The following is a 230686-nucleotide window of genomic DNA, read 5'->3' as shown; positions in this document are numbered from 1 at the left end:
CATCCCCTACCAGGCCGTGATCATCCCGCTGAACGAGCTGGTGCTGGACCTGTCGCTGCCCAGCGGCATCCCCACGTTGATCCTGCTGCATGTGGTGTTCGGCATCCCCATCACCACTCTGATCTTCCGGAACTACTACCAGACGATCCCGCACGAGCTGATCGAGGCCGCACGGATCGACGGCGCCGGGCTGCTGCGCACCTACGCTTCGGTGATCCTGCCGCTGTCGCTGCCGAGCTTCGTGGTCGTGCTGATCTGGCAGTTCACCTCGGCCTGGAACGACTTCCTCTTCGCGGTGTTCTTCTCCTCCAGCCAGAACGGCCCGGTGACGCTCGCCCTGAACAACCTCGCCAACGGCGCGCTGCTCCAGAACTACGGGGTCTCCATGGCGGGAGCGCTCTTCGCCTCCCTGCCGACCCTGCTGGTGTACATCGTCCTCGGCAAGTACTTCATCGGCGGCCTGATGTCGGGGTCCGTCAAGAGCTGACCCCGCTCGGCCCGCGTCCCCTCGCCCCCGTCAGGTCTCGGCCGCCCGACGGGGGCGACGGCCGTCAGGCGGCACCCTGCGAAGCATTGCAGTCGCACACCCGCCGGCGGGAGGAAACGGGGCGCCACCTAGAATCGGCTGGCCAACCGGCGCCGGTGAACGGGGGAGAACACGGTGTCCGAAGCCCTGTCGGGAGACAAGAACACGGCCAAGCGGCGCGGCCGGAGGAAGCGATGGCTTCTTTGCGGCGGCACGGCGGCGCTCGCCGCAGCCGCGGGCGCGGCGCTGATCCTCGGCTCGGACGGCGACGGGGACAGCGGCTGCTGGGGCGCCTGGGACGGGCTCAGGCCCCCCTGGTCCGGTGGGGATGTCACGGCCTCGGGATCGCCGCCCTCACGGGAGGACCCACGGGGCGCGTGCGAGATCGTCGTGACGTTGACGGACGAGGACGACGAGGACGGGGACGAGCCCTGGCAGCACCGGCTCGAAGTCTCCTACGGCGCCCTCCCCGAGGGCCACGACGAGCTGGCCACCTGGACGTTGGAGCATCTCAGGGGCGACTCGGCGCCGCTGACCGACGGGCTGTCGGGCAGCGTGTCGGCCGAGCACGGCCTGCTGGTGCTGCCCGAACGGTGCCAGATCGACGGCCGGCCCGCCGTGGTGACGATGATCACCCGCTACAGCGATGTCACGCTCGGCAGGGGCGACGCCTCGCACGGCTCGCGGCCGGCGAGCAGCCCGTCCCATATGGCCCAGCTGCTGGCCGGCGTCGCACGCCAGGGCATGGCCGAGGCGGGCTGCGCGGCGGACACGGCGGACGGATCGTCCGTGGCTCCCGTGGGCCAGCACCCCTCCACCGCCACGGGTGAACTGCCGCTCTGCGGCAACCCGGAGCTGCCCGAGGCCGGCCAGCCGCCGCCCGACCTGCTGACGTCACGCGCCCGCGAGGTGACCTTCCACGAGTGGACCACCTCGGTCGGCGTCGGGAACGCGGACCAGACCTGCTCGGGCTCCGCGCGGCGCAGCGGCTACGACATGCTGGAGGGGAACGAGAACGCCTTCGGCCCGGCGACGTCGGGCACGGTGCTCTTCAGCACGGTCGACCCGGAGATGATCCGGCTGCTGACAGCGATCGCCGACGGTCTTGACGCGCTGCCGGTCGACGGCTGGGCCGGATCGGCGGTGCACGGCGGCCCGTTGGCCGTGACCACCGCCGAATGCGCCTACGGCGGCGGGGAGTCGGCGCCGACCCTGTTCGCGGCCTTCGCCGAGGCCGAGGCGGACGCCCCCGCCCTGCTCACCGACTATGTGCGCGCGGTGGGGCCGCACCGCGGCTGCGAGGGAGTGGCCCCCGATGCCTGAGCACGAGGACCCGACGCCCGCGACACCGGGAGAGACCGCGCCCGCCGCCCCGCCGAAGCGCCCCCGCCGCCCACTGGCCCTGCTCCTCTGCCTGCTGGCCGGACTGCTGCTCGGCGTGGGCGTCCCCGAGGGCGTCGACCGGGCGCGCGGCGACGAGGCCGACGCGTACTGCTGGGGCGCCCTCTCCCTCGACGACCTGGTCGACACCCTCTCCAGGGAGACCAACGACCTCACCGTCGCCCACGGCGAGACCCCGCTCAGCGGCTACCACGCGGAGTGCCGCGTCGTGCTGGGCGAGGAGTTCAAGAAGCAGCTCACCGTCACCGTCGGGCCGATCGACGACTACGACGTGGACGGCACCTGGGCGCGGGAGTTCCTGCACCCCCATCTGCTCCCGTACGCCGGAGCCCCCGTCGGGCTGGGCGGGCAGACCAGGGCCTGGGTGAAGCTGGCCCCCGACTGCCGCCCCGCCCAGGGCACGGGCGAGGCACGCGCCCGGGTGGTCAGCGTCCACGCGCAGGGCCGGTACCTCCAACCCGAGCGGGACGCCGTGGCCCGCGCCGCCCTCCTGGTGACCAACGCCGTCCTGGACGACCACGGTTGCCTCGGCTCCTACCCGACCGACGGCGCACCGCTGCTGACCGAGGAACCGTCCGGGAGCGAGTACAGCGGCGACGGGGACGAGTTCTGCGACACCGGCACCCCGAGCCCCGACTGGCTGCCGCGGTCCACGGCCGGCCCGACGGGCGGCCCGTTCCGCATCTGTAGCGGTGACCCGGACGACGGGGAGCAGCGGTTCCGCGTCCTGACCGTCCAGGACCCGGACTTCGAGGGGCCGTTCCGCTACGCGGAGGAGTATCAGCGCCACCCGGTGGTCGGCCTGGAGTGCGGCGACCGCACCGTCTGGGTCATGGCCCAGGGCAGGCATCTGAGCCGCCGGGACGCCGAGGAGATCGACCTGCCGGCGCTGCTCCGGATCTACGCCACCACGGAGGCCGAACGCCTGGGCTGCCGGCCCCCGGCCTGACGACCCGCGGAGAATGGCCCGGTGTGGAGATCGGGGGAGGAAAGGGAACGATGCGCGCCAGAACGGAAGCAAGGATAAGGAACCTGGCCTGGGACGCGGTCAAGGACGCCTGGGAGAACCCCGTGGGCGGTGGTCCCGGGCCGCTGCGGCTGGCCGTCGACGACCACGTCAAGGCCGCCGTGGAGACGGCCGTCGAGTCCGCCGTCGAGCAGGCGGCGGTGGAGCCGGACGAGGGCCTGGTGTCCCGGTGGATCGACGAACGGCTGGCGGACGACGGGGAGTTCAGGCTCCGGCTGCTCGCCGAGGCCGCCGAGGTCGGCGAGCGGAACGCGCAGCGCGCCCTGGAGCGGACCAAGCTCGACTTCCTGGCCTTCGCCCGCGCCCGGGCGGAGCAGATGTTCCAGGAGGCGGTGCCGCCGGTGATCGAGATCAACACCGGCCACGGCCCCTCCGTCCGGCTCCCCGAGACGAGCCACCGGGTGCTGCCCGATGTGCTGCTGGTGCTGAAGGCCCGCTGCCACGCGCTGCTGGTCGGCCCGGCCGGCACCGGGAAGTCCATGCTGGCCCAGCAGGTCGCCACCGCGCTCGGCCTGGAATTCCACGCGATCTCCCTGGGCCCGACCACGCCGATGAGCAAGATCTTCGGCTACTACGACGCGCACGGCACCTACCACCCCACCCCGTTCCGCCGGGCGTTCGAGCACGGCGGGGTGATGCTGCTCGACGAGTTGGACGCCGGGCACCCCGGGCTGCTGTCCGAGCTGAACCAGGCCCTCTCGCTCGGCGTCTGCGCGTTCGCCGACGACATGGTCGACGCGCACCCCGACTTCCGGGTGATCGCGACGGCGAACACCTACGGCACAGGACCCGACCGGCAGTACACCGGCCGGCAGGCGCTGGACGCGGCCACCCTGGACCGGTTCACCATCGTCGAGGTGCCGGTGGACGAGCGGCTTGAGGAGCGGCTGACGCTGGCCCACGCCCCGTCCCAGCCGCTGGCGGCCCGCGCCGTGCTGGAGCGGGTGCGGCGGCTGCGGTCGGCGGCCGAGCGGAAGCGGCTGCCGGTGATGTTCTCGCCCCGCGCCAGCATCGACTCCGCCAAGCTGCTCGAAGCCGGCGCGCGCGTCGAACAGGTCATGGAGTGGCGGGTGTTGCGCGGCCTGTCGGCGGCGCACCGCGCGGCGCTCGACCCGGAGGAGACGGCCGGGGACGGCGGATGAGGCCGGCCACCCCGGTTCGGCTGCCGCCGATCTGGTCCTGGGGGGAGTTCCTCGAACTGGCCGCCGGGCCGACGTGGCTGCCCGACGGGCACTCCCGCAAGAAGGACGACGAGTGGGCCGGCGGGGGCTTCGCCGAGGCGCTGCGCCTGGCCACCGACGGCTGGGTCAGGGCGCTGCCGGAGACCGATGTCAGCATCGCCACGCTGCGGGAACGCACCGGGCAGCGGGTGCGGACCACCGTGCTGGAGCCGCGCTGGGACGTCACCGGCAGCGAGGTGGACATCGCGGCCTATCTGGCCGGCGAGCCCGAGTGCATGATCGACGCCGTGCCGCAGGTGACGACCACCGTGGGCCGGGTGGTGACGCTGCTGGTGCCGGCGGTCTGCGCCGCCACCACGCCCAACGCCTACATCCAGCACCGGGGGTTGGCGCTGGCCGCGCTCTGCTCCGCGATCGTGGGGGCCGGGCACAGCGTCGAGGTCTGGTCGGGGTGGGCCAGCAACCCGGGCGGTGAGCGGCATCTCGCGGTCGCGCGGGTGATCTCGCCGTCGGAGCCGCTCGACCTGGGCCGGCTGATCTTCGCCATGGCGCATCCGGCGATGCTGCGTCGCCTCTGGTTCGCCGTCTGGGACGTCCAGCCCGAGCCGATCGCCCGGACGATGGTGGACGCCAACTACGGTCAGCTGCCGTTCACCTGCTACCCGGACGATCTGCCGGACGGCGTGGAGAACGCCTACGTCCTGCCGTATCTCGACAAGACGGAGGACCAGTGGGAGACGTTGGAGTCGGCGCTCGCCTGGTGCCAGGACATGTTCGTCGACCTCGGTCTGGTCCGCTCCGGCTGACCTCCACCGGGCCTTTCGTCAGCGGACGATGCCGGCCGCGCGGCTCGCCGCGAGCCAGTCGGGGAACTCCTCCATCAGCCGGTCGTAGAGGTCCGAGTCGCTCCAGGCCCCCGGGGCGGTGCCGGCGGCGAAGAAGCCGGCGTTGTCCACGGCGCGCCTGGCGGGCACCGGCAGCTCGTCCAACTTCCGCAGAAACGCGAACTGTCGGTCGTCCGGCTCGCCGAAGCCCACGAACTGCCAGAAGATCGGCAGCCGCGACGCCTCGCACAGCAGCTGCTCGGCGGCCCGGCGGGACGTCGGGCCGCCGTCCGTCTGGAAGATGACGAACGCCGGGTCCGCGCCGCCCGACGCGGCGTGGTGGTCGATGACGGCGCGCATCGCGAGGTGGTAGTTGGTGCGCCCCATGTGTCCGTAGGAGTCGTGCAGCGCGGCGATCCGGCCCCGGTAGGCGTCGAGCGAGAGCTCGGCGACGCCGTCCACATCGGTGGAGAAGAAGACCACCGGCACCACGCCGTCGTCGTCCAGGTTCGCCGAGAGCGCGAGCGCCTGCTCGGCGAGATGCTGCACCGTACCGTCCCGGTAGTAGGGGCGCATCGACCCCGACCGGTCCAACACCAGGTAGACGGCGGCGCGTTGGCCGCCCAGCCCCAGCTTGGCCAGCGAGACACGCGCCGACTCGTAGGCGCCGGCCAGCGCTTCGCCCCCCACGGCCCGCACCTTCTCCAGGCTGATCGCCCCAGGCCCCATCGCCCCACCCCTCTCGCCGTCCCGGCACGCTACCAGTCGCCGACCGGCATGGCAGGATCGAAGGACATGCTTCGGCCAGGGGCTACGGGGGGGGCGTCGTGCAGGAGTTGAGGCCGGGCGATCCGGCCACGGTGGGCGCCTACCGCTTACTGGCCCGGCTGGGCGCCGGCGGCATGGGGCGGGTCTATCTCGGGCGCGCCGCCGGCGGCCGGCTGGTCGCGGTGAAGCTGGTGCACCCGGGGCTGGCCGAGGATCCCGACTTCCGCCGCAGGTTCGCCCGCGAGGTCGCCGCGGCCCAGCGGGTCGGCGGCCGGTGGACGGCACCGGTCCTCGACGCGGACACCGCCTCCGAACGCCCGTGGGTGGCCACCGGCTTTGTGCCGGGCCCGACGCTGCGGGAGGTGGTGGAGTCGCCGCACGGCCCGCTGCCGGCGAGCACCCTCTGGCCGCTGGTCTGGGGGCTGAGCGAGGCGCTGCGCGCCGTCCACGCCGCGGGGCTGATCCACCGCGATCTGAAGCCGTCCAATGTGATGGTGACGCTGGACGGTCCCCTGGTGATCGACTTCGGCGTCGCCAAGGCGGTGGACGCCTCGGTGGCGACCAGGACGGGTTCGGTGCTCGGCTCGCCGGGGTTCATGGCACCCGAGCAGGCGCGGGCCGGCGAACTGACCCCGGCGGCCGACGTGTTCAGCCTGGGCGCGGTGCTGGTGCACGCGGCGACCGGCACGGCGCCGTTCTCCGGCGGCGAGGTGCCCGCACACGTGGTGCTCTACCGCGTCCTGCACGAGGAGCCCGAACTCGGCGCGCTGGACGGTTCGTTGCGCGAGCTGGCGGTCGCCTGCCTGGCCAGGGACCCGGCGGCCCGGCCCACCGTCGACCAGGTCAGCCGGCTGGCCCAGGCGCACACCGAGACGCATCCGGCGGGCGGCTGGCTCCCCACCGCCCTGGCCGCCCGGCTGGGGCGGGAGGCGGTCCGGCTGCTCGCCGTCGAGGACCCGCCGACCGCCCCACCACCGCCCCCGGCACCCGACTTCCCGCCGTTGCCACCGCCCTCGGCACCCCCCGCTCCCCCGGCCCGCCGTGGCCGCCGCGCCGCGCTGGCGGCTGCGGCGGTCGCCGTGGTGACCGCGCTGGTGGTGGCCGTGGTGGTGACCCGGCTGGGCGACGAGGACGAGCCGACGGGCCTGGGCGCCTCGGAGACGCCCACCGCCGAAGGCGGGGAACCCGCCACCGGCGACCCGGAACCGCCGTCGCACGACGGGCTCCCGGCCGAGATCCTGGAGGCGGGCACGATCACGGTGGCCACCCCCGGGCCCCACCCCCCGCTCTCCTATCCGGACGACGAGGCGGCCGGCGTGGACCGCGAGATCGCCGCCGCCATCGGCGAGTTCCTCGGCGTCGAACTCGTCTTCCAGCAGGTGGAGTTCCTTCAGCTGGAGACGGTGGTGCTCGCCGGCCAGGTGGACCTCGCCTTCGATCTGGCGGACACCGAGTGGACCAGGCAGCAGGGCCTCGACCTGGTGGACTACTACCAGGCCGGCAATGTCCTCCTGGTGAACGAGACCTCGGGGAACACCACCGGCCTCCCGGAGCTGTGCGGCGGCACGGTGGTGACCTGGCCGAGCGACGAACTGGTCGACCTGGTCGAGGCGACCATCGACAACTGCGGCCAGGGCATCGACGTGCGGCCGATGACCGACGAGCTGGCCATGTTCGAGGCGGTGCGGAACGGGGACGCCGACGGCGCGCTGGTCAGCTATCTGACCGCCGCCCACCACACGAGCGAGGGCGAACGGGCCGAGGATCTGGTGGTGGCCGGGGAGCAGTGGGAGGTCATCCCGTTCGGCATCGCGGTCAACGCCAACGAGGAGGCGCTGCGCGACGTGGTCCAGGAGGCCCTCCAGACGCTGATGGACGACGGCACCTACGCGGAGATCATGGAGCGCCACGGCCTGGCGGAGTGCGCCGTGACCGAGGCGACCGTCAACGCCGCCGGGTGAGGACCGACATGGCGGTCGGCGGGCGCGCGCTGTTCACGCTGCTCGCCTCGGTCCAGGCGGCGCTGCTGATGGCGATGATGGTGCTCGGGGTGGCGCTGCCCGAGGTGCGCGAGGCGCTGTCGTTGACCGCCGACGAGCTGGCGCTGGTCAGCGCCGCCTATCCGGTGTCCTTCTGCGGACTGCTGCTGCTCGGCGGCCGGTTGGGGGATGTGTACGGGCATCGGGCGGTGTTCGGGGCCGGCTGTGGGGTGTTCGTGGCCGGTTCGGTGGGGGTGGGTGTGGCGGTGGGGTTCGGCTCGCTGGTCGCGGCCAGGTTCGCGCAGGGGGCGGGTGCGGCGCTGGCCGCGCCGGCCGCGCTGGCGCTGGCCGGCGGTCTGTTCGACGATGCGGGGGCGCGGCGCCGGGCGGTGGCCCTCTGGGGTGCGCTGCCCGCCGCCGGCGGGGCGCTGGGTCTGGTGGCCGCCGGGCCCGTGGTGGCCTTCGCCTCCTGGCGCTGGGTGACCGCGGTGCCCGTCCTGGTGGTGACGGTGGCGCTGGCGGCGGTGCGCCGGCTGCCGGCGACGCGGCCGGTGGCCGGTCAGCGGGTCGATGTGCGCGGCGCGGCGCTGGTCACCTGTGGGCTGGCCGCCTGCTGTTACGGGCTGATCCGCGTCACCTCGCCCTCGGCGCGCTGGACGGCGCTCGCGCTGCTGCTCGCCGGCGCCGTGGCCCTGCTGGGCTTCGCCGCCCTGGACCGGCGCGGCGACGATCCGCTGGTCCCGCTGTGGCTGTTCGGCTCGGCGGGGCGGCTGACGGGCCTGGTCGCGCTGGGCGCCGGGGCCGCCGGGGTCTTCTCCCTGTCGTACTTCCTGCCGCTGCATCTCCAACAGAACGTCGGGCTCTCCCCGTTGGGCACGTCGACGGCGTATCTCCCCTACGCGGCGGTCCTGTTGGCGGCCTCGGCCGTCTCGGGGCGGGTGACCTCCGCGTGGGGTCCCCGGCGCACCGCCCTCCTCGGGCTGCTGACCGCTTCGGTCGGGCTGGCCCTGCTGAGCCTGATCGGCGTCCAGAACACCTACTCGGCCGCGCTGTTGGCGGGGATGCTGCTCTTTCCCGCGGGGGTGACGCTGCTCTTCTCCGCCGGCGCCGTGCTCGCCCTCGACGGGGTGCCGAGCTCGCACGCCGGCGTCGCCGGCGGCCTGCTCAACGCGGCCGTGGAGACCGGGCCCACGCTGGGTTTCGCCGCCCTGGTCTCGCTGGCCGCCGGCGCGACCGCGCTGACCGGGGACGGCCAGGGCGACGCGGCGGCGCTCTCCGCCGGCTACGGGACGGCGCTGGCGGCGACCGCCGTTGCCTATCTGCTGCTCGCGGCGGTCGTCCGCCCCCCGAGGCGCCCAGCTCAGGAGCCCGTTTCCGGCCCCTCCGGCAGCCCGTAGCAGGCGATGCCGAAGTCGACGATCGAGTTGAGCCAGGCGTCCTGGTCGTACTCCCCCTCGCCCAGGGACACCAGTTCGGCGGCGGCCTCCCGGAACTCGGCGTCGTCCGAGTCCCGCGCCCATCCGTCGATCCGCTCGGCGTGGACGCCACGGTCCGAGGTGGCCTCGGCCAGTTCCTGCATGTGGTCGGAGTAGTAGGCGCAGGCCTCCCACTTGCTGTCCTCCTCGTCGCCCGTGGCCAGCACGACCACGGTGACGACGACCGCCACGAGCGCCACGGCGCATCCGATGAGCAACCAACGCCCGTTGCGGCGGGCGCTGTTGGGTCCGCTACTGAACATCGCCCCATTGTGCACCGCCGGCCGGGGCGCCGGCCGCGCGCCAACGCCCGGCCAGAGCAGCCTCGCTGCCCTGACCGGGGGTCTTGGGGGCCGCTACGCGTAGGTCTCGTACTCGGCGACCCTCGGCGTGCCGCTCGCGCTGCTGATCTCGAAGGTGATCTTGCGCAGCGAGGTGGTGGCGAAGGTGACGGCGCCGGCCCCGTTGCCGGTGGCCAGCACGGCGCCGGTGTCGGCGTTCAGCAGCCGCCAGTTCCCGATGGTGCCGGCCGAACCGGCGGCCTCAACGATGTTGACGGCGGAGACGGCGGTCGCCGTGCCCCACTTGATCGAGATGGAGCCGGTCGAACCGGTCGGCGACCAGTAGGTGTTGAGGTTGCCGTCCCGCACATGGCCGTAGGAGGTGCCGCTGGCCTTGCTGCTGCCGTCGGAGTCACCGCCGAGGCTGAGGTTGGTGCCACCGGGCGGGTCCGTCGGGTCCGGCGGGTCGGTGGGGTCCGGCGGGTCGGTCGGGTCCGGGTTCTGCGGCGTGCAGTTGCCGTCCGACACCCGGTTGCCCTTGTTGGCGCCGGCGGTGTCGCGCACCACGCTCGGCACGCAGTTGGCGGCGTCGGGGCTGAAGGAGTAGGGGATGGAGACCGACGTGTTGGACTGCGGGTTGGGGCCGGCCGGGTTGTTCTGGTTCCCCGGGCTGGACCAGGTCACGTTGTCGAAGATGTTGCCGTTGACCTGCCAGTAGCCGGCCTCGTTGGTGTAGAAGGTGCCGAGGACGTCCTTGGAGTCCTCGAAGTAGTTGCTGTCCACCCTGGCGCGCGCGCCGGCCCGGGAGTTGATCCCGGAGTCGTTGACGCTCAGATAGTGGTTGTTGTACATGTGACCGATGCCGCCGCGCAGCAGGGGCGCACGGGAGTCGATGTTCTCGTACAGGTTGTGGTGGTACGTGATGTAGCCGTTCGACGTGTCGCTCTCGCTGGAGCCGACCAGCCCGCCCCGGCCCGAGTTGCGCAGGATGCTGTAGGACAGCGTGACGTACTGCGTGTTGTTCTTCAGGTCGAAGAGGCCGTCGAAGCCCTCCGACTCGCCGCCCGACGCCTCCAGGGTGACATGGTCGACCCAGACGTTGCGGACGTTCGCCTCCATGCCGATGGCGTCACCGCCGTTGGACGTCGGCGAACCGGACTTCTTGACGTTCCGGACGGTCACATTCTGGATGATGATGTTGCTGGACTCCCGGACGTGGATGCCCAACTGATCGAAGACAGCGCCGTTTCCGACACCGACAAGCGTGACATTGCTGATCTGCTTGAGTTCGATCACATTGTCGGCGGTGTTGCAGCTGCCACCGGACACCTTGCTGGTGTTGCCGTGGTTGATGGTCCCCTGGACCTCGATGACGATCGGGGTGCTGCTGCTCGCCCGGCCGCACAGGGCCTCGTGGATGCCCGTGCCCGTGCTGACGCGGACGGTCTGGCCGCCGGCGCCGCCGGTGGTGCCACCGTTCTGGGTCGCGTAGCCGGTCGCCGAGCCGGTGGCCGCCGACGCCGCGGGCGCCGAGAGCACCACACCGGTGGTGGCCACCATGGCCATCAGAGCCGACGCCGCGAGGAACTTGAGTCGCAGCGCGATTGGTTGTCTCATCCTGGGTTCGCCTTTCGTCTTCGAACAGCGGGTGCACGACGTGCTGTCGGCCGCGCCCCGGAGGGCACGCCGAGCAGACGCGGGGGCGTCGGGTGACCGAAGGGGACGCGGCATGCCGAGGTCACCGCCCCTGCGGAGCGCTCATCAGATCGGGGGGTCAGCTCCTGGTCGGGCGGAGCTGAGATGAGGTGCGGTGAAGGAAGAACAGGGAGAAGGGGAGAAGGGGAGAAGGGGGGAAGGGAGAAAGGGGGAATGGGGGGTGGAGAGAGGGGGGTGGCGATGGCCGCCGAGCGGGCGGCGAGTAAGCGCTTGCCGTCAGGGGCGGCGTCCCTCCGCCCCATCCGGCTGACTCACTGACCACAGCGTAGGGGCGGGGTTCGAACAATTCAGCGCGGGGCGTGGACAATACCGCGCTGAACCGCTCCCACCGGGGAGAACGTGCCGCGTCAGACGTCCTCGCGGCCGTCGTAGCTCTCGCGGTGGGTGCGCACCTCGTCCATATGCGCCTCCGCCCACACCTTGACGCCCCGCATCACCTCGTGGAGCGAGAGCCCCAGATCCGTCAACTCGTAGGTGACGGTGACCGGCACGGTCGGCGTCACCGTGCGGGTGAGCAGGCCGTCGCGCTCCAGGGAGCGCAGCGTCTGGGTGAGCATCTTCTGGCTGACGCCGGCCAGCCGGCGGGAGAGCTCCGAGTAGCGCAACGCCCTGGGCTCGCCCGGGCGCACCCCCTCCGGATGCGGGCCGTCACTGCCGAGCGCCGCCAGCACCAGCGCCACCCACTTGCCGGAGATCCGGTCGAGGAGTTGGCGGCTGGGGCAGCCGGCGAAGAACGCGTCGTACTCCCCCTTGGCCCGCTCCCGCCGCTGGGCCGCCGTCGTCGTCGGCATCGACCGTCCCCTCTCACTCTTCCCACGAGGTGGGCTACGCACCTGTAAGTGCCTACTTCCCCTTGGGGAGTTACCCAACCATTGTGGAGTCACAGCACGGTCATCCCCCAGCACGGCTGCCCCAGCGGGCGGCCTTCCACCGGAGGCGAACATGCCCAGCACCTTCCGCACGGCGGTCATCCGCACCCCCGGCGGCCCCGACGCCATCGAGATCACCGACGTGCCCGTGGTGGAACCCGGGCCGGGAGAGGTCCGGGTCGCGATCGCGGGGGCCGCGGTCAACCCCGTCGACCTCGGCGTCGTCGCCGGGGTGTTCCACCAGCTGGGCCTCGTCAACCAGCCCGAACACACCGGGCTCGGCTGGGACTTCGCCGGCACCGTCGTCGCCACGGGCCCGGACGTGGACCTGCCCGTCGGCAGCCGCGTCGCCGGGCTCGTCACCGGGTTCGACCGCGACTTCGGCACCTACGCCGAACAGTTGGTCGTCCCCGCGCGGGACACGGCGCCGGTGCCCGACGGGCTCGACCTGACCGAGGCAGCCGCCGTCCCCCTCAACGGCCTGACCGCCGCCGGGATCGTCGACCTGCTCGGCGAAGGCGCCGGGCGGAGCCTGCTGGTGACCGGCGCCGCCGGCGCGGTCGGCGGCTACGTCCTGTCGCTGGCGGCGGAGCGCGGCTGGCGGGTCACCGGGCTGGCGCGGGCGGCGGACGAGGAGTTCGTGCGCGGCCTCGGCGCCGAGTTCCTGACGACGGCCACCCCCGGTTGGGACGCGGTGGCCGACGCCGCCACGCTCCAGGAGGAGGGCGTCGCGCTGGTCGCCGACGGCGGCCTCTTCGTCGGGGTGCGGCCGGGCATGGCGCCGGCCGCCGAACGCGGCGTGACCGTGGAGGTGGTGGGGGTCGAGCCGGACCGCGCCAGGCTCGCCGCACTGCTGGACGCCACCGCGCGGGGGGAGTTGCCGGCACGGGTGCACGCCGTCCTGCCGCTCGACCAGGTCGCCGCCGCGCACCGCGCGGTCGCCGAGGGCGGCGTGCGCGGACGGTTCGTGCTGCGACCGTAGAAGCCCGGGCCCGGGCGGGAACTTCGCCGCCCGGCGGGCCGACCTGTTGGGTGTGCCCTCGGCGATCGGCGGCCCTTCGGGCCGTCGCCCCCAACCGTGTCGGGAAGGAAGCCTCGTGGAGAACCACGGTCCGGAGACCTATGGCGAGTTGAACGCCGACATCTACGACGAGTGGCACGCCACGCTCGACCCCACCGAGGCCGTCGACGCGTTGGCCGGGCTGATCGAGGAGGGCCCGGCGGGCCCGGTGCTCGAACTGGCCGTCGGCACGGGGCGGGTGACGATCCCGCTGGCGGCGCGCGGGGTCGACCTGTGGGGCGTCGACGCCTCGGCGGCGATGGTGGCCCGGATGCGCGCCAAGCCGGGCGGGGAGCACATCCCGGTGGCCATCGGCGACATGGCGGACGTCGACCCGGACACCGACGCGGCGTTCGCCATGGTCTTCGTGGTGTTCTCCACCTTCTTCTTCCTGCTGACGCAGGAGGAGCAGGTCCGCTGCTTCACCAACGTGGCCAGGCGGCTGCTGCCCGGCGGCCGGTTCGTGCTGGAGTGCCCGATGCCCGATGTGGCGCGCTACGACCGGAACCAGCGGGTGGAGGCGCACCAGGTGGGCCTGGACCATGTCCGGCTCACCGCCGTGCGCCACGATCCGGTCGAGCAGCGCTTCGAGGGCCACCACGTGCTGATCAGCGACGGCGGGATCCGGCTGGCGCCGGCGTTCATGCGGTACGCCTGGCCGGCCGAACTCGATCTGATGGCCCGCCTGGCGGGCCTGGAACGCCGTCATCGGTGGGGCGGTTGGCGCGGGGAGCCGTTCCGTGGCGAGGGCTCCTATGTCACGGTCTACGAGCGGCCGGCCGCCTCGGACGGCTGAGCCGGCGGCCGGCCAGCAGCGCCAGCGGCGGGAGCAGGAGGCACTGGGCGGCGACGGCCAGCCAGAACCAAGCGAGCTGGTCGGCGCGTTCGAGGAGACCGTAGAGGTTGCCGCCGAGCACGCCGCTGGCCAGCGCGCCGATGCCGACCGCGAGCCGCTGCTGGCCGAAGGTCACGGTGGCCGAGCGCCGCGAGGAGGCCAACGCCTCCAGGTCGTTCTTCAGGAACAGCACGGCCGTGCCGCCGCTCATCGCCAGCGCGCCGACCGCCACCCCGGCGGCGCTTCCGCCGGCGATCGCCACCATGCCCAGGGCCATGCAGCCGAAGCCCGCCGCCATCGCCGCCGGATACCGCGCCAGACCGATCCGCCGCGCCAACAGCGGCTGCCCCAGGGCCAGTCCGAGCGCGTATCCCATCATGATCACGCCGAAGAGGGTGGTCGGCAGCCGGCCGTCCACAAAGATCGAGAGGTACTGGTAGAACTGCATGTAGAGGTAGTGGGTCAGCACGGTCACCGCGAACGGCAGCACCGCAACGCCGCGCAGCACCCGGCGGAACGGCTCGACGGCCGGCCCCTGATCGAGCGGCGGCTCGGGCCGCAGCAGGCAGTGGCCGATGGCGAGCGAGGCGTAGAGCACGGTGGTCAGGGCGAAGAGCCGGGTCGGTTCGTGCAGGAGGAAGGCCCCGACGACGGGCCCGAGGGCGATGCCCAGCTGGCCGGCCGCGTTGCCGGCGGACACCAGCCTCGGACGCTCGTCGACGCCGGCGGACTGCACCAGATAGCCCCGGTAGGCGGGCGAGTAGAGCGCGCCGGCGCCGCAGCTCAGCAAGAGCCCGAGCAGCGTCAGCGCGGGCCGGCCGACCCCACCCAGATAGGCGGCGGCACCGAGCAGATAGCCGAACGTGGCGAGCGTCAACGTCCGCTTCAGCCCGAAGCGTTCGGCGAACGCGGCGGTGAGGGGGGCGCTGGCGAACTGGGCCAGCGTGGCGATCCCGAGGACGACGCCGACCTGGGCCATCCCGACGCCGAGCCGGTCCCGCAGCAGCACGGCCAGATACGGGTAGACCGCGAAGGTGCCGACGTTGACGAGCAGCCCGCCGGCGAGCAGCGCGAACCGCGCGCCACCGAGTGCCTCCGGCGGTGACGCGGCTCTGACGCGGCGCCCGCCCATGAGTGACCTCCGTTCGACGGCCGGGTCGGGCACGACGCCGACGCGACGGACACCCCACGCAAGAACTGGTCGTGCCCCCACCCGGAAAAGTTCCCCCACGGCGCCCCACCACCGTGAACACGGCGACCGGCCACCCCCGAGCCAACCGTCCCGGGACCGGCCCCCCGGGGCCCTGCCCCAAACCCCGCCGGGCGCGCCACACGCCCCGACCGGGCTCTCGGCGCACCGCCCCGAACCCCGCTGGAGGCGACGCCCGCGGGGGCGCGGCTGGCCTCGCCGGAGGCGGCCGTGGCACCATCGCGGCTGTGACCAGCAGAAGCGATCCGGCCCAGCGGCTGCGCGACTTCGCGCTGCTGCGCCAGGTGCGTGACCGGATCGATCGGGAGCACGCGCAGCCGTTGAACGTCGAGGCCCTCGCCCGGGGGGTGAACATGTCGGCCGGGCATCTGAGCCGTGAGTTCCGGCTCGCCTACGGTGAGTCGCCGTACGCCTACCTGATGACGCGCCGCATCGAGCGCGCGATGGCGCTGCTGCGCCGGGGGGACCTCAGCGTCACCGAGGTCTGCTTCACGGTCGGGTGCTCCTCGCTCGGCACCTTCAGCAGCCGGTTCACCGAGCTGGTCGGCATGCCGCCCAGCGTCTACCGGCGGGAGGCGGCGAGCGCCACCGCCGGCATACCGTCGTGTCTGGCGCAACAGGTGACCAGACCGGTCAGGAATCGAGAAGCGGGGCCGCCTGGACCGCGTCTAGCGTGATGGCCATGGACATCACCATTCACAGCAGTTTCCTCCCCCACCAGGACCCGGACGCCTCGCTGGCGTTCTACCGCGACACCCTCGGCTTCGAGGTCCGCAACGACGTCGGCTACGACGGGATGCGCTGGCTCACCGTCGGCCCGCCGAACCAGCCGGAGACGTCGATCGTGCTGCACCCGCCGGCGGCGGACCCCGGGATCACCGAGGACGAGCGCCGTACCATCGCGGAGATGATGGCCAAGGGCACCTACGGGGGGATCCTGCTGGCCAGCGCCGATCTCGACGGCGCCTTCGAGCGGCTCCAGGCCGGCGACGCGGACATCGTCCAGGAGCCGACGGAGCAGCCCTACGGCGTGCGGGACTGCGCCGTCCGCGACCCCGCGGGCAACCTGATCCGGGTCCAGGAGCGGCGCTGACCCGCGTCGGGTCCGTCCACACCCGCGGCACCACACCGAAGGCGGGGGCCCCGCCACGACGAGGGAGAGCACATGAGCACGGCCGGGACGCCGCACACGGCGGACAGCCACGAGCTGATCCGGGTGGCGGGCGCACGCGAGAACAACCTCAAGGACGTCCGGATCGAGATTCCGAAGCGGCGGCTGACGGTGTTCACCGGCGTCTCGGGCTCGGGCAAGAGCTCGCTGGTGTTCGGCACGATCGCCGCCGAGTCACAGCGGATGATCAACGAGACCTACAGCGCCTTCCTCCAGGGCTTCATGCCGACGCTGGCCCGGCCCGACGTCGACCTGCTTGAGGGTCTCACCACCGCGATCATCGTCGACCAGGAGCGGATGGGGGCCAACGTCCGCTCCACGGTCGGCACGGCGACCGACGCCAACGCGATGCTGCGGATCCTGTTCAGCCGACTGGGTCAGCCGCATGTCGGCTCGCCCAACGCGTTCTCGTTCAACGTTCCCTCGATCAAGGCGTCGGGCGCGATCACCGTGGAGCGCGGTGACCGCAAGACGGAGCGGAAGACCTTCTCCGTCACCGGCGGCATGTGCCCGCGGTGCGAGGGCATGGGCCGGGTGAGCGACATCGACCTGTCGCAGCTCTTCGACGAGAGCAAGTCGCTCGCCGAGGGCGCGATCACCATCCCCGGCTACAAGGCGGACGGCTGGATGGTGCGGCTGTTCGCCGCTTCGGGCCTGCTCGACGCGGACAAGCCGATCCGCGACTACAGCGAGACCGAGCGGCACGACTTCCTGTACCGCGAGCCGACCAAGATCAAGATCGAGAACACCAACATGACGTACGAGGGGCTCGTGCCCCGCGTGCGGAAGTCGTTCCTCGCCAAGGACCGGGAGGCGATGCAGCCGCACATCCGGGCCTTCGTGGACCGCGCGGTCACCTTCACCGCCTGCCCCGACTGCGGCGGCACCCGGCTCAGCGAGCCGGCCCGCACCTCGCGGATCGGCGGCGTCAACATCGCCGAGGCCTGCGCGATGCAGATCAGCGACCTCGCGGCCTGGGTCTCGCAGCTTGACGAGCCGTCCGTCGCGCCCCTGCTCGGCGCGCTGCGGCACACCCTCGACTCGTTCGTGGAGATCGGCCTCGGCTATCTCTCGCTCGACCGGCCCGCCGGCACCCTCTCGGGCGGCGAGGCGCAGCGCACCAAGATGATCCGGCATCTCGGCTCCTCGCTCACCGATGTCACCTACGTCTTCGACGAGCCGACGGTGGGGCTGCACCCGCACGACATCCAGCGGATGAACGGCCTGCTGCTGCGGCTGCGGGACAAGGGCAACACGGTGCTCGTGGTGGAGCACAAGCCGGAGGCCATCGCGATCGCCGACCATGTCGTCGACCTCGGGCCCGGCGCGGGAGCGGGGGGCGGTTCGGTCTGTTTCGAGGGCACGGTCGAGGAGCTGCGGGCCAGTGACACGCTGACCGGGCGCCATCTCGACGACCGGGCGTCCCTCAAGGAGAAGGTGCGGCAGCCGACCGGCCATATAGAGGTGCGCGGCGCCGCCACCCACAACCTCAGGGATGTCGACGTGGACATCCCGCTCGGGGTGCTCACCGTTGTCACCGGCGTCGCGGGGTCGGGGAAGAGTTCGCTCGTGCACGGTTCGCTGGTCGCCGGCTCCAGGGCCGGCGGAACGGAGGTCGTGGCCGTCGACCAGAGCGCGATCAAGGGCTCGCGGCGGAGCAACCCGGCGACGTACACCGGGCTGTTGGAGCCGATCCGCAAGGCGTTCGCGAAGGCCAACGGCGTGAAGCCGGCGCTCTTCAGCGCCAACTCCGAGGGCGCCTGCCCGCACTGCAACGGCGCCGGGGTCATCTACACCGATCTGGGGATGATGGCCGGCATCACCACCACCTGCGAGGAGTGCGAGGGGCGGCGCTTCCAGGCGGCGGTGCTCGAATACCACTTCGGGGGCCGGGACATCAGCGAGGTGCTCGCCATGTCGGTGGCCGAGGCGGGGGAGTTCTTCGGCGCCGGCGAGGCGCGCACCCCGGCGGCGCACACCATCCTCAAGCGGCTCAACGACGTCGGGCTCGGCTACCTCAGCCTCGGCCAGCCGCTGACCACGCTCTCCGGCGGCGAGCGGCAACGGCTCAAGCTGGCCACGCTCCCCCAGCCTTCGGCCGGGGGGACCCCCTGGGGCGGCCCGGGCGGCGTCTACGTCCTCGACGAGCCGACCACGGGGCTGCACCTCGCGGATGTCGAGCAGCTGCTCGGCCTGCTCGACCGGCTGGTCGACGCCGGCAAGTCGGTCGTGGTCATCGAGCACCACCAGGCCGTCATGGCCCATGCGGACTGGATCATCGACATCGGTCCCGGCGCGGGCCACGACGGCGGGCTGGTCGTCTTCGAGGGCACCCCCGCCGAGTTGGTCGCCGACCGTTCCACCCTCACCGGCGAGCATCTGGCGGCCTACGTCGACGCCTGACGCTCCCTCCCTCTCCGCCCCGGGCCCCGGACGCCGCCGCGTCCGGGGCCCGGGCGTCGTTTCCGACGGCGCACAAGTTCCCGCCCCCCACCAGTTTTCTCCCCCAATTTCCCGTCGGTTGTGGGAAATCCGAAACAGGATCGATGTCTTCCTCTGCGGAGAGAACGTCGTTATTCTTCACGGCAGGGAGCGCGGGGCCACCATGTCGCCACGGGACATTCACCTTGATGACCCGTCGGCGAGCCATACGGAAAACGGAGTTGTGTGATGGCAGAGGTCTCCGAATCGGCGGTCTCCTCCCCAAAACGGGAGCGAAAGCGCCGGGCTCGCTTCGACTGGGCCGGTCTCCGCGCCGATCTTCGGGCCGCGGTGCCCGATGCCTCGCTGGCCCTGGTGATCACCGGGTTGATCTACTGGCTGCTCTATGTCCGCGTGGAGAACGGCAGTTCGGCGACGATCAAGATCATGCCGATGCTCGCGGACGCCGACAAGTTCTGGATGTACTGGATGTGCCAGGCATTCGGCTGGTCGGCGATGCTGTGGGCCTACATCACCGTGGTGTTCGGGCTGATGCGCTCGGGGCCACGCCCCCGCTGGGGCTGGCTGCCGGCCGCCCGCCTGGAGAAGTGGCACCGCACCACCAGCCTGACCACCATCGGGCTGATGTTCATGCACGCGTTCTTCTTCTTCACCGACCAGATCAGGGACAACCGGGAGAGCTGGTCGTTCGGGCGCAGTGTGTGGACGGCCTTCGTCGACAGCTTCGTGCCCGGCGGATACGCCACCGGCACCGGGCGGGTCGCCATCCTGGTCGGGCTGCTCGCGCTCTACCTCGCCATCCCGCTGGGCCTGGCGTTCTACCTGCGCCACCGCACCGGCCCCCGGATGTGGCTGGCCGTGCACCGCTTTGTCATCGTGGTCTATATCCTCAGCGCCTGGCACACCCTGCTGTACAGCAGCCAGGCATGGTACGACGGCCCGTTCCGCACCTTCCTCTGGCTGACCCAGATACCCATCGCCGGTCTACTGCTCTGGCGGCTGCTCTCCCCGGCCCGCTCGGGCGAGCGGCTCCGGCTGGGCGAGTCGAGCCGCCGCGACCGCGCGTTGCCGATCAGCGCGCGGCTGGCCGGCCGGATCGTGGTGGGGGCCACCCTCCTCGGCCTGGTGGCGGTCGTCGTCACCGGCATCGACGGCGGTCGCTCCCCCGAGGGCGGTTCCTCCCCGCCGCCCTGGCCGGAGAAGTGGGTGCTCTGGCTGGGCCTGCTGCTGTTCACGCTGGCCGTCGTCGCCGTCGTCATCCGCCTGCGCCCTCGCGGGAACGCCGGCACCCGAAAGCCCGCCCAGGACGAGGAGCCGGCGGCGACCTCCCCGGCCGACCGGAGTTGACGTCGCGTCACCTGACAACGGTTTTCCTTGCGCCCTTTTTCGCCCGTCGGGAATTACCGCCGGGCCCTGGACGGGGAAATGCCCGAGGGCGCGAAAAGATCCTTCGGCGGTGTCGCCTGGAAGCGGGAGAAAGTTCCCGGCGATTTCGTCGCCGCCCCTCTCCGCCGCGTTGTTTCCGCTTTCCGGACGGCGTCGGGTGTAGTAACCGTCCAGGTTGGTACCCGTCGGCCATGACTGACCCGAACCCGGATCCCGATCCGGATCACACGCCCGGGTACCGTCCGGGCGCCCCAGGCCGCGTCGGTGAGACCGCGCCGGGCGAGACGCCGCCGGCGGAGAGCGGCACCTCGTTCACAGGCCCCGACGAGGAGCCCGCCCCGAGCAGGGGCTGGGCCGCCGTGCCGCTCACCGCCGTCTGGGTGCTGACGGCGCTCTTCGTGGCGTTCTTCGTCGTCTACGCGATCTGGATCTGGATCGACTGAGGGCCTGTCCGGCCGGCGCCCCCGGCTACGCTGGCTGGCCGAAACAGGGCGGCGCGTGGAGGGGGACGGCGATGGGCGGCGGCGCGCGGCGCGTGGTGGGCACCGAGACGAGGAGCCCGGCGGGCGAGCCGCGCATCCCGTTCGGCATCGTCGGCGAGGCCGAGACGCTGACCCGCCCCACCCGCTGGACCGCGCACAGCCACCCGGTGCACGAGCTGATCTGGAGCGTGCGGGGGGTGCTCAACGTCTCGATCGGCGCCCGGCGTTGGGCGCTGCCGACGCGGGTCGGCCTGTGGATACCGGCCGGCGTCGGACACGCCGGCAGCGCGGCGGACGGCACCAGCTACCACGCCGGCTTCTTCGCCCCGTCCGCCGCCACCGATGTGCCACGTGAGCCGGTCCCGGTCGAGGTCACTCCGCTGCTCCACGAGCTGCTGCTGCATCTGACGGACGCCGAGCTCGCCCCGGACGCCAGGGCGCGGGCCGAGGCGGTCGTCTTCGACCTGCTGCGTCCGGCCCCACGTGACCACCATGTGGTGCTGCCGGACGACCCCAGGGTCCGGGAGATCGCGGCGGCCGTCGCGGCCGATCCGGCCGACGAGCGCGGCCTGGCCGACTGGGCCGCGCAGCTCGGGGTGAGCACCCGGACGCTGGCCCGCGCCTTCGCCGACTCCACCGGGCTGAGCTTCTCCGCGTGGCGTGCGGTGCTCCGGGTGCATCTGGCGCTCGCGCTGCTGGCCGGGGGAACCCCGGTGGCCGAGGTGGCGCGGGCCGTGGGCTACACCAGCCCGAGCGCGTTCACCGTCGCCTTTCGGCGGGTGACCGGCCATGCGCCGAGCGCGCACCACCAGGCGCAGCTGTCCGATCCGCGATAGCCGGCGTCACATCGGCGCGATTGCGCCACTTGGGGGCCCCGCATACGATGAGCCCACTTAGGGATGCCTAACCTAACTTCAAGGGCGGTTCCCTTGTTGGATCGCCCCGTTGACCCCTGTTCCTCCCCGCACTCCCCCGTTGTCCCCTTCACCGCCCCGGAGCACGAGCATGCCACCCACGGCGTCGCCCGCCGTCGCGCAGGACGCTGACCTGGCGCGCGAGCGGCCTTCGCGCCCCGGCGCGCGCGCCGTCGTGCTGGGCTGTTCGCTGCTGCTGATCGCGCTGGTCGCGGCCAGCCTGCTGGTCGGCTCGGGGTCGATCGGCATCGCCGAAACCATCGACGCCCTGCTCGGGCGCGGCAGCGGGGACACCACGACGGAGCTGCTGATCCGCGAGTACCGGGTGCCGAGGACCGTACTGGCGCTGCTGGTCGGGGCCGCCCTCGGCCTGGCCGGCGCCGTCATGCAGGCCCTGACCCGCAACCCGCTGGCCGACCCCGGGCTGCTCGGCGTCAACGCCGGCGCCTACGCGGCCGTCGCGTTCGGCGCCGCGTTCCTGGGGGTGAACGGCACCGACCGCCAGGTCTGGCTCGCGCTGGCCGGCGCCGCCGCGACCGCGGTGCTCGTGTACACGGTCGGCACCGGCGGCCGTGGCTCGCACGGCGCGGCGAAGCTGGTGCTCACCGGCGTCGCCGTGGGCGCCGTGCTCAGCGGCCTCGCCTTCGCCGTCACCCTGATCGATCCCGAGACCTTCGACCGCGTCAGGTTCTGGCAGGTCGGCTCCCTCCAGGGGCGGCAGTGGGACACCGTCCTCGCGATCCTGCCGTTTGTGGGCGCCGGCACGCTGCTGGCGCTGGCGCTGCCCCGCTCGCTCAACAGCCTGGCGCTGGGCGACGACGCGGCGGCCTCGCTCGGCACCAGGGTGGTGACCACCCGGCTGACCGGCCTGCTCGCGGTGACGCTGCTCTGCGGCGCGGCGACCGCCGCCGCGGGGCCCATCTCGTTCCTCGGACTGCTGGTCGCACACGGCGTCCGCGCCGTCGTCGGGCCCGATCTGCGGCGGATACTGCCGGCCAGCCTGCTGGCGGCGCCGGTCCTCTTCCTCGCCGCCGACATCCTGGGCCGGGTGCTGGTCCCGGCCGAGCTGCCGGTCGGCGTCGTCACCGCCTTCCTGGGCGCGCCGCTGCTGATCGCGCTCACCCGCCGGCGCCCAGGGGGCGCGCGGTGAACACGACCGAACGGATCTGGCCGGCGCGCACCCGGCTGCTGCGCCTGCCCTGGCCCGACGCCTGGGCCCGGGTCGACCTGCGGGTCGCCGCCGTCAGCGCGCTGCTGGCGCTCGTCGCGCTCGCCGTCTGCCTCTGGTCGCTGACCATCGGCGAACTGGCCATCGCGCCGAGCGAGGTGCTGGCCGCCCTGGCCGGCGACGCCGACGAAGGGGTCACCCGGGTCGTGCGGGAATGGCGGCTGCCACGCGCGCTGATCGGGCTGCTCGGCGGCGCGGCGCTGGGCGCCAGCGGAGCGATCTTCCAGTCCCTCACCCGCAATCCGCTGGGCAGCCCCGACATCATCGGCTTCAACGCCGGCGCCTACACCGGCACGCTGCTCGCCGCGCTGCTGATCGGCGGCAGCGAGCTCGGCACCACCGCGGGCGCCCTGCTCGGCGGCATCGGCACCGGGCTGCTGGTCTATGTGCTCGCGTTCCGCCACGGCGTCCAGGGCTATCGGCTGATCGTCGTCGGCGTCGGGGTGAGCGCGCTGCTCACCTCCCTCAACAGCTATCTGCTGGTCAACCTCCGGCGTGAGGATGCCATCGCCGCCGCCACCTGGGGCGCGGGCTCGTTCAACGACGTGGGCTGGTCCGAGGTGTGGCCGGTGCTGATCGCCGCGGCGCTGCTGCTGCCGGCCGGTCTGGTGCTGACCGGCCGGATGCGGCTGCTCGAACTGGGCGACGACGCGGCGCGGGCCCTGGGCGTGCCGGTCGAGCGGACCCGGCTGGCGATGCTGCTGGTGGGCATCGGGCTCACGGCCGTGGTCACGGCGGTGGCCGGGCCGATCGCCTTTGTCGCGCTGGTCGCGCCCCAGCTGGCGATGCGGCTGACGAGGGCCGGCGGGGTCCGGCTGCTGCCGGCCGCCGCCATGGGCGCGCTGCTGCTGACCTGCGGGGACCTGATCGCCCGCACCGTGATCGCCCCGTCCCAGCTGCCGGTCGGCGTGGTCACCGTCTGCCTTGGCGGTGCCTATCTGGTCTGGCTGCTGTGGTCATCCTCCCGAAGGGGAACGGCGTGATGAGCCCGACGACCGCCCCGCACCGCCCCCGACCGCGACCAGGACCGACACGTTGACCGAGGCCGAGACGTTGACCGACACCCTCCTCCCACCCGAAGCGGGCCCCGGCGGCGCGCCGCTCGGCGCCCGCGGGCTGACCGCCGGATACGACCGGCGCACCATCCTGACCGACCTCGACGTGGACATCCCGGACAACTCGTTCACGGTGATCGTGGGTCCCAACGCCTGCGGCAAGAGCACCCTGCTGCGGGCCCTGGCGCGGCTGCTGCGCCCGGAGGCCGGCCTGGTCCTCCTGGCGGACGAGGACATCGCGCGGCTGAAGACCAAGGAACTGGCCCGCAGGCTGGGCCAGTTGCCGCAGAGCCCCACCGCGCCCGACGGCATCACCGTGGTCGATCTGGTCTCCAGGGGACGGCATCCGCACCAGTCGCCGCTCCGGCCCTGGTCCACCAGGGACGAGGCCGCCGTCCGGGACGCGCTGGCAGCCACCGGGCTGACGCCGCTCTCCAGCCGGCTGGTGGAGGAACTCTCCGGCGGGCAGCGCCAACGGGTGTGGATCGCGATGGTGCTGGCGCAGCAGACCGACCTGCTGCTCCTGGACGAGCCGACCACCTTCCTCGACCTGGCCCACCAGCTGGACGTGCTGGATCTCTGCGCCCAACTGCACCGGGAGGGCCGGACCCTGGTGGTCGTGCTGCACGACCTCAACCAGGCCGCCAGATACGCCACCCATCTGATCGCCATGAAGGACGGCCGGATCGTCGAGCGGGGAGCGCCGGGCGAGGTCGTCACCGAGCGGCTGGTCGCCGAGGTCTTCGGCGTTCCCGCACGGGTCATCGACGATCCGGAGACCGGCACCCCGCTGGTGATCCCCCGCGCCGACCGGCCCTGGCGCCCCCGCCTCTGAACCCGCGCGCCTCCGCACCCCGTACCCCTCCGCCCCTCTCACCCGAAGGACCGTCACGCCATGAACTCCCTGATCCGCTTCCCCCGTGCCACGGCCGTCGCCGCCGGCGCCGCCGCGCTCGGGCTGCTGCTGACCGCCTGCTCAAGCGACGACGACGGCGAGGGCGACGGCGCCACCGACAACGCGGCCGGCGGCGGTGAGCTGCTCGCCTCGGTGGAGACCACGTTCGGCACCGTGGACATCCCGCGGCCCGAGGACGGCGAGCTGACCGTGGTCGCGCTCGGCTGGTCGGACGCCGAGGCGGCGCTGGCGCTCGGCGTCACCCCCGTCGCCGTCTACGACTGGCTCGGCTTCGGCGAGGAGCAGAAGGGCGTGGGCCCCTGGGCCAGCGAACTCTTCGGGGCTGAGACCCCCGAGGTGATCGAGAACGTTAACCAGGCGCTCAACTACGAGCAGATCCAGTCGCTTGAGCCGGATCTGATCCTCAACACGCGCTCCGCCAACGACGAGGAGCAGTACGAGCGGCTCTCCTCCATCGCGCCCACCGTCTCGCCCCCCGCCGACACCCCGGCCTACGCCACCCCGTGGGAGACGCAGACCAGGCTGGTCGCCGAGGCGCTCGGCCGGGAGGAGGACGGCGAGCGGCTGGTGACCGAGGTCGAGGAGCGGATCGCCGAGGCCGCCGCCGAACACCCCGAGTTCGAGGGGGTCGGCGCGGTCACCGGATCCAAGTTCGGCGAGGCGTACGGAGCCAGCCTGCCGGGCGACGCGCGCTTCGACCTGCTGGCCCAGCTCGGCTTCGAACTGCACCAGCCCGTCGCCGAACTCCCGTCGTCCGAGGGCTTCTACGCGCCGGTCGCGACCGAGCAGGTGGAGGTGCTGGACGCCGAGCTCGCGGTGCTCTTCCCCATCGGCTACACCCTGGACGAGCTGCTCGACGACCCGCTGCTCCAGTCCCTCCAGGTGGTCAGGGACGACCGCGCCGTCTTCCTGGACGGCGAGGGCGAGATCTCCCAGGCGTTCAGCGCGGCCAGCGTGCTCTCCATCCCGCTGGCGCTCGACGGACTGCTGCCCCAACTGGCCTCGGCCGTCGCCACCGACTGAGCGGTCGACCGGCCACGCGCGGGAGACGCCGCCCCGTGCCTCAGCTTCGGGCCGGGGCGGTGCTGTCCCGCACCACCAGGGTGGTGGCCAGTTCGACGCGGGGGCTCTCCGGCTTCTCGCCGTTCATCAGCCGGACCAGCGTGCGCAGGGCGCTGCCGCCCATCTCCTTCAGCGGCTGACGCACCGTCGTGAGCGCGGGGGAGACCCAACGCGCCTCCGGCAGATCGTCGAAGCCCACCACGCTGATGTCGTCGGGCACCCGAAGGCCGGCGCCGGCGATGGCCTCATAGCCACCGATGGTCATATGGTCCGAGCAGATGAACATGGCGGTCGGCCGGTCGGGCAGCTCCAGCAGCGCCCGCACCTGCTCGGCGCCGCTGGCCCGGTCATAGGTGCCGTGCCGCACCTGCTCCGGGGCTACGTCGAGCCCCGCCGCCGCCATCGCGGAGCGGTAACCCGCCATCCTGGCCCGGGCGTACAGATGGTGCGGCGGCCCCGTGACCAGCGCGATGTTCCGGTGCCCCCGTTGCAGCAGATGAGTGGTCGCCTCGTAGGCGCCCGCCCAGTTGGTGGTGCCCACCGACATCACGTCCGGCGGCGGATCGCTCAGCGGATCGATGACCACACAGGGCACCCGCGCCTGGGCCAGCCGCCCCAACTGGTCCTGGCTGGGCTCGATCAGCCCCAGCACCACACCCGCGCTGCCGCGCTCCAGCACCCGGTCCACCCAGTCCTGCGCCCGGTGGTTGGTGGCCGCCTCGGACGAGCGGGCGACGGAGATCGCCACATGCACGCCCGCCTCGTACGCCGCCGCCTCCATGCCGCTGGCGACACTGGCCGGCCAGGAGCCGTCGAGCCCGCTCAGCACCAGATCCACGGTGCGGATCCCGGGCTCGGACGCGGACGTGCCACGGCGCACATAGTGGTGCCGGCGCAGCGCGTCGTCGACCTTGGTCCTGGTGTCCCGCGAGACGTCGTCCCGTCCGTTGAGCACCTTGGAGACGGTGGAGATCGACACGCCCGCCATCTCGGCGATGTGCGCCAGCGTGGGGCGGGGCATCCTGCTTTCGGTCACGAGTCCATTCTCTGCTCTTCCGATACTTTTCGAGACACTGTAATCCGAGGAAGCCCAGGGCCCGCACGGACGCCGTCCCCCAGGAGCCGGCCGCCCAGGCAGCGCGGCCACGGACGGTGACCAGGTCCCGTCCCCTCCCATGTCTTGACGGGCCGACGCCCGACATCTAGCTTCCCTACGACTTGTTTTCGAAAACTGATCGACACCGTGCCGACTCCCACGCCCGGCCCGCTGCCGACGCGGGGCGCGACCTTGAGCGGTACTCCCGACTGGAGAGCCCATGTCGTCACCGTCACTCCCCCCGCCGCTGCGTGTCACCGTATGGAACGAGGGCCGCCACGAACAGCTGGACCCCGAGGTCGCCAAGAGATATCCGCACGGCATCCACGGCGCCGTCGCCGAGGGGATCGAGGAGCATCTGGGCCAGCGGGTCCTGGTGCGCACCGCCACGTTCGACGATCCCGAGCACGGGCTGACCCAGGAGGCGCTCGCCGAGACCGACGTGCTGACCTGGTGGGGGCAGCTGACCCACCGCGAGGTGTCGGACGAGGTGGTGACCCGGGTCCACCGCCGGGTCCTCGCCGGCATGGGCCTGATCGTGCTGCACTCCGGGCACTGGTCGAAGATCTTCACCCGGCTCATGGGCACCACCTGCACCCTGCGCTGGCGCAACGCCGCGGAACGCGAGCTGGTGTGGACCGTCGCCCCCACCCATCCGATCGCCGCCGGGGTGGATCATCCGATCGTCATCGACCAGCAGGAGACCTATGGCGAGTTCTTCGACATACCCGCGCCCGAGGAGCTCGTCTTCGTCAGCTCCTTCACGGGCGGCGAGGTCTTCCGCAGCGGCTGCACGTTCCGGCGCGGGAAGGGCCGGATCTTCTACTTCAGCCCCGGCGACCAGGAGTACCCCGTCTACCACCATCCGCAGGTGCGGCGGGTGATCGCCAACGCCGTCGCCTGGGCCGCCCCCGAAGCGATCAGCGCGGTGCCCCGGCTCACTCACAGCGAGGCCGGTTGGTTCGAGAACGGCGGCGGGACGGCGTGACCGGAGCCCGGTTCGCCACCCTGCCCGACGACGGCGCACCGCTGCGGGTGCTGGTGGTGGGGGCCGGCGCCATGGGCCGCGCCTGGCTGCGCGCGGTGCTGGAGGCCCAGGACACCGCGCTGGTCGGGCTGGTCGATCTCACCCCGGCCAAGGCGACGGCGGCGCTGGCGGAAGCGGGCCGCGCCGAGGTGCCGGTCTCCACCGACCTCGCCGCGCTGGCCCGGCGGACCCGTCCGGACGCCGTCATCGACGTCACCGTGCCGGAGGCGCATCTGCCGGTGACCCTCCAGGCACTGTCGCTCGGGCTGCCGGTGCTGGGCGAGAAGCCGCTGGCCGGGACGCTCCCCGAGGCGCTGCGGCTGACCGCCGCCGCGGAGGCGACCGGCCGGCTCCTGATGGTCAGCCAGTCCAGGCGCTACCACCCGGAGCTGTTCGCCCTCAGGGAGCGAGCCAGGGGGCTCGGCCGGATCGGCGTGCTCGGCACGGAGTTCTTCCGGGCGCCCACGTTCGGCGGTTTCCGCGAGACCATGGCGCAGCCGCTGCTGGTGGACATGGCGATCCACGCGTTCGACACCGCCAGATGGCTGGTGGACGCGGCGCCGATCGCGGTCCACTGCGCGTCGTACAACCCGCCCTGGAGCTGGTACGAGGGCGACGCGGGCGCGACCGCCGTCTTCGAGATGGCGAACGGCGCGCGCTATGTCTACACCGGCAGTTGGTGCAGCCCGGGCGCCGAGACCTCGTGGAACGGCCGCTGGCGGCTGAGCGCCGAACACGGCTCGGCGCTGTGGGACGGCACGGGGCCGCCGCTGGTCGAAGGCGCCCCGTCGCCCGGCCCGGACGCCGAGGTGAAGAGGCCGGCGGGGAAGGGGATCGCCGGCTCGCTCGCCGAGTTCGTCCGCGCGCTGCGCACCGGGCACACCCCGATGGGCGAGGTGCACGACAACGTGTGGACGCTGGCCATGGTGTGCGCCGCGGTCGAGTCCGCGACGCGGGACCGGCGGGTGGTGATCGGCGACCTGCTGGAGGCCGCCCACCGGGAGGCGTTGGCCACGGCCGGCGCCGTGGAACGGGAGCGGCTGGCCGGCTGGCCGTCCGCGGTGGCCGCGCTCGGCTGACCCGGCGAACCGGCCACCAGGGCCCGCCCGGCCGCCCCCGAAGGGGGACGACCGGGCGGAACCCGAGTGCGGGCGGATCACGAGGGCTCAGTCCTCGGTGATGCCCTGACCGATGAACTCAACCCAGTTGACGTTGAGTTCGCCGGTCGTCTTGACGAAGTACAGCGTGCCGCTCTCGGTCACCGAGTCGCCGCTCACCGCACCGGTGAAGTCCTGGTAGACCTGCCAGTCACCGGTGGACTCCATCTCGATGGTCGCCACCGTCGGCCCGGTGTCCGGGTTCCCGGTGCGGACCTCGACGGTCGCGCCCAGCTGGTTGGTGGCCGCGCGCAGACCGATCTCGTCGATGTTGGTGAGGTTGGCCGGCTCCCAGGCCCACCAGTCACCGTCGTCGATATGGCCGATGTTCTTGCCACCGCCGGCCGAGTCGCCGGTGTCCTCGATCGAGACGCCCGGGTCACCGCCGCCGCCGGCGGACTCGATCCGGCCGGTGCTGTCGAAGTACTCGGCCTCCCGGTGCTTGGGCTGGAGCACCAGCACCTCCTGGGTGGTCAGCGCCGGAGCGTCGCCGTTGCCCTGGTCGGTGTAGGTGACGGTGACGGTGCCGAAGATGTTGGCACCGATGTGCCCCTCGTCGCCGGGCAGCGGGAAGGTGCCGGAGCACCCCCGGTACTGCTCGTAGCCGTGGGAGTGCTCGTCATGGCCGAGCCCGGGCTGCACCACCACGTCCTGGCAGTCGACCTCGCCGTCCTCCGCGTCGGTGACGGACACCTCGTAGGCGATGGTGTCGCCGAAGTCGAAGTACCCGCCGTCGACCGGGGCGGTGACCTCGATCACCGGAGCGGTGTTGCCCGACACGATGGTCAGGTTGGACACCGCGGAGCTGCCGTCGGCGTCGGTCACGGTGAGCCGCGCGGTGTACCCGCCCGGCTCGGTGTAGGTGTGACTGCCCGTCGCCTCGGTGCTGTCCACGGTGCCGTCACCGTCGAAGTCCCACGCGAACGTCACGGGTGTGCCGTCCGGGTCGTGCGACCCCTCGGAGTCGAAGTTGACCTCCAGCGGAGCGGGCCCCGAGGTGCGGTCCGCGGTGATCTTCGCGACGGGGGAACGGTTCCCCTGCACGTAGTCGAGGCGGTAGACGCCGGAGTCGCTGTTGTCGCCGCCGAAGCCGCTGCCCCACTCGATGATGTAGAGCGCGCCGTCGGGGCCGAACTCCAGGGCGTGCGGACGGTTGAAGCCGATGTCCTCGAAGATCCGCGTCACCTCGGTGACCGAGTCACGCGCGTCGTCGAGCTGGAGGGAGAACAGCCGGCTGTCGTTCCAGTCGGCGAACACCACGTTGCCGTCGAAGTCCGCCGGCCACTTGCGGTCCGAGTCGAGCTCCGGGTCGAAGGCGTAGGCACCGCTGGTCATCGGGGCGCCGCTGCCGCCGATCTCCGGCGAGCCCGTGGTGGACTTGCCCATCCACAGCTCCGCCGGGATGGCGGCCGGAAGCTCCGTCACCCCGGTGTTGTTCGGCGAGTCGTTGACCGGCGCCGCACAGTCGAACGCGTCGCCCGAGGTGCTGGTGGCGAAGTCGTAGTCGATGTACGGGGTGTTGTCGCCGACGCAGTAGGGCCAGCCGTAGAAGCCCGGCTCGTTGACGATGTTCCACTCGACCCGGCCGTCGGGGCCCCGGTCCTCGCTCACATTGCCGGCGTCGGGCCCGTAGTCGGCGACGTAGAGGCCGTCGGTGGTCGGGTCGATGCCGATCCGGAACGGGTTGCGGAAGCCCATGGCATAGATCTCGGCCCTGGCGTTCTCCGTGCCCTCGGCGAAGAGGTTCCCGTCGGGGATGGTGTAACTCCCGTCCGGCTGCGGGGTGATGCGCAGCACCTTCCCGTTGAGCACCGCGCTGTTGGCCGAGGTGCCCTGCGCGTCCCAGGCGGCACGCCCCTCCTGCTCGTCGATCGGCGTGTAGCCGTCCGAGGCGAACGGGTTGGTGTTGTCGCCGGTCGCGATGTAGAGGTTGCCCTGGGTGTCGAACTCCAGGGCCCCACCGGCGTGGCAGCACTCCTGACGCTGGGTGCCGACCTCCAGGACCACCTGCTCGCTCGCCGGGTCCAGCGTGTCGCCCTGGACGGTGAACCGGGAGACGCGGTCGATCTCCTCGGTGCCGGCCGGCGAGTAGTAGAGGTAGAGCCAGCCGTTGTCGGCGAAGCCCGGGTCCAGGGCGATGCCCAGCAGACCGAACTCCTGCCCGGTGTAGACGGCGAGCGTGCCGGCGGTGGCCACCGAGCCGTCCGTGCCGATCACCTTCACGGCGCCGTTGCGGTCGATGTAGAAGACGCGGCCGTCGTCGGCGACCGCCAGCTCCATCGGGTTGCTGGTGTTGTCGTCCAGCGTCACCTTCTCGAAGCCCTCGTCCAGCGGCTCGGTGGAGCCGGCGCAGTCGGCCGCCACCACACCGGCCGCGGACTGGATGCCGCCGAGCAGATGCGCGAGGAACTCGGGCTCCTCGAAGGACTCCTGGGTGTGGCCCATGCCCGTGTACCAGGCGCGCCCCGAGTCGACGTCCTTGCACCAGGAGATCGGGTGATCGTCCCCCATGGTGCCGCCGTTGTAGCTGCTCTCGTCCAACGTGGCGAGGACGCGTGCGTCGTCCCTCGGGTTGGGCGCGTAGTCGTACCACTCGTCGTGCCGCTCGAACTCGGCGGGCAGCGAGGCGGTCGACGGGTGGTCGGCGTCCTCCACCTGGATGGTGGCGGTCTGCGGCTCGGGGTGGCCGGCGAAGTAGCCGCCAACCAACTCGCCGTACCAGGGCCAGTCGTACTCGGTGTCGGCCGCCGCGTGCACACCGGCGTAGCCGCCACCCGCGGAGATATAGCGCTCGAAGGCGCCCTGTTGGTCGTCGTCCAGCACGTCACCCGTGGTGGAGAGCCAGATGACGACCTCGTACTGAGCCAGCTCCTCGTCGTTGAAGACCGCCGCGTCCTCGGTGGCGGTGACATCGAAACCGTGCTCGTCACCGAGCGCCTCGATGGCGGCGATCCCGGCGGGGATGGAGTCGTGCCGGAAACCCTCGGTCTTGCTGAAGACGAGGGCGTTGAAGGTCTCAGCTCCATGGCCCGGGTGCGCGACGGCGACGCCGGCACCCACCAGTAGGGCCAGGGAGACGGCGGCCACGCGCGCCGCTGGTCTGAGCGTTCGCTGGGCTTTTGCTCTCAACACTGCTCCTCACTGAACAGGTGGGGGTGTTGGGCTCCTTCGCGGTTCCGGGGCGGCTCCCCGGGCGTGAGGACCCTGCTGGGCGGGTGGGTCGGCCAGGGGCCGGACCAGCCCGGTCCCCCGCCGCGCGGCGGGGCCACGGGCGGGAAGTCTGCGGGTAGGGGGCTACGCGGGTGGACGGCTCTGGTCGGTCACCTGGCCAGGGGGCGGGGGCGGGGGCGGCCAGGTCGGGCCTCGGTCAGCGGCTGCCCCACAGCAGGCCGCGCTCGGTGATGGCGCGCACCTCGGGGACGGCGAAGTCGTCGAGGCCGTGGCCGATGGTGGAGACGAAGACCCGTCCCCGTCCCCACCGCCTGGTCCACACCGCGGGGATGGCGACGGGGCGTTCCCTGGCCTCGTCCGCCTCGAAGGTGACGGTCGCCAGCACGTCGTTCAGCGGGTCGGCGTGCACCCAGTAGGGCGGGGTCGGCACGTCGAAGTCCCGCAGTCCGGCGATGACGGGATGGTCGGGGTGCTCGCCGGAGAGCCGCACCCGCTGCCGGTCGGGGCCCGGCATGTCCACCACCGCCTGACCGCCGACCAGCAGCCGGTAGGACGGCTCGCCGGGGAAGGCGTCCAGGATCCCGCCGTGCCACCCGGCGAAGCCGGTGCCGCCGCGCACGGCGGCGGCCAGGCCCTCGCTCTCCGCCCGGGTGATGTCGCCCAGCGTCCAGCACTGCACGATCAGGTCCGTCTGGGCGAGCAGTTTCTCGTCCTCGTAGACCTCCAGGGACTCCTCGACCAGGATCCGAAAGCCGTTCTCGCGGAGGAAGGACATGAAGAGGTTGGTGGTCTCTCGGGGCTGGTGACCCTCCCAGCCACCGCGCACCACGAGCACCTGCCGCCTTCCGGGGGCCATAGGGTTCCCCGCTCCTTTCACGCTGCGCTGTTCCCGTCGCCTGCCATGCCACGCGATCGAAATATTTCGAAAAAAATCGCTTACCGCGCGAGAACTGTAGAAAGCGCTGTCGGGGCCGTCAAGACTTCGCACCGAGTCCCGGGAAACATTTCGAAAATAATCGGTACTGTCCGGTTGGCGGGGCCCGGCGCGGGGCGGGCTGGCGCGGTGGCGGGGGCGGCGCGGGGCGGCACCGGCGGCCAGGCACGGGCTCGGGGCTTAATGCGTGGCCTGGCCGGCGGCGGCCCTGTCAGGCTGACGGCATGGGCTCCATCGAACCGCCGCCCCGCGACCTCCGGGAGCTGTGCCGTCTCGAACAGCGGGAACAGCGGGAACAGCACGGGCAGCACGGGCAGCGTCTCAAGTACCTCTACTTCTGGGGGCATCGCGCCCGCCCGGGCGCGGGCCCAGGGCCCTGGTGCCTCAGCCAGTGGTGGCCCGTCCCGTTCACCGTCGAGGGCGTCGCCTACCCGAGCGCCGAGCACTACATGATGGCGGCCAAGGCGCGGCTCTTCGGGGACGAGGAGACGGCCGCCCGCGTCCTCGCGGCGCCGCACCCAGGGGCGGCCAAGGACCTGGGCCGGCAGGTCTCCTCCTTCGACGAGGAGACCTGGCACGCCCGACGCTTCGCCATCGTCGTCCGGGCCAGCACGGCGAAGTTCGGCCAGCACCCGGAACTCCGCGACTACCTGCTCTCCACCTCGGGCCGGGTGCTCGTCGAGGCGAGCCCCCTCGACCGGATCTGGGGCATCGGCCTGACGGCGGACGACGAACGGGCGGCCTCGCCGTCCCGCTGGCGCGGACAGAACCTGCTGGGCTTCGCCCTGATGGCGGCCAGGGAAGCGCTCGCCGACGCCCCAGGGGAGGACGTCAGAACAGGGTGACCTCCTCGGGGGCCGCCAGCTCGGCCAGCAGCTCGGGGCCGTTGTTGCGCACATTGCTGACCCGCGTGGACACCGGGTAGGCGCGGAAGGACCCGGGCGGCGGCGGGGTCAGCAGGCCGCGTATCCCCTCCGGCTCCCGCAGCGCCGGATCCAGCCAGGCGTCCCACCGCTCCGGCGGCAGCGCCAGCGGCATCCTGGGATGGATGTCGGCCAGCGTGCGCGGCCCCTCCCCGGCCTCCCCCTCGGCCCGCTCCGGCAACGGGGTGCCCTCCGCCTCCGTGGTGACCACCGTGCAGGTGGCCCACCAGGCCGCGGGGTGGTCGTCCGGGAGGGAGGAGTCGCGCCAGAACTCGTAGAGCCCGGCGAGCGCCATCACGGAGCCGTCGAGCGGAGTGACGAAGTACGGCTGCTTCCTCGGGCGCTTGCGCTTGCCCTTCTCCTCCTCGACCCGCTCGGCGTCGCCGGTGACCCACTCGTAGTACCCGTCGGCCGGCAGCAGACAGCGGCGGGCCACGAAGGGGCGGCGGTAGGCCGGCTTCTCATGCACCGTCTCCGCCCTGGCGTTGATCATCCGGGCGGCGCCGTCCGGCGACTTGGCCCAGGAGGGCAGCAGGCCCCAGCGGAGCTTCCGCAGCTGGCGCACCGGCGTCGGCCCCGCCTCCTTCACCGGCCGCTCCAGAACGGCGTACACCTCCTTGGTGGGCGCCACGTTCCAGTCCGCCGACAGGGGCTCCGCCGGGTCGAGCAGCTCGACGTCGAAGAGGCCGGCCAGATCCTCGGGCCGCCTGCTCGCCGCATACCGTCCACACATGGCGCCCAAGCGTAGTGCGGCGGTCTGACAACGTGCGCCAGACGTCCGGGCTCCGCGCCGCCGCACCCGCGACCACCTGGGGCGACCTGCGAGGACCCGTCCGAGCAAGGCGCCCTGACCGGACAACGCCGCGGCCTGGCCCCGTGGTTGACCGCGTCCGGCGCCCCGCAGCCCCCTCCGGACGCCGGTTTGGGCGACGCTATGGTGTTCGCCACCCCCACTGGTCCATCGCAACGAAACGGGGAGCCATGGACTACTGCGAAGCGTGTCGCCGTCATATCAACGGCGCTCTGATCTGCCCCGGCTGCGGAGAGTTGGCCGCCTGGTCCATGTCCGCTCCCGACTCGGGCGACGCCGCCGACGCTCCCGACCCCACGACCGGGACCAGACCCACGGCCGAGGCCGGCTCCACGGCCGAGCGGTCCCAGCACGCCGCGCCCTCCCCGCACGCCGAGCCCGCACCCGCGCCGACGCGGGCGCGTCCTACCGCGTCCCAGCGCGAGGCCGCGCCGACGCGCCCCCACCAGGCCGCGCACGCCGCCCCTCCCGGGGACGACGCCGACAGGACGTCCCCGGCCGCGCGCGGGGGACGGGCCGGGCGGCGGCGCGCCGGCCACGCCGCCAGCCGCAACACCAGGCGCCGCTACCTGCTGGCCGCCGTGCTGGGCCTGGCGGTGCTGGGGATAGCGGTCGCCGAGGTCGGCGAGGTGGTGCTGCCCACCGGCGGCTCGGGTCAGGAGCGGGACGTCGAGGCCGTCGTCAGCTCGTCGCCGCTTGAGGGGTCGACGGACGAGTCGTCGTCCGCCGACCCGGAGCGGTCGCCCGGGGAGCCGACCGTCGAGCCCTCGACCGAGGCGGCCGAGTCCGACCCCTCGCCCGAGGAGTCGGCCGACGCCGGGGCGTCGCCCCCGGCCGAGGAGCCGACGCCGGTCGAAGAGGGCGGCACCGTCCAGCCCCGGCCCACCGCCGAGGAGCCGACGGCCCCCGAGCCGCCCGAGGAGCCGACCCCGGGGGACCCGGGAGACCCGGGGGACCAGCCCCCGCCGCCCCAGGAGCCCGAGCCCACCACGCCACCGGACGACGATGACGGCGGCGGCGGCGATGAGGACGACGACACCTGCGTGCTCTTCTGGTGCTGGTGACCCCACGCCGCCGAGGGCCGGTGGCGGGACATGCCGAAGGCCCTGGTGCGCTCTCACCAGGGCCTTCGGTGTCCGGTGGGTCAACGGAGGGGATCACCCACCGAGCTTTCGCCTCTCGGCCACCTACCCCTCGTCCCCGAAGAGGTTGGTGTAGGTCGCCAGGGCGATGGCGATGTCCGCCTGCGCCCAGAAGCGGTGGTACGTGAACGTCGGAGCGTCTCCACCGTTGAGGTACTCCTCCACCTGCGGCCAGTCGGGGTCGTCGTGGTAGAAGGACCGGAGCGACTCGAAGGTCGAACCGGGCTCGACGACATCCCCGTTGGGCATGGTGCCACTGAAGCCGGCCGGCACATAGACCTCGTCACCGAAACGACCGAAGTCCTCACGGGTCTCCTCGGTGGCCACCCCGAGGCCGTCGGAGTTCGCCACCAGGGCGTCCAGCAGCCCGGCCGCGGTCTCCTGCGCGGCGGTGTCACCGCTGGCAGCCGCGTAGAACGCCAGCGTGTTGGCCAGCGAACCGGCGACGCCCACGTCCTGCGAGTGGCTGGCGACGGTCACATGCAGACCGGAGTTGGCGCCCGGGTTGTCCGGGTTCCAGGTGTCCGGCTGACCGGACCACGACAGGGTGGCCGGGATCGCGAAGTCGGCACCGTTGCCCACGGTCACCTCGGGCAGCACCCAGGCGACCCACTTGTCCAGCACCTCGCCGGCGAGCGCGTCGCCCGACTCGTAGTAGTACTCGGCCAGACGCTGCATGGACCACGCCTGCATGCCGAACCACTCGTTGGACGGCGGGTCGTGGTAGACCGGGTCCTCGTCGTACCACATGCCGTAGAAGGTGGACGTGCCAGCCGGCGGCTCGGCGTAGGCGCCGTCCCAGCTGTTGTTGGCGCCACCGGCGATGCCGCCCTCGTCGGACTGCAACCACCGGTAGAACTCGACCATCCGGTCCAGGCTGGCCCCCCAGTCGTCGCCCGCGGTCGGCGAGTCGGGGATCAGCGCGGAGTCGTTGGAGAGCGCGTAGGCGGCCAACGGGTTCTGGTAGCCGAAGTGGTTGAAGCTGGAGCCGATGCGCCAGGCCCAACCGGCCGAGGCGTCGAGCGCGCCGCCCCAGGCGAAGTACCAGGACATCAGGTACTGCGAGCTGTTCTTGCCGCTGCCGGCCGGGCATTCCGTCGGCCCGACGCACTCGCCGACCTGCTTGAAGTACTTGTCGTACATCGAGTACCGCAGATAGTCGCCCAGTTCGGCGGCCTTCTCCACGGTCGCGGCGACAGCGCCCTGGTTGCCCTGCTCCGTCGCCCACTGGTTGGCCCAGTAGGCCGCCTGCACCGCGCGGGCGTCGGCGTCCGGAGCGTTGGTGTAGCGCCACTGGCTGGCGTACTCGGCGTCGTCCGTGAACAGGTCGAGGTAGCCGTTCTCACCACCGAACGTGAAGTCCTCGCAGGACGGGTGCGGAACGGTCTCCCACACCGACTCCTGCGAGCCGCGCTGGAAGGTGTTGATGAACGAAGGACCCTCGGCGTTGCCACCGCACGGGTCGCCCGGCGTGTTGCCGAAGCCGTAGACGTTGTCCACGTCCTGCAACCAGTGCATCGCGTAGATGTCGTCGGTGCCGTAGGTGGACGACAGCTCGTTGGCGAGCGGGTCGTCGCCCACCGGAACGTTCCCGTCCAGCGGCGCCGGGTAGTTCGACGGATCCGTGAACTCCGGCGCGTAGGTCGCCGGCGACGAGGGGTCGTAGAAGCCGTTGGTCGGCTGATCCACGGCCCCCGGGATCATGTACTCCTCCATCAGCGCCCAGGAGTCGTTGAACGGCCCCCAGTCGCCGGTGACCTGGCCGTACTGCGCCTCCAGCCAGATCAGGTAGGAGTAGGCCTCCGACGTGGTCTCGTGCCCGTGGTCCGGCGCCTCCACGATCAGCGTCTCGACCGCGTGGTAGGGGATGCCCTCGGGGGAGAAGTAGCCGTTGGCCGGATCCTTGATCTTGTCGTACAGCTCAAGGAACTGGTCTTCGTACTGCTGCGCGTCTATGCCGTCCGCAGCCGAGGGAGCGGCGGTGCCGCTGCCTGCCAGGGTCAGCCCCAGCGGCAGGGACAGCGCCACGGCACCGGCCACCCAGAGGCGGCGGCTCTTCTTGCGTGATCTCGCTCTTGTTGAAGTCTCGACGGGAGATCCACGGTGGACTCGCATCGAACCTCCTCGCGGCTCGGTGGGGGGAGAAGGCGCCCGTCAGGTGACGTGCACCCAGGCCAGTGGGAGCGCTCCCAAGAATCGGAGCATTACCTGGACACGTCAACCCCTGCGGCAAATCCCATGCTTAAGGGGCAGGTCAGCAGCGAATTCTTGAACGACCCCTTGGCGAACGGGGGTTGATTGGCCTACGGTCCCTTTCAACCAGTGGGAGCGGTCCCAAGGAGTTCGAGGCGTCACGAACAGGCGCCGGACGACTGGAGTCGCTCCGATGCACCCCCCATGTCCCCACCACCCCCACCACCTCCCAGAAGAGTTCGGCCACCGTTCCTCGGCCCACGCCGGGAACATCGCAGCGGGCTGTACAGCCGCCGGCCGGGCCACTGGTACGCCGTGGGCGGGCGACGGCAGGGGCCGCGCGACACCACACGGTCGCTCCGGCCCCGAGCCCCGTCGACGCCCCACGGGACCAGGTGAGCCCACCGGTTCGCCCTTCCCTGCTTGACGCACGACGGCCCCAACACGTCATTCCGTTGGGCCGACGCAACCATCTGGAGGAAGTTCCGCATGAGCCGCACCAACCCCCCACGGCTTCGACGCAGGAAGACCGCGCTGCTCGCGGGCGCCCTGCTCGGCGCTGGAGTGATGACGGTAAGCACCCTCGGCGTGGCCTCGGCCAACGAGGACGCCCAACCGCTGGCCCGCGTCGACAACCCCTACGAGGGCGCCGGCGTCTACGTGAACCCGGACTGGTCGGCCAACGCCGCCGCCGAGCCGGGCGGCGAGGCCATCGCCAACGAGCCCACCGGTGTCTGGCTGGACCGTATCGAAGCGATCGACGGCGGCTCCGCCGGCAACAGCACGGGCCTGCGCGAGCACCTCGACAACGCGCTGGTCCAGGCCCAGGACCACGAGAACTTCGTGTTCCAGGTCGTGGTCTACAACCTGCCGGGACGTGACTGCGCCGCGCTCGCCTCCAACGGCCAGCTGGCGCCGGACGACCTGGCGACCTACCAGAGCGACTTCATCGACCCGATCGCCGAGATCATCGGTGACCCGGCCTACGCCGACCTGCGGATCGTCACGGTCATCGAGATCGACTCGCTGCCGAACCTCATCACCAACGTGAGCCCGCGCGAGACGGCCACCCCCGAGTGTGACGAGATGCTGGCCAACGGCAACTACGTCAACGGTGTCGCCTACGCGATCGAGCAGCTCGGCGCGATCGAGAACGTCTACAACTACATCGACGCCGGCCACTACGGCTGGATCGGGTGGGACGACAACTTCGGCGCCTCCGCCGACCTGTTCGCCGAGACCGCCACCACCGGTGGTGCCTCCTTCGACGACGTGCACGGCTTCATCGTCAACACGGCCAACTTCGGCCCGGCGGTCGAGCCCTACTACGACGTCACGGACACCGTGGGCGGCAGTTCGGTGCGCGAGGGTTCCTGGGTCGACTGGAACAACTACAACGACAACCAGTCGTTCGCCCAGGCGTTCCGTACCGAGCTGGTCTCCAAGGGCTTCGCCTCGGACATCGGCATGCTGATCGACACCTCCCGCAGCGGCTGGGGCGGCCCCGACCGTCCGACCGGCACCAGCACGGCGACCGACGTGGACACCTACGTCGACGAGAGCCGCGTGGACAAGCGTTTCCAGACCGGCAACTGGTGCAACCAGGCCGGTGCCGGCCTCGGTGAGCGGCCCGAGGTCGCGCCTGCCGAGGGCATCGACGCCTACGTGTGGATCAAGCCCCCGGGCGAGTCGGACGGCTCCAGCGAGGAGATCCCGAACGACGAGGGCAAGGGCTTCGACCGGATGTGCGACCCCACCTACGAGGGCAACCCGCGCAACAACCACAACATGTCCGGTGCCCTGGGTGACGCTCCCATCTCCGGCCACTGGTTCTCCGCGCAGTTCCAGGAGCTGCTGGCGAACGCCTACCCGCCCCTGTGATCCGCGCCCTTCGGGCCGGATGAACGATCCGGCCCGAAGGCCCTGGTGACACCACAGAAAACCCCCCACGCCCGCACCCCCCGGACGCCGCCCCGGCACCGGGGGGTGCGGTGCGTTCCCGGCCCCGGCCCCGGTCCCGGTCCCGGCATCGGCGTCGGCGTCGGCGCGAGGCGCGCGTCACGGGGTGGGCAGCGGCCAGCGGCGGGCGCCGAACTGCGTGACGGTGACCAGGGTGTGGCCGTCGGGCGAGAGCGCGACCCCGCCGTCGGCGCAGCCGAACGGTATCTCCGCCAGGGTGCGGCCCGTGCCGGCGTCCCAGAGCACGCCCCAGCCATGGCTGCCGGGGAAGTACACCCGAGGACCGGCCGTCGACCACACCAGCTGACCATCCGGCTGATCGTGCATCGGCAGATCCCGCACCGCCGTGGTGGGAGTGACCGTGGCGTCGCCGGCCCCCTCGCCCAGCGGCAACAGCCAAAGACCCGCGTGCCCCCGATGGGTGGCGCCGGCCACCGCCAACCGCTCGCCGTCTGGCGAGAAGGCCAACCCCGTGATCTGCCGCAGCCCGGCCGGCACCGGCACCGGGACGGCGGGGCCACCCACCTCGCGGACGATCACCCGGCTGAGCGCGTCCCGCACGCCGAAGGCCAGCCGCTCCCCCGCCGCGTCGAGCGCCGCCAGATCGACCCGGGCACCGCGCCAGGAGACCGTGTCCCTCGGGGACTCGGCCAACGAGAGCACCGGCTTCCCACTCGCGACGTCCACCACCACGACCCGGCCCGTGACATGGGCCGCCAACACCAACCGCGAGCCGTCCGCGCTGAACGCGAGCCTGAGCCGCTCCTCCTCGTCCCAGGGCAGCGTGGGCAGGGTGAAGACCCAGCGGGTGAGGCCGGTCGCCACCTCGTCCAACGCCAGCACCGTCTCCTCCCCCAACAGCCCGCGCGCGACCACGTCACCACGGGGGGAGAAGGCCAGGTCGGAGAGGTAGGCGGCGCCCTCGACCCCGGGCAGCAGCAGCGCGTCGACCGGCGCGTCCGGGGCGCCGTCCGAGGGCCACCGGCACAGCACCTGGGGACGGCCGACCGAATCCCGGTCGAGCTTGGTGCAGAAGGCCAGCGCCCGCGCCCCGTCGGCGACCGCGGCGACCCGCACCGACCAGTGGGAGCAGGGCAGTTCGCGCGCGTCCGGATCCAGCGGCGCCCCGCCGGCCAGCGCCGGCGGCAGCCCCGTCAACAGCACCCGGCCGGGCCCGGGATCCTCCCCCGCGGGCTCCGTCTCGCCGTCCGGCCTCGCCAACCCGGCGAGGAACCAGACGTCGATGTCCTCCTGAACCACCACCAGCGCCCGGCCGTCCGCGGTGAACCCGCCGATGGCCGCCGCCGGATCCGCCCACAGCGTGCGCCCCGCGCCGTCGAAGAGGAGCGAGCCGAAGTCCGCCCCCAGGAAGGCGAAAGGACCGCTCGGCGTCCAACAGGCGCGCGCGGTGATCGCGGCCGACGGCGAGTCGGCGTCGAGACCCTCCGTGAACCCGCCGGGCCGCAACAGCCGTTGGCCCGCCAGCGTGGCGCCGCCCCCGGCTCGGCGCTCGACCGTGAACAGCCGGGCCGCTGGGCGCGCGGCCGTGGCCAGGCCGGCCCGCTCCGGCACCCCGCCGACCGCGCCGCCAACCACGAACAGGCCGTCGCCACCGGGCGCCAGCGCCAGGGCGGCGATCGAGCTGAGCCCCGTGTCGGCCACCGCGAGCACCCGCCCGTCGGCCACCCGGCGCAGCACGACCCGCCCCGCGTGCCCCGTGTGCGCCACCAACTCCCCTGTGCCGTCCAGGGCGACGGGCCCGAAGGCGTCCTCGCCCTCCGGAACCCGCAACAGCACCTCGCCGGTGGCGCTGGCCAGCACCGCGACCACATCGGAGCTGCCCGTTCCCACCGCGAGCCGACGGCCGTCGGCGGAGAAGCCGAAGCGGACCAGATCGTCCATGCCGACCGAGGTGTCCGCCGGATCGGCGGCCGAGGCGCCCCAGCCGTCCGCCGTCGGATCGGGGTGCGGCGACACCCGCCAGAGCCGCTCCCCCGTGCGCGCCGACCAGCCGATCCAGGACCCCTCGACGGCGGCCACCAGCACCTCGTCGTCGGGGCTGACCGCCACCTCGTAGGACTCGTCGTGGTGGCGCGCGCCATCGAGATACCAGACCAACGGGGCGTCCCTGGTGGTCTCCCAACGGACGATGTCGCCGCCGTTGTGGTGCCACTCGGCGGCTGCGGCGACCGCCAACCAGCCGAGCCCCGAGGGCGCGGCCACCGCGCTCGCGCCGTTGTAGAAGTAGGCGGCGCGGCTCTCGCCTCCGTCGGGACCGTCCAGGAGCTCGTCCGCGGAGCGCTGCTCGCCCGGCTCGTCCGCCCAGTCCTCGGCGACCGGGCGGGGCACCGTGCCCGTCTCCACATGGTCGAGACGGCCGAGCGCGCGGGTGCCGGCGAAGGCGTGGTGCGGGCGGATGTCGCCCGCGATCCACTGGGCCCACCAGCGATCAGGCATCGGCCGCTGGGCGGCGGGCCACCGCAGCGCCAACGGGCGCAGGGCGCGGAGCTCGCCCGGCGCGAGCCGCTCCAGCAGCGCGCAGATCTCCCACCAACCGGCCTCACTCGGCCTGGCCGACAGCAGCTCGCGCGGATCGGGCGGTGCGGGGACGGATTCGGTCCGCGGGGTGCGCGGGATGTGCGGGATGTGCGGAAGGTCGTGGTCCGATGGGGGCATGGCGTCCGTCCTAGGTTCGGCGGGCGTGATCGGCGGTCAACCGAGGTCGTGGCCACGGACCTCGGTCGGGGAGGCCACGACCAGCGCGCGGCCGTCGGGGGTGAGCGACCAGGCCGTGGAACGGCCCAGATCGGGCACCGAGCAGAGAGGTTCGCCGGTGTCCAGCTGCCAGACCGTGACCGTGCGGCCCGCGCGGACCGCGGCTCTGGGACCGGCCGCCCCCCAGACCGGGCGGAGCGTCTGCTGACTCGCCTCCCCCGGCAATGGCGCCAACCGGCGGCGCGCGCCGACCCCCGTCCCGTCGGCCGCGACAAAGACCGCCTCGGCGGCCCCGGCGACCACACCGAGCACCACCACCGTTCCGCCGTCGGGCGCGAAGGCCAGGCCGGCGCACCAGTCGAGCCCGGTGGGCACCACGGCCAACTCCCCACTGGCCGGGGTGAGCACGGCTATCCCCCCGTCGGGCGCGCGCTCGTAGGGGCGGCAGAGCCGGAACGCGACCCTGGAGCCGTCGGCGTCGACCGCGACGGCCTCGCTGCCGCCGACCCTGGGCGGTTCGGCGGCGCCGTCGACCAACCGGCCACCGTCGGCGGCCGACCAGGCCAGCACGCTCCGGCTGCTCTGATCACAGCCGGCGACCGTCCGCCCATCCGCGCTGACGGCGAGCCGCAGCCCGTCGCACTCGCCGAACCCGGCGTAGACCGGCCGGCTGAGCGAACGTCGCCAGCGCTCGGAGAGCTCCGGCTCCAGCGCGAAGTGCGCGATCTGGCCGATCTGTTGCTCCTCCGTGCCGCCCAGGGAGACCGTCAGCGCGGCGGCACCCGAGCTGAACAGCAGATCCCTGACCACCGCCCCCTGGGGACGGCGGGCCAACGGCACCCGCCGGGGCGGGCCAGCCTCGTCCGGCCGCAGGACCAGGAGCTCGGCGAGGCCGGGGAACCAGGGCGCGGCGGTGGCCACGGCGATCCGGGACAGCCCGGCCGTGGCCGCGACCGCGGTGACGCGCTGCGCGGCGGCCGGCCGTCCGGGCAACGGCCGGCGGAGATCCAGGTCGCCTGGCGCGCACAGTTGTCGAACAGCCATGCAAGGGACCATAGACCGCCGCACCGACAGTGGACGCTTCCTTGCACAACCTTCTGACAACGGTCGGCCACCGGTGGTTTGGCTGAGAACGCACCCTGTGGGAGCGGTTCTACGAGCGGGCGGCGATCGAAAGGCGACAGCGGGGGATCCGGGAGTGTCAGCCGGATCCCCCGTCGTCGCACCGGCCGGCGGGGACCGACCGAAGGGGGCACGGCGGTCGACCCCGTTCGGCGCGCGGGAGGTTCAGGAGGAGGAGCGGCGCACCAGCTCGGTCGGGAGCACCAGCCTCGGCCGCTCGGGCCCCGCGTCGGAGATCTCCGCCAACAGGGCGCGCGTCATGGCCCGCCCCATCCCCTCCATCGGCTGCCGCACACTGGTCAGCGCCGGATCCATGTGCCGCGCCAGCGCCGAATCGTCGAACCCGACGAGGGCCACGTCGCCCGGCACCGAACGCCCCAGCTCACGCAGGGCGCGCCGGGCGCCGATGGCCATCAGGTCCGAAGCGCAGAAGACGGCGTCCAGCTGCGGGCGGCGCCTGAGCAGCTGGTGCATCGCGGCGTGGCCGCTCTCCTCGGAGAAGTCGCCCTTGGCGGTCAGCTCCTCCTCGGGCTCCCGCCCGGCCGCGCGCAGCGCCTCGCGATAGCCCTCCAGCCGGCAGCGGGCCACATACATGTCGGCCGGCCCCGTGATGGTGGCCACCGTGGAACGCCCACGCCCGAGCAGATGCTCCACGGCCAACTGCGCGCCGCCGACGTTGTCGCAGTCGACGTGCGGGACCATCTCGTCCGAGGAACGCCGTCCGTTCATCACCACGGGGATGCCCATTTCAGCCAACTGATCGGGCATGGGATCGTCACCGTGGACCGATACCAGCAGCACGCCGTCCACCCGGTGACTGGCCGCGTACTGGGCGAATCTGGCTCGTTCCTTGGGGGTCCGGATCAGCGTGAGCAGCAACTGGATGTCGGTGTCCGCCAACTCCGCGCTCACCCCCCGGATGATGCCCGAGAAGTACGGCTCGGAGAACAGCCTGGTCTCGGCCTCGGGCACCACCAGCGCGATGGCGTCCGAACGGTTCGCCGCCAGGGCCCTGGCGGCCCGGTGCGGGACATAGCCCAGATCGGCGATGGCCTGCTGAACAGCCGCGCGGGTGCGCTCGCTGACCCGGGGAGACCCGTTGATCACGCGGGACACCGTCCCTCGCCCCACGCCCGCGCGGGCCGCGACCTGCTCCAGGGTCGGTCTTCCGTCACGTCCAGCGCCGCGCCTTGTCACTGCCATCGGTTCCTCCCGTTTGCGCCCCAGAGTCCAACTACATCACGGATACCGAGACGACTTGTTCTACGACTTGACACTCGCCGAGGGCTCAGGAAGCCTTCAACCCATCACGTCTGGGAGCGCTCCCACGCGCTCGAACCCTACAACCCGCACGTTCCAAGCCCGGGCCCATCCCCCACAGCCACACCACGGCCGGGAAGGCAACGTCATCTGTGCGCCAGGAGGACGACCCGTCATGCGCGATAGAGCACGCATCTCTTACCGGCCAAGCCGTAGATCCACCCGAATGTTCGCGGTCGGCATCGCCGCCACCCTCGCCACCGGCCTGCTCGCCGGCTGCGGCAGTGACGACGACGATGGCGGCGATGGCGACGGCGACAGTCAGGTGACCCTGCGCGTCGGCGTCTTCGGGCAGTTCGGCTTCGAGGAAGCCGGCCTCTACGAGGAGTACGAGGCTCTGAACGAGCACGTCACCATCGAGCAGGACTCGATCGCCGAGAACGGCGACTACATCACCCAGCTGCGCACCCGTCTCGCGCAGAACAGCGGCCTGCTGGACATCCAGGCCATCGAGGTCGGCAACATCGCCGAGATGACCGGCGACCTCAACGGCCGCTGGGTGGACTTCAACGAGTACGAGGGCGTGGACACCGGCCACTTCCTGCCCTGGAAGCTGGATCAGGCGACCTCCGAGGACGGTCGTGTGATCGGCCTCGGCACGGACATCGGCCCCACCGGCATCTGCTACCGCACGGACTACTTCGAGGAGGCGGGGCTGCCGACCGACCGCGCGGAGGTCAGCGCCCTCTTCACCGACTGGGAGGCCTACCTCGCGGTCGGCGAGGAGTTCGCCGCCAACGGGCCGGCGGACGTGGCCTATCTGGACTCCGCCGGCGGCATGTTCAACGCGGTGGTCTCCGCCTACGAGGAGCGGTACTACAGCGCCGACGGCGAGATCAACTACCAGGAGACCGAGGCCGTCCAGACCGCCTGGGACCTGTCCGTGCAGGCCGCCGAGGCGGGTCTGACCGACAAGCAGCAGCAGTTCCAGGACGAGTGGAACAGCGCCTTCGCCAACGGCGCCTTCGCCACCGTCGCCTCCTGCCCGGCCTGGATGCTCGGCTACATCCAGGAGCACGCCGGCGAGAACGGCCTGGGCAACTGGGATGTCGCCCAGTCGCCGAACCCGTCCAACTGGGGTGGCTCCTTCATCGGAGTGCCCGAGGCCGGCAGCAACAAGGAGGAGGCCGTCAAGCTCGCCGCCTGGCTGACCGCTCCCGAGCAGCAGGCCAAGCTCTTCAGTGAGCGCGGCAGCTTCCCCAGCTCCTCCGAGGCGCACGAGCTGCCCGCGGTGCTTGAGGCCACGCACGAGTACTTCCAGGACGCGCCGATCGGCGAGATCTTCACCCAGGCCGCGGCGGAGATCCCGACCACGATCATCGGCCCGTCGGACCAGGTGATCCAGGAGAACATCACCAACGGCCTGGTCGCGCTCGAACAGCAGGGCCTCTCTCCCGACGATGCCTGGAGCAGCGTCGTGAGCCAGCTGGACAACGCACTCGCGGAATGACCAGGACAGGTAGATGACGACTGACCACGCCAAGGCCGCGCCCCCCGACTCCTCGGGGGGCGCGGCCCCGCGCCACACGTCCGAAAAGACAGACGAGCCCACCGACCGGGAGGTCAAGAAGCTGGAACGACGGTCCCGTTGGTACCGCTGGGACCTCAAGTACAGTCCGTACGCCTTTATCTCCCCCTTCTTCCTCTTCTTCGCCGCCTTCGGGCTCTTCCCCCTCATCTACACGGGGTGGGCGGCGATGCACCAGTCGTCGTTGGTCGATCCGAACGACATGACCTGGCTCGGGCTCGACAACTTCACGCGCCTCTGGAACGACGAGTTCTTCTGGAACGCGCTGCGCAACACCTTCACCATCGGCATCATCTCGACCGTGCCGCAGCTGCTGATGGCCCTGGGCCTGGCGCATGTGCTCAACTACAAGCTCCGCGGCAGCATGGCGTTCCGCGTCGCGCTGCTCACCCCGTACGCCACCTCGATCGCGGCGGCCACCCTGGTCTTCGCCATGCTCTACGGGCGCGACTACGGGATGATCAACTGGGCCCTGGGGCTGGTGGGCATCGACCCGGTGAACTGGGAGGCCGGCACCTGGACCTCGCAGTTCGCGATCTCCACCATCGTGATCTGGCGGTGGACGGGCTACAACACCCTGATCTATCTGGCCGCCATGCAGGCGGTGCCGAACGACCTCTACGAGTCGGCATCGCTGGACGGGGCCTCCCGCTGGCAGCAGTTCCGCTATGTGACCATCCCCTCGCTCCGCCCCACCATCATCTTCACCGTGGTGGTCTCCACCATCGGGGCGACCCAACTCTTCGGCGAACCACTGCTGTTGGCAGGCAGCCCGAACGGCGGCTCGCAGAGCCAGTACCAGACGCTGGGGCTCTATCTGTACGAGACCGGCTGGGTCAACCTGCACCTCGGCCGTGCGGCGGCCATCGCCTGGGCGATGTTCCTGTTGCTGATCATCATCGGGCTTCTCTACTGGCTGCTCACCCGCCTGGTGGGCAAGAGCAATGGTCAGGAGGCGTGATGGCCAGCACCACCGACGTCGTCGCGACGGACACAGCCGCCGAGCCGGAACCCGCTCCTCGGCGGGGCGCGCGGAAGCCGCGCGGGAAGGCCAACCAGGCGGGCGGGCATCTGCGCGCCGGCTGGCTGACGTATCTCATCCTGATCGTCTTCTCCGTCGGCTCGCTCTTCCCCCTGGTGTGGTCCGCGATCGCCGCCTCGCACACCAACGCCCGGCTGTCCGAGCCCACGCCGCCGTTCTGGTTCGGCGACCGGCTCTTCGACAACCTGGACATGGCCTGGAACGACGCCAACCTGGGCAAGGCCATGTTCAACACGATCTTCGTGGCCGGCACCATCACGGTCTCCACCGTGCTGTTCGCGACGCTCGCCGGATTCGCCTTCGCCAAGCTCCGGTTCCGGGCGAAGAACCTGTTGCTCCTGCTGGTCATCGGGACGATGATGGTGCCACCGCAGCTCACGGTGGTTCCGCTGTTCATGGCCATCGCCGAGTTGGAGTGGACCGACCAGCTCCAGGCGGTCATCCTGCCGACGATGGTCAGCGCGTTCGGCGTGTTCTTCATGCGCCAGTATCTGGTGCAGGCGCTGCCTTCGGAGCTGATCGAGGCAGCTCGGATGGACGGGGCGAACAGCCTCCGCGTGGTGTGGCACGTGGTCTTCCCCGCCGCCCGACCCGCCATGGCCGTATTGGGCATGCTGACCTTCGTGCTGGCCTGGAACGAGTTCTTCTGGCCAATTATCGCGCTGACCCAGCAGAACCCGACGGTGCAGGTCGCGTTGACCGGGCTCGGCCAGGGGTACGTGCCGGACCGTGGCGTGATCATGGCCGGCGCACTGCTGGGCACGCTGCCTCTGCTGATCGCATTCGTGCTGTTCGGCAGGCAGATCGTCGGCGGCATCATGAACGGCGCACTCAAGGGCTGAGCGCTTCGCCAGCCACGGTTCGATACCCTCACTACGAGCAAGAATGGGAGCGCTTCCATGTCTGAAAAGCAACCACGGGTTTTCCCGTCCGACTTTCTGTGGGGATCGGCGACCGCGTCCTACCAGATCGAGGGCGCGGCTCGTGAGGACGGCCGAACACCGTCCATCTGGGACACCTTCTGCCGCACCCCCGGCAAGGTCTTCGAGGGCGACACCGGCGATGTCGCCTGCGATCACTACCACCGGTGGTCCGAGGACCTGGATCTGATGACCGAACTCGGTCTGGGCGCATACCGCTTCTCGGTGTCCTGGTCCCGCGTCCAGCCCACCGGGCGCGGCCCCGCCGTGCAGCGCGGCCTGGACTTCTACCGCTCGCTGGCCGACGGGCTGCTGGAGCGGAACATCACCCCGGCGATCACTCTCTACCACTGGGACCTCCCCCAGGAGCTGGAGGACGCCGGTGGCTGGCCGGAGCGGGACACGGCCGAGCGGTTCGCCGAGTACGCGCGGCTGGTCGCCGAGGCGTTGGGCGACCGGGTGCGCCTGTGGACCACGCTGAACGAGCCGTTCTGCAGCGCGTTCCTCGGCTACGGCTCCGGCGTCCACGCCCCTGGCCGCACCGAGCCGGAGAGCGTGCTGAAGGCGGCGCACCACCTCAACCTGGCGCACGGGCTGGGCACCCAGGCGCTGCGGGACGTGCTGCCGAGCGACGCGCAGGTGGGCATCACCGTCAACCCCGGCGTGGTCAGGGCGCGTACGGACGCGCCGGGGGACGTCGACGCGGCGCGGCGCATCGACGCGCTGCACACCCGGATCTTCACCGACCCCGTGTTGCACGGGAGCTACCCGGAGGATCTGAAGCGGGACACCCGGCAGGTCAGCGACTGGTCGTTCGTGAAGGAGGGGGACGAGGCCACCATCCACCAGCCGTTGGACTTCCTCGGCCTCAACTACTACACGCCGACCGTGGTGTCCGCGCCGGTCGAGGGGGACACCGCTCCGCGCAACGACGGCCATGGCGCCTCGGAGCACTCGCCGTGGGTGGGCTCGGAGACGGTGAACTTCCATCTGGCGGCGGGTGACCGCACCGACATGGGCTGGGTGGTGGACCCGACCGGGCTGGTGCAGCTGCTGCGTCGCTTCCAGGAGGAGGCATCGAACATCCCGCTGTACATCACGGAGAACGGCGCGGCCTTCGAGGACAAGCTGGACGCCGGCGGCGCGGTGCACGACGCGGAGCGGATCGGCTACCTGCACGGCCATCTGGACGCGGTGCACCAGGCGATCGAGCAGGGCGTGGACGTGCGCGGCTACTTCCTGTGGTCCCTGTTGGACAACTTCGAGTGGGCCTACGGCTACAGCAAGCGCTTCGGGATCGTGCACGTGGACTTCGAGACGCTGCGCAGGACCCCCAAGGCCAGCGCCCGTTGGTACGCGCAAGTCATCGGCTCCGGGCAACTGCCGGTCGAGGGCTGAGCGAAGCCCTCCGGGCCGCAAGAACTTCCCGCGTCCTACCCGGAAGCCTCTCCAAAGCCGTGCGCGGAGAGGAGGACAGGGGAGACTCGCCCCCGGCCCGTCGTCGCGCGCCACGCGACCGGGCCGGGGGCAGCCGCGTCCAGGGAAGAACCCGGGACGCCAGGCCCTCGGGGACTCTCCCCTCGCGGGCGGCGCCGCCACCCGCGACGGGCTCCACCCCGGGCGGGGCCTCCAGAGCCCGAACCGTCCTCGTGATGCCATGGCCACGGCCATCCCCTCCTCGCGACATGCCCCGCCCCGATACTCTCCGGCGGGTTTCACACTCTGTCACGAGCCACTGACAATCCGCGTCCGGTCAGCCGAAGGCGCCCGCGGGCGGGGGCGGCGAGGGACGCGCCGTGGCATCGGTCACCGGGACCGCGCCGGCCCTGAAGTCCGTCAGGTCGCGCCCGGTCAACAGCCGTGCGGGGAAGGGGTCGCCGGCCGCCCGGTGCCCCAGATCACGGGTGGGCAGCGGGTGATCCGCCGCGCAGAGCACGCCGTTGCCGAACCGGCGCCCGCGCAGCACCGCGGGCTCGATCAGCAGGCACACCTCGGCGAACCTCGCCATCAGGGTGGCGGCCTGTCCCCGCAGATGAGCGAGCGGTGGGCCGTCCGTGCAGTTGACGGCGTACCAACCGCCGGGTACCAGGACCTGCCGCACCTCGTCGAGGAACTCGACGCTGGTGCAGTGGGCCGGGGTGCGCGCGTCCGCGAAGACATCCGTGATGACCAGATCGGCCCAGTCCTCGCCGACCTTGGCGAGGACCGCCCGCGCGTCCTGTGCGCGCACCCGCACCCGGCCGCCGTCCGGCAGCGGCAGTTCGCGCCGGATCAGCGCCGTCAACCTGGTGTCGGGCTCCGCCACCTGCTGGGTGGAACGCGGTCTGGTCACCGCGACATAGCGGGCCAGGGTCAACGCGCCGCCGCCCAGATGCAGCACGTTGACGGGCCGTCCAGCCGGGGCGAGCAGGTCGATCACATGGCCGAGCCGTCGTTGGTACTCGAAGACCAGCCGCGTGGGGTCGACGAGATCCACATGGGACTGCGGGGCGCCGTCCAGCAACAACTCCCAGGAGCCGGCCCGGTCCTGGTCGGGCACCAGCCTGGCGACGCCGCCGCCCACCTCTTCGGTCGTCTCCCGCCGGTCGGCCGAGCGCCGCGCTCTTCTTCCTGCCACGCCCTCAGTGTCGCCCGAGGAACGTTTCCCCGGCACGGCGCCCCTCGGGCCCGGGCCGGCCGTCGGCGGCGGCCGGCCTAACGGCAGCGGTCCACCACGGCGAGCATGTTCACGGCCTCGTAGATGGCGGCACGCAGCCGCTCGGGCTCGGTGGCGCGAGCGACGGCGCCCTCCGGCGGCACCAGCCAACCGCTGCCGGTGACCGGCGGACGGGCCCCGGCCGGGTCCGTCCCCCGTGTCCTGGTACAGGCGCTGCCCGGCAGGTTCCACCGCGCCGCCGTGCCGGGCGGCACCAGGAAGCCGAGCGTGCCACCCTCCCTGTCGTGCAACACCGGCCCTACTCCATGCCGGAGACGTAGCAGGTCGACGGCTTCCAGCCCTTCCCGCGCGGGGACGGTGACCAGGTCGCAGGCCGCCGCTTCGCCGGTGTCCGCCATGGGGTCCTCCTCCAGGGGTGCTGTCGAGTGCGATTGTTCAACGGCGGACCACTGTCAACGGCTACGGCTCGGATCCCCTCCTTTGGATGGCAGTTGATGGCAAATCGCCGGGCCGGCGACTGATCTCCGCTCGAACGGGCGGTAGGCGACCCGCTACACCCGGTACCTTCCCGGCCATGGCGAGGTCATCATCCACGTCCCGGTCGGCCGCCCCCAACCGGATCTTCCGACAGCTGCGAGGCGGCCTGTCCCCCGGGGAGTTCGCCGCGGCCGTGCGGCGGGCGGCGCGGGAGATCGGCGAGCGCGTCTCCTGTGACGCGCGTTACATCGGACGGGTGGAAGCAGGCGAGATCCGATGCCCTAACTACGCGTACGAACGGGTATTCCTTCATATGTTCCCCGGTCGCACTCTGACCGACCTGGGCTTCGAGCCCCGGCAAGCCGTCCGGGGGCGCGGTCCACGGGCCATCGCCCCGCCCCGTGTCGCGCCGCCCCCCACCACTCCCACACCGCGGTCAGCGAGCGGCCTCCTGCCGCCCTGGCCCCAGCTCGGTCCAGCCATCCATGACGAGCACCCCCACGACACGGAGGAGGGCGACGTGCTGCGTCGCGCGTTCATGACCGGCGGCCCCGCCGCCATCGCGTCCCTGACCGCCCTGGGAACCACCACTTCCGCCGCCGCTTCCAGCGGCAACCGCCCCGGAGCGACGGAGGTCGCCACCGTGCGCCAGGCCGTTCGGGACATCCGCCTGCTGGACGACCGGCACGGCGCCGACGTCCTCTACCGCCCGGCCGGGGAGGCCCTGCGGACCGCCTATGAGCTGTTGGACATCGGCGCCAAGAACGCCTCCGTCAGCGACGAGTTGCACAACGGCACCGGAGAGCTGGCGATCTCCGTCGGCTGGTTGGCCCACGATTCGCGCCGGTATATCGAGGCCCGCTCGTACTACGCGGAGGCGCTGGCCACCGCCCGGGTGGGCGGGGATCCGGGGCTGGAGGCACACGCGTTCTGCAACACGGCCTTCCTGGCCCGCGACACGGGGCGCCCGCGGGAGGCGGTACGCGCCGCGCAGGCCGGCGCGCGGGCGTCACACGGCCTGGGATCCGAGCGCCTGCGCTCCCTGTTGGCGCTGCGCGAGGCCGCCGGCTGGGCCGGGATGGGCGATCGCGGCGGCTGCCAACTGTCCCTCTCCCAGGCACGGACCGCGTACGAGCACGGTGAGGCGCCCGAGACCCCGGAGTGGATGTCGTTCTTCGGCGAGGGGGAGTTCGCCAGCCTTGAGGGCCAGTGCTGGGCGCTGCTCGGCGACTGGCGGCAGGCCAGCGCCTGCGCGGGGCAGGCCGTGGCCGCCGCCAGGAGCGATCCGCACTTCGCCCGCAATATCGCGCTCTACTCGGCCGAGTTGGCGAGCTTCCTGGCCCGGGCCGGCGAGCCGGAGGAGGCGGCCACGGTGGGGAACCAGACGCTCGACCTGCTCAACGGGGTGCGCTCCACCCGGATCACCGAGCTGTTGGCCGACACCGCGGGCCGGCTGCACCCGGCGCGCGGGGACGCCACCGTCGCCGAGTTCCTCGGCCGGCAGCGGTCCCGCCCGCTGTGAGCCGGCCTCGCGTTCCCGTGGCCCGCGCTCCGTCCGGGCCACGGGCCACGGGCAGCGGGCTCGGAAGGTTCGGAGAGCTCGGGGGACTCGGGGGGCTCCGGGGGGTGGCGAGGACTCAGGCCAGATGCCCGGAGTCGTTCCAGCGTTCGACGGCCGGCTCGCCGTAGGCCCAGGACAGCACGCACAGCGCGCCGGCGTCCAGGCGCAGCCGGGCGGCGAAGCCGACCTCCTGGCCCAGCCAGCGCGCCGCGACCGCCCGCAGCACATGCCCGTGGGCGAAGAGCACGCTGTCCTTCTCGGACGCGCGCGCCCAGGCCACCACCTCGTCGGCGCGCTCGGCGAGTTGCTCCATGCTCTCCCCGCCGCGCACGCCGTCCCGCCAGATCACCCAGCTGCCGCCCCTCGCCCTGGCGATCTCCTCGGTGGTCAGCCCCTCCGCCTCGCCGTAGTCCCACTCCCGCAGCGCGTCCCAGGAGGTGGCGCGCTCGCCGAACCCCGCCAGCACGCAGGTGTCCCTGGCCCGGGACAGCGGGCTGGTGCGGACCCTGGCCCCCGGGAGCCCGTTCCACGGCTCGGCGCGCAGCCGCTCGCCCAGTGCTCTCGCCTGTTCCCGGCCCTCGTCCAACAGGGGAACATCCGTCAGCCCGGTGTGTCGCCCGGACACCGACCAGGCGGTTCGCCCGTGCCGGACCAACAGGACGCGCGCTGCCATAGAGACCCTTTCCGCCGTATCAACCGCCACTCATCATTCCCCACGCAACCGTAGAGGGCTCCCCGGGCGTCTCTTTCACAGCAGTTCGCCGTACGGTGGACTGACGTGCGTCTTACCGCAAGCCAACGACGAGATGATCCGGAGTTCGCCCCCATGCCCCGAGAGCGGCCACGTTGGTGGACCGAACTACTGCTGATCCTGGTCGCGTATGGGGCCTACACCTGCGCCAGACTGCTGGCCAGGGGCGACGTCTCCACAGCGGTGGACAACGGGTTGAGCATTCTCCGGCTGGAGCGCGCCCTCTGGTTGCACGCCGAGGAACCGCTCAACGAGCTGTTCACCCAGGAGCCTTGGCTGGGCGTGCCCTCGTCCTTCGCCTATGCCTCCCTGCACTATCTCGTGACGCCGCTGATACTGCTGTGGCTCTTCCGCTACCATCCCGTCCGCTATCGCCTGATGCGCACCTGGCTGCTGGCGTCGACGATGATGGGGCTCATCGGCTTCACGCTGATGCCCACGAGCCCGCCTCGTCTGCTGCCGGGCGGCCAGGGCTTCGTGGACAGCCTGGCGCAGTACAGCGGCTGGGGCTGGTGGGCCGACGAGGCGAGCGCCCCCAGCGGCATGGGCGACTTCACCAACCAGTATGCCGCCATGCCGAGCCTCCACGTCGGTTGGGCGGTGTGGTGCGGGGTCGCACTGTGGCACTACGGGTCGCGTTCGGTATGGATGCGCGCCACCGCCGTCGGATACCCGTTGATCACCACCATCGTGGTGATGGGCACCGCCAACCACTACTTCCTGGACGCGGTCGCCGGCGTCGCCGTGATGATCGCCGGGCTGCTGCTGGCCAGGCCGCTGCTGCGGCTCTCGGGCCGGATCAGGGCCCGCTTCGGCCGGGCCGAGCAGGCCACCTCCGGCTATGCCGCCCTCCCCACCATCGAGGAGCACGCCCGGCGCCCGCGCCCGCGCGCGATGGAGGACGGCGCGGCCTCGGGCGCCCCCGGCGCCACCCCCACGGTGCCGCGCGCCCGGCACAATGGATCAGGGCAGCAAGAACGCCACCTCACTCCGCCGTCCTGATCTGGAGGCTGAACCCGCATGTCCGACTCGGGCCAGGGTCGAGAACCCTCCGCCAAGGGGCCGCAGTTCCGTCGGCCGGCCGCGCTCTTCTTCGAGCCGCCGGCCGGAGCGTCGGAGCAGGAGCACTTCTTCTCGTTGGAGTCGATCAACGATCCCCAGGAGCTGCTCGGTCGCGCGACGGAGCTCGCTCTGGCCTTCCAGACCGCGGCGGACCGGGCGGTGGAGTTCCAGGCGGTGGCAGCCGCGCAGCTCGCCGATCCGGCGCGGTTCGACCGCCTGTCCACGGCCGCGATCGCGGACCGCGCGGGGTGGACCGAGGACTACACGGAGCGGATGGTCGAGTTCGGGCGGCAGCTGCTGCGCCGGCCTCCCGCCTCCTGAGCGGCTCCGCCACGGCAGGCCCGTGGGCTGGGCAAACGCCCGTCTGGCCGCCCAGGAAACCGATTTTTGCTTCACCGGATCGGAGTGCTAAAGTCTACGACGTCAGCAGGCGCCGCTAGCTCAGTTGGTTAGAGCAGCTGACTCTTAATCAGCGGGTCCGGGGTTCGAGTCCCTGGCGGCGCACCTGATGGGAAGGCCCTCATCGGTCGGAGACGACGATGGGGGCCTTCCTCATGTTCGGATCGGCGGGTGCGCCGCCGTCCCGCGCCGGGCGTGCGCGCCGGCTCACTCCCTGGCGACCTTGATGTCCCATCCGCCGGTCGCCGTGCGGTCGCCGACCTCGACCCGCACGCCGGTGTCCTCGTCGAAGTAGCTCTCGCCGCTCTCCAGGGGGGCGTCGGCCAGTCGGGGGTGCACCGAGGTGCCATGGCAGCCCTCGGTGTCCGGATGGCCGTCCACCACCTCGATCGGGCCCTCGGCGGAGGCCACGTCGCTGCGGACCCGGTAGAGCAGCACCCCCCTGGTGCAGATGCCGGTGTCGTTGCCGACGGGGGTGCGCGCCTCGGCGACCAGGGCCTCGACCGGGCCCGTGCGGATCACCGCGATACGGGTGTCGGCGCGTGGGCTGCTGTCGTCCAGCGGGGCGCCGAGCGGCTGGAGTGTGTGCAGGCTGGTGCCCGTCGGGTGGGCACAGGCGACATGTTCGGCGTCCAGCCATCCCAGCTTCCACTTGTGCCATCCGAAGAGATCGGGTCCGAGCCCGAACTGGCTTCCCATCAGGTCCCAGTCCCCCACATGGGTGTCCCAGTCGCCCATGCCCTCCTCGGGCCGGTTGTAGAGGTCGGGGAGGTCGAAGACGTGGCCGGTCTCGTGCGCCAGCACGTTCCGGTCGGGACGCCGGTGCTCGAAGACGGTGACCAGACGGCGGATCTCGGCGTCCCCGATGGTGATCGGGCTGTTGAAGTTGACGACCTTGGTCGCGTCCGAGTCCACGCCTGGGGCGTCCGGGTCGGCGACCAGATAGACGATGTCGAAGGCGGCGAGGTCGACGCGGGGGGCGACCACCGCGAGGGCGTCGTGGAGGTAGTCGGCGCGCAGCTCCGCCGGCCAGTCCCGCTGTATGCCGTAGTCCCCCGAGTCGGCCGGCATGCCGAGCCACTCGTCGACGATCTCCGTCTCCAGGCTGAGCCGGCCGTAGGAGGCCTGGTCGAAGTAGTCGCTGGTGGCTGGGAAGTAGTCCTCGGCGATGCGGTCCGGGGTGAGTTTGGGGGTGGCGTCGGGGAAGGACAGGAAGAGCATCACGGCCCTGACCGAGCCCACGGGCTTGGGGTAGTCGCCGTTCCAGCTGTCCAGCCCCAACGAGTGGTGCACGCCGGAGCGCGGCAGGCCACAGGGGGCGTCGGCGAGGGCGCCGGTGCCGGGGGCCGAGGTCATGGTGGTGGCCAGCAGGGCGGCGAGCGCCGTCAGTACGGCGGCGGGTCGGCGGTGATCACGGCGCACATCGACCTCCCATCGAGCCGGTGGAGTCGCCGAGACCACTTTGTTTGGTTTTTACGCGATACGCCCTGTTTCAATAGCCCGGTCAGGTAACGGGGTTGCGATTACCCAGCGTGCGCATCAGTCGGGAATGATCGGGAGGGCGCAGCCGTCGAGCAGAAACGATCAGCTGCTCGAAAACTTGTCGGAGCTCGATATTCCTGGAGATTCCTGGAATCGAGACAGGCCCGCAGAGCACTGGATCAGCCCACGCCAGAACCTCTATGATCGGCACATTTCCAGCGTGGATACGCCATGCGGGCAGCCGGGGAGTGCCCGACGGCACCATCCGCGGGCGCCCCATCCCCTCCCGGAGCAATCGGTGAACGGACCCCCCGAAGGACCGGGCCAGACCCCCGGAGGCGGCCTGGCCGCGACTCCCCACGCCATCACGGAGAGTGAAGTTCTCCGGGATTACCAGGCCGCGTTCCGCATCGCGGCGCTGCCCATGGCTCTGGTGGACAGATCCGGCCAGATCCTCTCCGCCAACCCCGCCCTTGGCACCCTCCTCGGCATCGCCCCGGACGAGCTGACGGGTCGCACCGCGGACTCGGTGGCCGGCCTCGGCCTGGACGACCGCGCGCAGGGCTCCTACCACGCGGTGCTCTCCGGACACCGGGAACTGCTCCACTGCACGCGCAGGTTGAAGCACACGGACGGCCACACCCTGTGGGCGGACATCACGGTGGCGCCCACCGGCGGTCAGCGCACCGTGGCGCTGCTGACGGTGTCCGACATCAGCGAGCGGCGGGACCTCCAGGACCGGTTGCGGCACATCGAGATGCACGATCCGGTGACCCGGCTGCCCAACCGCGCCCTGTTCTTCGAACGGCTCAACAACGCGTTGAGCGATTCGGCGACCGGCCGGATCGGGCTGTGCTACCTGGGGCTCGACGGCTTCAAGGCCGTGAACGACACCCTCGGCCACCGGGTCGGGGACCAGCTGCTGGGCGCGGCGGCCCGACGCCTCACCGAGTGCGCCACGGGCGCCGGCGGACATCTGGTGGCTCGTCTCGGCGGCGACGAGTTCGCGGTGCTGGTGGAGAGCTCCACCAGCACCGAACAGCTGACGGTGCTGGCGGGGGCCATGCTGGCGGCGCTACAGCACCCGTTCGACCTGGAGGGGCAGCGCCTGGCGGTTTCGGCCAGCATCGGCGTGGTGGAGCGAGAATGCGCCACCACCACGCCCACGGATCTGATGCAGGCCGCCGACACCACCCTGTACTGGGCCAAGGCGGACGGCAAGGCCCGCTGGACGCTGTTCGACCCGGAGCGCAACGCCCACCGGATGACCCGGCAGTCGCTCTCCTCCACGCTGCGCCACGCGGTGGAGCGCGGCGAGTTCACGTTGGAGTACCAGCCCATCGTGGGGCTCGCCGACGACATCGTGCGCGGCGCCGAGGCGCTGGTGCGCTGGCGGCATCCGCAGTTCGGCCTGCTGGGCCCCGACCGGTTCATCGGCCTGGCCGAGGAGAACGGCGCGATCGTCCCGCTGGGCCGCTGGGTGCTCAACGAGGCGTGCCGTCAGGCCCGCCGCTGGCAGCAGGAGCACCCGGGGCCGCCGCTGTTCGTCTCGGTGAACGTGGCGGTCCGTCAGGTGTGGGACTCGGATCTGGTGAACGACGTGGCGTGCGCGCTGCGCGAGTCGGGGCTGCCGTCGGGGCTGCTTCAGCTGGAGCTGACGGAGTCCGCGGTGATGGGGTCGGCCGGCCGGCCCCTCCAGGCGCTCCAGGCGCTCTCCGACATGGGGGTGCGGATCGCCATCGACGACTTCGGCACCGGCTACTCCAACCTGGCCTATCTGAGCCGACTCCCCGTGCGCGCGCTCAAGTTGGACGGAACCTTCGTGCGCGGTTTCCGTACCGCGCGGCACCTCAACCCGGCGGACGAGACCATCGTGACCTCGCTGGTGCAGCTGGCCCACAAGCTGGGCCTGACGGTGACGGCCGAGTGTGTGGAGGGTCCGGCGCAGGCCGAGCGGCTGCGGCGCATCGGCTGCGACACGGGCCAGGGCTGGCACTATGCCAGGCCGCTACCGCCCGATCACCTGGCCGCCATGCTGGCCGGCCGCGGCTGAACACCCGCGAGACACGTCGCGGAGCGCTGGCTACCGCTCAGAAACCCTGTACGGGGGACGGAGATGGCGGAATACTGCCAGGCCATGACGATCATGGCTGAAACCATCACCCCGGAACGCCTTGACACCCTTCTGACCGACGAGTCGATCCCCCTGGCGCACCGCGCCCTCTGGCGGCTGTTGTGGGAGTCCGACATCAGGATTCTGGATCTGCTCTCCCTCACCGTGGCGGAGGTGGATCCCGACAGCAGACAGATCGTGAGACCGGGGCCCGGCTTCCCGGTGGCGTTGAGCGAACGCGCCACCGGACTGCTGACCCCGCTCCTCGACGGCCGGAGCGGCGGCCCGCTCTTCCTCGCCGGCCAACAGCGGAGGGCGTTGAGCTGGGAGGAGGCGGTGCGCACCGCCAAGAGCCACGGGCACGCGATCCACGCCTTCCGCACCGGCGGCAAACAGCACCGCCGGCACTCGGCCTGAGCCCGCCGACCTCTCACGGCCGGACGGGCCGAAACGGGACCCGACGAGGCTGAAACGGGGCCCGACGGGGCTGGTACGGGCTCAGCGCCTGGCGGGCCCGACCGGCCTCAGGAGACGGCCGGGCGGGCGAAGAGGCGGCCCAGCGCGGGGCAGACGGCGCGGTGGCCCAGCAGCCGCAGCCCCTCCCAGGCGGTGACCTGGTTGGCCGTGAGGACCGGCTTGCCGAGCGCCTCCTCCAGCTCGGGCAGCCACGCCACGGTGTGCAGCGCGGTGTCCGGCAGCAGCACGGCCTCGGCCGCCGGATCGTCCCCCTCGCCGGCCAGCCGCGCCACCTCGTCCCTCCCCCAGGTGCCGACCTCGGCCGCGGTGATGATGCCGCTGCCGCGCATCGCGACCACCTCGACGCCGGTCGCCTTCAGGAAGTCGGCGAAGAGAGCGGCCACGTCCTCCGGGTAGGTGGCGGCGATGGCGACCCGCGAGACGCCCAGCGCGGCGATGGCGCCCGCGAAGGCGAAGGAGGTGCTGGACGCGGGCAGCCCGGCCGCCGCGGACAGCTGACGGGCCTGCTCCTGGGCCCCCTCGTAGCCGTAGACGAAGCTGGCCGAGGTGCAGGCCCAGACCACCGCCTCGACAGGATGGCCGGCGGCCAGCTCGGCCAGTCCCGCCTTCAGCCGGTCCACCGAGCCCATCTCCAGCAGGGCGTCGACCCGGTGCGCGTCCGTGCCGATGTCGGTGTGCGTCAGCGGCAGCCGCACCTGGGCCCCGGCCTCGTTCAGCAGCGCCTCAAGGCGTGGGAACTCGTCCTCGGCGGAGTGGCCCGGGTACAGAAAACCGACCGTGGCGACCATCCGTCACCTCACCTTTCCTCATCGGGGTACACGTCGGGGAAGACGTCCGGATACGCGTCCGGGTAGCTCTGGGCCGCCTCGGTGGCCTCGGCGAGGGCCGGTTCCGGGAGCGGCGGGTCGGCGATCGGCTGGCTGGGCGAGAGCGGCTCGACGACCGGCGCCGGCGCCATCGAGGCCGGGCCGCTGCGCGCCGCCGCGTCGAGCAGGGCCTGGTAGGGGCCCACGGCGGACTTTCCGATGCGGCGCAGCGCCGCCCAGATGGTGACCTGGTTGGCCGAGATCACCGGCATCCGCAGCTCGGCCTCCAGCTGGGGGATCACATCGTAGGTCGGCAGGTTGGTACAGCTGATGAAGAGCGCGTCCGGGGCATCGCCCACCGCCTCGCGGGCCATGTCGACCACGTCTCGGTAGCCGACCCGCCAGATCTCCCTGGTCAGGCCCAGATAGCTGCGCCCGCAGACCTGGACCCCGGCCTCCTGGAGGAAGTCCTCAAGCGCGTCGGTGACGGATTTGGTGTACGGGGTGACCACCGCGATCCGGCGGGCGCCCAGCTCGCGCAGCGCCATCAGCAGCGCACCCGAGGTGGTGAACGAGGGGACCTCGCCCGCCTGGGCCATGGCGGCGCTCATCGCCCGTTCCCCGGCGACCCCGCCGACGAAACTGCCCGAGGTGCAGGCGTAGGCCACCGCCTCGGGACTGACGGCGATCAACGCGCGCACGGCCTCGCGCAGCGTCTCGTGCTCGCTGACCAGCCGGGCGAGGTCCAGGCTGACCTCGACGGGCACGAAGGGAGTCCTGGTGAGATGGAGCGAGACGTCGTCCGGTACCCAACGCCACAGCTCACGGTCGAGGGCGAAATCGAATGGCGCTACGACTCCGATACCGCGTTGCGGTTGCGGCCCACCCAAAAACGAGACATCCATGTCGAACCCCGATTCACGGACGAAGGGGCGGCGTCGGGGATGGGGAAACCCCGGCCGGGATACTGGCTTTCGCAGATGCCTTCATTGACGAAGGTAGTTCCGGTTCCTAGCGTGGTCAATCCTCGTCATCTCACTCAAACAGCCATTCGTTTCGAAACGGTTTCTCGCTAATGACCGCACCTCGTGTCCTGGTTCTGGACGCTGACCCCCTGCCCCGACTCGACCGGATCGCCGACCGCGCCGACGTGCTGCACAGCGACGCGGACACGCTGGCCAAGCACCTGCCCGACGCCGACGTCCTGCTGGTCTGGGACTTCACCTCGGACGCGGTCCGACACGCCTGGCCGGGCGGCGGGCCTCGGCCACGCTGGGTACACACCGCCAGCGCCGGCGTCGACCGCCTGCTCTTTCCGGAACTGACCAAATCGGACGCCGTGATCACCAACGCCCGTGGCGTCTTTGACCGTCCCATCGCCGAATATGTGGCAGGACTTGTGTTGGCCTTCGCCAAAGATTTTCACGGAAGCTGGGAGGCCCAGCGGGAGCACCGCTGGCAACACCGTGAGACGGCCAAGGTCCACGGCAGTAGGGCCCTGGTCGTCGGCTCGGGCCCGATCGGTCGGCGGATCGGGGCGATGTTGCAGGCCCTCGGCGTGGTGGTGGAGCTGGTCGGCCGCCGCGCCAGGCTCCGCGACCCCGCCTTCGGGCGGGTACACGCCGCCGACTCACTCCCCGAACTTCTTCCCGAAGCGGACTGGGTGGTCTGCGCCGCGCCGCTCACCAGCGCCACCACCGGCCTCTTCGACGCGGACACCTTCGCCCTGATGCGGCCGACGGCGCGCCTGATCAACGTCGGCAGGGGGGCGCATGTGGTGGAGGACGACCTCGCCGAGGCGCTGCGCTCCGGGCGGCTGGCCGGCGCCGCCCTCGACGTCTTCGGCGAGGAGCCGCTCCCCGCGGGGAGCCCGCTGTGGGAGGTGCCGGGGCTGGTGGTCTCGCCACATATGAGCGGCGACACCTTCGGGTGGCGGGACGACCTCGCGGAGCAGTTTCTGGACAACTTCGATCGGTGGTTGGCGGGGCGGCCCCTGTTCAATGTCGTGGACAAGAAGCTCGGCTACGTACGCACGGAGGACACATGACGGATCTGGCCACGCTGACCGCCGCCGAGCTGAACGCCGAGTACGCGGCGGGCGACGCGTCCCCCGTCGAGGTCGTCACGGCGACCCTGGAGCGCGCCGAGGCGGCGCACACCGCGGTGAACGCCTTCACGCTGATCGACCACGAGGGCGCGTCCGAGCAGGCCAGGCGCTCGGCGGAGCGGTGGCGGCGCGGCGAGCCGCTCAGCCCCGTGGACGGCGTCCCGGTCACCGTCAAGGACATCCTGTTGCAGCGCGGCCACCCCACCCGGCGCGGTTCGGCGGCGGTGCCGCCGGACGGGCGGTACGACGAGGACGCGCCCTCCGTGCAGCGGCTGCGCGAGGCGGGCGCGGTGTTCGTCGGCAAGACGACCACGCCCGAGTTCGGCTGGAAAGGGGTCACCGACTCGCCGCTGCACGGCGTGACGGGGAACCCGTACGCCCCCCAGCGCACCGCCGGCGGATCGAGCGGCGGATCGGCCGCCGCCGTCGCGCTGGGCGCCGGACCGCTCAGCCTCGGCACGGACGGCGGTGGGTCGGTGCGCATCCCCGCGTCGTTCTGCGGGATCTTCGCCCTCAAACCCACCTACGGCCGGGTCCCGCTCTACCCGGCGAGCGCCTTCGGCACCCTGGCGCATGTCGGCCCGATGACCAGGGACGCGGTCGACGCGGCGCTGCTGCTCGATGTGATCGGCCGCCCCGACTCCCGCGACTGGTCCCAGTTGGCGCCCTCGACCAGCGGCTTCGCCGGCGCCTTGGTCGGCGGTCCGGAGCGGGTGCGGGGGCTGCGGATCGCCTACTCGCCGGCGCTGCGCGAGGTCTCGGTGGCGCCCGAGATCGCGACCGCCGTGCGGCGGGCCGTGGAGCGGCTGGCCGAGCTGGGCGCGGTGGTGGAGGAGACGGATCCGCCGTTGCCCTCGTTCGACGAGATGCGGGCGGCCTTCCATGTCCTGTGGTTCAGCGGGGTGGCCCGGGTGACCGAGTTCTTCGACGAGCGGCAGGTGGCGGCGTTGGATCCGGGGGTGGCCGAGATCCGCGCCGAGGGGGCCGGGTACAGCGCGCTCGACTATCTGGCCGCCGTCGATGTGCGGATGGCGATGGGGCGCGCGATGGGCGCGTTCCACGAGCGTTACGACCTGCTGGTCACCCCGACCATGCCGCTCACCGCGTTCGCCGGCGGCGTCGAGGTGCCGGAGGGGTCGGGGATGCGCCGCTGGACGGAGTGGACGCCGTTCACCTATCCGTTCAACCTGACCCAGCAGCCCGCCGCCTCGCTGCCCTGTGGGCAGGACGCGGCGGGGCTGCCGATCGGTCTTCAGCTGGTCGCGCCGCGCCATGGCGACGCGACCGTGCTGCGGGTCGCCCACGCCCTCTACGCGGCGGGGGTCGCCGGCCTCCAGGAGCCGACGCTTCCGCCGTTCTGAACGCGCGTGGCTAGGCGCGCCGGAAGTTGAGCGACTCGCCCAACGCGCCGGCGCGCCACAGGTCCTGGCAGGCGTCGGCCATCCGGTCGAGACCGTCCACCACGGCGCCCCAGACGATGCCGGGGACCCAGCCGGCGTCTCCGTTGATCAACAGGTTGTTGCGTTCGTAGAACAACGCCAGATCCACCACGGTCGTCCTGCCCTGGTGCTTGGCCTCCTGCTCGTACCCGTAGGAGGTGGTGCCCAACTGGGTGTCGGAGAAGGTGAAATAGCACAGGTCGCCGGGGATCGGCGTGACGGTCGGGTTCTCCAGGGGCGGCTCCTGGGGGGCGAACGGGGACACCAGGGCGTAGATCTCGTTGCGCGCGTACTTGGCGTGGTAGACGTCGCCGCCCAGCGGTAGCGCGTTCCACACCGCGTCGCAGGTGATCGGGGCTCTCTCGGTGAGGAGCCGGGCGGTACAGCTGACGCCTCGTTTGTCCAGCGAGACGGTGATAAAGCGTTCGGCGTCGGACATCGCAGCTGCCTCCTTGTCGTGCGCGGCACTGTCGAGGCATGGTCGCACGGCATGCCGCCGAGCGGGTTTCCTCGCGGGAGCGAACTCATGTCCGCTGCCGCCGGAGGGGATCCACGGGCTCGGTCGGCGTCGATCCCCGGGGCCCCTCACCGGGCTGGCGGGAAGCGGTCAGGAGAGGGGCGTGGTGTACAACTCGGGGCGGTCGGGCCCGGGTGGGGTCTCGATGACGGGCACCGGCTTGCCGCCCGGGTCGCCCTCGCGGTCGGTGGTGAAGCTGAGGGTGCCGCCGGCGGCTTCGACGGCGTTGTCGAGGTGCAGCAGGAAGAGGGCGTCCGCGACGCGTTCGGCGCTCATCGGCGTCTCGGGGGCCTCGGCGTGGCTGACGCGGATGGCCTGCACGGCGACCGCCACGGCGTCGTGGTTGGCGACGGCGTAGCCGTCCCTGAGCGCGGCGGCCGGGTCGTCCTGGTACGCGACCTGGTCGGCATATGCCTCGCGGAAGGCGGGGAAGCCGGTCGGGGCCTGCGGATCGCCACCCTCCGTCTCGCTCCAGGCCGGATCCATGGCGGAGGACTGCACGATGGTGATGTGGCTCTCCACCAGCCGCTCGTACTCGCTCTCGTCTATGACGGGCCCGGTCTCGGCGAACAGCACGGATATCGGCCGCCCTCGGCACGGTCTGCTGTGCAACGAGTCGACGAAGGCGTTGAGATCGGTGGCGCGGCCGGCGAAGAGGACCAAGTCCGCCTCGGTGGCGCACACGTTCTGCACCGCCGCGCGGAACAGCGCGGGCGGCGCGGACTCGCCGGTGGTGGTGCCCTGGAACGGCTGGTCGGGGTTGTCGCCCAACTCGGCGGCCAACTCGGTGCGGAACGCCTCGGTCAGGGTGGTGACGTGCAGGTCGGGTGCCCGCGTGTCGTGCACCAGGACGGCGCCGTCCAGCTCCTCCCTGGCCCGCACGTACTCGCGCAGGGCCGACACGAAGTCGGTGTTGCTGGCGGTGACCCGTATCAGCCCCGGCACGGTCGCGCTGTTGAGCTGGTCGGCGCTGGCCGAGGCGGCGACCAGGGGGATGCCGTGCTCGGCCAGCCGACCGGCGGCGTTCGCGCTGTTCTCCGTGCTGATGGAGAGGCCGGCCACGGCGACGAGCGGGGCGCTGTCGTCCCGCATGTCGACCAGCTCCTCCACGGCCGGCTCCCACTTGTCGTGCCGGGAACCGGCGTTGGCGAGCAGCAGCTGGATCTGCGGCGCCGGGTCGCCCAGTTCGCGGGACTGGTTGGCCCGGATCTGCGCGGTGTAGGCGCCTTCCAGGGCGTGCAGCACGCGGTCGGCGGAGTGGGGGCCGCGCTCGTCGGGGGTCAGGGTGGAGAGCAAACCGACCTTCACATAGTCGTCCCGCTCGGCCGCGACCCGGTCGTTCTCCGTCTTGATCAGCGCCTGGATCTCCTGGAACCGCTGGGTCAGATCGCTGTCCGCTTCGGAGGGCAGGAAGGGGTGGGAGCCGTCGCTGACCCCGACGCACTCCCCGTCGCGTTCGGTCAGACGCGCGCCGTCGCACTCCTTGTCCGAGACCCAGTCGGGCACCAGGGTGACGGCCAGGGCGACCACGGCCGCGCCGACCAGCAGGGACAGCAGCCACAGCCCTCGGCGGGGCGGCGGCTTGAACGAGGGGCCGCCGGTGGGGCCCCCGCGCCCGGGAGCCGTGGCGGAAGGGGGCATCTGCTCTCCTCGGGGTTCGTGTGCGGGTGGCGATGGGTCGGAAGGATCGGGACGGAGGGTTCGCGCTGAGCCGGGGCCGAGCCGGGGACCGGCGGCTTCGGCGGGGTCAGGTCCACCAGAGGGCCTGGGCCTGGTACTCCTTGACGGACTGCTGGAGCACCACGAGGCCGTCGGGGGAACGGGGCGCGAGGGCGCCCAGCGCGTTGGCCACCTGGGTGTAGAGCAGCGGACGAGCCGTGCCGTTGACCGGGTCGCCGACGATGCGGAGGGCGGCCAGCAGATGCACCACGCGGGTGAGCGTGTCGTCGCCTGCCGAGGCCGCCCCCGAGTCGCGCACCATCTCGTGGAACAGCGCGTGCGGTTGCCTGCCCTGGTCCTCGACGGAGGCGAGCGGGGCGGCGGCGACCTGGTGGAGCAGGGCGAGCCAGTCGGCGCCGGGCATGCGGGGCAGCTGGCGGGCCAGCTCCAGGGCGACGTCGTGCAGCTCGTCCATGGCCAGCTGGTGGTACAACCGGCCGGCCAGATCGCCCTGTTCGGCGCAGTAGTCGCGCAGCTTGGCGTGCACCTCGCGCCAGCCGACCCTGGTGTCGGGAACGCGGGCGAGCCGGCGCCGGAGCAGCTGCCTCAGCACGGCGGAGCCGGCGCTGGCCGACGCGTCCCACGGCGCGACCTGGTGCACCACCTGGAGCCAGGCGGTGTCCACGAGATCCGGTTGGTGGCTGAGCCAGAGGCCCCCCGCCTCGTCGCGGGCGGCGGAGCACCGCGCCAGCGCGGTGAGGAGGTCGTCGTCCCCGGGGGACAGCCGCGTCAGCAGCCACTCCTCGGCCGTCGGCACGCTCCCGGGATCGAGCGGGGAGGCCGACTCCGCCACCTGTGGCGACGGCTGCGCGAGCAGCTCTCCCACGGACTCGGCCTGCTGCGGCAGGCGGGCGAGCACGGCGGCGAGCACACCCACCGCCTCCGGATGCCCGGCGCTGAACTCGTGGACGAGGCGGGCGAGGCGGCGGTGCACCGGGCCACGGACGGAGGCGTCGCTCAGCAGCCGTTGGATGTCGGAACGAGTCAGATCGGGCAGCGGATAGCTCAGCCACACCGGGTAGTCGCCGCCACCGGCCACGGGCTCGGACAGCACATCCTCCAGCCGCCCCACCGTCGCGTCGGACATCTCGGGCGTGGCGTGGCGGCCGGTGACGATGAGGGTCAACGGCTCGGCCGCGCCGCCGGCCTCAAGCGGCGGGCGCGCCTCCCACAGCCGTCCGAGGAAGGCCCGGCCAGCGGGGGCGTCCACGTTGTCCAGCAACAGCAGGGGGGTCGGCAGCGCGCGGACCCGCCTGGGGGCGTCCCGCAGGTCGGCGAGGAAGGCCTCGCAGAGCAGCTTGTCCAGGCTCTCCCTGGCCGAGCGGTCCGCGAGCCCGGGCGGCGCGTTCCGCACCTCGCGGGCCCAGGCGTTCAGCTCGATCAGGGTGTCCAGCTCGTGGTCGGTGCGCCCTCGGTCCCGGTGGCCGAACCAGCGCTGGGAGCGGCGCGGGAAGATCGGGAAGAACAGGGCGAGCGCCGAGGCGAGAAGCTGGAGCGGCAGGCGGAAGAGCAGCGTCAGCACGCCGACGGAGATGCCGACCTCGGGCTGCTCACCCGTGAGTTCGCCCAGGAACCGCTGGGGCCAGCGCGCGCCGCGCCGCTGCTTCAGATGCTGCCGAAGGACCTCTCTGGCCTGCTCGAAGTCGTAGAGGGTGAGGTCCTGTTCGGCGACGAGCAGGGCGATGAGCAGGCGCGGGAAGCGCAGTCGGCGGTAGCGCGGCCGGTAGCGGGCCAGCCGTTCGGCCAGGACGGACAGCGTGTGGGGGATCTCGTCGTGGCGGCTGTCCTCGAAGTCGACGTGTGCGTGGGGAACGTACTGGTTGACCCGGTCGGTGAGGACGTTGAGCAGCAGGGTCTTTCCGCTGCCGGGGCCGCCCTGGAAGAACACGGCGGGGCGCCGCTGCCCGGCCGGGAGCGGGTAGCCGGGTTGCATCAGGGCGTGCACGCCCCGGATCGCGGCCTCCCGCTCGAAGACCGGCTGTCTCTCCCCCACCATCTGGTCCCTCCCCCTGCCCGTCGACGGCAGGGCTCTGTACGAGCTCCCGAGTGACGACCTCTGAGTGACGCGCCATCACCTTAACGTCGTACACACGTGGTTGTCGGATAACAGAACCAAGATCTTCACCAACTCGGTAACTTGGCGCCGAAGTCGATCAGAAGGGGAGCACCGGTTGATCTCCGGGGACTCCCGGGAGCCTCCCACCGGATGGCGGGAGGCCACGCGGCGGGTGCGTTCAGCGGCGCATCAGCGAACGGACCAGGCGGCAGGTGGTGTCGGAGGGAGGGTGCACCCCGATCAGGGGGGCGAGGGCGCGTATGCGCTCGTCGCTCGCCTGGACCGGGTGGTACACCCCGGTGTCCAACAGGGCCGTGGCCAGGCGCAACGCCTTGAGCCTGCGGTTGTGCGACTCGTACCACGCTCGGGGCTGCCCCGCGGGCAGCGGCTTCTTGCGCAACTGGGGGACGGGCAGTGAGGAGAGGGGAAGGGTGAGGGGTGTTGCGACGACGGCCATCGGCATCCTCCGGGGCGACGGCGAACCATGCGAACACCCCCAATTTTACGGGGGACCACTGACAATTCCCGCTGATCACAGGCGCCTCAGCGGCTCGCCGGCCCCTCCGCCGCACATCCGGCGGCACCAACCGTCATAGGCGGACGGCCTCCCCCACGTCTCTCCTGGTGACAGAGTCTTCGCCGAAGGGACCCGACCATGACGATCCGCCTGCTCCGCACCGCTCTTGTGGGCGTCGCGACCGTTTGCCTGCTGGGCACCGCGAACGGCAGTGCGCTGGCCGCACCGCGAGCCGACACGGTCGGAGCGGACAGCCGCCCGGCCTGTGCGCCGGCCGAGGACGTGCGCACCGTCCGGCCGCTGGAGCGCGTCGCCCTCGACGACCATGTCGCGCTGGCCCTGATCCCCTCGCCCGACCAGAAGTACGTCTTCGGCCTCAGCGAGGACGCCCTGTTCTGGCAGGCGGTACGGGACCAACTCCGGTACGGCGGCCCCGACCTGGCCGATGACCGCCTCACCTTCGACGGCCTCGCGATGGTCCACGACCCCGAACAGGTCGAGGCGGACCACTACTTCGGGGGCGTCTGGCGGACGGAGTGCGCGCCGTCCCTGATCACCGCCGACATCGACGGGGTGTCCCATGAGGCGAAGCTGATCCAGCTCGCGGGCGCCTCCGGCTGGGGCGGCTACTACTTCGACGGCCCGCTCCAGGGCCTGTCCCAGGTGAAGGTCACCGCCTACGACAAGGACGGAGCGGTGATCGCCGAGTTCGAGGGCGGCCCCGAGCCGGCGGCGGCCGAAGCGCACGGACCCGCCGCGTGAGGACGGCCGTCCCCCCGGCGACCGGAGGAGCGGCGGACATCGACGACGGATCCCACCGGCACGAACCGTCCCGGCCCACGTCCACCAAGCCCTGGCCCCCGGAGGGCTCGTCGCCCGACCGCCGGCCCCGCGGCGCGGACGCCCCCGACGTCGAGTCCGACTTCCGCGCCTATATGGCGGCCAGGTGGCCGGCGCTGCTCCGCACCGCCTATCTGCTCACCGGCAACCACCATGACGCGGAGGATCTGGCACAGACCGCGCTGGCCAGGGCGTGTGCCCACTGGAAACGGGTCAGGCGGGCCGACGATCCGGACGCCTATGTGTGGCGGGTGCTGATCAACGCCCATGTGGACCGCTTTCGGCGCCGGAGGGTACGCGAGTGGCTCACCGACCGGTTCCCCGAACGCGCGGAGGCCGACAGCGCCGAACAGGTCGCCGCCCGGGGCGTGTTGCTACCGGCGCTGGATCGGCTGACGCCGAGACAGCGGGCGGTCGTCGTCCTGCGCTATCTCGACGACAGGAGTGAGACCGAGGTGGCACAGGTGTTGGGCACCGGCGTCGGCACCGTACGCAGCCACACCGCCAGAGGGCTGGCGAAGCTGCGCGCGGACGGCGCCCTCCGGGAGATGTGCGATCCGCGGCAGAGTCACGAGACGCGGGTGCGGCCCGAGGAGGCGGGATCATGAACGACCGTGGGTGGGAAAGGGGCTGGTCCGATCCGGTCCGCGCAGCCGCCTCCTCCTCCGCCGCCGAGACCGTTGGCCCCGGCGCGACGGAGTTGGGCAGGGAACTGCGGCGCGAGGCCGCCGAGGTGCCGGTGGGTCCGCCGCCGACGGATCGGGTCGTCGCCCGAGGACGGCGGTCGCGCCGCCGCCGGCACGCGGCCACCGGCCTGGTGGCGGCGGCCATGGTCGGCGCGGTGGCGGTGGCCATCGCCCCCGTCTCCGACCACCTGGGCGGCGGCGGGACGGGGCCGACCGTGGCCGCCCCGGCCGCGCCCGCCTCCACCACGGTGGTCGAGCCGGGAGTGCCCGTCGAGATCGGCCATGGTCAGGGCCTTGCGCTGTGGCGCGACGGATCCCATCTCGTCGCCCCGCTGGACACGTTCGCGGATCGGGACGGGCCCCCGTCCACCGCGACGGCCGAGCCGTTGACCAGCTCCTTCACCCCGACCGGGACGGGCGTGGTCGGCACGGGCACCTGGCGGGGGGAGCCGGCGGTGGCCCGGCTCACGGTGAGCGTGAACGGCCAGGAGCAGGAGGCCGCCCTGGTCACGCTGCCGGGCGAACCGGGATGGGGGGCCTACCACCTGGACCTGCCCGAACCACCGTCCGGCGAGCTGACCGTCACCGCGTACGGGGAGGACGGTACGGTGCTGAGCCAGCTGGCGGAGGGGTTCCCGCCCTGAGCCGTGTGCTGAGTCGTGTGCTGAGTCGTGTGCTGAGTCGTGTTTCGAGCGGCGTCCCGGGGGCGACGCGACGCCAGGTGGACGGACGCCCGTCCTCCCGCCGGCGCGTTCCGCCCTGCTAGCCTCGTCGACATGCAGCGTGCCGCCATGACGACGACGCCGGAGAGTGTCCCGGCGCGCTGACGAATGCCTAGTCGAAGCCCCGGGGCGAGCGCCCCGGGGCTTCGCCGTGTGGTCGCTCGTCCCACGCACCAGCCGCCGGTCCCGGACCGGGAAGGGCGGCTGGTGTCCGGAACGAGGGAGACCACCGTGTACGACCATCGCAAGCTCGGCCGCGAGCTGAACCTGTTCGACACCGATCCGTTGATCGGCGCCGGACTGCCCTACTGGCTGCCCGACGGCGCGGCCGTGCGCCACGCGCTGGAGGAGTACGTCCACCAGCTCGAACGCCGCGCCGGCTACCAGCACGTCTACTCACCGGTGCTCGGCAAACGGGAGCTGTACGAGATCTCGGGCCACTGGTCCCACTACAGCGACGACATGTTCCCTCCGATGGATGTCGGTGACGAACAGATGGTGCTCCGGCCGAGCCTCTGCCCGCACCATGCGCTGATCTTCCGCTCCCGCTCGCACAGCTACCGGGAGCTGCCGCTGCGGATGGCGGAACTCGGCGGCATGTACCGCTCCGAACTCTCCGGCGTGCTCGGCGGGTTGACCCGGGTGCGGTCGATCCAGCTCAACGATGCCCATGTGTTCTGCGCCCTTGACCAGGTCGCCGACGAGGCGAGCGCGGCGCTGGGCCTCATCCAACGGGCGTACGGGGCGTTGGGGATCGCGCCACCGCGCTACCGACTGTCGCTGCCGGGTGAGGGGGGCAAGTATGTGGCGGCGCCGGAGCTGTGGCGCCGCTCCGTCGCCCTGCTGCGCGCGGTGCTCGACGGCTCCGGACTGTCCTACGAGGCGGTGGAGGGCGAGGCCGCCTTCTACGGGCCCAAGATCGATGTGCTGGTGATCGACGGCGCGGGGCGGGAGTTCACCCTCTCCACCGTGCAGGTGGACTTCCATCAACCGGAGCGGTTCGACCTCGGCTACATCGGCCCCGACGGGGCCAGGCACCGCCCGGTGATGGTGCACCGCAGCATCGTCGGCAGCGTGGAACGGGCCGTCGCGCACCTGATCGAGGTGCACGGCGGCGCGTTTCCCTCCTGGCTGGCGCCTCTCCAGCTGGTGCTGCTCCCGGTCTCCGACGCGGAGCGCGCCGACGCCGACGCCGTGGCGCTGCGCGCCGCCGAACTGGGCCTGCGCGCCCGGGTCGTCGGTCCTGAGCAGGGGTCCCTCGCGGCGCGCGTTCGCCAGCACCGGCTCGTTCCCTACCAGGCCGTGCTGGGCTCACGCGAGGCAGCGGCCGGACAGCTCGCCGTGCGGCTGCGCGACGGGCGCAGGCTGGACGCGCTTCCGGCGGAGGAGGTGCTCGGCCGCATCGCCGCTCGGGTCGCGGAGCACAGCCTGGCGCTGTGGGACGAGGCACCCGGGCGGAGAGGGTGATCAACGGGGGCGGGGCGGTGGACCATCCGCCGCCCGGACCCATCCGCCGCTCAGGGGAGGAGGCGGGCCGTCGGCTCGTCCTCTCCCTCGACCGGCGGCGGACCGTCGACACCCCAGACCGCCAACGAACGGGTGAAGGGGTGCTTGGCGACGACCAACCCGCTCGCGGCGAGGAGTTCGGCGAGGGCGTCCTCCATCGCGGTGAGCGAGGCACTCATCAGCCGCTCGGCCGGACCTGCCGGCAACTCCCTCTCCGCGACATCGAACAGGAGGTTGGACGCGTGCCAGCGGATCACCACATGATCGACCGGCCCCTCGATCGGACCTTCCCGCTCCAGATAGACCCCGGAGCCGCCCGTCTCCACCGCCAGCGGGAGGCCGATCAGGCGCACCGCCTGCACGATCCGCTCCACCAGGGCCTCCGGCAGCACCTGCTCCTCGGGGCTCAACGTGCGCTGATTCGGCCGCTGGCCGTCACCGTCCACTGTGTCACTGCTCACACCGACAGCCTGCCCTAACCCGGGGCACGACAGGAATCGTTCTCCCCAACTTCCTGCTCCCGGTTCGCTCCCTCCCGGCGCCTACCCCCGGCAACCGCCTGCGGCGGCCCGCCGGTTGACGGGCTCGCCGCACCCCGTCCGGAGACGGGCGGGGTGCGGCTAGCCGCGTGGGGCCCTCGGGTCAGGGCAGTTCGCCCCGGAGGGTGCGTGCGGCCTCGACCAGGGAGGTCAGCGAATCGCGGACCTCGGGCCAGGCCCGGGTCTTCAGGCCGCAGTCGGGGTTGACCCACAGCCGCTCGGCCGGGATGGCCGCGAGGCCGGCCCGCAACAGCTCGGTGACCTCGGCGCGGTCGGGAACGCGCGGGGAGTGGATGTCGTAGACGCCGGGACCGACCTCCCTCGGATAGCTGGCGTCGGCGAGTTCGGCGGCGACCCGCATATGCGACCTGGCCGCCTCCAGGCTGATCACATCGGCGTCCAGATCGTCGATGGCCTGCAGGATGTCGCCGAACTCGGCGTAGCACATGTGGGTGTGGATCTGGGTGTCGGGGCGGACACCGCTGGTGGTGAGCCGGAAGACCTCGGTGGCCCAGGCCAGATAGCCGCGCTGGTCGACGGCGCGCAACGGCAGCGTCTCCCGCAGCGCCGGCTCGTCGACCTGGATCACCGAAGTTCCGGCGGCCTCCAGGTCGTTCACCTCGTCGCGCAGGGCCAGCGCGACCTGCCTGGCCGTTTCGCCACGGGGCTGATCGTCGCGGACGAAGGACCAGGCGAGCATGGTGACCGGCCCGGTCAACATGCCCTTGACGGGGCGATCGGTCAACGACTGCGCGTACTGGGCCCAGCGCACCGTCATCGGGTCGGGACGCGAGATGTCGCCGACGAGGATCGGCGGCCTGACGTAGCGGGTGCCGTACGACTGGACCCATCCGTGTTGGGTGGCCAGATAGCCGGTGAGCTGCTCGGCGAAGTACTGCACCATGTCGTTGCGCTCGGGTTCGCCGTGCACCAGGACATCGATCCCGGCCTTCTCCTGGAAGGCGATCGTCTCGCGGACCTCGTGCCGCACCCGCTCCTCGTAGCCGGGCGCGTCGAGCCGACCGGCCCGCAGATCGGCCCTGGCCGTGCGGAGCTCGACGGTCTGTGGAAAGGAGCCGATGGTGGTGGTGGGCAGGGGCGGCAGCGCCAGATGGGCCCGCTGGGCGGCGGTGCGCTCGGGGTAGGGCTGCGAACGGCGGCCGTCCGCCTCGGTGATCGCGGCGGCGCGGGCCCGCACGGCCGGGTCACGGGTGATCGGGGACCCGGCGCGGGAGGCCAGATCGGCGCGGTTGGCGGCGAGTTGGGCTGCGATCGCGCCGCTGCCCTCGGCCAGGCCCCGGGTCAGGGTGACGATCTCGGTGACCTTCTGACGGGCGAAGGCCAGCCAGCGCAGAATCTGCTGGTCGATGTCCCGCTCCGCCGTGGCGTCCAGTGGGACGTGCAGCAAGGAGCAGGAAGCGGCCACATCGACGCTGCCGGCCAGACCCAGGAGCGTGGCCAGGGTCGCCAGCGACCGTTCGAGATCGTTGATCCACACGTTGCGGCCGTTGACCACGCCGGCGACCAACCGCTTCCCCGGCAGACCGCCGGCGGCTGCGAGATCCTCCAGGTTGCCGGCGGCGGACCCGGTGAAGTCGATGGCCAGGCCCTCCACAGGGGCCTTCGCCAGAACGGGCAGGGCCTCACCGAGGCGGTCGAAGTAGGAGGCGACCAACAGCTTGGGACGGTCCACCAGGGCACCGAGATCGCGGTAGGCGCGCGCCGCCGCGGCCAACTCGGCGGGGGTACGGTCCTGGACCAGTGCCGGCTCGTCGATCTGCACCCAGCCGGCACCCGCGGCGCGCAGATCGGCCAACACCTCGGCATAGACCGGCAGCAGGCGGTCCAGCAGGGTCAGCGGCTCGAAGTCATCGGCGACGCCGGGAGCGGGCTTGGCCAGCAGCAGATAGGTGATCGGGCCCACCAGAACGGGGCGAGCGGTCAGCCCGAGGGCGAGCGCCTCGCCCAACTCGGCACGTTGCCTGCCGGAGTCGGCGGTGAAGACGGTGTCAGGGCCGAGTTCGGGGACCAGGTAGTGGTAGTTGGTGTCGAACCACTTGGTCATCTCCAGCGGCGCGACATCCTGGGTGCCGCGAGCCATGGCGAAGTAGCCGGCCAGGGCATCGGCCTCGACGGCCGAGCGGTGCCGTGGCGGGATGGCGCCGACCATCACGCTGGTGTCCAGCACGTGGTCGTAGAACGAGAAGTCTCCGGTGGGGACCTCGTGCACGCCGGCGTCGGCGAGCTGTCGCCAGTTGGCTTGACGCAGTTCTGAGGCGGTGTCGAGCAGATCCTGGGCGGTGACGCGGCCCTTCCAGTACCCCTCGATCGCCCTCTTCAGCTGACGGTTGGCCCCCTGGCGGGGATAGCCGTACACCGTGGCCCGTGGTGCCGCGGCTGCGGACTCGCTGGTCAAGAAACTCTCCTTCGCGAGCATGTCTCCTGGCTGGTCTCGGCGACCACGCACGGGAGCGAAGGAGCACAGCGACCGGAGAACCCGGCGGAGCCGTTGCCACGGCCCGGGGCACTCGTCGTCAGCACGCAGACCCACCCACGAGGTCACCGAAACAACCGCGGGCGACGGTCGCCCACGGGCAGTGGCAGGTCTTCGGACTCGCGGGCACCCTCGGCCTGAACACTCAGGCGAAGACCTACTGGCCGTCGCTTCCCAAGCCCGACGGGCCCAGTGCGTATGACGGCGGTCGTTCCCACTCACCGCTGCGGGGCAGTCCCGGATTCCCACCGGGTTCCCTCTTACGACGTGCCTGCCTGGCGGACAGGACGAACCAACTGCGTCGGTCAGCCTAGCGCCTCCGCGCCAGCTGGCCAGAGGGCGTCGAAGCGCGGGGCGTCGGCCCCTGGCAGGCAGGAACGACGCCACCCCGGCGGATCGGGGCGCGGCTGCGGCTGCGGCTGCGGCTGCGGCTGCGGGAGAGCACACCGCTGACCGAGTCCCGCGTCGGGAAAGCACTCTCGTTGTACCGCCCCTTCGGCGAGATGCCGGCCGACCGGGGGCGGCCGATGTCGACTGGGGGCTTTCGGCACTCAGGGGCGCGGCGCGCAGGAACCGCTCGGGCGGCGGGAGGCCGCGTCCCCTCATCACGCTGGTGCCGGTGGGCGAACCGGAGGACCGGGACGGTCGCCTCGTACCAAGAATCTTCAGAATCATCACGCTCCGTAACCTAGACCCTTGTCACTCTCCGTGTCTAGTGGCACACTGAGAATTACTCAGCGCGACATCAGGCGAGGAGTCGGACCACCGGAGGGCACGCGATGCGTACGTTGTTCGATGACCAATCACCCCGCGTCCACGGCGGGTTCGGGCCGGACGGGGCCGGCGCGATGCCGATGGGGGTGGTCGGCCGAGTGCGCCGGGCCTTCCGCAGCCTCGCCAGGTGGTTGTGCCGCGGAGGGCCCGGGACGCTGAGGCGGCTCGGCCGGCCGGCATCCCCGTCCGAGGACGCGGCGCCAGCCGGCCGATCGGGCCCGTCAGTCGCGCGGGCGCAGGAGTTCCAGGTCGGTGCCCCAGGAGTCCAGCACCGCGTCATGGCCGGCGGCGCGGGCCATGAGCTCGACCTCAGCGAACAGCTCACGCTGGGTGCCGGGATCGCCGTCGGCGAGCAGGCGTCGCAGCAGCGGAAGCAGCCGCTCGGCTGTCCAGCCGGGGGTCTCCAACGGGTGGTTGGCCAACTCCCAGCTCAGATACTTGTTGTAGGGCCGCACGCGCCGGTTGAGCGCGAAGACGACCTCAAGGAAGAAGGGCATGCTCTCCGCCGCGTCAAGATGTCCCAGATCGGGACGCCCGTCGCGGAAGCTCTTCAGGGAGCGGTAGGTCTGGTTCACATAGGCGTCCAGCCAGCCGTCGACGGCCGCCCGCGCCTCGTCGGGAAGCAGCGCTCGTTTGCGCTCCAGGATCTCAGCGATCCCGCCGTCGAGTCGGTCGAACAACACCCGGGCGTGCACGTGGGCGTAGCGCATCCAGGGCTGCTCGTCCCCGGGCAGCCCCCGACGGGTGAACTCGGCCAGGGTGAACACGGCCAGATCCAGCCTCGGGGAGCGGTATCCGTCCCAGTCGGCGAACGCCGAAGGGCCCTCGTCCCTGACCACCACATGGATGTCATGGTCGGAGTGCCGGGTCGGCATGCCGTCGTGGGCCTGGGATCCGCTGAGCAGCACGCCGAGGACGGACGGGTCGTCGTGCGCCTGAGCGAGGAGAGCGTCCAGGTCGGTGGGCACGGCGGAGTCGGGCAGATGTGTCATCGCGGTGATCTCTCCATACGGAAGCGTCCGGGGGCAACGGCCCACGGATGGACTGCGGTTCGCTTCGGTGGCGACATCTGCGGTCGCCACAGGGGATCACCTCACGCGCTGGACTCTATCCCGTCCCGAGCGGCGGGCCGGGGCGGGGCCGCGTCAGGCCGTCGGCGGATCGGCGCACTCCTCCTCACCTTCCCGCGCGGTGAGTTGGCTGGCCAGCACATAGCGCACCCGAGCATCGCGGTACCGCACCTCGGGTGCGACCGGGTCGGGGAGGTTGGTCCGCTCGGAGGTCGAGAGGGAGGAGTGGCCGGGGCAGCCGTGAAAGGCGACTCGGGCGTCGGGCACCTGGCCCCAACGCATCTCCTCGGCGTGCACGATCGCGGAGAACGCGAAGTCCGGCTCGGCGCCCGTCTCGTCGCCCCGCTCCGCGTGTTCTCTTCAAGTCGCCCCGGATTTCGCGGCGGCCCTCTTCGCCAGATCCTTGGCCACATCGGTCACCTTGCCGGCGACGGACATCTCCTCGCCCGTCTTGGAGACCTCCTCACCGGTCTTCTCCACCGCTCCCCCCGCACGGTCGACGGCTCCGCCCGCGGTCGCGGACGCCTCCTGCACCACCTGCTCGATGATGCGCGGGTTCTGGTCGATGGTGTTGAGGACCTCCTTGATGATCGAGGCGACCTGGTCGAGACGCACCTTGAGAAGCGCCTGGGCGTCCACGCCCTTGAGGTCCAACTCAAGCCTCCCGAGGGTGACATCGGCACCGACGTCGAGCTTGAGCAGACTGAGCACCTCGGCCTTCAGCGAGATCTTGGCCCTGAGGTCCTCCGCCTCGATCTTCAGCTCGTCGAGCTTGAGCACCGGAACGTCGAGGAGCACATCCGCGTCCTCCGGGTCATAGCCCTGCTGCGAACTCTCTTCACTCATCGTCCCGACCTTCCGTTCGCTCGCTGTCGCTGTCGCTGTCGTAGTCGTCCCCGTCCTCGCCGCCGTCCCCGCGCTCCTCCCTGAGCGCCTCCTCATGGCTGCGCACGACCTCCTCGTCCCGGATCTCGCCGCGCCAGCCCTCGATCTCCTCGTCCGGCGCCAACGTCACATAGCGCTGGAAGTGCTTGAGGTCCAGCCGGATCCGGCGGCCCACGGCACGCCAGAGGTTGCCCGTCTTCTCGAAGAAGCCCGAGGGCTGGTACTCGACAACCGCGATGATCCGGGTCAGCGTCGGCGTCAACTCGTGGAAGGTGACGGCGCCCCGGGTGGATCCCTTGGACCCCTCCGAGCGCCAGACGATGCGGTCGTCCGGCACCTGCTCCTCGATGGTGGCCTCGAAGCTGCGCTCGGAGAAAGCGATCTTGGTCTTCCACTCGGTGGTGGTGTCGTCGGAGGTGGACACATTGCTGACGCCCTTGGTGAAGACGCCGAACTTCTCGAACTGCGTCCAGTGGTCGTAGCAGGTGCGCAGCGGCTTACCCACGTCGATCACCTCGACGATGTTGGTGACCTTGACGTCGCCGGCCTCCTGCTCGCCGCCGGTGGCCGCCGCCCCGTCGTCCTCGTCACCCTCCTCGTCGCCCGAGGAGCCACCCCCAGGAGTCACCTTGTCCTTGAGCCCACGCAACGTCGAACCGGCGGCCACCTTGGCTGGATTCTCACCCTTCATCATGCGCGCGGCGGTATCCGGAACCGCCTTGCTGTTCTCGGCCGAATCGCCGATCCGGTGAGCCACATCGGTCAGCTTTCCGCCGGCCTTGTCGACCAGGTGTTGCGCCTGTGCGCCGAGAAAGCTCATCAGCTCCTCGCGGACCCGCTCAAGTCCGGAGGGCTTCTCCTCGGCGCCGTTCTCACCGCCTTCTTCGGTCTCCTCGGGGGCCTCCGCGGCCTTGGGGCTCATGAGCTGCCACCGCCCTTCTGTCGGGAGCCGCCGGCGGCCGACGAGGTGCGCCGGCTGGGGCGCCTGGGCGCACGTTCCCTCGTGGGCAGCGGCTCGCCGGGGCGACGGCGCCCCGAGGACCGCGCACGGGCCCCTCGCCCGCGCTCCCCGCCGGCCTCGCCATCCGCGTCGGACGCACCGTCGGCCTCCGCTCCGGCCTCTGTGTCGGCCTCCGCGTCGGAAGCGGAATCAGAATCGGAGTCGGCGTCCGGATCCCGGCCCGACCTCGAACGCTTCCGGTCAGGGCGCCGAGCGGGCCGCTCCGACGCCGGCTCGGGCTGGTCGCCGCCGCCCGGCGTCGCGCCGTCAAGCAGAGCCTTGGTGCGGCTGGCCAGGCCGTCCGCGACCGTCTCATAGCCGCGGTGCACGACCGCGGACACCACGGATCGGCCACTGGACAGCAGCTCGCCACGTACCTGGTCACTGATCTTGGCGAACTGGTCAGTACCGCCGAGCCGGTGCAACCCGTCGCTGACCAGCTCACGAGGGTTGAGCCGCACCCGGCGGCCCAACGCGTAGGAGGCAAGCACCAGGGCCAGCTTCGCCTTCTTGGTGCGGCCCAGCAGATAGCCAGCCGCCATCCCGGCGGCAACCGCCGCCCGCGTGGAGGTCTCGGTCATGTTCCCGTGTCCTTGTCGTCGCCCGGCCCTCGGCGGCGCGCCCACGAGAACGTCGGCGGGCGTCGCCATGAACCTCAGCCAACGACGTCCTCGCCCGCTCCGCACCTCGAACGGAGCCGTCCGGATGAGAAACGGAACCGAGGCGGCATCAAGGAGGCCAGGGAGAAACCCCGCCAGACACGACATAACGGCCACCGCGTCCGCTACTCGACACGGCGACCGTTACGTCAATCACTCGAGATTGGCTGAATGTCACCCCTCTGTCGTCCAGTACCGGTCGCTCGACGCGGCCGATCAGTCGGTTGCCGTGGTCGCTCCGTCCGGGCCGGGCTCCGGCCCCGCCTGGGCGGGCCATCGAGCGCTGTGGGGCCACCCGCACGGCACGGCCTCAGATCGCCGGCCTCGCCTGGGACCAGCCGGGGACCCCACCGGTGCCGAGGCGCTCCACCTGGGAGGTGAACTCGGCCGCCATCTGCTGCGCCTCGTTCTGCGCCGGGGACTGGTTGGTGATGTTGACCGCCACCGTCAGCACCCCGCTGACCGGGGCCTTGGGCGAGAGCCGCACCGGGGTGCAGGTGAAGGTGAAGTTCTGCGGGGTCGCCGCGTCGTAGGAGGCGATCCTGGCGTCGGCGAGGCTGGCGGTCTGCCCGGCGTGATAGGCCCGGTCCATCGTCGCGAAGACGCCCACGGCGTCCAGGCCGGGAAGGGACTCCCGCCCCGCGCTCAGCTGCTGGACCCGCCCGAACGAGGCGCCCTGCTTGGCGTTGGCGTACCGCAGCAGGTGGTTGGGGCCCTGAGTGAGCATGATGGGGAACGGAGCGCCGTCGAAGACGGCGAACATCTCCTGCTGCTGCGTCAGCAGGCTGTCCCGGAGCTGGAACTCGGAGAGCAGAGTCTCGGCGAGGTTCTGCATGCCTTCCATGTGCCGGGCGTCCCACTGCCGGGGACGCATGTCGGCGACACAGACGGTGCCGAGGATCTGCCCGGTGTGGTCGAGCAGCGGGGTGCCGAGGTAGGCGCGCACGCCCATCTCGTTGACCAGCGGATTGCCCTTGAAGCGCGGATAGTCGAAGACGTCGTCCAGGGCCAACTGCGAGCCCTGAGCGACCACATGCGGGCAGAACCCGTAGTCGACCGGAGCCTCTCTGGCTATCTCCGGAAGACTGGTGAGGTCGAAGGCTATGCCTCGACCGTCGACATCTCCTCCGGTGCCGTCCTCTGCCGCCGGCGGGCTGTACATCCCCCGGAACATCTGACGTTCGTCGCTGATGAAATTGACCATGGCGAGGGGGGCTTGGGCAAGGTTGCCCGCAAGCCGAGCGACGCGGTCGAACTTCGCCTCGGGCTCGGAGTCGTTCAGGCCGAGAAGCTGCAGCCGGCGCCTGCGCTGCTCACCCTCGTTTGGGGTTTGATCGGGTGTCAGGGGCTTCATGGGCACACATGAAACCAGAAGCGATGGGCTATGCGCCGCCCCACCGGGGCACTTGCGGTGCCTTTTGCCTCACCGGCCGCGTCACACTCGCGCCTCCCGCACCATTGGTCCACTCCTGGTCCACTCCCGATGAGCACGCGGCGCAACTCGACAGCTTGTCCAGATCCGGTCCCCCTCAACCCTCCCACAGCCACTTCCCGTCATTCCCAATCAGAAACGGGCGGAACCGATTGCGTCGTACGACAATCGTGCGGTGGTCTTCTTGTCAGCACCCGCGAGCACGCCCTCGTCCCCGCCATGTCCCGGAGCACCGGTGCGGCGGCTGAGGCGGCTGGGGCGGTCGAAGCGACGGCTGACCACTACTGCGACAGAACGCGTTCGGACAATGTCGTGTCACTGTCGTAAAGAGGCAGTTAAGGGCGGTGATTTGAGCGCCTACTTTCGCGTAGGGTCTCCCTGCCGTGCCAACCCGCAGCATCACGCCGCGAGTCATGGGGCTATGAAGTACCCGACAGGAACCGTCCACAGAGGGGACGTCAGGGGTATGATCCGGCCATTCGCCATGGATCGGACGTCACGGATACACCGGGCGTCACCAGGAGTCCGCCCTGCCCAGAGTCGCGCGGCGCGTGACGCCATCCCGGCCAGCAACGTTGCCCCGGCGAGGGCATGGTTCGGGACCAGGGAGTGGACGGCACTCCCCATGCCGGCACAGAGCCATGTGAGCGAGGCTGATCACTAGCAGCACAGAACCCGCATTGGACTTGGCAAGCTGCGGCCGACACCGGCCGAACGTGTCGTACCGATAAGGGGGCGGGGGCGGACGAGCAGTCCGGCCCCGCATCAGTTCGGCCACACATCGGAACTACCAGCAAGCGCTAGGTCACAGAGAGAGACCAAAGCGCCGCCCGGCTACACCCAGGGTAAGCATCACAACCACACACAGACATCGCGGTGACACCCGCACCACCCGCACAGCAAGCAGCACCACAAGCACCACAAGCAGCACCCGCACAGGCAGCACCACAGCACCAGCACCAGGCACACCCGCGCCAAGCACCGCCGCACCAAGCACGGCCGCACCACCGCACAGGCACCACGCACGAACGCAGCACCATCGCAGGGACGTCAGAGAATTCAGAGGAGTGGACTGGTGAAGAGTTCGACAGCGGAGGTCGAAGAACGCTCGGTGGCCGTGATCGGCATGGCCTGCCGGCTCCCCGGCGCGACAGACCCTGATCAGCTGTGGGAGGTGCTGCGCCACGGCTTGGACGCGACCAGCGACACCCCGACCGACCGCTACGACGTGGACGCCCTGTACTCCCCCGAACCCGGCCCCGGGAGGATCGGCACCCGGCGGGCCGGCTACGTCAACGGCATAGCCGACTTCGACGCCGAGTTCTTCGGCATCTCCGCCGGCGAGGCCGTCGATCTCGACCCGCAACAGCGCCTGTTGCTGATGGCCACCTGGGAGGCGCTGGAGGACGCCGGTCAGCGCCCCGAGGATCTGGCCGGCACCCGCACCGGGGTCTTCGTCGGCGCCGCACGCTCGGACTTCCTGGAGGAGCAGTACCGGCGGGGCCTGACCGCCGTGAACGCCTCCGCCTTCCAGAACTACCGCTCCCTGCTGCCCGCCCGGGTCTCCCACAGCTTTGATCTACGCGGGCCAAGTGTGGCCATCGACACCGCCTGCTCCTCCGCCCTGACCGCCGTGCACTCGGCCGTGTTGAGCCTGCGCGCCCGGGAGACCCCGCTGGCCGTCGCCGCCGGGGTCAACCTGCTGCTGCGCCCGGACGAGGGCGTGCTGATGACCCAGTCCGGTGGCATCGCACACGACGGCCGCAGCAAGTTCGGCGACGCGTCGGCCGACGGTTTCGCGCCCAGCGACGGAGTCGGCGTGGTGATCCTCAAGCCGCTGCGGCAGGCCATCGCCGACGGGGACCGGATCCGCGCGGTGATCCAGGGCAGCGCGGTCAGCAACGACGGCGCCACCAGCCAGTCGGTGCTGACCCCGTCGCTCGCCGGCCAGATCGAGGTCCTGCGCTGGGCCCATGAGGACGCGGGCATCGCCCCGGCCGACGTGGACTTCGTGGAGGCCCACGGCTCCGGCTCGCCCACCCTGGACCCGATCGAGATCACCGCGCTGGGACAGGTGTTGGGCGAGGGCCGGCCGGCCGACCGGCCCTGCCTGGTGGGGTCGGTGAAGACCAACATCGGCCACGCGGAGGCCGCCGGCGGGATCGCCGGCCTGGTCAAGACCGTCCTGGCCCTGGAGCACGCCCAGGTCCCGCCCAGCCTGCATGTGCACACCCCCAATCCGAAGGTCGACTGGGAGGGGTTGCCGATCGCCATCGCCACCCGGCTCCACGACCTGCCGGACACCGGGCGCCCGGCCGTCGCCGGCATCAGCGGCCAGGGCTCGTCGACGTTGAACGCGCACCTGGTGGTGCGTCAGGGCGAGACGGTCGCCGAGCGGTACGCCGCCGCCCGCCGCTCGGAGCGTCCGGACGAGGTGTGCCTGCTGACGCTCTCCGCGCGGTCGATCCCGGCGCTCCAGGCCCTCGTCCGCTCCTATGTGGACTACCTCTCCCCCGGCGGCCGGGGTGCTCATCTCGCGCTGCGGGACATCTGCTTCAGCGCGGCGACCCGGCGCCAGCACCACCCGTTCCGGCTGGCCGTCGTCGCGGGCTCGCACGAGGAGATGGTCGCGGCGCTGGGAGACCCCACGCGGCCCACCCAACCCGAGGCGGAGGCGACGCCGTTGGCGGCCATCGCCGAGCAGTACCGACGGGGCCACGAGGTGCGTTGGCCCAGCGTCTTCGGCCCCGGCCACCGCTTCGTGCAGCTGCCCAAGTACCCCTGGCAGACGCAGCGGTTCTGGCCCGGCGAACGCGTCGGGGCCGAGGGCGACGGCGATCTGGCGACCACGGTGCTGCGCGAGCACGCCAGGACCGCGTCGAGCGACTACTCGGACGGCTCGCTGCTCTCCGACATGGGCATCGACTCGCTGGCGCGGGTGCGGATCATCCTGCGGCTCGCCTCGGATCACGGCTACGAGGTCGAGGCCGAGGAGCTGGCCCAGCTCCGCACCGTGGGCGACTTCCGTAACTGGCTGCACGTGTTGGAGGCTCAGGCCGCATGAACGGCGGGCGCGAGACGCTGTACGAGTGGTTCGCCGAGTCGGCGGACCGCCACCCCGAACAACCGGCGTTGGAGGTGGGCGACGAACGGCTCACCTACGGGGAGTTGCGCCGGCTGGTCGAGGGGCTCGCCGCACATCTGGTGGAGGTGTGCGGCGGGCGACGGCCCCGCGCCGTCGGCCTGGTGGCCAGCCGAACGCTGACGGCGTATGTCGGCTATCTGGCCGCGCTGCGCGCCGGTGCCACGGTGGTACCGCTCAATCCGGAGGCGCCGGCGACGCGCAACGTCGCCGTGTCGGTGGCCGCCGGCGTGGAGTTGGCGGTGGCCGAGCCGGCGCACGGCGCGATCGATGTGGGAGTGCCGGTGGTGGCGCCCTCGGCGACGGAGCTGCGCGGGTTCGCCGCCACGGGCGAACAGGCCCCGCCCTGCGCGGCGGGTCCCGACGACCGGGCCTATGTGGTCTTCACCTCCGGCTCCACCGGGACGCCCAAGGGGGTGCCGGTGCTGCACCGCAACGTCACGGCCTATCTGTCGCATGTGGTGCCCCGCGCCGAGGCGGGCCCCGGCAGCCGGATGTCCGGCACCTTCGAGCTGACGTTCGACGGTTCCGTATACGACCTCTTCGCCGCCTGGGGCTCGGGCGCCACGCTGGTGGTGCCGATGCGCAGTCAACTGCTGTCGCCGGTCAAGTTCATCGCCGGCCGGGAGTTGACGCACTGGTTCTCGGTGCCGTCGCTGGTCTCCTTCGCCGCCCAGTTGGGCACCCTCAAGCCCGGCGTGCTGCCGACCCTGCGCCGGAGCGTCTTCGGCGGGGAGCCGCTGCCCCTGGCGAGCGCCAGGGCCTGGCGGGCGGCGGCGCCCGACAGCGTGCTGGAGATCCTTTACGGACCGAGCGAGACGACGGTCTCCTGCACCGAGTACCAACTGCCGCGGGATCCGGCCGACTGGCCGAACCCGGCCAATGGCACGGTGCCGTTGGGCGAGGGATATTCCGAGATGGAGTTCCAGCTCCTGGACGGGGCCGGCGCCGCCGTCGACGACGGTGAGCTCTGTGTCCGCGGCCCGCAGCGCTTTCCCGGCTATCTGGACCCGGCCAACAACGTGGGCCGCTTTCTGAGCATCGACGCGGCAGGCACCGTGCACCCCTACACCGGGAACGCGCCCCTCACCGAAGAGCACTGGTACCGCACCGGCGACCGGGTGGCCGTCCTGGACGGCCGTCTGGTGCATCTGGGACGCGTGGACCAACAGGTGAAGATCCGTGGATACCGCATCGAGCCAGGCGAGATCGAGGCGCTGTTGCGTGAACAGGACGGGGTACGCGACGCCGTGGTGCTGGCCGTCCAGGGTCCCGACGGGGAGAAGGAGCTGGCAGCCGCCGTCGCCGGCGCGAACGACGACCCGCAGCCGCTCTACTCGGCGCTCAGCGACCGACTGCCGCCCTACATGATCCCCCGGCGTATCGCGGTGCTCACCGAACTCCCCCTGAACGCCAATGGAAAGATCGACCGCCGCGCCCTGGTCGGCGCCCTGGAATACTCGCCCCCTCGTTAGTGGAGACGGACCGGACCACGCGCTGTCGAGGCTGTCGGACTCCGCCGCCGAATTGCGCCCGAAATTAACCGAGATATCTCCGGAGAAACTGTCGGAGAAGCTGTCGCACCGAGGTTTCTCAGTGCAGCCGACTTTTTGTGAGGCCAAGATCATGTTCGACGTCATCGTGGTAGGCGCGCGGTGTGCCGGTTCTCCCACGGCCATGACGCTCGCCCGCGCCGGATTCCGTGTCCTGCTGGTGGACCGGGCGGGGTTCCCTTCCGACACCCTCTCCACGCACCTCGTCCACCAGCCGGGTGTCGCCGCGCTGGCGCGTTGGGGCCTGCTGGACCGGGTGATCGAGTCGGGTTGTCCGGCGTTGGACCAGGTCCACTACGAGGTCGAGGACGTGCGGCTGACCGGGTGCGGCCGGGGCGTCGAGGGGCAGCGGGCGGCCTACGCGCCGCGCCGTCAGGTGTTGGACTCCATCCTGCTCGACGGCGCGATCGCGGCGGGGGTCGAGTTCAGGGAACGCCACACGGTGACCGGCGTGCTGCGCGACGAGACCGGTCGGGTGGTCGGCGTCGAAGGCACCCACCGGGGCGGGACGTTCAGCGAGCGCGCTGCGCTGGTGATCGGCGCCGACGGGATGCGGTCCCGGATCGCGGACCTCTGCGACGCGTCGTTCACGCGGCGGAAACCCCGGCTCACCTGTGCCTACTACGCCTACTGGGATGATCTCCCGGCCGGGCTCGAACTCTATGAGCGGCCCGGCAGTTGGGTGGCGGCGGTGCCGACCAACGACGGGGCGACGCTGGTGCTGACGTACTTTCCGCAGGACCGCTTCGACGAGGTGCGGGTGGATCTGGAGCGCGCCTACCACGAGCAGATACGCACCACCGCCCCCGCCCTCTTCGAGCGGATGCGCGGCAAGCGGCAGTTGGAGCGGCTGCGGGGCACGGGGGACCAGCAGAACTTCTTCCGCCAGGCGAGCGGCCCCGGTTGGGCGCTGGTCGGCGACGCGGGGCACCACAAGGACTCGATCACGGCGCGCGGCATCAGCGACGCCTTCTTCCAGGTCGAGTCCCTGATGCGACACATCGGCAAGGATCTGGGCGATCCGGCCCACGTCGACGAGGCCCTCGCCGGCTATGCGGCGGAGCGGGACAGGGCCCTCCTCGGCGGTTTCGAGGCCACGTTGAACGTCGCCCGGCTGGAGGTGCACCAGGAACGGCTCGCCCTGCTGCGCGCGGTGCGTCAGGACGAGGAACTCACCACCACCTACTTCGACCTGGTGGCAGGGGTGGGTTCCTTCGAGGCGCTGTACACACCTCGGCTGATGGCATTGCTGTGAAGCTTCTCGGGAGAGGCGGCGGTGGTTGTGTCACGGGCGTCCAGTTCCGGAACACCAGATGCGGCGAACCACGAGCCAGATGCGTTGTTCGAGTTCATCGGCCCACGGCCGAACAACATCGGCATGACCTGGTACGGTGCACCGGGTTGGACGTTAGTTGACGCGGCGTTACGCTGCGCAAACGACATTTTCACTGTAGCAACCGGACATTGTACACATCCTGCTTTGGATGTCCCTCATCGCTATCATCGTTCCGCCGCCCCCGAGGAATCAGATGTCAGGCATACGCGACCGACGCAGAGATCCCAGAACATCGCGTAGATCTCTTCGGATATCGCTCGTTCTGCCGGTCCTCATCGCCGCACTCACCCTCACCGCTCTGTGGGGTTGGGCGGGCAGCGCTCTGGTCTCGGAGAGTCTCAAGCTCAGCGCTGACGCCGACCGCGCCGAATCGATCGGGCCCCCGACCCACGATCTGATCACCGCCCTCCAGGACGAACGCCGCCTGACCGCCGCCTGGCAGACCGCCGGCGACAGCGGCTCCCTGGAGGCGCTGGAAGAAGCCAGGGCCACCACGGGCGACGCCACCCAACGCTTCCGGAGCGCTCGCTCCGGTCTTGACTCCGCGAGCGCCACCATCCGGAGCCTGGCCGGCCAGTTCGACGGCTCGCTCGTCGAACTCTCGCCCCAGCGCGAGGCGATCGACAGCGGGGAGCTCGCCGGTATCGCCTCATACCAGCTGTTCACCAACGCCATCGGCGAGGCCATCACCCTGATGGGCGCCGCCGCCAGGATCGACGACCCGGAGTTGGCCTATCGGGCCATCGCCGTCACCGAGCTGGCCCGTGGCTCCGAGGCCGCCTCCCGGCAGGACGCCCTGCTGTACCTGGCCGACGGCGACGACGCCGACGAGGAGGCCGTCGTCCAGTCGTACGCCCAGGCGTTGGCGCTCCAGCACCAGGCCCGGACGGGGATGGATCCGACGGACCTGCCCTCAAGCCAGATCGGCGCCTTCGAGAACCTCGTCAAGAGCCAGCAGATCGGCATGCTGATCGCCGTCGAGTCGCTGGGCGGCGGCGGGGTCACCGTGCTGCCCACCAACCCCGACGCCTGGCGCGAGGCCGCCGACATGGTCGGCTCGGAGCTGCACACGCTGAGCGGCAACACGCTGGACAACATCGTCGACAGCGCGTCCTCCCGCAGCACCCGGCTGTTGATCGGCGCGATCGTGGGCACCGTGCTGGTGCTCGCGGCGCTCGCCTGCGCCCTCTATCTGTGCATCCGCTACACCCAGTCCCTGCTCCGCCGGATCGCCGCGCTGCGGGCCACCACAGAGGAGCTGACGGAGACCACCCTGCCGGAGCTCATCGAGCGGCTCGGCCGGGAGGGGCAGACCAAGCTCCCGGAGACGGACGACGACGAGGAGAAGGCGAAGGCCTACGGCGACGACGAGTTGGGGCAGCTGGCCAAGGCGTTCCAGCAGCAGCGTCAGCAGGTCCTGAAGAGCGTCGTCCAGCAGGCGAGGCGCCGTGAGGGCTCCGAGACCGTCTTCCTCGGTCTGGCCCGCCGCACCCAGATCCTGATCAACCGGATCATCCCCAAGCTGGACAAGCTGGAGCGCGAGCAGCAGGACTCCCGGCTGCTCAAGGAGATCTTCGCCGTCGACCACCTGGCCACCCGCGTCCGGCGGCACACCGAGAACCTGCTGATCCTCGGCGGTGCCGTGCCCGGCCGCCGTTGGGGTGAGCCGGTCCCCATCTACGAGGTGATGCGCAGCGCGATCTCGGAGACCGAGGACTACAGCCGGGTCGACGCGCCGCCCGCCCCCCGGATCTCGCTGACCGGCCGCGCGGTGGCCGACGTGGTGCACCTGCTCGCCGAACTCATCGAGAACGGCACCTCGTTCTCGCCGCCGGACACCAAGGTCTCCGTCAGCGCCCAGACGGTGGCCAGGGGCCGGGTCGCGGTGGAGATCATCGACCGGGGTCTCGGCATGGCCGAGGCCGAGTACACCCGTCTCAACCAACTCCTCGCCGACCCGCCCAAGCTGGACATGATGGCGTTGGGCGAGGCCCCCCGCCTCGGCCTCTTCGTGGTCGCCCGGCTGGCCAGGCGGCACGGCCTGGAAGTGGTGCTGCGCTCCTCGCCCTACGGCGGCACCCTCGCCGTCGTGCTGATCCCCAACGAGCTGTTGGAGGAGGGCACCTCGGTCCTCTCCGGGATCGTGTCGGAGGCCCACGCGGCGTCCCTGGAGGCCGCCGCGACCAAGCAGGAGACCACCCAGGCGTTCAGCGCCATCGCGGGCGGCGCGAACGGCGGGCAGCTGATCGGCAGCGGGTTGGAGCCCGCGCCGACGTCGGACGCCGAGCGCCCGGCGCGCGACGAGCGGGACCTCGCCCGCGCCGAGGACCGCGAGCCCGCGCACGCGTCGGACGGCGGACACGAGTTCGGCGGCCGAGAGCAAAGCGTTCCCCCGCAGCGGGATTCCATGGCGAGCCTCTCCCAGGGCTCCCTCGTCGAAACGGAGGCACTGCCCCACCCGCCCGCCGTCTACGACGACAGCGGATATCCCGCCTATGGAGGTGCCGGCCTGTTGCCCAGCACGCCCACCGGTCCGGAACCACGATCGGGGGCAGCCGCCCCCTCGTCCACCCCGGGTCAGTCACCAGCCAACTCCCCCATCTCGGATCCCGGCACCGCGGCCCCGCGCCGCCAACGCCCCTCCGGTCCCCCCAGCCGAACGGTCCCCTCCGGCTCCTCGATCGACAAGACCGTCGAGAGAGCGGAAGATATGCCCCGTGCACATGCGGACATCACATCCCCCGCCCCCGAGGCGCCGTCACAGCCCGGTGACGGGTCCAAGGCGGGTCTGAAGCTTCCCGTGCGCGTACGAGGGGAACGCCTGGCGGAGCAGCTGCGCAAGGAGGCGCACCTGCGCCCCGGGCAGGACGACGAGGAATCGTCCCGTCCCCGCACCCCCGGTCGGGCAGGCGCCACCATGGCGGCGATCCAGTCGGGGAACAAGCGCGCCCGCGCCACACCGTCCGCACCCTCTGCCGAAGGACATGACCCGCAGGCGCAACCCGCCGGATATGACGCCGATGCGGAAGGAACTGCGAGGAAGGATCAGCGATGACCGACCAGACCCATGCCAGTGCCCACCTGGGCTGGCTCCTGGACAACCTGGTGGCCGGGGTGCCAGAGGTCCACCATGCGATTGTGCTGTCCCAGGACGGGCTGCCACTCGCGCGGTCCTCCGCGCTCGGCCGGGACGACGCCGAACACCTCTCGGCCGTCGCCTCCGGGCTCCAGAGCCTCTCCCGCGGCGCTTCGCTCCGCTTCCAGGGCGGCCAGGTGCGGCAGACCGTCATCGAGATGGACAACGCCTTCCTCTTCGTCACCAACGCCGGCCAGCGCGCCCAGTTGGCCGTGCTCACCTCTGATCAGGTGGACGCCGGGATGGCCGCCTACGAGATGACGCGCATCGTGCAGCAGGTCGGCGAGTACCTCAGCGCCGCCCCGCGCACCGAACCCTCGTCCGCGACAGCTTCGGGACACTAACTCGGTGACGGCCAGGAAGAAAGCTTCGTGGTTCGACGAGGAGTCGCAATACCTCGTCCGCCCCTATGCCATATCCGGGGGCCGTACCTCCCCAGACGGATCTGAATTCGCCCTGATCACCCTGGTGGTCTCCATGCCGGCCTCGCACAGCCACGACAGGCGCCGCGAACAACCGGAGTTGACCGCCATCCTCGATCTATGTCAGGAACGCCCACTGGCTATCGTCGAAATCGCGGCGCGGCTTGACCTGCCGGCCAGTGTGGTGAAAGTGCTTTGCGGGGACCTGCTCGATAAATCCATGATCTCTATCAAAAAGCCGAGTCATGAGGCGACAGCCCCCAGTGTGGAACTACTGGAGAGGGTCATCAATGGAATCCGCAGGCTATAGCCAGCCGGGGGGATCGTCGCTGGCCATGCCAACGGCCCTGAAAATCCTGGTCGCTGGCGGCTTCGGGGTGGGCAAGACCACCATGATCGGCTCGGTCAGCGAGGTCCCCCCGCTGGAGACCGAGGAGTACATGACGCAGGCGAGCGTCGGCGTGGACGACCTCGCCCAGATCCCGGAGAAGACCACCACCACGGTGGCCATGGACTTCGGCCGGATCACGCTGGACGCGGAGCATGTGCTCTATCTCTTCGGCACACCTGGGCAGGAACGTTTCTGGTTCATGTGGGACGACCTCGCCGCCGGCGCGCTGGGGGCCGTCGTGCTGACCGACCCACGCCGGCTGGCGGACAGCTTCGCCTCCGTGGACTTCTTCGAACAGCGACGCATTCCCTTTGCCATCGGCATCAACTGCTTCTACGGCCGCACCGAGGTCACCGCCGCGGAAGTCAATGCCGCTTTGAATCTTCGCAATCCCGCGCCCGTCGTGATGTGTGACGTCAGGCAACGCGACTCCAGCAAAACGGTGTTGCTGGCCCTGTTGGAATCCGCGAAGGCGGTCGCCATCGGCTGATCCCCGCCCTGTACGAAACCGGGGGCGCGCCCATCACGGGGCGCGCCCCCGGTGTGTTGTCCGGGCGCTACGGCTTGCGGGCCACGCCCGCCCACATGGAGACGGTGGCGTGGGTGGCCTCGGCCGGCACCTCACCGTCGGGACGCCAGTCCTGCGGGGGAACGAGGCCAGGCTCGACCAGCTCAAGCCCGTCGAAGAACCGCCGGATCTCCGGCTCGGTCCGCACCTGCCCCATCTGCCCGGTGGCCGCGCGGTTGCCCGAGAGGATGCGGTCCCAGGTGGGCGGGTCGAAGTCGGACGTCACATGGGTGACCACCAGACAACTGCCGGACGGCAGGGCCCGGACATACTCGGCGACCAGGTCCTGTGCGGTCACGCCCCGCTCGGGATCGTCCGCGATGTAGTGCAACAGGGCGTTGAGGCACAGCGCGATGGGCTGGGAGAAGTCCAACACCTCGCGCAGTTCGGGGCTGCGCAGAATGCTGGGCGGATCGAAGAAGTCGGCGTGCAGATAGGCCGTCCGCCCCTCGGGGGTGCCGGTCATCAGCGCCTCGGCATAGCGCAGCACGATCAACCGGTTGTCGGTGTAGACGATCCGCGCGTCCGGCGCCAGGCTCTGCGCCGTCTGGTGCAGGTTGGGCTCCGTCGGGATGCCGGTGCCTATGTCGAGGAACTGCCGGATGCCCGCGTCCTTGGCGAGCCAGCGCACCGCGCGGTGGATGAAGGCCCGGTTGGCACGGGCCGCGGTCTTGACCCCCGGCCAGATACCGGCGACGAACTGGCCGGCCTGCTCATCGGCCGGATAGGAGGTCTTGCCATCCAGGAACCAGTCGTAGACCCGTGCCGGGTCGGGCTTGTTCGGGTCGATCTGTTCCTCAAGCAACGGCTCGTTCCTCCCAGTTGGCTATCCACTCGGTGATGGGCAGACTGTCGCGCACGGACGCGGCGGAGTCCAACGCCATCAGGTACTGCCGGACGACGTCGGGCCGGTCGCTGACCTCGGCGCCGTCCAGCGTACGCAACAACACCCGGTCGGCCAGGTCCGCCGGTTGGTAGCGGACCATCTGCACCGGGCCGCAGAGCAGCGCGGCGTGCGCGGTGTGCAGCGGCATCACGCTGATGGTGAAGCCGGACTCCGCCGCGAGCCCCCGCAGATGCTCGATCTGATCGCGCATGACGGCGGGGCCGCCGACCTGGCGGCGCAACGTCGCCTCCTCCACCAGCGCCCACACGGAGGGCGGCCGGCCAGCGGTGCGGCGCAGCGCGGCCTGGCGGCCGATGAGCAGTTCGAGTCGACGGTTGATCAGTCGCGCGCCGTCGTCGGGGTGCTGGATGCGCAGCAACGCCTTCGCGTAGCCCGGGCTCTGCAACAGCTCCGGCACGGTGGACGGGGCGTAGAGGCGGATGATCTGGGCGTGTTCCTCCAGCGCGAGGTAGTCGGCGAGCCAGTCGGGAAGCACCTCCCGATACCGCTCCCACCAGCCGGGACATCGAGCGCGCGCCACCTCGTCCTGGATCTCGTCGGCGGCCTCGGCCCGGCCGTACGCCGCCAGCAGCGGTGCGATCTGGGCCGGTTCCAGCATGAGATGGCCGCTCTCCAGCCGACGCATCGCCACCGAGGAGATCCGCAGCGCCGAAGCGGCCTCGGCCATCGAGCGGCCGGCGGCCTCCCGCATGCGGCGGAGCCGGGCCCCGAGGAACAGCTGCGTGGCCGTTGGCTCCGAACGCCCAGCCGACACGCCACGCCTCCCTTCTCCGGGGTAACTTCGAGTTCCCATGCGCTGCCGATCGGACAGGTGGGCACCTACCCACACGAGATGGTGATGCCATTCTGCCACTCGCAGAACGACACAGGCGGCAATCTCCCGGGAATCCCCCCGCGACCAGCGGCAGTTGACGTGACGGGGTCGTGCCAGCCGGTCATCCGTCCCGCTCGCCCGGTCCCGCGCCACGCCTCTCGACGTGGTCGTGGACCAGACGGGCGGTGCCGCCCCCATCGACCGGCAGGATCGTGACGGCGGTCGAGGGCAGATGCCGCACGGCCTTGGCGATCCGCTCGGCCATGTGCGGGTGCGGCGGCTTCCCCAGCCTGGTCCAACGCGACGTGCACAGCGCGTAGTTCTTCGGGGTGCAGAGTATGGGCATAGCGCAGGGCGCACAGCTCGGCCAGGTCCAGCGCGTCCACCAAGTGCAGCGGACGCCTCCGGCCGGTACTCGCGGTCCATCCGGATCAACGTCCAGACGCCGATCGGGAAGACCACGACGACCAGCCAGGCGCCCTCGGTGAACTTGGTCAGCGCGAAGACCGCCACCACCGCGACGGAGACCACGGCCGCCAGCGCGTTGCCGGCCAGCTTGAGCCGGAAGTGCCGGCCGCGCTCCCGCCCGCCAGTGGTGCACGGTGAGACCGGCGCCCGCCATCGCGAAGCCGGTGAGGACGCCGATGGCGTACAGCGCCACCAGCCGCTCCACATGCGCCCCGGTGACCAGCAGCGGGACCACCGAGACGAGGGTCAGCGCGATGATCCCGGAGGAGAACGCCAGCCGCTGCCCCCGCCGCGCCAACCGCTCCGGGAGGAACCGGTCCTCGGCGACGAAGTCGGCCAGGACCGGAAAGCCGGAGAACGGGGTGTTGGCCCCAGTGAAGAGGATCAGCGCCGTGGCCACCTGCACATAGACCAGGCCGGCCAGGCCCAACGCCCCGTCGCCGAAGACCAGATGGGCCTCCTGCGCGATCACCGTCGGACTACCGTCCCGGTAGGGCACGGCGTACGTGACCGAGGCAAGCCAGACCCACCGCCAGGATCATGCCGGCGAGCAGCACGCTCATGGTGATCAACGTCTTGCGCGCGTTGATCCCACGTGGCTCGCGGAAGACCGAGACGCTGTTGGAGACGGCCTCAAGCCCGGTGAGCGGGGTCCCGCCGTTGGCGAAGGCCCGCAGCACCACGAAGACCGTCGCCCCGTACAGCGGGCCGTCGCCCGGGTGCCCAACTCCAGGACGCCGTCGGCGTGCACATCGGCCCGGGGCAGCGAGTCGGTGGCCAGCCGCCAGAGCCCGGCCACCAGCATCAGGGTGACGGCGGCGACGAACAGATAGGCGGGTAGCGCGAACATCCGACCGGCCTGCCGGACGCCACGGAGATTGTCATAGGCCAGCACCAGCACGATCAGCACCGTCACCGGCAGCTTGAGCCCGTTGATCCCCGGCCAGCCGTCGCCCATCAGGCGAACCAACGAGAACAACGCGTCCGCGCCCGCCGCCGCCTGGACCGCCACTGTCACCACATAGTCGAACCAGGAGCGCCTCGGAGGCGATTTGGGCGACTCTGGGGCCGAAGTCCTCCTTCGCCACCACATAGCTGCCGCCGGCCTTGGTGTAGCTGACCACCACGTCGCTGTAGGTGAGGGTCAGCGGCAGCATCTGCTCCCCGCCATAGGCGGTGGACGACAGCCCGTCCGAGTTCGGTATCACCGCTGGTCATGCCCCCATGACAGACCACCCCACGACGCCACCCCGGAAAGCCACTCCGAACCAACCACGAACGGCCGCGCGACGGACACCCCTCACACCTCCGGCGCCCCGGGACCGGCCAGCGGCGCCTGGCTCTCCCGGTGTAGCCGCAGCGCGTCCGCGGCATCGAACGCCTGCCTGTCGACCGTGAGCCGCCGGCCGCCCCGGTGGGCGGTGAACCCCTCCTGCGGCGGATCGTCGAGCAGGGCCACCAGCGGCCGGACCGACTACTCCACGCTGACACCGAACATCGCGAGCGAGGCCCCGCTCAGGGCTCGCAGCGGCTGCGGCTGGGCGGCCGGTATGCCGGTACGGACGACGCCGGGGTGATAGCCAAGGTAGCGGACGGGCGAGTCCGGATGGCCATGAGGATAGGCCGCCCCCAGCAGGTCGATGGCTCGGAAGGACTGCAAGGTGGCCCTGGCACCGCCGTAGTGTTCGCGTCAGCTGGAGATCGCCCCAGTGGATCCGGCCGAGCAGCAGCCCTGGCGTGCCGACGTTAGCGGTCACGGGCCGGGACGACCGCTCCAGCGCAGGCCGCAGCTCGTGGCTCAGCGCATAGCGGCTCGGATAGGCGAGCGCGAAGCTGTGCTCGAAGCCCTCCGAGGTCTCGACCCGACCGCCGGTGAGGCGGTAACGCTGCGCGCAGAGCACGAGGTTGTTCACGACGGGCGCGATATCGCCGATCTCGCACACGAAGTGGATGCGCTCCATCCACTTCAGGGGAGGAGTGGGCGATGCCCGAGCATCAGCCGAAGGCGCGCCCGCTGCGGCGGGACGCCGAGCAGAGCCGGCGGGGAGTCGTCCAGGCCGGCCGCGAGGTCTGCGCCGATCGCGGAGTGTCGGCGACGCTCAACGATGTCCCCCACCATGCGGGCCTCGGCGTGGGCACGGTCTACCGCCGCTTCCCCGACAAGGCGAGCCTGGCGGAGGCGGTCTTCGCCGACGAACTCGCCGACATCCAGGCGATGGCCGGCGAGGCCTTGACGGACGACGGCGCGTGTTCGAGGCGTTCGCTGCCTTCCTGGACACGCGCAGGAACGGCTTGCCAACAACCGTGGCCTCCGCGATGTCACGCGCCAGGGCGGCTTCGGACCGGACCAACTGGCGTCAGCGCGGGCCGCGTTGACGTGGGACTGTGGCTGCCTGATAGACCGCGCCCGCGCCGACGGGAGCCTCCGGGAGGATGTGACGACGGCGGACCTCCCCGCCATCGTGGGAATGGTCGACGCCACCACCCTCGACATGGCCCCGAACGACTGGCGCCGCTACCTCACCATCCTCCTGACCTGCCTCCGCACCCTGCCACCCCCTGAACGTCGAGAGCCGTGGGGGACCAGCTCAACCGGTCCCCCACGGCGCCCGCTATTTTACCTTCACACCGCCCAATTACTGGGAGACATCGGGTCATCGGATTCGCTGGGCACGATCCGCGTGAGGAACTTTGTGTCGCCGAGTACGATGCAAATTTCCTGGGTGGTGAACCCGTCATCCGCTACCTGCGACTGCTGCTCCGGGAGTTCCGATATGACGGCCGGAGTCGGGGCAGGAGCCACGGCGTCCGCGTGGGGATAGCCGGGGCCCAGCAGGATCAATGGCAGAACCGCGTAGTCCACGCGATTGCTCCTCAGAATCGTTCTCTACGTGAACACCGCCGTCAGTCTTGGTCCGACTGCGGGGGTGGGCCGCCCATCCTTAACTGCCCGATCGGCGCGCGTCAAACTCGGGCGAACCTTTGGCAGTGGAGGACCCGTAGGGCCATCTTCGGAGCCGCCCGGGTTTGACCGACTCAGGTCAGGAGTCGCCCTGGGCAAGCGTGCCCCGGTAACGCTGAAGGCGGACCGCTAACCGCGACCGCTCGGCAGAGTAATCCCCGAGTACTCTGCTTCCGTCAGAAGGCGAGACACTTCGGCTTCTTCTGCGCGCGCCCCAAGTCGCCGCAGGAGGGTGAGCGCCTCTTCGAGGTATCCGACTGCCTGCTCGCGCTGCCCTCTGGCGAGCGCGCCCAGCCCCAGGCCACGGAGGGCTCCGGCCTCCTCCTTGGAGGCGTTGATCTGGCGGGCCAGCGCCAGGGAGGCCATGTGCTGCGGGATGGCCTCCTCATGCCTTCCCAGCTTCTGGAGTGCCCTGCCTATCCCGTTGAGCGCCGCGCACTCGCCCCTCTTGAACTCCATGTATCTGAGCATGGGCAGCACCTCACGATATCCATCGAGAGATGCGGATAAATCACCGGCGTCAAGAAGGGTGTGCGCGATATTCAGCCGCAAGGTCGCCCTGTCCAAACGTGTACTCTCAGGCTCAAGCGCCATCGCTTTTCTGAAGTAGTCAAGCGCCTTCTCATACTCCTGCCGAGTCCTGAAGAGCTCGGCCAGGTTTTGCAGGGCCGCAACGACCCCTCTTTTGTATCCAGCGGCAAGGGAGCCTTCCAGGAACGCGTTAAAGCTAATGGATGCCTCATTCAAGTTCCCGAGCCCCAGATGAATGACACCCAAAAGGTTGTGCCCGCGCGCCTGCCGAAGAGTATCCGGCAGACGCATAGCGAGTTCGACGGCCCGCTCCTGTATCGGTAGAGCTTCTCGGTTCCTTCCGGAGGAGTAGTAACTGAAGCCGAGCTGATACACCGCCTCTGCCTCCGCCTCGCGGTCTCCGCGCATTCGCGCCAAGGCCAACGCAGTGTCCGCTGCGGAAACCGCTTCCTGTGACTCGCCCGCGTGGGTGCCGAGGGTCGCCAGATCGATCAACGCGCGGGTTTCCGCGTGGCCGTCGCCGGCTCCGTGCCAGTAATCCACGGCCTCGGCCACGTACGGCCGTGCCGTCGCCAGGTAGCCCTGGGTGGTGAGAAAACCACCCAGTACATGGACCAACAGCGCGCTTCGGCCGTGATCCCCTCTACTCCGGAGATATTCGAGTATCGCCAGGAGGTTCGAGGACTCGGACATGAACCAGCCGTTCGCATCCGTCTCGTCCAACCAGCCGGCCGGCGGGGCCGGGTGATCGCTCTCGGGGACGGCGATGCGGCAGCGGTAGGGGAAGGCTAGGCGATCGGCCCGGTCAGCGACGTGCAGGTACGCGTCGAGCAGCCGCGCGACGGCGTCCTGCGACTCCTCGGCCGCCACCAGGGTGCGCGCGTAGTCGGCCAGCAGATCGTGGAGGCGGTAGCGGTGCGAACCAGGTTCGTTCAGAAGATGCGCATGGAGAAGTTTCTCCAACGATCTTTCGGTCAACTCGACTGGCAGGTCAGCGAGTACGGCGGCTGCGTGTGGCCCGAAGGCGGGTCCGATATGAAGCCCGAGGCGCCTGAACAGGCGGCGCTCCTCAGGGGACAGATCCTGAACCGAGAGGGCGAACACCTTCTCTATGTCCCGCGTTCCGTCGTGGAGTTCCCTCGTTCGGCCGCTCGCCCGATCCAACTGCTGAACAAGATCGTCGACGCTCCAGGATGAGTGCGTCAGAAATCTACTGGCGGCGATCTCCACGGCCAGCGGCAAGTTGCCGCACAACTGAGCAATCTTCGCCGCTTCCCTGGGACTTGGCTCGCGATCCGGCCCAACCCGATCTTGGAATAGCTCGATGGAGTCGCGGTCGGAGAGCGTGTCCAACGAGAGAGGTCGGGCGACGCTCACCGCGGCCAGATGCCGGCGGCTTGTAATGATCAACAAGGACTCCGAGGCGCCAGGAAGCAAAGGGCTCACCTGTTCGGGGCCGGACGCGTTATCCAGGATGACGAGAGCCCGTCGAGAGCTGAGTACGGATCGCCAGGTTGCCGTCAACTGGGCCTGGTCTGCGGGGATTTGCTGTGCCGAAAGACCCAGAAGATGCAGGAGCTCGGTGAGTGCTCTCGTGGTGTCGAGGGGTTTCTGGTGGGCGTCATAGCCACGCAGATCGATCATGATGTGGCCATCGGGAAAAGATGCCTTGACCTGGTGCGCGATATGCACAGCGAGTGCGGTCTTACCCACACCTCCCATGCCGCCGATGGCCGATACGAGCACACTCGACGGCCGCTGCTTTCCCGATCCCTTGATCATCGCCAGCAGCTTGTCGATCTCGTCCCGGCGGCCCACCCAGTCCGTGTCGCTGGGCAGGTTGCTGACCGCCGGGGAGATCCGGAGGGAGGGTTGGGGACCGTGGCCGAGTGCGGCGAGGAGTTCGGACAGGGGCGTCCGGTCGCGGACGGCCGCACGGACGCGGAGCAGGCGTTCGCCCAGGTCCGTACCAAGGTCCTCGATCAGCGCGCGTTCAGTGCGGCGGAGCAGCCGCTCCACCTGGAGGGCGCGTCCCGCGCCAAGGAGCGCGAGCGCCAGATGCTCGACCAGGGCCTCATCCTCGGGGCGCGCGTCTGCCAGCGGTTCAAGCTCGCCGATGACCTCGTTGAACTCGCCCCGGAGCAGGCTGATGCGACTGCGCAGCAGGAGCACGCCGAGGCGCTTCTCACGCAACGTCGCGCGGACGCGTTCGGGCCACCGACCCTTGAGACCGGCCAGGGGATCCCCGCGCCATAATCGGGTCGCCTCACCGAGGAGTTTTGTGGCCTCGCCAACACTGCCGCTGTCCGTAAAAGCGCGAGCTTGTTCGGTCATGCTCAAATATCGCCGCGCATCGATCGTTTCGGGATCGGCGTCCAGGGTGTAGGTGTGCATCCTGCCCCGCACCGTGCTGGTGGGGGAATCCGTGAGGGCGCGCATCCTCCTGCCGATACGGGAGACGTAGGTGCGTATGCCCTCCCGGGCGCTTGGCGGCGGAGCGTCGTCCCACACCCGGTGGATCAGGGTTTCGGCGCTGAGCAGTTGACCCACATCCCAGGCAAGTGCCGCGAGTACCAGGCGTTCCTTGGCCGAACCCAGGGAACTGCGCCTTTCGCCATAGTGCAGCTCAACCGTCCCCAGCATGAGCACGTGGAACTCCACCAGCGCCTCCCGCCGGCTAGGCCCTTTGTTGCGAGCATGGCATGGCGACAACTTTCTGAGCTAGCCCACGCCGGAACCACGACGGGAATTCGAACATCGGGCGGAATCGCGTCCGCCGCCCTCTCAGTCCCATGGATAGCCCGGGCGTCGGTGGGTAGCCGAGAGGGTCTTCGGGTGGATTCTCGACAGCGGGCGCACACTGGGGGCGGTGTGACACCAGGCACGTCCTCACCCGCGTCGGACCGCGCGCGGAATCCGGCCAACTTCAGTTCCCACCGACCTCCCGATGGTGGGCGGCCGTGGCGTTTCGGGACTGGGCGCTGTTCAGCTGTCTCGACGGTGCGGAGCTGGCGGCCTGGCCGGGTTGGCCTCCCGGCGCGGCCGGTTCGGGACAGGGGTGGCCCCGGACGCGGGGTGGGGGCCCTGGAGGTGGCGCCCCGCCCCGGCCGGGGCCTTGGGGTGGTGCTCAGCGGTTCAGCGACCGCGGTTCAGCGACCGGCGGCGAGCGATCACTCGTCGCCGTCCGGGCCGCCGTTGATGACGAACTGCGAGCCCGGTTCGACAACCACGTCGCCGTCCGCGTTGTTGCTCAGCGTCACGTTGCTGAGGTTGGCGCTGCCCCGCGCGCCGCCCATCGCCAGGATGCCCGCGCCGTTGACGGAGCCGTCGATCACCACGTTGGAGATCTCCACGCCCGGCACCTCGCCGCCACCCGACTTGAACTGGATGCCGTCGTAGGTGGAGTCGTAGATCTCGGTGTCCTCTATGACCACGCCGGTGATGGGCTGGCTGGCCGGGAAGATCGTGATGGCGCCGAACTCCTGCGCCGCGCCCCAGAACGCGCCGCCGGTGCGGTGCAGGACGTTGCCCGAGATCAGCGTCTCGCCGGAGAACGGCAGCGGGTCGTGGTCGGTGGCCAGCATGATGCCGGGGTAGTTCATCGTGTCCGCGACGGTGTTGCCCTCGATCACGTTGTCGTACCCGCCGTAGACCGCGATGCCGTTGGCCCGCCAGGGCAGCTGGATCGTGTTGTTGGACAGGGTGTTGCTGTGCGCGATGTCCACGGACGGATCCTGGACATAGCGGTTGGCCCAGATGGCTAGTGAGTCGTCACCGGTGTTGCGGAACGACGAGTTGGTGACCGTGGAGTTCCGCGTGCCGTTGGTGAAGTTGACGCCGTCCGCGTAGGTGTTGCGGATGCGGACGTCGCTGAAGACCAGGCCGTCGGCCGGGCCCCACAGCTCGGGGATGTTGTCCAGGTCGCGGCCGACCCAGGCGCCCACGTTGGCGTGCTCGATCCACACCCGGTTGATCTCGGTGCCCTCGCCGAAGCGGCCGTTGAGCGCCACGCCGCCCTCGTGGTTGCCGTCGCCGCCCCTGATGGTGCCGGAGCCGAAGATGGCGATGTCGGATATCTGCGTGTTGTGATCGATGTCGAAGCCGAAGTTGCCCTCGTGCGGGTGGTTGATGCCGCCGGCCTCGTGCGGCGGGGTCAGCGTGTAGAGCTGGGAGTGCCACATGCCGGCGCCCTGGATGGTGACGTCCCTGATGCCGACCTGGTTGTGCTGGCCGCGGTCCTCCGGGTCGTCGGTCAGGATCTTCTGCTCCTGCCGCCACTGGCCCTCGGGGATCCAGACGCAGTCGATCTCGCCTTCCTGGTTGGCCGTCACCGCGGCCTGGAGGGCGTCGGTGTCGTCCTCGCCGTCGTCCGGCACGGCGCCGAACTCCTCGACCGAGGTGCAGTTCGCCGGCTGCTCGGCCGGGGGCGCGACCTCTTCCAGATCGACCAGGTCGACGATGTAGAAGTCGGCCGAGTCGTCCGCGTCCCGCTGGAGGCGGAACGTGGTGCCGGCCGGGTAGGTCGTGTCGAGCAGCGCGTGCGACTCGTCGAAGAGCCGCCGCGCGTCGCCGCTCGGCGTGTTGGTCAGGCCCTCGGGGTCGTCGGTGTTGCCGTACAGCCAGCTGTGCTTGGAGGAGAGCGTCAGCTTCTGGACGAACTCGCCGTCGGCGTAGAGGCTCAACGTCTCCTCGACGCCGCCGCCACCAGGGGCGTCGGGGATGGAGTTGCGGAGCACGATCGAGTTGGCGGCGTCGGTCGAGGTGATCTCGACGTACTCCCCGGTGCCGTCCAGTCGCACGGACTGCCGGCCGGAGGATTCGGTGGCGAAGTTGGTCTGCCCGTGCGGGCGTTCCGGCTCGGCCGCCAGCAGGGTGCCGTCGTAGTCGCCGTCCTCCGCCTCATAGCTGGTGTAGGGGAGGTTCGCGCCGGCCGCCTCGGCGGTCGGGCTCACCTCCCGGGCTCCGCTCTCGCCCGCGTCCGCCGTGTCCTCGGCGGCGGTCGCGGCCACGGGAAGACCGACGGCGACGAGTCCGGCCAGGGACACGCCGCTGATCAGGCGCCAGCCGCGTTGCTTTCTCTTCATGGGTGTCCTCTGTTCTGTGGGGGTCGACAGAGCGATGCGCGTCCTTCGTCCGGCCCGCTGTGGGGGCGCGGGCCGGTCCGGGTGCGCGGGGTGCTGAAGGTGTGGGTACGGCCCGCGCGTCCCGGGGCGGCCAGGGGCCGCCGGCACGTCGACGGGCTGGGTGGGGACATTCCTCGTGGCGGTGGAGGTGCGGCCCGGTGGGGTGGGAAGTGGGGGTCGGTTGGCGCGTCAGCGGGCCAGGTGGGCCCGACTGCCGCGAACTTGCAGAGTGCTCGCAAAGAATTGAGTTGTGTTAGTCAATCTCTTGCGGGCCGGCAGTCAGAGTTTTCAAGCATGTCACGGCTTTGTCAACGGTTCGCACACGGCGGGCGCCCAACGGGGCGGCGCATGCCGTCAATTGGTGACCAACCCGGCGCTCAGGGGCAAACACCCCCACACGCACCGCGCCTCCCACCCCCCACGACCGCCGGCCACCGTTCGATAACCGTGTAACGATCTATGCCCCCGGCTTTCCCAGGCCCGGCGCATGGTGTCCAATGTCCCGCGCATGTACGCACAGACGATGGGGGGATTTCATGGCGCGAACTCAGTCGATAAGAAACGTCGCGCGAGCCGTGGCCGACGGGGCCAATCCACGAACAGCCGTCAGGCAAGAGGCGCGCAGCCAACTGCGTGGCCGGGAATCCGTTCCCGTCACCGAGGGCGCCGAGCCGCCCACGCAGCGGGAAGACGGAATGGATCCCAGCGACTTTCCCGCCGCTCGTGACCAGGGCGGCAGTATCGACACCGTCATGGAGCAGAAGTCCGTGCCGCTGGACGACGCGGGCGAGGCGCTCAACCGCAGCGAACAGCACCGCGCCGGTGCCGGACAGGTGCACACCATCTGCCCGATGGTGATCCCGCGCGGACGGTCCCTGCTCTCCATGCTGCCGGTGCTCCTGCTGCTGGTCGTGGTGCTGGTGGGCACCGTGGTGGTCGCCGCGACCACGGACGACGTGCTGACCAACCCGCTCTTCGGCGCGCACTCCTGGCTGATGGTCCTGGTGGCCGTGGGCTTCGTGTGGTGGCGCCAGGGCATGGTGATGGTGCCGGACGGCTGCCACGCGCTGATCACCCGCTTCGGAAAGCTGGAGCAAGTCGTCGGCCCCGGCCGGGTGATTCTGCTCAATCCCTGGAAGCGGGTTTCCTACATCATCAACACCACCAGGGAATACCCCTTCAACGCGCCGGTCCGCGAAGCGCCGACGCGCAGTGGCGTCAAGGCATCGATCGACCTCTTTATCCAATTCCGGATCAGCGACCCGGTGGAATTCGTCTACACCCTGGGCGCCGTGCGCGGTTTCCAGGAGAAGTTGAACAACGCGGTCAGCGAGACCATTCGCAGCCTCATCTACGACCAGGAGGCCGCCGGCCTCTACAACATGGTCGGGGAGGACACCGGGCGGCTGCTGGAGCAGCTCAACCACCAGTTCCTGCCGGCCGTCGCGCTGACCAACGCCAACATCACCCACGCCGAGCCCGGCGACCGGGGCTACCGGATGGACCTCGCCGCCCCCGAGATGGTGCGGGTGGCCAAGGAGGCGTACACCCACGAGTACGCGCTCCAGCTGCGCAAGGAGCAGGACGAGGGCGATCTGATCAAGGAGTTGGCGACCCGGCAGGAGACGCTCTCCGCGATCCAGGCCGATATCGCGCAGTACCAGGCGCAGATGGACACCGCCGTCGAGCGGGAGAGCAACCGCGCCGAGGCCCTGGCCCGCGAACGGTATGTGATGGCCGAGTCGGAGGCGCGCGCCAACGCCGCCCTGCTGGAGGCCCAGGCGCTGGACATCCGCGCCGTCACGGCGGCCGAGGCACCGGAGATCCTGGAGTACCGCTACCAGCAGCAGGTGTTGGACACCCTGGAGCAGGTCGCCGACCATCTGCCCCGACTGGTGCGGATCGGCGCCGAGCGGGACGCGGACGGCCATACCGGCGTCGACTACCTGGCGCTGGCCAGGCAGTTGGTGGGGGAACACGGCACCGAGCTGTTCAGCGACGCCGACATGGCGGCGGTGCGGGCGCGGCTGCCCGAGGTGGCGGCCAGGATCGCCGGCCGTCAGGCGGAGATCGACGCGCTGCGGGAGGCCGACCGGCCCACCGTTCCCGAACCGCCCGCGGGGGCTCCCGTCTCGGGCTCGGCCGTTGGGGAGCCGGCCGACCAGAGCGCGGGCGACCAGAGCGCGGACGACCAGAGCGCGGACGGCCGGAGTACGGAAGGCCGGAGCGGGGGCGACCTGAGGATGGACGGCCCGCCCGACGACCCGCGCGCCACGGGGCACTTCGGCGCGCTGGGGGAGTCCTTCGACGACCCCTCGGCGCGGCCGTACGGAGACGCTGAGGAGGGTGACGCATGAGCACCGCGCGCACCAACAGATCGACCATCGCCGAGGCGGTCGCTCCCTGGAGCGACGTCGCCCAACTGCTGCGCGGCGGCGACGCCGGCACCCTCACCCCCGTCATCATCCCGCGCCACCGCAGGCGGCTTGGCTGGATCGCCCCGCTGTGGGTGGGCCTGTTCTCCATGCTGACCGGCGTGATGCTGGCCGCCCAGGACGGCGGCTCGGCCGATATCGCCTATGACACGCTGGCGATACTGGCCTACTGCTTCGGCGTGTTGCTGCTGCTGCTCGGTGGCCTCTGGTGGTGGCGGTCCTCGATCGTCGAGGTCGAGCAGGGCACCAACGGCATCCTCACCCGCTACGGGGCGGTCGTCCGCACGCTCGCCCCCGGGCGCCACTACCTGTGGCACCCCTGGTCGCGCGTCGAGTTCGTGGTGGACACCTCCACCGAGATCCCCTACTCGGCACCGGTCATGGCCTGCCCCACCAGGGAGAACGTGCCGCTTCGGTCCATCGAGTTCTTCCTCAAGTTCCGGATCACCGACGCGGTGCTCTTCGTCCGGATCATCGGCGCCGGCAACTTCGACCTGGTGCTCTCCAGCGCCGTCCAGGACGCCATCCGGCAGCGGGCCCGCCAGGTCCGCACCGAGCACGCCTACGATCTGCGCGGCTCCGACGTCGCCGACATGCAGGAGCTGCTCAACCGGCAGCTCTCCCGCTACGGCGTGCGGATCACGGGCTGCAACATCCCCGATGTGCAGCTGCCCACGCAGTACCAGCAGCACCTTGCCACCCGCGAGCGGGTCGCCAAGGAGCGGGAGGCCTACGACCAGGAGTGGGGCCTCACCCGCAAGCGCCGGATCGACAGCCTCCAGATGGACATCGAACGGGCCAAGAAGGTGCGCGACGCCCGCATCGTCGAGGTGAAGGCCGCGCTCAACAACGCCCGCGAGGAGGTCGCCCAGCTGCTGGAGCAGCAGGAGACCAACGCCCAACGGGTCAGGTTCGAGATCGAGACCAGGGGCCGCAGCGGGCTGATCGCCGCCGAGAACGAGGCCAGGGCGCAGTCCCGCCTCGCGCAGGCGTACCGCGACAACCGGGCGGTGCTCCAGTACGAGTTGGCCCGCCGCCGCCTTGAGGTCGGCGCCGAGCTGGCCGGGAAGGCGCCCCAGCCGGTGGTGATCCGCACGGACGCCGGCTCCGGCGGGGACTCGTCCACGCTGGCCACCCTGCTGACGGCCCAGCTGCTCCCCCGTCTCGCCACGCCGCTGGAGGCGCGGCGAGAGGACGACGGACCGGCCGGCTGACCGAACAACCGTCCGCGACCATCGGCGCGCCTCCCGCGACAACGCGGGGGGCGCGCCGTCGCGTGTTCGGCGGCTACCGCAGCGCGCGGTGCCATAGTCACTGTGCGGTGTTCGCCCCGACCGGCCGCCACCCCGCGCGGCCAGCCGAACACCGAACACCGGACGTGGAAGGGAAGTTGCCGTGAACGCGAGCACGGAGCTGCTGGTCGACGCCTTCGACCGGATCAGGGAGGAGGTCGAGGTGACGGTCACCGGGCTCACACCGGACGAGATCGGCACCCGCGTCGGGCCGGAGGCCAATCCCATCGGCTGGCTGGTCTGGCACCTCACCCGGGTCCAGGACGACCACATCGCCGAGCTGGCCGGTCGCGACCAGGTATGGACCAAGGACCGTTGGTATGACCGCTTCGCGCTGCCCTTCCCGCCCGAGGCGACCGGTTTCGGCCACAGCACCGAGGAGGTCGAGGCGCTGGGCACCCCGAAGGCCGACCTGTTGGTCGGCTACCACCAGTCGGTCCACGAGCAGACCGTGCGGTACCTGGGGAAGGTCAACGTGGGCGACCTCGCCGAGCCGGTCGACGAACGGTGGAACCCGCCGGTCACGCTGGGCGTACGGCTGATCAGCGTGGTGGCCGAGGACCTCCAGCACATCGGCCAGGCCGCCTATGTCCGGGGGCTGCTGAGGTCGCCCACCGGCTGACCCGGGGGCCTCCTGTCACAGATCTGCCACCGCTTTTCGACAAGCGCATCGCAAGAGTCTTTCGCGTCGTTCTCAGGGTGACCTCAGGCCCTACGCTCAGCGGAGCCCGGCCTCGCCCGCCCCGCGCACCCCTGCCGAAGGACCCGTTCGCCGATGAACCAGCGATCGTACTCGCCCGCGTCCTACCCCTGGCCGACACCGGCCGGGCCCACCTCGACGCTCACGCCCGCGCGGGCGGAGACCCCCGTCGGGACGCTGTTCGGCGAGACCCTGTGGCGGGTGCTGATCATCGGCTGCGCCCTCATCGGCTACCAGGCGACGGGCGGCGGCACCCTCCTCGCGCTCAGCCAGCTGGCGAGCGTCGCGGCCGGCGTCGGCTACGCGGTCGTGACCGTACTGACCCTGAGCGCGGCGGCGTTGCGCCGTCCCGAACCGCCGACCTCCTGGCTGCGCGGGCTGCTGGCGGTCGCCCTGCTGCTGGTGATGATCGTCTGGTTCACCGCCATGGGCGGCGGCCTCGACGAGACGTGGAGCCTCTTCGAGCACCTGCTCACCCCGCTGGCGGTACTGGTCGACTGGCTCTTCGTCGGCCGCCGACAGCGGTCGGCGCGCTGGTGGTACCCCCTGAGCTGGGCCGGCGTCCTGCTGCTCTACCTGGCCGTGTACCTGTCGGCCGACGTCTCCATCTACGCGTTCCTCGACCCGGCCGACCCGATCTTCGCCGCCGCCCTGGCCGGCCTCACCACCGTCACCCTCGCCGTCGGCTTCGCCCTGGTCGCCACGGCACGGGCCCGCCGGGACTGACGGCTCGCCCCACACCGGCCGCGACCACCACCCGCCACGCCGTTCCCGCCCAGCAGCCGCCGCGCGTCGGGCACGGCCAGCCGTCGAAGCGACCGGACATCGCACCGACCGGCCGCCGACGGCGCCCGGCTCCGTCGCGGTCGGCGACACCGTTTCCCAGTCCCGATCCACCGCGGCCACCCGGCCACCGCCGGGGGCCGTCGCCCGGGCCGGCCGGCGAGGGCGTCGGGTTCCGGGATGTCGAACGTCTTCCGCGCTCGTGCGGCCCATGTCATCCTCCACCACAGCCCTAGGTCATATACCTGAAATGTGTTCATGTATCTGGAGGTTGGCCATGCATGCCAGCGGTTCGGGAAGTGTCGGACCGACGGTGGGACGCCGGTCGCTGCTGGGGGGCGCGATCGGTGTCGCCGTCGCCGCGGTGGGAACGACCCGGCTCGCGAACGCCGCCGGCCCAGCGCCGAGGGGCTCGGCCCGTGGGGCGAGCGCCGCGGAGCTCTGGGCCGAGTACGCCGCCGCACCCTACGCCCACCCGCAGATCCCCTATGTCGGCAGGGCCGGTGCCTTCGGCGGCACCACCGACCTCCCGGAGCCCGAAGTCGTCGCCAGCGCACTGGACTTCGGCGCGGACCCGGACGGCGTCGCCGACTCGGCACCCGCCATCAACGCCGCCATCGGCGCGGCGGCCGACGCCGGCGGCGGCGCCGTGTTGCTGCCCGCCGGGCGCTACCGGATCGACGACATCCTGCACATCGGCGCCGACGGCGTGGTGCTGCGCGGCGAGGGCAGCGGCCGGACGGTGATCGAGGCCACCCGCAGCCTGACCGATCTGATCGGTCGCTATGGCAGCCGCTACGGCGGCGACAAGTCCAGCTGGTCCTGGTCCGGGGGCCTCATCTGGCTCTGCCCCACCGCACGTTGGCGTTCCCTGACGGACGCCATCAGGGCCGAGAACTGGCCCTTCGAGGGCTGGACGGGCAACGCGAGGGACGAGTGGGAGTCCCTGACGGAGATCACCGGCTCGCCCTCGCTCGGGGACTGGACCATCGAAGTGGCCGACACCGACGGTCTCGCCGAGGGGGACCGGGTGCTGCTGCGGCTCTCCGACGACGCCGAACACACCCTGCTCACCCACATGGCGGGCGAGGTGCCCGGCACCGCCTCCTACGACTGGGCGTCGCGCACCAAGCTGACCAGCTATGTGCCCTACGAGTGGCCCTGCCGGCTGACCGCCGTCGACCACGGGGCCGGACGGGTCACCCTGGACCGGCCGCTGCCGCTGGACGCCCGACCGGAGTGGGACCCCCGACTCACCACCCTGGTCCCGCCGCTGGTCGGAGCCGGGGTCGAGGGGCTCACCCTCGTCTGCCCCGAACTCCCGCTCTCCGAGCATCTGTTGGACACCGGCTTCAACGGCGTCGCGCTCCAGTGCGCGTGGGACTGCTGGGTGCGCGACGTCGAGGTCACCCACGCCGACAACGGCTTCCTGCTGGTCTCGGCCAAGGGCTGCACCCTGCGCGGCACCACGATCTCCGGACGCGGCAGCCATCACCCGTACTGCTGCCGGGAGGGCTCCCACGACAACCTGGTCGAGGACTTCGCCCTCCTCGACCGCACCTCCCCGCCCCCGGCCGACACCCAGCTGCACGGCATCAACGTCGAGGGGCTCTCCAGCTACAACGTCTGGTCGCGCGGCCGGATGGAGATGGGCACGTTCGACTCCCACCGGGGGATGCCGTTCGCCAACGTCCGCACCGAGATCACCGTCAACAACAACGGCACCCACGGCGGCGACGACACGGCGGGGCCGCTCTACGGAGCGCGGTTCACCCACTGGAACGTGACGGTGACCAACGGGCGCGCCGGCATGATCAAACTCGACGAGATAGCGCCTTACAGCGCCACGGTGGCGATCAGCGAGGTAACGGAGTTCGGCCAGATCGATCAGCCGGACTTCGTCGGGGAACTCCACACCCGGCTGGAGTCCTATGGCGACCCCTCGGCCGCCGACCCAGCCAACCTCCACGCGGCGCAACGCGATCTCTGACGCCCAGGGCGCGCGGCGCATGGCCGCACGGAGGGGCGCGCAGCCCAGAGCCGCGCGCCCCTCGGCAACCAGGTGGTCGGCCGGCTCGCCGACCGGCACACGCTCTCCGTGCAGGTCGTCGGCGTGCTTGCCAACGCTGTCCTGCTGGCCGGATTCGCCCTGCTGGCGCACCGCGCGGTACCCGCGGTGGCCCTGCTGCTGGGCGTGGGGCTGGTCGGGGTGACCATGAACCCCGCGATGATCACCCGGGTCCAACGCGTGGGCAATCCGGGCCCTTTGGTCAACACCGCGCACTCCTCGTTCATCACCCTCGGGGTGATCCTCGGCTCCCTGCTGGGCGGACTGGTCATCGAGGCTCAGGGACTGCGCGCCACCCTCTGGCTTGGCGCCGCGCTGGCCGTTCTCGCGCTGACCACCCTCCTCCCCGAGTTCACCCTCACCCGGCGGGCGACACCAACGGCGGTCGCGGAGGAGACCGCCGTCCCCCAGCCGGTGGTCCGACCGAACACCCCGGCCGCCGAGCCGAGCTGACCCGGCGACCGTCCATGTCAAGGGGACCGGTCAGCCGGGGAAGCCCGGGGGCATGCGCATGGGGGCGCCTTGGGCCGGGGTGCCGGTGACGCGGACGGCGGAGCCGACGAGGTAGCCGAACTCGGCGGTGGCGAGGGAGAGCATCGCGCGGGCGATCTCGTCCGGTTCGGCCATCCGGTGCAGACCGTGCACGTTGAGCGGCCCCCAGGCGTTGCGGAACGCCGTCCATGCCGGGTCGGGGAGGCCGGCGGGGCGGACGAAGGCGGTGTTGGTGGTGCCGGGCAGGATGGCGTTGATGCGGATGCCCCGGTGTCCGTACTCCATGGACGCCGCTTCCACCATGCCCGTCAGGGCACGTTTGCTGGCCGTGTAGGCCGTGCCCTCGGGGCGGGTGGAGTCGGACGAGGTGACCAGGACGACGCCGGAGCCGGCCTCCAGCATGTGCGGAATCTGGTACTTGAGGGAGAGGAACACCCCACGGGTGTTGGTGCGGTAGACGTCCTCCCAGTCGTCCAGGCTGAGTTCGTGGAGGGGCGCGGTGGCGGTGACGCCCGCGTTGTTGACCGCGATGTCAAGGCCGCCGTAGAGGTCGACCGCCTCGGTGACGAACCTTTCGACCTGCTCGGGTTCGCGGACGTCGGCCTGGAAGTAGGTGGCCTCGCCGCCGTCGACCCGGATGTCCTCCTGGACGGCGGTGCCCTCCTGGGAGCGGCGCCCGCAGAACGCGACCAGCGCGCCCTCGGCGGCGAAGGCGCGGGCGGCGGCCTCGCCGATGCCGGAGGTCGCGCCGGTGATCAACACGACCTTGCCGGCGAACCGTTGGGACGAGCCGGCGGCCGGCGGCGCCGGGGAGGTCGGCGGGGAGGTGAGGTAGGCCGGGAGGGTGACCGCGCCGGCCAGGCCGACGGCGCCGACGGCCGCGCCGGAGGCGGCGGTGGTCAGGAACCGCCGGCGGCCCCGGCGGCGCGCCGTGGCCTCGGGCTCGGCGCCGGCCGCCGGATCCGGGGCGTCGGCGTCCCGAGGGCCGCCGTCGGCCCGCTGCTTCTCGGCGGCGGTGTCGCCCTCGGGCACGGTGCCGTCTTCGTTCTTCCCGCTGGGCGTCATCGCCTGGTCCCCTCCTGAGCGGCCGGTGCCGCCCTGTCGGACACCAGGCTGCCGGTGGCGGCCCGCGCGTCGCCTCCCTCCGGCGGCCCCGATCCCCGGCCCGGCGCAGGAGCCGCGCCTCCTCCCCCGGGAGGAGGACGAACTACCCGGCGCCGCCCGGGGCGTCCGCGCCCGCCGCGCGCAGGCGCAACCGCTGCGGAAGCACCGTGTACTTGGGGTCGCGGGCGGAGGCGAGGCCCGCGTGGAAGACGGCGAAGCGGGTGGCGGCCGAGGCGGCGAGGAGCGCGGCGCCGCTGAGGGCGGCGGCCGGGCGGCTGCGGCCTGCGAGGAGCGCGGCGCCCGCGGTGCCGAGCAGCGCGAGGCGTTTGGCGGTGGTCAACAGCCGTCCGGGGCGCCCCTGTTGGTAGGTCTCGCCGGCGATGCCAGCGCTGGTGACCAGGGAGCGCGTGGCCAGCAGCTCGGCACCGGTGGCCAGGAGGGCGAGCCGGCGGGCCGGGGTGTTCTCGGCGCGTGGGCCGACCAGCAGGGCCATGCCGGCGGCGGCGACGGCGGCCGAGGCGACGAAGAGGTGCGGGAGTTCGCGATGGCCCTCGTGCCAGGCGGGGACCGCCGTGTTGGCGAGCAGCACCCCGGTGTAGGCGGCCACCGTCGGGCCGATGCCGCCGGCGGCGAGGGTGGCGGCCGTGCCGAGGCGGGGCAGCAGCCCCGTGGCGGCGCTGGCCGCCGCGAGCCCGGCGGCCGGGCCGTAGGCGGCGAGGATCCAGGAGCCCACGCTCATCGGGGAGGTGGGCTTGGCCACCCGCAGCATGTTCAGGAACCGTTCCGGACGGCCCAGATCATGGACCAGAGCCACCGTGGAGAGGGAGATCGCGCCCAGCGAGCTGAACTTCAGGGCCCGCGCGGTGGCGGGATGCCCGGTGAACTGAGCCGCGGCGGCCAGCGTGGAGCCGGCCCCCGCCAATCCGCCGAAGAACAGATAGCCGGCGATGTCCTTGGCCTGCCACGCCGGGATCTTGAGCACCGGCTGGCCGTAGTAGGAGCTGAACTCGGCCTGCGGCACCATCCGCCGCTCGCCCCCGCGACGCTTGCCCGAGCCGCCGACGCCCGCGAGCTGCCCGTCCGTTCCGTTGCCGAACAGCGCGTCCCTGCCCGGGCGTTCGCCCTCAAGACCGTGCCTGGTGACGCGTGCCTCGCTCATCGCGACCTCCTGTGGGTTCGGGTGCAGACGGCGGCCACGCCGCCCAGCAGCATGAGGGCGGCGAGGCCCGCGTGCCGCCACATGCGGGGCAGGTCACGGGTGGTGACCTGGGGGTCCGGCGGCAGCCCGTAGACCTCGGGTTCGTCCAGGAGCAGGAAGAACGCGCCCCCGCCGCCGACGCCGTCGTCCGGGTCGGCGCCGTAGAGCCGGGCGTCGGGGACGCCGGTCTCCTGGAGTCGGGCCACCCGCTGCGCGGCGCGTTCGCGCAGTTCGTCGAGCGGCCCGAACTGGATGGAGTCCGTTGGGCACGCCTTGGCGCAGGCCGGTTCCTGGCCGGCGCCGAGCCGGTCGTAGCAGAGGGTGCACTTCCAGGCGCGGCCGTCGCCCTCGCGCTGCTCGATCACCCCGTAAGGGCAGGCCGGCACGCAGTAGCCGCAGCCGTTGCAGACGTCCTGTTGGACGACCACGGTGCCGAACTCGGTGCGGAACAGCGCGCCGGTGGGGCAGACGTCCAGACAGGCGGCATGGGTGCAGTGCTTGCAGACGTCGGACGCCATCAGCCAGCGCAGTTCGGTGCGCCCGTCCGGGGTGGGGGCGCCAGGAGTGGTGGGGGTGACGGCGGCCTCGGCGACGGGGGTGGCGGAACCCTGGGCCGCCAGCGCCAACACGTCCATATTCTCGTGGGCTTCGTGGGTTCGGTGCGCCTGTTGGCCGCCGAGCGGCTTGTTCTGCTCGATGAAGGCCACATGGCGCCAGGTGGAGGCGCCGAGCGAGCCGGTGTTGTCGTAGCTCATGCCGGTGAGTTCGAGGCCGTCCTCGGGAACGAGGTTCCACTCCTTGCAGGCCACCTCGCACGCCTTGCAACCGATGCAGACGGAGGTGTCGGTGAAGAAGCCGACCCGCTCCGTTCCTGGGAGCTCGGGCATCAACGTTCAGACCTCCGTGCCTGTCGTTTCGGTGGCGCCGGCGCGGCGCCGGTAGTCGGCCAGCAGGGTGCCGAGTTCGGGCCCGCGCGGGCGGCGTCCGGGGCGGATGTCGGCGGAGAGCGCCTTGTCCTCCTGGATATGGGCGTTGGGGTCGAGAACGATGGCGACCAGTTCGTTGGCCGCGTCGCCGGTGGCGTAGCCGTTGGGGCCCCAGTGGTAGGGCAGCCCGATCTGGTGCACGGTGCGGCCCTCGGCGCGCAGCGGCGCCAGCCGCGTGGTCACCAGGACCCGCGCCTCGACCGCGCCGCGCAGGGTGACCACGGTGGCCCAGCCGCCGTGTTCCAGGCCGCGTTCGCCGGCCAGCTCGGGTGACACCTCGCAGAAGAACTCGGGTTGCAGTTCGGCGAGATAGGGCGACCAGCGGGTCATCCCGCCGGCGGTGAAGTGTTCGGTCAGCCGGTAGGTCGTCACCACGAACGGGAAGACGGCCGCCCCCGGTTGGTCGCCCGAGGGGTGGTACTCGTTGCCCGGCCTCGGGTACGTCAACCGCACCGGATTGCGCGGGTGTCCGGGGTGGAGCGGGTTGCCGAACGGGGAGTCCTGCGGTTCGTAGTGGCTGGGCAGCGGGCCGTCGGTGAGCCCGGCGGGCGCGAAGAGCCAGCCCTTGCCGTCGCCCTGCATGATGAACGCGTCGTCGCCGCGCAGCGCCGCGACGCCGTCGGCGTTCGCGTCCGGCACATGGTCGGGGCGCAGGTCCCGCACGAAGTCCGGGTTGTCGTGTCCCGTCCACTGGCCGGCGGCCTCGTCCCACCAGACGTACGCCTTGCGTTCGCTCCACGGCCGGCCGTCGGGCGCCGCGGACGCGCGGTTGTAGAGGATGCGACGGTTGGCGGGCCAGCTCCAGGCCCATTCGGCGGCGACCCAGTCCTGTTCGTGGTGCGGCTTGCGGCGCGCGGCCTGGTTGACGCCGTCCGCGTAGACGCCGCAGTAGATCCAGCAGCCGCAGGAGGTGCTGCCGTCGTCGCGCAGTTCGGTGTAGGCGGCGAGCGGTCGGCCGTCGGGTCCGCGTCCGTTGATCTCGGCGAGCACGGCCTCGGGGACGGGCTCCCGGTGCGGGCCGGTGAGCGGATAGTCCCAGGCCAGGTCGAGGACGTGCCGGTCGGCCGGGTCCGTCGAGTCGGCCAGTCTGGTCCGGATGCGCTCGCCGAGGTGGTAGGCGAACCACAGCTCGCTGCGCGCGTCGCCGGCCGGCTCCACGGCGGCGTGGTGCCACTGGAGCCAGCGGTTGGTGTTGGTGAACGAGCCGGACTTCTCGGTGTGGGCGGCGGCGGGCAGGAAGAACACCTCGGTGGCGTTCTCCTCGGGGACCAGCTCGCCGTTCTCGACCTCGGGCCCGTCGCGCCACCAGGTGGCCGACTCGATCAGGTTGAAGTCGCGGACCACCAGCCAGTCGAGGTTGGCCATGCCGAGGCGCTGGAGGCGGGAGTTGGCCGACCCGACGGCCGGGTTCTCGCCCAGCAGGAAGTAGCCCTTGCAGGCGCCGTCGAGCTGCGCGAACACCGTGTCGTAGGTGCTGTGCGAGCCCGTGATCCGGGGCAGATGGTCGAAGCAGAAGCCGTTCTCGGCGGTCGCCGCCTCGCCGTAGTACGCCTTGAGCAGGCTGACCATGTACGCGCGGGCCTCGGCCCAGAACCCCTTGTGGGTGCGGACCGACTCGACGAACGTGTCCAGGTCCGGGTGGGCCATGGCGTGCGGCATCGGGAGATAGCCGGGCAGCAGGTTGAACAGGGTGGGGATATCGCTTGACCCCTGGATGCTGGCGTGGCCGCGCAACGCCTGGATCCCGCCGCCCGGCCGGCCGATGTTGCCCAGCAGCAGCTGGAGCACGCTGGCCGCGCGGATGTACTGGGCGCCGACGGTGTGTTGGGTCCAGCCCACGGCGTAGCAGAACGCGCTGGTGCGTTCGGGGCCCGAGTTGGCGGTCAGCGCGTCGGCGACCTGGGCGAAGACCTCCCGGGGCACCCCGCAGACCTGTTCCACCAGCTCGGGGGTGTAGCGGGCGTAGTGCCTTCGCAGGATCTGGTAGACGCAGCGCGGATCGCGCAGCGTCTCGTCGCGTTCGGGCGCGGTCGGCACGTCGTGGCCGCCTGAGCCGTGGGACTCGGCGCCGCCGGCGCGGTGTTCCTGGAGCAGGTCCTCGCTCGGCTGCGCGTTGGGGCTGCCGGCCGGGGCGCGGACGGGGCTGCCCAGGTAGGCCCAGCTGGCGGGGTCGTAGACGCCCTTCTCCGGGTCGAGCCCGGAGAACAACCCGTCGAGATCCTCGGTGTCCTGGTAGTCCTCGCCGACCAGGGTGGCCGCGTTGGTGTAGGCGAGAACGTACTCCCTGAAGTCCTTCTCCTCCTCCAGCACATGGCGGATCAGGCCGCCCAGGAACGCGATGTCGCTGCCGGCGCGCAGCGGCACATGCAGATCGGCCAGGGCGCTGGTGCGGGTGAACCGCGGGTCCACATGAATGACGGTGGCGCCGCGCGCCTTGGCCTCCATCACCCACTGGAAGCCGACGGGGTGGCATTCCGCGAAGTTGGAGCCCTGGATCACCACGCAGTCGGCGTTCTGCAGATCCTGCATGAACGTGGTCGCGCCGCCCCGGCCGAAGGAGGTGCCGAGCCCGGCGACGGTCGAGCTGTGGCAGACCCTCGCCTGGTTCTCCACCGAGACGATGCCAAGGCCGGTGAAGAGCTTCTTGAGCAGGTAGTTCTCCTCGTTGTCGAGGACGGCGCCGCCCAGGCTGGCGATGCCGAGGGTATGCGCGACATACCGGCCGTCCCGCTCCCAGGCCCAGGTGGCGCGGCGGGTCTCGATCACCCGGTCCGCGATCATGTCCATGGCCGTGTCCAGGTCCAGCGGCTGCCAGTCGGTGGCGCCCGGAGCGCGGTACAGCACCTGGTGCTGCCGGCTCTCGCCGGTGACCAGCTGCCGGGTCGCCGCCCCCTTGGGGCAGAGCCGGCCACGGCTGACCGGCGACGCGGGGTCGCCCTCGATCTGGGTGATCCGCTCGTCCTCGACATAGATCCGCTGGCCGCAGCCGACCGCGCAGTAGGGGCAGACGGAGTCCACCACCCGGTCCGCGCTCGCGGTGCGCGGACGCAGCTCCTCGGTCACCCGGGAACGGGCCGCCGAGCCGCGCGGATCCTGCCCGGCGAGCTGCCGGTAGACCGGCCAGTCCTGAATCCAGGTCCGCACGCCCATGACGGGTCCTTCCGCTCAGTCACGCCGGGGATGCCCCTGTATCTGACAGATGAGCAGATCATCACCTGGTTGACCTCGTCCCGCGAGTCGGCGGAGCCGCCTGGTGGCAGCATCGACGGCATGGAAGCGGCCTTTGTGGAACGGCTCGGCCCGCCGGAGGAGATCCGTCTCGGCCTGCTGCCCAGACCGGTCCCCGGACCGACGGATGTCCTCGTCCGGGTGGCCCTGACCACCGTCAACCCGGTGGACGCGCTGGTGCGTTCGGGTGCGTTCCCGACGCCGGCGCCGCTGCCGCTGGTCCTCGGCAGGGACGCGGTGGGCACCGTCGCCGAGGCGGCGCCCGGCACCGGCTTCGCGCCCGGCGAGCCGGTCTGGACCAACAGCCTGGGGCACGGTGGCCGGCAGGGCGCGGCGGCCCAGTACGCGGTGGTACCGGCCGACCGCCTCTACCGGCTGCCCCCCGAGACCAGCCCCACCACGGCCATCACGGTGCTGCACCCGGGTGCCACGGCGTGGCTGGCGCTCTTCCGCCACGGGGGGCTGCGCGCCGGCGAAACGGTGCTGATCTCCGGCGCGGCGGGGAACGTCGGCGGCGCGGCCGTCACGTTCGCCGCCGAGGCGGGCGCGCGGGTGCTGGCCCTGGCCCGCGACGAGAACGCGGACCACTGCCGCGACCTCGGCGCGGCCGAGGTCATCGACTACCGCGACCCGGAGCTGGCCGCCCGGCTCGCCCGCGGCGTGCCCGACGGGGTCCAGCTGCTGGCGGACGCCTCCGGCCACACGGAGCTTTCCTGGGCCGTCGAGCGGCTGGCGCCACGCGGCAGGATGGTGCTGCTGGCCGGCCCCGACCGCCGGCCGGCGCTGCCGGTCGGGCCGTTCTACCAACGGGATCTCTCGTTGCGCGGCTTTGTCATCTCCCACGCGACGGTCCCCGAGCTGGCCGACGCCGCCACGGCGGTCAACCGCCTGCTGTCCCACGGCGCGTTGGCGTCCCGCCGGGTGGAGACCCGCCCCCTCTCCGCCATCACGGACGAACACCGCAGAGCCGAGTCCGGCGGCACCGGTGGCCGCCGCGTCATCCTCCCCATCCTCCCGACATAGCCCACCCACGGCGCCTCCCTGCCGGGGACGGGGCCAACCGCCGGCCGGCCCGGGGCCCTGGCAGACCGACCGGACGAGGGCGCGGGCCGGTGGATCGCACCGGTCGGTCGAACTGGCCGGGCCAGCACCGCACGCTGGACCGGCAGGGCCCAGCCGGAAGCCGCCGGGACAGCGGGGCGGAACGAGGCCGGTCAAGCCTGACGCCGAGGACCGCCGGCCGGGGAAACGTACGGTTCCGACCGCCGGCCCGGGGCCCTGTCGGGGCCGGCAGCGCCGGGGCCCTGGCAGGCCGACCGGACAAGGGCGCGGGCCGGTGGATCGCACCGGTCGGTCGAACTGGCCGGGCCAGCACCGCACGCTGGACCGGCAGGGCCCAGCCGGAAGCCGCCGGGACAGCGGGGCGGGACGAGGCCGGTCAAGCCTGACGCCGAGGACCGCCGGCCGGGGAAACGTACGGTTCCGACCGCCGGCGCGGCCTGCGCCGGTCGGGTGCCGTGGCTCGATGCCGGCTCGGCGGCCCGAGTCCGGCCATGCGCGGCGACGCCACCGTCTCACGCCCCTCGGGCGCGCAAGCCCGCCACAGGCGGAGACACCGCACCGGCCCGGTGGCCAACGGGCCACCACCGCCCGCCGCAGGCGGGAGGCCGGCGACGGGCGCGTACCGGTGTCGGTGGGGGCGCGGCTGAACCGCCGGAGGCTACCGCTTGAGGGCGATGCCGCCGAAGTCGTCGATGGGGCGGGTCTCGTCGGCCGCGAAGAGTTCGGGGCGCCACAGGGAGGTGGAGATCATGCCGGGGGCCAGGAGCTCAAGGCCGTCCAGGTAGGCCGCGACCTCGTCCGTGGTGCGCAGCGTCAGCCGGGGCGAGCCGCCGCCCTCGTTCCACTGTTTGACGGCCTCGTCCATCCGGGGGCCGCGCACCGCGTTGGTCGGGTGGGAGAGCGCCACATAGCTGCCGGGCGGCAGCGCCGCGAGCAGGTGTTCGACGATGGCCCTGGTCTCGTCCGTGTCCTCGACGAACTGCAGCACGCCCAGCAGCATCAGCGCGACCGGCCGCTCGAAGTCCAGCGTGGCGGCGGCCTGTTGGAGGATGTTCTCGGGGTCGCGCACATCGGCGTCGAGATAGTCGGTGGCGCCCTCGGGGGTGCTGGTGAGAAGCGCCCGGGCGTGGGCGAGCACCAGCGGGTCGTTGTCGACATAGACGACGCGCGCCTCGGGGGCCATCCGCTGGGCCAGTTCGTGCGTGTTGTCGACGGTCGGGAGCCCGGTGCCGATGTCGAGGAACTGGCGGATGCCGGCCTCCTCGACCAGGAAACGCACCGCGCGGCAGAGAAAGTAGCGGTTGCCCCTGGCGTTCTCGGCGATCTCGGGGAAGTAGCGCATGATCTGCTCGCCCATGGCCCGGTCGGCGGCGTAGTTGTCCTTGCCGCCGAGCCAGTAGTTCCAGATCCGGGCGGAATGCGGCACCGAGTTGTCGATATCGGACCCCGACGCGCCGTCGGCAGGCGTTCCGTGCGCCAACTGCTCGGACTGCTCCGGCTGTTCCGCCATCTGAGGACTCCCTGGAATCGGTGACGCGACCCTCGCGTCCGCCCATCGAAGCACCCGGGTCGCCCTACCGTCGGGCCGGGGGCCGAACCGGAGCCACCCGGGCCTTTTGAGGGCATACGCCCCAACAGGCGATCATCGGTCGGCTATGTCACGGTTTAAGGGACGCTGCCACCTGGAGCGAAACCACCCGAACGAACGCCGAGAGGATGCTCCCGCGATGCATGAGATGCGAGCCGAAGTGAACGCGCAGGGTCACCGGAACTGGCATGTCACCCCCAAGGCCAGTCTCGTCGCTCTGTGTGGCAAGCATATGGCGCGTCCGGACGGGGGCCAGCGGCCCGAGCTGTGCGAGAGCGTGGTGCACGAGAGCCACTGCGGACCCTGTGTGCAGGGCTTCGAGCAGTTTGTCGCGGCCCGCCTCTGAGGTGGTCGGCCGCTCAGTCACCGCCCGGCGGCTCCCGGTCCCGGCCCCGGCCCCTTTCCCGGTCCCGGTCGTCGGATCGGAGCCGCTTCTCACTGATCAACCGCGCCGCCAGTTCGTCCAGCACGATCTGGCGGCGTTCGACGGCGTCCGTCCGGTAGGCGATACGGGCGACGATATGCCCGGTCACCGGCGCCGTGAGCAGCGAGAACGCGGCGACGAGCAGCAGCGCCGGGGCCTTGCCCAGCGGCATCTGGAGCACGACGCCCAGCACCACGAAGAGCAGTCCCAGCGTCTGGGCCTTGGACGCGGCGTGCAACCTGGACACCGTGTCGGGGAAGCGGACCAGGCCGATTCCGCTGATCAGGCAGAACGCGGCGCCGACCAGCAGCAGGGCCGACGACACCACATCGTTGACCACATTCATGAGGTGGTTCACCGCATGTCCTCCCGGCGCTCGATGAGTCGGGCGGCGGCGATGGAGCCGACGAAGCCCAACAGGGCCAGCACCACCAGCACATAGCCGGTGGTGGTGTCGGACCTGGCCAGGGTGCCGAGCACCGCGCCGACCACGATCAGCGTGACCAGGGCGTCCAGCGCGACCACCCGGTCCAGGGCCGCGGGGCCGAGCGCCAGCCGCACCACCACCAGCACGGCGGCCAGGCTGACCAGCACCAACGCGATATTGGCAACCGTGATCACCGTGCGTCACCCCTCTCCTGGGCCCGGTCGCGCTCGTCCGGCTCCTCGGTGCCGAAGGCGCGGCGCAGTCGGCGCTCCACCTCGACGACCTCCTCGCGGCGGCGCTCCGCGTCCTGCGGTGAGCGCAGCGGCAGCGCGTGGATGTAGAGCAGGCGCCGCTCCCTGTCGATCTCCAGCACCAGCGAGCCCGGCACGGTCAGGCTGAGCAACGCCGTTGACGCGATCAGCAGTTCGCTGTCGGTGCGCAGCGGCACCTCGACGACGCCGGTGGAGACGTGCGGGCCCTTGGCGACGGCCTGCCAGGCGACCACGACGGACGAGGTGACCAACTCGACCAGCAGATGGCCGAGCAGGCCCAGCACCCGCAGCGGGCGGCGCAGCGCGGGCCGGTTCACCTCGGGCAGGCCGAAGAGCGCCAGCACCCCGATGGCCACCAACAGCCCGCCGACCAGGGGGATCGGGCGCACCCCGCCCCACAGCAGCAGCCACAGCGCCCAGAGCCACAGCAGCACGGGGCCGCGTCGGGCCAGCGCACGGGTCCGGCGTCCGGCGTTCACTCGGCCTCCTCTCCGAGCACGGCCTCGCGGTAGCCGTCCCGTTCCAGCAGGTCGTGGGCGGCGCGCTCGCTGATCCGGCCGATCTCGCCGGCGCCGACGGCGATGCCGACCCCGGTCAGCACGATGCCGGCGGCGGCGCCGAGGATCAGGACGTTGCCCGGGTAGCGGCTGGGCGGCGGCCGTTCCGGGCCGGCCGAGAACACCGCGCGCCACAGCCTGGCCATGGCGTAGAGCGTCAACAGGCTGGTGACCAGCGCCGCGGCGACCAGCACCGGAACGGCACCGCCGTGTTCGCCGCCGGCCTGGAGCAGGACGAACTTGGCGACGAAGCCCGAGGTGGGCGGGACGCCGGCGAGGCTGAGCGCGGGCACCAGGAAGAGTCCGGCGACCACGGGCGGCGGTGGCGCCGCGCGGGCCAGCCGGGTGAGCGAGGCGGTGCCGGCCAGCCGCACCACGATGCCGGCGACCAGGAAGAGCCCGGCCTGCACGGCGATGTGGTGCACGGTGTAGAGGACGGTGCCGGTGAGCCCCTGCACGTCGAAGAGCGCCAGGCCGAAGAGCATGAACCCGATGTGGCTGACCAGGACGAAGGAGAGCAGACGGTTGATGTCGTCCTGGGCGACCGCGCCCAACACGCCGACGAGCAGCGTGACGATGGCGGCGACGGCCAGCAGCGTCCACGTCTCGTCGCGGGGGAAGAGCAGCGTCTGGGTGCGGACCATCGCGTAGACGCCGACCTTGGTCAGCAGCGCGGCGAAGACCGCGGTGATCGGCGCTGGCGCCGTCGGATAGCTGTCGGGGAGCCAGAAGTGCAGGGGCACCACGGCGGCCTTGATGCCGAAGACCAGGAGCAGCAGCACGCTGAGCGCGGCGACCATGCCGCCGGGCACGCTGTCCATCCGCTGGCTGAGGTCGGCGAGGTTGACGGTGCCGACGGCGGCGTAGCAGAGCGCGATGGAGGTGAGGAAGAGCAGCGAGGAGGCGAGGCTGGTGATGGTGTACGTCATCCCGGCGCGGATGCGGTCGGCGCCCGCGCCCAGGGTGATCAGCACATAGGAAGAGGTGAGCATCATCTCGAAGGCGACGAAGAGGTTGAACAGGTCGCCCGCGAGGTAGGCCAGGCCGATGCCGCCGGTCAGCAGCAGATAGGCGGGGTGGAACGCCACCGGCGAGGAGCGGCCCGAGTCGGCGAAGCCCTGGCCGATGGAGAAGACCAGCACGGCGAGGGCGACCGCGACGGAGACCGTCAGCAGCAGCGCGGAGAGTCGGTCGGCGAGCAGGGTGATGCCCAGCGGAGCCGGCCAGCCGCCCATGGTGGCGGCGCGTGGCCCCTCCCGTTCGGCCAGCACCAGGAGCACCACGGAGTCCACCAGCACCAGGGTCAACACCGTGACGCCCAGCACCTGTTGGGCCACCCGGCTGCCGGAGAGGGTGAAGGAGACGCCGGCGGCGAGGACCGGCAGCAGCATGGGGGCGACCAGCAGCCAGGCGGTCATCGTTCCTGCCTCCCGCCGGGCTCCTGATCCCGGTCGGTCGGCAGCGGCGGGCCGCTCTCCGCCCGGTCCTGGATGGTGCCGATCCTGCGGTCCTCCACGTCGTCCCGCACCTCGTCGTGGCCGTCCAGCTGCCAGGCGCGGTGGACCAGCGCCAGCAGCAGCGTGGTGATGCCGAAGGTGATCACGATCGCGGTCAGCGCCATGGCCTGCGGCAGCGGGTCGGCGTAGCGTTCGCCGCCCTCGGTGGCGCCGAGCACCGGGGGCACGCCGGGTGGGCCGCCGGTCAGCAACAGCAGCAGGTTGGCGGCGTGGCCCAGGACGATCACGCCCAGCAGGACGCGCATCAGGGAACGGTCCAGCAACAGATAGAAGCCGGCGGCGAAGAGGCCGGCGACCACCAGCGCCATCACCAGGTCAAGGGTGGTCATCGGGCAACCCTCCTGGTTCGGTCGTGGTATGGGGCGAGGGTGTCCCCGGCGTCCCTGGCCTGGGCGAGCGCGAACAGCAGCTTGAGGCAGACGCCGAGCACCAGCAGGTAGACCCCGAGGTCGAAGAAGATGTTGGTGGCGAGCTTGACGTCGCCCAACAGCGGTAGGCCGAAGTTGAGTTCGGCGCTGTAGAGCGGCGGTTCACCGAAGAGCAGCGGCGCCAGGGCGACGATCGCGGCCAGCGTGAGGCCGCCGCCGGCCACCGAGCGCGGGGTGATGGGCAGCGGGAACGCGGCCTCGGCGCGGCGCCCCACCAGATAGCGCAGGGTGAACGCCTGCCCGGCGACCAGCCCGCCGGCGAAGCCGCCGCCCGGCCGGTAGTGGCCGGCGAAGAGGAGGTAGACGGAGAGCACCAGCACGGCGGGGAAGAGCGCCCGCACCACCACTTCGAGCAGCAGCGAACGGTCCCGGCTGGGGAGTTCGTGCGCCTCGGGCAGCCAGGGCTCGCGCGGCACGTCCCAGTGGACGCTCCGGAACGCGCGGGCCGCCGGGCTGCCCTCGGCCGGCCCCGTGGGCCACTGGCGGCGCGAGGAGCGGTAGCCGAGCAGCGCGCCCGCGCCGATCGCCGTCACCAGCAGCACGCTGATCTCGCCCAGCGTGTCGAGCGCGCGGAAGTCCACCAGCAGCGCGTTGACCGCGTTGTCGGCGCCGGTCTCGGGGGCGCGTTCCAGGATGGTGTCGGAGAGTTCGAGGGACTGGCGCACGGCGGTCGCCGAGACGGCGAAGTAGGCGACGCAGAGCCCCGCGGTCACGGCGACGGCCGCGCGGAAGAACAGGCCCTTCGGGGACGGCCGTTCGGGGGTGAAGTTGGACGGCAGCCGGCGCAGCACCAGGACGACGACGATCACCGTGAGCGTCTCCACCAGGAACTGGGTGAGCGCCAGGTCGGGCGCGCCCTGCACCAGGAAGAGGCCGGCGACCGCGTAGCCCACGGCGCCGACCAGCAGCACGGCGGTCAGCCGGTGCCGGGCGACGACGAGGGCGCCGAGCGCCGTCAACACCACGAGGGAGAGCGGGATCTGGGCCGCCGAGTGCCAGCCGACCACATGCGGCCAGGCGGGACGGTGCAGCAGCAGCGTGCCGCCGGGGATCAGGATCACCGTCAGCAGCAGCGCCGTCAGATAGAAGGGGAGCGAGCCGACCTGGGTGTGACGGGTGAGCCACATCGCCAGGTGGTCCACGCCCCAGACGGTGCGGTCGTAGCCGCGCTGGCTGTCCGGCAGCCGGGGGATCCTGGCGCGCACCCGCTCCACCGGGCGCCTGGCCTGGTGCAGCACCAGGCCGAGCACGATCATGCTGGCGGAGACCAGCAGCGGGGCGGTCACGCCGTGCCAGAGCTTGATCGCGTAGGCGGGTCCTTGGTCGGCCAGCAGCCCGGATGTCCCCGCGTAGGGCTCCACCAGCTCGGCCAGCCCCACGTACCAGATGCCCAGCACCGGAGCGGCGGCCGACAGCAGGCAGATCGGCCCGACCAGACCGAACGGGGCGTGTTCCGGCTTCGCCTCGGGCACTTCGGGCTTGCGGGCGAAGGCCCCCCAGAGGAAGCGGGCCGAGTAGGCGACGGTCAGCAGGGAGCCGATGGCGAGCCCCGCGACGGCGAAGCCGCCGCCGGCGAACGGCGCGTGCCAGAAGCCGTCGTAGGCGGCCTCCTTGCCGAGGTAGCCGATCAGCGGCGGCAGCCCGGCCATGGAGGCGGCGGAGACGGTGGCGGCCACGGCGAGCAGCGGCATCCTCCGGCCGAGCCCGGAGAGCCGGGTGAGGTCCCGGGTGCCGGTGCTCTTCTCGATCACCCCGACGGAGAGGAACAGCGCGGACTTGAACGCGGCGTGCGCCAGCAGCATCTCCTCGCCCGCCAGCGCCGAGGTGCGGGTGCCGGCGCCCAACAGGGCGATCAGCATGCCGAGTTCGCTGACCGTGCCATAGGCGATCAACAGCTTGAGGTCGATCTGGCGCAGCGCCCGCCAGGCCGCGACCACCATCGTGGTCAGCCCGACGGACAGCACCAGCGGGCGCCAGGGCGCCGCCCCCTCCAGGGCCGGGGCGAGCCGCGCCACCAGATAGACGCCGGCCTTGACCATGGCCGCCGCGTGCAGATACGCGGAGACCGGCGTCGGCGCCACCATCGCGGCCGGCAGCCAGGCGGAGAACGGGATCTGCGCCGACTTGGCGAACGCGCCGATCAGGATCAGCAGCACCGCCAGCCAGACCAGGCCGCCGCGCGGTGGCTCGGCGACCAGTTCGGAGACGCGGTAGGTGCCGGCCTCGGCGCCCAGCAGGATGAAGCCGAAGAGCATGGCGAGCCCGCCGGCCGCCGTGGTCAGCAGGGCCTGCTCGGCGGCCCTTCGATGCGCCGCGCCCTCTCCCCGGCCGCCGATCAGCAGGAAGGAGATGACCGAGGTGAGTTCCCAGAAGACATAGAGCGCGATCAGGTGATCCGCCGTCACCAGGCCGAACATCACGCCGGCGAAGGTCAGCAGCAGGCCCGCCTCGCGCCCCGCGCCGGGGAGGTAGCGGGCGCAGTAGATCAACACCAGGGCGCCCACGCCGCTGACCACGAAGACCATCAGCAGGGAGAGCGGGTCGAGCCGCAGGTCCACGACGAGATTCAGCCCAGTGGCCCAGGACAGGGTCTCCTCGGGGGTCTCTCCGTCGAGCACGCTCGGGGTGTGCCAGGCCGCCCAGGCGACGGCCGCCAGCGGCACCAGCGCCGCCAGGTACCAGGCGCCGCGCGGGAGCCGGGCGGCGAGGTAGGGGAGCGCCATCGCCAGCAGCATGTGCAGGGCGAAAAGTGCCAGCACCCAAGCCCTCCTGTCCGGCGTCGTTCCCTTGGCCGCCATGATCGAGACCGGTCATGCCGAGACACCGCCGCGACGACTGATGGCGGTATGGCACGGTTTCGATCATGGCGGGCCGAGCGGCGCAACCGGGTGCAGCGCCGCCCGGTCGCGTGTCGCGGCCCGCGCGTGTCCCTCCGGCACCTGGGTGACCGCCCGTCTCTCCCGTCAAACGGGGGTGTCCTGTTTGTCCCGCGACAGGTGGGGCACTCGGAGGATTTGACAGCCGTGGCGGCCGGGCGCCGCCGAGGCGTATGTCAACCGCCGCACGCATGTCGTCAACACGTCGAACGCCGTCGAGGGGAGCGTCGCGTATGAGCACGCCAGGCCCCGGCCCCGTGCCGGATCCGATCCCGCCCAAGCCCACGCCGCCGCCCCATCCGCCGGGACCCGGCGGGCCGCGCCCGGGGCCGGTGCCCGTGCCGCCGCCCGATCCCGAGCCGCCGAAGCCGCCGGGACCCGACCACCCCGGGCCGCGCCCCGAACCACAGCCGGCGCCCCCGCCCCCGCCGCCGCCGATGTGATCGACGGACGGAGGGGACGGGGGCGCGGACCCAGCCGGGGAGGTGTGGCTAGTTGGGCTGGTTGGCGTGGGTCAGGGTGCCCCAGGCGACGAAGAGCCAGTTGCTGCCCTGGGGGCGGGTGCTCTCGGTGTAGGCCTGGGTGTTGGTCATGGCGTGGCCGAGCCGGTTGCCCATCGCGTTGAAGCCGACCTCGGTCACCGGGCCGAGGCCGCGCTGCACGCTGCCGCCGCAGAGCCAGCCGGGCGGCTGCGTCCGCTCGTAGGTGGCCTGGAGCCCCAGGCCGTGGCGCAGTCGCTCGCCGATGTGGCCGGTGTAGAGGTCGTCGCCCTGGATGCGGCTGGTCTCCGCGACGTTGGCGATGGAGGCCAGGCCGTAGCCGGTGTGGGTGAAGTCCCGGCAGGTCTCCTGGGTCACCCCGTTGACGAAGGTGCTCTGGCCGTGCCAGTAGTTGATGATCTGCTGCGGGGTGTTCAGGCCGCTGCCCGGCACGGTGCGCGGCAGGTCGCCGTCCGACTCCAGGTAGATGAAGGCCGGCACCCGGTTGAGGAAGCGGCCCATGGCCTGGTCGTAGGCGCCCGGGTCGTCGAGGAAGACGGCGATGCCGACGGCCGCCTCCATCATGGTCAGTTCCCAGTTGCCGTTGCTGTGGGAGCCGCCGATGATCTCCGGCAGGTAGACATCGCGCAGCATGTTCCCGAAGGCGCCGGCGCCGGGCCAGTCGCCGTAGGTGTGCTTGATGAGCTCGGCGGCGCGGGCCCAGGAGGCGCCGGCCCATCCGGTCTGGAGCGGGGCGTTGCTGTTGGTGTGGTCCTGGATCACGCCCGACCAGGCGTCCATCAGCTGGATCGCCTTCCGCGCGTACTGGGCGTCCTCGGTGACGTACCAGGCCAGCGCGTTGGTGTACGCCGCGATGGCGTCCTCGCGCTCGTCGGTGCACCCGTTGTTGGGGTTGGAGTACGAGCCGCACTCGACGACGGCGCGCGGCTTGGGGGTGCGCGACTGGTCGGCGAACGGGGAGGCCATCATCTGCTGGAAGGCGTTGGCCCAGGGCTGCTCACCGGCCTGGACCCGGGCGCGCACGAAGTCGAGTTGGGACTCGCTGACCAGCACCCCGGGGTGGGTGAAGCTGGCGGGGGCGAACTGGTGCACGTCGTCGGCCGTGGCGCCGGCGCCGCGCTCGGCGCGGTCCGCCTCGGCCGCGGTGCCGGTGGAGACCTGGAGCAGTCCGACCAGCAGCGCGGACACCAGGGCGAACAGGCCGAGGCGCCATCGTCTGCGGACGGTCGACGGGGCGACGGACGCGGGTCTGTTGAACATGGGGGAGCCTCTCTCAGGCAACAACGGACCGGATACGCGACGTTCGACAGCCCCTGGCGTTCACGTGCATGAACATCGAGCGTCCATTTGAACGCTGGGCTGGCTGCCGAAGTTAGGTCTGGACCATTGGGGTGTCAAGACACTCCCCCAGGTTCCGGAACCGGCCTTCCACGCCCACCGGTTGACGACCGCCCGCTACCGGAAACCGGCCACCGCGTGCGGCACATACGGCTCGTTGAGCCGCTCGATCTCCGCCTCGGTCAGGGTGAGTTCCACCGCGCCGACCGCGTCCTCGACATGGCGGGCCGCGGTGGCGCCCACGATGGGCGCGGTGATCCGGGGATCGGCCAGCAGCCAGGCCAGCGCGACCCGGGCCGGCGGCACCTCGCGCTCGGCCGCGACGGCCGCGACCCGCTCCACCACCGCGCGGTCCGCCGGCTGGTAGAGCGTGGCGCCGAACTCGTCGGTGGCCGAACGCGCCGTCGACTCGTCCCAGTCGCGTGTCAGCCGCCCACGCGCCAGCGGGCTCCACGGGATCACCCCGACGCCCTGGTCGGCGGCGAGCGGCAGCATCTCCCGCTCCTCCTCGCGGTAGATCAGGTTGTGGTGGTTCTGCATCGAGACAAACCGCGTCCAGCCGTTGCGCTCGGCGACGAACAGCGCCTTGGCGAACTGCCAGGCGTGCATGGACGAGGCCCCGATATAGCGCGCCTTGCCGGCCTTGACCACGTCGTGCAGCGCCTCCAACGTCTCCTCGATCGGCGTGTGCGGGTCGAAGCGGTGGATCTGGTACAGGTCCACGTAGTCGGTGCCCAGGCGGCGCAGGCTGTTGTCGATCTCGCTGAGGATCGCCTTGCGCGACAGCCCGGCGCCGTTGGGCCCCGGCCGCATCCGGCCGTGCACCTTGGTCGCGATCACCACGTCCTCGCGGCGGGCGAAGTCCGCCAGCGCGCGCCCGGTGATCTCCTCGCTGGTGCCGTCCGAGTAGACGTTGGCCGTGTCGAAGAACGTGATGCCGGCCTCCAGCGCCCGCCGGATCAGCGGGCGGCTCCGCTCCTCGTCCAACGACCACGGGTGCGCGCCGCGTTCGGGCACGCCGAAGCTCATGCACCCCAGACAGATCGCCGAGACCTCAAGCCCTGTCGCTCCCAGTCGCGTGTACCTCACTCGTACCTCCAGCGCTCGTGCGGACCCCCGGAACAGCGCGATGGTAGCCAGCGGTTGTGACAGGCGGATGGACCAGCGCCGGGGCCCGCCCGGGCCGGTGCCGCGCACCGACCCGAACGGGCCCCCGTCTCAGCGGAGTTGGGCCAGCTCGTCCAGCACGCCGGTCAGTGCGGGAAACCAGACGTCGGCCATCTTGCGGATGCCGGAGTCGCCCGGGTGCACTCCGTCATAGGTGTCGGTCCCGGTGTCGAAGCCCGTCCACAGGTCGACGACGGTGATCGGCGACCGGGCGCTGTCCAGACCGGCGGCCCACGCCGGGATGGCGGCGTTCAACTCCACCACCCGCGCCCCGCAGTCGGCGCACCCCACCGGGGCCATCGGCAGGATCTGCGCGACCAGCACCCGGACGTCCGGGTTGGCGGCCCGCATCTGGCCGACCAGGGTGGAGTAGGCGTCCAGCAGGGTCGGGGTCGGGACGCCGCTCCACACGTCGTTGGTGCCCAGCGTCATCATCACCACGTCCGGGTCGCTGGTCGCCAGCCAGCCGGGCAGCAGGTTGTCCCGGACGATGCCGGTGGTCAGGATGCCGCCATGGCCCTCGTGTTCGCCGTCATAGGGGAAGCCGCACCCGTCGGGAGTGCGGGAGCCGACGAAGTCCACGTCGGTGTAGCCGGCGGCCTGCATGTCCTGCCACAGCAGGGCGCGCCAGCAGCCGGGCGAGCCGGTGATGGAGTCACCGAGCGCCATGATCCGGGTGGCCTCGGCGGCAGGCACCGCGGCCGGCTCGACCCGCGGATCGGCCGCGCGGGCGGTGGGGGTGGTCAGGCCGAGCAACACGGCGCAGACCAGGGCCAGCAGGCCCGAGAGCGTCAGAGCCCGGCGAGCGGGCAGAGGAAAACGGACAGAACCGTCCATGAGGGGCTGCTCCAGGGTAGGGCGGAGTGACCTCCGGACGCGCGGCCCGTCCCGTAGAGCCGCACACAGCCCCCTCCGGTGGCCCGCCCATTCTCCTCGCCGGCCCCCACCCGCCTCAACAGGACGAAGTCCCCGAAGCCGGACGCCCGTTGCCGCCGCCGGCGCGCCTTCCGGCGGCCGACGCAACCTTCTGCGCGCGTCAGGCGTTCCTCACGGTGGGGATGATGTGTCGTTCGGAGGCAGGCGGGGTGTGCGGTGACTGACCAGGCGACGGAACGAAGCGGCGGGAGAAGAGCGGACGAGCCGCCGGCCTGGCGGGTGTTGCTTGGCTACGTCAGGCCGCACCGCTGGGCGCTGCTCGCCGGGGCGCTGCTCTCGCTGGTGACGGGCGCCACCGGTCTCGCGCTGCCGCTGGTCGCCCGCTCCCTGATCGAGAACCTCACGGCGGACAAGGCCATCTCGGGCGCCCTGCTCTGGCTGACCCTGCTGGTCGTGGCCAACGCGGTGATCGGCGCGCTCGGCGCCTATGTGCTGCAACGCACCGCCGAGTCGGTGGTGTTGACCGCCCGCCGCTCGTTGACGTCCTATCTGCTGCGGCTGCGGGTCTCCGCGGTGGACGCCAGCGAGCCGGGCGATCTGCTCTCCCGCGCCACCTCGGACACCACCCTGCTGCGCGCGATGACCACCCAGTCGCTCATCGGGCTCGGCACCGGCGGGCTGACGCTGGTGGCCACGCTGGTGATGATGGGCGTGGTCGATCTGGTCCTGCTCGGTGTGACGGCGGGCGTGATCGCGGTCGCCGCCGTGGTGATCGGGGTGATAGCGCCGCTGATCCACCGCGCCAGCAAGCGCGCCCAGAAGTCGGTCGGCGACATGGGCGCCAGCCTGGAGCGGGTGCTGGGCGCGCTGCGCACCGTGAAGGCCGCCGGGGCCGAGCGGCGTGAGGAGCGCACGGTGCACGCTGCGGCCGAGCGGTCCTGGGAGGCCAGCGTGGAGGCCGCCAAGTGGTCGGCGATCGCGGGCAACACGGTGGGGCTCGCCATGCAGGGCGCGTTCATCACCGTGCTGGCGGTCGGCGGCGCGCGGGTGGCCACGGGCGCCATCGAGATCGGCACCCTGGTCGCCTTCCTGCTCTATGTGTTCTATCTGATGGCGCCGCTCCAGGATGTGGTGCAGGCGATCACCCAGTACCAGGTCGGATCGGCCGCGATCAGCCGGATGCGCGAGGTGTGGCGGATGCCGGCCGAGCCGGAGCGGAGCGACGAGGAGCCGGCGCGGTCCCCGTCCGAGGAGCCGGCCGCGCTGGCCTTCGAGGGGGTGCGCTTCCGCTACGCCCCCGATCTGCCGCTGGTCCACCACGGCGTGGACTTCGCGGTGCCGCCGCGCGGGATGACGGCCTTCGTCGGCCCGTCCGGCGCCGGCAAGACCACGGTCTTCTCCCTGGTCGAGCGGTTCTACGACGTCACGGACGGCCGGGTCACGGTCGACGGCCGGGACGTCCTGGAGTGGGACCTGCCCGAGCTGCGCGCCGCCATCGGCTATGTGGAGCAGGACGCGCCGGTGCTCTCCGGCACGCTCCGCGACAACCTCCTCTTCGGCGCCCCCGTGACCTCGGAGGCCGAGCTGGCCGGGACGCTGCGCACGGCCCGGCTGGAGAGCCTGGTCGAGCGGCTGCCCGAAGGGCTGGACACGGTGGTGGGCCATCGCGGCACCAAGCTCTCCGGCGGCGAACGCCAACGCGTCGCCATCGCCCGGGCGTTGCTGCGCCGCCCGCGCCTGCTGCTGCTGGACGAGGCCACCTCCCAGCTGGACGCGGTCAACGAGGCGGCGCTGCGGGACACCGTCGCCGACATCTCGCGGCGCACCACCGTGCTGGTGGTGGCGCACCGCCTCTCCACGGTGACATCGGCCGACCGCATCGTGGTGATGGAGGCCGGACGCGTTCGCGCCGTCGGCACGCACAGCGAGCTGGTGGCGGCCAACCCGCTCTACGCGGAGCTGGCCGCGACCCAGTTCCTCACGGAGCACGACGCGGCCGGCCCCGGGCCCGCCGTCGGGGTCACCGCCGAGCCAGCCAGCTGACGACCACCCCGTTGTCGAAGGACCGCCGCTCGGTGACGGCGAAGAGGGTGGGCCCGAACTCCCCGTCGAAGGCGGGGATGCCGTCGCCGGCGACCACCGGATAGCTCTTGACGATCAGTTCGTCGATCTCGGGCAGCAGCGCGCTGGCGAGCTGCCCGCCGCCGCAGAGCCAGAGGTCCTGCCCCTCCTCCCGCTTGAGGCCCCTGACCAGGCCCAGCGGGTCGTCCCCGACCACGGTCACCGCCGGGTCCTGGTCGGGCGTCATGGTGCGGGAGACCACGTACTGCCGCAGGTGGGCGAACGGGTTGGCGGGGCCGACGCGGTAGGTGGCGCCCCCCATCAGCACCGTGTCGAAGCGCCGGTTGGCCGTCCCCGCCACGCCGACGGCCTCCCGGCCGACGGTCGGAATGGTCTCCGGCAGCCGCTCCGCCATCCAACCGTGGTACGCCGCCAGCTGCTCCCCCTCGCCCTGCGGGAAGAAGTCGAACTCGCCGCCCGGTCCGGCGATTCGGCCGTCGACGGTGACGGCAACGTAGTAGACAAGCTTGCGCATGCGCGACCCCTCACGTAGTACTCTGACCAGAGTGCTTTGAACTTAGTACTACGGATGGAGTGGTGTCAATGGTGCGCAGAAACGACCAGCGTCGATCCGAGCTGCTGGACGCCGCGATCGAGGTGCTGGCGCGGGAGGGCGCGCGCGGGCTGACCTTCCGCGCGGTGGACAAGCAGGCGCGCGTACCGGCGGGCACGGCCTCCAACTACTTCGCCAACCGGGACCAACTGCTCACCCAGTCCGGCGGCCGGGTCTACGAACGGCTCGTCCCGGACGAGGCCACCGTCGCGGAACAGGAGCCGATCGCGCCGACCAGCGAGCGGTTCCACGAGCTGATGACGGACCTGGTCGGCAAGCTCACCACCTTCCGCAGCGGCTATCTGGCGCTGCTGGAACTCCGCCTGGAGAGCACCAGGCGCCCCGAACTGCGCGCGGTGCTCACCGCACGCGTGCGGGCCGACATCGCCCACAACGTCGCCCACCACGAACAGTCGGGGCTGCCGGGGGACGCCACCTCGGTGAAGCTGCTGATCCTCGCCCTCAACTGGCTGATCGTCGAACAGCTCACGCTGCCCGACGTCTTCGACGAGGAGGAACGGGCGCATCTCGTCGCGGAGGCCGTGCGGCGCCTCGTCGGGGAGTGACGTCGACCGCTCAGGCCACCCGTGCGGTGGGGAGGTCGGCCAGGATGGCGTCCACCGTGCCGGCCGGGTCCAGGGACGAGGTGTCCAGCCAGCGGCCGATCCTCGGCGTGCGTTCGCGCAGCCAACCGTCCAGCGCCGCCACCGTCCAGCCGCCGTTCTCGGCGTAGGCCGTCTTGGCGCGGGCCGCCTCGCGGGCGGCGACCGCCGCCGGGGAGGGCGCCAGCACCACCACGTACAGCGGGCGGCTGCGCACCTGTCCGACCAGATAGGACAGGTCGTCGCCGAGCACCACGTCCTGCACCACGGCCGTCACCCCCGCCTCGGCGTAGCCGTCGGCGACGGCTGCCGACAGCCGGTAGCGCAGCCGGAGTTGGGCCTCGGCCTCCGGCCCCGCCGAGGGGTCGGGCTCCACCCGGCCGGAGACGATCATGCGACGGAACGTGTCCCCCCGCACATGCGCCGCCGCCGGCAGCCGTTCGGCCAACGCCTGCGCCACCGTCGACTTCCCCGCGGCCATCACCCCCGCGATCACCACCACGGCCCCCCGCAACGCCGATTCGCCCCGCTCACTCTCACTCATGCACGGCATCCTGCCGAACCGGCACCCGCACGGCACCCGGATATTCGCCGGGGGCGTCAGGGCGAGGCCCGCCAGCTCGGGAGGAGCTCGTCGAGCAGGGCCTCCGTCTGGGCCGGCAGCGGGGTGCTGGGGCCGAAGAGCTGGGCGTGGTGGGCGGTCAGCCAGCGGACGGCGCCCGTCAGCCAGTCGGGGCGAGCGGTGGCGTGGGCGGCGCGCAGCAGCTCGTTCCAGAGGCGTTCGTCCGTCGGCGCGGCGGCCAGCGCCGAGCGGACGGCGGCGTAGGCGGCCTCGCCCTCGCCGGCGGCGCGGTGCTCCGCGGCCAGGGTGAGGGCGATCTCCGCGACCAGCAGCGGGTACTGGGCGTCGACGATCTCGTGTTCGAGCCAGCCGAAGCCGCCGCCTTCCCGCTGCCCGGCGAGCAGCGCGCCGCCGGCCAGGGAGAGGGCGTCGCGCAGCTTGCGCATCCGGTCCGCCGGCGACCCCGTCTCGGTCGGGTTCTCGCTGACCAGCACCTGGTGGTGCAGGGTGCGCAGCACATCCCAGTCCGAGAGCACATCGGCGGAGAGCGCCAGCCGCCCGTCCCGGCCGGCGGAGAGGCGCGGGACGCCCGTCGGGTCCGTGCCGAGCCAGTGGGCGAGGCGGTCGATCAGCGCGTCCCGCAGCTCGTCGGTGACGCCGCGCGGCCAGAGCGCCGAGCCCAACACCCGGCGGTGCACGCCCTCCCGGTGCAGCGAGAGCAGCGCCAACGCCTCCCGGAGCCTTCCGGCGCGCTCCGCGTCCGGCTCGTCGAGCCCGGTGGTCTCAAGGCCGCCGAGCAGGGAGACATAGACGCCCGGGCGGCCCCGGGTCAGATCGACGGTGTGATCGGCGGCCGGTTCGACCTGGTCGCCCGTGAGGTCGCCGAACAGCTCGACCACGGCGGCGCGTTGCTCGGCGGGCAGCAGCTGGGCACGGAGTGTGAGGCCCATGTCGGGCTCGGTCAGCAGCCCGTCCGGGCTGATCTCGAACCCCCAGGCGACGCCGGGCAGTTCGACGTGGTCGGCGGCGAGCAGATAGCCGATGCCGAGGGACGCCGAGATCGAGGCGAGGCCGGCGAGCCGCTCCGCCTGGTCCTGGTCCGGCGGAACGCCGACCAACACCAGGTGGGGCGCCCACTGTTGCTGCCGGGCCGGTCCGGTGCGCCCGCTGAGCAGCGATTCGTGGCCCGCGTGCCGCAGGGCGCCGCGACGCAGCCCGGTCTCCGTCTCCATCACCTCCAACAGCCCGGCGATATCGTCGAGATGCCGCACCCGGGTGGGGGCCAGGGCCGCCAGTTCGGCACCGAAGCCGACCAGGGTGACGGTCATCCGGTCGGACCAGCCGCTGGTGGCGAGTTCGGCGGCGATGGAGGCGAGCACCGCCTCCCGATCCCCCGGCGCGCCCTGGACGGCGACGATCCCCGGCACCGCCTCCAGGTTGAGCAGCAGCCGCAACTCCTCCCGCATGCCGAGGCTGACCAGGCCCGGGTAGGGCGCTTCCGCGTCCGGCGCCACCCCGTCGGGCGGTTCGGGCAGCCGGCCGCGCTCCAGCGTCCAGTAGGTCTGGTCCTGGCCCTGGCTCCAGGGCGCGGGCGGGCGGCCGACCGGGCCAGAGAGCTGGAGGTGCAGCTCCCGCGAGCCGAGCCAGGCGGCGTAGACGGCGGGCAGGACCCGGCCCTCCTCGGCCAGCGCGGCCGAGAGGAGTCGCAACGCCCGGTCGAGGAAGGCGACCTGGTCGGGTGCGGCGCCCACCAGCAGGGCGTCCCTGGCGTCGGTGGCGCGGGGGGTCGGCGGGGCGAGGCCGTCGCCGACGCCCCGGCCCCGCATGCCGGCGGCGCTCTGCCAGAGCGCCATGCGACGGGTGCGGCCCAGCGCCACCAGCAGCCCGGCGGCCAGCAGCGGGGCGGCCACCAACGCGTCGGGCAGGCCCGGCTCCGCCTCGGCATCGGTCCCGGCATCGGTCGCGGCATCGGTCGCGGCATCGGTCCCGGCCCCGGCATCGGTCGCGGCATCGGCGTCCGTCTCCGCCTCGGCCTCCGGCGGGGGTGGCGGCCCGGGGGGCTGCTCCTCAATGGGCAGCGTGGGCCGGTCGGTGCCCTTGCCGCCCGTGTCGGCCTGCCGGTCCTCCGGGCCCACCCGTTCCGCTGGCTCCTCGGCGTCGGCGAGGGCGGTGGCGGCCGGCGGCGCGCCCGTACGCCCGTAACGTTCGAACTGTTCGAGCTCGGCCGCCTCATCGGCGGTCAACTCCGCGGCCTCGCCGGGGAGTTCGACCAGCTCGCCGCCCTGGGCGTCCGCCGGCATCTGGAGGATCCAGCCGGGCCTGATCAGGCTGGCCTCCGTCAGCCGGGAGCCGTCCGGCTGGAGGCGGTCCTTGTTGAGCTGGTAGATCTCCTTGTAGCGCAGGCCGTCGCCCAGATGGCGTTCGGCGACGCCCCAGAGGGTGTCGTGGTGCCGGCCGTCGGGCGGCTGGATGCGGTAGTAGAGCGCCTGGGCCCCCTCCGGATCGGCCGCTTCGACGGTGCCCGCGTCCTCGGCGGGCGAGGGCGCCTCGTTCACCTTGGGGGTGTCGGCGAGGCCGGACGAGAGCACCACCGTCTGCCCGCCGCCCGGCACCAGCGCGGCCTCGGCGACCACCCGGCCCTGCCCCGGCGAGTCGAAGGTCTGCCCCAACTGGCTGAGCCCCGGCGTCATGGATGCCGCCGCCGACGTCAACAGCAGGACGGCACCGACCAGTTGGCGGGCCAGCAGCTGGCTGGGGCCGGCCCCCGGCACCCGCCGTGGCAGGCCGACGCCCGAGACGGCCGCCCGCACCTCCACCAGCACACAGGCGGTGAACTGCGCCCAGGCCACCCAGACCAGCACCGCCAGCACGGCGACAAAGGTGTCGGCGTCGATCTCCTCGGTCAGCATGTCCCAGCTGGGCGCGGTGCGCGGCAGCGGCCAGCCGACCAGGCTGGCCAGCGCCAGCGGCACGCCCACCACCAGGGCGAGCAGCGCCAGGATGGCGACGCAGGCGAGCAGCACATCGCGCGGACCGCGCCGTCCGCGGACCGGGACGGGCGTCCGGTTCCCCGGGACGGGCGGTGGAGTGCGGGCCATGGCGGGTGCTCCCGTGGGTTCGGATGGCGGACTCGGTCGGTGCGGGAGGTGCAGGAGGTGCGGGGGTGGCTGGGTCCTGGCTCAGCCGACCTGGGCCTCGGCCGTGGCCTCGCCCCAGACGGTCAGCGGTTGGTCGTAGACGAAGCCGGTGAACACCGGCCGGTAGGTGAGCCTGATGCGCACGGTGACCTGGTTGGTGCCCGTCTCCGTGCACTCGGACGCCGCGATGTCGGCGGGCTCCATGCCGACGGAGGCGGCGTACTCGGCGACCCGGTTGGCGCAGTTGCCGAAGTTGATCGGCGCCGGCGAGACCCCGTCCCGCAACGCCGCCTCGTCCAGGTCCTGCGCGGCGTAGCGGGCGGCCTGTTCGGCGATGTCGGCGGCCCGTTCGCGCTGCGCGATGGAGAGGCCGCCGTCCACCACGAACGCCGCGAGCGCCAGCACCACCAGCGCGGAGAAGATCACCACCAGCGCGCCTGAGCCGCGCTCGCGTTCGCAGGCGACGCCGCTGCTCATCCCGACCTCCGATAGGGGTCGATGGGCGAGCTGGAGAGGCCCGAGATCGTGGATGTCACGCCGACGCCGAGCATGTCGAGGCCCCGCACCCGGCAGCTGACCTCGACGCCGAAGAGGGTGCCGGGCTGGTGGTCGGTGCCGGTGGTGCGGCGCACCGTGACGGAGCCGCTGACGCAGATGTCGTCCAACTGCCCCTCGGCGACCCGGGCGGCGGCGCCCATCGCGGCCGAGGTGGACCGCTCCAACGAGCCGGCCCTGGCGGCGTCCCGCGCGGCCCCGTTGACGGCGTTGCGACCCGACACCTGCTGACCGAAGGCGACCAACACCAGAATGAAGGCGATCATCAAGGGGGCGAGCAGGACCACTTCGAGCGAGGACATGCCCCGATCAGGCCCGTTCCTGTTCGGCGAGCTTCCGTTCGGCGAGCTTCTGTTCGGCGAACGGGCGCCCGCCCGGCGCGGCACACCCCTCATGGCGCCCTCAGCCCCCGTCCGGGACGAAACGCTCCACCGGCCCCTCGGAGGCGGCCGTCACCGTCAGGTCCAGCCCCGGCACGATCGAGGGGACATGGCCCCTGACCTCCACCCGGACGGTGAACTCGGCGGGCTGGCTGACCACCACGACCGGCCTCGACTCGAAGAGCCCGGGGCCCAACTGCCGGATGTAGTCGTGCGCCTTGGCCTCGGCCGAACCGGCCCAGCCCGAGGGGTCGGCGTCCGCCTCCGCCCGCGCGGTGCGCGCGCCGGCCTGGGCGGCGGCCTTGGCCACATGCTCGGCGAAGGAGTACAGCGCGAACTGCACCGCGCCGAAGATCATGAAGAACATCACCGGCGTGAGGACCACGAACTCGATCGCCGATGTGCCCCGGTCGCCGCCGGCGCGCAGCACGGAGCCGCCCCGGTCGGCCCCCTGGCCTATCCGGCGGCGCAGGAACGCCCCCCACGACCCCAGTGCCCGCACGGTCAGCAGTTGGCGTGGTTCTGGACGCCCCCGATGCATTCGCTCACGCTCTCGGCTCGATCGTCCAACGCGTTCATGATCACGGCCGCCACGCCGGCCACGATCCCGACCACCACGGCCGCGATGATCACCCACTCGATGGCCGAGGCGCCTCGGTCCAACTCGCCCGACCTGGCGCGCGCCAGCCGGGTCCGCAGAAAGGTCAACAGAAAGTCGGTCGCCGGATGGCGCACCATGGCTCTACCTCCATGCCTCGTCGCTCGACCGTCACGCCTGGAAGACGCGCATCCCGGCCGGGAAAATCAGAAAGATCAGAAAACCCATACAGAGCACCAGCTGAGCGATCAGCATCGACTGGGACTTCTCCCCCGCGCTCCCCTCGATGTCGGCGAGCTCCCTGTGCCGCATCGTCTCAGCCCGCGCCGACAACGACGCCCGCACCTTCGCGCCGTCGTCGGCGACCAGCGCCAACGACGTGGACAGATCCTTGAGTTCCTCGATGCCCAGCTCGTCGCCCAGCCGCCCCAGCGCCTGCCACTGGGTGAGCCCGGTGATCCGCGCGTCGGCCAGCGCCGTCTGGATGCGCCGCAGCGCCCAGCCGTCGCTGACCTCGGCCGCCGCCTTGAGCGCCTCGGGCAGGCCACGCCCGCCGGCCAGGCTCATCGCCACCAGATCCAGGTAGGCGGCCACCACCCGGCGGAAGTCCCGCCGCTTCGCCTTGGCGTCCCGCCGCACCTCCAGATCGGGCAGGAAGAAGAAGCCGGCGGCGAACGCGAGCGCCAGCCACACCGGGATGAACGGGCTGCTGCCGAAGCCCAGCACCATGGCCATGGAGAAGACGAAGGGGCCGAAGAAGAGCCCCAGCGCGGCCAGCACCACCTTGTTCGCGAGGAAGCCCTCCCAGGTGCGGTCGAGCAGCGCCAGATCGGCCCGCAACGACCGCTGCTCCCAGCCCCGTTGCAGATACAGCTCGGCGACCCGGTCCCCGATCCTGACCTGGAGCTCACCGAGCCGGCCCCGCCCCGAACCCGGCTCGGCGGCGCCCGATGAGCCGCCGGCCGCCGAGGCAGAGGGCGGCGGATAGCCGCCGATCCCGCCGCGCGCCCGCAGCTCGTCGATCCGCGCCACCGCCGACACCGGGCCACGCCGGGACGGGACATAGGCCCGGAACAGCGCGTAGACGCCGAGCCCGAAGACCGCGCCCACCACCACGGCGGTGGTCACCATCGAGTTCATCAGGCCGCTCCCCCGTCCCTTCGTCCTGGCAGCCCTGGCAGCCCTGGCAGCCCTGGCAGCCGGCCGGTCGCCGGCTCGCGCGGGCGCAGCGCCGAGGCCGGCTCGGCCCGCGCCAGGAACCGCTCCGGCGTCTCGATCGTGGACAGCCGCCGCATCCACCAGAAGCCCAGGCCGAACAGCCCGCACACCACGGCCAGCACGGCCTGCCCCAGCGGATCGCCGAACGGCTCGACAAAGCTCGGGTTGAAGATGGCGAGGCCCAGCGGGAAGGCGACGCTCACCCCTACCACGATCTGCACGCTGCGCCGGGTGGACGCGCGCTGCGCCATCACCCGCTGCCGCATGTCCACCTCCTCGCGCGCCGACTTGGCCAGCGCGCCCAGCACCTCCCGCAGCCCGGGGCCGCGCAGCCGCGCGTTCAACATCAGCGACGCGATGATCACATCGGCCGACGAGTCGTCCAGCTCGTCGGCGAACTCCTGGAGCGCGTCGGGCAACGGCGTCCGCGCGCGCAGCCGGTCCACCAGGTTGTTCAACGGGCCGCGCAGCGCCGGCGCCGCCGCCCGCGCCGACGAGGGGATGGCCTGCTCAAGACCGACCGCGCCGGCGATCGTGTCGCGCAGCGACTCCGTCCAGCTGGCCAGCGCCTCCACCCGACGCATCGCCGCCCGCTCCTCGGCCGCGCCGCCGAACAGCTGGTTCCAGCTGAACGCCAGCAGCGCCGAGGCCAGCGCCGCGATCGGCCAGCGGGTCAGCAGCAGCACCACCAGCGCGGTGCCCACCGCGATCGTGCCGCGCCGGCCGAAGAACGTCGCCAGCTCGGACAACCGCCGCTGCCGCGCCGCGCGTTCCTCCACCGTCCTCGGCGGCAGCCCGCGCAGGGCCACCACCAGCAGCCCGAGACCGCCGCCGACGGCGACCCCGCAGAGCAGGGCCAGCAACGTGGTCAGCGAGAACAACCCGCCGGACATCGTCACGCCCTCACCCCCATCCGCCCCGGTAGCCGTGGATCGCCAGCTCCTCGGCGTTGGCCAGCGCCGCGTGCGGCCTGATCACACCGTCCCTGCCCTCGGCGAACACCTCGCTGGACAGCACCCGGCCGTCCACCCCGTTCACCTCGCGCACCGAGCTGACGAACCGCCGCAGCGTGCCGCCCTGGGCGTAGGTGTTCCGCCGCTCAAGGAAGACCACGAAGTTCACCGCGCCGGCGATCAGCATCTGGCTGGCCTCGATCGGCAGCCGCTCCGCCGCCTGGAGCGCGTAGGTGGAGATCCGGTTGAACACCTCCTGCGAACTGTTCGCGTGGATCGTGGACAGCGAACCGTCGTTGCCCTGGCTCATCGCGTTCAACATGGTGACGATCTCGTCGCCCAGCACCTCGCCGACGATCACCCGCGACGGGTTCATCCGCAGCGAGCGGCGCACCAGCTCGGCCATCGTGATCGAGCCCTGCCCCTCCGAGTTGGGCAGCCGCTCCTCGAACGCCACCACGTTCGGATGCAGTTCGGGGAACTGGTCGAGGCCCAGCTCCAGGGCACGCTCCACGGTGATCAGCCGCTCGTCCTGCGGGATCTCGTTGGCCAGCGCCCGCAGCAGCGTGGTCTTCCCCGCGTTGGTCGAGCCGGCGATCATGATGTTCTTCCTGGCCCGCACCGCCGCCGTCAGGAACTGCCCCAACTCCTGTGTCAGCGTGCCGTTTCCGACCAGATCGGCGAGGAACACCTTGCCGAGCCGGGCGCGCCGGATGGAGAGCGCGGGACGCCTGGTCACATCCATCACGGCCGAGAGCCGCGAACCGTCGGGCAGCCGCAGGTCCAACTGCGGGTTGGCGGAGTCGAACGGGCGGGACGAGAGCCCCGAGTAGGCGCCGAGGATCTGGATCAGCTCGATCAGCTCCTCATCGCTCTCCGCCACCGGATCGCCGCGCACCTCACGGCCGTCCGCATAGCCGATGAACACCTGATCGCAGCCGTTGACGTCGATGTTCTCCACATCGGGGTCGTCCAGCAGCGGTTGCAGCCGCCCCACGCCGAAGAGCGCGGCATGCACGGCGGAGGCATAGCCCTCCTCGGAGACCGCGTCCAACGGCGCCCGGCCCTCGGCGATCTCAGCCCGCGCGTACTCCTCAAGGACCTGCGCGATCACCGCCCGCGCGTAGTGCCGCTCGTCCTCGGACGTCATCGGACGCACGCCGCTGGCCTGGTCGATCCGCCGCTGCTCGGCGATCCGGTCCCCGGCCTCCTGCCGGAACCGCTTCACCAGCTGGTGGTTGACCTCGTCGCCCCGCTCCGGCTCGATCATCCCGACGCCCCCCTCGACAGGCCCGGCTCCCACGGGCGGGTGCCGGGCGCCGGCGCCGGCGGCTGGTCGTACCCGGGCGGCGGGGCATAGCCGGGCGGCGGACCGTACCCGGGGGGCGGACCATAGCCGGGCGGCGGACCGGCCGGGACGCCGGGCGGCGCGTGCACCGCCGGCGGCGGCACCCGCTGCGGCCCGGTCGGCGCGCTGCCGGACGGCGCCAACTCCGCGCGATACACCTGATGCAGATCCGCCACCACGCGGCGGACCGAACGCACCAACAGCGAACGGTCCAACCGGCCGCGCCGCCGCCCCGCCAACTGCTCGGCGCCGACCGGATCCTCCGCCACCAGGCCCACCACCCGCGAACCGGTGCCCGAGGCGATCAGCATCTCGTTCACCTGGGTGGCGACCCGCTCGCCGCGCTGGGGATCGGCCACCAGCACCACGCCGATCTGCGGCTGCCCCAACTGGGCGGCGCCGCGCTGCGGCCCGTGCAGCTTGTTGTGCAACGCGGCGGCCCGATCCCGCACATGGGCGATCTGCTCAGGCGCGGCCCGCGTCACCAACAACAGCAGCGAGGCGTGCGGCAACACGGCGTGCGTCGGCGACCCCGCGTCCAACCGACCGCAGTCCGCCAACACATCGGCCGCCACCTCCTGGTGCGGCGACTGCGCCAACTCGGCGAACGCGCGGCCCAGCGCGGCCCACTGGCCGGTGAGGCCGGCCGCCTGGTCCGAGTTGGCCAGGCCGATCAGCACGTCGAGACCGCCGGAGATCCGCTGCGCGTGATCCCACAGCTGCTCGGCGGCGATGCCCCGGCGTGCGGTGGCGGCCAGCGACAGTATCCCCGTGCTGGGATCGGGCGGACGCCCGCTCTCCGTGACCGAGCGGTAGACCAGATCGCCGCCGGCCGGATCGATCTCCGCCAGCAGCGCGCGCCGGGGCCACAGCGCGGCCAACGCGACCGCCGTCGTGGTGACACCGGGCGCGCCCTTGTCCGCGGCCACTGCGATCAGCGCCATCCGTTCCCGTCCCCTCCACCGGCCCCGGCTCCGACCGCCGGCCGCGTCGTCACGGTCATCGGCGCGGTCACTCGTTCGGGGCGGCGACGATCACCAACGAGACGTCACCCGACGCCGCCGCGCGCGTCAGATCGGCCACCACGGCCTGCTCCACGCGCAGCGTCACGGGCAGCGTGCCACTGCCGGTGACGCCCTGCTCGCCGTGGATCGCGGCGACCCTGGCGCCGTCCGTCAACAGCGTCTCCCGGCCCGGCAGCGCGGCGTCCTCCTCGGCGTTGCCGACGGGTCCGTCATCGCCCACCCAGTAGGCGGCGACCGTGTCGCCCGCCTCAAGTCCCGAGGGATACTGCCCGGGTTGGAGCGAGACGCCGACCATGACCTCGCCCTCGGCGAGCGTCGACTCGCCCGTGAGCATCTCGCCCACCAGCACCGTGCCGTCCACCAGATCCGTCAGCGGACGCAGGCTCTCCATCACCGTCTGCCGCTGCTCCCACCGCACATAGGACACGGCGTCGTCCTCGGCGACCAGCACCATCTCCATGGCCGACTCGGGAATGCGCTGCCCCATCGGGACCCGCTCGGTGATCTGGATCGCCTCGACGCGGTCGCCCGCGCGCATCACCAACACCGTGGCGCCCAGGGCGCCGACCAGCACCAGCAGGGCGGCCAACGCGGCCAACGCGGGTTTCCGCTCCCGCGGCGGAGCCGGCAACCTGTCCCCGACCCCTGGGCCAACGGCGATCGACTTCCTGGCAGCCGTGGACACCCGGTCCTCAGTTCTCATCCGCCAACCCCGGTTCCCACGTGGAGGAGACGCCCACAGTCACGTCGCGAACGTTCACGCAAAAGAACGGTCTCATTACCCTATCCGGTGATTCGCACGCTATCAGTCCGCTCATCACGCCTTCAACGGCCACCAGGTCACACATCCCTCACGCCTCGGGTCCATCGGTGACGACGGCCGACCGACCGCTGGAGGTCGCCACCGCGCTCAACGGACGACCGTCTGGACCTCGTCGACGTCCAGGTCGTATGCCGTCTCGAACACCCCGTCCGGCAGCGTGCCGCCGCTGCCGTCGGAACCCTCCCAGGTGATCTCCCAACGCAGCGAGGCGGAGAGGGAGTACGTGTCCCCCTCCCCCGTCGACCGCAGGTACGTCACCCCGCACGAGGGTTCCTGCCCCACCAGCCCCGCGTGATACGCCGGCGCGTCGACCGGACACCGACCCGACCCGGGATGCGACACGGCGTCGCCCGTGCCCGGCTCCACCACCAACCCGACGGGCGTCGCGGTGGTCGTCGCGGACATCCCGTACCCCTCCAACGAGGCCGTCACCGACACCGGTTCGAACCGCCCCTCCGGCAGCCACACCCACATCGGCAGATTCACGGTCTGCGCACCCGCCGGATTCAACTCAACCGCCGTGTCCGGCACCCGAACCCGCTCATACGCCAGCTCGGCGAGCATCGCGATGTCCACCACCTGCGGAATCCCCGCCGGCGGAGCATCCCCGAAGTCCACCCAGAACGTCCGAAATTCGCACTCCCACCGGGCATCGCGATCCGGGTGGTTTTCGTTCCGAACCACCTGCCAGAACATCCCCTCGCCCTGCCGGTCGATGTTGAAATCGGGATGCTCACCATCCGGGCCGTAGAGATCTTCGAGGGACTGCCGCAGCGCCTCCTTGTCTTCCGGTAGATGCCCGGCCCCATAGAAGCTGCTTGACAACTCGGCCCAGTACGCGCGGTATTCCTCGGGAGTGTGGGTCGGCGCGTAGTAACAGGCAGGCGGGGACCAGGTCGAAGTGCTTTGAGTGAAACCAGTTCCGGTCCCGCCCTCGGACGTGTCGTAGTTGATGCGAGCGACGCTCGCACCAGCTTCGAGAGTGTTGCCGATCGCCTGACCGCGCGTCCTCCGCTCCTGCCGCTCACGGGGGTCCTCATTCGCCAGTGCCGTTCCAGCGCAGACCAGGACTCCTACCACGGTCGCGATGCCAACGCCCGCGCGGAACCGCCAGGTCATTCGCAACCTGTCGACTCGGACTCGTAGTCGTATCCCACCGTCTGCCAGACATCGTCGTCGTCGAGTTCCAAACGTCCGCTGTACATGGACGGCGGTGCGCCAGCACTGCCTTCCTCGATGATCTCTCCGGTCTCGAAGTCAGTCGTATCGACCTGGCTGAAGTCCCGGCAGTAGCTAAATGTGGCCGCTGACTCGTCGAGGACGTTCACCGACATGTTGAAGTACGTCGCAGCGCCGACGGTAGAGACGCCGTCGGCGAAGACGCCATCGAGAACTCGAATCACCTGATCCAACGCCTCGCCAGCAGCGTAATAGCGCAGAGCCGGACGATCGCTTTCGTGATGGACGATCGCCTCGGCGAACGCGTCCTCGAACCCCTGCAAGTCCCGGAGGGCCGCGTCCACGACTGGGTCGCCGGTCGTGTCGTCCTCGTAGACGTTCTCGAAGTCCGGCCCGAGGTCGATTTCCGGGCGGTCGTCGTCGGTCGGTTCCGTGGGGTCGGGGTCTTCGGAGGGTTCCGGGTCGGGGGAGTCCTCGGTCGGGGTCTGGACGCCCGCGATGTCGTCGTCCTCGCCGCCGTCGTCACCTCCGCCGCAGGAGGTCAGCAGCAAGGCACCCGCCGCGACGGCGGCCACATACGCGATTCTGTTCCGACGAGCCACAGCAACTCCGCATCCGCAGAAGGCAATACATACACCTGACCGACGCCCAGCCTAGTCACCGCCCGCACACGAACGACTCCGCACCCCCGGCGGACGGCGGCTCGCGACGACTGCCGAGGTGGTCGGGGTGGTGAGGACCTCGGTGGCGTCCAGTCGGCCGACTTCGGGAACGCAGCTCTCGCCGAAGCCGACCTCCAGGGCGATCCGCCGCGCCGCCGACACCCGGGACGGGAGCGCGCGTTCCGTCATGCGGCCACCAACACGGCCCGGGGGCGCAGTTGGTCGGTGGCCGGGCCGGTGAGGCGGGCCCTGCCGTGGTGGGTGGGGTCGAGGGAGTCGACCTGGCGTCCGTGCCACTCGATCTCGTCGAGGCGGAACTCGGCGTCCCCGACGCGGAACACCGTGCCGCGCACGGCCGGCCCCGCGAGGCAGCGGACGACGCAGACCGCCCCTGCGGGATCCGTGCTGACGACGCGGAATCCCAGACGGCCGGCGACGGTGTCCCTCGGGTCGTCGCGCGGTGGGGTCAGCGCCTGGCGGCGCCGTCCCCGGCGTCCCGGTTGGGGTTGTCGCGGATGGTGTCCGTGATCTGGTCGCCGTTCACCTGTCCTTCGGGCATGGCGCGGAAGCCATGGGGTGAGTCATGCGCGGCGGTCAGGTCGTGGTGGAGGGGAAGGCGATAGCGCGCGCGGTCTCCAGTGACCACGTTACGAACGCGGCGGAGATCTCGTTCACGCGCGGGCTGACGCTCACCAGCGCGTCCTCCCAGCCGCCGTCCTCCGGAATCACCACCGCCAGGTGAGCGCCGGTGGCACCGATCGCGGGGTCGTGGAATTCGATGACATGCTCGCCGGAGGACGCGTCGTCGATATCAACGATACCGATCTCGCGATCTCGGAAAGGCCGTTTGCGCATAGGGGGGTTCCTAGTCCAGAAAGCCGGAGAAGACGCTCGACGTGGAGAATCTGGCGCCGCGCCCGTCGGGCAGTCGGACGTCGATCGTGTCCTGCCACTGGCCGCCGATTCTTCCATAGCCGGACGAGGTGACCGAGTTCGGGTTGGTGAGGATCTCGTCGAGCATGTTCTGGCCCGTGCTGTTCCAGGCGGTGGGGTTCTGTGTTCCGGTGGGCACCGGCCAGCCGTTGGGGTTGCCGTTACGACCGGCGTGTTTCATCAGGGCGCGGCCGGCGAAGGAGTACCCGCCGCGGTCCGGGAGGGCGCCGGTCGCGGACGCGACATCGAGATCGAGCGCCGGATGCGCGGCCAGGCCGAGGGGGTCGATGGAGCGGCGGGGATCGCTGGGGTACGTCCGCGGGTTGGGGGCCGGGAGCAGGCCCATCGGATCCTGCGTGACATAGCGGGCGGTGCTCGGGTCGTAGTGTCTGAAGTAGTTGTAGTGCCAACCGGTCTCCCGGTCGGCGTACTGACCGGGGAAGCGCAGCGGTGTGTCGGCCGACTCCGACGACGACGGCTCCGTGCGCACGCCCCAGAGGGTGGCGCGCGCCCGCCACACCACGTCTCCCGTCTCCTCGACCAACTGCGTTGGCGCCCCCACCACATCGGTGACGATCGCGAGGAACTGGCGGTCGGTCTCGGCCTGGCTGGCGGTGTGCCGGGTCTGGGTGAGGGGGCGGGAATCGTGATGGTTCCAGGTGAGGGCCACCGGGTTGCCGTCCTCCCCGGTGGTCTCCTGCTCGATCAGATCGGTGTCGTGCCAGGTGAACCGGCAGCGTTCGACCACGGTGACGCCGTCGTCGCCGAGACGCTCCTTCGCCACCCGACGGCCGAAGGGGTCGTACCGGTAACGCCAGACGGTGCCGTCGGGGGTGACCGTCTGGACCAGTTGGTCCAACGCGTTCCAGGTGTAGTGCCACTGGTCGGGCTTGCGGGAGAGTCGGGTGAGGCGGCGGGTAACGGGTCGGCCGGCGGCGTCGTACTCGTACCGCACCCTTCCCGCACCGGTCAGAAGCGTGCCGTTGAAGGTGCGTTCCCCGACCGCGCCGCTCTCCCCGGCGGACGCCGGCAGCCCGGGGCTCCCCGCGGTCGTCCAGTCGGCGGTCAGCTGGTTGCCGGCGAGGTCGTAGCCGTAGCTCTCCCGCGTTCCGGCGGCCCCCCGCACCGCCGTCGGGCGTCCCACGGGGTCGAGGGTGAAGTCGGTGGTGCCGCCCTGGGACTCCGTCAGGGCGGTGAGGTGGTGGTCCGGACGATAGGCGAACGTACGGTCCTGGAGGACCTGGCCGCCCGGGCCGGTGAGTTGCTGCCGCACCAGGCGGCCAGCCGGGTCCCACCGCTGGTCGAAGGTCAGGTTGTCTCCGACGCGGCGGCTGGTCTCCCGCCCGACCGCGTCATGGGCGAACGACAGCGTCCTGCCGTCGACGGTGAGCGAGTCCGGCCGGCCGTTCTCGGCGTAGGTCCAGGTGCTGACGTGGCCCGTGGGCGTCCGCCGGGTGTGGATCCGGCCGAGGGGGTCGTGGCCGAGCCTCAGGGTGTGCCCGTTGGTGCTCTCCCGGGCCAGGCTCCCCCGTGCGTCGAAGTCACGGACGAGGTCGATGCCGGGCGAGCTGGCGGCCGTGACCCGGCCCAGGGCGTCGTAGGCGTAGGTGAGCCGGTCCCCCTCGGATGTCTCCCGCGCGGTCAACTGCCCGAGGAGGTCGTAGCTGTAGGTGGTGCTCTGTCCGGCGGGATTGGTGCGGGCGACGAGCTGTCCCGCCGCGTCACGACGGTACTCGACGGTCCGACCGTCGAAGTCCTTCTCGGCGACGAGACGTCCGACCGGGTCGAAGGTGTACTCCCACGCCGCCCCGAGCGGGTCGACGACCTGGGTCACCCGCAGCTCGGTGTCGCGAGTGAAGCGGTAGGTCGCCCCGTCGGGCGTGACACAGTGTGCCAGCAGGTCGAAGGGCCCGAACGCGTAGCGGGTGGTGCCGCCGTTGGCATCGGTCTGGCTGAGCAGGTTCCCCTCGGCGTCCCAGCTGAAGGACTCCGTACCGCCGACCGGGTCGGTCCGGTGCAGGAGCTTGCCCTCGACGGACCAGCGCAGCGTGGTCACGGCGCCCATCGGGTCGGTGACCCGGATCGGCCGCCCCAACGCGTCGCGGACCAGCGTCACCTCGCCACCGAGCGGATCGGAGACCAGCAGGGGCAGCCCGGCGGCGTCGCAACTGATCCGGGTGCGCCGGCCCAAGGGGTCGGTGATGGAGGTGACGGCGCCGCGCTCGTAGGTGTAGCGGGTGCGCGCTCCGGCCGGGTCCATGGCGATGGTGCGGTTGCCCCGTGTGTCGTAACTCTGCCGCCACACACTGCCGTCCGGCTGGGTTATCGCGGTGGGCTGGTGCCACTCGTTGTACTCGACGGCCAGTTGGGAGCCCTCGGGGCGGACGACCAGCGTCAGATTCCCGTCCGCGTCGTAGGTGTACCGGGTGGTGCGGCTGAGCGGGTCGGTCTCCGCGAGGGTGCGGTCGTAGCGGTCCCACGCACGGATGGTGCGGTGGCCCAGCGGGTCCGTCTCGGCAACGGTCTGGAAGCTGTCGTTGAACTCGTAGAGCGTGGCGTGGCCCAGGGAGTCGGTGACGGTGGTGCGCAGGTTCTCGGGGTCGTAGGCGTAGCGATACTCCAGGGCCCGATCGGTGCCCGTGGTGAAGACACAGCGGCCCTCGGCGTCGTACTCGTAGGAGTACCAGTAGCCGTTGCGGTCCTCCCAGCGGGACATCCGGGCGTGCGCGTCGTAGCCGAAGCGCAGCGGCAGGCCGGAGGAGTTGCGGATCTCCGAGAGCAGCCCGGCCGCGTCGTAGCCGTACGACAGCAGAGTGGGTTCGGTGGGGTCGCTGAGCAGCCGCAGCGTGGTGATCCGGCCGTTCTCGGTCGTGACGCCCAGGTGGTAGCCGCCCGAGTGGTGGACGTCGGTGAGCGCGCCGGCCGCGTCATAGGCGAACTGGACGCGGTTGGCGTTGCGGTCGGTGATCGCGATCAGCGGCAGCTCGCCACCCCGCCGGCCCGGCGTGGGGGCGAAGTGCAGGGTCCGTCCGCTCTCCCGTTGGTGCACCGACATCGGCGCCTGGGGCTGGCCGTCCCAGTACAGCTGCCAGCGGGGGCCCTCCACCGGGAGCACCGTCTCGCCGGGGATCGGTCGGGGATAGACCAGCGTCATGCCGTCGGCGGTGAACAGCCGTACCCCGTGGTCGTCCAACAGGAGCCGCTGGTCCAGCGTGGAAGCCCACGAGGAGCCGAACAACCCGCCGGCGCGGTAGGTGGAGATGTGGTGCCGCTCCACCACCAGGGGCAGCACACCGGGCAGTTCGACGTCGGTGGCGGACATCAACAGCTCCCCGGTCGCCACGTCCACCGGGTCACCACAGGCGTTTCGCCCGCCCATCGGCACTCCGTCGCCCCTGACCCGGCGGCCCAACCCCAGCGCGCCCTCGCGCAGACCGCGCAGGCCCGTACTGGCCGCGCTCCTGATGCCCTTGAGTCCAGCGGCCAGGCCGCCGAGGGTGGTCAGGCCCTTCATGCCGGGGATGCAGTCGAGGGCGGCGAACGCGACGTCGAGCAGGCCCGCCTCTCCCTTGGCGTATTTGATCAGGGTGTCGGCGAGGACGATCAGGGCGGCGGCCAGGACGATCCAGGCCAGGGGGCCGCCGATGATCATCACGACGATGCCGAGCACGGCGACGATGGCCTTGGCGATGTCGACGATGGTGTCCCAGTTGTCGGTCACCCAGTCGATGGCCTTCTGCCACCACTTGCGGTTCTGGATGCCGGCGTCGCTCGCCTCATCGACGCCCTGGGCGCAGACGCGAGCCGCTTCCTCGCGCATCTCGCGTGCTTCGAGGGCCAGTTGGCGGGCGGCGGAGAGCCGTTCCTGGGCGTCGTCGACCCGCCCCTGGGCGGCGGTCGCGGCGGACTCGGCCGCCCGGTGGTCGCGGGTGGCGTTGCGGACGGTGTCCTCGTCCGGGGGCTCGACGTTGTCGCGCCGCCCCTCCTCCCGGAGGCGTTCGGCCTCGTCGCCGGCCCGGCCCACCCAGTCCTCGGCGTCGCTCAGCGCGGACTGGGCGCTGAGCAGATCGGCCTGCGCCGAGATCGCCCGGTCCAGCGCGCGGCCCGCCATGCCCTGCGCCGTCTGGAGTGTGGGCCAGTAGCCGTCGAGGGCGTCGGCGCAGAGGGCGTAGGAGTCCTCCAGTTTGGTCAGGTTGTCGGGGACGCCCTCGAACTCGCGGCGGAACGTGTCGGCGGAGAGGCCGGCCCAGTCCAGCACCGCGCGCTCCGAGGCGAGGCCCCGGATCTTGCCGAGCGCCTCGCCGACGTCGTCGGAGAACTCCCGCAGATCCGAGGCGAGTTCGCGGACGTCGTCCGGATCTCCCGGAGTCGGATCGGTGTCCAGGTCTACCGGACTCCAGTCGGATGGGCGCACCGGACCCCCTTGGAACGCGGTCGGCTGGTCGGGCCGACCTCGGCGTCGGAGGGACCGGCTGATCGGGCCGGGATGACGCCGTCACGGGCATTGAGCAGCGGTCATGCTCATGTGATGAGACCACGATAGATCATGAAAAACCGCCGGTCATTCCCTCTGGGACACGAAAAGGACGGCGCGGCGGTTCCCGCCGGATTCCCCGCACACCCCCGCAACACACCTGATCACGCGGGGTGTTCAGCGGACCGGCTCATCCTCCGGCTGATGCTCCGCGAGGACGTGGACGACGCCAGCCGGGTTCCTGATCCAGTGGGCCCGGGTGTTCGGGTCGACGAAGGGCTCGATCTCGTCGCAGGTGCGATGGCCGGCGGCGGCCAGGTGTTCGACGGCTGACTCCAGGGCCGACGTGCGCAGTTCGAGCCAGAGATCGGAACGGGCCAGGCCGTCGACCTGGTCCAGCCAGAGCGTGGTGGGGCCGAAGCGGAAGGCGTGGGTGCGGGTGACGCCGACGGAGCCGGTGGCCTCGCCCTCGGCCTCGTCGATGACCTCCAGGCCGAGGGTCTCGCGGTAGAAGGCCACCGTGGCCGCGTAGTCGGCCGCCGGTATCTTCATCGCGATGTTGACACCGCCCCGGACGTCGACATCGGGGCCTGCGCCTGGTGTTCCCTCGGCTGCGCGCTGCTCGGTCATGGGTCTCGTCCTCCGGGCCGGTGTGGGCGTGGTGCTCCCGGAGGCTACCCGGCGGCACTGTCAGCCGGCCGGCGGCTCGGTGGACCAGATGACGCTCTCCACCACCTCGGGCGGGGTGACCCGGGCAGCGCCGGCGGTGTAGGCGAGCCACAGCAGGTCGAGGTGGGCGAACCAGGGCTCGGTGCCGCAGTCCACCCAGATCCGCAGCCGGTCGGGGGCGGGCGCGGTGATGTCCCACCAGGCCCAACCGCGCATGCCGTACTCCGGTTCGAAGCGGGAGAGCCAGTCCCTGAGCTCCCAGGGGCCGTCCGTTCCCGGGTGGGCCGCGTAGCGCTCGCGGCCGGCGGCGGCGAACTCCGGTGCGGCGGGCGGCTCCTGGCCCGAGACGCGGGCGAACCAGTCGGGGATGCCGCCCGTCGGCAGCTCGGCCGCGTCGAAGTCCGCCGTCGCCGCGATGGCCAACGTCGGGTCGAGGACGGCGCGGAGGCGGTGGACGTAGTCCTCAGCGGCCGCCCCGGGACGTACCTCCAGGTAGGCGAACGCGGGGATGCCCTCGTCGTCGGGGGGCCGGTGCGTGAGGCGGCGTCGCTCGGCCACCAGCTCGTCCACGGCGTCGTCCACGGCGTCTCCCTCCGCGCGCTCGGCCCGCTGCGTCGCGGCTCAGCTCGACCCGTTCTTGATGATCTTTCCGGAGCCGGGAATGATGGCGTCCTGGAACTCGTCGAGCATACTGCCCGGCAGTCCGTAGAGATCGTCTCCCTTCGTCGGGTCGGAGATCTCCGGGTGGGTCTGCTTCATCTGCTTCCACTGCTCGGGCGTGTAGTTGCCCGGGTTCCGCTGCGGGATGGCGGTGCTCCGCACCCGGTCCAGGAAGCTCTGCCGCAGCTGGAAGGAGACGATCTCCCCCTGCCCGCCACGGAAGTTGAGCGTGTGTCTGATGTCGTTGCTGAGGTTGACATAGAGATGCTGCCGACCGGCGATGGAGACGTTGCCCGACCCGTCCACCAACATCCGCCGGCTCAGCCGGTGCAGGGTCTGTAGCCGGAACCCGGTGATCAGCGCGGAGTGGGGCGCGAGGCCCAGCGGGTCCGACCAGGTCAGCGGGTTGTGCACATAGACCCGGGGGTTCTCCGCCGGGGCGAGGCCGAGCGGGTCGGCGGTGACGTAGCGACCGGTCTCCGGGTCGTAGTGCCGGTGGTGGTTGTAGTGCCAGCCGGTCTCCTCGTCGGCGTACTGGCCGGGGAAACGCAGCGGCGTGTCCGTCCCGTCGGGGCCGCCCGGCAGCGGCGCGCCCCAGAGGGTGGTGCGGGACTCCCAGGCCGTCTCCCACTGTTCGTCCCGTTCGTCGATCAGCAGCGTGGGCCGGCCGACCAGGTCGGAGACGATCGCGTGGAACCGCCGGTCCACCTCCTGCTGGGCGGCGGAGTGGCCCGCGCTCTCCAGCTGGAGCAGCGGCGTGGTGCCCTCGTGCTCCCACGTGAGGGTGGACGGCCCCCGGGCGTCGCCGCCGGTGGCGGTCTGCTCGACGAGGTTGGTGTCCTGCCAGGTGAAGTCGGTCAGCTCGACGGGGGTGCGGCCGTCCTGGCCCAGGCGTTCCTTGGCGGTGCGGCGGCCGAAGGCGTCGTAGCGGTAGCGCCAGACGGTGCCGTCCGGGGTGGTGACGGAGGTCAGCCGGTCGTCGGCGTCCCAGGTGTAGGCCCAGGTGTCCGGCTTCTTGGAGAGGTTCTTCCGCCGTCTGGCGACCACCCGGCCGGCGGCGTCGTAGGTGTAGTGGGTGCGTCCGGCGTCGGTCAGCAGGGTGCCGGTGTAGCTCCGTGGCCCGGCCGAGGCGGGCTCGCCACGCGGCCACCCGGCCTCGGCCTGGTCGCCCGTCTCGGTGTAGGCGTAACGCTCCTCGCCCGCCGGGCCGTCCACGGCGGTGACCCGCCCCCTCGGGTCGAGGGTGAACTCGGTGGGCCCGCCGGGGCCGGTCAGCCCCGTGAGGTGGTGGTCGGCGCGGTAGGAGTACGAGTGCCGTGCGATGTCCCGCCCGGCTGGCCCGGTGACCAGCTGGTCGGTGGGCCGCCCGGCGGCGTCCAGGGCGACGGAGACGGTCAGTTGGCCCCCGTAGGTCCGGGCGACGCCCCGCCCGTGGGCCGTCCTGCTGAACGCGACGGTGCGTCCGTCGACGGTCAGCGCGGTGGGGGTGGCGAACCCCGCGTAGGCCCAGGCACTGTGCACGCCGGCCGGCGTGGTGCGCTCGACGACCTGCCCCAGGGCGTCCCTGGCGACGGTCAGGGTGCGGCCGTTGACCGTCTCGCTGAGCCAGTCGCCGCGCACGTCGTAGGCACGGGTCAGGACCGTGCCCGGGCTCTCGGCGGCGACGACGCGGCCGAGCGGGTCCCTGGTGAACGTGGTCACGCCGCCGTCCGAGGCGGCCGACTCCGCCACCCGCCCCAGCGCGTCGTAGCGGTAACGGACCGACTGCCCCGCCGGGTTGACCCGTTCGACGAGCTGCCCGGCGGCGTCCCGCCGGTAGGTGGTGACGCGGCCGTCGAAGTCGGTCTGGGCGAGCAGCCGCCCGTTCGGGTCGTAGTCGTACCGCCAGACCCGGCCCAGGGGGTCGACCACGCCGGTCAGGCGCAGTTCGGTGTCCCGTTCGATCGCGTAGGCGACGCCGTCGGGCCCGGTGCGGCGGGTCGGCAGGTCGAAGGCGCCGTAGTCGACCGTGGTGGTGGCGCCCGTCTCGTCCGTGGTGGTGCGGCAGTTGCCCTCGGCGTCATAGCTCCAGCTGCGGCTGCCGCCCAACGGGTCCGTCTGACGCAGCAGTTGGCCCGCCGGGGACCATGCGAAGCGGGTCATGGCGCCCGACGGGTCGGTGACGGTGGTGACCCGGCCGAAGGCGTCCCGCTCGTAGCGGGTGACCTCGCCGTCCGGGCCGTTCACCACGAGCGGCAGCCCGGCCGCGTCCGAGCGGATCCGGGTGGTGTCACCGGACGGGTCCGTCACCTCGGCCAGCCCGCCATGGGCGTCGTAGCCGTAGCGGGTGCGGTGCCCGGCCGGGTCCTGGAGGACGACGAGGTCCCCCGCCGCGTCGTACGCCTGCCGCCAGGTGGCGCCGTCGGCCTGCGTGATCTCGGTGACCAGACCCAACTCGTTGTGGGTCAGCCGGGTGGCAAGACCGTCGGGACGGACCAGCTCGGCGAGGTGCCCCGCCGCGTCGTAGCCGAGGCGGGTGACCCGGCCCAGCGGGTCGGTCCTCGTCAGCGAGCGGTCGTAGCGGTCCCAGCTCTGGCCGGTGGTGTGGCCCGAGGGGTCGGTCTGGGCGACGAGTTGGAAGCAGTCGTTGAACTGGTAGCGGGTGCGCTGCCCCAACGAGTCGGTGACGTCGGTGCGGAGGTTCTCCGGGTCGTAGGCGTAGCGGTACTCCAACACCCGGTCGGTGCCCGTGGTGAAGACGCAGCGGCCCCGCTCGTCGTACTCGTAGGAGTACCAGTAGCCGTTGCGGTCCTCCCAGCGGGACATCCGGGCGTGCGCGTCGTACGCGAACCGCAGCGGCGGCCCGTCCGCCTGGCGGATCTCGTGGAGCAGACCGGCGGCGTCATAGCCGTAGGCCATCACGACGGGACGCTCGGGATGGCTGAGCAGCCGCAGCTCGGTGACCCGGCCGCCCTCGGTGGCGACGCCGAGATGGTAGCCGCCTGAGTGGTGGATGTCGGTGGGCGCGCCCGTCTCGTCGTAGGCGAACTGGACGCGGTTGTCGTGCCGGTCGGTGATCGCGACCAGCGGCAGCTCGCTGCCTGGCCGCCCCGGCACGGGGGCGAAGTGCAGCAGCGGACCGTCCCGTTGGTCGACCGTCAGCGGGCTGCCTGGCTGCCCGTCCCAGGACAGCGTCCAGCGGGGGCCCTCCACGGGGAGCACCGGCTCGTCCACGATCGGGCGCGGATAGAGCAGCGTCATCCCGTCGGCGGTGAGCAGCCGGGCGCCGTGCTCCTCCAGGATCAGCCGCTGGTCCAGGGTGGACGCCCAGGACGACCCGAACCAGCCGCCCGCGCGGTAGCTGGAGATGTGGTGCCGCTCGATCACCAGGGGCAGCACGCCCGGGAGTTCGACGTCGACCGCCGACATCAGCAGCTCGCCGGTGGCGACATCGACCGGGTCGCCGCAGGCGTTGCGGGCGTTGATCGGGATGCCCTCGCCCCGGCCGATCCGGCCCAGCTTGAGCGCGCCCTGCTTCAGCCCCTTGATCCCGGTGGTGGCCAGGCCCTTGATGCCCCGGGCGAGCCCGCCGAGGGTGGTGAGGCCCTTCATCCCCGGGATGCAGTCCAACGCGGCGAACGCCACATCGAGCAGCCCCGCCTTGCCCTGCGCGAACTTGACGAGGGTGTCCGCCAACACCACCACGGCAGCCACCAGCACCACCAGCGCCAGCGGCCCTCCGATGATCATGGCCACCACGGCAAGCACCGCGACGATGACCTTGCAGATGCTGACCAGCGTGTCCCAGGCATCGGAGAGCCACTCGATCAGCTTCTCCCACCACTTCTTGTTCTGGATGCCGGCATCGCTCGCCTCATCGACGCCCTGCGCACAGATCCGAGCCGCCTCCGCCCGCATCTCCCGGGCATCCAACGCCAACTGCCGTGCGGCATCCAGACGTTGCTCCGCGTCGGCGACCCGCGCCTCGGCCGCGCCGGCCGCCGACGCGGCGGCCTGCTGATCCCGCGCGGCGGCCCGGACGGTGCTCTCGTCCGGCGGCTCGACGTTCTCCCGCCGGCCCTCCTCGCGCAGCCGCTCGGCCTCGTCGCCGGCCCGCCCCACCCAGTCCTGCGCGTCCTCCAACGCGAACCGGGCACTGGTCAGATCCGCCCGCGCCGAGATCGCCCGGTCCAACGCCCGGTCCGCCATCCCCTGCGCGGTCTCCAACTGCGGCCAATACCCCTGCAACGCCTGCGAACAGAGCGCGTAGGACTCCTCCAACTTGCTCAGATTCCCCGGCACGCTCTCGAACTCGGCGCGGAACGTGTCGGCGGAGAGCCCCGCCCATTCCAGCATCGCCCGCTCCGAGGCCATTCCCCGGATCGTACCGAGAGCCTCCCCCACCTCATCGGCGAACTCCTGTAACTCGTCGGCGAGTTCCCTGACCTCTCCCGGATCTCCCGGGGTGGGATCGGAATCCAGATCCAACGGGGACCAGTCAGCGGGACGTGCCATTTCCAACTCCCGACCACGGAGAACGGGGACGAGCCGACGGCACCCGGCCGGCACCGGAAAGAGGCTGCCCCACCGACGCGGGCCAAATCCGCGCCCCCGGGTTCTTCACGTCACATGCGGTTCCCGTTCGTACCCCGCACGCGAAAACCGACGACGGTGGGGCCGGCGAAGCCGGGTGACCACACCGTCGTGCGGCGCGGCCCGCGCCCGACGCGAAAGCCCGCGCGCGACGCGAAAATAGAGGAGACCACCGGCGGCCGGTGCGCCAGGATCTGACCATGGAGATGTCCGACGTCACGCGTGCCACGACGGCCGCGACCTCGATCGCCGCGTCACTCGGCCTGCCGGTCAGCGGCGCGACCGTGCTCCACAACTCGAACAAGCTGGCCCTGCGGCTGACGCCATGCGACACCTTCGCCCGGGTCGCCCCGGTGGGACAGGAGGTCGCCCAGTTCGAAGTCGACCTCGCCCAGCGGCTCGTCGAGGCCGGCAGCCCGGTGTGCCCCCTGGACCCTCGGGTGGACCCACGGGTGTACACGCGCGACGGCTTCGCGGTGACGCTGTGGACCTACTACGCCCCCGTGACGCCCAGGATCCCACCGGTCGACTTCGCCAAGGCGCTGGAGCTGCTGCACACCGGCATGCGCGAGGTCGACATGCCGAGCCCCCGGTTCACGGACCGGATCACCGAGGCGGAGGACATCGTCGCCGACCCGGTTCGCTCACCGGAACTCGCCGACGCGGACCGCGCCTTCCTCGGCGGCCGGCTAACGAGCCTGCGCCGCGCGATCGAGAAACGCGGCGCGGTGGAGCAGCTGCTCCACGGTGAGCCGCATCCGGGCAATCTGCTCAGCACCCGGAACGGCCCGTTGTTCATCGACCTTGAGACATGCTGCCGTGGCCCCGTCGAATTCGACCTCGCCCACGTTCCCGAAGCGGTCCCCGAGCACTACCCGGACATCGACCGAGAGTTGCTCGACGACTGCCGACACCTCGTCCTCGCGATGGTCGCGGCCTGGCGTTGGGATCGCGGCGACGAGTTCCCGAACGGACGGCGATTCGGCGAAGAACTCCTGCGCGCCCTGCACGACGGCCCACCCTGGCCGACCCTCGACACACTGAACCGGCGCGTGGGCGGCTCGTAGAACGCGCCGAAGCCAAGCGGTGCGACACAGGAAGTGGACGGTTCCGCCCCGGGCACCGCTGGCGAACCTGTCGCCGAGGGAGGCCACCGGGACCTCACGCCCCAGGTACCACCCGCTGAGTGACCACGGACCTCCGGCTGCGCGCCTGCGGGAACCGTTCAGCCGAGCCCGCTCCGGGCAGGACGTGCCGGGCGTGGTGCCCCTGCGGGGCGATCTGACGGTGGCCGCCGATGTGCGCCGGCTGGCGCGGTCGGGCCCGTGGGACGCGGTGTCGACACGAGTTCGCCCCCGCCGATGCGGCGGGAGCAGGCGGCTCGGTTCAACGGACGGTGTCACCCTTTGGGGGTAGGTGATCAGCCGTCAGCCTTCCCCCTCGCGCCGGGGGTGGTGCGGAGTTAGGTGCGCTGCCATCCGATGGAGGTCATGGTCTGGACCGCGTCGGCCAGAACGATGGCGGAGGGGGACCCCGTCGCGCTCCGCACAGGCCACGACGTCGGCGGTGCCGCCCCGCCATCAGGTTCGCCGAGCGGGGCTCACGCGCGCGCCAGCTCCACGGCGGCTTTGCCGCGCGACGCGGGGATGGGGCGAGCGTCAGTGGTCAGGATGCGACAAGCCGGCTGGTGAAGCCGTCGCGGATGAGAGCCTCGTAGGCGGCCCGCACGGCCTCCGGGACATCCTGTTCGATGGCGAATCCGAGCTTCGGGTAGTCGATCACCCGCTGTAGGTCGCCCACCAGCATGTCGACGACGAGCTTCTCGTCGCCGACGCTCTTCACATAGTCGTCGAAGTGCATCGACTCCGAAGCACAGACCACCTCGACCTCGGGCCACACCTTGCGCGCCGTGGCGTAGGAACGCCGCTCCATATACGGCTTGGAGACCAGCAACACCGATGTCGGGACGATCCCGGCCACGGCCAGCACATCGCGGGAGAGCGTGATGTTCTGCCCCGTGTTACCCGCCCGAGGCTCCACCAGGATCGCCTCCGAAGGCACGCCCAGCTCAAGTGCCCGCTCGCGGTAGTGCACAGCCTCCCCACGCGGGAAGCGGGCAGCGGTGGTGGGGCTGTTCGCACCGGAGAAGACAAGCGTCGGAAAGAGCCCGGCCCGGTACAACTCCGCCGCGAACGTGGCCACTCCCAGATCGTGACTTCCCAGCCCGATCGCCACATCACAGGCCCGCACCCGGTGCCCCATCCGGTGATACTCCCAGATCACTCCGGCCAACTCCCGCTGCCGCCCGCTGACATTCCGCTCGCTACCCGTGTCTGTCACTTGCCTTCTGCTCCCTGGTCGCCCAAACCGGCCGCGGTCCGGATGTCCTCGATACTGCGGAGCTGGTGGCTGAGACCGACCCTGGCAGCCAGCCCCGCCGCTTCACCCAGCGCACGGAACCCGTCATCGCGGGTTGCCGGATCAGAGAGCAGGATATGGCCGTGAGCCGTGTCCACCCGCACACGTTGCAGGGGGGAGTCGTTGTGTCCCGCATCGCGGGCCATGGTGATGAGCTGCCGCAGGCAACCGTCCCCGCCCACGGCAACCTGGCCCTCACCGGCAGGCTCACCCTCGCCCGCCAGACCGGGCATCTCGCCGACGTCACCCACGCCTGGACCGTCCGCTCCATCGGCCCCGACAACGACGGCGAACTCTGGATCCTCGACGGCGGCGTCCACGACACCGTCCCCGACGCCACCGAGGACACCCACCCCCACGCCCGCTGGGCCCCCATCACCACCCTCACCGAGAACACCGAACCAACGGCCGCCATCCAGGAAGCCCTCGACGCCATCGACGCCGGCATCAGCATCCAACTCCCCACCGCCTGAACCAGACGCACGCGGGGGCCATAAGCTTGTGCGGCGAGTCGGGGACCTGTGCCTGATCGCGTTTGGGGCCGAGTGGCCCCCGCTCTTAGGGGCTCCGCCCCCTGGTGGCTGCCTCAAGCCTCGGAGGCCACCGGCCCCAGCCATGAACCAGCCGTAACGCCAGAACGCCCCCGCGCGGCGGGGGCGTTCTGGGCGGAGCAGCCCGTCAGGGGGCCGGGGTGGTCACCGTGAAGGGCGTGCCGTCGCCCAGGTGGAGGATGGCGCGGCCCGGGGTCGGCTGTTCGGCGGCGGCGCTGCGGGGCAGCTTCGCGCCGATCAGGTCGCCCGAGCGGTGCGTGGTCGGCGAGAGCAGAACGCCTCGGCGCGCCTTCTTCGCGTCCACCTGCCAGCCGGAGAACCCGCCGCAGATCTCGCCCTCGTCGCCGCCGAGCACCAGATAGCGGCCCTGCTGGGCGCCCTGCGTGACCACGACCTTCAGCTCGTCGGCGGCGTCACAGCGGCGCAGGTCCTCGCCGTCGTCGATCAGGACGACGATGGGGTGCTCGACCGATGAGGTGCTCAGCGCCTCCCGGAGGTCCTTCTCGTAGAGGTCGTCGCCCGTGAAGACCTGGACGACGCCCTCCTGACCCGCCAGATCGCGCAGCGTGGACGGCCGGGGAGCGGCCACCACGATGCGCACGCCCTGCGCCAGATAGGACTTGGCGAGCATGGTGAGCACGGTGGAGCGACCCGACTTGGGCGGTCCGGCGATGATGAACGCCGGGGTGCCCTGGGCCAGGTCCGGGCCGTAGCCCATCAGCTCGTCGCCGCCGACGCCGATCAGGCCCCAGAGGCGGGAGTTGGACGTCTCCGGATCCCGCATCTCCCACGCGTCGGCGAAGGTGAGGCGGCTGGGCAGGACGTCCACCCGGAACGGGCGCCTGGTGCGCGGCACGGCCGCGTCCCGTTCGGTGGCCCAGTCGCCGATGGCGCCCAGCGCCGCCGCCTGGGCCTGCCCGGACAGCTCCTCGGCGAGCACCGCGACCTGGATCTCGGTGAGCGCCTGGTTGCGGAACATCCGCCCGTCGGCGACCGATTCGGGCGCCTTCCGGGCCGGCATGCCGATGTTGGAGTAGTCGGACTTGTCCGAGAGGCGCATCGCGTAGCGCTCCTCGGTGAGGGTGGAGATCCGGCCGGAGAGGACGCTGCGGTCACCGGCGATGACGATGTGGATGCCGACGCTGGCGCCCTCGCGCATCATCACGAAGATCTCGTCGGTGAGCGCGCCGTGGTCGATCTCGCCGAGGGTGGAGACCCAGCCCTCCCAGCGGTCGATCAGGATCACCAGATGCGGCAGCCGCTGGTCGGGCTGGGCGGTGGCGCGCTGCTCGTTGATGTCGGCCAGCGCGTCGGCGGCCAGCACCTCCTGGCGGCGGTCCATCTCCTGGCGCAGCCGGCGGATCAACCGCCGCACCCGCTCCACCTGGGTACGGGTGACGACGGCGCCGCAGTTGGGCAGCTTGGTCAGCGCGTTGAGCGCGCCGTTGCCGCAGTCGATGCCGTAGATGTGCACATCGGAGGTGGAGTGGATCCAGGCCAGCGAGCCGGCCATGGTGCGCAGCAGCTGGGATCGGCCGCTGCGCGGGGCGCCGCCGACCAGCATGTGCCCGAAGGAGCGGAAGTCGATCGCCGCGGAACGCCGCGCCTGCTGGCTGGGGAGGTCCTCCACGCCGTAGGGGGCGGCCGGCAACGCGCCCTGGGGCGCCGGGTGTTCGAGATCCCGCAACAGCACGGTGTCGCCGAGCGCCGGCAGCCAGGGGCTGTGCTGCTTGGGGAACCCGAGCTGTTGGTCGGCCTCGATCACCGCGTCGACCAGCACCTTGAGGTCGGTGATCTCCTCTTCCTGGGACTTGGCCCCCGGCGGCTTCTTGAGCGCCGTGCGGCCCAGGGAGTTCCACTCCAGCTGCCCCGACCAGGGCCGGGAGACGGCCACGTCGACGGCGCCCGGCCGGCGGCCACCGACGCGGCCCGACTGGAAGGGCACCAGCGAGGCGTGCCCGAGCCGCACATAGGCCCGGCCCGGCGTGGACTTGGCGATGAACCCGGCGTCGGGGGCGTCGATGACGTCCGAGGACTCGCTGCCGTCGGTGACGCGCAGCGCGATCCGGAGGTTGGTGTTGGCGCGGATCTCCGGGGAGACCACACCGCTGGGGCGCTGGGTGGCGAGCAGCAGGTGGATGCCGAGCGAACGGCCGCGCTGCGCGATGTTGACCAGGCCCTTGACGAAGTCGGGCAGTTCCCGCGCCATCGAGGCGAACTCGTCGATCACGATGAGCAGGCGGGGCAGCGGGGTGAGCCGTCCCGGGTTGCGGCGGATCAGGTCCTGGTAGTCCTCGATGTCCTTGGCGCCGACGTCGGCCAGGATGTGCTCCCGGCGGTGCAGCTCGGCGCCGAGCGAGGTCAGCGCGCGTTCCACCAGGTGGTTGTCGAGGTCGGTGACCATGCCGACGGTGTGCGGGAGTTGCACACAGTCCTTGAACGCGGAGCCGCCCTTGTAGTCCACCAGGACGAAGGTCATGTTCTCCGGCGTGTTGGCCACGGCGAGCGAGGCCACGATGGTCTGGAGCAGCTCCGACTTGCCCGAGCCGGTGGTGCCGGCGATCAGGCCGTGCGGGCCGTCCCTGCGCAGGTCGATGGCGAAGCCGCCGTCGTAGGACTCGCCGATCACCGCCTCCGTCGACTGGCCGCCGAGCCGCCAACGGGCGGCGATGGCGCCCGAGCTGGGCGGCTCCATCTCGATCACGTCCAGCAGCCGGGACGACGACGGCAGCGCCGCGTCCTCCGACTCGCCGCTGATGTCGCGGATCGGGGAGAGCGAACGGGACAGCAGCTCGCACCACTCGGGCAGCACCCAGTCGGGGCGGACGCCCCGGATGCGCCAGGCGCCGGTCTGTTCGACCCGCAGCCGGTCGGCCGTCATCACGGGGGCCTGCGCGGCGCCCGGGCCGCCCTGGCCGAAGGGGCTGCCGCCGGGGACGGCGAGGAAGGTGTGGAATCCGGTGGCGTAGCCGGGCTGCCTGGCGGCGCCCGAGGACGCGCGGTTCGGGTTGGGCTCGGCGATCACCACGGCCTGGCACTCGCCGGGCAGGAACCGCTCCTCGTCGTCGAGGCAGAGCGCGAAGATGGAGACCGCGGGGCCCTCGCGCAGCAGCCGGATCACGCCGGGCAGCGAGCGCATCTTCCGGGAGCCGTCGAAGACGACGACGATGTCCGGGTCCTTGAAGCTGGTGGGGCCGTTCGACCTGGCCGTCTTGGCGGCCTTCTGCCGGGCGTCCAGGTTTCCGGTCAGCTCGGCGACGCGGGCGCCGATGGTCTCGGCGTCGTTGCCGATCAGCAGGTTGGTGTCGTGTCCTGCGGACGGCCTGGCGTGCGGCAGCCAGCGCGCCCAGTCCCAGCTGTACTGTCCGGTGCCGTCCGTGAGGAGCACGAACTGCACGTCCACCGGGCTGTGCAGCACGGCGATCTGGCCGAGTGACCAACGGGCCAGCGCGCGCGCCGAGTCGCCGGAGCCGGCGTAGCCGATCACGCCGAGGCTGCGCAGCGGCAGCGTGACGGGGGCGTCCGCGATCTTCCAGGCGACCTGACGCTTGTGCTCGTCCTGCTCGGGGTCGGTGAGCACCACCTCGGAGTCCAACTGGACGGTGCCGACCCGCAGGAGCAGGTGGTCCTCGTCGGTGCGGCGGCGCTCGAAGAGCCGGGTGCGGGGGCCGGTGGCCTGGGTGAGCACGGTCGCCGGGTCGGGCGCGGCGTGCCGGCGGGCGAACCGTTCGGCGATCAGCGCGTCCCGCGCGTCCTTCTCGATCCTGGCCTTGCGCTCGCGGTACTCCTCCAGCTTCTTGGCGTGCGATATGCGGCCCCGCTTCTTGTCCATGAAGTAGTTGGACAGCAGCATGACGGGGCTCATGAACGCCATCATCAGGAAGATCCAGCGCCCGGTGATGCTCGCTATGGCGACGGCGCCGACCACCGGGAGGATGGCCATCAGCCAGGGCAGCGGGCGCTTCTCGCGTTCGCCCACCGGCTTGGGGAGGCTGAACTGCGTCTGCCGCTCGGGCGGCAGGAGCCTCGGCGGCCGGTTGTAGTCGAGTCCTGCGCCGTCCTCGGAGACCTTGAGCGCGGCGTCCGGGGGGAAGTACGGGGTCAGCTCGAACAGCGAGTCGCCGACGGCGAGTTGCTTGCCGAGCTTCCAGACCGCGCGGTCGCCCTCGGTGTGGTAGAACGGCTCGCCGTCGATCAGCGGCTGTTCGTCGCTGTAGACGGTGACCCGGCAGGTGCCGTCGCCCGCGACGCGCAGCGTCATGGCGCGTTCGGGCAGCGTCGGATCGCCCACGTGGATGTGGACCTGCTGGCCGTTGCCGATCTCCACCTTGCCGACGCCCATCCGGTGCACCGCGCCGGCGGCCGGGCCGCCCACGACGCGCAACTCGACGAGCCCGTTGGGCTCCGGCGGCCAGCAGCCGTTCGGGTTGTGCAGGCTCACCACGCTGCCTTCGCGCAGCGGGGAGAGGGCGAGGGTCAGACTGGGATCGACGTACTCACCGTTGACGAACAGGTGGGCGCCGCCGGGCGCCTCGGCGTGGCCGCCCTGCTGCCCGCCGGCAGCCGCTGGCACGTGGCGGCTGCCCACGGCCTGGGTGAACTCGGGTGTCAGGTCCGCGATCCGCGTCTCCGGATCGGCGTCGATCACGGTATCGGCCCGATGACCCCCGACCGGGTCTACTACTGTCAGGGTCAGGCGCACACTTATCCTCCCGTTGCTGACACGATCTCCAGTTGGCTGAACCCGCTCATCATCGCATCCCGTGGTGCGGTGACGGTGAGCGGTCAAGCGCCCTGACGGGCGCGGAGGCGTCAGCCACCTTCAGGCGGAGATGCGGTGAAAGCCCCGTTGGTTCCCGAAGCTTCCGGATGCCCTCCACGATGCCGCAGTTTCGTCCCGGTTGGAAGCGAAACGGGAGCGCCGGAGGCGTCCGGAGGACGTCGCACTTCCCCCTCTCGCGCCCCGGGGGGCACGGGGTGGCGCATGGGACGAAAGTGCGCCGGGGGCGGGCCTCGCCACCACCTGCTCCCGCGATCCCCGCGCCACTCCCGCAGTACCCGCGCCACTCCCCGCAGTTCCTGCGAGAAACCCCTTCGAAATACCTGTGGATTCAGCGCAACCAGCCGTCAACCCCTGACGTCCTTGGTGTCGTTGGGGTCGCACGGGGGCTGCCGGGGACGGGGCTTTCGTCCGAGATGACGCACACGTAGGCTGTGATCCCACAGCGTGCCGTCTCGGGCGTGACCGCGACGCCGCACCGCATACAGCGGGGGGAAGGCCCCCGCGAGGGCCAGAGGAGGGGACCGCCATGAGCGATATGGATGTGACTTATGACGATATGCAGGAGGCTGGTGACCGACTCATCGATGAGCGGGACCAGATCGACCAGAAGCTGTCGTCGCTCCAGAGCTACATCGACAACCTGGTCCAGACGGGCTTCGTGACGAGCCGCGCCTCGCGAGCCTTCGACGATGCCTACCGCGAGTTCACCACGGGTGCTCGCAAGGTCATCGAGGGTCTTGAGGGCATGGGCACGTACCTGAAGACCGCGGCTGACACCTACCGCGAGACCGATGAGGGTCTTGAGGGCGCCATCCGCGGCGGCTGATTCCCGCCTTCCGCGTATCAGGGCGGTGTCGGGGTGCCTCAGGCATCCCGACGCCGCCCTCGCTCGTGTCCGCGGCCCGTTCCCCACCGGAGGAACGGGCCGCGGTGCTGGAGGGGGCGTTCTCAGCGGTCGAAGCCGGCCCTGATGCCGGCCCAGCGTTCGGCCTGCTGGGGGGTGAGGCGACCGCGCAGTTCGGCCAGTTTGAGGAGGTTCGCCTCGGCGCCCGTGGTGAGGGTCTGGGCCTCCGCCAGGTAGTGGTCGTCGATCAGGGCCTCGACCTCGGCGTCGTTCATCACCGGGATGACGCGCTCGGCGAGTTGGTTGGTGTTGCGGTAGGAGCCCTGGAGCCGGAACGGCGGCTCGGTGCGGGTGGCGTCCTCCTGTGTCGCGGAGGCGATATAGGCCGCGTTGACCTTGAGCGTGGTCTGCTGGATGTACAGCAACTTGCGCAGCACGGCGAGGATCTGCTCCAGATCGCTCGGGGTGTAGGGGTGGCGCAGCCGCTCGGCCGAGACCGTCTCGTCGCCCCTGGCGAGGCGCACCAGCAGCTCGATGTCCGCGCGTTCGCGGGCGGCCAGCGGGGCGAGCACCGGGTTGGCGGTGAGGGCGTTCTCGATGTGGCTGAGCGCGAACAGCTCCTCCCGGCCGCTGAGGACGTCGCCCAGGTTCCACACGTCGGCCCGGTTGGCGAGCATGTCCGGCACCCGGAAGCGGCTGCCCGACTCGGTGAACGGGTTGCCCGCCATGCAGACGGCGAAGCGCTTGCCGCGCAGGTCGTGGGTGACGGCCTCGCCGTCGGCCGTGCGCACCCCGTCGATCCGGCGCTGGGCGTCGCAGAGCGGGATGAAGCGCTGGAGCAGTTCGGGCGAGGTGTGCTGGATGTCGTCGAGGTGCAGCAGCACGTTGTTGCCCATCTCCAGCGCGAAGTTGAGCTTCTCCACCTCGCGGCGGGCCGCCGCGTCGGGCGCGGCGTTCGGGTCCAGTGAGGTGGTGTGGTGGCCGAGCGCCGGCCCCTCGACCTTGACGAAGACCATGCCGAGCCGGGCGGCGACATACTCCATCAGCGTGGTCTTGCCGTAGCCGGGCGGGGAGAGCAGCATCAGCAGGCCCTGGCTGTCGGTGCGCCGGTCGGCGCCGGCGGTGCCGAGCTGTTTGGCCAGGTTGTCGCCGATCAGCGGCAGATAGACCTCGTCCAGCAGCCGGTTGCGGACGAAGGCCGGCATCACCCGGGGGCGGTAGGAGTCCAGGCGCAGCCGGCGGCGTTCGGCGTCGAGCAGCGCGTTGCGGCGCCGCACGTAGGCGCGGTGCGCCGGCACCCTGACGGTGCGGAAGTCCTCGGTGCGGGTGAGGAACTCGTCCAGCCGCAGGGTGAGTTCGCCCCGGGGCAGCCGGGGGTGGCTGCCCAGCAGGCCGCTGATGGTGGCGGTCAGCGGGGCGTCCAGCTGGCGGTGTTCCAGCGTTTCGGCGGTGAGTTCGACGGCGGCGGCCTCGGGCAGGTCGGTCGCCTCCCGTTGGCCGGCCGCGGTGAAGGCGCCGAGCCAGGCGGTCACCAGCTGGTGGCGGGCGGCCAGGTCGGGGCCGATGGCCTTGAGGTCCTGCGCCAGTTCGCGGCTGCCGGGGCCGCCGATGGCGGAGCGGAAGTCGTCCAGCAGCGCGGTGGCGGCGCCGCTGGTGGTGAACGCCGGCTTGCCGGTGCTGAGCTCCTCGACGAGGTAGTCGCCGAGCGCGGCCGGCGCCCGCTCGGGGAGTCCGCCCGAGCGGGGCAGGCCGCTGAGGAACTCGTCGGCGGCGCCGGTGAGTTCGGCGGCGAGCGCCGCGATGGCCTCGGCGCCGCCTGAGCCCTGGAACACGGCCCTGGCGCGGGTCAGCGACTGGGCCCGCACGGTCCAGCCGGTGCGGGCCTCCTCGGCCGCGCCATGGGCCCAGAACAGTTGGGCCAGCGCCCGCACTTCGGGCGGGAAGCGCAGCAGCCCGGCGCCCTCGCGCAGCCGAAGCACGGCGGTGAGGATCCGCGCCGCGTCGTGGTCGTGGACGCCGCGGTCATAGCCCTCGTCATAGGCGGCCTCGGCGAACCTCCGCACCAGATCGAGGAGTTGTGCGTCATTCCCGGAGTTCCCGACCTGGGCCAGCTCGTCGGGGCGCAGCCCGGTGAGCACGGCGGCGGCCAGGTGTTCGGCGCGGTAGACCTCGGGCGACTCGGAGGCCAGCGGCTGGTCCCAGAAGTGCCGGGCGGAGGCGAGCTCCTGGTCGGTGACGGCGGCCCGGTAGTCGGTGCCGGTGACGGCGAAGGCGAGGCCGCCGTCGTGGGGGACGAGGGTGAGGTCGACGGGCTGGCTGACGGCGGTGAAGTGGTGCCGGCCAAGACGGATGGTGCCGTCGGCGCCGAACAGGTCGGCCCGGTCGCGCAGCGCGCGCCCGGCCTCCTGGCGCAGCGCGGTGAGCCGTCCGTCGATCTCGTCGGCGCGGACATGGCCGCCGATGGCGCGCAGTTCGTCGGCGGTGGCGCGGACCCGGGCGACCAGCGGGTCGGACGCGAAGTAGGCGTTGACCTCGTCCTGGCTGCCCTGCGCCGTGGCGCGGCGGCCCACCGTGTCCAGCACCCGCTCGGCGGAGGCGGCGAGCCGTTCCGCGTGCCGGGCCTGGTCGTCGAGCTGGGCCTGCTTGCGGGCGGCGAAGGTCTCGTAGATCTCCTCGCGCTGGTCGGCGAGTTGGGTGAGGAAGTCGTCGAAGGTGCCGAAGCGCGCCTCCAGGTTCTCCACCTGGAGGAGCAGCCGGCCGAGGTGTTCGTCGCACTCCTCGGGGGTCCCGGCGGCGGCCAGCGCGCCGGTGACGGACTGGCCGAGCAGCGCGTACTCGGCGGCGAACTCGGCGCGGCCCTCCGTCTCCAGGAGCTCGCGGCGGCGTCCGTCCAGCACCGCGCGGGCCCGGTTGACGGCACCCATCACCTCGCCGATCCGGGTCAGCAGATCGGTGCGGACCAGGGCGTCGTCGATCTCCAGGGTGCCGATCACATCGGTGACGGTGCGGAGTTCGTAGGCGTGCTCGTCGCACTCCTCGGCGAGCGGCGCCGCGTCGGCGACGCTCTCGACGGCTGAGGCGCGTTCGGTGAGGGTGGCGATGGCGGCGTGGCTCTCGTCGAACGCGTCCTCGCGGGAGAGGAACGCGACGGCGCGGCGGCCCGTGGCGGTGAGCGACTCGGCGAGCGTCTCGTCGAGCGCGTCAAGGCCCTCGGTGTCGATGTGCCGGGTGTCGCGGAGCGCGGCGACCCGGCCCTGTGCGCGGCGGAGCCGGGTGAGCAGCGTGACCCACTCGGCGGCGCCGCGCGGGGCCTCGCCCCTGGCGCGCCGCACCAGGGCGGTGATCTCGGCCTCGGCCTCGGTGAGTGCCGCTGTGGCCTGTTCGCGGAGCTCCCTGACCCGCTCGTACTCGTCGATGACCTGGTCGGCGGTGGCGCGGACGGTGGCCAGCGGTTCGTGCAGGGCGTGGGTGCCGGCCAGCGGCAGCCAGTGGTACTGGTCGGCGAGCCGGTCGCAGGCGGCGACCACGGCCTCGAACACGGCGGTCTCCGGTTCGAGTTCGCCGGCCATCCGGGCGACGGTGAAGGCGTCGGAGATGCCGCGCACCAGGTCGGCGTTGCCGATCCTGGCGAGCGGACCGGTGCCGGCCGGCTGGGCGGCGGCGTGCTCCTCGCTGGCGAAGGGGGTGTGCCACAGCTGCACGGGGTGCACCCGGGACGCCTCGGCGGCCTCGGCCCGGCAGACCACGAGCCGGCCGTCGTCGAAGAGCGCGAAGCCCAGGCAACTGATCGGGTTGCGCACCGACTTGTCGATCAGGTTGTAGGGCAGCAGCAGGGCGCGTCCGCGCGCGTGGGCGCGGAAGACATAGAGCAGGTCCTCGCCGTTGGGCGAGCGGAGCAGCTGCTCGTACTCAAGGTCGTCGGTGTCGATGTCGAAGGTGCGGGCGGCGGAACCTGTGGGCGCGGCGGACAGGTAGTAGCCGCCGGGGAAGATCACGCCCTGGTCGTCGGGGAGCACCCGGCAGCCCTGGCCGAGGCCGTCGAGGCGGACGATCTCCCTGGTGCGGGAGTTGTACACCAGATAGCGGTGCGCGCTCTCGTTGTACGGCAGCACCGAGAGCAGCAGCAGCGCTCCCACCCGCGCCCAGGCGACCTGGGCGTCGGCCAGCGACTGGAGCGGTTCGGCGAGCGGCTCGGCGTAGCGGCCCTCGGGGGTCGTGGTGTCGTTCTCGGTCTTGATGGTGAGGGTGCCGCCGGCGGTCGCCAGATAGACGGTGTCGTCGACGGCGATGTGCGGGTGCTTGCCGGGGACGTGGTCCTCGCGGGTGGTCTCCACCCAGGCCACCTCGTGCGGGGGCGGCAGCACATGGTCGCGTTCGCCCTTGGCGTCGACGTACTCGGGGCGGCCGTCGGGGTGCAGCCGCCAGCGCAGCACCCGGATGTCGTCGAGGCGTTCACCGGTGCGGAAGACGGCGAGCAGCAGCGCGCCGACCAGCCGCAGGCGGAGCAGTCTCGACTGCTGGAAGTAGCGGAACAGCTCGGCGAAGTCCCGTTGGAAGGCCGGGTCGTCCAGCAGTCCGGGGACGGCGTCCGGCGGGATCGGCGCGAATCCCTCACCGGCCGGCCGGTACAGGCCGAAGACGTCGCCGACGCCGGTGGACTGGCCGGGGGCCGGCGGCACCTGGTAGCCCAGCAGCAGCGCGTCGCCTACCCGCACCAGATCGCGGGGGAGGCTGTCACGTCCGGTGCGCAGCCGGTCGGTGGCGACCAGCTCAAGCTCCCGCCCGCCGAAGGTCGCCACGCGCTCCGTGTTGAGCGCCCGCGCCCGGTCGGCCAACTCGCCGGCCGCCGTGGTCAGTCGGTCTCTGAGCACCTCGTAGGTGCCGTGGTCAAGCCGTTCTTCCGTGGTGCTCTCCGCCACCCGCGTGGTCACCTTCGCTACCCCCAGCCGTGTCTGTGCCGTCCAAGCCCCGCCCGGCGCCCCCGCCCTCCCCCGGCGGGTCGCCGGGGGAGGGCGGGGGCGCCGCCCCTCACTTCTCCAGGCGGGGTCCCTCGCCCTTGATCAGGGTGCCGTTGGCGCCGGCCAGTTCGGCGACGCGGGTGTCGCCGAGGCCCTGGGCCCGCAGCGTCTCCAGCAGACCGCCCAACTGGCCGCTGGCGTCACCGCCCTTGGCGATCAGGCCGCTGAGCAACCCGGCGATCGTCAGATCGCGCATTCCGGAGGCGCCCAGGCCGCCGACCATCCGGCCGAGGTCCTGGGTGAAGGTGGAGTTCTCCTTGTCCAGCCAGGGGCCCGCCATGGCCTGGGCGTGCTCGGAGCGGTCGATGAAGCCGTCGAGGCTCTTGCCGGCCGAGATGGCGCCGACCAGCTTCTCGAAGAACACCGTGTCGCCGCCGACGATGTCGATCTTCGCCTTCTCCAACCCGGCACCGACCAGGGATGCCTGGGCCTCGGCGATCTGCCGGTGCACGTCGATGCCGGCGAGCCTGACGTCCTTGTCGGCCTCCAGGCGCAGCCGGTACTCCTCGTGCTCGCGGCTGGCCGCGTCCAGCGCGGCCATCGACTCGGCCTTCTCCTTGATGCCGGTCGCCTCGGCGCCCATCTTCTCGCGCAGTGCCTCGGCCTCGGCCAGGCCCATCTCCCGGGCGGCGTCCGCCTCGGCCCGCTTGGTCGCGGCGATGGCCTGCGCCATCCGCTCCTGCACCTCGGCCTCGGCCATGCCGGGCGCTGCGGCCTCGGCGCGCTTGCCCTCGGCCAGCCGGATCGCGGCCTGCGCCTCCAGCTCGGCCGCCTTGCGCTGGGCCTCGGCGATGGTGAGGGTCTCGTTGGCCCGGTGGACGGCGGCCGTCTCGGCGGCCTCAGCGGCCTTGATGTCCTTGACGAGCCGCTCCTGGGCCTCGGCCTCGGCGGCGATGATGACGGACTGGCGGTCGCGCTCGGCCTCCTCGACGGTGCGCAGCCGCTTGATGTCCTCCTCCTGCTGGGCGACGGTCTTCTCGACGGCGATCCGCTCCCGGATCACATCGGCGATGTCCCGCTTCTCGCCTTCCAGTTCCTTGTCGGCGGCGATGCGGGTGAGGCCGGTCTCCCGGTCGCGGGCGATGACCTCAAGCATCCGGTCCTTCTCGATCCGCTCGTTCTCGATGGCCACCACGCGGTCCCGGTTGAGCCGGGCGACGGCGACCTCGCGCTCGCGGTTCTCGTTCTGCACCCCGAGGACCTCCTCGGTCTTCAGGTGCGCGGCCTGGGCGCGCAGCCGCTCCTCGGCCTGGACGCGCGCGGTCTCGGCCTCCTCGCGGGCCCGCACGGTCTCGATCTCGCGGCGCTGCTTGATCTCCGCATCGGCCTGCCGGCGCTCCAGCTCCAGGACGGCCTCCTTGGCGTCCACGTTCTGGCGGGTGATCTCCTTCTCCTCGTGGCGCCGGAACTCGTTGGTCAACACATGCTGGGCGGCGGTGAGTTCGGTGATCTTCCGGATGCCCTGGGCGTCCAGGATGTTGTTCTTGTCGAGCTGGCCGAGCGGGGTCTGCTCCAGGTAGTCGATCGCCGCGTCCTCCAGGCTGTAGCCGTTGAGGTCGGTGCCGATGACGGCGATGATGCGGTCGCGGAACTCGTCACGCTTGGTGTAGAGGTCGGCGAAGTCCAGCTGCTTGCCGACGGTCTTGAGCGCCTCGGAGAACTTCGCGTTGAACAGCTCCTGGAGCGTGGCGCGGTCGCTGGCGCGCTCGGTGCCGATGGCCTGGGCCACCTTGATCACGTCGGACACCGTCTTGTTGACCCGCACGAAGAACGAGATGCGGATATCGGCGCGGATGTTGTCCTTGCAGATCAGGCCCTCGTGGCCGGTACGGCCGATCTCGATGGCCTTCACGGAGATGTCCATGATCTCCGCCCGGTGCAGCACCGGCAGCACCACGGCCCCGGTGAAGGTGACATCCACCTTGCGCACCTTGGAGACGATCAGTGCCTTGCCCTGCTCCACCTTGCGGAAGAGCCGGGTGAGCAGGAACAACGTGGCCAGAACGATGATCAGGATCGCGGCGATCAGCACGCCGAGGCTGGTCCCGAGAGTGTCCATGAGGTTGGCCCCCCTTGTGTGTTCGAGTCGGCGGGCGGCAAGGCCCGCGCGGCGGCGCCCCGTTCGCGGTGGGTCGCGACGGTGCGGAGCGCCCGGTGGTGACCGCACACCTGCGCGCGGGCGCCTGGGCGCCCGATCGCGGCCGACGTGTGGCACATGTGCGGCGCGACGGTGTGACGGGTGTGGCAGCTGTGTGGGAACGAGATCGAGGTGGTGGAGCGGTGAACGTCCGACTGAAGACGAGGACGCTGTCAGCCCCGTGCCCGGTTTCGGCCGGGCCCGGGTTCGTCAGGTCCTGGATCCTCGACGGGCGCGTCCGCCCGGTCGAGCTCCAACGGGCCGGCGTCGTAGGGCGCGACCCAGAAGAACCCGCCATCGGACTCGTAGCCGTAGATCAACGCCCGGTGTCCGGAGGCAAGTTCGTCCGCCTCAGGGCCCTCGGCGCGGATCTGGATGATCGCGGTGCCGCCGTCGTCGGCGGCCACCTCGGCCTGTCCGAAGCCCCCGGTGACCCGGCTGGTGCGCACCTCGCACACCCGGCCGACGAAGTCCTGGTGGTAGATCCCGCTCTCGGCCCGGAAGAGCCGGCGCAGCGGTCTGACCGCCAGCCAGCTGCCGGCCCAGCCGACGAACAGGGCCACCGGCGGCACGACCGCCTGACCGACCCCTTCGTCGATCAGCTCGGCGCCCGCCATGGAGACGAACCACGCGAGGGCCACCAGCAGCGACAGCGGCACGGCGAGCGGAACCCCGCCGAGACCGAACCAGCCGAATCCACCGCCCGCGCCGGCGTCGGCGGACACATCGGCGTCCACATCGCCAGCGCCCACGCCGAAGGCGAGGGCGAACAGCCAGTAGAGCAACACCACGGCCAGGGGGATGGAGAAGACGACAGCGGGAAAATCCAACGCGGTGGAAAAGAAGTCGCCCATGTCACCCCCCCGAGGTCACTTGACCATATTAATACATCCTTAATACCCGCGTGCGCCAGTACACTTCCCCACCGCTCCCCGGCAAAGCGCCCCAGAAGCGGCCAAAAGCCCCGCTCACTGGCTATGCTGACTCGCTGTCAGCCGTGCCCGCCCACGGCCTCCGCACACCCGCGTCCACCCGCGAGCAGAAACGGGGATGCCCGTGGCGCACCTCGCGATCCCGCTGCGCCGGCTGCTCGCCCAGACCCACCCGGCCCGCCTCGTGGTGCTCGCCCTGGCCCTGGCCATCGTGCTGGGCACGGTGCTGCTGAAGCTCCCCGTCGCCTCCGCCCAGGGCGAGTCCCCCAGCCTGCTGACCGCCCTCTTCACCGCGACCTCCGGCGTCTGCGTGACCGGCCTGTTCCTGGTGGACACCGGCACCTACTGGAGCGGCTTCGGGGACACCGTGGTGCTCGCCCTGGTCCAGATCGGCGGCTTCGGCATCATGACGCTGGCCTCGCTGCTGGCCCTGCTGGTGGCCGGGAAGCTGCGGCTGCGCACCGCCCTCAGCCTGGACACCGAGACCAGCGCGGGCAGCGGCGACATCCGCCGGCTGCTGCTCCGCGTCGCGCTGATCACCGTCACCGTCGAGGCGGTGACCGCGCTGCTGCTCACCGCCCGACTCGCCCTCCACTACCAGGAGCCCCTGGGCGAGGCGCTCTACCACGGCGTCTTCCACGCGATCTCGGCGTTCAACAACGCGGGCCTCAGCCCCTACCCGGGCAATCTCACCCCGTTCGCCCACGACCCCTGGACCCTGCTGCCGATCGCGCTGGCCGCGCTGCTCGGCGGCCTCGGCTTCCCCGTGATCATCGAACTGCTGCGCGCCCGCGCCACCCGTCGCGAACGCGGCTTCCACCGCTGGTCGCTCCATCTGCGCCTCACGCTGGCCACCAGCGCGCTGCTGCTGGTCGGCGGGACGGCGCTGACCCTGGCCTTCGAGTGGTCCAACGCGGAGACGTTCGGCTCGTTCGGCGTCGGCGGCAAGCTGCTCAACGCCTTCTTCCACTCCACGGTCGCGCGCACCGCCGGGTTCAACACCACGGACATCGCCGCGATGGAGCCGGAGACGCTGCTGGGCACCTCGCTGCTGATGTTCGTCGGCGGCGGCAGCGCCGGCACCGCGGGCGGCATCAAGGTGACCACGGTCGCGGTGCTCGGCGCCGCCGTGCTCGCCGAGGTCAACGGGCAGCGGGAGGCCCAGCTCTTCGGTCGCCGGCTCACCGCGGAGGTGGTGCGCCAGGCGCTCACCGTCACGCTGCTGAGCGTGGCGCTGGTGACCGTCGCGGCCATCGCGCTGATGGCCGTGCTGGAGGCGAGGGCCGAGCTGGTGATCTTCACCGCGGTCTCGGCCTTCGGCACCGCCGGTCTCCATTCGGGCCTGGTCAGGGAGAGCCCGGCGAGCTGCCAACTGATCATCATCGCGCTGATGTTCATCGGCCGGGTCGGCCCCATCACCCTGGTCTCCGCGCTCGCCCTGCGGGCCAGGCCCCAGCGGTACCGGCTCCCCGCCGAACGGCCGATCATCGGTTGACGAACCACCGGCACCACCATGGAGCGACATGAGCAGCTATCTGCACGCGCTGCGCCGCAGGCGCGGCAAGCACACGGGACCCGATAACGCAGAACACGCGGAACACCCCGAACACGCGGACGACTGCGACGACCCCGCGCGCGAGCGCGGGAGGCGGGCGCCCAGGCCGGCGCGGGAGGAGCAGCGGATCGCGGTGGTCGGCCTGGGCCGCTTCGGCACCTCGCTGGCCGAGGAGCTGATGCGCAGGGGCTGGGAGGTGCTCGGCATCGACGCCGACGAGCGGCTGGTGCGCCAGCACCGCGACGTCCTCACCCACGCGGTGCAGGCCGACGCCACCGACGAGGAGGTGCTGCGCCAGCTCGGGGTGCGGGAGTTCAGCCGCGCCGTGGTCGCCATCGGCACCCATGTGGAGGCGAGCATCCTGGTCACCTCCAACCTGCTGGACGAGGGCGTGCCGAACATCTGGGCCAAGGCGATCAGCCGCCAGCACGGCAAGATCCTGGAGCGGTTGGGCGCCCACCACGTGATCCTGCCGGAGCACGAGATGGGCGAGCGGGTCGCCCATCTGGTGACCGGCCGGATGCTCAACTTCATCGAGTTCGACGACGACTACGCCCTGGTCAAGACGGTCGCCCCGGAGACGACGACGGGGATGCCGCTGGGCGAGAGCGGGGTCCGCAGGCGCTACGGGGTCACCGTCGTCGGCGTCAAACGGCCGGGCAGGCAGTTCACCCACGCCACCGCCGAGACGGTGATCGAGCCGGGGGACGTGATCGTGGTGACCGGACGCACCGGCGACGTGGAGACCTTCGCCGACCTCACCTGAGCCGCGCCCTCACCGTTCAGGGCTGGTCGGCGAAGAGCGTGCCGCCGACCGCCGAGCGGTCGTCGGCCACCCCGACCAGGGTGACGGCGACGTCCGGGCGGAACCGCTCGCCGAGCGACTCGGCCAGGGCGTCGGTGAGGCCGGCGGCCAGTCGGGGGGCGGCGTCCGGGACCAGCTCGAAGATCCCGGCGCGGCTCTCCAGTCGGACGGCAGGGGCCGGCGCGGTGCCGAGCTTGCCGCCCACCGCGAACCGCGCGGTGGGGATGGCGTGGAAGGCGATGACCACCAGGGGCCGGGCCCAGTCGCCGTAGACGGAGACCACGGTGTCGGTGAGGCGCTCGGCCAGGCGCTCCTCGACGGTCCCGTCCAGGAGTTCCTCGGCGACGGTGACGGTGCAGTGCGGCATACTTCCTCCGGTATCGAGTGGAGCCAAAATAGATTTGGAAGCAAACGTAATGGCCATCTCGCCCCCCGTCCAGCCCGCAGCGGACGACGACGGCGATCTGGACGCCGCCATCCGCACCCTGCTGCTGGTGCTGCCCCGCGCCGTAGGCCGGATCAAACGCCTGGAAGTCCCCGAGGAACTACGGGAGATGGCGCTCGCCCCGCGCCACCTCTCGCTGCTGTCGTTCCTGCTCCTCGACGGCCCGATGACGGTCAGGGACCTCGCCGACCGCCTTGAGGTGGCGCCGACCACGGCGAGTCTGCTGGTGGGCGAGCTGAGCAGAAAGGGCGTGCTGGACCGGCGCGAGGACGAAGCGGACCGGCGGCGGCGCATCGTCAGCGTCCCCGAGGCCAAGCGTCCGGTGCTGGAACGCTGGCTCTCCCCCGGCGCCCGCGCCTGGCGCACCGCGCTGGCCCCGCTCCAACCGGCCGAACGCGCCGCCGTGGTCCGGGCGTTCACCGCCTATGAGGCGGCGCTCGCGGAGACACCGGAGGAGGAGAACCAACCCCCTGACGTGCTGGTCCTGGTGCACCATCCGGTAAAGTAGGGCAGGGTGTGCCGGGAAGACTGGTCGGCGTCGAAGTCCGCGACCCGTCTTCCGTTCGAAAGGCACCGTATGACCCCGCCCCTCAAGGTTCCTCAGAAAATAAGGCTCACTCCTGCCGAGCGGGACCGCCGCTCCGTCGCGGACTTTCTTCGCCTTGAGGTCACCGGTGGCATGCTGCTCCTGGTGGCCGCCGCCCTCGCTCTCCTGCTGGCCAACTCCCCGCTGAGCGATGGCTACACCGACCTGCGGAACCACCACCTCACGATCCCCTTCCTCGGGCTCGACCTGTCCGTGGGACACTGGGCGGCGGACGGGCTGTTGGCGATCTTCTTCTTCGTCGCCGGCACCGAGTTGAAGCGCGAGCTGACCGTGGGCGAGCTGCGCCGCCCGGCAGCTGCCGCGATCCCCGTGGTGGCGGCCATCGGCGGCATGGCGGTTCCGGCGCTGATCTACCTGGTCGTGGCCCTGCCACAGGGTGGGCTCTCGGACGGCTGGGCGGTGCCCATGGCCACCGACATCGCGTTCGCCCTCGGCGTGCTAGCCGTCGTCGGCCGCCATCTGCCGAGCGCGCTGCGCACCTTCCTACTGACCCTGGCGATCGTGGACGACCTGATCGCCATCCTGGTGATCGCGATCTTCTTCACCTCCGACCTCGACTTCCTGGCCCTGCTGGGCGCGGTGGCCGGGCTCGTGGTCTTCCGGCTGCTGCACGGTCGGGGGGTGCGCGGCTGGTATGTGTACGTTCCGCTAGGGGTGGCGGTCTGGGTGCTGATGTACCACAGCGGGGTGCACGCCACGGTCGCGGGCGTGGCACTCGGCATGTTGCTGCGGGCGACCCCGAGGGACGACGAGGAGGAGTCGCCCGCGGAGCACATCGGTCATCTGGTGCACCCGTACTCGGCGGGCCTCGCGGTGCCGATCTTCGCGCTGTTCGCGGCGGGGGTCTCCGTGTCCCCCAACACCATCGGCGAGATGGCGGGCGAGCCGGAGGCCCTGGGTGTGGTGGCCGGGCTTTTCCTGGGCAAGCTGCTGGGCATCTTCGGTGCCAGTTATCTCATGGCCAGGTTCACCCGCGCCCGACTCAACCCAGCGCTGCGCTGGGGCGATGTAGCGGGGCTCGCTCTGCTGGCCGGCATCGGGTTCACCGTCTCCCTGCTGATCACGGAGCTGGCCTTCGTCGACGACCCGGCGCTGGAGGAACACGTCAAGGTGGCCGTGCTGTTGGCCTCCCTGCTGGCTGCCGTCTGCGCCTCGGTGGTCCTCACCCTGCGGGGCCGCGCACGGCTCCGGGAGGCCGGCTCGGCCTCCTCCATTTCCGAGACCTAAACGAGACCCATTACACGAAGAGCCCCGCATAGATGCGGTGAGTCTGGGTAGCCGCGCGGCCATGGCTCCACCAGAGAGAGAGTTTCCGAGCGACAGACACCGGCGAGCCGGCCTCAGCCGGCGATCGCTGCTGGCCGGCGCCGCCGTCTTCGGCGGCTTGGCGGCGGCCGGCTGCAGTCGGGTCCCCGCCGAGGGCAAGGTGGAGGGGGGTGATCTGCTGGAGCGGCTGCGCGATTCGGGCACCGTGAAGGTCGGCATCGCCAACGAGCCCCCCTTCGGCTACATCAACGACGACGGCGAGCCCACGGGCGAGGCCCCGGAGATCGCCAAGGTCCTTTTCCAACGACTGGGCGTCGACAACGTCGAACCGGTACCGGTCGACTTCAGCGCGTTGATCCCCGGGCTCAAGGCCAGAACCTTCGACGTGGTCTCCGCCGGCATGTACATCACCCCTGAGCGATGCGCCCAGGTCCTTTTCTCCGATCCCGACTACCAGATGCCGGACTCGTTCATCGTTCCGGCGGGCAATCCCCACGGCATCACCCGATACGAGGACATCGCCGAGCAGGGCCTCACCCTGGCCACCGGCCAGGCGTACGCGGAGATCGACTACGCGCTGGCCGCCGGCGTACCCAACAGCAGGCTGCTGATCCTGCCCGACCAGGTGGCCGGCCTCGACGCCGTGTCGCAGGGACGCGCCGACGCGTTCGCCGGGACCAATGTGACGGTCATGGGCGTGGTCGAGGGCAACAGCCAGGTCGAGGCGACCGAGGCGTTCGTCCCGATCGTCAACGGCGAGCCGGCCTACGGCGCCGGCGGCTTCGCCTTCCGGCTCTCCGAGCAGAACCTGCGCAACGCCTTCAACGAGGAGTTGCACAAGCTCAAGGAGAGCGGCGAGCTGCTGGAGATCGTCGCACCCTTCGGGTTCACCGAGGCGGAGATGACCGAGCTCACCGCTGAGGAGCTTTGCTGATGATGACCGAGGGGATGTTCAACAACTACTTCCTGCCGGGCATCTGGATCACGATCCAGGTGACCCTCTACAGCGCGGCCCTCGCCCTGGTGGTCGCGTTCGCCATCGGCACCCTGCGCACCTCCCGGCTGTGGATCGTCCGGTTCGTCGCCGGCGTCTACTTCGAGGTCTTCCGCGGCATGTCGTCGCTGGTGCTGATGTTCTGGCTGGTCTTCTCGGTGCCACTGCTGCTCCAGTGGCAGTTCGCACCGATGTACGCGGGTGTGCTGGCACTCGGCCTGACCTATGGCGCCTACGGCTCCGAGGTGGTGCGCGGCGCGCTGGCCGCCGTGCCCGAAGGGCAACGCGAGGCGGGGATCGCGTTGAGCTTCACCCGGATGCAACGGCTGCGGCGGATCGAGATCCCCCAGGCGTGGCCCGAGATCGTGCCGCCGTTCAACAACCTGCTGATCGAGCTGCTGAAGGGCACCGCGCTGGTCTCCACCATCACCGTCGCCGACATGACCTACGCGGGCAACCTGGTGCGCCTCGGCAGCAACGAGAGCGCCCCGATCTACACCCTGCTGCTGGTGCTCTACTTCGCGCTGGCGTTTGTGATGACCCGGGGGATGCGCGTCCTGGAGCGCCACGCCAAGGCCAACGTCGGCCGTCCCGAACCACGTCGCGGGCTGCTGGCGAAGCTCTCCCTGCGGGAGAGCGCCGGTGAGGGCTCTGGCGCGCTCACCACGGGAGGTGCGGCCAAGTGAACTGGGACTGGGACGTCGTCAGTGACTTCATGCCCGTCTTCTGGGACGGTCTCGCCGTCACCCTGCGGGCGCTGGTACTCGGCTCGCTGATCGCCTTCGGCCTCGGCCTGGTCTGGGCCATGGCCCAGCGCTCGCCGTACGCCTGGGTGCGCTGGCCGGTGACCGCGCTGACCGAGTTCATCAGGAACACGCCGCTGCTGGTGCAGCTGTTCTTCCTGTACTACGTGGTGCCCGAGTGGGGGCCATCGATGTCGGCGCTCACCACCGGCATCATCGGCCTCGGCCTGCACTACTCGACCTACACCGCCGAGGTCTACCGGGCGGGGATCGGCGGCGTGCCGGTCGGCCAGTGGGAGGCGGCCACGGCGCTCAGCCTGCCGAGGTCGCGCACCTGGCTCGCGGTGATCCTGCCGCAGGCCATCCGCCGCGTCGTGCCGGCCCTGGGCAACTACGTCATCGCGATGCTGAAGGACTCCCCCATGATCGCGGTCATCGGGGCGATGGAAATGCTCGGAGAGGCCGAGAACTTCAGCAACACCACCTTCACCACCGAGGCCTACACGATCGTGGGCATCGCCTTCCTCGTCATCGCCTACCCGGCCTCTCTGCTGATCCGAGTTCTGGAGCGTCGTCTTGCCCTCACCAGCTGAAACCCCGAGAAACGAGACCACCAACGGCAGCCGCGCCACCGGTAGCGAGCTGGTGCGGTTCGAGAAGGTCACCAAGCGGTTCGGTGACGTGACCGTCCTCGACCAGCTGGACTTCACGGTGGACACCGGCAAACACGTCACCCTCATCGGCCCTTCCGGATCGGGTAAGACCACCATCCTGCGGCTGCTGATGACGCTGCTCACGCCCGAAGAGGGCACCATCAAGGTGGACGGCGACTACCTGACCCACCAGGAGCGCAACGGCCGGCTGGTCAAGCCGAGCGAGGGCCATGTGCGGGAGGTGCGGAAGAAGATCGGCATGGTCTTCCAGCACTTCAACCTCTTCCCCAACATGCGGGTGCTGCGCAACGTGATGGAGGCCCCGGTCCATGTCCTGGGGCTCTCCAAGGACGAGGCGGAGCAGCGGGCCAAGGAGCTGATCGAGCTGGTCGGGCTCTCCGAGCAGCTGGACAAGTACCCGAGTCAGCTCTCCGGCGGTCAGCAGCAGCGCGTGGCCATCGCCAGGGCCCTGGCGATGCGCCCCCAGGTGCTGTTGCTGGACGAGGTCACCTCAGCGCTGGACCCGGAACTGGTCGCCGGGGTGCTGGACGTGCTGCGCGACATCGCGCTGAGCACCGACATCACCATGCTGGTGGTCACCCACGAGATGTCCTTCGCGAAGGACATCTCGGACTCGGTGCTGATGTTCGACCGGGGGAAGATCGTGGAATCGGGATCGCCGGACAAGATCTTCAGCGAGCCGGAGCACGACCGGACCAAGGAGTTCCTCTCCACGGTGCTGTGACCAGGGCCCGACCCGGGCCCTGACCAGCCGGCCCCGGTGGAGCGCCGTTCCGAGTGAACCGGCGCGCCACCGGGGTCGTTCTCGCTACGCTGGTAGACGTTTGGCGCACACGCGTGATCCCATGAACGCTGGCAGGAGGACGACGTGGCGACACCGCCCGGGCGCACGGCCCCGTTCCACTCAGTGCGGTACGCACTGCGGCTGCTTGAGACGATCGCCGGGCACCCCGACGGCATACGCGCCGACGAGCTGGGGCAGGCCACCGGGCTCCCACCCAACCAACAGGACCAGTTGCTCCGCATGTTGGTCGCCGAGGGCTATGCGCGGGAGCCCTTCGAGAACGTCTTCGCCCCCGGTGAGGCCCTGCTGATGCTCAGCGGCGGCGCCTCCGCCGGCGATGGCACCGGCGATGACGGCGACGGCGAGGAGAGCCGTCGACGGTTCCGCGACGAACGCCTCCAGCGGGCCCTCGACGCCCTGCGGGACTCCCTCAACGCCCCCGTCTACCTGGCGCGTTACGCCGACGGCGAGCTTGAGGTGCCCCGGATCTCCGACACCCCGGACGCGCCCGGCGTCAACGAGTGGGTGGACTTCCGCTCGGCCGCGCACGCCACCGCCATCGGCAAGTGCCTGCTCAGCCAGCTCGACCACGACGGCCGGCAGGACCACCTGGCCAGGCACCGGGCCGCCAGGCTCACCTCACGCACCATCACGGACCGCCGGGTGCTGCTCACCACGCTGGACCGGCAGCCGCCCACCGTGCCCGTGCTGGACTTCCAGGAGTACGCGGTGGGCACGCTGTGCGCGGCCGTCCCGCTGACCGCCGGATCGACGGTGGGCTGCCTGGCCCTCTCGCTGCCGATCGGCGAGGCCCATCGACTGCGCCGCGCCGCCGAGGAGTTGAACCGCCAGGCGGCCTCGGCGCTGCTCTCGCTCAGCCTCTGAGAGCGGCGCCGGGCGGCCGGCGGTCAGCTGGCCGGGCCGGCCTGCTGGACCACGTCGAAGGACCACAGCTCGGCGCCGCTGGCCGCCGGCCGCTTGCCCTCGCCACCGCCGTGCGCCTGCCGCGCCGGCCCTTCGGACCAACGCTGGAAGTCCTCCTCGCTGCGCCAACGGGTGTAGACCAGATAGCGGTCCGAGCCCTCGACCGGCCGCAGCAGCTCGAACCACTCGAAGCCGTCCTGCCGCTCCACCGAACCGGCCCGCCCGGCGAACCTGCGCTCCAACTCCTCCCGCTGCTCCGCCGGAACGGTCAGCACGTTGATCTTCACCACGGACACGGAGACCACCTCACCTCTCGGGTACAACCGGGGAAACCCCGGGAAACGCCTTCAGGAGCAGTCTCCTTGACCGCCGGGGTTTCCCGTTCGGCGACCCGACAGCGATAGCGTGTGGGGGACCCACAAACTGGTTTTCCTCCGGAGGATCGCCCATGGCAACCACACGCACCGCGACGACCAACTGGGAAGGCTCCCTGATGGAGGGGGCCGGCAAGGTGAACCTGGACTCGTCCGGGCTCGGCACCTTCGACCTCACCTGGCCGTCCCGCGCGGAGGCCCCCGAGGGGCGCACCAGCCCCGAGGAGCTGATCGCCGCCGCGCACTCGGCGTGCTTCTCGATGGCGCTCTCGCACGGCCTGGCCGGCGCCGGCACCCCGCCGGAGTCGGTGCACACCGAGGCCGACGTCACCTTCCAGCCGGGGCAGGGCATCACCGGCATCGTGCTCAAGGTGAAGGCCCGGGTCCCCGGGCTGACGGCGGAGGGCTTCCAGGAAGCCGCCGCCGGCGCCAAGGAGAACTGCCCGGTGAGCAAGGCGCTGGCCGGCGCCCCCATCACCCTTGAGGCCGAGCTCCTCAGCTGAGCGAGGCACCCGGGCCCCCGTCACCCCTCCGTCAGGGGCGGCGGGGGCCCGGCCCTGTTGGTGCGGCCGGAGGGATTCGAACCCTCACGCGCTCAGAGCGCACTGGGACCTAAACCCAGCATGACTGCCAGTTCCATCACGGCCGCGCACCCGGAGATTCTACCGGCCGCGCCGGCCGCGCCCCCCTGCCCCGAGATGGCAGGGAACGTCCCCTTCCGTGGGCGGTCAGCCGCCGAGCGCGCGGGTGACGGTATGGATCACCAGCCCGGCAAGCGCGCCGATCACGGTGCCGTTGAGCCGGATGAACTGCAGGTCACGGCCGATGTGCAGCTCGATCTTGCGGGAGGTGGTGGGCGCGTCCCAGGCCGCGACGGTGTCCGTGATCAGCGAGGTGATCTGGGGGCGGTAGCCGGAGATCACATGGATGGTGGCGTCGGCGACCCAGCCGTCCAGCTTGGCGCGCAGCCGCTCGTCCGACGCCAGCCGGCCGCCGACGCCGAGCACGGCGGCGCGGGCGCGCAGCCGTAGCTCGCTGCGCTCGTCCTCCGCGGCGGTGAGCACCATGGCGCGCAGCGCGCCCCACGCGGAGGCGATCAGCTCCCGCACCTCCGGCCTGGCCAGGAAGTCCCGCTTGAGGCGCTCGACCCGCTCCCTGGTCTCGGCGTCGTGCTGCAACTGCTGCGCGAAGTCGGCGAGGAAGCGGTCGACGGTGGCCCGTGCCGGATGGTCGGGCTGCTGCCTGGACTCGGAGACGAACCGCAGCAGCTCCCGGTAGACCCGCTCCCCCACCCGGCGGTCCACGAAGCGCGGCGTCCAGCCCGGCGAGCCGCCGGCCACGGCGTCGAGCACCGCGTCCCGGTGCCTGGTGAGCCAGGTGTGGGTGGCGTCCAACACCAGATCGACCAGCCGGCGGTGGCCGTCGTCGGCGATGGTCTTCTCCAGCAGCCGGCCGAGCGCGGGCGCGATCTCCGTCTCGCCGGCCCGCCGGGTGATCGACTCGGCCAGCACCTCGCGGACGTCCGCGTCGCGCAGCACCGTGAGGCCGCCGCGCACCGCCGTCGCCAACTCGGCGGTGACCCGGTCGGCGTTGTCCGGCTCGGCGAGCCAGTCGCCGAGCCGCTGACCCAGCTCGACGGAGCGCAGCTTCTCCCTGACCACCTGCTCGGAGAGGAAGTTCTCGCCGACGAACTCGCCGAGGGACTCGCCGAGTTGGTCCTTCTTGGTGGGGATGATCGCGGTGTGCGGGATGGGCAGGCCCAGCGGGTGGCGGAAGAGCGCGGTCACCGCGAACCAGTCGGCCAGCGCGCCCACCATGCCGGCCTCGGCCGCCGCCGCCACATAGCCGGCCCAGGGGCCCGCGCCGCTGTGCTCGGCCCAGGTGGCCAGCGCGTAGACCACGGCGACCAGCACCAGCAGCCCGGTGGCCACGCCCTTCATCCGGCGCAGTCCGCGCCGCTTCAGCTCGTCGGCCGGGGTGAGCGCGCCGAGCGATCCCGGGTTCCCGTCGGCACCTTCGTCGGCCGTGGACTCCTGCGTGCGAATCGTCATCCGCTCCCTTCGCGTCCGCCGTGCGCGGCGGTGGGCACCCGGCGCATCGTTCCCCCCGCATTGTGGCGGGTGATGCCCCCTGAGCGGGCCCGGTGTGGCCCGGCCCACGCCAGGACGGTGCGCCCGTCCGGGTGACGCGTGGGATCATCTTCGGGTGGGAGAGGTCAGCAGGCGAGGGGTTTTCGGCCTACTCGCGGGTGCACTTGTGGTCCTGCTGGGGGTGGCGCTGGCCATCGGTACGGGACGGGGGGAACGGGTCGAGATCGCCGTGCCCGCGCCCACGCCGGCGCCGAACGTGGTGCCGGCGGCGCAGGGCGGCTGGCTCGGCACCTGGTCGGCCGCGCCCTCGGGCGCCGAGCCCGGCACCAGGGACGGCCTCGGCGACCAGACGATCCGGAACGTGGTGCGCACCTCCGTGGGCGGCAGCGGGCTGCGGATCGAGCTGTCGAACCGCTACGGCACCGCGCCCGTCACGTTCACGGGCGTCACCGTCGCGCTGTCGTCCGCGCTCGGCGGCCCCACGGCCCATCAGGGCACGATGCAGCAGGTGACGTTCGGCGACGGCACCACGGTGACCATCCCGCCGGGCGGCTCGGCGATCAGCGACGCGACGCCACTGGAGATACCGGACGCGGCCGACCTGTTGGTCTCCCTCTACGCGCCCGAGCCCTCAGGCCCGGTCACGTACCACCGGATGGCGCAGCAGCCCTCCTATCTGGCCGCGGGCGACCAGAGCGGCCAGCTCTCCGGGGCCGGCTTCGCCAGATCGGCCGACGTCTGGCGCTACCTCACCGGCGTGCAGGTGTTCACGGCCCGCGCCGACAGCGCCGTGGTGGTGATCGGCGACTCCCTCACCGACGGCATCACCTCGACGCCGGGCGCCAACCACCGCTGGACGGACTTCCTGGCCGCCCGGCTCCGCGCGGACCCGGACGTGCCGGAGCTGGCGGTGCTCAACCAGGGCATCAGCGGCAACCGGCTGCTCAGGGACGGCGCCCCCGACCGGCTCTTCAACGGCACAAGCGGGCTGCGGCGCCTCAGCACCGACGCCTTTCCACAGCCGGGCGCCGGCGCCCTGATCCTTCAGCTGGGCATCAACGACATCCTGCTCGAACCGCGGGTCACCGATCCGGCGGTGCTGGTGCGGGGCCTGCGCCAGGCGGCCGACGAGGCCAGGGCCGAGGGGCTGCGGGTGGTGGGCGCCACGCTGGCCCCGTTCGGCGGGCACCGCGGCTGGACGGCCGAGGCCGAGGTGGTGCGCCAGCTGGTCAACGAGGAGATCAGGGCGGGCGGGATCTTCGACGCGGTGATCGACATCGACGCGGCGCTGAGCGATCCGACCTCCCCGCATCTGCTGCTGCCCGCCTATGACTCGGGCGACGGGCTGCACCCCAACGACAACGGTTTCCGGGCCATGGCCGACGCCGTCGAGCTGACCGACCTGGTGGAGTCCGAGGCGGACGCCCAGGCCCTCTGACCGCCGCCGGGACGGCCGCCGCGCGTGCGGGGCCAACGGGTGAGTCGGCGCCCCCGTCCGGGGGGACAGCGGACGCGCCGGTGGTAGGGCCGACCCCCGCACTTCGTTACGCACGGTGCGAGAGTGGTGACCCGTGACAGCACCTCAGCGTGGCAGCACGGCAGATTAACGTAATGCACCAGGTCGTGACGAGGGCCCCATGAGCGACGACAGCCCGCCCACCAGCAGCGACGACTCCGCCGCCGACCCGCCCCGCCCCGGTCGGTGGCCCGGCTGGGCGCCCCGCCCGGCCGGTGGCCCACCGAGGCGCCCCCGCACCGGCTGGCGCCGGCTGCTGCCCAGCTGGCGCACGGCCTTGGTGACGGCGGGGGTCGGCATCGTGATCCTGGTCGGCGCGCTGATCACCGGCTACCTGCTGGTGGAGATCCCCGAGCCCAAGTCGGCCGCCGCGGCGCAGAGCAATGTCTATCTCTACGCGGACGGCAGCCAGTTGGCCAGGGTCGGCGAGATCGACCGGGAGAACGTCCCGCTCTCCGAGGTGCCCGAACACGTGAGGAACGCCGTGCTGGCCGCCGAGGACCGCGATTTCTACCACGATCCCCCGGTGGACATCTCCGCGATGGTGCGGGCCGGCTGGAACATGCTGCGCGGTGGCGGACGGCAGTCCGGATCGACCATCACTCAGCAGTATGTGAAGAACTACTACCTCGATCAGCGGCAGACCGTGACCAGAAAGGTCAAGGAGCTATTTATCGCGGTCAAGCTCGATCGTGAGGTGAGCAAGGACGAAATCCTGGAGGGCTACCTCAACACCAGCTACTTCGGTCGCAACGCCTATGGCATCCAGGCGGCGGCGCACGCCTACTACGGCAAGCCCGCCAAGGAGCTGACCGAGGCCGAGGGCGCCTATCTGGCGGCGCTGCTCAACTCGCCCAACGCCTACGACGTCCGCAGCAACCCGCAGAACCACGGGCGCGCGGTGGCCCGTTGGGAGTACGTGCTGGACGGGATGGTGTCCGAGGGCTGGCTCGACGAACGGGACCGCTCGGGCCTTGAGTTCCCCGAGCCCAACGAGGAGAACGTCTCCGCGGGGCTCGGCGGCGAGCGCGGCTATCTGGTGGAGGCGGTGCGCGCCTACCTCGCCGAGCACGACATCGTCGACGACGACCAGCTCGGCACCGGCGGGTACCGGATCACCACCACCATCCAGCCCGAACGGCAGCGCGCCCTCACCCAGGCGGTCGACGAGCAGTTGGAGAGCGCGCTGAGCGAGGACCGCGAACGGGACGCCTGGGTGCGGGCCGGCGCGACCTCGGTCGACACCGAGACGGGGCACGTCGTCGCCATGTACGGCGGCCGGGACTACGTCGACCAGTATGTGAACAACGCGACCCGCCGGGACTACCAGGCCGCCTCCACCTTCAAGCCGTTCGTCTACGCCGCCGCGCTGGAGAACGACTCCCGCACCCACAAGGGCGAGTTGATCGGCCCCTCGACCGAGTACGACGGGAAGAGCGGCCGGGAGGTCGTCGGCCGCGACGGCCGGGGCACGGGCTGGTCCCCGGAGAACGAGCAGAATCGCTCCTACGGCACCGTCAAGGTCAGCGAGGGGATGGACAAGTCCATCAACGCGGTCTTCGCACAGATGGGCGTCGACGTCGGCGCCGAGCTGGTCGCCGAGACCGCGGTCGCCCTCGGCCTGCCCGAGTCCACTCCCGGTCTCACGGAGGCCGACGCCTCCATCTCGCTGGGCACCGCGACGCCCAGCACCCTCGATCTGGCCGGCGCCTACGCCACGCTGGCCCGACACGGCGAGCACCGTCCCGTGGTGCTGGTCTCCGAGATCACCAGGGACGGCGAGCCGCTTGAGCTGCCCGGTTCCGAGACCCGTCAGGTGATCTCCCGGGAGGCCGCCGACGGCACGACGGCGATGCTGGAGGCGGTGGTGCGCGGCGGCACCGGCACGGCGGCGGCGAGCGCCGGGCGGCCCGCGGCCGGCAAGACCGGCACGGCGGAGAACGACCGGGCCGCCTGGTTCGCCGGCTTCACCCCCGAACTGGCCACCGTGGTCGCCATCTTCGGCCAGGACCCGGAGACCGGCGCCCAGCGCGAGCTGTACGGCGCCGCGGGGCTCGAACGGATCAGCGGCGGCGGCTTCCCGGCCCGCATCTGGGGCCAGTACACCAAGGCGGCGCTGGAGGGCGAGCCCGCCACCGCCTTCGAACTGCGGGAGCCGGAGCGGCGCGAACACAGCGACGGGGACCAGGATTCGGACGGCGAGGAAGGCGAGGAAGGCGGGGACGGCGAGGAAGGCGAAGAAGGGGAGGACGGCGAGGAGCGCGAGTCCGGCGACCCGGAGTCGTCCACCGGCCCCTCCACCGGCGGAAGCCCCGCCGAGAGCGGCACCCCGTCGACGTCGCCGAGCGCCCCGGACGAGGGGGCGACGGAGCGCTCGACACCGTCGACGAGCCAGCCGTCCGGGGGCGAGAGCGGCCCCGCCGGCGGGGACGACAACGCGCCGCCACTCGCCGTCGACGCGGTGGCGGCCGAGAGCGAGAAGGACCCCGCCGGCGCGGCGACGGCCGAACCCGGCCCAGGCCCCGGCCAGGAGCCGACGCCCGACGCGGTCACCACGCCGGCGGGTTGACCGCGCTCAAGGAGATCTCAGAGGTAGAGCCCGGTGGAGTCCTCGGAGCCCTGGAGCCGTTCGGCGGCCACCGCGTGCACGTCGCGCTCGCGCATCAGCACGTACATCACGGCCCGCACCTCGACCTCGGCGCGGTCCTCCGGGTCGTAGAGCACGCGGTCGCCGGCCTCGACGGTGCGGACGTTCTGCCCGACGGCGACCACCTCGGCCCAGCTGAGCCTGCGGCCGACCTGGGCGGTCGCGGGGATGACGATGCCACCGGTGGACCGGCGCTCACCCTCGGCGCTCTCGGCCTTGACCAACACCCGGTCGTGCAGCATGCGGATGGGCAGTTTGTCATGGGTGGGATGCGAACTCACAAGGCGACCGTATCTCAGGGCCGCCGGCGGCTGACTACCGGCGTCGGCGACGGGAGGAGAGAACCAACAGGCCGGTGACGGCGACGGCCAGCGCGGCGACCGGGATCACCCGGTCGAGCCGGGGCCCGCCCTCGGACGAGACCAGCTGCGCGCGGACGTTGTCGGCGCCTCGGTTGACCGCGACGGCGGCCTTGCCCACGGTGCGGTCGACGGCGCCGGCGGCGCGCGCCTTGGCGTCACCGACGATCGTCCTGGGGTGCACCCGGACCGCGATCTCGTCGAGGGTCACGGCGAGGCTCTCGCGCCGGCGGGCGATCCGCTCCTCGATCTCCGCTGCTGTCCTGGCTGCTTGCGGCACCTTGCTGCCTCCATCGTCCACACCGTGTCAACGGCCCTCGGGTCACGGCACAGTGTGTCAGCTCCACCGGGGCGATGCCTGTCGGATACCCCGATTAGGCTGGGTGGCGCACAATCCTTCTGGAAAGCAGCTGGAAGCCGTCAAACCCGCCGTAACGCCTCGGCGACCCGCTGGAACACCCCGGCACGACCGGTGACGAAACGCTAAGGAGCCGCGCCATGAGCGAGCGTCTGCAACCGGGGGACGTCGCCCCCGCGTTCACCCTGCCCGACGCCGACGGGAAGCCGGTCTCGCTGGCGGACCACGCCGGCCGCAAGGTCATCGTGTACTTCTACCCGGCCGCGCTCACCCCGGGCTGCACCAAGCAGGCGTGCGACTTCACGGACAACCTCGACCTCCTGGCCGACGCCGGCTACGACGTGATCGGGGTCTCCCCCGACAAGCCGGAGAAGCTGGCGAAGTTCCGTGGCAAGGAGGACCTCCGGGTCACCCTCGTCAGCGATCCGGAGAAGGCGACGCTGGAGGCGTACGGCGCGTTCGGCGAGAAGAAGCTGTACGGCAGGACGGTCACCGGCGTGATCCGCTCCACGGTGATCGTGGACGAGGAGGGCCGCGTCGCCCAGGCGCTGTACAACGTGCGGGCCACGGGGCATGTGGCCAAGCTGATCAAGGATCTGGACCTCTAAGGAGTCGTGCGGCGTGCCGATGCGAAAGCCGATCAAGTCCTGGCTGACCGACATGGACGGGGTGCTCATCCACGAGGGGGTGCCGATCCCGGGCGCCGAGGAGTTCATCCGACGGCTGCGGGATTCCGGCATGCCGTTCCTGGTGCTGACCAACAACTCCATCTACACCCGGCGTGACCTCCAGGCGCGGCTGGCCCGGATGGGCCTTGAGGTGCCGGTGGACGCCATCTGGACGTCGGCCCTGGCCACCGCGCAGTTCCTGCACGACCAGCGCCCGGGCGGCTCCGCCTTCGTGATCGGGGAGGCGGGGCTGACCACCGCCCTGCACGACGTGGGCTATGTGCTGAGCGACGCGTCGCCGGACTACGTGGTGCTCGGCGAGACGAGGACCTACAGCTTCGAGTCGCTGACCAAGGCGATCCGGTTGATCAACGGCGGCGCCAGGTTCATCGCGACCAACCCGGACCACACGGGCCCGTCCGCCGAGGGCGCGCTGCCCGCGACCGGCTCGGTGGCCGCGCTGATCACCAAGGCGACCGGCCGCGACCCGTACTTCGTCGGCAAGCCCAACCCGCTGATGATGCGCACCGGGCTCAACCTGATCGGGGCGCACTCGGAGACCAGCGCGATGGTCGGCGACCGGATGGACACCGATGTGCTGGCCGGTCTTGAGGCCGGCATGGAGACGTTCCTGGTGTTGACGGGGTTGACGGAGCCGGGCGAGATCGACCGTTTCCCGTTCCGCCCCTCCGTGGTGGTGGACTCGATCGCCGATCTGGTGGACCGGATCTGAGCCGCCGGCGGGCGCGAACTCTCCCCCGAGCGGCCCAAGGCGAGCCGGCAGCGGATGCGGTGGGCGACGCCACGGGAGACCTTCGACGGGTAGCCACCCCGGAGGTTCGACATGGGCATCACCCGCTCTCTCCCGCTCACCCTCTGCGCGGCGGCGGCCCTGGCCGCCACCTTCGGCGTCACACCGGCCGGCGCCGCTGACGGACGGCCGACAGACGGCGGCGCGGTCCTCGTCACCCCGGTGGCCCCCCTGCCGGGCGAGGAGGTCCGTCTCCGGGTGCCGGACTGCGCCGGCGACTCGGGCACCGCCGTGTCCGTCGCCTTCGCCGCCGAGGTGCGCCTGTCGCCCACCGGCACCGGCGGCGGGCTCTACGGCGAGACGCTGATCAGCTCGACCACCCCGCCGGGGGACCATCCCGTGCAGGTCACCTGTGGCCACCCGGACGGGGAGCTGATGGGCCTGGTGACCGTCGGCGGCGGCGAGCCGACCACCTGGGCCGACAACGTCGGCGGCGGTGGCGGCGCGCCGTTGCTCGCCCGCCCGGCGAGCACCGCCGACCCAGCCGAGCCAGCCGACCCCGCCGTCCCCGAGTCCGCCGGGACCTTCGGCGACCACGGCGAGGGCCACGGCGACCCGTGCCGCCGCGAGGGCCGCGCGCCGCACCCGCCCGAGCCCCCGAAACGGCCGGGGCACGAGAAGCCGGAGAAGCCGGGGCACGAGAAGCCGGGCCATGAGAGGCCGGAGCGGCCCGAGAAGCCCGAGCACGAGCGCTGTGAACGCGAGGGCGGCGGCCACCACCCGGGCGGGCCGACCGGCCCGGTGCGCGCGGGCGGCGGTGGGACGGCGGGCGCCGAGCCGCTGACCGCCGGCGCGTTCAACCCGGCGGGTCTCGCCGTGCTTGCCGGCGGCGGCGCGGCGATCGCCCTCGCCGTGCGGCGGCTGCGCTCCCGCGTCCGAGCCTCCGGATGAGCCGCGCCTGGCGCGGCGCGGGTCCTGGGCTCCTGACCCCGCTGCTCGTCTGGACCCTGGTGCTCGGTGCCTTCTGGTTCTGGGGGCGGGAGTTGACGGGCGGCGCGGGACTGCCCTGGCTGGCCTTCCACGACCGGGAGGAACGGGTGCGGAGCGTCGAGCGGTCGGGGCTGCCGTCCGCCGGCGACCCGCTGCCGGGGGACGCGCCGCCGCGCACCGTCAGCATCGACTCCATCGGCGTCGCCGCCGAGGTGCTGCCGCGGGGGCTTGACGAGGGCGGCGGGGTGGAGCCGCCGCCGTTCGACTCCGCCGACGCGGTCGGCTGGTGGGCCGGCGGCGCGACGCCCGGCGCCGTCGGGGCCGCCGTGCTGGTCGGCCATGTGGACACCGAGACGGAGCCCGCGGTCTTCCACGCGCTGGAGAAGGTCGGCGCCGGTGACGAGGTGCGGGTCGAGCGGGCCGACGGCACGGCGGCCGTCTTCACCGTGTCGGATGTCACGCTGGTGGAGCGCGCCGGCTTCGACCCGGAACGGGTCTACGGGCCGAGCACTCCCGGCGCGGCGGAGCTGCGGCTGATCACCTGCGGGGGCACCTACGACCGGGAGCGCGGCAGCTATTCGGCCAATGTGGTGGTATCGGCCTATCTGACGGACGCCGACACGTTCACCGACGGCTGACGTCCTCCAACAGCTCGCCGACGAGAGGGGCCAGCGCGCGGAACGCGAGACCCCGGTGGCTGACGGCGTTCTTCTCGTCGGCGCTCAACTCGGCGACGGTGCGGGCCTCGTCGACCGGCTGGAGGATCGGGTCGTAGCCGAAGCCGCCGGCGCCGCTGGGGGCGAACCGCAGGGTGCCGTGGAGGCGGCCCTCGGTGACGCGCTCGGTGCCGTCGGGGAGGGCCAGCGCGGCGGCACAGGCGAAGTGGGCGGCGCGGTGCTCCTCGGGAACGTCGGCGAGCTGCGCCAACAGCAGGTCGAGGTTGGCCTGGTCGTCGCCGTGCCGGCCGGCCCAGCGGGCGGAGAAGATGCCGGGCGCGCCGCCCAGCACGTCCACACAGAGCCCCGAGTCGTCGGCGACGGCGGGCAGTCCGCTGGCCTGGGCGAGCGCGTGCGCCTTGAGCAGCGCGTTCTCGGCAAAGGTGACGCCGGTCTCCTTGACGTCCGGCACCTCGGGGAAGGCGTCGGCGCCGAGCAGTTCCAGCGCGAGACCGGCCCGGGTCAGGATGGCGCGCAGTTCGGTGATCTTGTGGGCGTTGCGGGTGGCGAGAACGAGACGCTGCATGGCGGTGATTATCGACCATCGCCGCCGGCGCGCCGGAGCCGGGCCGCCGGCCGACCGGCCGACAGCCCTGGACCGGGTGTCAGTCGTTGGACGCGCAGGCCGAAGTCAGCTCGTCCACCGCGTTGTTGAGCGGCGACAGGTCCGGCGGGCTGCCGCCGGCCGGCTGCTGGGCGATGTTCTCGATCGCCTCGGCCACCGAATCGGCGGCGGCGCTGACATCGGTGTCGGAGAAGCCGTCCCGCAGCTCGTCCAGGTCGTTCTGCGCGGTGTCCGCCGCGTCCGAGAAACCGGCCGGGTCCTCGGCGTCCACCGCGCGTGCCAGCGCGTCCACGCTGCTGGTGACCTCAAGGGCCAGCTGGGCGCAGTCCAGGGCGCGTTGGACATCGCAGCCCAGCGTCCCCAGGCCGGCCGCGCCCGCCAGCAGCGTGCCGGTCAGCCCCATCCGTATGCTCTTCATCAACCCTCTCCCCTCCCGCCGGCGGCTCGTCCGCCGACCCTGACGCTCTACCCAGCTCTAGGCCGCGTCGAGCGCGGCGCGCTGGGCCTGGGCCAGCTGGTCGCAGCCGACGACGGCCAGGTCCAGCAGCGCGTCCAGCTCGTCGCGCCGGAACGGGGCGCCCTCGGCGGTGCCCTGCACCTCGACGAAGCCGCCGTCGCCGGTGCGGACCACGTTCATGTCCGTCTCGGCGCGGACGTCCTCCTCGTAGGCGAGGTCCAGCAGCGGCACCCCGTCGACGATGCCGACGCTGACGGCGGAGACCTCGCCGGTCAGCGGCTCGGACCTGCCCTTCACCAGCTTCTTGCGCCGGGCCCAGCCGACGGCGTCGGCCAGGGCCACATAGCTGCCGGTGATCGCGGCGGTCCTGGTGCCGCCGTCGGCCTGGAGCACGTCGCAGTCCAGCACCACGGTGTTCTCGCCCAGTGCCTTGAAGTCGACGACGGCGCGCAGCGAACGGCCGATCAGCCGGGAGATCTCATGGGTCCTGCCGCCGATCCTGCCGCGCACCGACTCCCTGTCCCCCCGGGTGTTGGTGGCGCGCGGGAGCATCGCGTACTCGGCGGTGACCCAGCCCTCCCCGCTGCCCCGCCGCCAGCGGGGCACCCCCTCGGTGACGCTGGCGGTGCAGAGCACCCTGGTGTCGCCGAAGGAGACCAGTACGGAACCCTCGGCGTGCTTGCTCCAGCCGCGTTCGATCTTCACGGGGCGGAGCTGATTGGCCGTCCGGCCGTCGATGCGAGACATGGCGACGAGCCTAGTCGCCCCGCTGCCAGGGCTGTTCGCCCGGTGACCCCGGGGCGCGGCGGCCTCAGATCTCGTGGACCGCGCCGGGGCGGGCGAGTTCCACCGGCCCGTCGAAGGCGGACTTGGCGTCCCGCAGGTTCACCTGGGCGTCGGTCCACGGCGGGATATGGGTGAGCAACAGCCGCTGGGCGCCGGCCCGCTGGGCGCACTCGCCGGCCTGCAACCCGTTGAGGTGCACCCCGGGGGCGTCCTCCTTGCCGTGGATGAAGGACGCCTCGCAGAGGAACAGATCGACGTCGGCGGCGAGTTCGGTGAGCGCGCCGCAGCTGCCCGTGTCGCCCGAGTAGCAGAGCGACCTGCCGTCGTGTTCGATCCGGAAGCCGTAGGTCTCCACGGGGTGGGCCACCCGCGCCGAGCGGACGGTCAGCGGCCCCAGGGTCAGCGTGGTGCCGGACGTGAGGGTGTGGAAGTCGAAGACCTCCCGCATCGAGGACTCGTCCGGGGTGTCGTCGTAGGCGGTGATCAGCCGCCGCTCCGTCCCGCTCGGGCCGTAGACGGGAACCGGCTTCGGACGGCCGCCCTCGTGCCGGTAGTAGCGGGCGACGAAGTAGCCGCACATGTCGATGCAGTGGTCCGGGTGGAGGTGGCTGAGCACGATGGCGTCGACGTCATAGAGCCCGCAGTACTTCTGTAGCTCGCCGAGGGCGCCATTGCCCAGGTCAAGGAGGAGCCGGTAGCCCTCGGCCTCGATGAGATAGCTGGAACAGGCCGATTCCGCGGACGGAAACGAGCCCGAACAGCCGACGACGGTGAGCTTCATATAGGGGGGAACCTCCACGGTGGGGTTCGAACGACTCTAAGTCGCGATCAGGCCGGCCGTGCCTGGCCCGGGCCCGGGTGTGGGCGGAATCACCAGCCCGATGGCCGGCCGCAAAAGGCCAGCTGGGAGCTTTCGATCACATTCTGGTGAGAGTTCGAATACGAATGGCGAGCAACAACCCAACTCCGATCCAAATGGCGAACATGGATGAGCCGCCATAGGACAGAAACGGAAGCGGCAGTCCGGTTACCGGCATGATCCCCAACGCCATCCCCATGTTCTGGAACGTCTGGAAGGCCGTCCACGCCACCACCCCCACGGCCACGATCGTGCCGTAGGGATCGGGCGCGTCCCTGGCGATACGACAGCCGCGCCAGAGCACCACCCCCAGCAGCACGATGATCAGCCCCGCGCCCAGAAAGCCGAGTTCCTCACCGGCGACGGTGAAGATGAAGTCGGTGTGCTGCTCCGGCACGAACTGACCGAGCGTCTGGCTGCCGTGGAAGAGGCCCTGGCCGGTCAGCCCGCCCGAGCCGATCGCGATCCGCGCCTGGTTGGTGTTGTATCCCACACCCGAGGGGTCGAGCGCCGGGTTGGCGAAGGCCGCGAACCGGTTGATCTGGTACTCGTCCAGCAGACCCAGCTGCCAGACGGACAGCGCGCCGACCACGGCCAGCGTGACCAGGCCGATGATCCAGGACCGGCCGGTCCCCGAGGCCAGCAGCACGCCGAGCGCGATCACGGCGAGCACCATCGTCTGCCCCACGTCCGGGGTGAGCATCACCAGCGCCGCCGGCACCGAGGCCACCAGCAGCGCCTGGAGCACGGTGCGGTGATCGGGCCCGTGCCTGCGCTCGTTGTCCCCCGGCGCGGCCAGCAGCAGCGCCATGGCGAGGATCACGCCGATCTTGGCCAGCTCGGACGGCTGGAAGGCGAACCCGGCGCCCAGCTGGAGCCAGCTCCGGGAGCCGTTGACCGTGGAGCCCAGCGGGGTGAGCACCAGCAGGGAGAGGACCACGCACAGCAGGTAGAGCAGCGGCACGGCGGCCCGCAGCCGGACATAGCCGTACCAGACGATCAGCGCGGCGAGCCCGAGGCCGATGCTCACGTTGAGCAACTGGCGCATCAGGAAGAACTCGGGCTCGCCGTTGTTCAGATCGGTGCGGTTCCTGGTGGCCGAGTAGACCAGCAGGATGCCGAGCGTGGTCAGGACCAGGGCGGACAGCAACAGCGGCCAGTCCAGCCGCCTGGCGAGCGAGCCCCGCGCGGTGAGGATGCGCCAGACACTCTGCTCACCGGCCGGCGGAACGGAAGTGCGGTAGCTGCGTACGGTCACACAAATGACCTTACGTGGCCACCCCACTCCGGAGCGTCAACACGGGAGTCGGCGGCGTCGCCGGATCAGGCCCAGAGCTGGCCGTGCAGCCCGGCCACCGCCTCCTCGGTGCTGGCCGCGTTGTAGATCCCGGTGGAGAGGTACTTCCAGCCGCCGTCGGCGACCACGAACGCGATGTCCGCGGACCGCCCGGCGCGCAGAGCCTTCGCTCCGACGCCCAGCGCCGCGTGCAGCACGGCCCCCGTGGAGACCCCGGCGAAGATGCCCTCCTGGTGCAGCAGCTCCCGCACCCGGCGCACCGCGTCCTCGGAGCCGACGGAGAAACGGCTGGTCAGCACGGAGTCGTCGTACAGCTCGGGAACGAAGCCCTCGTCCAGGTTGCGCAGCCCGTAGACCAGATCGTCGTAGCGCGGCTCGGCGGCGACGATCTGGACGTCGGGGCGCTGCTCGCGCAGATAGCGGCCCACCCCCATCAGGGTGCCCGTGGTACCGAGGCCGGCCACGAAGTGGGTGATCGACGGCAGGTCGGCGAGGATCTCGGGCCCGGTGGTGGCGTAGTGCGCGCCCGCGTTGTCCGGGTTGCCGTACTGGTAGAGCATCACCCAGTCGGGGTGCTCGGCCGCCATCTCCTTGGCCACCCGGACGGCCGTGTTGGAGCCGCCGGCGGCCGGCGAGGAGACGATCTCGGCGCCCCACATCGACAGCAGCTGACGGCGCTCGGCCGAGGTGTTCTCCGGCATCACGCAGACGATCCGGTAGCCCTTGAGCCGGGCGGCCATGGCCAGCGAGATCCCGGTGTTGCCCGAGGTCGGCTCCAGGATGGTGTTCCCGGGGACGAGCCGGCCGTCCTTCTCGGCCTGCTCGATCATGTGAAGCGCCGGCCGGTCCTTGACAGAACCGGTCGGATTGCGGTCCTCCAGCTTGGCCCAGATCCGCACCGAATCGTCGGGGGACAGCCGGGGCAGCCGCACCAGCGGCGTGTTCCCGACCGAGGCCAGCGCGCTGTCGAAACGCATCAGCGCATGCCCCCGGCCACCGCCGGGAGGATGGTGACGCTGTCGCCGTCGGCCAGGGCGGTGGAGATGCCGTCCAGGAAACGCACGTCCTCGTCGTTCAGATAGACGTTGACGAAGCGGCGCAGCCCGGCCCCGTCGACCAGGCGCTCCCTGATCCCCGGGTGGTTGGCGTCGAGGTCGGCGAAGAGCTCGTCGATGGTCTTCCCGCTGCCCGAGACGGCCTTCTGACCGTCGGTGTAGGTGCGGAGAATGGTCGGGATGCGGACCTCGATGGCCATGAAGGACTCCAGAACAAGAGACGGGCTTGGGGTCTGTCCGTGCGGTGGGCGATCGACCAGCCGGTCAGCGCACCGCGGGACACGCACCGAGACGACACGGCTCGAAACACGGACATGCCTCGCCCGGCGCGTGCGGTCGGATATCGCTCACATCCGGGAGAACCATGGCGTCATCGTATCGATTCCCGATGGGGCGATCGAGAGCGTTCAGCATGCGAACGAGGGCGTTCAACCAGCGGTCGGGTCGGCCTCGTCCGCCCCGTCGTGGTCGGGGTAGCGGTCCACGACCCGCACCTCCTCCTCGGTGATCTCACCGTCCACGATGCGGAACGAGCGGAAGGAGAACGGCCCTTCGTCGTTGCCGCTCTCCGCCGTGGAGACCAGCACATAGTGCGCGCCCGGCTCGTTGGCGTAGGTGACGTCGGTGCGCGAGGGGTACGCCTCGGTCGCGGTGTGCGAGTGGTAGATGACCACCGGCTCCTCGTCCCGGTCGTCCATCTCCCGGTAGAGCCTGAGGAGATCACCCGAGTCGAACTCGTAGAACGTGGGCGAGCGGGCGGCGTTGAGCATCGGGACGAAGCGCTCGGGACGACCGCCGCCGGCCGGTCCCGCCACGACCCCGCAGGCCTCGTCCGGGTGGTCGGCCCGGGCGTGGGCCACGATCTGGTCGCGCAGTTCCGCCGTGATGGTCAGCATGCGGCCAACCATAGGACGCCGTCAGAGCCGAGCGGGAGGCGGGAGGCGGCCGGCGGCGTTCACCGGGTGAACCGGTCTACTTCGCCAGGGTGATCCCGCCGGCCGGGCCGGTCTCGTCCTCGGCCCGCTCGTCCGCCTCGATCGCCGCGTCGCTCTCGCCCGCGTCCCTGCGCCGCACATAGACGAGCACCCGGCGCAGCTCGCGGCGGACCACCGGGGTCAGCAGATAGAGGCCGATGATGTTGCAGACGGCGGCCAGGAAGAGGAAGGCGTCCGCCAGGTCGACCAGGGTGCCGAGCGAGAGCAGCGCGCCGCCCACGGCCAGCAGGCAGAACAGCAGCTTGTAGCTGCCGTCGGCGACGCGCCCCGGGCCGAAGAGGTAGGTCCAGGCCTTCAGGCCGTAGTAGCCCCAGGTGATGATCGTGGCGAAGGCGAAGAGGAAGACGGCCAGGGTCAGCACCACGGGGAAGCCGGGCAGCGCGGTCTCGAAGGCGTCCGAGGTGATGGAGATGCCCACCGCGTTGCCCTCGACCTCCGCGCCCGAGACGGCCCGCTCCCTGGCCGCCTCGTAGAGCGGCCCGCCGGCGACCACGATGGTCAGCGCCGTCATGGTGCAGATCACCACGGTGTCGAGGAAGGGCTCGATCAGCGCGACGAGGCCCTCGGTGGCCGGGCGCTTGGTCTTGACCGCCGAGTGCGCGATCGGCGCCGAACCGACGCCGGCCTCGTTGGAGAACGCGGCCCGCTGGAAGCCGACGATCAGCGCGCCCACCAGGCCACCGGTGACGCCGGCGGGGCTGACCGCCTCCCGGCAGATGGTGGCCACGGCGTCCGGCACCTGGGTGATGTTGCAGCCGATCACCACCAGACAGGCGGCGACATAGAGGATCGACATGGCCGGGACCAGTCGGCTGGTGACCCGGCCGATCGCCCGGATGCCGCCAACCAGCACCAGCCCGGCGAGCAGCGCCACCACCACCCCGAAGAGCAGGGAGCCGGCCGAGCCGGCGAAGAACGAGGTGTGGTCCTCGGTGACCGCGACCAGCTGCTCCAGGCTCTGGTTGACCTGGAAGAGATTGCCGCCGAAGAACGCGAAGAACAGGATCATCACCGCGGCCAGCAGCGCGAGCACGCCGCCGAGCCGGGGCAGCCCGCGCTCCGCCAGGCCCTTGCGGAGGTACTGCATGGGGCCACCTGACACCCGCCCGTGCTCGTCGATGTCGCGGTAGCGGACGCCCAGGGTGCACTCGACGAACTTGCTGGCCATCCCGAGGAAGCCGCAGACCATCATCCAGACGGTGGCACCCGGGCCGCCGATCGAGACCGCGATGGCCACGCCCGCGATGTTGCCCAGGCCGACCGTCCCCGACACGGCGGAGGTCAGCGCCTGGAAGTGACTCACCTCGCCGGGTGCGTCCGGCTGTTCGTAACGGCCCCTGACAATACGGAGCGCGAGTGGCAGATACCGGACCTGCACGCATCCGAAAACCACGGTGAATACCAGCCCCGCCACCGCCAGCCAGGCGACGATCAGCGGGAAGTCGGCACCGAAGAGGCCGACTTCGTAGAAGACCACCTGGGTCAACGCATTACTGACGGGTTCGAAAAGGCTGTTGACCGTCTGATCGATCTCATCGGTCCAGGAGTGTTCGCTCGCCATTGGCAGACCCCTGACGGTGCGGGAAACGGCACGGTAACCGTGCGGGAGGTGAGAACATCAAAGCACCGTCAGGTTATCCGGGAATCCGCGTTATGGCAGAAGAGTCTCCACCAACGACTCCAACAGTCCACCGAGCCAGAGGAAGGCCAACACCATGGGTTTGCGGGGATCGTCGTCCGGCAGCTCGAAAAGCTTTTCGACGGTCGAGTCGTCCTCGATCTCCAACCGGGCGCCGATGACCAGCCTGATGTCGTTGAGCGCGCCGACCCAGCGCTCCGACTGCTCCCGGCGCAGCGTCAGCAGCAGCCCGTCAGCGCCGGTGGGGGCGGTGGAGCGGGCCGTGTCCAGGGTGCGCACGACCTCCAGCAGACGTTCCCTCTTCTGGGTGCGCAGATCGCTCTCGGTGAAGCGGCGGAACTCGGCGGAGAGCCGTTGCCCCTCGGCGTCGGGGGGATTCCCCGGATCCTGGTAGGCGTCCGGGAAAAGCCGCGCCAACGCGGGATCCGTCGGTGGTTCGCTGGGCCCCTCGGCGAAAAGCGCGGCCAGTGGGTCGGCCCCCTCCTCCGCTTCGGGACCAGGGCCGATCAGTTCGAGAACCTGCACCGACACGCTCCGCAGAATGGACCATTCGACCTCGTCCAACGCGATGGCCGCGCCCCGCTCGTCGCCGCTCACCGGCTCGAAGTAGCCGGCCATCAACGGTCCCGCTGGAGCGTGGCCCAGAGGCCGTATCCGTGCATCGCCTGCACATCCCGCTCCATTTCCTCGCGGGTGCCCTGGGATACCACGGCGCGGCCCTTGTGGTGGACGTCGAGCATGAGTTTCTTGGCCTTGTCCTTCGCATAGCCGAAATACGCCTGGAAGACGTAGGTCACATAAGTCATCGTGTTCACCGGGTCGTTGTGCACCACGGTGACCCATGGGACGTCCGGCGTCGGCGCCTCGTCGGGCGCCGCGTGCTCCTCGGTGCGTTCGATCTCCACGGGCATGGCAGTCACGCCCCCCATGCTGCCACCACCCCCGCCCCGGGACCCAAACGCCCTGCGCAGCGCCCGACCCGCAGATATCGTCAGTTTGACGAGATCCGGGGTACGCTTGCCCCATGGACGTCATGGACCGAAGGCACCAGGGACGGCCGGTGACGGTGCCCTCCACCGCGCTCTTCACCGACCAGTACGAACTGACCATGCTTCAGGCGGCGTTGCGCGCCGGCACCGCGCATCGGCGCTCGGTGTTCGAGGTCTTCACCCGCCGGCTGCCCGAGGGCCGCCGCTACGGAGTGGTGGCCGGCACCGGCCGGGTGCTCGACGCGGTCACCAACTTCCGCTTCGAGCCCGAGCTGCTCGACTTCCTCGACCGCCAGAGCGTGGTGGACCGCCGCACCCTGGACTGGCTCGCCGACTTCCGCTTCAGCGGATCCGTGCGCGGCTACCCCGAGGGCGAGGTGTACTTCCCCGGCTCTCCGATCCTCCAGGTGGAGGGCAGCTTCGCCGAGTGCGTGCTGCTGGAGACCGTGATCCTCTCGATCCTCAACCACGACTCCGCGGTGGCCGCCGCCGCCTCCCGGATGGCGGTGGCCGCCGCCGACCGGCCGCTGATGGAGATGGGCGCCCGGCGCACCCACGAGCTGGCCGCCGTCGCCGCCGCCAGGGCCGCCTATGTCGGCGGCTTCTCCACCACCTCCAACCTGGCCGCCGGCTTCCGCTACGGCATCCCGACCGTGGGCACCAGCGCGCACGCGTTCACCCTGCTCCACGACAGCGAGCGCGACGCCTTCGTCGCCCAGGTCGACTCGCTCGGCGTCGGCACCACCCTGCTGGTGGACACCTACGACGTGGCCGAGGCCGTCTCCACCGCCGTCGAAGTGGCCGGGCCTGAGCTCGGCGCGGTGCGGATCGACTCGGGGGATCTGCTGATGATCGCCCACCAGGTCCGCCGCCAGCTGGACCGCCTCGGCGCCACCAAGGCGCGGATCGTGGTCACCAGCGACCTGGACGAGTACGCCATCGCCTCCCTGGCCGCCGCCCCCGTCGACTCCTACGGCGTCGGCACCCAGCTGGTCACCGGCAGCGGGCACCCGACCTGCTCGATGGTCTACAAGCTGGTCGCCAGGGCCGACGGCGAGGGCCCCGACGCGCCCATGCGCCCGGTGGCCAAGAAGTCGCTGGGCGGCAAGCTCTCGGTGGCCGGCGTCAAATGGGCCGCCCGGCCGACGGACGCGCACGGCGCGGCCGAGGCCGAGATCATCGGAACCGGCGAGATCCCGCCCGAGCTGGCGGAGAGCCGGGTCGGCGTCGAGCTGATGCGCGACGGGGAGCCGGTGGGCGCCGAGCCGCTGGAGGCGGCCAGGGAGCGGCATATCCGCGCCCGCGCCCGGCTGCCGCTCTCGGCCACCCAGCTCTCCAGGGGCGAGCCCGTGCTCCCGACGCACTACCGCACGCCGACGGCGTGAACCCGCGCCGCCCAGTAGGCTCGGGCCGACCAGATCGAAGGGCAACCTCACGGGGATGGACAGGTGGTCTCGATGCACCGCGCGCTGATCGTCGTCGACGTACAGAACGACTTCTGTGAGGGTGGCAGCCTCGCCGTCGGCGGCGGCGCCGATGTCGCCGCCGCGATCACCGACCTGATCGGCGCCGCCACGGCCGGCTACCGGCATGTGGTGGCCACCAGGGACCGGCACGTCGATCCGGGCGACCACTTCGCCGAGCGGCCCGACTACCAGAACACCTGGCCACGGCACTGCGTCGCCGGCACCGAGGGGGTGGGCTTCCATCCGAACTTCGCCCCTGCGGTCGCCTCGGGCGCGGTGGAGGCCTGCTTCGACAAGGGCGCCTACGAGGCCGCCTACAGCGGCTTCGAGGGGCACGACGAGTCGGGCACCGGCCTGGCGGACTGGCTGCGCGCGCGGGAGATCACCGAGGTGGACGTGGTCGGTATCGCCACCGACCACTGCGTGCGGGCCACCGCGCTGGACGCCGCCAGGGCCGGCTTCACCACCCGGGTGCTGCTGAGCCTGACGGCCGGCGTCGCCCAGCCCACCGTGGACCAGGCGCTGGCCGAGCTCAGCGAGGCGGGCGTGGAGCTGACGGGCGCCCCGCTGGTGCGCTCCTGAGCCGGCCCCGGCTCAGGAGGCGATACTGCTGGGCCGCCGGAAGAGGTGCGTCATCGGGTGCCAGCGCTCCGTGACATCGCAGGGAGCGGAGCGCCACACCACGCCCTCCGGATGGTGCAGCACGGCTGATATCTCGTCCGGGGTCGGCGGCGCCGCGTTGCCCCGCAGGTAGACGGCGCGCAGGCCGAGGTTCCGCAGCCGCGTCAGCGCCCTGGGGCGATTCACGGCGTGGACCAGCACGCGCACCGGCTGACCCGACGCGTCGGGCCTGGGCACGCTCAGCGCGACGACGACGCTGCCATCGGGCAGTCGCACAAAACCTCCGTCGGCCATCAGACACCTTTCCCGGTTCGTTCTCCTTCGAGGATGGACCCCCCACATCCTTACGCCATCGGCCGCCGCCCGTCGAGGGGCGGCGGCCGATACGCACTCTGACCTGCGGTTTTCTAGTCGATCACATCAGCAGTCGTCAGATATCGACGGAAAGCCAACGCGTGGACACGCTCCGTATGGGCGCTCAACGACCGCTGGGCCCCACCCGGACGGTGATCGGGTTGGAGCCGTTGCGCGGCTCCGCGAGCACCGTGATCTTGGTGTTGGTGTCGGGAACGATCACGCTGTTGCCCGGGTTGGCCTCGTCCCAGTACTCGCCTCGACGGTCGTCGAAGGTCCGCTGACCTGGCTGGCCCGGCAGCGTGGTGGGCGTGCCGTCCAGATGGAGCGTCAACTCCTCGGTCGCGGAACGACCGAAGGTGGCGTCCCTGGACTGGATCCGGTTGCGGATGAGCGAGCCGTCGGCCCAGTTCTCCGAAGCCGGATGCGCGTCCACCGGCAGGACCAGGCCCTCGCCCGGGTGCTGGCTGGTGTTGTTGTTGGTCTGCGAGGTGTCCCACAGCCACACCAGCATGCCGTTCTCATAGGAGTAGTGCTCCACCCAGTCCGGCCGGTCGGTGATCCACCCGAAGTTGTAGGGCCCGTTCTCCAGCGTCGCGTCGTAGTTGACGTACTGCCGGTTCTCCAGGATGTAGTACTGCGGGTAGTCGTCGGTGATCGAGGCGCCGACCACCGAGAAGCCGTCGACCTCCCAGTCACCCTCGCCGTCCTCGGCGTTGTCGCTGAAGGCGACCTCGCCGTCCACGCTGATCGTGATCTCGTCGGCGGTGAAGCCGATCTCGGTCAGCGCGCCGTCCGTCTGGTAGCGGAAGCGGATGTCGACGCTGTCGCCGGCGTAGGCGTCCAGCGGGAAGGACAGGGCCACATGGCCGTCCGAGACGCCGGTGATCACCGGGCGGTCGGCGCTGTCCCTGGGCAGCGGCTCACCGTCGGCGGTGCCGTCGATCGGCGTCCAGGAGGTGCCGTTGGTCGACGCCTCGACATAGAGGTTGTCGTAGCCCTCCTCGATGCTGTACCAACCGGTGAGGTCCAGCGAGGCGGTCTCGGCACCGGCCAGGTCGACGGTGCGGGTGAGGGTGTTGCTCAGGTCGTCGCCCGAGCCGCTCCACCACTGCGCCTCGCCCTCGGCGGGCTCGGTGATCTCGTGGGTGACGGTCTTCGACGGCAGCTCGACGATCACGGCCTGGGTCTCGCTCCGACCGCCCCGCGCCTCGGGGAACTGGTTCCCCGCCGCGCCGATCCGGTGCGTGGACCGCGTCGCGGCCTGCGCCACCTCGTAGTCCAGCCAGCCGAGTTGCAGCTTCTCCCAGGAACCCATCTCGTTGGGCAGGGTGCCGATCGCGCCCTCCCCGAGGCTCAGCCAGGAGCCCGAGGACATGGCGGACCAGAACGCGGTGCCGTTCTCGCCGCCGGCCGTGTCATAGAGGTCGGGCAGCCCGAGGTCATGGGCGAACTCGTGGGCGAAGACGCCGACTCCGCCGTTCTCCGGCTGGATGGTGTAGTCGCCGACCCAGATGCCGGTGTCGCCGATCTGGGTGCCGCCGGCCGGGTTGTCGTCGGGCCCGGTGAGCCCGATCTGGTCCGCGTACGCGTACCAGCGGTGCGCCCAGATGGCGTCGTCGCCCTGCGCGCCGCCACCGGCCGAGGCGTCCTCGCCGGCGTGCACGATCTGGAAGTGGTCCAGATAGCCGTCGGGCTCGTTGAAGTCGCCGTCGCCGTCGTAGTCGTAACGGTCCTGGACGTCGTACTCGGCGAGCGTCGCGAGGATCTCCTCCTCGGGCACCCCGGCCGCGACCTGGTCCTCGTACCAGGCGTTCACCCCGTGGGCGACGACGTCCCACACCTCCTGGCAGACGTTGCTGCCGCAGATGCTGGTGCCGTACCTGGCCTCGTTGTAGTCCACCCGGACCCAGTCGGTGACCATGCCGTCGACGGTGTAACGGCCGGAGGACTGCCCCTCGAAGTACTGCTTGACGGACGGGACGTCCGGGTCCTCCGAGTAGTAGATGTCCTCGTAGTACTCCCGGCCGAAGTCCTCCTGCCAGATGGTGGTGTTGTCGTGCTCCCGGTCCGGCTCGGCGATCTCGTTGACCCGGGGGCCCGGGTCGCCGCCGTAGACCGGGTGGACCTCGTCGCCGAACTCCACCAGCACGGTGAAGATCTTGTCGGTGCCGGTGGTGGCCACCTCGACGAACTCGCCGTCCGACAGCTCGACCACCTCGGAGCCCGCCAGGGTCTGGGCGCTGGAGTCACCGGCGATCAGGGCCTGGAAGGCCTGCTGCCGCTGCGCCTCCTGCTTCTCCGCCAGCGGGTTCTCCAACTCCGGTGTGGCGCCGAAGCGTTGGTCCTCAACCGGGATGTCGATGTCGTCCGCCGGCGTGCTGGCCTGCGCGGTACCGACCGGCACCAGAGCCGCCGCACCCAGCGCGGCGATGGCCGTGGCCACGACGGCGGTCGTGGATCTTGTGGATCTCTTTCCTAGCTTCACCTGTTCGCCAGTCCTCCCCTGCGCACGCAGTGATCTATCGGGACGCATTTGACATGAGTAAGACAGAAAAAGACAGACCTTGATTCAAACTCAGGGGCCAACTAACGTTTTGCAGGCGCCTGTCAGCTCTCCGTTAAGCGAAGTGACGGCGATCCGGCGGCGATCCGGCGGGCGATCCCATGCTGTTCCCTCGGCGGTCCCGCAGCGTTCCCTCGGCGGTTCCTGGACGGTTCCTCGGCGATCCATCCGTGGCGCCCGGGCGGATGAACCGATGCGCCCCCCGTGCTCCCACCCCACCGAACCACCACGCTTACCCGGCTCGCCGGCCGGGCATCGAGGCTCGTAGAGTCGTTCGATGGGAAGGTCACCCCCTCGCCTTCCCGACGGCTACAGCTCTCCATCCGAGGACGGATACCGCCATGCCGCACCCGACCCCCGTGCAGATCGCCTACGGTTCGGTCACCGTCATCACCCTCACGTTCCTGACGCTGCTTCTGGTCCCCGCCGACTCCCTGCCCGTCGCCCTGGCGATCGCCGGCGGCGCGCTGGCCGCCGGCACCGGAGTGGCGCTGCTCGTCAACGCCCGTTCCGGCAGCTCCCGTTCGGCCGCGCCGGCGCCCGTCCCCGCTTCGGCACCGGCTTCTGTCCCGGCGCCGGTCGCCGCTCCCCGGCAGGGCCTCGCGCCCGTCGCCGAGCGCTCAGGGGCGCGGGTCTGAACGACGGCCCCGGCCCCGTCGAACGGGCGGGGCCGCGCGCGCTCACGCGGTGGAGACCACCAGGGTCCTGGCCGCCTTGTCGTGCAGACACTGGCGGTAGGGGCGGTCCCAGGTGCAGAACAGCACGTTGACGAGCCAGAAGATGAAGCCGACGTAGGGCAGCAGCTGGGGCAGCGAGTAGACGCCGGCCCGGAGCCAGGCGGGGCTGCCGTGCGGCACCGCCCCGTCGGCCAGCATCGCCACCCGAATCCTCATGGCCATCTTGCCCAGGGTCTGGCCGCGTGCGCTGAGCATCAGCGCCTCGTAGACGAAGTAGACCAGCAGGACCACGGCCTGCCGCCCGTAGGAGCCGTCCCCGTCGTTGTCGTAGCCGCCGGCGAACGGCCAGAGAATGAGCGTCACCGGAACCGCGACGATCACGATGTCGATGATCCTGGCCACCAACCGCCGCCAGAGCGCGGCCAGGGGCGGCATGCCCGCCAGCGGGTCGGCGGCCCCCTGGGCATCGCCGTAGGGGTTGCCGCCGTAGCGGTCAGCCCCCGTGGGGACGCCGGCGCCGGGCGCGCCCCCGCCGGCCGCCGGCGGGGGCGGTGCGGGAGGCAACCCGGACTCGTCGCGAAGGGTGGGCTCGATGGGCCGATCGCGTGCCGGCTCGTCGCCGGGGCCTGGGCGCGGCTGCTCGGTGCTCATGGCAGCGAGTCCACCCCGCCCCCGGCACGACCGCATCCGGACGGCCGGCGGATGGGCTACCGGGCTGGTCCGACCGGGTCAGCCGGCTTCTTCTTGGTGGCCACGAACGTCTTCGCCGCCTTGTCGTGCCAGCCCTGACGCCAGGGCCGGTCCCGCACGGCCAGAATCATGTTGACGATGCCGGCCAACACCACGACGAGGAGGTTGTAGACCAGCCAGCGCCAGAGCGCGCTGCCGAACGACGGCGCCTCCTGACTCCGCATGTCCAGCACCTGAATCCCGCAGATCGCCTTGCCCAGGGTGGTGCCCCAGAGCGCGACGGGCAGCACCTCGAAGAGCAGCCCCACGCCGAAGAACACCCCGAGCACCATGCCGAGATAGCCGCCGGTGGTGCCGTCGATCAACCAGATCTGCTCGTTGACGCCGGCATGCTCGATGGCGTCGATCCGGTCGCTGATGTGGTCCCTGGCATCCCCGAGCAGCGGCACCGCCAGCGCGATCGCACCGCCGAGCGGCAGGATCAGATCCAGCAGCCGGGCCGTCAGCCGGCGCCCCGAAGGGGCCGGATACTTCTGCTCCGGCTCGGCGAGCTTGCCCATCATGGTGAGCGGGGCGCCCTCGTGGGACTGGAGATACGACGACTGCGAGCTCGGCTGCTGCGGCGGATAGCCGTAGCCGCCCTGAGGGGCGCCCTGGGCGGGCGGCGGGTAGCCGTAGCCGCCGGGCTGGCCGGCGGGAGGGCCCTGCTGGGGAAAGCCGTAGCCGGAGCCCGGCTGGCCCTGACCTGGCTGACCGGGCTGACCGGGCTGGCCACCGGGCTGCGGGAAGCCGTAGCCGGACTGGCCCGGCTGGCCGTTCCCGCCGGGCGGGAAGCCTGGCCCTGCGGGCGGCTGACCTGGCGCACCCGCGCCGGAGGCCGGCGGAAACCCGTACCCGGGCTGCTGCCCCGGCTGACCGGGCTGGGGAAAGCCGTAGCCGGGCTGCTGCCCGGCCTGCCCGGGAAAGCCGGCGCCCGGAGGCGCCTGCTGCCCACCGGGCTGACCGGGCGACCCCACACCGGCGGGAGCCTGCTGACCGGGGAACCCCGCACCGGCCGGCGGCTGTTGACCACCGGGGGCACCGGGGGCACCGGGCTGACCCGGGAAACCGGGGGCGCCCGAGGCCGGAGTGGCCCCACCCGGGGCACCGGGCTGGCCGGGCAGGCCAAGACCGGGAGGACCCCCCGCAGGAGCGGCACCCGCCGGGGCACCGGACGAACCAGCCGCGGCGGCCTGCGCGTTACCCCCACCCGGGGCACCCGACTGACCGGGAGCACCGGCCGCCGGAACGGCCCCACCCGGCTGGCCGGGCAGACCGAGGCCAGGAGGACCGCCCGCAGGAGCGGCACCCGCCGGGGCACCGGACGAACCAGCCGCAGCGGCCTGCGCGTTACCCCCACCCGGGGCACCCGACTGACCGGGGAGGCCGAGGCCGGGAGGACCGCCCGCGGGGGCCGGCGCGTCCGCACCCGCCGGCGGGGTGGTCGAACCGCCGGAGGCACCCGCCGGCGGGGTGGCGGAACCGCCGGAGGCACCCGCCGAGGCGCCGGAGGCGCTTCGTTGGGGCGGGAGGGAGAGGCCGAGCGGAGGGCTGGGCTCCGCCGAAGCGGCCAGCGCCGGCGGTTCGGAGCCCTCGGACGGCGTGCGCTGGAACTGGCCGCGAGGGTCGCCCCGGCCCGGCGCCGCCACCGGAGAGGTGCTCACGTCCTCGTCGGGGCGCCAGGGGCCGCCGCGTTGGTCGCCGCCGGGCGCGATCTCGGCGCGCCCCTGCTGCTCGGGCAGGGCGGCGCCGCCCGACCCGGCTGCCGGAGGCGTCGGCATCGGCTCGCCCTCCCGTGGCTCGGGCCGGCTGCTGCCGGGAACCCAGGTCTGACCGTCCCAGTACCGGATATAGCCCGGAATGGACGGGTCGGGATACCAGTTGGGCCCCGGGCCGCTGGCGTTTCCTGCGGGTGGGAGGCTCATAGGCGGGCCGAATCCCCTCGTCCGTACATCCTGCTCATGGTCTCTGCGGGATATGATGTTACGTCGCCGCGCGTGCGGCGATACCCCGAGTCAGTCTGTTGTACGAGGACCCTAACGAACTGCGGCCGACTGCGGGGAATCGAGGCGGCGGAGGCCCCGCCGGCCACGCCCTGGCCCGCCCAACCCGCCGCGTCGACAGCGCTCTTGGGCCCGCCGACGAGCCCGCCTCGCGCCGGCGGAGATCCCCGCGCGTCCGGCCTTCTCCCCTGATTCGCTCACTCATGGTGACGAAGGTAATCCCCGCCACTGACAATCCACCGCGCCGCGTGGACGCGAACCCCCGCGGGGTGCTCGGGAAAAGTTCGGCAACCCGCGTAATAGGAGGCCGCCGCTCCACTCTCCTCCCCCAGACGGCACCAGCGTGGGTGAAGTGACCACAAAGAAGGGGGTCTTGTCATGCAGACCATCATCGAGCGGGAGTTGGACGTTGAGTTGGTGCTCGCCCCGGAGCGCAGCATCCTCATCCCGGCCCGGCTCAGCTACCGCTCGGACGACCCCTTTGCGGTGCACATCACGTTCCATATCGGCTCGGACGCCCCCGTGCAGTGGACGTTCGCCAGGGAGTTGCTGGTGGAGGGCGTGTTCCGGCCGGCAGGGCAGGGTGATGTGCGGGTCTGGCCGGATCTGCCCGAGGAGCACCGCGGGCTCGGCAGCGCGGTCTGCCTCTCGCTGCGCTCCCCCGACGGGGACGCGCTGCTGCGGGTCCCGGCACACTCGGTCGCGGCCTGGCTGGAGCGGACGATGCGCGTGGTGCCGCCGGGGCGCGAGGGGCGCGACTGGGACATCACGGACGCGCTGTCGGCGCTGCTGTCCGCCCCGCTCGCCGACGCGCGGGGCCGGTCGGAGACGGAGGAGCGGCACGACCGGGCGACGGAGCGGCCGAGCCGCTCCGAGCTGCCGGGCCTGTCCCAGGTGTCCGACCTGACCGACCTCGCCGAACTACCCGACCTCGGGCGGCTCTCCCCCCGAGACCGGCCCGCCGACCTCGGGGGCCTCACCGACCTGACGGACCTCACCGACCTGACCGACCTCACCGGCCTCACCGACCGCCCCGAACACACCGACCTCGGCGGCCGGTTCGACGACACCGGGGAGGCCACCGGCTGAGCCGCCGGCGGCGTGCCGCACCAGCGGTATCGTCCGCAGCGGCACCGGGTTGGAGAGCGCGATCACCGTGGACGAGCGGACGATCCCTGCGAACCCGACGACCTGGTCGATCACCCGCTGCAGATCCTCGTTGGAGCGGGCCACCAGCCGGCAGAGCAGATCGCCCTGGCCCGTGATGGTGTGCAGCTCCAACACCTCCGGCACCCGCCGCAGATGCCGTCTGACCCGCTCGCCGACACCCTGGGTGATCTCCAGGGTGACGAAGGCGGTGACCGGGAACCCGATGGCCGCCGGGTCCACCTCGGGGCCGAAGCCTCGGATCACGCCCCGGGCGCTGAGCTTCTCCAGCCGCGCCTGGGCCGTGCCCCTGGCCACGCCGAGCCGGCGGGACGCCTCCAGCACCCCGATCCGTGGCTCGTGCGCCAACAGCTCGATCAGCCGTGCGTCCAGTGTGTCGATCGCCACGCCCGCCCCTTCCGTACCAGCGCCCGCCGGGCCCTGGGCAACCTGTGCGGATTGACCGGCACCTCCCCGACCAGCCCATACAACATGCCCAGTGAAAGCGCCAACTATTGCACAGACTGCCAATGAGGCGCACCCTGCGAGCATGACTGCGGAGACACCTGAACACAGCGCGGACGACCCGTTCCCCGTACGGGGTATGGACGCCGTCGTCTTTGCCGTGGGCAACGCCAAACAGGCGGCCCACTACTACGCCACGGCCTTCGGGATGAACCTCGTCGCCTACCGTGGCCCGGAGCACGGCAGCCCGGAACTCGCCTCCTACGTACTGGAGTCGGGCAGCGCCAGGTTCGTCCTGACCTCGGTGATCCGAGCGGAGAGCGAGGAGGGGCACGCACTGGCCCGACATGTCGCCGAGCACGGGGACGGGGTCGTCGATCTGGCGATCGAGGTGCCGGACGCCAGGGCCGCCTTCGCACACGCCACCGCCCGGGGCGCTCGGGCGCTGCGGGAGCCCGAGGAGATCTCCGACGAGAACGGCACGGTCGTGCTCGCCGCCGTGGCCACCTACGGCGAGACCCGGCACACCCTGGTGGAGCGCCGCGACTACAAGGGCGTCTACCTGCCGGGCTACCAGCCGGCGCACGCCCTGGTGGCGGCCCCCGAGCGGCGCTTCTTCCAGGCGGTCGACCACTGCGTCGGCAACGTCGAACTCGGGCGGATGAACGAGTGGGTGGAGTTCTACCAGCGGGTGATGGGATTCACCAATATGAAGGAGTTCGTGGGCGACGACATCGCCACCGAATACTCCGCGCTCATGTCCAAGGTGGTCGCCGACGGCTCACGCAAGGTCAAGTTCCCGATCAACGAGCCGGCGCCGGGCCGGAAGAAGTCGCAGATCGACGAGTATCTGGAGTTCTACGGCGCCGCCGGGGTGCAGCACATCGCGCTCGCCACCAACGACATCGTCCGCACGGTGAGCGCGATGCGCGCGGCGGGTGTCGAGTTCCTGGACGTTCCGGACTCGTATTACGACGAGTTGGGGTCCTGGGTGGGTGAGACCCGGGTGCCGATCGACACCCTGCGGGAGCACCGGGTGCTGGCCGACCGGGACGAGGACGGCTATCTGCTACAGATCTTCACCAAGCCGGTACAGGATCGTCCGACGGTCTTCTTCGAGTTGATCGAACGGCACGGATCGATGGGATTTGGAAAAGGGAACTTCAAAGCTCTCTTCGAAGCAATCGAGCGTGAACAGGCGCGACGGGGGAATCTGTAACATCACCACCCCCCACAGCCGCCCCCGCGACCTGCACTCGCGGGGGCGGTTTCCCGTTCCGGCGCCCCCGCCGGTCGGCAGGAGCCGGTCAGCAGGAGGGCGCCGAACCGTCCGTGGCCAGGGCGCGCAGGCTGGTGATCGCGTCCGTGAGCGTCTCCACGGGGACCAGGCGGAGCCCGTCCGGCGCGTTGCCGCTGGCCGCGTCGCACTCGTCGTGCGGCACCAGGAACACCTCGGCGCCGTCCGCCCGAGCCGCGTGCGTCTTCAACGGCACCCCGCCGACCGCGCCCACGGTGCCGTCGGCATCGATGGTGCCGGTGCCTGCGATCACCAGGCCGCCGGTGAGGTCGCCCCCCTGCCCGTCGCCGTCCAACAGGGCGACCAGGCCGAGCGAGAAGAGCAGCCCGGCGCTCGGCCCCCCCACGTCGCTGAGGTTCAGCTCGATCTCGATGCCCTCGTCCGAGCGGCCCAGATGGCCGAGCGCGGCGGCCACAGCCGCGTCCTGGGAGGAGCGCATCTGCTCCGCGTTGTGGTCCCTGATCTCCTCCGTCGATTCCCCCACCGGATAGACCGAGTCCCTCGGCAGCACCGCCCGGTCGTCGGCGAAGTACCCGCTGACCACGTCCGCCAGCCGGATGGTGGCGTCGGGCGAGGTGGCGTTGATGGTGGTCATCCGCAGCTCGCCCGCCGTCGGCAGCGGCTCGACACCGCTGATCCGGATCACCGGCTCGCCGCCGTGCTCGCCCAACACGTCGGCGGTCATCCCCGGCTCGGTCACCGCGAACGGCAGCGGGGCCAGCGCGGTGACCGCGAGCAGCGCGGCGAACGCCGCGCCGCAGCAGGCCAGCACGCGGCGCCTGCGGCGCTCGGGCGACGGCCGGTCGGCGGGGGTGTCGGTGGCCGTCTTCGCGGCCGGCGCTGCGGGCATGGCAGCGAATCTAACGCAGTGCTAACGCAGCGCGTCGGCCACCTCCCTGGCCGCCCTGATCACCCGCGGGCCCACCTCGGGCGGCACCACGTCGCTCAGCAGCACCACGCCCACGCTGCCCTCGATGCCGCACTCGGCCGGCAGCGGCGCGGCGGCGCCGCTGGCGCCCGCCTCCAACTCGCCGTGGGTGGCGACGAACCCGTCCTCGTCGTCGATGTCCTTGCAGCGTCCGGTGAGGATGGCGCGGCCGGCGGCGCCCTGTTCCAGCGGGTGCCGGAAGCCGGTGCGGTAGGCGACGTGGTAGTCGGTCCAGGTGGGCTCGACGACGGCGACGGCCAGCGCGTCCGTGCCGTCGACCACGGTGAGGTGGGCGGTCGCGCCCAGCTCCTCGGCGAGGGTGCGCAGCGCCGGCAGCGCGGCGTCCCGCACCAGGGGGTGCACCTGTCGGCCCAGGCCGAGCACGCCGATGCCGACCCGGGCCCGGCCGCTGGCGTCGCGTCGGACCAGGGAGTGCAGTTCCAGGGTGGCCAGCAGCCGGTAGACGACGGTTCGGTTGACGCCCATCTGGCGGGAGAGCTCGGTCACGGTCAGCCCGTGGTCGGTCTCCGCCAGGAGCTTGAGGACCCGAAGGCCCCGGTCGAGCGTCTGAGAGGTCTCGGTGGTCACGACGCCCCCTTCTCAGGTGAGCCCGCAGGTCCCGCCCGGCACCGCGATACTCCCGACCCGGCCGCGGCGCGCGCGTGGGCCAACGGTCGCGGATGCCAAGGAGCAGAAGCCGGCTGCACTCCCCGGGGGCGGCTCTGCCACCCGGGTGTACGCGTGTCCGGAAATGTATCGAGCGTCACCGCTCAGCGGAAGAGGCTGTCCAGATTCCGAGCAGTTCGCCGGCGATTGGTACCGCTATCTACCGCAACTCCCTTTTATGGCCGCGCGATCAGCGCATTTTCGTGGCCCACTCGCGCACCTTGAGCACCCGCTGCCGCAGCTGCCCCGCGGTGGCCTCCGCCGTCGCCGGGCCGCCGCAGACCCGCCGCAGCTCGGTGTGGACCGCCCCGTGCGGCTTCCCCGACTGGTGGGAGTAGGCACCGACCAGGGAGTTCAGCTCGCGGCGCAGCTCCATCATCTCCTTGTGCGAGACCACCGGGCGGCGCTCGGCCGGCAGCTCGATCAGATCGGCCTCCGCGTCCGGCTTGCGCCGGCTGTGCGCGATCTGCCGTGCCTGCCGCTTCTGGAGCAGCATCTGCACCTGATCCGGTTCCAGCAGCCCGGGGATGCCGAGGTAGTCCTGCTCCTCCTCGCTCCCCGGATGCGCCTGCATGCCGAACTCGGCGCCGTCGTACATCACCCGGTCGAAGACGGCCTCCGACTCCAGTGCCTCGAAGGGGAGCTGCTCCTCACCGTCCGGCTCGTCCCGCTCCCGCTCCGCCTCGGCGAGCAGCGCGGCCTCCTCGGCGTACGGGTCCTCCTCCGCCTTCTTCGGCTTGTCCAGCACATGATCGCGCTCCAGCTCCAGCTCGTGCGCGAAGCCCAGCAGCGAGGGGATGGTGGGCAGGAAGACGGAGGCCGTCTCGCCTCGCCTCCGGGACCGGACGAAACGGCCGACCGCCTGGGCGAAGAAGAGCGGCGTGGAGATGGTGGTGGCGTAGACCCCGACGGCCAGCCTGGGCACGTCGACGCCCTCGGACACCATCCGCACGGCGACCATCCAGCGGTCGTCCGAGGTCCGGAACTCCTCGATCCGCCCCGAGGCGCCCGCGTCGTCGGAGAGCACCAGGGTGGCGGACTCCCCCGTGATCTCCCTGATCAACTTGGCATAGGCCCGTGCCGATTCCTGATCGCTCGCGATCACCAGACCGCCGGCGTCATGGATGGACCGACGCACCTCGCGCAGCCGCTGGTCGGCGGCGCGCAGCACCGCCGACATCCACTCGCCCCTGGGGTCGAGCGCGGTGCGCCACGCCTGCGAGACGGCGTCCTTCGTCATCGGCTCGCCCAGCCGGGCCGCCACCTCGTCCCCCGCCTTGGTGCGCCAGCGCATGCTGCCGCTGTAGGAGAGGAAGATCACCGGCCGCACCACGCCGTCCGCCAGCGCGTTGCCATAGCCGTAGGTGTAGTCGGCGACCGAGCGCCGCACCCCGTCGTTGCCCTCCGCGTAGGCGACGAACGGGATCGGGTTGGTGTCCGAGCGGAACGGTGTGCCGGTCAGCGTCAGCCGCTTGGTCGCCGGGTCGAACGCCTCCAGACACGCCTCGCCCCAGGAGCGGGAGTCCCCCGCGTGATGGATCTCGTCGAGGATCACCAGCGTCTTGCGCTGTTCGCAGCGGTTGCGGTGCAGCATGGGCCGCACGCCGATGCCCGCATAGGTGACGGCGACCCCGTGGTAGTCCCGGCCGACCGGACCCGCGCTGTACTCCGGGTCCAGCTTGATGCCTATCCGGGCGGCGGCCTGGGCCCACTGGGACTTCAGGTGCTCCGTCGGCGCGACCACGGTGATCTGCTGGACCACGTGGTGGTGCAGCAGCCAGGAGGCCAACGTCAGGGCGAACGTCGTCTTGCCGGCGCCCGGCGTGGCGACGGCCAGGAAGTCCCGGGGCTGCGTGCGCAGATACTCGTCCATCGCGGCCTGCTGCCAGGCGCGGAGCTTGTTGGCCGTGCCCCAGGGCGCGCGCCCCGGAAAGGCCGGCGAGAGGTGGGACGAAGGGGCCGGAGCGGCCGGTGAGGAAGAGGCGGTGGTACTCACGATCTCCCGTGCGGTCTCGTCGAGACGGTCAGTCGGCAACGCCCCAGCGTAGCCGCTGCGCGGAGCCAGCCGTCGGCCGCTCCCCGCCACCCGGACCTGCGCCGCGGGACCGGGGCGGGGCCAGGGCCGGCCAGGGCCGGGGCCGCTGCGCGGGGCAGGGGCGGGCCTGCGGACGCGCAGCCGGGGCCGGGCCCGGCGCGGACTGGGACCCCCGCCGGCCGGAGCCCCGGGCGGGCCTGCGGCGCGGACCCATGGCCGGGCCGGGGCCGGGGCGGGCCTGCGGCGCGGACCCATGGCCGGGCCGGGGCCGGGGAGATCCGCGCACGGTTGCCGCCCTGCCGACGGCCCCGGCCGGGCCGAGGCAGCGGACGGAGCACGCCACGCTCGCCGACAACCACGCCCCCGCGGGCAGCGGTTGACGCCCACCGCTCCGCCCATGCCCAACGACCGCCCCCACCCCCTCGGAGACGGGAACCGGCGTGGCCAACAGCCACCCGCCGGTCAGGGTCAGGCCCGACCGGGGCGCCCGGCAGCCGACACTGGCACCCCGAACCGGCCAGGGCCGGGGCCGCTGCGCGGGGCAGGGGCAAGGTGGGAGCCGGAGCCGGAGCCGGAGCCGAGGCCGGGGCCGGAGCCCCGCGCGGGCCTGCGGACGCGCAGCCGGGGCCGGGCCCGGCGCCGACTGGGACCCCCGCCGGCCGGAGCCGAAGCCGAGGCCGGGCCGGGGGCCCGGCCCGAGGGAGCGGACGGAACACGCCACGCTCGCCTACAACCACGCCCCCGTGGGCGGCGGTTGACGCCCACCGCTCCGCCCATGCCCAACGACCGCGCACGGCCCCTCGGAGACGTGGGCCGGCATGGCCAACGGCAGCCCGCCCGCCAGGGCCCGGCCGACCGGGACGCCCGGCAGCCGACACTGGCACCCCGGACCGGCCGGGGCCGGGGCCGCTGCGCGGGGCAGGGGCGAGGTTGGAGCCGGAGCCGAGGCCGGGGCACGGGCAGGGGCGGGCCTGCGGACGCGCAGCCGGGGCCGGGGCTGGGGCAGGGGGGCCTGCGGCGCGGGCCCATGGCCGGGCCGGGGCCGGGGAGATCCGCGCACAGTTGCCGCCCTGCCGACGGCCCCGGCCCGAGGTAGCGGACGGAACACGCCACGCTCGCCTACAACCACGCCCCCGTGGGCGGCGGTTGACGCCCACCGCTCCGCCCATGCCCAACGACCGCGCACGGCCCCTCGGAGACGTGGGCCGGCATGGCCAACGGCCGTCTGGCGACCGGAGCCGGCCCACGCACCCACACGGCCCCGGGGGGCAGGGCCGCAAGGCCAGTGACCGCCGGGCGGCCGACGGCCGGGGCCGGCGCCCCGGGGGCCGCCAGGCCAACGGGTGGCTCAGCCGCCGGCGGGCGGTTCGCGGAGGCGTCCGCCGACCAGGACGCTCAGCAGGGCGACGGCGAACGCGGCCAGTGAGACCGCGAGGAACGCGCCGGGGCCGACCGCCGTGTCCACGGACGACTCGGTCGCGTGCGCCGAGGCGGCCGTCGCGTCGCCGCCGAGCGCCGCGAAGAGGGAGCCGACCGTGGTGAGCATCACCACGTTGGCCAGGGCGTCACAGAGCTGGAGCGAGGCCACATTGCCGCCCGCCTCCTTCGGCGTCGAGAAACGCAGCACCAGCACGCCCACCGTCGACACCACCAGGCCCATCCCGAAGGCACCCACGCCCAGGGTCAGCACCGGCAGCCACACCGGCACCGCGTCCAGCAGCACCAGCGGTGTGGTGCCCACACCCAGCACGATCACCACCGTGCCGGCGCGTACCAGTGCGAAGCGGTGAGGTTCGGCCCATGGCCGGGACTGGGCCCAGGAGCCCACCGCCCAACTCGCGCCCGAGGCCGCGAGCGAGAGCCCGGCCTGGGTGTAGGACAGGCCCCGCTGGGTCACCAGCAGCAGCGGCAGAAACGTCTGGGTCGCGAGATAGGCCGCCGAGATCACCCCGCGCAGCGCGATCACCGACGGCAGCCCACGGCGGAGCCTGAAGGTGCCGGCCGGCAGCAGCCGAGCCGCCGAGGGCGCCAGCAGCGCCAGGCCAACCAGCACTGGCAGCAGCGAGATCCAGCGCAGCTCCTGCCCGCCGTACTGGAGCAGCCCGGCGCCCACCGCGACCGCCACCGCGAGCCGCAGCAGCCGCCGGTCCATCGGCCGCGCCACACCGTCGGGCGGGCCGGAGGCGGAGCGCCGCAGCTCCGGCAGCAGCACCAGCAACGGCAGCACCACCAGTACCGTGATCCCGAGGAACACCCAGCGCCAGCCGAAGTGTTCGGTGATGGTGCCGGCGATCACCGGGCCCACCATCGACGGCACCACCCAGGCCGCCGAGAACGCGGCCAGCGCCGCCGGCCGCAGCCGCTCCGGATAGGCCCGCCTGACCGTGACGTAGAGCGCCACGATCACCAGGCCGCCGCCCACCCCCTGGAACGCGCGGCCCACCACGAAGACCCACATCGCCTGCGCCACCCCGGAGAGCAGCAGACCGCCTGCGAAGGCCGCTATCCCCGTCACCACGGGGGCCATCGGCCCCGACCGGTCGCACCACTGCCCGGACGCCGACATGCCCAGCAGGCTGGTGGTGAAGAACGCGGAGAAGGCGAACGCGTAGAGCGAGACCCCGTCGAGCGCGTCGGCCGCCGCCGGCATCGCGGTGCCGACCGCCATCGCCTCGAAGGCGATCAGCAACACCGTGGCCACGCACCCCAGCGTCATCGCGCGGTAGGGGGCGCTCAGCACCCCGCCCGCCGGTTCGGCGGGCGGGGACGGGCGGATGGGGCCGACGGGCCCGGCCGGTTCGTCGGGGTCGGCGTCTGGCTGGGCGGCCTCGGCGTGTCTCATGGCTCCACCGTAAGGAGCGAACCCCCCGGCTGCCTATGCACCTACAGCAGGGAAACCCCTGGTCCCGGAGGACCAGGACCCCGGACGGGGGCGGCTAGCCCGCGCCGACGGCGAACTGCGGCTTGATGGGGAGACGGTTCACCGGCTGCCCGGTGGCCGCGCGCACCGCCGCCGCCACCGCCGCCGGGGAGACCACCAGCGGCGGCGCGCTGGCCGACTTCGCGCCGAACGGCGCGACCACGTCCCGCTCCTCAAGCAGCGACACGATCCGCACCTCGGGCGTGTCCAGGGCGGTCGGCAGCGCGTACCCGGTGAGGTCGGCGCGCCGCACCTCGCCGCGCACCACCCGCAGATGCTCGGTCAGCGCCGCGCCGATGCCCTGGGTGACGCCGGCCTCGATCCTGGCCCGCAGCTGGCGCGGGTTGAGCACCCGGCCCACGTCCTGCGCGATCGCCATCTCGACGACCCGCACCGCGCCCAGCTCCACGTCGACGTCGACCACCGCCCGCACCGCGGCGAAGGCCAGGCCGACAAAGGCGTCGCCCTGCCCCGACTCGTCCAACGGCTCGGTGGGATGCGGCCGGCACTGGGCGGTGGCCCACAGCTCCTTGCCCTCCAGCGCCTCCGTGACCGTGGTGCTCAACACCCCGTCGTACGAGGTGATCTTCCCGTCCTCGATGGTCAGCAGCTCGGCGGACATGCCGAAGTTGGCGGCCAGCGGCTGCAACAGCTGGGTGCGCACCATCCGGGCCGCCCGTTCCACGGCGCCGGCCGAGACCCAGGTGTGCCGGCCACGGCCGCCGGGACCGGCGGGCGGCTGGTCCGTGTCGACGGGCGCCACCACCACCTCGTCGACGCCCAGCACCTCCTGCACCACCTGCCGGGCCAGGGTCGCGAAGCCCTGCCCCGTCTCCACCGCCGCGCACAGCACGGTGGCGGTGGCCCCCTCGGCGTTCCCCTCGACCCGCACCGTCGCCGTGGACACCTCGTCGGTGCCCTCGGCGCCCAGCAGGTGCACCATGCCGAGGGCGTAGCCGACGCCCCGGCGCACCGCCGCCGGATCGCCCGCGCCGTCCGGGCCGCCCGGCAGCAGCCAGTCCTCGATCGGGCCGTCCTTGGGCAGCGCCGGCAGCGGCGCCTCGCGCACCGCCGACAGCAGCTCGGCGACCGGCGCCGGACAGGTCACGGCCTGGCCGGTGGGCAGGGTGTCCCCGGTGGCCAGCACGTTGCGGGCACGCAGCTCGGCCGGATCCATCCCCAGCCGGGCCGCCAGCTGGTCCATCTGCCCCTCGTAGGCCGCGCACACCTGCATGGCGCCCTCGCCCCGCAGGTAGCCCGCCGGCGGGTTGTTGGTGCGCACCGCCCAGCCGTCCACCACCGCGTTCGGCACCACATAGGGGCCGCCGGCGAAGGAGACCGCGGCGGCCAGCGCCTCGGCCGACTCGTCCGCGTAGGCGCCGGCGTCCATCAGCAGCTGGGCCTCGACCTTGACCAGCCGGCCCTCGCGGTCCGCGTGATGCCAGTACCGCAACAGCGTCGGATGCCGGTGCGCGTGGCCGAGGAACGACTCCTCGCGGGTCGCCGCGAGCTTGACGGGGCAGCCGGTGCGGATCGCCAGCAGGGCCAGCGGCAGTTGGAAGCCCTGGTCCTCCCGGTCGCCCAACGAGCCGGGCACGCCCGTCACATAGACCTTGACCTGCTCCGTGGTCAGGCCGAGACAGCCGGCCAGCCGGTCCCGGTCGGTGTGCGGGTCCGTCGCGGCCACATAGATCTCGACGCCGCCGTCAGGGCGCGGCACGGCAAGACCCGACTCGGCGCCGATCGGCGCCGAGTCCTGCCGGCCGATCCGGTAGAGGCCCTCCACCACGACCTCGCCGGTCGCCGCCGCATCGCCGTGACGCAGCGGGATATGGCGGATCACGTTGCCGTCCGGGTGCAGCGGATCGGCCTCGAAGGCGCGTTGGGCGCTGGTCACCGCCTCGATCGGCTCGTAGTCGACGGCGATGGCCGCCGCGGCGAGCCGCGCCGTCTCCGGATGGTCGGCCGCCACAGCGGCGACCGGCTCACCGTGGTACCGCACCTCTTCGGAGGCGAACGCCGGACGGTCGGCGACCCGCCGACCCAACAGGCCGTCGCCCGTCACATCGGCGTGGGTGACCACCGCGCGCACGCCCGGCATGGCCTGCGCGTCGGTGGTGTCGATGCCCTTGATCCTGGCGCGCGGATGCGGCGCCCTGAGCACCGCGGCCCACAGCAGGCCCTCGGCCCACAGATCGGCGGTGTAGGGGAAGGTGCCGGTGGCCTTGGCGCCGGCGTCCGTCGGGGGCAGCGAGACGCCGAGGCCCTGCCCGCTGCGCCCGGCCCCGCCCGTACCGGCCGGGCCCGCCCCGCCGGTGGGCGCGTGGACCGTGACGGCTGTGACGTCGGCCGGCCCGTTCGCTTCCGCCATCACATGCCTCCTGCCTGGGGAAACCCGCCGGCCGACGTGGGGCCCGCCTGGTGTGGGATACGCGGCGTCACCGGCTCGGGGGCCTGGTTCGCCTCGCTCACTGCCTTGGCCTCCGCCGCCTCAGCCGCCGCCCTGGCCACCCGGGCGCCGCGCTCGGCCGCCACCTCGCGGACGGCGTCCAGCACCCCCCGGTAGCCGCCGCAGCGGCAGAGGTTGCCGCAGAGCGCGCGCCTGGTCTCCAGCTCGGTGGGGGCGTGGTTGCCCTCCAGCAGATCGTGCACCGTCATGGCCATGCCCGGCAGGCAGAACCCGCACTGCACGTCGCAGCCCGCCAACGCCCGCTGCACATCGGAGGGTTCGCCGGCCGAGCCGAGACCCTCGACGGTGCGGATCTCGCTGCCAGCCGCCGTCGCCGCCGGCACCAGACAGGCCGCCACCAGCCGGCCGTCCACCTGCACCGAACAGGCCCCGCACTCGCCCTGCGAGCAGCCGTCCTTGGCACCGGCCAGGCCGAGCCGCTCGCGCAGCACATAGAGCAGGGACTCGCCGATCCAGGCGCCGGCCACCGGGCGTTCGACCCCGTTGACCCGCAACACATAGGAGACCTCGGGGTGTTCACTGCTGCTGACCACCGGCGCCGGATCGCCGTCCGCCGCCGCCCCCTCGACCGGGTCCGCCGAGTCCGCGGGGTCGGCCGGATGCGGCTCCCCCGCCGCCGGCGCCGACCAGGGCGCTGGGCCCCGCCGCTCGCCCGGCTCGTCGGCCGGCGCGCGCCAGAGGTCGGGCTCGGCCTGATGGCCGTCGGGCGGCTGCCCGGGGCCGTCCGCCGGCTCGCGCAGCTCGGAGCGGCCTTCGAGGGAGCCGGCCAACGCCGCCGCCGCGCCCTGCCCCAGGGCGGCGTGCCGTGTCTCGGGCGGCTCCGACGCCCCGGGCGGCTCGGGCTGCCCCGGTTGCTCCGGCGGCGCGGCCCCCGGGGGCCGCGCCGGGGCCTCGCCGAAGGCGAACGGCATCGTCCACTGCCCGGTGGCGCCCGGGTCGACGCTGGGCTCGGCGGTGGCGGGCGGCGCGCTCGGCTCGATCACCGGCGGCCGGTATCCCTGCCCGGGAGCCGCCAGCGGCTCGCTCCCGCCCTGCCGGGGGAAGTCGCCCGGCAGTTCCAGGAAGCCGGTGGCCTCCGCGTCGTACTCACCGCCCCAGTTGGGCTGCGGCGCCTGGGCGCCTGGGTCGGGCTGCTGCTCGTTGCTCATCGAAGAGCCCTTCCGAGTCCACGGCGGGCCAGTGCTGCCACGGTACGCCGCAAGTGCAGTACCGCGCGCGGGAGTTGGGCAGGTTCGGCGCCTTCTTTCGCCGGCGCGGGGTCCGGGATGCAGGCCATTCCGACGTAGTCCCCGAAAGCGGCCAGCGCCTCGGGCGCCAGCCCGCGTTGACCGTCCCAGTCGACCAGTGACGCCACCCAGCGTTCGGCGTCCAGGGGGCGCAGCGGCATCGGGGCCACCGCGCCCACCGCGCAGCGCACCTCGCGGCGCAGCGGGTCGAGCACCACGGCGACCGAGGCGACCGCGCGCGAGGGGCCGGTGCGGCCCGTGGCCTTGAGGTAGGTCTGCGGGGCGTGCAGCAGCGGCACCCGCACATGGGCCACCAGCTCGCCGGGTTTCAACCGGGCACGGCCGGCCAGCAGATGGCTGACCGGGATCTGTCTGCCCTCGCCCCCCGGGCTGGCGATCAGCAGGGTCGCCTCCAGCGCGGCCAGCACCGGCAGCGTGTCACCCGAAGGTGCGGCGGAGATGATGTTGCCGCCCAGCGTCCCGGCGTTGCGCACCTGCGGCGGCCCGGCGGAGCGGGCGGCGGCGGCCAGCGCGGGGATCAGCGCGGCGAAGTCGGGGCGGCTCATCCGGGAGTGCGTGAGACAGGCGCCCAACAGCGCGTGACCGTCCTGGTACGCCCAGCCACGCAGCTCGGCGAGGCGGCCGAGCCCCACCAGGGCGGCCGGGCGCAGCAGCCCGGCGTTGACGCCCGCCATCAGATCGGTGCCGCCGGCGACCGGCACGGCGGCCGGAACATCGGCCAACGCCGCCACGGCGTCGTCCAGCGTGGCAGGTAGCGCGACGAGCTGGGCCGCCTGTGGTGCCGGTGCGTGCGTGCTCAATCCAGCTGCCCCTTTCCGGTTGTCCCGGCTGCCGAGCCGTACCGTACGTGCTCCGGGCCCGGAGGTGGCAACTCTGGCACATTTTTCGCCTCCGCAGACGCGCGGGGCGGTCAACTCAGCCGAGGAACGGCGGGCGCTTCGAGGCGGGTTGGGAGCAGGCTCACACGTTCAGGGCACGCGACGGAGGCCCGCCGCCCCCGCGGGCACGGCCGGGTGCCGCCCCGGCCGATCCCGGGGCGTCACACCTCGGCCCGTCGAAGGGCTCGTCGGAGCTCCGCGGCAGCCCCGTCGGAACTCCGCCGCGGCCCCGCCGGAGCCCGTCGCGGCTCCGCCGAACGACAGCGCGGGCTACCTGTTCCCGCCCTTGCCGCCCTTGCCGCCCTTTCCGCCCTTGCCGTCGCCGCCGCCACCGAACGAGCCCATGGACTCGTAGATCTCCTTGCAGGTGGGACAGACCGGATACTTCTTCGGGTCGCGCCCGGGGACCCAGACCTTGCCGCAGAGCGCGACGACGGGCGTGCCGTCCAGCGCGCTCGCCATGATCTTGTCCTTCTGGACATAGTGCGCGAACCGCTCGTGATCGCCGTCACCGTGCGTGGTCTGCGGGGTGGGCTCGACGATGGTGCCGGTGCCCGCTCCGCGCTCGGGCTCCTCAACAGTGCTCATGAGTACCTAGCCTAATTGAGCGAGGCGTCGTCCGGATATGTGGCGAGCATGGCGAGACTGCCGTGCTGCCGGCGCAGCACCGCCCGCCAGAGGCTCTCGGGCCGGGGCACCGACACATCGCCGGGCTCCGAGTCCACGACATACCAGGCGCCCTCCTCCAGCTCCCGCTCCAGCTGGTCAGGGCCCCAGCCCGCGTAGCCGGCGAAGACCCGCAACGAGCCCACCTCGGCGGCCAGCACCTCGGGCGGGGCCTCCAGATCGACGAGGCCGATCGAGCCGTGCACCCGCCGCCAGCCCAACGGGCCGACGCCCGGCACCACGGCCAGCGCCAGGGCGGCGTCCAGCGCGACCGGGCCGCCCTGGAAGACCACCCCCGGCTCCCCGGCGAGCGCCGCCCAGGGCTCCAGCACCTCGGACACGCCGACCGGGGTCGGCCGGTTCAGCACCACGCCGAGCGCGCCGTCCTCGTCGTGGTCGAGCAGCAGCACGACGGAGCGGTCGAAGTTGGGGTCGGACAGGGCTGGGGTGGCCACCAGCAGCCGCCCGGTGAACGAGGAGACCTCGGGCATGCGCCCATGATTCCGTATTCGGGACCCCGGGGGGAGGGGCGCCCCCGGCCGGGGTGCGGGGGCCGGGCGGCGTGCGGCCATTACCATTTCGAAGTGGTCCCCCGCACCCCTCCCGAAGAGATCGCGAGTTCCATGACCGACGACGTACTCCTTGTTCACGGCGGCACCCCGATCGAGGGCGAGATCCGGGTCCGAGGGGCGAAGAACCTGGTCCCCAAGGCCATGGTGGCGGCCCTCCTCGGCAGCGCGCCCAGCCGGCTGCGCAACGTGCCGGAGATCCGTGACGTGCGGGTGGTGCGCGGCCTCCTCCAGCTGCACGGGGTGACGGTGCGCAGCGGCGAGGAGCCGGGCGAGCTGGTGCTCGACCCCTCGCACGTGGAAAGCGCGAACGTGGCCGACATCGACGCGCACGCCGGCTCGTCGAGGATTCCCATCCTCTTCTGCGGCCCGCTGCTGCACCGCCTCGGGCACGCGTTCATCCCGGGGCTCGGCGGCTGCGACATCGGCGGCCGGCCGGTCGACTTCCACTTCGACGTGCTGCGCCAGTTCGGCGCCGTGATCGAGAAGCGGGCCGACGGCCAGTACCTGGAGGCCCCGCAGCGGCTGCGCGGCTGCCGGATCAGGCTGCCCTACCCCTCGGTCGGCTCCACGGAGCAGGTGCTGCTCACCGCCGTGCTGGCCGAGGGGGTGACGGAGCTGACCAACGCCGCCGTCGAGCCGGAGATCGAGGACCTGATCTGCGTGCTGCAGAAGATGGGCGCGATCATCTCCCTGGACACCGACCGCACCATCAGGATCACCGGCGTCGACCGGCTCGGCGGCTACACCCACCGGGCGCTGCCCGACCGCCTTGAGGCCGCCTCCTGGGCGAGCGCCGCGCTGGCCACCAAGGGCAGCGTCTATGTCCGCGGCGCCAGCCAGCGGGAGATGCTGACGTTTCTGAACGTCTACCGCAAGGTCGGCGGCGCGTTCGAGGTGGACGAGTCGGGGATCAGGTTCTGGCACCCGGGCGGCCCGTTGAACGCCATCGCGCTGGAGACGGACGTCCACCCCGGCTTCCAGACGGACTGGCAGCAGCCGCTGGTGGTGGCCCTGACGCAGGCGTCCGGGCTCTCCATCGTGCACGAGACCGTCTACGAGTCCCGGTTGGGCTTCACCAGCGCGCTCAACCAGATGGGCGCGCACATCCAGCTCTACCGGGAGTGCCTGGGCGGCACGCCCTGCCGCTTCGGCCAGCGGAACTTCCTGCACTCGGCGGTGGTGTCGGGGCCGACCACGCTCCAGGGCGGCGATCTGGTCATCCCCGACCTGCGCGGGGGATTCTCCTACCTGATCGCGGCGTTGGCGGCGCAGGGCACCTCACGGGTGCACGGCATCGAGCTGATCAACCGGGGCTATGAGAACTTCCTCCACAAACTTGAGGAGTTGGGCGCCAAGGTCGAACGCCCCTGACCACCCGCCCGCGCCCATGGCACAGATGAGCGAAGAGTGAACGAACACGCGTAAGGGGTGGCCCCCTCCAGGGGGCCACCCCTTAGCCGTCTTCACCCGACGGTCACTTGCCCTTGGCGGCTTCCTTCAGCTTGGTGCCCGCGGACACCTTCACGCTGTACCCGGCCGGGATCTGGATGGGCTCGCCGGTCTGCGGGTTGCGGGCGGTGCGAGCCGCGCGGTGGGTGCGCTCGAAGGTCAGGAAACCGGGGATGGTGACCTTCTCGTCGCCCTTGGCCACGACCTCCCCCACCGTCTCGGCGAGGGCCGCCAGGACGGCGTCGGCGTCCTTCCGGGTCACCTCGGCGCGCTCGGACAGAGCGGCCACCAGCTCACTGCGGTTCATATTACGTACTCCCAAGTTCATCTTGCCAATGAGGCGTGAGATCGAAGCCGATGCTGCCAGGACCCACTGACACTGCCAGGACCAGGGGTCCTCCCTGGCGCCCGGGTACGCATCCTGCCCTCACCAGTGGCGGGAAGGCCAATCCGAGGCCCCCGGTCGGACGCCTGATGAGCGCCCAGGTCCGCAGGTGCGACGTGCCCGAGGCCGTGCCTCCCGGTCACCCTAAGGGGCAGTCGGAGCCCGCTGGCAACCGACTCGCCGCCCCGCGCGCCGCGGGGCGGCTCTCCCCGCGTGCGGGGAGTTGACGTCAGCCCTGTCGCGCGGCCTGCCGGACCGCCTCGGCGACGGCCCCCGAGACCCGCTCGTTGAAGACACTGGGCACGATGTAGTTGGCGTTCAACTCGTCGACTCCCACCACATCGGCGAGGGCGCGCGCCGCCGCCAGCATCATCGCCGTGCTGACCGAACGCGACTGGGCGTCCAGCAGGCCGCGGAACACCCCGGGAAAGACCAGGACGTTGTTGATCTGGTTGGGGAAGTCGGAGCGTCCGGTGGCCACCACGGCGGCCGTCTGCCGGGCGAGCGCCGGATCGATCTCCGGGTCCGGGTTCGCGAGGGCGAAGACGATCGCGCCGTCCGCCATCGCGGCCACATCCTCGCCGGTCAGGACGTCGGGGGCGGAAACACCGATGAACACATCGGCGTCCACGATCGCCTCGCCCAACGTGCCCGTCACACCGTCGGGGTTGGTGTTGTCGGCGATCCAACGCAGCGGGGAGTCCCCGTCGGCGCCGACCAGATCGTCCCGGCCCGCGTGCACCACGCCGTAGAGGTCGGTCACCACCGCGTGCTTGACGCCGGCGGCCAGCAACAGCTTGAGGATGGCGGTCCCCGCGGCGCCCGCGCCCGACATCACCACCCGGACGTCGCCCAACTCCTTGCCGACCACGCGCATCGCGTTGTGCAGCGCGGCGAGCACCACGATCGCGGTGCCGTGCTGGTCGTCGTGGAAGACCGGGATGTCCAACGCCTCCCGCAGCCTGGCCTCGATCTCGAAGCAGCGCGGCGCGGAGATGTCCTCCAGGTTGATCCCGGCGAACCCGGGGGCGATCGCCTTGACGATCTCCACGATGGCGTCCGGGTCCTGGGTGTCCAGGCAGAGCGGCCAGGCGTCGATGCCGGCGAACCGCTTGAAGAGCGCCGCCTTGCCCTCCATCACCGGCAGCGCCGCGTGCGGGCCGATGTTGCCGAGCCCCAACACGGCCGAGCCGTCGGTGACCACGGCGACGCTGTTGCGCTTGATGGTCAACCGCCTGGCGTCCTCGGGGTGCGCGGCGATCTGGGTGCACACCCGGGCCACGCCCGGCGTGTAGATCATGGACAAATCATCACGGTTGCGAATCGGGTGCTTCGACGACATCTCGATCTTGCCGCCGAGATGCATCAGGAACGTCCGGTCCGAGACCTTGCCCAACGAGACGCCGTCGATGCCGCGCAGCTTCTGCACGATCTCGTCGGCGTGCGCCGTCGAGCTGGCCGCGATGGTCACGTCGATCCGCAGCTTCTCGTGTCCGGAAGCGGTCACGTCGAGGCCGGTGACCGACCCGCCGGAGGACTCGACCACCGTGGTGAGCTGACTGACGGCCGTGCCACTCGCTGGCACCTCCAGCCGGACCGTCATCGAGTACGAGACACTGGGCGCCGTTGCCATGGCCGAACTTCCTTCACTTTCCTGGTCCGCGCGGGGGCCAAGGGACGGCCTGCCGCCGGCTCAACCGCTGTCACCCTACGAGAGGCGCCCAGGGCGGCCGAAGCCGGGACCACACTGATCGGCCTGACGCTAACAGCGCTGTCAAGCCTCGGGAAGAGATCCCGGGAGGTGAGGAAGTCAAGGACACCGACCCGCCAGCTCGCCTCGCGGCAAGTGGTCGCTCGTAGCGACAATGGTTGGGCCCGGGGGCATGGAACGGGCCGGTGCCACCATCCAGGCTACCGCACTGAGCCCAAGGGTCAACCGGTGTCTTGGCGCAGGTCAGGGCGGTGCGGCGGAGGCGCCGCCGACGCGTCTTGGCGTCGGCGGCGCCGTCGGTGTCGGCCGGAACGCCCGCTCAGGCGAACTGTCCGGGCCGGTAGTGGCCGGCGGGGTTGCGGACGATGACGTTCAGGCGGTTGAAGGCGTTGATGATCGCGATCAGATACACCAGGGCGGCGAGTTGGTCCTCGTCGAAGTGCTTGTTCGCCTTGTCCCACACCTCGTCGGAGACGCCGCCGGCGGCGTCGGCGATCCGGGTGCCCTGCTCCGTCAGCTCCAGGGCGGCCCGCTCGGCCTCGGTGAAGACCGTGGCGTCCTGCCAGGCCGCGATCAGGTTGAGGCGCAGCGAGGTCTCCCCGGCCTCGGCCGCCTCCTTGGTGTGCATGTCGGTGCAGAAGCCACAGCCGTTGATCTGACTGGCGCGGATCTTCACCAGCTCCTGCGTCACGGCGGGCAGCGTCGATTCCTCGATCACCCGGCCCGCCGAGGTGAGGTGCTTGAGGGCCTGGGCCCCAGAGGCGCCGAAGGGGTTCAGTCGAGCGTTCATGAGGTGCTCCTACGCCGTTGCTGTCGGTAACACACATGGGATGGGCGATCGGATTCGGGATGTGACCCGATCGTCCTGTGACGTGCGTCTCAGCGAGGCGGTCCCGCCGGGGTCAGGAGCCCGGCGGCCCGTCCGCGCGGAGCAGGGCGGGGACGCCGTCGGGGCCCGGGGCGTCGTCCGGGCCGGCGAGGACGGTCAGCCGTTGGGTGGCCCTGGTCAGGGCGACATAGAGCACCCGGTACCCGGCCGGGGACTCGCCGGCGATCCTGGCCGGCGCGACCACCAGCGTCGCGTCGTACTCCAGGCCCTTGGCCTCCAGGCTGCCCAGCACCACCAGACGGTCGTCGGCGCCCGCCAGCCAGCCCCTGGCGGTGGCGCGCTGCGCCATCGCGACCACCACGCCCACCGTCCCCGTCACCTCGGCCAGCAGCCGCTCGGCCTCCGCGCGCACCGCGTCGGGCAGCGCGTCCGCCGTCGCGGCGACCGCGAAGCGGGGGTCGACGCCGGTGGCGCGGACCGCGCGCGGCGGCGTGGCGCCGGGCATGGCGCGGGCCAGCACCCCGTCGGCGACCCGGGCGATCTCGGCCGGGTTGCGGTAGTTGACGGTCAGCTCGAACCTGCGCCGGGAGCGCCCGCCGAGCGCGGCCCGCTGCTCCTCGGCGGCCTCATCCGGCGCCGACCAGGAGCTCTGCGCCGGATCGCCGACCACCGTCCAACTGGCCTGCCGGCCGCGCCGGCCCACCAT

Annotated in this window: 192 protein-coding genes, 2 tRNA genes, 6 pseudogenes and 1 riboswitch (2 of these 201 only partly in view); of the genes and pseudogenes, 85 read left to right on the top strand and 115 right to left on the bottom strand. The window is 71.7% G+C overall.

The genetic code is table 11. The features are described from left to right. The 5 genes from K4G22_RS20380 to K4G22_RS20360 all read left to right on the top strand — a co-directional run. Nucleotides 1-487, top strand: partial view of a carbohydrate ABC transporter permease gene (locus K4G22_RS20380; RefSeq protein ID WP_228081731.1) — the 3' portion only. Its footprint begins 416 nt before the window's first position; only the last 487 of its 903 coding nucleotides appear in the window; its start codon lies off the left edge, out of view; its stop codon occupies nucleotides 485-487. A gap of 174 nt (nucleotides 488-661) precedes the next feature. Continuing rightward, the gene (locus K4G22_RS20375) at nucleotides 662-1849 is read left to right on the top strand and encodes a hypothetical protein (RefSeq protein ID WP_228081730.1); all 1188 of its coding nucleotides are present in this window, start codon (nucleotides 662-664) and stop codon (nucleotides 1847-1849) included. Beyond that, on the top strand, nucleotides 1842-2876 hold the full coding sequence (locus K4G22_RS20370; protein ID WP_228081729.1) for a hypothetical protein: 1035 nt from the start codon (nucleotides 1842-1844) through the stop codon (nucleotides 2874-2876). The genes K4G22_RS20375 and K4G22_RS20370 overlap by 8 nt, the downstream gene beginning before the upstream one ends. A 50-nt stretch (nucleotides 2877-2926) precedes the next feature. Beyond that, nucleotides 2927-4096, top strand: coding sequence for an AAA family ATPase (locus K4G22_RS20365; RefSeq protein ID WP_228081728.1), 1170 nt, complete (start codon nucleotides 2927-2929; stop codon nucleotides 4094-4096). Further along, the gene (locus K4G22_RS20360; RefSeq protein WP_228081727.1) at nucleotides 4093-4941 is read left to right on the top strand and encodes a DUF7192 family protein; all 849 of its coding nucleotides are present in this window, start codon (nucleotides 4093-4095) and stop codon (nucleotides 4939-4941) included. Before K4G22_RS20365 ends, K4G22_RS20360 begins: the two co-directional genes overlap by 4 nt. 18 nt (nucleotides 4942-4959) lie before the next feature. On the opposite strand, the gene K4G22_RS20355 is transcribed toward K4G22_RS20360, so the two are convergent. Then, nucleotides 4960-5688, bottom strand: a complete 729-nt coding sequence (locus tag K4G22_RS20355; protein WP_228081726.1) for a vWA domain-containing protein — start codon at nucleotides 5686-5688, stop codon at nucleotides 4960-4962. A gap of 98 nt (nucleotides 5689-5786) precedes the next feature. On the opposite strand from K4G22_RS20355, the gene K4G22_RS20350 reads away from it, so the two are divergent. Continuing rightward, nucleotides 5787-7688 carry a serine/threonine-protein kinase gene (locus K4G22_RS20350; protein WP_228081725.1) on the top strand — a complete coding sequence of 634 codons (1902 nt, stop codon included), beginning with the start codon at nucleotides 5787-5789 and terminating at the stop codon, nucleotides 7686-7688. Then, complete coding sequence (locus K4G22_RS20345) at nucleotides 7685-9103, top strand: MFS transporter (protein ID WP_228081724.1); 1419 nt, start codon at nucleotides 7685-7687, stop codon at nucleotides 9101-9103. The genes K4G22_RS20350 and K4G22_RS20345 overlap by 4 nt, the downstream gene beginning before the upstream one ends. Here K4G22_RS20345 and K4G22_RS20340 read toward each other — a convergent pair. The 3 genes from K4G22_RS20340 to K4G22_RS20330 all read right to left on the bottom strand — a co-directional run bounded on the left by K4G22_RS20340 (nucleotide 9067) and on the right by K4G22_RS20330 (nucleotide 11969). Further along, nucleotides 9067-9444, bottom strand: a complete 378-nt coding sequence (locus K4G22_RS20340) for a hypothetical protein (RefSeq protein WP_228081723.1) — start codon at nucleotides 9442-9444, stop codon at nucleotides 9067-9069. The two genes, K4G22_RS20345 and K4G22_RS20340, sit on opposite strands and share 37 nt — an antisense overlap. 93 nt (nucleotides 9445-9537) lie before the next feature. After that, the gene (locus K4G22_RS20335; protein WP_228081722.1) at nucleotides 9538-11079 is read right to left on the bottom strand and encodes a pectate lyase family protein; all 1542 of its coding nucleotides are present in this window, start codon (nucleotides 11077-11079) and stop codon (nucleotides 9538-9540) included. A 446-nt stretch (nucleotides 11080-11525) separates the two neighbouring features. Then, nucleotides 11526-11969: a winged helix-turn-helix transcriptional regulator gene (locus tag K4G22_RS20330; RefSeq protein WP_228081721.1), complete on the bottom strand. Its 444-nt coding sequence runs from the start codon at nucleotides 11967-11969 to the stop codon at nucleotides 11526-11528. A 151-nt stretch (nucleotides 11970-12120) separates the two neighbouring features. Here K4G22_RS20330 and K4G22_RS20325 point away from each other — a divergent pair, with 151 nt between their 5' ends. Together K4G22_RS20325 and K4G22_RS20320 are read left to right on the top strand one after the other, a co-directional pair. Beyond that, nucleotides 12121-13029 (top strand): NADP-dependent oxidoreductase, encoded by a 909-nt coding sequence (locus tag K4G22_RS20325; RefSeq protein WP_228081720.1) that lies wholly within the window; start codon nucleotides 12121-12123, stop codon nucleotides 13027-13029. 115 nt (nucleotides 13030-13144) lie between these two features. After that, nucleotides 13145-13903: a class I SAM-dependent DNA methyltransferase gene (locus K4G22_RS20320; protein WP_228081719.1), complete on the top strand. Its 759-nt coding sequence runs from the start codon at nucleotides 13145-13147 to the stop codon at nucleotides 13901-13903. Here K4G22_RS20320 and K4G22_RS20315 read toward each other — a convergent pair. Beyond that, a complete protein-coding gene (locus K4G22_RS20315) occupies nucleotides 13866-15074 on the bottom strand; it encodes an MFS transporter (protein WP_228081718.1) in 1209 nt (402 codons plus the stop codon). The two genes, K4G22_RS20320 and K4G22_RS20315, sit on opposite strands and share 38 nt — an antisense overlap. Before the next feature lie 305 nt (nucleotides 15075-15379). On the opposite strand from K4G22_RS20315, the gene K4G22_RS20310 reads away from it, so the two are divergent. The 10 genes from K4G22_RS20310 to K4G22_RS20265 all read left to right on the top strand — a co-directional run bounded on the left by K4G22_RS20310 (nucleotide 15380) and on the right by K4G22_RS20265 (nucleotide 25769). Beyond that, a complete protein-coding gene (locus K4G22_RS20310) occupies nucleotides 15380-15829 on the top strand; it encodes a helix-turn-helix transcriptional regulator (protein WP_228081717.1) in 450 nt (149 codons plus the stop codon). 5 nt (nucleotides 15830-15834) lie between these two features. Beyond that, nucleotides 15835-16245, top strand: a complete 411-nt coding sequence (locus K4G22_RS20305) for a VOC family protein (RefSeq protein WP_228081716.1) — start codon at nucleotides 15835-15837, stop codon at nucleotides 16243-16245. Nucleotides 16246-16317: 72 nt separating this feature from the next. After that, nucleotides 16318-18726: an excinuclease ABC subunit UvrA gene (locus K4G22_RS20300; protein WP_228081715.1), complete on the top strand. Its 2409-nt coding sequence runs from the start codon at nucleotides 16318-16320 to the stop codon at nucleotides 18724-18726. Nucleotides 18727-18993: 267 nt separating this feature from the next. After that, complete coding sequence (locus K4G22_RS20295) at nucleotides 18994-20112, top strand: ferric reductase-like transmembrane domain-containing protein (RefSeq protein ID WP_228081714.1); 1119 nt, start codon at nucleotides 18994-18996, stop codon at nucleotides 20110-20112. 230 nt (nucleotides 20113-20342) lie between these two features. Next, a complete protein-coding gene (locus K4G22_RS20290) occupies nucleotides 20343-20594 on the top strand; it encodes a DUF6480 family protein (RefSeq protein ID WP_228081713.1) in 252 nt (83 codons plus the stop codon). Between the two features lie 71 nt (nucleotides 20595-20665). Beyond that, a complete protein-coding gene (locus tag K4G22_RS20285; protein ID WP_228081712.1) occupies nucleotides 20666-21469 on the top strand; it encodes a helix-turn-helix domain-containing protein in 804 nt (267 codons plus the stop codon). A 169-nt stretch (nucleotides 21470-21638) separates the two neighbouring features. Next, nucleotides 21639-22697, top strand: a complete 1059-nt coding sequence (locus K4G22_RS20280) for an iron chelate uptake ABC transporter family permease subunit (protein WP_228081711.1) — start codon at nucleotides 21639-21641, stop codon at nucleotides 22695-22697. Then, nucleotides 22694-23758 (top strand): FecCD family ABC transporter permease, encoded by a 1065-nt coding sequence (locus K4G22_RS20275; protein ID WP_228081710.1) that lies wholly within the window; start codon nucleotides 22694-22696, stop codon nucleotides 23756-23758. The genes K4G22_RS20280 and K4G22_RS20275 overlap by 4 nt, the downstream gene beginning before the upstream one ends. A gap of 70 nt (nucleotides 23759-23828) precedes the next feature. Then, on the top strand, nucleotides 23829-24665 hold the full coding sequence (locus K4G22_RS20270) for an ABC transporter ATP-binding protein (protein WP_425336802.1): 837 nt from the start codon (nucleotides 23829-23831) through the stop codon (nucleotides 24663-24665). A 60-nt stretch (nucleotides 24666-24725) separates the two neighbouring features. Further along, nucleotides 24726-25769, top strand: coding sequence for an ABC transporter substrate-binding protein (locus tag K4G22_RS20265; protein WP_228081709.1), 1044 nt, complete (start codon nucleotides 24726-24728; stop codon nucleotides 25767-25769). Nucleotides 25770-25809: 40 nt separating this feature from the next. On the opposite strand, the gene K4G22_RS20260 is transcribed toward K4G22_RS20265, so the two are convergent. Next, nucleotides 25810-26829: a LacI family DNA-binding transcriptional regulator gene (locus tag K4G22_RS20260; protein ID WP_228084166.1), complete on the bottom strand. Its 1020-nt coding sequence runs from the start codon at nucleotides 26827-26829 to the stop codon at nucleotides 25810-25812. Nucleotides 26830-27124: 295 nt separating this feature from the next. Between K4G22_RS20260 and K4G22_RS20255 the strand changes: the two genes are divergently transcribed. Next, on the top strand, nucleotides 27125-27892 hold the full coding sequence (locus K4G22_RS20255) for a ThuA domain-containing protein (protein ID WP_228081708.1): 768 nt from the start codon (nucleotides 27125-27127) through the stop codon (nucleotides 27890-27892). After that, on the top strand, nucleotides 27889-29010 hold the full coding sequence (locus tag K4G22_RS20250) for a Gfo/Idh/MocA family protein (protein ID WP_228081707.1): 1122 nt from the start codon (nucleotides 27889-27891) through the stop codon (nucleotides 29008-29010). Before K4G22_RS20255 ends, K4G22_RS20250 begins: the two co-directional genes overlap by 4 nt. A gap of 87 nt (nucleotides 29011-29097) precedes the next feature. On the opposite strand, the gene K4G22_RS20245 is transcribed toward K4G22_RS20250, so the two are convergent. Together K4G22_RS20245 and K4G22_RS20240 are read right to left on the bottom strand one after the other, a co-directional pair. Further along, the gene (locus K4G22_RS20245; RefSeq protein WP_228081706.1) at nucleotides 29098-32217 is read right to left on the bottom strand and encodes a ThuA domain-containing protein; all 3120 of its coding nucleotides are present in this window, start codon (nucleotides 32215-32217) and stop codon (nucleotides 29098-29100) included. A gap of 238 nt (nucleotides 32218-32455) precedes the next feature. Next, nucleotides 32456-33115, bottom strand: coding sequence for a ThuA domain-containing protein (locus K4G22_RS20240; RefSeq protein WP_228081705.1), 660 nt, complete (start codon nucleotides 33113-33115; stop codon nucleotides 32456-32458). A gap of 302 nt (nucleotides 33116-33417) precedes the next feature. Between K4G22_RS20240 and K4G22_RS20235 the strand changes: the two genes are divergently transcribed. Further along, nucleotides 33418-34038 carry a riboflavin biosynthesis intermediates N-glycosidase gene (locus K4G22_RS20235; protein ID WP_228081704.1) on the top strand — a complete coding sequence of 207 codons (621 nt, stop codon included), beginning with the start codon at nucleotides 33418-33420 and terminating at the stop codon, nucleotides 34036-34038. On the opposite strand, the gene K4G22_RS20230 is transcribed toward K4G22_RS20235, so the two are convergent. After that, entirely contained in the window at nucleotides 34025-34849 is an 825-nt protein-coding gene (locus K4G22_RS20230) for an SOS response-associated peptidase (RefSeq protein ID WP_228081703.1), read from the bottom strand. The genes K4G22_RS20235 and K4G22_RS20230 overlap by 14 nt on opposite strands. Nucleotides 34850-35097: 248 nt before the next feature. Here K4G22_RS20230 and K4G22_RS20225 point away from each other — a divergent pair, with 248 nt between their 5' ends. Then, nucleotides 35098-35991 (top strand): SCO2400 family protein, encoded by an 894-nt coding sequence (locus tag K4G22_RS20225; protein ID WP_228081702.1) that lies wholly within the window; start codon nucleotides 35098-35100, stop codon nucleotides 35989-35991. Nucleotides 35992-36114: 123 nt separating this feature from the next. Here the strand turns inward: K4G22_RS20225 and K4G22_RS20220 are convergent, their stop codons facing one another. Further along, nucleotides 36115-38184: a glycoside hydrolase family 48 protein gene (locus K4G22_RS20220; protein WP_322785116.1), complete on the bottom strand. Its 2070-nt coding sequence runs from the start codon at nucleotides 38182-38184 to the stop codon at nucleotides 36115-36117. Nucleotides 38185-38751: 567 nt separating this feature from the next. Here K4G22_RS20220 and K4G22_RS20215 point away from each other — a divergent pair. Beyond that, nucleotides 38752-40143 (top strand): glycoside hydrolase family 6 protein, encoded by a 1392-nt coding sequence (locus K4G22_RS20215; protein ID WP_322785115.1) that lies wholly within the window; start codon nucleotides 38752-38754, stop codon nucleotides 40141-40143. Nucleotides 40144-40320: 177 nt separating this feature from the next. Here K4G22_RS20215 and K4G22_RS31675 read toward each other — a convergent pair whose 3' ends face one another. The 3 genes from K4G22_RS31675 to K4G22_RS20200 all read right to left on the bottom strand — a co-directional run bounded on the left by K4G22_RS31675 (nucleotide 40321) and on the right by K4G22_RS20200 (nucleotide 45261). After that, nucleotides 40321-42897, bottom strand: coding sequence for a WD40 repeat domain-containing protein (locus tag K4G22_RS31675; RefSeq protein ID WP_265590238.1), 2577 nt, complete (start codon nucleotides 42895-42897; stop codon nucleotides 40321-40323). 36 nt (nucleotides 42898-42933) lie between these two features. Beyond that, nucleotides 42934-43980, bottom strand: a complete 1047-nt coding sequence (locus tag K4G22_RS20205; RefSeq protein WP_228081701.1) for a WD40 repeat domain-containing protein — start codon at nucleotides 43978-43980, stop codon at nucleotides 42934-42936. A 243-nt stretch (nucleotides 43981-44223) separates the two neighbouring features. Beyond that, complete coding sequence (locus K4G22_RS20200; RefSeq protein WP_228081700.1) at nucleotides 44224-45261, bottom strand: LacI family DNA-binding transcriptional regulator; 1038 nt, start codon at nucleotides 45259-45261, stop codon at nucleotides 44224-44226. 283 nt (nucleotides 45262-45544) lie between these two features. On the opposite strand from K4G22_RS20200, the gene K4G22_RS20195 reads away from it, so the two are divergent. Genes K4G22_RS20195 through K4G22_RS20180 form a run of 4 tightly spaced genes read left to right on the top strand, consistent with a single transcriptional unit; the run spans nucleotide 45545 to nucleotide 50266 of the window. Further along, a complete protein-coding gene (locus K4G22_RS20195; RefSeq protein WP_228081699.1) occupies nucleotides 45545-46828 on the top strand; it encodes an ABC transporter substrate-binding protein in 1284 nt (427 codons plus the stop codon). A gap of 13 nt (nucleotides 46829-46841) precedes the next feature. After that, the gene (locus K4G22_RS20190) at nucleotides 46842-47867 is read left to right on the top strand and encodes a carbohydrate ABC transporter permease (RefSeq protein ID WP_228081698.1); all 1026 of its coding nucleotides are present in this window, start codon (nucleotides 46842-46844) and stop codon (nucleotides 47865-47867) included. Next, a complete protein-coding gene (locus tag K4G22_RS20185; protein ID WP_228081695.1) occupies nucleotides 47867-48790 on the top strand; it encodes a carbohydrate ABC transporter permease in 924 nt (307 codons plus the stop codon). The genes K4G22_RS20190 and K4G22_RS20185 overlap by 1 nt, the downstream gene beginning before the upstream one ends. 57 nt (nucleotides 48791-48847) lie before the next feature. Then, nucleotides 48848-50266: a GH1 family beta-glucosidase gene (locus K4G22_RS20180; protein ID WP_228081693.1), complete on the top strand. Its 1419-nt coding sequence runs from the start codon at nucleotides 48848-48850 to the stop codon at nucleotides 50264-50266. Between the two features lie 355 nt (nucleotides 50267-50621). On the opposite strand, the gene K4G22_RS20175 is transcribed toward K4G22_RS20180, so the two are convergent. After that, nucleotides 50622-51485 carry a spermidine synthase gene (locus tag K4G22_RS20175; protein WP_228081692.1) on the bottom strand — a complete coding sequence of 288 codons (864 nt, stop codon included), beginning with the start codon at nucleotides 51483-51485 and terminating at the stop codon, nucleotides 50622-50624. Between the two features lie 77 nt (nucleotides 51486-51562). Continuing rightward, on the bottom strand, nucleotides 51563-51922 hold the full coding sequence (locus tag K4G22_RS20170; protein ID WP_228081691.1) for a hypothetical protein: 360 nt from the start codon (nucleotides 51920-51922) through the stop codon (nucleotides 51563-51565). A 176-nt stretch (nucleotides 51923-52098) separates the two neighbouring features. On the opposite strand from K4G22_RS20170, the gene K4G22_RS20165 reads away from it, so the two are divergent. Then, complete coding sequence (locus K4G22_RS20165; RefSeq protein WP_228081689.1) at nucleotides 52099-53523, top strand: NsdA family TPR-like regulatory protein; 1425 nt, start codon at nucleotides 52099-52101, stop codon at nucleotides 53521-53523. Between the two features lie 115 nt (nucleotides 53524-53638). Here the strand turns inward: K4G22_RS20165 and K4G22_RS20160 are convergent, their stop codons facing one another. Then, nucleotides 53639-54235: a histidine phosphatase family protein gene (locus K4G22_RS20160; RefSeq protein WP_228081688.1), complete on the bottom strand. Its 597-nt coding sequence runs from the start codon at nucleotides 54233-54235 to the stop codon at nucleotides 53639-53641. Between the two features lie 153 nt (nucleotides 54236-54388). On the opposite strand from K4G22_RS20160, the gene K4G22_RS20155 reads away from it, so the two are divergent. From K4G22_RS20155 to K4G22_RS20145, 3 genes are all read left to right on the top strand, one after another. After that, entirely contained in the window at nucleotides 54389-55315 is a 927-nt protein-coding gene (locus K4G22_RS20155; RefSeq protein ID WP_228081687.1) for a phosphatase PAP2 family protein, read from the top strand. An 18-nt stretch (nucleotides 55316-55333) separates the two neighbouring features. Then, complete coding sequence (locus K4G22_RS20150; RefSeq protein WP_228081685.1) at nucleotides 55334-55696, top strand: hypothetical protein; 363 nt, start codon at nucleotides 55334-55336, stop codon at nucleotides 55694-55696. A gap of 109 nt (nucleotides 55697-55805) precedes the next feature. After that, a tRNA-Lys gene (locus K4G22_RS20145) sits at nucleotides 55806-55879 on the top strand. 102 nt (nucleotides 55880-55981) lie between these two features. Here K4G22_RS20145 and K4G22_RS20140 read toward each other — a convergent pair. Then, nucleotides 55982-57196: a M6 family metalloprotease domain-containing protein gene (locus K4G22_RS20140; RefSeq protein ID WP_228081684.1), complete on the bottom strand. Its 1215-nt coding sequence runs from the start codon at nucleotides 57194-57196 to the stop codon at nucleotides 55982-55984. A 358-nt stretch (nucleotides 57197-57554) separates the two neighbouring features. Between K4G22_RS20140 and K4G22_RS20135 the strand changes: the two genes are divergently transcribed. After that, on the top strand, nucleotides 57555-59309 hold the full coding sequence (locus K4G22_RS20135) for a putative bifunctional diguanylate cyclase/phosphodiesterase (protein WP_425336727.1): 1755 nt from the start codon (nucleotides 57555-57557) through the stop codon (nucleotides 59307-59309). An 84-nt stretch (nucleotides 59310-59393) separates the two neighbouring features. Beyond that, the gene (locus tag K4G22_RS20130) at nucleotides 59394-59786 is read left to right on the top strand and encodes a hypothetical protein (protein WP_228081683.1); all 393 of its coding nucleotides are present in this window, start codon (nucleotides 59394-59396) and stop codon (nucleotides 59784-59786) included. 107 nt (nucleotides 59787-59893) lie between these two features. On the opposite strand, the gene K4G22_RS20125 is transcribed toward K4G22_RS20130, so the two are convergent. Next, on the bottom strand, nucleotides 59894-60634 hold the full coding sequence (locus K4G22_RS20125; protein ID WP_228081682.1) for a maleate cis-trans isomerase family protein: 741 nt from the start codon (nucleotides 60632-60634) through the stop codon (nucleotides 59894-59896). A gap of 8 nt (nucleotides 60635-60642) precedes the next feature. After that, the gene (locus tag K4G22_RS20120) at nucleotides 60643-61557 is read right to left on the bottom strand and encodes a maleate cis-trans isomerase family protein (RefSeq protein WP_228081681.1); all 915 of its coding nucleotides are present in this window, start codon (nucleotides 61555-61557) and stop codon (nucleotides 60643-60645) included. A 170-nt stretch (nucleotides 61558-61727) separates the two neighbouring features. Between K4G22_RS20120 and K4G22_RS20115 the strand changes: the two genes are divergently transcribed. Both K4G22_RS20115 and K4G22_RS20110 read left to right on the top strand, forming a co-directional pair. Beyond that, nucleotides 61728-62699 carry a D-2-hydroxyacid dehydrogenase gene (locus tag K4G22_RS20115; protein ID WP_228081680.1) on the top strand — a complete coding sequence of 324 codons (972 nt, stop codon included), beginning with the start codon at nucleotides 61728-61730 and terminating at the stop codon, nucleotides 62697-62699. Further along, entirely contained in the window at nucleotides 62696-64120 is a 1425-nt protein-coding gene (locus tag K4G22_RS20110; protein ID WP_228081679.1) for an amidase, read from the top strand. The genes K4G22_RS20115 and K4G22_RS20110 overlap by 4 nt, the downstream gene beginning before the upstream one ends. A 10-nt stretch (nucleotides 64121-64130) precedes the next feature. On the opposite strand, the gene K4G22_RS20105 is transcribed toward K4G22_RS20110, so the two are convergent. The 4 genes from K4G22_RS20105 to K4G22_RS20090 form a co-directional block, all read right to left on the bottom strand. Then, nucleotides 64131-64637: a DUF3830 family protein gene (locus K4G22_RS20105; RefSeq protein ID WP_228081678.1), complete on the bottom strand. Its 507-nt coding sequence runs from the start codon at nucleotides 64635-64637 to the stop codon at nucleotides 64131-64133. Nucleotides 64638-64805: 168 nt separating this feature from the next. Further along, a complete protein-coding gene (locus tag K4G22_RS20100; protein WP_228081677.1) occupies nucleotides 64806-66356 on the bottom strand; it encodes a type 1 periplasmic-binding domain-containing protein in 1551 nt (516 codons plus the stop codon). Between the two features lie 106 nt (nucleotides 66357-66462). Next, nucleotides 66463-68430 carry a hypothetical protein gene (locus K4G22_RS20095; protein WP_228081676.1) on the bottom strand — a complete coding sequence of 656 codons (1968 nt, stop codon included), beginning with the start codon at nucleotides 68428-68430 and terminating at the stop codon, nucleotides 66463-66465. 238 nt (nucleotides 68431-68668) lie between these two features. Further along, nucleotides 68669-68953, bottom strand: a complete 285-nt coding sequence (locus K4G22_RS20090; RefSeq protein ID WP_425336726.1) for a hypothetical protein — start codon at nucleotides 68951-68953, stop codon at nucleotides 68669-68671. A gap of 192 nt (nucleotides 68954-69145) precedes the next feature. Between K4G22_RS20090 and K4G22_RS20085 the strand changes: the two genes are divergently transcribed. From K4G22_RS20085 to thrS, 4 genes are all read left to right on the top strand, one after another. Then, complete coding sequence (locus K4G22_RS20085; RefSeq protein ID WP_228081674.1) at nucleotides 69146-69769, top strand: hypothetical protein; 624 nt, start codon at nucleotides 69146-69148, stop codon at nucleotides 69767-69769. Continuing rightward, nucleotides 69766-70455: a SigE family RNA polymerase sigma factor gene (locus tag K4G22_RS20080; protein WP_265590237.1), complete on the top strand. Its 690-nt coding sequence runs from the start codon at nucleotides 69766-69768 to the stop codon at nucleotides 70453-70455. The genes K4G22_RS20085 and K4G22_RS20080 overlap by 4 nt, the downstream gene beginning before the upstream one ends. Beyond that, on the top strand, nucleotides 70452-71177 hold the full coding sequence (locus K4G22_RS20075) for a hypothetical protein (RefSeq protein WP_228081673.1): 726 nt from the start codon (nucleotides 70452-70454) through the stop codon (nucleotides 71175-71177). Before K4G22_RS20080 ends, K4G22_RS20075 begins: the two co-directional genes overlap by 4 nt. Nucleotides 71178-71462: 285 nt before the next feature. Then, nucleotides 71463-72722 (top strand): threonine--tRNA ligase, encoded by a 1260-nt coding sequence (thrS, locus tag K4G22_RS20070; protein ID WP_425336725.1) that lies wholly within the window; start codon nucleotides 71463-71465, stop codon nucleotides 72720-72722. Nucleotides 72723-72772: 50 nt separating this feature from the next. On the opposite strand, the gene K4G22_RS20065 is transcribed toward thrS, so the two are convergent. The 8 genes from K4G22_RS20065 to K4G22_RS20030 form a co-directional block, all read right to left on the bottom strand. Further along, nucleotides 72773-73222, bottom strand: a complete 450-nt coding sequence (locus K4G22_RS20065; protein WP_228081671.1) for a hypothetical protein — start codon at nucleotides 73220-73222, stop codon at nucleotides 72773-72775. Between the two features lie 181 nt (nucleotides 73223-73403). Continuing rightward, entirely contained in the window at nucleotides 73404-75716 is a 2313-nt protein-coding gene (gene metE / locus K4G22_RS20060; protein ID WP_228081670.1) for a 5-methyltetrahydropteroyltriglutamate--homocysteine S-methyltransferase, read from the bottom strand. A 166-nt stretch (nucleotides 75717-75882) separates the two neighbouring features. After that, a riboswitch (cobalamin riboswitch) is annotated at nucleotides 75883-76107 on the bottom strand. Nucleotides 76108-76789: 682 nt separating this feature from the next. Continuing rightward, the gene (locus K4G22_RS20055) at nucleotides 76790-77560 is read right to left on the bottom strand and encodes a hypothetical protein (protein WP_228081669.1); all 771 of its coding nucleotides are present in this window, start codon (nucleotides 77558-77560) and stop codon (nucleotides 76790-76792) included. 153 nt (nucleotides 77561-77713) lie between these two features. Continuing rightward, nucleotides 77714-77935 carry a hypothetical protein gene (locus K4G22_RS20050; protein WP_228081668.1) on the bottom strand — a complete coding sequence of 74 codons (222 nt, stop codon included), beginning with the start codon at nucleotides 77933-77935 and terminating at the stop codon, nucleotides 77714-77716. A 63-nt stretch (nucleotides 77936-77998) separates the two neighbouring features. Beyond that, nucleotides 77999-78484, bottom strand: a complete 486-nt coding sequence (locus tag K4G22_RS20045) for a hypothetical protein (RefSeq protein WP_228081667.1) — start codon at nucleotides 78482-78484, stop codon at nucleotides 77999-78001. Beyond that, a complete protein-coding gene (locus K4G22_RS20040) occupies nucleotides 78477-79445 on the bottom strand; it encodes an SRPBCC family protein (RefSeq protein WP_228081665.1) in 969 nt (322 codons plus the stop codon). The genes K4G22_RS20045 and K4G22_RS20040 overlap by 8 nt, the downstream gene beginning before the upstream one ends. Next, on the bottom strand, nucleotides 79442-80104 hold the full coding sequence (locus K4G22_RS20035) for a hypothetical protein (RefSeq protein WP_228081663.1): 663 nt from the start codon (nucleotides 80102-80104) through the stop codon (nucleotides 79442-79444). The genes K4G22_RS20040 and K4G22_RS20035 overlap by 4 nt, the downstream gene beginning before the upstream one ends. A gap of 388 nt (nucleotides 80105-80492) precedes the next feature. After that, on the bottom strand, nucleotides 80493-81536 hold the full coding sequence (locus K4G22_RS20030) for a GAF domain-containing protein (protein ID WP_228081662.1): 1044 nt from the start codon (nucleotides 81534-81536) through the stop codon (nucleotides 80493-80495). Between the two features lie 1153 nt (nucleotides 81537-82689). On the opposite strand from K4G22_RS20030, the gene K4G22_RS20025 reads away from it, so the two are divergent. From K4G22_RS20025 to K4G22_RS19995, 7 genes are all read left to right on the top strand, one after another. Continuing rightward, a complete protein-coding gene (locus tag K4G22_RS20025; RefSeq protein WP_228081661.1) occupies nucleotides 82690-84678 on the top strand; it encodes a beta-ketoacyl synthase N-terminal-like domain-containing protein in 1989 nt (662 codons plus the stop codon). Further along, nucleotides 84675-86231 carry an AMP-binding protein gene (locus K4G22_RS20020; protein ID WP_228081660.1) on the top strand — a complete coding sequence of 519 codons (1557 nt, stop codon included), beginning with the start codon at nucleotides 84675-84677 and terminating at the stop codon, nucleotides 86229-86231. Before K4G22_RS20025 ends, K4G22_RS20020 begins: the two co-directional genes overlap by 4 nt. A 121-nt stretch (nucleotides 86232-86352) precedes the next feature. Then, nucleotides 86353-87564, top strand: coding sequence for an NAD(P)/FAD-dependent oxidoreductase (locus tag K4G22_RS20015; RefSeq protein ID WP_228081659.1), 1212 nt, complete (start codon nucleotides 86353-86355; stop codon nucleotides 87562-87564). A gap of 274 nt (nucleotides 87565-87838) precedes the next feature. Beyond that, nucleotides 87839-90700 carry a sensor histidine kinase gene (locus K4G22_RS20010; protein ID WP_228081658.1) on the top strand — a complete coding sequence of 954 codons (2862 nt, stop codon included), beginning with the start codon at nucleotides 87839-87841 and terminating at the stop codon, nucleotides 90698-90700. Further along, a complete protein-coding gene (locus K4G22_RS20005) occupies nucleotides 90697-91125 on the top strand; it encodes a roadblock/LC7 domain-containing protein (protein WP_228081657.1) in 429 nt (142 codons plus the stop codon). Before K4G22_RS20010 ends, K4G22_RS20005 begins: the two co-directional genes overlap by 4 nt. A gap of 4 nt (nucleotides 91126-91129) precedes the next feature. Beyond that, the gene (locus tag K4G22_RS20000; protein ID WP_228081656.1) at nucleotides 91130-91513 is read left to right on the top strand and encodes a DUF742 domain-containing protein; all 384 of its coding nucleotides are present in this window, start codon (nucleotides 91130-91132) and stop codon (nucleotides 91511-91513) included. Next, nucleotides 91494-92084 (top strand): GTP-binding protein, encoded by a 591-nt coding sequence (locus K4G22_RS19995; RefSeq protein ID WP_078856352.1) that lies wholly within the window; start codon nucleotides 91494-91496, stop codon nucleotides 92082-92084. The genes K4G22_RS20000 and K4G22_RS19995 overlap by 20 nt, the downstream gene beginning before the upstream one ends. Before the next feature lie 67 nt (nucleotides 92085-92151). Here K4G22_RS19995 and K4G22_RS19990 read toward each other — a convergent pair whose 3' ends face one another. The 5 genes and pseudogenes from K4G22_RS19990 to K4G22_RS19970 form a co-directional block, all read right to left on the bottom strand. After that, nucleotides 92152-92967 (bottom strand): SAM-dependent methyltransferase, encoded by an 816-nt coding sequence (locus K4G22_RS19990; RefSeq protein WP_228081655.1) that lies wholly within the window; start codon nucleotides 92965-92967, stop codon nucleotides 92152-92154. Further along, complete coding sequence (locus K4G22_RS19985) at nucleotides 92960-93823, bottom strand: helix-turn-helix domain-containing protein (RefSeq protein WP_228081654.1); 864 nt, start codon at nucleotides 93821-93823, stop codon at nucleotides 92960-92962. The genes K4G22_RS19990 and K4G22_RS19985 overlap by 8 nt, the downstream gene beginning before the upstream one ends. 347 nt (nucleotides 93824-94170) lie before the next feature. After that, nucleotides 94171-95547: pseudogene (locus K4G22_RS19980) on the bottom strand (APC family permease); the annotation flags it as partial. A gap of 104 nt (nucleotides 95548-95651) precedes the next feature. Continuing rightward, nucleotides 95652-95810: a hypothetical protein gene (locus tag K4G22_RS19975; protein ID WP_228081653.1), complete on the bottom strand. Its 159-nt coding sequence runs from the start codon at nucleotides 95808-95810 to the stop codon at nucleotides 95652-95654. Between the two features lie 15 nt (nucleotides 95811-95825). Next, on the bottom strand, nucleotides 95826-96011 hold the full coding sequence (locus tag K4G22_RS19970) for a hypothetical protein (RefSeq protein ID WP_228081652.1): 186 nt from the start codon (nucleotides 96009-96011) through the stop codon (nucleotides 95826-95828). A 324-nt stretch (nucleotides 96012-96335) separates the two neighbouring features. Between K4G22_RS19970 and K4G22_RS31995 the strand changes: the two are divergent. Further along, nucleotides 96336-96524: pseudogene (locus tag K4G22_RS31995) on the top strand (TetR/AcrR family transcriptional regulator); the annotation flags it as partial. A 127-nt stretch (nucleotides 96525-96651) separates the two neighbouring features. Continuing rightward, nucleotides 96652-96885: pseudogene (locus tag K4G22_RS31990) on the top strand (TetR/AcrR family transcriptional regulator); the annotation flags it as partial. 89 nt (nucleotides 96886-96974) lie between these two features. On the opposite strand, the gene K4G22_RS19965 reads toward K4G22_RS31990, so the two are convergent. From K4G22_RS19965 to K4G22_RS19955, 3 genes are all read right to left on the bottom strand, one after another. Continuing rightward, entirely contained in the window at nucleotides 96975-97214 is a 240-nt protein-coding gene (locus K4G22_RS19965; protein WP_228081651.1) for a hypothetical protein, read from the bottom strand. Between the two features lie 228 nt (nucleotides 97215-97442). Continuing rightward, entirely contained in the window at nucleotides 97443-100505 is a 3063-nt protein-coding gene (locus tag K4G22_RS19960; protein ID WP_228081650.1) for an AfsR/SARP family transcriptional regulator, read from the bottom strand. A gap of 509 nt (nucleotides 100506-101014) precedes the next feature. Then, complete coding sequence (locus K4G22_RS19955; protein WP_228081649.1) at nucleotides 101015-102928, bottom strand: right-handed parallel beta-helix repeat-containing protein; 1914 nt, start codon at nucleotides 102926-102928, stop codon at nucleotides 101015-101017. Nucleotides 102929-103503: 575 nt separating this feature from the next. Here K4G22_RS19955 and K4G22_RS19950 point away from each other — a divergent pair. From K4G22_RS19950 to K4G22_RS19925, 6 genes are all read left to right on the top strand, one after another. Then, nucleotides 103504-105324, top strand: coding sequence for an SPFH domain-containing protein (locus tag K4G22_RS19950; protein WP_228081648.1), 1821 nt, complete (start codon nucleotides 103504-103506; stop codon nucleotides 105322-105324). Further along, a complete protein-coding gene (locus K4G22_RS19945; RefSeq protein ID WP_228081647.1) occupies nucleotides 105321-106616 on the top strand; it encodes an SPFH domain-containing protein in 1296 nt (431 codons plus the stop codon). The genes K4G22_RS19950 and K4G22_RS19945 overlap by 4 nt, the downstream gene beginning before the upstream one ends. A 181-nt stretch (nucleotides 106617-106797) precedes the next feature. Continuing rightward, a complete protein-coding gene (locus tag K4G22_RS19940; protein ID WP_228081646.1) occupies nucleotides 106798-107316 on the top strand; it encodes a mycothiol transferase in 519 nt (172 codons plus the stop codon). Nucleotides 107317-107469: 153 nt separating this feature from the next. After that, complete coding sequence (locus K4G22_RS19935; RefSeq protein WP_228081645.1) at nucleotides 107470-108120, top strand: hypothetical protein; 651 nt, start codon at nucleotides 107470-107472, stop codon at nucleotides 108118-108120. A gap of 334 nt (nucleotides 108121-108454) precedes the next feature. After that, on the top strand, nucleotides 108455-110167 hold the full coding sequence (locus tag K4G22_RS19930; protein WP_228081644.1) for a glycoside hydrolase family 55 protein: 1713 nt from the start codon (nucleotides 108455-108457) through the stop codon (nucleotides 110165-110167). A gap of 123 nt (nucleotides 110168-110290) precedes the next feature. Beyond that, entirely contained in the window at nucleotides 110291-110698 is a 408-nt protein-coding gene (locus tag K4G22_RS19925; RefSeq protein ID WP_342399147.1) for a hypothetical protein, read from the top strand. A 30-nt stretch (nucleotides 110699-110728) separates the two neighbouring features. Here the strand turns inward: K4G22_RS19925 and K4G22_RS19920 are convergent, their stop codons facing one another. The 4 genes from K4G22_RS19920 to fdh form a co-directional block, all read right to left on the bottom strand. Next, on the bottom strand, nucleotides 110729-111802 hold the full coding sequence (locus tag K4G22_RS19920; protein ID WP_228081643.1) for an SDR family NAD(P)-dependent oxidoreductase: 1074 nt from the start codon (nucleotides 111800-111802) through the stop codon (nucleotides 110729-110731). Nucleotides 111803-111944: 142 nt separating this feature from the next. Next, nucleotides 111945-113000, bottom strand: coding sequence for an NrfD/PsrC family molybdoenzyme membrane anchor subunit (gene nrfD / locus K4G22_RS19915; protein ID WP_228081642.1), 1056 nt, complete (start codon nucleotides 112998-113000; stop codon nucleotides 111945-111947). Further along, entirely contained in the window at nucleotides 112997-113926 is a 930-nt protein-coding gene (locus K4G22_RS19910; protein ID WP_228081641.1) for a 4Fe-4S dicluster domain-containing protein, read from the bottom strand. Before K4G22_RS19910 ends, nrfD begins: the two co-directional genes overlap by 4 nt. A gap of 6 nt (nucleotides 113927-113932) precedes the next feature. After that, on the bottom strand, nucleotides 113933-117175 hold the full coding sequence (gene fdh / locus K4G22_RS19905) for a formate dehydrogenase (protein ID WP_228081640.1): 3243 nt from the start codon (nucleotides 117173-117175) through the stop codon (nucleotides 113933-113935). Nucleotides 117176-117295: 120 nt separating this feature from the next. On the opposite strand from fdh, the gene K4G22_RS19900 reads away from it, so the two are divergent. After that, on the top strand, nucleotides 117296-118276 hold the full coding sequence (locus K4G22_RS19900; protein ID WP_228084162.1) for an NADPH:quinone reductase: 981 nt from the start codon (nucleotides 117296-117298) through the stop codon (nucleotides 118274-118276). 697 nt (nucleotides 118277-118973) lie between these two features. Here K4G22_RS19900 and K4G22_RS19895 read toward each other — a convergent pair. Then, entirely contained in the window at nucleotides 118974-119825 is an 852-nt protein-coding gene (locus tag K4G22_RS19895; protein WP_228081639.1) for an SAM-dependent methyltransferase, read from the bottom strand. Nucleotides 119826-120042: 217 nt separating this feature from the next. Here K4G22_RS19895 and K4G22_RS19890 point away from each other — a divergent pair, with 217 nt between their 5' ends. Next, a complete protein-coding gene (locus tag K4G22_RS19890; RefSeq protein WP_228081638.1) occupies nucleotides 120043-120249 on the top strand; it encodes a hypothetical protein in 207 nt (68 codons plus the stop codon). A gap of 13 nt (nucleotides 120250-120262) precedes the next feature. On the opposite strand, the gene mnhG is transcribed toward K4G22_RS19890, so the two are convergent. The 9 genes from mnhG to K4G22_RS19845 form a co-directional block, all read right to left on the bottom strand. Then, a complete protein-coding gene (gene mnhG / locus K4G22_RS19885) occupies nucleotides 120263-120685 on the bottom strand; it encodes a monovalent cation/H(+) antiporter subunit G (protein WP_228081637.1) in 423 nt (140 codons plus the stop codon). Then, entirely contained in the window at nucleotides 120682-120948 is a 267-nt protein-coding gene (locus K4G22_RS19880) for an MrpF/PhaF family protein (RefSeq protein ID WP_228081636.1), read from the bottom strand. Before K4G22_RS19880 ends, mnhG begins: the two co-directional genes overlap by 4 nt. Next, nucleotides 120945-121505, bottom strand: a complete 561-nt coding sequence (locus K4G22_RS19875) for a Na+/H+ antiporter subunit E (protein WP_228081635.1) — start codon at nucleotides 121503-121505, stop codon at nucleotides 120945-120947. The genes K4G22_RS19880 and K4G22_RS19875 overlap by 4 nt, the downstream gene beginning before the upstream one ends. Continuing rightward, nucleotides 121502-123001 carry a Na+/H+ antiporter subunit D gene (locus tag K4G22_RS19870; protein WP_228081634.1) on the bottom strand — a complete coding sequence of 500 codons (1500 nt, stop codon included), beginning with the start codon at nucleotides 122999-123001 and terminating at the stop codon, nucleotides 121502-121504. Before K4G22_RS19870 ends, K4G22_RS19875 begins: the two co-directional genes overlap by 4 nt. Next, entirely contained in the window at nucleotides 122998-123429 is a 432-nt protein-coding gene (locus K4G22_RS19865; RefSeq protein WP_228081633.1) for a Na(+)/H(+) antiporter subunit C, read from the bottom strand. Before K4G22_RS19865 ends, K4G22_RS19870 begins: the two co-directional genes overlap by 4 nt. After that, nucleotides 123426-126287, bottom strand: a complete 2862-nt coding sequence (locus K4G22_RS19860) for a Na+/H+ antiporter subunit A (RefSeq protein WP_228081632.1) — start codon at nucleotides 126285-126287, stop codon at nucleotides 123426-123428. Before K4G22_RS19860 ends, K4G22_RS19865 begins: the two co-directional genes overlap by 4 nt. 608 nt (nucleotides 126288-126895) lie before the next feature. Continuing rightward, a complete protein-coding gene (locus tag K4G22_RS19855) occupies nucleotides 126896-128164 on the bottom strand; it encodes an alginate lyase family protein (RefSeq protein WP_228081631.1) in 1269 nt (422 codons plus the stop codon). A 195-nt stretch (nucleotides 128165-128359) separates the two neighbouring features. Continuing rightward, complete coding sequence (locus K4G22_RS19850) at nucleotides 128360-129331, bottom strand: aldo/keto reductase (RefSeq protein ID WP_228081630.1); 972 nt, start codon at nucleotides 129329-129331, stop codon at nucleotides 128360-128362. Nucleotides 129332-129460: 129 nt separating this feature from the next. Then, the gene (locus K4G22_RS19845; RefSeq protein WP_228081629.1) at nucleotides 129461-130246 is read right to left on the bottom strand and encodes an SGNH/GDSL hydrolase family protein; all 786 of its coding nucleotides are present in this window, start codon (nucleotides 130244-130246) and stop codon (nucleotides 129461-129463) included. 255 nt (nucleotides 130247-130501) lie between these two features. On the opposite strand from K4G22_RS19845, the gene K4G22_RS19840 reads away from it, so the two are divergent. Further along, on the top strand, nucleotides 130502-132328 hold the full coding sequence (locus K4G22_RS19840) for an ABC transporter ATP-binding protein (RefSeq protein WP_228081628.1): 1827 nt from the start codon (nucleotides 130502-130504) through the stop codon (nucleotides 132326-132328). Here the strand turns inward: K4G22_RS19840 and K4G22_RS19835 are convergent. After that, a complete protein-coding gene (locus tag K4G22_RS19835) occupies nucleotides 132306-132881 on the bottom strand; it encodes a dihydrofolate reductase family protein (protein ID WP_228081627.1) in 576 nt (191 codons plus the stop codon). The two genes, K4G22_RS19840 and K4G22_RS19835, sit on opposite strands and share 23 nt — an antisense overlap. A 68-nt stretch (nucleotides 132882-132949) precedes the next feature. On the opposite strand from K4G22_RS19835, the gene K4G22_RS19830 reads away from it, so the two are divergent. Continuing rightward, nucleotides 132950-133525, top strand: a complete 576-nt coding sequence (locus tag K4G22_RS19830) for a TetR/AcrR family transcriptional regulator (protein WP_228081626.1) — start codon at nucleotides 132950-132952, stop codon at nucleotides 133523-133525. 10 nt (nucleotides 133526-133535) lie between these two features. Here K4G22_RS19830 and K4G22_RS19825 read toward each other — a convergent pair whose 3' ends face one another. From K4G22_RS19825 to K4G22_RS19730, 20 genes are all read right to left on the bottom strand, one after another. After that, on the bottom strand, nucleotides 133536-134105 hold the full coding sequence (locus K4G22_RS19825; protein WP_228081625.1) for an AAA family ATPase: 570 nt from the start codon (nucleotides 134103-134105) through the stop codon (nucleotides 133536-133538). Between the two features lie 56 nt (nucleotides 134106-134161). Next, entirely contained in the window at nucleotides 134162-137221 is a 3060-nt protein-coding gene (locus tag K4G22_RS19820) for a BTAD domain-containing putative transcriptional regulator (RefSeq protein ID WP_228081624.1), read from the bottom strand. An 81-nt stretch (nucleotides 137222-137302) separates the two neighbouring features. Then, nucleotides 137303-137737: a TadE/TadG family type IV pilus assembly protein gene (locus K4G22_RS19815; RefSeq protein ID WP_228081623.1), complete on the bottom strand. Its 435-nt coding sequence runs from the start codon at nucleotides 137735-137737 to the stop codon at nucleotides 137303-137305. Continuing rightward, nucleotides 137734-138117 carry a TadE/TadG family type IV pilus assembly protein gene (locus K4G22_RS19810; RefSeq protein ID WP_228081622.1) on the bottom strand — a complete coding sequence of 128 codons (384 nt, stop codon included), beginning with the start codon at nucleotides 138115-138117 and terminating at the stop codon, nucleotides 137734-137736. The genes K4G22_RS19815 and K4G22_RS19810 overlap by 4 nt, the downstream gene beginning before the upstream one ends. 100 nt (nucleotides 138118-138217) lie before the next feature. Continuing rightward, nucleotides 138218-138736: a TadE family protein gene (locus K4G22_RS19805; protein WP_228081621.1), complete on the bottom strand. Its 519-nt coding sequence runs from the start codon at nucleotides 138734-138736 to the stop codon at nucleotides 138218-138220. Beyond that, on the bottom strand, nucleotides 138700-138933 hold the full coding sequence (locus K4G22_RS19800) for a hypothetical protein (RefSeq protein WP_228081620.1): 234 nt from the start codon (nucleotides 138931-138933) through the stop codon (nucleotides 138700-138702). Before K4G22_RS19800 ends, K4G22_RS19805 begins: the two co-directional genes overlap by 37 nt. A gap of 31 nt (nucleotides 138934-138964) precedes the next feature. Next, nucleotides 138965-139933, bottom strand: a complete 969-nt coding sequence (locus tag K4G22_RS19795) for a type II secretion system F family protein (protein WP_228081619.1) — start codon at nucleotides 139931-139933, stop codon at nucleotides 138965-138967. Then, nucleotides 139933-140904, bottom strand: a complete 972-nt coding sequence (locus K4G22_RS19790; protein WP_228084161.1) for a type II secretion system F family protein — start codon at nucleotides 140902-140904, stop codon at nucleotides 139933-139935. The genes K4G22_RS19795 and K4G22_RS19790 overlap by 1 nt, the downstream gene beginning before the upstream one ends. 10 nt (nucleotides 140905-140914) lie before the next feature. Then, nucleotides 140915-142234, bottom strand: a complete 1320-nt coding sequence (locus K4G22_RS19785) for a TadA family conjugal transfer-associated ATPase (protein ID WP_228081618.1) — start codon at nucleotides 142232-142234, stop codon at nucleotides 140915-140917. Next, on the bottom strand, nucleotides 142231-143256 hold the full coding sequence (locus K4G22_RS19780) for a hypothetical protein (protein WP_228081617.1): 1026 nt from the start codon (nucleotides 143254-143256) through the stop codon (nucleotides 142231-142233). Before K4G22_RS19780 ends, K4G22_RS19785 begins: the two co-directional genes overlap by 4 nt. A 67-nt stretch (nucleotides 143257-143323) precedes the next feature. Further along, nucleotides 143324-144040, bottom strand: coding sequence for a hypothetical protein (locus K4G22_RS19775; protein WP_228081616.1), 717 nt, complete (start codon nucleotides 144038-144040; stop codon nucleotides 143324-143326). Nucleotides 144041-144247: 207 nt separating this feature from the next. After that, nucleotides 144248-145279 (bottom strand): hypothetical protein, encoded by a 1032-nt coding sequence (locus K4G22_RS19770; protein WP_228081615.1) that lies wholly within the window; start codon nucleotides 145277-145279, stop codon nucleotides 144248-144250. Further along, entirely contained in the window at nucleotides 145276-145914 is a 639-nt protein-coding gene (locus tag K4G22_RS19765; protein ID WP_228081614.1) for a hypothetical protein, read from the bottom strand. Before K4G22_RS19765 ends, K4G22_RS19770 begins: the two co-directional genes overlap by 4 nt. 78 nt (nucleotides 145915-145992) lie before the next feature. Further along, the gene (locus K4G22_RS19760) at nucleotides 145993-146190 is read right to left on the bottom strand and encodes a hypothetical protein (protein ID WP_228081613.1); all 198 of its coding nucleotides are present in this window, start codon (nucleotides 146188-146190) and stop codon (nucleotides 145993-145995) included. Then, nucleotides 146187-146354 (bottom strand): hypothetical protein, encoded by a 168-nt coding sequence (locus K4G22_RS19755; RefSeq protein ID WP_228081612.1) that lies wholly within the window; start codon nucleotides 146352-146354, stop codon nucleotides 146187-146189. The genes K4G22_RS19760 and K4G22_RS19755 overlap by 4 nt, the downstream gene beginning before the upstream one ends. Before the next feature lie 241 nt (nucleotides 146355-146595). Next, nucleotides 146596-146856 (bottom strand): hypothetical protein, encoded by a 261-nt coding sequence (locus K4G22_RS19750; protein ID WP_228081611.1) that lies wholly within the window; start codon nucleotides 146854-146856, stop codon nucleotides 146596-146598. 10 nt (nucleotides 146857-146866) lie between these two features. Beyond that, a complete protein-coding gene (locus K4G22_RS19745) occupies nucleotides 146867-151348 on the bottom strand; it encodes a DUF6531 domain-containing protein (RefSeq protein ID WP_228081610.1) in 4482 nt (1493 codons plus the stop codon). Nucleotides 151349-151585: 237 nt separating this feature from the next. Continuing rightward, entirely contained in the window at nucleotides 151586-152038 is a 453-nt protein-coding gene (locus K4G22_RS19740) for a VOC family protein (RefSeq protein WP_228081609.1), read from the bottom strand. 60 nt (nucleotides 152039-152098) lie between these two features. After that, nucleotides 152099-152659: a hypothetical protein gene (locus K4G22_RS19735; RefSeq protein ID WP_228081608.1), complete on the bottom strand. Its 561-nt coding sequence runs from the start codon at nucleotides 152657-152659 to the stop codon at nucleotides 152099-152101. A gap of 39 nt (nucleotides 152660-152698) precedes the next feature. Beyond that, on the bottom strand, nucleotides 152699-157231 hold the full coding sequence (locus K4G22_RS19730) for a DUF6531 domain-containing protein (protein WP_228081607.1): 4533 nt from the start codon (nucleotides 157229-157231) through the stop codon (nucleotides 152699-152701). Nucleotides 157232-157509: 278 nt separating this feature from the next. Between K4G22_RS19730 and K4G22_RS19725 the strand changes: the two genes are divergently transcribed. Beyond that, the gene (locus tag K4G22_RS19725; RefSeq protein ID WP_228084160.1) at nucleotides 157510-158376 is read left to right on the top strand and encodes an aminoglycoside phosphotransferase family protein; all 867 of its coding nucleotides are present in this window, start codon (nucleotides 157510-157512) and stop codon (nucleotides 158374-158376) included. Nucleotides 158377-158974: 598 nt separating this feature from the next. Here K4G22_RS19725 and K4G22_RS19720 read toward each other — a convergent pair. Next, nucleotides 158975-159649 carry a YdcF family protein gene (locus tag K4G22_RS19720; RefSeq protein ID WP_228081606.1) on the bottom strand — a complete coding sequence of 225 codons (675 nt, stop codon included), beginning with the start codon at nucleotides 159647-159649 and terminating at the stop codon, nucleotides 158975-158977. Continuing rightward, nucleotides 159646-159888: pseudogene (locus K4G22_RS19715) on the bottom strand (hypothetical protein); the annotation flags it as partial. The gene K4G22_RS19720 and the pseudogene K4G22_RS19715, both read right to left, overlap by 4 nt. Here K4G22_RS19715 and K4G22_RS19710 point away from each other — a divergent pair. Further along, complete coding sequence (locus K4G22_RS19710) at nucleotides 159853-160200, top strand: hypothetical protein (protein ID WP_228081605.1); 348 nt, start codon at nucleotides 159853-159855, stop codon at nucleotides 160198-160200. The pseudogene K4G22_RS19715 and the gene K4G22_RS19710 sit on opposite strands and share 36 nt — an antisense overlap. 205 nt (nucleotides 160201-160405) lie before the next feature. On the opposite strand, the gene K4G22_RS19705 is transcribed toward K4G22_RS19710, so the two are convergent. Continuing rightward, a complete protein-coding gene (locus tag K4G22_RS19705) occupies nucleotides 160406-164980 on the bottom strand; it encodes an FtsK/SpoIIIE domain-containing protein (protein ID WP_228081604.1) in 4575 nt (1524 codons plus the stop codon). A 607-nt stretch (nucleotides 164981-165587) separates the two neighbouring features. Between K4G22_RS19705 and K4G22_RS19700 the strand changes: the two genes are divergently transcribed. After that, complete coding sequence (locus tag K4G22_RS19700; RefSeq protein WP_228081603.1) at nucleotides 165588-165887, top strand: WXG100 family type VII secretion target; 300 nt, start codon at nucleotides 165588-165590, stop codon at nucleotides 165885-165887. Between the two features lie 122 nt (nucleotides 165888-166009). Here K4G22_RS19700 and K4G22_RS19695 read toward each other — a convergent pair whose 3' ends face one another. The 3 genes from K4G22_RS19695 to K4G22_RS19685 all read right to left on the bottom strand — a co-directional run bounded on the left by K4G22_RS19695 (nucleotide 166010) and on the right by K4G22_RS19685 (nucleotide 173914). After that, nucleotides 166010-170836 (bottom strand): DNA repair ATPase, encoded by a 4827-nt coding sequence (locus K4G22_RS19695; RefSeq protein WP_228081602.1) that lies wholly within the window; start codon nucleotides 170834-170836, stop codon nucleotides 166010-166012. A gap of 97 nt (nucleotides 170837-170933) precedes the next feature. Next, nucleotides 170934-172982 carry an SPFH domain-containing protein gene (locus K4G22_RS19690; protein WP_228081601.1) on the bottom strand — a complete coding sequence of 683 codons (2049 nt, stop codon included), beginning with the start codon at nucleotides 172980-172982 and terminating at the stop codon, nucleotides 170934-170936. 251 nt (nucleotides 172983-173233) lie between these two features. Then, entirely contained in the window at nucleotides 173234-173914 is a 681-nt protein-coding gene (locus K4G22_RS19685) for a DUF1449 domain-containing protein (RefSeq protein WP_228081600.1), read from the bottom strand. Between the two features lie 196 nt (nucleotides 173915-174110). On the opposite strand from K4G22_RS19685, the gene K4G22_RS19680 reads away from it, so the two are divergent. Together K4G22_RS19680 and K4G22_RS19675 are read left to right on the top strand one after the other, a co-directional pair. After that, entirely contained in the window at nucleotides 174111-175487 is a 1377-nt protein-coding gene (locus tag K4G22_RS19680; RefSeq protein ID WP_228081599.1) for a TrkH family potassium uptake protein, read from the top strand. 28 nt (nucleotides 175488-175515) lie between these two features. After that, nucleotides 175516-176313, top strand: coding sequence for a potassium channel family protein (locus K4G22_RS19675; RefSeq protein ID WP_228081598.1), 798 nt, complete (start codon nucleotides 175516-175518; stop codon nucleotides 176311-176313). A gap of 16 nt (nucleotides 176314-176329) precedes the next feature. Here K4G22_RS19675 and K4G22_RS19670 read toward each other — a convergent pair whose 3' ends face one another. Further along, nucleotides 176330-176719, bottom strand: a complete 390-nt coding sequence (locus tag K4G22_RS19670) for a tautomerase family protein (protein WP_228081597.1) — start codon at nucleotides 176717-176719, stop codon at nucleotides 176330-176332. Nucleotides 176720-176768: 49 nt separating this feature from the next. On the opposite strand from K4G22_RS19670, the gene K4G22_RS19665 reads away from it, so the two are divergent. The 7 genes from K4G22_RS19665 to K4G22_RS19635 all read left to right on the top strand — a co-directional run bounded on the left by K4G22_RS19665 (nucleotide 176769) and on the right by K4G22_RS19635 (nucleotide 182750). After that, the gene (locus K4G22_RS19665; RefSeq protein WP_228081596.1) at nucleotides 176769-177305 is read left to right on the top strand and encodes a MarR family winged helix-turn-helix transcriptional regulator; all 537 of its coding nucleotides are present in this window, start codon (nucleotides 176769-176771) and stop codon (nucleotides 177303-177305) included. Between the two features lie 69 nt (nucleotides 177306-177374). Further along, nucleotides 177375-178631: a Na+/H+ antiporter NhaA gene (nhaA, locus tag K4G22_RS19660; protein WP_228081595.1), complete on the top strand. Its 1257-nt coding sequence runs from the start codon at nucleotides 177375-177377 to the stop codon at nucleotides 178629-178631. Between the two features lie 61 nt (nucleotides 178632-178692). Continuing rightward, a complete protein-coding gene (ehuB, locus tag K4G22_RS19655; RefSeq protein WP_228081594.1) occupies nucleotides 178693-179604 on the top strand; it encodes an ectoine/hydroxyectoine ABC transporter substrate-binding protein EhuB in 912 nt (303 codons plus the stop codon). After that, a complete protein-coding gene (gene ehuC / locus K4G22_RS19650; protein WP_425336724.1) occupies nucleotides 179604-180350 on the top strand; it encodes an ectoine/hydroxyectoine ABC transporter permease subunit EhuC in 747 nt (248 codons plus the stop codon). Before ehuB ends, ehuC begins: the two co-directional genes overlap by 1 nt. Beyond that, nucleotides 180347-181000, top strand: a complete 654-nt coding sequence (ehuD, locus tag K4G22_RS19645; protein ID WP_228081593.1) for an ectoine/hydroxyectoine ABC transporter permease subunit EhuD — start codon at nucleotides 180347-180349, stop codon at nucleotides 180998-181000. The genes ehuC and ehuD overlap by 4 nt, the downstream gene beginning before the upstream one ends. Continuing rightward, nucleotides 180984-181805: an ectoine/hydroxyectoine ABC transporter ATP-binding protein EhuA gene (gene ehuA, locus K4G22_RS19640; protein WP_228081592.1), complete on the top strand. Its 822-nt coding sequence runs from the start codon at nucleotides 180984-180986 to the stop codon at nucleotides 181803-181805. The genes ehuD and ehuA overlap by 17 nt, the downstream gene beginning before the upstream one ends. Before the next feature lie 144 nt (nucleotides 181806-181949). Beyond that, nucleotides 181950-182750, top strand: a complete 801-nt coding sequence (locus K4G22_RS19635) for an IclR family transcriptional regulator (RefSeq protein WP_228081591.1) — start codon at nucleotides 181950-181952, stop codon at nucleotides 182748-182750. 23 nt (nucleotides 182751-182773) lie between these two features. Here the strand turns inward: K4G22_RS19635 and K4G22_RS19630 are convergent, their stop codons facing one another. Beyond that, entirely contained in the window at nucleotides 182774-183085 is a 312-nt protein-coding gene (locus tag K4G22_RS19630) for an antibiotic biosynthesis monooxygenase family protein (protein WP_228081590.1), read from the bottom strand. Between the two features lie 152 nt (nucleotides 183086-183237). Here K4G22_RS19630 and K4G22_RS19625 point away from each other — a divergent pair, with 152 nt between their 5' ends. Next, nucleotides 183238-183666, top strand: coding sequence for an OsmC family protein (locus K4G22_RS19625; RefSeq protein ID WP_228081589.1), 429 nt, complete (start codon nucleotides 183238-183240; stop codon nucleotides 183664-183666). 58 nt (nucleotides 183667-183724) lie between these two features. Here K4G22_RS19625 and K4G22_RS19620 read toward each other — a convergent pair. Both K4G22_RS19620 and K4G22_RS19615 read right to left on the bottom strand, forming a co-directional pair. Then, nucleotides 183725-183812: transfer RNA gene (locus K4G22_RS19620), tRNA-Leu, on the bottom strand. Between the two features lie 79 nt (nucleotides 183813-183891). Beyond that, nucleotides 183892-185214 (bottom strand): DUF445 domain-containing protein, encoded by a 1323-nt coding sequence (locus K4G22_RS19615; RefSeq protein WP_228081588.1) that lies wholly within the window; start codon nucleotides 185212-185214, stop codon nucleotides 183892-183894. 205 nt (nucleotides 185215-185419) lie between these two features. Between K4G22_RS19615 and K4G22_RS19610 the strand changes: the two genes are divergently transcribed. Both K4G22_RS19610 and K4G22_RS19605 read left to right on the top strand, forming a co-directional pair. Further along, on the top strand, nucleotides 185420-186691 hold the full coding sequence (locus K4G22_RS19610) for an SGNH/GDSL hydrolase family protein (protein ID WP_228081587.1): 1272 nt from the start codon (nucleotides 185420-185422) through the stop codon (nucleotides 186689-186691). Nucleotides 186692-186890: 199 nt separating this feature from the next. Next, a complete protein-coding gene (locus K4G22_RS19605) occupies nucleotides 186891-189338 on the top strand; it encodes a transglycosylase domain-containing protein (protein ID WP_228081586.1) in 2448 nt (815 codons plus the stop codon). Between the two features lie 17 nt (nucleotides 189339-189355). Here the strand turns inward: K4G22_RS19605 and K4G22_RS19600 are convergent, their stop codons facing one another. Then, on the bottom strand, nucleotides 189356-189658 hold the full coding sequence (locus K4G22_RS19600; protein WP_228084158.1) for a GroES family chaperonin: 303 nt from the start codon (nucleotides 189656-189658) through the stop codon (nucleotides 189356-189358). 73 nt (nucleotides 189659-189731) lie between these two features. Next, nucleotides 189732-190055, bottom strand: a complete 324-nt coding sequence (locus tag K4G22_RS19595) for a DUF3618 domain-containing protein (RefSeq protein ID WP_228081585.1) — start codon at nucleotides 190053-190055, stop codon at nucleotides 189732-189734. Nucleotides 190056-190273: 218 nt separating this feature from the next. On the opposite strand from K4G22_RS19595, the gene bcp reads away from it, so the two are divergent. The 4 genes from bcp to K4G22_RS19575 all read left to right on the top strand — a co-directional run bounded on the left by bcp (nucleotide 190274) and on the right by K4G22_RS19575 (nucleotide 193180). Further along, the gene (gene bcp, locus K4G22_RS19590) at nucleotides 190274-190741 is read left to right on the top strand and encodes a thioredoxin-dependent thiol peroxidase (RefSeq protein ID WP_228081584.1); all 468 of its coding nucleotides are present in this window, start codon (nucleotides 190274-190276) and stop codon (nucleotides 190739-190741) included. Between the two features lie 13 nt (nucleotides 190742-190754). Next, entirely contained in the window at nucleotides 190755-191534 is a 780-nt protein-coding gene (locus tag K4G22_RS19585) for an HAD-IIA family hydrolase (protein ID WP_228081583.1), read from the top strand. Between the two features lie 111 nt (nucleotides 191535-191645). Next, the gene (locus K4G22_RS19580; RefSeq protein WP_228081582.1) at nucleotides 191646-192503 is read left to right on the top strand and encodes a hypothetical protein; all 858 of its coding nucleotides are present in this window, start codon (nucleotides 191646-191648) and stop codon (nucleotides 192501-192503) included. Next, complete coding sequence (locus K4G22_RS19575) at nucleotides 192500-193180, top strand: class F sortase (protein WP_228081581.1); 681 nt, start codon at nucleotides 192500-192502, stop codon at nucleotides 193178-193180. Before K4G22_RS19580 ends, K4G22_RS19575 begins: the two co-directional genes overlap by 4 nt. Here K4G22_RS19575 and rdgB read toward each other — a convergent pair. From rdgB to clpS, 11 genes are all read right to left on the bottom strand, one after another. Further along, nucleotides 193167-193784, bottom strand: coding sequence for an RdgB/HAM1 family non-canonical purine NTP pyrophosphatase (gene rdgB / locus K4G22_RS19570; protein ID WP_228081580.1), 618 nt, complete (start codon nucleotides 193782-193784; stop codon nucleotides 193167-193169). The two genes, K4G22_RS19575 and rdgB, sit on opposite strands and share 14 nt — an antisense overlap. Nucleotides 193785-193863: 79 nt before the next feature. Further along, nucleotides 193864-194241, bottom strand: coding sequence for a hypothetical protein (locus tag K4G22_RS19565; protein ID WP_228081579.1), 378 nt, complete (start codon nucleotides 194239-194241; stop codon nucleotides 193864-193866). A gap of 57 nt (nucleotides 194242-194298) precedes the next feature. Beyond that, complete coding sequence (gene rph / locus K4G22_RS19560) at nucleotides 194299-195027, bottom strand: ribonuclease PH (protein ID WP_228081578.1); 729 nt, start codon at nucleotides 195025-195027, stop codon at nucleotides 194299-194301. A 64-nt stretch (nucleotides 195028-195091) separates the two neighbouring features. Further along, nucleotides 195092-195847: an MBL fold metallo-hydrolase gene (locus K4G22_RS19555; RefSeq protein ID WP_228081577.1), complete on the bottom strand. Its 756-nt coding sequence runs from the start codon at nucleotides 195845-195847 to the stop codon at nucleotides 195092-195094. A 136-nt stretch (nucleotides 195848-195983) separates the two neighbouring features. Next, entirely contained in the window at nucleotides 195984-197183 is a 1200-nt protein-coding gene (gene rodA, locus K4G22_RS19550; RefSeq protein ID WP_228081576.1) for a rod shape-determining protein RodA, read from the bottom strand. A gap of 65 nt (nucleotides 197184-197248) precedes the next feature. Then, complete coding sequence (locus K4G22_RS19545) at nucleotides 197249-198199, bottom strand: PLP-dependent cysteine synthase family protein (RefSeq protein ID WP_228081575.1); 951 nt, start codon at nucleotides 198197-198199, stop codon at nucleotides 197249-197251. Next, complete coding sequence (locus K4G22_RS19540) at nucleotides 198199-198477, bottom strand: MoaD/ThiS family protein (protein ID WP_228081574.1); 279 nt, start codon at nucleotides 198475-198477, stop codon at nucleotides 198199-198201. Before K4G22_RS19540 ends, K4G22_RS19545 begins: the two co-directional genes overlap by 1 nt. Nucleotides 198478-198705: 228 nt before the next feature. Next, nucleotides 198706-199173: a M67 family metallopeptidase gene (locus tag K4G22_RS19535; protein WP_228081573.1), complete on the bottom strand. Its 468-nt coding sequence runs from the start codon at nucleotides 199171-199173 to the stop codon at nucleotides 198706-198708. 76 nt (nucleotides 199174-199249) lie between these two features. After that, the gene (locus K4G22_RS19530; RefSeq protein ID WP_228081572.1) at nucleotides 199250-200833 is read right to left on the bottom strand and encodes an alanine/glycine:cation symporter family protein; all 1584 of its coding nucleotides are present in this window, start codon (nucleotides 200831-200833) and stop codon (nucleotides 199250-199252) included. Nucleotides 200834-200923: 90 nt separating this feature from the next. After that, entirely contained in the window at nucleotides 200924-201529 is a 606-nt protein-coding gene (locus K4G22_RS19525) for a DUF2017 domain-containing protein (protein ID WP_228081571.1), read from the bottom strand. Then, on the bottom strand, nucleotides 201529-201840 hold the full coding sequence (gene clpS, locus K4G22_RS19520) for an ATP-dependent Clp protease adapter ClpS (protein ID WP_228081570.1): 312 nt from the start codon (nucleotides 201838-201840) through the stop codon (nucleotides 201529-201531). Before clpS ends, K4G22_RS19525 begins: the two co-directional genes overlap by 1 nt. 104 nt (nucleotides 201841-201944) lie before the next feature. Between clpS and K4G22_RS19515 the strand changes: the two genes are divergently transcribed. Together K4G22_RS19515 and K4G22_RS19510 are read left to right on the top strand one after the other, a co-directional pair. Then, on the top strand, nucleotides 201945-203285 hold the full coding sequence (locus tag K4G22_RS19515; RefSeq protein WP_228084157.1) for a nicotinate phosphoribosyltransferase: 1341 nt from the start codon (nucleotides 201945-201947) through the stop codon (nucleotides 203283-203285). Nucleotides 203286-203357: 72 nt separating this feature from the next. After that, nucleotides 203358-203948 (top strand): isochorismatase family protein, encoded by a 591-nt coding sequence (locus K4G22_RS19510; RefSeq protein WP_228084156.1) that lies wholly within the window; start codon nucleotides 203358-203360, stop codon nucleotides 203946-203948. 12 nt (nucleotides 203949-203960) lie between these two features. On the opposite strand, the gene K4G22_RS19505 is transcribed toward K4G22_RS19510, so the two are convergent. Next, on the bottom strand, nucleotides 203961-204281 hold the full coding sequence (locus K4G22_RS19505) for an FAM71 family protein (protein ID WP_228081569.1): 321 nt from the start codon (nucleotides 204279-204281) through the stop codon (nucleotides 203961-203963). A 184-nt stretch (nucleotides 204282-204465) separates the two neighbouring features. Then, nucleotides 204466-206829 (bottom strand): immune inhibitor A domain-containing protein, encoded by a 2364-nt coding sequence (locus tag K4G22_RS19500; RefSeq protein ID WP_228081568.1) that lies wholly within the window; start codon nucleotides 206827-206829, stop codon nucleotides 204466-204468. Nucleotides 206830-207248: 419 nt separating this feature from the next. Here K4G22_RS19500 and K4G22_RS19495 point away from each other — a divergent pair, with 419 nt between their 5' ends. Further along, on the top strand, nucleotides 207249-207545 hold the full coding sequence (locus K4G22_RS19495; RefSeq protein WP_228081567.1) for a hypothetical protein: 297 nt from the start codon (nucleotides 207249-207251) through the stop codon (nucleotides 207543-207545). Nucleotides 207546-207587: 42 nt separating this feature from the next. On the opposite strand, the gene K4G22_RS19490 is transcribed toward K4G22_RS19495, so the two are convergent. Next, nucleotides 207588-208235 carry an RDD family protein gene (locus tag K4G22_RS19490; protein ID WP_228081566.1) on the bottom strand — a complete coding sequence of 216 codons (648 nt, stop codon included), beginning with the start codon at nucleotides 208233-208235 and terminating at the stop codon, nucleotides 207588-207590. A gap of 56 nt (nucleotides 208236-208291) precedes the next feature. Then, nucleotides 208292-209290: an RDD family protein gene (locus tag K4G22_RS31670; RefSeq protein ID WP_265590236.1), complete on the bottom strand. Its 999-nt coding sequence runs from the start codon at nucleotides 209288-209290 to the stop codon at nucleotides 208292-208294. Between the two features lie 463 nt (nucleotides 209291-209753). Between K4G22_RS31670 and K4G22_RS19480 the strand changes: the two genes are divergently transcribed. Both K4G22_RS19480 and K4G22_RS19475 read left to right on the top strand, forming a co-directional pair. Then, entirely contained in the window at nucleotides 209754-210146 is a 393-nt protein-coding gene (locus tag K4G22_RS19480) for a hypothetical protein (protein ID WP_228081565.1), read from the top strand. Between the two features lie 548 nt (nucleotides 210147-210694). Next, nucleotides 210695-211126: pseudogene (locus K4G22_RS19475) on the top strand (SsgA family sporulation/cell division regulator); the annotation flags it as partial. Nucleotides 211127-211402: 276 nt separating this feature from the next. On the opposite strand, the pseudogene K4G22_RS19470 reads toward K4G22_RS19475, so the two are convergent. Further along, a pseudogene (locus tag K4G22_RS19470) lies at nucleotides 211403-211870 on the bottom strand (Lrp/AsnC family transcriptional regulator); the annotation flags it as partial. Nucleotides 211871-212012: 142 nt separating this feature from the next. Here K4G22_RS19470 and hppD point away from each other — a divergent pair. Beyond that, nucleotides 212013-213146 carry a 4-hydroxyphenylpyruvate dioxygenase gene (gene hppD, locus K4G22_RS19465; RefSeq protein ID WP_228081564.1) on the top strand — a complete coding sequence of 378 codons (1134 nt, stop codon included), beginning with the start codon at nucleotides 212013-212015 and terminating at the stop codon, nucleotides 213144-213146. An 88-nt stretch (nucleotides 213147-213234) separates the two neighbouring features. Here the strand turns inward: hppD and K4G22_RS19460 are convergent, their stop codons facing one another. The 9 genes from K4G22_RS19460 to K4G22_RS19420 all read right to left on the bottom strand — a co-directional run bounded on the left by K4G22_RS19460 (nucleotide 213235) and on the right by K4G22_RS19420 (nucleotide 225525). After that, complete coding sequence (locus K4G22_RS19460; RefSeq protein ID WP_228081563.1) at nucleotides 213235-214074, bottom strand: hypothetical protein; 840 nt, start codon at nucleotides 214072-214074, stop codon at nucleotides 213235-213237. 21 nt (nucleotides 214075-214095) lie between these two features. Then, nucleotides 214096-214740 carry an IclR family transcriptional regulator gene (locus tag K4G22_RS19455; RefSeq protein WP_228081562.1) on the bottom strand — a complete coding sequence of 215 codons (645 nt, stop codon included), beginning with the start codon at nucleotides 214738-214740 and terminating at the stop codon, nucleotides 214096-214098. Between the two features lie 268 nt (nucleotides 214741-215008). Continuing rightward, nucleotides 215009-216814 (bottom strand): DEAD/DEAH box helicase, encoded by a 1806-nt coding sequence (locus K4G22_RS19450; RefSeq protein ID WP_228084154.1) that lies wholly within the window; start codon nucleotides 216812-216814, stop codon nucleotides 215009-215011. A gap of 1387 nt (nucleotides 216815-218201) precedes the next feature. Next, nucleotides 218202-219695 (bottom strand): MFS transporter, encoded by a 1494-nt coding sequence (locus tag K4G22_RS19445; protein ID WP_228081561.1) that lies wholly within the window; start codon nucleotides 219693-219695, stop codon nucleotides 218202-218204. A 94-nt stretch (nucleotides 219696-219789) separates the two neighbouring features. Continuing rightward, nucleotides 219790-222144, bottom strand: coding sequence for a molybdopterin cofactor-binding domain-containing protein (locus K4G22_RS19440; RefSeq protein WP_228081560.1), 2355 nt, complete (start codon nucleotides 222142-222144; stop codon nucleotides 219790-219792). Then, on the bottom strand, nucleotides 222144-223391 hold the full coding sequence (locus K4G22_RS19435; protein ID WP_228081559.1) for a 2Fe-2S iron-sulfur cluster-binding protein: 1248 nt from the start codon (nucleotides 223389-223391) through the stop codon (nucleotides 222144-222146). Before K4G22_RS19435 ends, K4G22_RS19440 begins: the two co-directional genes overlap by 1 nt. Next, entirely contained in the window at nucleotides 223388-224290 is a 903-nt protein-coding gene (locus tag K4G22_RS19430; protein WP_228081558.1) for an FAD binding domain-containing protein, read from the bottom strand. The genes K4G22_RS19435 and K4G22_RS19430 overlap by 4 nt, the downstream gene beginning before the upstream one ends. Before the next feature lie 348 nt (nucleotides 224291-224638). Next, entirely contained in the window at nucleotides 224639-224956 is a 318-nt protein-coding gene (locus K4G22_RS19425) for a DUF3039 domain-containing protein (protein ID WP_228081557.1), read from the bottom strand. Between the two features lie 11 nt (nucleotides 224957-224967). Then, nucleotides 224968-225525, bottom strand: a complete 558-nt coding sequence (locus tag K4G22_RS19420; protein WP_228081556.1) for a YqgE/AlgH family protein — start codon at nucleotides 225523-225525, stop codon at nucleotides 224968-224970. A gap of 132 nt (nucleotides 225526-225657) precedes the next feature. Here K4G22_RS19420 and murA point away from each other — a divergent pair, with 132 nt between their 5' ends. Then, nucleotides 225658-226977 (top strand): UDP-N-acetylglucosamine 1-carboxyvinyltransferase, encoded by a 1320-nt coding sequence (gene murA, locus K4G22_RS19415; RefSeq protein ID WP_228081555.1) that lies wholly within the window; start codon nucleotides 225658-225660, stop codon nucleotides 226975-226977. 103 nt (nucleotides 226978-227080) lie between these two features. On the opposite strand, the gene K4G22_RS19410 is transcribed toward murA, so the two are convergent. The 4 genes from K4G22_RS19410 to K4G22_RS19395 form a co-directional block, all read right to left on the bottom strand. Further along, nucleotides 227081-227362, bottom strand: coding sequence for an HU family DNA-binding protein (locus tag K4G22_RS19410; protein WP_062203791.1), 282 nt, complete (start codon nucleotides 227360-227362; stop codon nucleotides 227081-227083). A 307-nt stretch (nucleotides 227363-227669) separates the two neighbouring features. Then, entirely contained in the window at nucleotides 227670-229073 is a 1404-nt protein-coding gene (locus K4G22_RS19405) for an NAD-dependent malic enzyme (RefSeq protein ID WP_228081554.1), read from the bottom strand. A 397-nt stretch (nucleotides 229074-229470) separates the two neighbouring features. Then, on the bottom strand, nucleotides 229471-229941 hold the full coding sequence (locus tag K4G22_RS19400) for a carboxymuconolactone decarboxylase family protein (RefSeq protein ID WP_228081553.1): 471 nt from the start codon (nucleotides 229939-229941) through the stop codon (nucleotides 229471-229473). A 112-nt stretch (nucleotides 229942-230053) separates the two neighbouring features. Then, nucleotides 230054-230686, bottom strand: the end of a protein-coding gene (locus K4G22_RS19395) for a HelD family protein (protein ID WP_228081552.1). 1704 nt of this gene lie beyond the right edge of the window; the window shows 633 of its 2337 coding nt (coding positions 1705-2337); the start codon falls outside the window, past its right edge — the gene reads right to left on this strand; it ends in the stop codon at nucleotides 230054-230056.

Origin of the sequence: Streptomyces profundus (assembly GCF_020740535.1) — a bacterium.
Classification (GTDB): domain Bacteria; phylum Actinomycetota; class Actinomycetes; order Streptomycetales; family Streptomycetaceae; genus Streptomyces; species Streptomyces profundus.
The sequence above is the reverse complement of the archived record's forward strand: the minus strand, read 5'-3'. Positions and strand labels throughout refer to the sequence as shown.

Bases quoted from the DNA above. Each gene is read 5' to 3' on its own strand.
- K4G22_RS20340 (WP_228081723.1), bottom strand. From the start codon at position 9,444: ATGTTCAGTAGCGGACCCAACAGCGCCCGCCGCAACGGGCGTTGGTTG.
- K4G22_RS19680 (WP_228081599.1), top strand. From the start codon at position 174,111: ATGCCCGTGGCGCACCTCGCGATCCCGCTGCGCCGGCTGCTCGCCCAG.
- K4G22_RS19615 (WP_228081588.1), bottom strand. From the start codon at position 185,214: ATGACGATTCGCACGCAGGAGTCCACGGCCGACGAAGGTGCCGACGGG.
- K4G22_RS20265 (WP_228081709.1), top strand. From the start codon at position 24,726: ATGAACTCCCTGATCCGCTTCCCCCGTGCCACGGCCGTCGCCGCCGGC.
- K4G22_RS20120 (WP_228081681.1), bottom strand. From the start codon at position 61,557: ATGGATGTCTCGTTTTTGGGTGGGCCGCAACCGCAACGCGGTATCGGA.
- K4G22_RS20005 (WP_228081657.1), top strand. From the start codon at position 90,697: ATGACCGACCAGACCCATGCCAGTGCCCACCTGGGCTGGCTCCTGGAC.
- K4G22_RS19690 (WP_228081601.1), bottom strand. From the start codon at position 172,982: ATGGACACTCTCGGGACCAGCCTCGGCGTGCTGATCGCCGCGATCCTG.
- K4G22_RS20220 (WP_322785116.1), bottom strand. From the start codon at position 38,184: ATGCGAGTCCACCGTGGATCTCCCGTCGAGACTTCAACAAGAGCGAGA.
- K4G22_RS19510 (WP_228084156.1), top strand. From the start codon at position 203,358: ATGCACCGCGCGCTGATCGTCGTCGACGTACAGAACGACTTCTGTGAG.
- K4G22_RS19525 (WP_228081571.1), bottom strand. From the start codon at position 201,529: ATGGCCGGCTACTTCGAGCCGGTGAGCGGCGACGAGCGGGGCGCGGCC.
- K4G22_RS19605 (WP_228081586.1), top strand. From the start codon at position 186,891: ATGAGCGACGACAGCCCGCCCACCAGCAGCGACGACTCCGCCGCCGAC.
- fdh (WP_228081640.1), bottom strand. From the start codon at position 117,175: ATGGGCGTGCGGACCTGGATTCAGGACTGGCCGGTCTACCGGCAGCTC.
- K4G22_RS19540 (WP_228081574.1), bottom strand. From the start codon at position 198,477: ATGGCCATCGAGGTCCGCATCCCGACCATTCTCCGCACCTACACCGAC.
- K4G22_RS20115 (WP_228081680.1), top strand. From the start codon at position 61,728: ATGACCGCACCTCGTGTCCTGGTTCTGGACGCTGACCCCCTGCCCCGA.
- K4G22_RS20185 (WP_228081695.1), top strand. From the start codon at position 47,867: ATGGCCAGCACCACCGACGTCGTCGCGACGGACACAGCCGCCGAGCCG.
- K4G22_RS19675 (WP_228081598.1), top strand. From the start codon at position 175,516: ATGAGCAGCTATCTGCACGCGCTGCGCCGCAGGCGCGGCAAGCACACG.
- K4G22_RS19580 (WP_228081582.1), top strand. From the start codon at position 191,646: ATGGGCATCACCCGCTCTCTCCCGCTCACCCTCTGCGCGGCGGCGGCC.
- K4G22_RS20170 (WP_228081691.1), bottom strand. From the start codon at position 51,922: ATGGCGGACACCGGCGAAGCGGCGGCCTGCGACCTGGTCACCGTCCCC.
- K4G22_RS19420 (WP_228081556.1), bottom strand. From the start codon at position 225,525: ATGCCCGAGGTCTCCTCGTTCACCGGGCGGCTGCTGGTGGCCACCCCA.
- K4G22_RS19730 (WP_228081607.1), bottom strand. From the start codon at position 157,231: ATGGCACGTCCCGCTGACTGGTCCCCGTTGGATCTGGATTCCGATCCC.
- K4G22_RS19795 (WP_228081619.1), bottom strand. From the start codon at position 139,933: ATGAACTCGATGGTGACCACCGCCGTGGTGGTGGGCGCGGTCTTCGGG.
- K4G22_RS20150 (WP_228081685.1), top strand. From the start codon at position 55,334: ATGTCCGACTCGGGCCAGGGTCGAGAACCCTCCGCCAAGGGGCCGCAG.
- K4G22_RS19530 (WP_228081572.1), bottom strand. From the start codon at position 200,833: ATGGCGAGCGAACACTCCTGGACCGATGAGATCGATCAGACGGTCAAC.
- K4G22_RS19790 (WP_228084161.1), bottom strand. From the start codon at position 140,904: ATGTCCGGCGGGTTGTTCTCGCTGACCACGTTGCTGGCCCTGCTCTGC.
- K4G22_RS19825 (WP_228081625.1), bottom strand. From the start codon at position 134,105: ATGAGTGAGAGTGAGCGGGGCGAATCGGCGTTGCGGGGGGCCGTGGTG.
- K4G22_RS20190 (WP_228081698.1), top strand. From the start codon at position 46,842: ATGACGACTGACCACGCCAAGGCCGCGCCCCCCGACTCCTCGGGGGGC.
- K4G22_RS19865 (WP_228081633.1), bottom strand. From the start codon at position 123,429: ATGACCACCCTTGACCTGGTGATGGCGCTGGTGGTCGCCGGCCTCTTC.
- K4G22_RS20355 (WP_228081726.1), bottom strand. From the start codon at position 5,688: ATGGGGCCTGGGGCGATCAGCCTGGAGAAGGTGCGGGCCGTGGGGGGC.
- K4G22_RS19935 (WP_228081645.1), top strand. From the start codon at position 107,470: ATGAACCAGCGATCGTACTCGCCCGCGTCCTACCCCTGGCCGACACCG.
- K4G22_RS20110 (WP_228081679.1), top strand. From the start codon at position 62,696: ATGACGGATCTGGCCACGCTGACCGCCGCCGAGCTGAACGCCGAGTAC.
- K4G22_RS20335 (WP_228081722.1), bottom strand. From the start codon at position 11,079: ATGAGACAACCAATCGCGCTGCGACTCAAGTTCCTCGCGGCGTCGGCT.
- K4G22_RS19700 (WP_228081603.1), top strand. From the start codon at position 165,588: ATGAGCGATATGGATGTGACTTATGACGATATGCAGGAGGCTGGTGAC.
- K4G22_RS20370 (WP_228081729.1), top strand. From the start codon at position 1,842: ATGCCTGAGCACGAGGACCCGACGCCCGCGACACCGGGAGAGACCGCG.
- K4G22_RS19910 (WP_228081641.1), bottom strand. From the start codon at position 113,926: ATGCCCGAGCTCCCAGGAACGGAGCGGGTCGGCTTCTTCACCGACACC.
- murA (WP_228081555.1), top strand. From the start codon at position 225,658: ATGACCGACGACGTACTCCTTGTTCACGGCGGCACCCCGATCGAGGGC.
- K4G22_RS20160 (WP_228081688.1), bottom strand. From the start codon at position 54,235: ATGGCAGCGCGCGTCCTGTTGGTCCGGCACGGGCGAACCGCCTGGTCG.
- K4G22_RS20290 (WP_228081713.1), top strand. From the start codon at position 20,343: ATGACTGACCCGAACCCGGATCCCGATCCGGATCACACGCCCGGGTAC.
- K4G22_RS19725 (WP_228084160.1), top strand. From the start codon at position 157,510: ATGGAGATGTCCGACGTCACGCGTGCCACGACGGCCGCGACCTCGATC.
- K4G22_RS19495 (WP_228081567.1), top strand. From the start codon at position 207,249: ATGCCGCACCCGACCCCCGTGCAGATCGCCTACGGTTCGGTCACCGTC.
- K4G22_RS19800 (WP_228081620.1), bottom strand. From the start codon at position 138,933: ATGGTGCGCCATCCGGCGACCGACTTTCTGTTGACCTTTCTGCGGACC.
- K4G22_RS19870 (WP_228081634.1), bottom strand. From the start codon at position 123,001: ATGACCGCCTGGCTGCTGGTCGCCCCCATGCTGCTGCCGGTCCTCGCC.
- K4G22_RS20095 (WP_228081676.1), bottom strand. From the start codon at position 68,430: ATGGTGGGGGAGAGACAGCCGGTCTTCGAGCGGGAGGCCGCGATCCGG.
- K4G22_RS19760 (WP_228081613.1), bottom strand. From the start codon at position 146,190: ATGACGGAACGCGCGCTCCCGTCCCGGGTGTCGGCGGCGCGGCGGATC.
- ehuC (WP_425336724.1), top strand. From the start codon at position 179,604: ATGATGACCGAGGGGATGTTCAACAACTACTTCCTGCCGGGCATCTGG.
- K4G22_RS19625 (WP_228081589.1), top strand. From the start codon at position 183,238: ATGGCAACCACACGCACCGCGACGACCAACTGGGAAGGCTCCCTGATG.
- K4G22_RS20030 (WP_228081662.1), bottom strand. From the start codon at position 81,536: ATGAAGCCCCTGACACCCGATCAAACCCCAAACGAGGGTGAGCAGCGC.
- K4G22_RS20280 (WP_228081711.1), top strand. From the start codon at position 21,639: ATGCCACCCACGGCGTCGCCCGCCGTCGCGCAGGACGCTGACCTGGCG.
- K4G22_RS20215 (WP_322785115.1), top strand. From the start codon at position 38,752: ATGAGCCGCACCAACCCCCCACGGCTTCGACGCAGGAAGACCGCGCTG.
- K4G22_RS19895 (WP_228081639.1), bottom strand. From the start codon at position 119,825: ATGGCGGAACAGCCGGAGCAGTCCGAGCAGTTGGCGCACGGAACGCCT.
- K4G22_RS20225 (WP_228081702.1), top strand. From the start codon at position 35,098: ATGGACTACTGCGAAGCGTGTCGCCGTCATATCAACGGCGCTCTGATC.
- K4G22_RS19670 (WP_228081597.1), bottom strand. From the start codon at position 176,719: ATGCCGCACTGCACCGTCACCGTCGCCGAGGAACTCCTGGACGGGACC.
- K4G22_RS19740 (WP_228081609.1), bottom strand. From the start codon at position 152,038: ATGACCGAGCAGCGCGCAGCCGAGGGAACACCAGGCGCAGGCCCCGAT.
- K4G22_RS20155 (WP_228081687.1), top strand. From the start codon at position 54,389: ATGCCCCGAGAGCGGCCACGTTGGTGGACCGAACTACTGCTGATCCTG.
- ehuB (WP_228081594.1), top strand. From the start codon at position 178,693: ATGGCTCCACCAGAGAGAGAGTTTCCGAGCGACAGACACCGGCGAGCC.
- K4G22_RS20035 (WP_228081663.1), bottom strand. From the start codon at position 80,104: ATGACCGAGACCTCCACGCGGGCGGCGGTTGCCGCCGGGATGGCGGCT.
- rdgB (WP_228081580.1), bottom strand. From the start codon at position 193,784: ATGCAGCGTCTCGTTCTCGCCACCCGCAACGCCCACAAGATCACCGAA.
- K4G22_RS20205 (WP_228081701.1), bottom strand. From the start codon at position 43,980: ATGGCTGTTCGACAACTGTGCGCGCCAGGCGACCTGGATCTCCGCCGG.
- K4G22_RS19845 (WP_228081629.1), bottom strand. From the start codon at position 130,246: ATGGACGGTTCTGTCCGTTTTCCTCTGCCCGCTCGCCGGGCTCTGACG.
- K4G22_RS19515 (WP_228084157.1), top strand. From the start codon at position 201,945: ATGGACCGAAGGCACCAGGGACGGCCGGTGACGGTGCCCTCCACCGCG.
- K4G22_RS19440 (WP_228081560.1), bottom strand. From the start codon at position 222,144: ATGGCGGAAGCGAACGGGCCGGCCGACGTCACAGCCGTCACGGTCCAC.
- clpS (WP_228081570.1), bottom strand. From the start codon at position 201,840: ATGGGGGGCGTGACTGCCATGCCCGTGGAGATCGAACGCACCGAGGAG.
- K4G22_RS19955 (WP_228081649.1), bottom strand. From the start codon at position 102,928: ATGAAGAGAAAGCAACGCGGCTGGCGCCTGATCAGCGGCGTGTCCCTG.
- K4G22_RS19785 (WP_228081618.1), bottom strand. From the start codon at position 142,234: ATGATCGAGCCGGAGCGGGGCGACGAGGTCAACCACCAGCTGGTGAAG.
- K4G22_RS19890 (WP_228081638.1), top strand. From the start codon at position 120,043: ATGCATGAGATGCGAGCCGAAGTGAACGCGCAGGGTCACCGGAACTGG.
- K4G22_RS19815 (WP_228081623.1), bottom strand. From the start codon at position 137,737: ATGAGCAGCGGCGTCGCCTGCGAACGCGAGCGCGGCTCAGGCGCGCTG.
- K4G22_RS19555 (WP_228081577.1), bottom strand. From the start codon at position 195,847: ATGAAGCTCACCGTCGTCGGCTGTTCGGGCTCGTTTCCGTCCGCGGAA.
- K4G22_RS19920 (WP_228081643.1), bottom strand. From the start codon at position 111,802: ATGACGCCCAGCGGGAAGAACGAAGACGGCACCGTGCCCGAGGGCGAC.
- K4G22_RS20100 (WP_228081677.1), bottom strand. From the start codon at position 66,356: ATGCCCCCTTCCGCCACGGCTCCCGGGCGCGGGGGCCCCACCGGCGGC.
- K4G22_RS19405 (WP_228081554.1), bottom strand. From the start codon at position 229,073: ATGGCAACGGCGCCCAGTGTCTCGTACTCGATGACGGTCCGGCTGGAG.
- rph (WP_228081578.1), bottom strand. From the start codon at position 195,027: ATGTCTCGCATCGACGGCCGGACGGCCAATCAGCTCCGCCCCGTGAAG.
- K4G22_RS19945 (WP_228081647.1), top strand. From the start codon at position 105,321: ATGAGCACCGCGCGCACCAACAGATCGACCATCGCCGAGGCGGTCGCT.
- K4G22_RS19995 (WP_078856352.1), top strand. From the start codon at position 91,494: ATGGAATCCGCAGGCTATAGCCAGCCGGGGGGATCGTCGCTGGCCATG.
- K4G22_RS19780 (WP_228081617.1), bottom strand. From the start codon at position 143,256: ATGGCGCTGATCGCAGTGGCCGCGGACAAGGGCGCGCCCGGTGTCACC.
- K4G22_RS20085 (WP_228081674.1), top strand. From the start codon at position 69,146: ATGACGATCCGCCTGCTCCGCACCGCTCTTGTGGGCGTCGCGACCGTT.
- K4G22_RS19445 (WP_228081561.1), bottom strand. From the start codon at position 219,695: ATGAGACACGCCGAGGCCGCCCAGCCAGACGCCGACCCCGACGAACCG.
- K4G22_RS20075 (WP_228081673.1), top strand. From the start codon at position 70,452: ATGAACGACCGTGGGTGGGAAAGGGGCTGGTCCGATCCGGTCCGCGCA.
- K4G22_RS20125 (WP_228081682.1), bottom strand. From the start codon at position 60,634: ATGGTCGCCACGGTCGGTTTTCTGTACCCGGGCCACTCCGCCGAGGAC.
- K4G22_RS20260 (WP_228084166.1), bottom strand. From the start codon at position 26,829: ATGCCCCGCCCCACGCTGGCGCACATCGCCGAGATGGCGGGCGTGTCG.
- K4G22_RS20235 (WP_228081704.1), top strand. From the start codon at position 33,418: ATGGGCTCCATCGAACCGCCGCCCCGCGACCTCCGGGAGCTGTGCCGT.
- K4G22_RS19810 (WP_228081622.1), bottom strand. From the start codon at position 138,117: ATGTCCTCGCTCGAAGTGGTCCTGCTCGCCCCCTTGATGATCGCCTTC.
- K4G22_RS19600 (WP_228084158.1), bottom strand. From the start codon at position 189,658: ATGCTGCACGACCGGGTGTTGGTCAAGGCCGAGAGCGCCGAGGGTGAG.
- K4G22_RS20180 (WP_228081693.1), top strand. From the start codon at position 48,848: ATGTCTGAAAAGCAACCACGGGTTTTCCCGTCCGACTTTCTGTGGGGA.
- K4G22_RS19820 (WP_228081624.1), bottom strand. From the start codon at position 137,221: ATGGCCCGCACTCCACCGCCCGTCCCGGGGAACCGGACGCCCGTCCCG.
- K4G22_RS20240 (WP_228081705.1), bottom strand. From the start codon at position 33,115: ATGGCCCCCGGAAGGCGGCAGGTGCTCGTGGTGCGCGGTGGCTGGGAG.
- K4G22_RS19400 (WP_228081553.1), bottom strand. From the start codon at position 229,941: ATGAACGCTCGACTGAACCCCTTCGGCGCCTCTGGGGCCCAGGCCCTC.
- K4G22_RS19855 (WP_228081631.1), bottom strand. From the start codon at position 128,164: ATGTTCAACAGACCCGCGTCCGTCGCCCCGTCGACCGTCCGCAGACGA.
- K4G22_RS19565 (WP_228081579.1), bottom strand. From the start codon at position 194,241: ATGAAGAGCATACGGATGGGGCTGACCGGCACGCTGCTGGCGGGCGCG.
- K4G22_RS19505 (WP_228081569.1), bottom strand. From the start codon at position 204,281: ATGGCCGACGGAGGTTTTGTGCGACTGCCCGATGGCAGCGTCGTCGTC.
- K4G22_RS19835 (WP_228081627.1), bottom strand. From the start codon at position 132,881: ATGCGCAAGCTTGTCTACTACGTTGCCGTCACCGTCGACGGCCGAATC.
- K4G22_RS19460 (WP_228081563.1), bottom strand. From the start codon at position 214,074: ATGCCCGCAGCGCCGGCCGCGAAGACGGCCACCGACACCCCCGCCGAC.
- K4G22_RS19930 (WP_228081644.1), top strand. From the start codon at position 108,455: ATGCATGCCAGCGGTTCGGGAAGTGTCGGACCGACGGTGGGACGCCGG.
- K4G22_RS20020 (WP_228081660.1), top strand. From the start codon at position 84,675: ATGAACGGCGGGCGCGAGACGCTGTACGAGTGGTTCGCCGAGTCGGCG.
- K4G22_RS20315 (WP_228081718.1), bottom strand. From the start codon at position 15,074: ATGGGCGGGCGCCGCGTCAGAGCCGCGTCACCGCCGGAGGCACTCGGT.
- K4G22_RS20285 (WP_228081712.1), top strand. From the start codon at position 20,666: ATGGGCGGCGGCGCGCGGCGCGTGGTGGGCACCGAGACGAGGAGCCCG.
- K4G22_RS19575 (WP_228081581.1), top strand. From the start codon at position 192,500: ATGAGCCGCGCCTGGCGCGGCGCGGGTCCTGGGCTCCTGACCCCGCTG.
- K4G22_RS20040 (WP_228081665.1), bottom strand. From the start codon at position 79,445: ATGAGCCCCAAGGCCGCGGAGGCCCCCGAGGAGACCGAAGAAGGCGGT.
- K4G22_RS20230 (WP_228081703.1), bottom strand. From the start codon at position 34,849: ATGTGTGGACGGTATGCGGCGAGCAGGCGGCCCGAGGATCTGGCCGGC.
- hppD (WP_228081564.1), top strand. From the start codon at position 212,013: ATGACTGCGGAGACACCTGAACACAGCGCGGACGACCCGTTCCCCGTA.
- K4G22_RS20305 (WP_228081716.1), top strand. From the start codon at position 15,835: ATGGACATCACCATTCACAGCAGTTTCCTCCCCCACCAGGACCCGGAC.
- K4G22_RS20055 (WP_228081669.1), bottom strand. From the start codon at position 77,560: ATGACACATCTGCCCGACTCCGCCGTGCCCACCGACCTGGACGCTCTC.
- K4G22_RS20130 (WP_228081683.1), top strand. From the start codon at position 59,394: ATGACGATCATGGCTGAAACCATCACCCCGGAACGCCTTGACACCCTT.
- nhaA (WP_228081595.1), top strand. From the start codon at position 177,375: ATGACCCCGCCCCTCAAGGTTCCTCAGAAAATAAGGCTCACTCCTGCC.
- K4G22_RS20105 (WP_228081678.1), bottom strand. From the start codon at position 64,637: ATGTCCGACGCCGAACGCTTTATCACCGTCTCGCTGGACAAACGAGGC.
- K4G22_RS20365 (WP_228081728.1), top strand. From the start codon at position 2,927: ATGCGCGCCAGAACGGAAGCAAGGATAAGGAACCTGGCCTGGGACGCG.
- K4G22_RS19665 (WP_228081596.1), top strand. From the start codon at position 176,769: ATGGCCATCTCGCCCCCCGTCCAGCCCGCAGCGGACGACGACGGCGAT.
- K4G22_RS19805 (WP_228081621.1), bottom strand. From the start codon at position 138,736: ATGCATCGGGGGCGTCCAGAACCACGCCAACTGCTGACCGTGCGGGCA.
- bcp (WP_228081584.1), top strand. From the start codon at position 190,274: ATGAGCGAGCGTCTGCAACCGGGGGACGTCGCCCCCGCGTTCACCCTG.
- K4G22_RS20090 (WP_425336726.1), bottom strand. From the start codon at position 68,953: ATGCCGATGGCCGTCGTCGCAACACCCCTCACCCTTCCCCTCTCCTCA.
- K4G22_RS20330 (WP_228081721.1), bottom strand. From the start codon at position 11,969: ATGCCGACGACGACGGCGGCCCAGCGGCGGGAGCGGGCCAAGGGGGAG.
- K4G22_RS20200 (WP_228081700.1), bottom strand. From the start codon at position 45,261: ATGGCAGTGACAAGGCGCGGCGCTGGACGTGACGGAAGACCGACCCTG.
- K4G22_RS20300 (WP_228081715.1), top strand. From the start codon at position 16,318: ATGAGCACGGCCGGGACGCCGCACACGGCGGACAGCCACGAGCTGATC.
- K4G22_RS20360 (WP_228081727.1), top strand. From the start codon at position 4,093: ATGAGGCCGGCCACCCCGGTTCGGCTGCCGCCGATCTGGTCCTGGGGG.
- K4G22_RS31675 (WP_265590238.1), bottom strand. From the start codon at position 42,897: ATGCCCCCATCGGACCACGACCTTCCGCACATCCCGCACATCCCGCGC.
- nrfD (WP_228081642.1), bottom strand. From the start codon at position 113,000: ATGAGCGAGGCACGCGTCACCAGGCACGGTCTTGAGGGCGAACGCCCG.
- K4G22_RS20165 (WP_228081689.1), top strand. From the start codon at position 52,099: ATGGCGAGGTCATCATCCACGTCCCGGTCGGCCGCCCCCAACCGGATC.
- K4G22_RS20325 (WP_228081720.1), top strand. From the start codon at position 12,121: ATGCCCAGCACCTTCCGCACGGCGGTCATCCGCACCCCCGGCGGCCCC.
- K4G22_RS19435 (WP_228081559.1), bottom strand. From the start codon at position 223,391: ATGAGCAACGAGCAGCAGCCCGACCCAGGCGCCCAGGCGCCGCAGCCC.
- K4G22_RS19425 (WP_228081557.1), bottom strand. From the start codon at position 224,956: ATGAGCACTGTTGAGGAGCCCGAGCGCGGAGCGGGCACCGGCACCATC.
- K4G22_RS19770 (WP_228081615.1), bottom strand. From the start codon at position 145,279: ATGACCTGGCGGTTCCGCGCGGGCGTTGGCATCGCGACCGTGGTAGGA.
- K4G22_RS19535 (WP_228081573.1), bottom strand. From the start codon at position 199,173: ATGCTGACCATCACGGCGGAACTGCGCGACCAGATCGTGGCCCACGCC.
- K4G22_RS19950 (WP_228081648.1), top strand. From the start codon at position 103,504: ATGGCGCGAACTCAGTCGATAAGAAACGTCGCGCGAGCCGTGGCCGAC.
- K4G22_RS19410 (WP_062203791.1), bottom strand. From the start codon at position 227,362: ATGAACCGCAGTGAGCTGGTGGCCGCTCTGTCCGAGCGCGCCGAGGTG.
- K4G22_RS19685 (WP_228081600.1), bottom strand. From the start codon at position 173,914: ATGGGCGACTTCTTTTCCACCGCGTTGGATTTTCCCGCTGTCGTCTTC.
- K4G22_RS20295 (WP_228081714.1), top strand. From the start codon at position 18,994: ATGGCAGAGGTCTCCGAATCGGCGGTCTCCTCCCCAAAACGGGAGCGA.
- K4G22_RS20010 (WP_228081658.1), top strand. From the start codon at position 87,839: ATGTCAGGCATACGCGACCGACGCAGAGATCCCAGAACATCGCGTAGA.
- K4G22_RS19775 (WP_228081616.1), bottom strand. From the start codon at position 144,040: ATGAGAACTGAGGACCGGGTGTCCACGGCTGCCAGGAAGTCGATCGCC.
- K4G22_RS20195 (WP_228081699.1), top strand. From the start codon at position 45,545: ATGTTCGCGGTCGGCATCGCCGCCACCCTCGCCACCGGCCTGCTCGCC.
- K4G22_RS19490 (WP_228081566.1), bottom strand. From the start codon at position 208,235: ATGAGCACCGAGCAGCCGCGCCCAGGCCCCGGCGACGAGCCGGCACGC.
- K4G22_RS19750 (WP_228081611.1), bottom strand. From the start codon at position 146,856: ATGCGCAAACGGCCTTTCCGAGATCGCGAGATCGGTATCGTTGATATC.
- K4G22_RS19545 (WP_228081575.1), bottom strand. From the start codon at position 198,199: ATGCGTTTCGACAGCGCGCTGGCCTCGGTCGGGAACACGCCGCTGGTG.
- K4G22_RS20045 (WP_228081667.1), bottom strand. From the start codon at position 78,484: ATGAGTGAAGAGAGTTCGCAGCAGGGCTATGACCCGGAGGACGCGGAT.
- K4G22_RS19900 (WP_228084162.1), top strand. From the start codon at position 117,296: ATGGAAGCGGCCTTTGTGGAACGGCTCGGCCCGCCGGAGGAGATCCGT.
- K4G22_RS20255 (WP_228081708.1), top strand. From the start codon at position 27,125: ATGTCGTCACCGTCACTCCCCCCGCCGCTGCGTGTCACCGTATGGAAC.
- K4G22_RS19830 (WP_228081626.1), top strand. From the start codon at position 132,950: ATGGTGCGCAGAAACGACCAGCGTCGATCCGAGCTGCTGGACGCCGCG.